The sequence below is a fragment of the Macrococcus sp. DPC7161 genome, assembly GCF_004117835.1.
Classification (GTDB): Bacteria; Bacillota; Bacilli; order Staphylococcales; family Staphylococcaceae; genus SDSC01.
In genome coordinates this window covers 230,685-461,370 of sequence record NZ_SDSC01000001.1, presented here as the reverse complement: position 1 = coordinate 461,370, position 230,686 = coordinate 230,685, and the positions used below count along the sequence as shown (strand labels likewise).

The following is a 230,686-nucleotide window of genomic DNA, read 5'->3' as shown; positions in this document are numbered from 1 at the left end:
GCTTTATTTTTTTCTTTATCGATTTCTAATACAGCTCCCGCTTCTGGATAACTATTTTGGAAATACGAATCTTTAATCGGTACAACAAGCGTTTTTACATCTTTGTCTCCTCTTAAAATAAAGCTTGCACCTGTTTTAAATATTGCTGGATCGTCTAAATTTGTATCCACATACCCTCTCGCAATACCAGCAAGTTTTGGTGTTTTCGTTACCGCTGAGAAACTTGTCATTTCTTTTTTCAATGCTTTAATAACTTGTTGTTGACGTCTTACACGACCGAAATCGCCTTCATCATCATGGCGGAATCGTGCATAACCTAAAACTTCTTTCCCTTTTAAATTGTGTAGTCCTTTTTTAAGTGACACACCAATTGCATCTGACATGTCTTTTTCAACATCTATTGGTAAACCATTTGGTGCAATTTCATCTACCATTGATTCAAAACCTTTAAAGTCGATGATTGCATAATATTCTATATCAATACCTAAGTTTTTCTTTAATGTTTTACGTAATAATTCAGGTCCCCCTAATGAATAAGCCGTATTAATTTTATAATTACGATAGCCTGGTATTTCAGCATAAATATCACGCATTACTGAAATAACTTTCATACGTTTGTTTAAATAATCATATTGAGCAACCATAATTGAATCCGTTCTAGCATTACCATCTACCATTCTATCTTGACCTAAAATTAATACGTTAATTTTTGCATCATTTTTAATGGTGCCGTTAAATTCAAATTTTCTTGGTTTCTTGCCATGATCAATTGCAAGTTGTATGCCATCCTGATAACTATTTTTAGCATATCGATACGTTAAGAATGAAGCTAGTATCAATATGAGAATGATGCCTAAAATAATGAATGGCATTTTTTTAAGTTTTCGCCTTCTAACTGTTTTCACTTGTTTGTTTTCAGGAAATTCCTGCATTCTGCAACCAACTTTCATTTAATTTACAATACTTTAAACTTATATAAATTCTACTTAAAAATCAAGTATTTTAAGCATGTAATTTTCCACAACTTTATAGTACAATAAGCAAATATAATAAAGGATTGAGGTGTTTAGAAATGGAAAAAATATATTTTGCAGGTGGTTGTTTTTGGTGTATGGTAAAGCCATTCGATTCATATGAAGGTATTACAAGTGTTAAAAGTGGTTATATGGGTGGCCATGTTGTAAATCCAACTTATGAACAAGTAAAAAGTGGACATTCTGGACATCTAGAAGTTGTAGAAATTGTATACGATGAAGCATTGTTCCCATTAAAAAAATTGTTAGAAATATTCTTTTCTATCATTGACCCTACAGATGATGAAGGTCAATTTCAAGATAGAGGTAGTCAATATAGAACAGCAGTTTTCTGTACAACTGAAGCTCAAAAAAAGCAAACAAACCAATATATTAAGTCTATAGAAAGTCAATACGATCAACCAATTGTTACAAATATTTATGATGAAACTCCTTTCTATCTAGCTGAAGACTATCATCAAGATTTTTACAAAAAAAATCCTGAACGCTATCAACAAGAACAAATTGATCGATCAAATTATAAAAGCAAACTTTAAATAAGTATAAAATAAGCACCCAAACTGACGCATTTTTTACATCTTTTTGGGTGCTTCTATTTATTATTTTTTATTTTTATTAATAATCATACTTGCTTTTAATATTGATGAAATCAATGAGCTGTGTCTTTTATAAACCAAATATCTAGATTCAAAGTTTGGATTAAATTTCTCTTTATAATTTCTCAATCCTTTGAAGCTATATAAATGAGAAATCGAATCAAATATTTTTCCTGCAAATTTTTCTCTATAAAATGCATGCTGATGTCTACCTACATTAGATAAAGGCGCCATACCCATATTGAAATAAGCATAACGTTCTTTTAAATGTAACATCGTCATTAAATACAATCCATCCATCATCTGTAAACCAGTTTCTTTCCAACGGATTAAATCTACAGAGATTGTATCATCCATATACGTCGGCATCATCGTTACAAATCCAATGATTTCTTCATCATTTCGAATAACCCCAATATCCGCTTTATTTAAGTAATCCACATCAAACTTCCCTACAGAGAAGTTCATTTCATTTCTGCCATCTAACCATTCATCTGAAATTAATTTAAGTTCAGTTAAAAATGCTTCGCTAAATGGTGGAGAAACAACTTCATATCGGTATCCTTCATTTTCAAATTTATTGACTGTAGCTCTAAATGCTCGTTTTTTCTTTCCTGCAATTGTAAAGTCGCTTAAAGGAATAACTGCTTCTTCACCTAATTTGAAGAAAATATTACCGTAATCATGATATTTCGGTAAATAAGTTGGTTGCACTTGATAGAAAATAACATCATACCCGAAATATTCTGTTTGATCGTAGAAATTTTGTAATAAAGCATCTATTGATTTGGGATTCCCTAATGGATCTCCTAATACTACAATTGAATCCGAATGATATTGAAACATCATAAATGCATCTTTAGCTTCATTTGTAAAAAATAATTTATCATTTGTAAATGCCAAATGACTCACATAGTTACCACCATATGTATTTAAAATATTTAATCTTTCTTCTTCAGTTAGTGGCATGTGCAATGTATTTTTAAATTTCTTTCTAAATATTATTGTAATCAAAACACTTAACAACGCAAAACTCAATAACATCACAAAAAATAAATGTCTTAACATTTGACTGTCGAAATCAATATTATCTTGTGTAATAATCGTGTCCATTTCAAATTTATTGACACTTGCATTAATAAATATCGCTATCAATCCAATACCTAAAGTAAATAATGCACGTTTTGGTGTAATGGCTCTTTTAATATGTTTAACATTACGATTTCCTAAATAGAGCAATATTAACAAAATAACAAGCCATGCATAAAAGAAGATGGAACCAAATGTTAAATACGTTGTTATCAATAAAATAACAGTACTGATTATACTCATAATATGTGCACGCATCGTATCGTACATCACACCGATTGAACAAACAATCAATATTAGTGAAGCTGCTGAATGAAGTGCCGTTAATACTAAATAAGTTGTATGATCTACATCATAAATGGCATCATAAATGATATTAATATTCCCCATTAAAAAGAAAATACCAGTAATAAACACTAATATACCTAATGCAATTTGCGGTATTCTTACTAAGATATCTTTGAGTACGCTTAAAAATAATGAATGCGTTTCAAGTGCAGGTGCAACATATTTATTATCTTCTAGTTGTGCTTTGTAATCATTGAATACAAAAGTACTTAAAACTAGAGATAATAAAAATGGGATAAAGTAATAGACAATTCTGTATAATACAAGCGCCAATAATACTTTTTCTTCTGCAATACCATGTGTTTTAAGCCCTAATAAAAACATTAAATCAAATGCCCCAAAACCACCTGGTACTAATGAGATTAACCCAGCTAATGCAGAAATAACAAAAATGCTGATGAGTAATCCATATTCAATATGAATGCCCATTGTTTTAAAAATAAGATAAAATAATCCACTTGCTACTAGCCATTCTAATGATGAAATTAATGTAAATTTAATTCCAAGTAATTTATCATTCCCTACGGGTTTAACAATTGAAAAGATAATAAAGAATGGTAAGAATAAACATATAATTATTAATGCCCATTTATACCAATTAAATTGGTCAAATGCATGTGTATTAGGAAAGATACCTATTACCATACCAATGGCTAACAAGCTCATTCCAGAAATCATCGATAATAATAATAATGAGATACCTTTTATTAATGTTTTCTCATGATTATAATGTTCACGATAAACAACATGTCTTAAACCAGCACCAATTAAACCACCAAATCCAATTACAGCATTCAAAGCATTGATGATATAACTGATTTTTAATACCTTAATTACTGGCATATTGATTTTAAGTTGTTTGATTAATATGACATCATATAATGTCAAAATAAAAACAGCATATATCCCAAGAATCATTAACATTGTTAAATCCAAAGTTGGGATCGTTTTAAATAATATTCTTGTCTTATTCAAGTCAATTTGCGTCAATTCATTTTTTAATTGAAAAATCACAAAAATAAACAAACCACATGCAAAAATAAATTTCAAAATTCCTTTATATTTCTTAATAAATGTCATCATGTATCACCTTCATTCATAAGTACCTTTATCTTCAGCATAATATCGATTGTATCTTGCTTTAAACTTCGTAAAGAAGTATTGGACGAAAACTTTTAAAATAGCATAACTTGGTATGGCCACAATGACACCTAAAATACCAAAGAGATTACCGGCACAAAGTAATACAAAAATAATTGTCAAAGGATGTATTTGCATCGTTTTTCCCATAATGTTTGGTGAAATAAAATGGCCTTCTAAAAACTGAACACTGATCCATACTATAGCAAGTTTCAATAGCATAAATGGTGATTCAACCAATGCAAGTATCACTGCTGGACTGATTGCAATCATAGGTCCTAAATAAGGCACCACGCTTGTAACAGCCGCAATACACGCTAAAATTAATGCGTATTGTAAACCAATAATTAAATAACCGATATAAAGTAAAATCCCGATACATATCGAAACAATTAATTGTCCTTGAATATAAGAACCTACTTGTAAGTTCATTTTATCTAAAATTTCATGAAAATCATCACGATACTTTGGAGGCGTTAATTTAATGATGTAACGTTTGAATTTTGCACCATCCTTTAATAAGAAAAACAATACAAACGGGAATGTGATAATTACAACAGCAATGCTTGCTAACGCATCAAATATAGATTTAAATTTCGTTGGTACATCACCAATATAATTAGAAACTTTATTTGGGAAATCACTTAAATTCTTATTCACCCAATCTTGAATATGACTAATATAGGGTTGAAACAACTTATTGTTTGCAAGCTCATTAAAACGATGTAATAAATACTTCAAATATTCAGGTAAGTTTCTCGTAAAACTAGTTAACTGTTCTTGAATGATTGGCACTAATAACGTCACTAATATACTCAAGATAGATACAATAACTAAAAATAAAATAACGATACCCCATAATCGCTTAATACGATATTTTTCCATAATATTGACTAAAGGATTGAGTAAATAGTACAAAATAAATGCGACTACAACAGGTCCAATAATCGTATGTATGATTATTAGAATTGGATCAAAAATAAATGATACTTTACTAAATATCCAAATTACTAATCCTAATAACAATAAACTAATCAGTGAGAAAATTATATTCTTCCCACCCCAAAATGATATAAATCGATTTTCCTTCATAAAGCCTCCTATTCAGTTGTAACAACGTGCCTTTTGATAACTACTATCATACACGAGTGGCAAATAATAATAAAGCAAGACAAAAAAATGACGAGACTTTAGTCTCGTCATTTAACAGATTTTAAATTATTGAACCGTTAATAAAGTTTCAGCTTGTTTGATTTGTCCATAATGAACATTAGCAATAGATTGACCATTTAAATTTGTAAAGATAATCGGCGTAATATCGCTCTTAGCATTTTTACGGATATAATCTAAATCAACATCCATTAAAACGTCACCTTTTTTAATAGTATCACCTGGTTTAACGTGTAAAGTAAATCCTTCACCATTTAACGCCACTGTTTCTAAACCAAAGTGAATTAAGATTTCTAAACCTTGTTCATTTTCTAAACCAAGTGCATGTTTTGTAGGGAAGTCCATTTTAACGACACCATCAAATGGTGCGACAACTTGACCGATACTTGGAATAATCGCAACACCGTCACCCATTAATTTTTCACTAAATACTTGATCAGGAACTTTTGTTAAATCAACTACTTCACCAGTGATTGGTGCATAAATTGTTGATGCATTTAATACTTGATCTTTTGAGTCTATTGATGCAACACCTGCAGTGTCGCCTTTTTCAGTTACTGTTGTTTCAGACGGTTTCGTAATTTCACCAGAAATAATACGTGCCATATCATGTTTGATTTGGTCAGATTTTGGACCAAAGATAGCTTGCATATTGTTACCAACTTCAAGGACACCTGCTGCGCCTAAAGCTTTTAATTCCGGAACATTTACTTTAGATTTGTCACGTACTTCAACACGAAGACGCGTAATACAAGCATCTAAATGTTTAATGTTTTCTTTACCACCCATAGCATCTAATACGTGGAATGGTAATTCAGCTACTTCTGAATTTCTTGATTCAGCTTCTTCATCTTCACGACCTGGTGTTTTTAAGTTGAATTTCTTAATTGCAAATGTGAATAAGAAATAATAAACAACTGCATAAACTAAACCTACTGGAATTACTAATAATGCGTTTGTACGATCCCAGTTTAATAAACCGAATAATGTATAATCGATAAATCCACCAGAGAATGTCATACCGATTTTAACATGTAATAAATGCATTACTAAGAATGAAGTACCTGCTAATAATACGTGAATACCATAAAGAATTGGTGCTACGAATAAGAATGAGAATTCTAATGGTTCTGTAATACCTGTTAAGAATGATGTTAATGCTGCAGAAAGCATTAAACCACCAACAACTTTTTTACGTTCTGGTTTTGCTTGACGATAAATCGCAAATGCTGCTGCTGGTAAACCAAACATCATGAATGGGTATTTACCAGTTGTAAACATACCTGCTGTAAATGGAACGCCATCTTTCATTTGAGCCATCCAAATTTTTTGGTCACCACGAATTAAGTTACCTGCATGGTCAGTATATTGACCAAACTCGAACCAGAATGGTGCATAGAATATATGGTGTAATCCAAATGGAATTAAAGAACGTTCAATAATACCGAAAATAAATGTCGTTAATACAACGTTTTTATCTAATAAGAATGAAGATAAACCATTTAAACCACCTTGAATTGATGGCCATACTAATGCCATGATTGCACCGACTATAATCGCCATTACTGAAGTAATGATTGGTACAAATCGTTTACCAGCGAAGAACCCTAAGAATGCTGGCATTTGGATGTTATAAAACTTATTGTAACACCATGCTGCAACTGCACCCATGATGATACCACCAAACACCCCTGTTTGAAGTGTAGGAATACCTAAAACTAACGCATGACCAGGATCTTTTGCAGATTGACCTAACGTTTTTGCACCTTCAGCATAACTGAAAATATCATCAATAGTAATGCCTAAGAATTTGCCCATAGTTGCATTCATAATTAAGAATCCAACCAATGCTGCAAGTCCGGCAACACCATCTCCTCCAGCTAAACCTAAAGCAGTACCAATGGCGAATAACAATGGTAAGTTATCAAAAATAACCTGTCCTGCTTGCTCCATAATACCAGATAACATTACAAAGAAATCTGCTTTTAACCAAGGTGCAAATTGCACTAATTGATCATTGTGCATCGCATTACCAAATGCAAGTAAAATCCCTGCAGCTGGTAAAAGTGCAACCGGTAACATTAATGCTTTACCAATACGTTGCAATTGACCGAATAAAGACTTGAACATAAAACTTCCTCCTTGATAGTTACAACACAAAAAGACATGAGTATAGACTTATCCCTTATGGATATAATCAATACTCATGCCTGCGTTATCAGTAACACGTATTGTGTTGTTATTAAATTTATATTGTGATTATATCAACAAACTAAGACGAACGCAACACATTTTTCCGAAATAAATTCATTTTAAATGTACTTGTATTACTTATCATTGGTTTGTGTGTTAAAATGCTGAATATGCATCGTTAAATAGACCAATTCAGATTCGTACACTGGTTTTTTCAAATGTGTTTGCATCATTTTTACAATTTTCACTGCACTTGAATAACATAATGGATATTGAATCTTTAACAATTTATCTAAATTCGTTTGATCTGGCACACGATCATCATTCATCACACGCTGTACTGCAAAGCTAATATGTCGAACAAATCGGGTATACATTAAAGACTCTTTATCAATTTGTACCTTTAAATCATGTTCAATGATATGTACAGCACGTGTAACCACTTCTGTCATTAAACTCATGTCATGTAGCGTATGATTATTAATTGACGAATGAATATGTAATGCAATAAAACCAACTTCTTGATAAGGGAATGTAACACCTAATTTTTCATTTAATAGTGCTACTACAAATTCAGCAATCTCGAATTCTCTCGGATATAAAGCCTTCGTTTCCTGAAGAAAAGGATTCGCAATTTGAATGCCATCTTTTAATCGTTTCATTGCAAATATGATATGGTCCGTTAACGATAATAAAATGTCATCATTAATGGCACCGCGTGTACTTTTATCAATTTCATTAACGACTTCTAATATTACTTTCAATGTATTATCATCTGCAATATGAACGAGCGTTTTGTAGCGTTCTTGTTCATGATAACCCTTTAATTCATAAATTTTTTCGACTTTGTTTTGATCGGCTTCTGTGATCAGTGAACCTGATTTCTTATTGAAACCAATCCCTTTTCCAATAAGAATCACTTCTTCAATGTCATCTTTCGCCACAACAACATTATTATTTAAAGTTTTGACGACTTCATAAGTACTCATATAAACCTCCTCCCAAAGACCTATGTGATTTCCTAATATTCATGTTACTATAATAACAGACTGATATAGATATACAATCTAATTGTCTAAATTTAATCACGGAGATGATCAAATGAAAAAAATCTTAAAACTTTTTACTTTGTTCGCTATTTTTACAATTACTTTATCAGCTTTTTCAAAACCTACATATGCTGTAACTGAAGAAGCATGGAGTGAAGCTGTTACGGTATACGGCGCTGCATTAGAAAGTAATCAAAATATGCAAAGTACTACAAAACAATTATTAGGAACACAAGACAGCGATAAAGTAACTTACGTTCATGCACAAGATTTAACAAAATACTTAAACTTACAATCAAGTGACGACGTATTAAAATCAAGTATTCGAATTAAAAAATTGTCAAAAGGCGCTGGTTTAACATTAAATATTGATCAATCAAAAGGTAAAATTACTAAAATTACAGAAGATACATACAAAAACGCATTATTAACAGCTGGTGTAACAGATGCAGAAGTTAAAATTGCAGCAGCAGAAGACGTAACAGGAGAAAGTGCTTTAGCAGGTGTTTATAAAGCATTTGAAGCTCAAGGCGAACCAATCAACCAAGGTCAAACACAAGCTGCACAAGAAGAATTAAGTTCAATCTCAAATATCACACAAGAAAACCAAAATAAAGAAGGTTTCAGCTCAGAACAATTAAATAAAGCAGTTGCTGAAGCAAAAGCTGAAGTTGCGAAACAAGGTGGTAACTTAACAGTTAATCAAATTACAAACATCGTCAATCAAAAAATTGAAGAAAATGGATTAAAGGATGTTTTAAACAACAATCAAATCAATTTAATTGTTAACTTTATTAATAACGCACAACAACAAGGCATTTTTAAAGGTGAAAACGCAAAACAATTTATTGATTCAGCTAAAAATTATGTAAACGATATTAAAAATTCTGATGGTTTTAAACAAGCAAGTGAAAAAGCAAAAGAAATTGGTAAAAACATTAAAGATTCATTACAAGATCAAGGATTATGGGATAAAATCATGAGTTTCTTCCAATCAATTTTTGATGCAATTGTGAACTTCTTTAATAGTATATTTAAATAAAAAAGTGCTTTGGGACAATATCGTCCCAAAGCACTTTTTCATATAATAATCATTTTAATAATCATTTTAATAATTATTATTTATGATATGGTGTATCTGGTTGATTTGGTAAGTGATATGGATTTTCACCCCAAGTTTCAACACTCGATAAATCCGCTTTAACTTGATTAGTTTTAAATACTGGATTTAAACCTTTTTTACGTTGCGCAATATAGTCATTTGCAACTTCAAACACAACATGTGCTAATCCAATAATCGCCGTAATATTTAAAATCGCCATTAATCCCATGAATAGATCCGCAGTTGCCCAAACTGTTTCTACTTTTACAACCGCGCCTAAAAATACCATTAATACAACAATTACTCGGAAAAAGATCATCACAAATTTATTTTTAGTTAAGTATTCCACATTTGATTGACCATAATAATAGTTACCAATTACAGAAGAATAAGCAAACATAAATACCGCAAAAGTTAAGAATAAGCCACCAAACGAACCAACATGTGCTGTTAAGGCAGATTGTGTTACAGCTACACCTTGAGGCGCTTTTTCACCAAATTCTAGACCTGAATATAATAAAATCATAATCGCAGTCGCTGTACAAACGATCATCGTATCGAAAAATACACCTAAAGCTTGAATTAAGCCTTGTTTAACAGGGTGCGAAACAGATGCTGTTGCTGCTGCATTTGGCGCTGAACCCATCCCTGCTTCGTTTGAGAATAAACCACGTTTAATCCCTTGCATTACAGTAAATCCTAAACCACCTGCAACTGCTTGTCCAAAACCAAATGCACCTTTAAAGATAGCAATGATCATTGGAATAATACTTGCTGCATGTGTAACTAATACAAAAATAACAATTAAAATATAGAAAATCGCCATTACTGGAACAATCGCACTAGATACTGTTGCGATACTTCTTACACCACCAAAAATAACAAGTGCAGTAATGACTGCTAAAAATACACCTGTCCAAATTGGGTCAATATTAAATTGCGTATTAAAACTTTCAGCAATTGTATTTGATTGTACTGTGTTAAATACAAATGCAAATGTAATCGTAATTAAAATCGCAAACGTTGCACCCAACCACTTTTGACCTAAACCAAGTTCCATATAATAAGCTGGTCCTCCACGGAAACCACCTTCATCATCTTTCACTTTATATACTTGTGCTAAAGTTGCTTCAAAGAATGCACTTGCTGCACCAAAGAATGCAATCACCCACATCCAAAATACTGCACCAGGACCTCCTAAAACAATCGCAGTTGCAACCCCTGCAATATTACCTGTTCCAACACGAGATGCAGCTGAAATCATAAAAGCTTGCATTGATGAAATCCCTTTTTTGCCATCTTCAAGCGTTTCAGGCTTTTCACCAATCACTCTAAACATTTCTTTTAACATTCTAAATTGGATAAATTTTGAACTTAAACTAAAGAAAACACCTGCTAATAATAATAAACCAATTAAGAATTGCGTCCATATTAAATCATTTCCAGTTGCAACAATACTTTTAAACCAATCTGGAATCATTGCATCAAAATTTACGTTTTGCAATATAAAAAACCTCCTAATATAAAAAATAACAACTTCATTATTTTATCATATTAAGAGGTTACAAAATGCATATATTTTTAAAAAATATACATTTATGCGTATTTTTTATTCACTTGTATTATCTTGTAATAAACAATAGTGTCATTTATTGAATATTTAGTAAAACAAATTGATTAATTTTACCAAATGATTTTTCATCGACAACAAAGCTACCATTTGTATAACGATCTGAAATACGAATATCGCCTGTGTTACCTTCGAATTTATCATCATTACTTGCAATAATGTATTTCATAGGTTGGTTAATTACTCTTGCACCAACGATTTCATGAGGATTCGCTTTTAATTCTTTAAGGACAGTTACACCTCTATTACTACGTTTTCCTAATTCAAATAAATCGATGCTCATCTTTTTCATCGCACCACGTTGAGTAACAATCATTAAATGGCTGTCTGGATATACTAAATCCGTACTAACAACTGTTTCACCTGGTTTTAAAGCGATTGATTTCACACCTGCTGCCTTCACACCTGTTTCAGAAATCTCTTCTAAACTATAGTGAAGTGCCATTCCCTTATTGCTTACAACTAGAATTTGTTCATCTCCTGTTACAAGCATTGCTTGAATCAGCTCATCATCACCTTTTAATTTCATACCGACTATCGGTTTTGAATAACGTGTCACATTAAAATCAGTTAATTTAGACTTTTTAATCATACCTAATTTCGTAGCTGTTAAGATATTGATTGGTTGATTAAAGTCTTTTACATTGATGATATTTACTACACATTCATCTTGTTCAAGTGGTACAATTTGAGATAAATGTTTACCTAAATCTTTCCATTTGATATCCGGTAATTGATGTACAGGAATATACAAATAGTGACCTTTAGAAGTAAAGACTAAGACCACATCTTGTAAATTACTATTGATATGACTTAATAAGTAATCGCCATCTTTAACACCGACTTCTTCTAAACCACTTGCAGCAAAACTTCTCGTAGAAGTTCGTTTAATATAGCCATCACGTGTTATTGAAACAATTGTTTCTTCTGAAGGAATTAAGATTTCTTTAGAAATTTTAATTTCCTCTATTTCATCTTGAATCACACTTAATCTTGGTTCTTTATATGTTTTTAAAACTGATTTAAGCTCCGATTTAATCACTTTTAGTAAAGATGCTTCATTGTTTAAAATATCATTTAACTTGATTAATGTTTGTTCTAGCTCATCATGTTCGTTTTGTAATTGCACAATATCTGTATTCGTTAATCGATACAATTGTAACATCACAATGGCTTCTGCTTGTGTTTCAGTAAAATCAAAGCGGTTCACTAAGTTATTTTTTGCATCGCTTTTATTTTCAGATGCTCTAATGGTTTCTATTACTTCATCTAAAATAGATAATGCTTTAATTAAACCTTCCACAATATGCATACGCTTTTTAGCTTGGTCTAGCTCAAATTTACTACGACGTTCAATCACTTCTTTTTGGTGTTCAATGTAGGCAAGTAACATCGGTTTAATGCCTAATAATTTAGGACGTCTTTCTGAAATCGCTACCATATTAAAGTTATAAGTGACTTGTAAGTCCGTATTTTTATAAAGGTAATTTAAAATACCTTCACTATTGGCATCCTTTTTCAATTCAATTGCAATACGTAATCCATCTCTGTCCGTTTCATCACGCACTTCTAAAATGCCTTCTACTTTTTTATCTGCACGCAATTCATCGATGCGTTTTACTAAATTCCCTTTATTGACTTCATAAGGTATTTCAGTAATGATGATTTCTTCACGACCGCTTCGCTTTTGTTCAACGTTAACTTTACCTCGAACAATCGCTTTACCTTTTCCTGTTTCATAAGCATCTTTAATGCCCTTTTTACCCATGATGATACCACCTGTAGGGAAATCAGGTCCAGGCATTAATTCCATTAATGATTCAACTGTTGTATTAGGATGGTCAATTAATTTTAATGTTGCTAAAATCACTTCTTCTAAATTATGTGGTGGTATATCAGTAGCATAACCTGCTGAAATACCAGTTGAACCGTTGACTAATAGGTTCGGATATTTTGCAGGTAATACCATTGGTTCCATCGCAGTGTCATCAAAGTTTTGAACAAAATCTACAGTATCTTTATTAATGTCTTGTAATAACAAACCTGCAAGCTGAGATAATTTAGCCTCTGTATAACGCATTGCAGCTGGTGGGTCATTATCAATACTACCGTTATTACCATGCATTTCGACTAATACATGACGTAATTTCCAGTTTTGACTCATACGAACCATGGCGTCATAAACGCTCGTGTCACCATGCGGATGGTAATTACCAATAACATTACCGACTGTTTTTGCAGATTTCCTAAAGTTCTTATCGAAAGTATTACCGTCTTGATACATTGCAAACAAAATACGACGTTGAACAGGCTTTAACCCATCTCTTACATCTGGTAAAGCACGATCTTGAATAATGTATTTACTATATCGACCAAAACGGTCTCCAATCACATCTTCTAAAGGCATAATTTGAATTGATTCAGCCATTATTTGCCTCCTTCTAAATCGAAGTCAAAAGCAGCTTGTACAAGTTCTGTTTCTACTTCAGATTCATCTAACACTTCTATATCTTCATTTTCTAAAATACTTACATCTTCATGCATACCAAATGATACATGTCTTTCAATCCAATCACGTCTTGGTTCAACTTTATCACCCATTAACGTTGAAACGCGCTTTGCACTTCTTAATTCATCATCAATTTTGACTTGAATTAAAGTTCTCGTCTCAGGATTCATTGTTGTATCCCACAACTGGTCTGCATTCATTTCCCCTAAACCTTTATAACGTTGTAACGTAAAGCCTTTACCAACTTTTTGTTGTACTGATTTTAATTCTTCATCTGTCCATGCATATTCTACGATTTCTTTTTTACCTTTACCTTTTGAAACTTTATATAAAGGCGGTAATGCAATATAAACGCGTCCCGCTTCCATAAGTGGACGCATATACTTAAAGAAGAATGTTAGCAATAATACTTGAATATGCGCACCATCTGTATCCGCATCGGTCATGATAATGACTCTATTATAATTTGCATCTTTCAAATTAAAGTCATTACCAACACCAGCACCAATCGTATGGATGATTGTATTTATTTCTTCATTTTTAAAAATGTCTTCTAGCTTTGCTTTTTCAGTATTGATGACTTTACCACGTAACGGTAAGATTGCTTGGAATTTTCGGTCACGACCAAGTTTTGCAGAACCACCAGCTGAATCACCTTCGACGAGATAAAGCTCATTTTTTTCAGTATTCTTACTTTGTGCGGGCGTTAACTTCCCAGAAAGTATCGTTTCTTTTCGTTTATTTTTTTTACCATTTCTCGCTTCTTCACGCGCTTTACGTGCTGCTTCACGCGCTTGCGATGCTTTAACGGCTTTTTTTACAAGTGATTGACTGATTACACCATTCTCTTCAAAGAAAAATGGTAATTGCTCGCTCATTACTGTATCTACAGCACTTCTCGCTTCACTTGTTCCTAATTTAGACTTTGTTTGGCCTTCAAATTGCAATAAGTGTTCAGGAATTTTCACAGAAATAACAGCTGTCATACCTTCTCTAATATCTGAACCGTCTAGATTTTTATCTTTTGCTTTTAATTCACCAGTTTTTCGTGCATATTCATTGAATACACGTGTAAAAGCTGTTTTTAAACCGACTTCATGAGTACCACCGTCTTTCGTTCGCACATTATTTACAAACGATAAAATGGTTTCTGAATATTGATCATTAAATTGAAATGCAACATCCACTTCAATGTCATGATGACTTCCTGCAAAAGTCGCCACATCATGTAATGTATCTTTAGCTTCGTTAATAAATGTTACAAAATCTTTAAGCCCTTCTTCAAAATGAAAAACATCATTTAAATTTGGCTCCACCCTTAAATCAGTCATATTGATTTTTAGTGATTTTAATAAAAATGCAGATTCTCTTAAACGTTCACTTAAAGTATCATAATTAAAATGTGTTGTTTGCTTAAAGATCGATGCATCTGGTTTAAAAGTGACTTGAGTTCCTGTTTTTTTACTAGTTCCAATTTCTTCTAACGTCGTTACTGGAACACCACCATTTTCAAATCGTTGTTTAAAGATTTTTCCATTATTATGAATGACTACTTCTAACCATTCACTTAATGCATTAACAACAGAAGCACCAACACCATGCAAACCACCTGATGTTTTGTAACCACCTTGGCCAAATTTGCCACCAGCATGTAAAACAGTAAATATTACTTCTGGTGTTGGCTTTCCAGTTTTATGTAAACCTGTTGGCATACCACGTCCATTATCTTTAATCGTCACACTACCATCTTTATTTAACGTCACATCAATTTCTGAACCGTGACCATTTAATACTTCATCAATTGAATTATCTAAAATTTCATAAACTAAATGATGTAAGCCTCTTACATCCGTCGAACCGATATACATACCTGGACGTTTTCTTACGGCTTCCAATCCTTCTAAAACTTGGATTGAATCATCATTATATTGATTTTGATTCGGCAAAACATAACCCCCCACAAACATACGTTCTATTTTTTCACATTCACTCATTATTTTTATATAATTCTTTAAAAATTGCAAGTATTTTCGGAAATCGAATCAAATAATCACATGCATAACTTTTCAAAATCGATATAAAAATATATACTAACGTTGTAGATTTATAGTAAACTATTAGTACCAGCTATTAAAGGAGAAGACAATGACATCTATCATTATCATGCTAACGCTAGCATATTTAATCGGCAGTATACCTACCGGGTTAATCATAGGAAAATTATTTTATAATAAGGATATTAGACAATTTGGAAGTGGTAATTTAGGAGCAACGAATACCTTTCGTGTTCTTGGCAAAAATGCAGGAATCATAGTAACCATTTTTGATGTTTTTAAAGGGTTTATCGTCGTGTTGTTCCCTATTTGGTTCCATAGTGATATTAACGGTATCTTTATTGGAATCGCATCTATTATTGGTCATGTGTTTCCAATTTATTTGAAATTTAAAGGTGGCAAAGCCGTCGCGACAAGTGCGGGCGTTGTATTAGGCGCAAATCCAATATTATTTGGTATTTTGGCAATTGTATTTTTTAGTTTATTATTTTTAACAAGAATGGTTTCTTTAACAAGTATGATTTCAAGTATTGTCAATTTTATTGGATCATTATTTTTTGATGATAAGGTGTTCATGGTGATGGCTTTCGTTATAATGACATTAATCATCGTGAGACATCGATCGAATATTCAACGCATCATTAATGGCACTGAGCCGAAAATTCAATTCTCAAAATCGAAAAAATAAAGAGCGACGATTCGCTCTTTTTTAATCTTCTTTTTTTGATAAAGTTAAATACTTTTCATGCCATTCCGGATATATGCGATCCAATCTCACTGGTCGATCACTACCTTGTTGAATAACAATATGTGTTGTTTTACCTGTTGCACTGATTTCACCTAATTCTGTTACAACTTCATATGCATAAATCGTTTTTAGTTTCGTATACGTATCGATCCATGTTCTAATGGTCACTTTTTCAGGGTATGTAACGGACTTTTTATATTGTACAGAAACATCCATAACAGGTGAAATTAATCCTTTTTGCTCCATGTCATCATAGTTAAACCCTGCTTTTTCAATAAAGTCTGTTCTTGCTACTTCAAACCAAATCAAATAATTAGCATGATAAACAACACCCATTTTATCTGTTTCCGCATAACGAATTTCTATTTCTTTTTCAGTTATATACATAAAGCACCTCTGATGATTGATAATTCTATTGTACCAAAAATAATGAGAGTGAGACATCAAAGTCTCACTCTCTAATAAGATTAGGCTATTATTATGTGATAATATCTAACATTTATTGCGCTAATTTATTACGTAATACCATTTGTAAAATACCACCGTGTCGATAGTAATCTAATTCAACTTCAGAGTCAAATCGTGCAATCGCTTCAAATTCAACCACTGAACCATCTGTTTTAGTCGCAGTCACTTTTACTAAATCACGTGGTTTAACAAGTTCAGTTACTTCTACTGAGAATGTTTCAGAACCATCAAGGCCTAATTTGTCAGCTGATTCACCTTTTTGGAATTGTAATGGTAATACACCCATCATCACTAAGTTTGAACGGTGAATACGTTCATAACTTTGTGCAATCACTGTTTTCACACCTAATAGATTTGTTCCTTTAGCTGCCCAGTCACGACTTGATCCCATACCGTAGTCATTTCCAGCTAATACAACTAAACCTTTGCCATCTGCTTGGTATTTCATACATGCATCATAAATTGGCATAATTTCACCAGTTGGCCAGTAAGTAGTGAATCCACCTTCAGTACCAGGCGCAATTTGGTTTTTGATACGAATATTTGCAAATGTACCTCGCATCATGACTTCATGGTTACCACGACGTGAACCATAAGAGTTAAAGTCTCTAATTGCAACACCATGTTCTTGTAAATATTTACCTGCAGGCGTATCTTTACCAATTGCACCCGCTGGAGAAATATGGTCTGTTGTTACAGAGTCTCCGAATTTACCCATTACTGCTAAATCTTTTAACGGCTCTATAATGCCTGGTTCAGCAGATAAACCTTGGAAGAATGTTGGGTTTTGAATGTATGTAGATTTTGGATCAAAGTCATATAATGGTTGATCCGTTGATTCAATTTTATTCCATAATGCATTTGATTCAAATACTGCATCATATTCTTTACGGAATAATTCAGGTGTTACTACAGATTGTACTACATCTTTTACTTCATCAATTGTTGGCCAAATGTCTTTTAAATACACATCTGTGCCATCCGTACTGCGGCCAATTGGATCGTTTTGTAAATCAATATTTACTGTACCTGCTAATGCATAAGCAACAACCAATTGTGGTGATGCTAAATAGTTCGCTTTCACAAGTGGGTGAATACGACCTTCAAAGTTACGGTTACCAGATAATACTGAAGTCACTAATAAATCTTCTTTTATAATGGCTTCTTCGATTTCAGGTAATAATGGACCAGAGTTACCGATACATGTTGTACATCCATAACCTACAGTATCAAATCCTAATTGATCTAAATATTTTTGTAAACCTGATGCTTCTAAGTAACCTGTAACTACTTTTGAACCAGGAGCCAATGATGTTTTAACAAATGCTGGTACAACAAGTCCTTTTTCTACTGCTTTTTTAGCCACTAAACCTGCACCTAACATTACATAAGGGTTAGACGTATTTGTACATGATGTAATCGCAGCAATTGCGATATCACCTGTTTTCATTTCAACTTGTTTACCATCTTTAAAGTTAACGATTGATTTTTTGTCAAATTCGTCTTTCTTAAATCCATGGCCTTGGTTACCCGCTGGTGCTGTTACAGATTTAACAAATTCAGATTGCATATCACTTAATTTAATTAAATCTTGAGGACGTTTCGGACCAGATAATGATGCTTCAACTGTAGATAAATCTAATTCAACAACATCCGTGTAGACAGGCTCTTCTTTATCAGCAGTAAAGAACATATCGTTGTTTTCTAAATAAGCTTTTACAACTTGTACGTGTTCTTGGTCGCGACCAGTTAAAGTTAAATAATTTAAAGATTCTTCATCTACTGGGAAGAAACCACAAGTCGCACCATATTCAGGCGCCATATTCGCAATTGTAGCACGGTCAGCTAAAGGTAACTTCTCTACACCTGGACCGAAGAATTCTACAAACTTACCTACAACACCTTTTTGACGTAAAACTTGTGTCACACGTAGAGCTAAGTCTGTCGCTGTAGTTCCTTCTGGCAATTCATTTGTTAATTTCACACCGATTACTTCAGGTACAGGGAAATATGAAGGTTGTCCAAGCATGCCAGCTTCAGCTTCTATACCACCAACACCCCATCCTAATACACCAATACCATTAATCATTGTTGTATGTGAGTCTGTACCTACTAAAGTATCTGGGAATGCAACTTGTTCTCCATCAATGTCACGAACATGTACAACATTTGCTAAATATTCTAAGTTAACTTGGTGAACAATACCAGTCGCTGGTGGTACTGCACGATAATTATCAAATGCTTTCGTTGCCCAGTTTAAAAATTGATAACGTTCTTGGTTACGTTCAAATTCTAATTCCATATTTTTTTGTAAGGCAGATGTTTGCCCATAAACATCAACTTGTACTGAGTGGTCAATAACTAAGTCTACTGGTACTTCTGGATTGATTTTTGTCACATCTCCACCAACGTCATCCATTGCTTTACGTAAAGATGCTAAATCTACTACAGCAGGTACACCAGTAAAATCTTGTAAAATAACGCGAGATGGTTTAAATGGCACTTCTGCGTTCGGATCGTTTTGTTTACCCCATTTTACTAAATGTTTAATGTGCTCTTCATTAATCACACGTCCATCGTATTGACGTAAAACAGATTCTAATAACACACGAATAGAATATGGTAATTTACTAATTTCCCCTAAACCTAATTCTTCTAATGACTTTAAGCTATAAAATGTATAAGATTTACCATTTAGCTCAAATTGCTTTTTTGATACGTCTTTTAAATTTGAATTCATTTTGTTCCCCCCATGAATTTTCTTTACAAAACCATTTTACATGAAAACGCTTTGAACTTGTAGCCTTAGCACATTCATAATAATCAATCGTTATCTATAAGTTTTACTTATAACAAAAAAGATCACATCTCTGTGATCTTTAACCGACTAAAATATCTTCTTTAGGGTGATAATACAACTGTTTTCTAGGTCTAGAGAATGTTAAGACAATTGTTAAGACACCAATTTTCCCGATCATCATCATAAGTATAACTAATAACTTACCGATGACGGATAACTTTGTAGTAATGCCAAGTGTTAAACCAACAGTACCAAAAGCTGAAACTACCTCAAAAAAGAGCGCAATAAATTGTTTATCCGGTTCAACCAGTACTAAGAAAAATGTAATTATAAAAATCATAATAAAACTAAGTACGACAATTGCAAAACTTCTTATTAAATATTTGATATCAATTGCGCGCTTAAATATTACTATTTCATCTTGTTGACGTATAAAGCTTAATGTACCAAATAAAATGATTACCATCGTTGTCAATTTAATACCACCAGCAGTAGAGGTTGATCCGCCGCCAATAAACATCAATAACATCATCACTAATATAGAGTCATTATTTAAACTGCCAATATCTATCGTATTAAAACCAGCTGTTCTCGTTGTAATGGCTTGAAAATAACTCATTTGCCACTGGTCAAATGTACTAAATTGTCCAATTGTTTTTAAATTATTATGTTCTAATAAAAATAATATAACTGTTGCCAATACGTTCACTATAAATGTCGTAATAACCATGACTTTCGTCTGAACCTTCCAAGATTTAAAAGATTTCTTCTTAGTCACATCAATCATTACTGTAAATCCTAAACCACCTAAAATAATCAAACTTGTTATCACAAAATTAACAATTGGGTTCGTTTGATAAGGAATAAGGTTATCTGAATGTAAAGCAAATCCTGCATTATTGAATGCACTCACTGCTGTAAATATACTATTATATAAACCTTTCTTAACACCTAGATCAGGTACCCATTCACATGCAAGAATGATTGCACCTAATAATTCGATTGAAATACTGATAAAAAATAAATATTTAACTAATTTAATAATGCCACCAAAACTTCCTTGATTCAGAGCCTCAGCAACTAAAAAACGATTTTTAAATCCTACTTTTTTACCAAGCATCATAAATACAACAATCGCAAGTGTCACAATTCCTAATCCACCCATTTGAATTAAAAACATAATTACAGTAAGCCCGACATAATTAAAATTTTGTGTGATATCTATTGAAGCTAGCCCTGTTACGGTAAAAGCACTCGTAGCAATAAATAAACAATCTATAAAATCTGTTGGTTTTTTTTGAGAAATAGGCAAATATAACAAAATACTACCAATAATTAAGAACAAAAGAAAACTTAGTAAAATGATACTGTATGGATTTCTATATTGTATTTTTTTAATGATTTTCACCTCTTAAGTATCATAATTCTATGCTAGCAATTTTACAATATATTAAACAAAAAAATGTGCACTTTTTCAGTGCACATCTACTTTAACTATTTAACAGGATTTGAATTTGTAATTGTGTTTGAATTTTCTTTAACAGGTTCTTTATAGCCTTTTCTAAATCGCTTATCTGGTTTTAATGTTAAACCTATACGCATACGTTCAGCATTACCATCTTTATACAATGAAAATAGCATCATCAATAAGATGAACGAAAATGGGAATGCAACGATAATTGCCGCACTTTGCAATGCTTGTAAACCACCTGCAAATAATAATACAATCGCAATTAAACTTTGTGCTAGTCCCCAAATTACTTTTATTTTATTCGATGGTTCTAATGAGCCATCTGTTGATTGCATTCCTAATACAAACGTTGCAGAGTCTGCTGACGTGATGAAGAATGTACAAATCAATACAAGTGCGATCAATGAAAGTCCAAGACCCATTGGCATATGTTTAAATACTGCAAACAATTGTGTCTCAACGACCATTTTTCCAATTGATGGGTAATCTTTTAATGCTTCAATACCTGTAACACCAAATACACTGAACCATAAGAATGAAATTAATGCTGGTACTAATAGCACACCTAATAAGAACTCGCGGATAGTTCTTCCTTTAGAAACACGTGCAATAAATATACCTACAAACGGGCTCCAACTCATCCACCAACCCCAATAATAAATTGTCCAACTATTCATCCAAGTACGCTTTTCTTGATTTAATGGGGCCGCATCAAAACTCATACTTAAAAAGTTTTGGAACAAATCTCCCATTGAAGTTGAGAACATATTTAAAATTAAAATAGTTGGTCCAATAAATAATACAGCGAATAAAAGTAATGTCGCAATAGCGATATTTGCATTACTTAAAATTTGAATCCCTTTACTTAATCCACTCCAAGCACTTGCTAAGAATAAAATTGTAACAATAATAATAATGATTACTTTAATACTAAATGAATTCGGAACATTAAATAAATAATGTAAACCACCATTGATCTGCTGAGCACCCATCCCTAATGAAACTGCAACACCGACTACTGTTGCAAATACTGCAAGTACATCAATAATGATTCCTAAAGTACCATCAACTTTATCACCAAACAATGGTCTTAAAGTTTTTGATAATAAACCTTTTTCTCCTCTTCTAAATTGGAAGTAAGCTAAGCTTAATGCGACAATGCCATATATGGCCCAAGCATGAAATCCCCAGTGAAAGAAAGTATATCTCATAGCTTCTTTCATTGATTCATTAGTATGTGGATCCGTAGATGGTGGTGTCATAAAGTGACTCATCGGTTCACTTGCACCCCAAAAGACAAGACCAATTCCCATACCAGCTGAAAATAACATCGCAAACCATGAAATTGTATTAAATTCAGGCTTATCACTAGGTCTTCCTAACTTTAACTTTCCTATAGGACTTAAAATCAAAAATAGACATGCAAAAACAAAAATTGAAGTAATGATGACATAATACCAACCGAATGTTGTTGTGATCCAAGTGTTAATTGCACCAGTTATCTCACTAAATTTTGTAGGATTGATAACGCCTAGAACAACTGTAATCAACACTAACAATAATGCATAATAAAACACATTTGTGACTTTCTTACTTGATTGCATATAATTCTCCTTTCATATTACATATAAAATGAACTAAAAGTATCCATTCATTTAAAATATTTACTTTAACATAATTCATAGATACTTTAAAGCCAATACTATTTATACCCGTAATCTTTTCGATTAAACATCGTTTTGAAAATTTTTTGTAAATTTCTTTAATTATTCATTAAATCGCAACTTATATAATTAAATATTGTTATATTTTTTATTTAATTTTAATAAATATTTCAAAAAACATATTGCATTTTCTCTTTATAGCCCGTACAATTTAACTATTAACACAGGAGGTGACTATACATGTCTTTATTAAAAGAATTTAAAGAGTTTGCTATGAAGGGGAATGTCTTAGATTTAGCAGTAGCTGTTGTTATTGGTGCAGCTTTCGGTAAAATCGTATCATCATTAGTAGCAGATGTTATTATGCCATTAATTGCTTTAATCTTTGGTAACACTGATTTCACAAGCGAATGGGCATATAAGGGTATCAAATATGGTGTCTTCATTCAATCAATTATCGACTTCTTAATCGTTGCAGTTGCAATTTTCGCTATGGTGAAAATCATCAACACATTATCACGTAAGAAACCAGCAGTAGAAGAAATCGAAGAATCAGTTGATGAAAATACACAATTATTATCTGAAATTCGTGACTTATTAAAAAATAAATAATTTTATTATTTAAAAACCCGGTTAATCTTTTGATTAACCGGGTTTAATTTATGTATGTTTTGAATATTTCGTTACTTCTTATATGGACCTTCTTTAATTAAAGTTTTTACATCTTCAACAATTTCTTCTTTAGGGAACTTCTTATCTCCTGTGTCTTTTCCTGCGTAATCTTTAATAACGACCCCATTTTGATCGATTAAATAAAATGAAGTACCATGTGTAGCTTGGTCATTTTCTTTAGTTGGCGGTACGACAATCGTTTTAAAGTTATCTTCAGCAAATTGCCTAATAAACTTTTCATCATATTGAGAGACCAATTCCCAATTTTTTGTTTTATTATTGTATTTATTTTTAAAGGCTTGCAATGCTTTCGGAGTATCACGTTTTGGGTCAACACTAAAACTTATCACACCAAAATCTTTTACACCTTCTTTTTCTAATTGGTCAATCACGCGACTCATATTAAATGACATCGGAGGACAAACTGTTTCACAATTTGTGAAAATAAAGTTCGCAATCCAAACTTTACCTTTCATATCTTTATTGGTAAATGATTTCCCAGATTGATTCGTTGCTTCAAAAGTACTGACTTTATTACCAAACATCGGTTTTGGTTCTAATCTTGAGTTGCTACAAGCAATTAATAAGATACTAATACAAAATAATGACAAAATTAATCTTAATTTCATAATTCCCCTCCTACAAAGTCAAATATAACAAATATATCTGATGCAATGAATAGGAATTATCATATATTTATGACGAGTTTGTGAAAACTATTTAACGACAAAATGCGTTTGACTTGTAGCGCCATTGGACTGAACATTTAATATTGCTGGAATTTGTTCTTTTAAACGTTCAACATGAGATATGATTCCTACGATTTTCCCACTCATTTGTAAATCATACAGTGCTTCTATCGCAGTATCTAACGTTTCACTATCTAACGTACCAAATCCTTCATCAATAAATACAGCATCAAATTGAATGCCTCCTGCTGTTTGACTGACATAATCACTCAATCCTAGTGCCAAGGATAAACTTGCTAAAAAAGTTTCTCCACCAGATAAACTGCTTATATCTCTATTGGAATTGCTATGTACATCATAAACAACAATTTCTAAACCATTTTTTTGATTACGTTTAAAATCATAAGTTTTACGTTCAAGTTGGTATCGATGGTTAGACATTTTTAATAGTCGCTTATTTGCTTCCTTTAACACTTGATCTAAATAGTACTGTAATACATAATCTTCTAAACTAATACGATGTGCATTAACTCCTTGAAAACTGTCGGCAAGGATGAACAAATCTTGCTTCTCGTTTACTTTTTTATAAAATACTTCATAAGCTGAATTAAATTCTTGTAAATGAGATTTAAAAACCGCAAATGTAGAAATAAATTGGTCCTTTTTATCGATTTCAATGTTCAACATCTCATTATACTCGGTTATCTTTGACTCAATTGGTTTTGTTTCTACTATAGACATATGTTCATATGCTTTCAAAATATCAAATTGTGCATTTAATGCATATTTGTCTTTTTCATATTGATCTACCCATTCTGTAACACGCTGAAGTTCCTTTTGAATTTCATTTAAATCAAGTGCTAACCATTTACTGTCTTCAATATTAAAAGCATCAAGTTTTAAAGAAAGTTTTTCAATCCATTTTTTAATAGCGTCACTTTCACTCTCTTGTTGTACCATTTTACTTTGTATTTTTATTTGTTCTGATTGTGAAGTTTTTATTTCATTATCTAACTTTAATTTTTGCTTATGATACTGATCTATCTTTGTTTCATTTTCATGCATTTTTTTTGAAAACTGTTTATATGAAGTATATCCTGATTGATCTTGGAACTGTTGAAATTGATGTTCTAGTTGTTGCAATGTTGATTTTTCGATATTCAACTGATCATTTAGTTGATTAAAATATTCTTTTTTAGACTCTAATTTCTGAATTGTTGCTTTCAAATTTACGATTTCCAAATCTATCTTTGAAATTGAAGCAATAACCGTAGATAAATCTTGTTGTGTCTTTTGACTATTATATTCAAATTTTATTTTTTGATCAGTGATTACTTCAATAGATAATGTTAAAGCTTCATTTGTCATACTTTCTTTCTTAAGTTCAACTTTCGTGTCCAATTTTGACAACGTATCTTTTATCATTTGGTACTCATGCATCAATTGATGATGCAGTTGAATATCCTTTGATGCATCATTGTTTTCAATAGTGACAATTTGAGCACATACAGGACAGCGTTGTCCTAATTGCAATCCGTTCCTCATTTGCTGAATCAATTCTTCATTTAAATCATTATGACCAAGATTCAACTTTTCTATTTTAGATTCAACAGCTGCTAATAAGGTATGATTTTGTTTTACCTCATTTTCTAATTGATTTAATGCATCTATATCTTTTTCTAAAGATTCATAATGTGCTAATTTTTGATTGATTTCATTGTTAATTGATTTTAGTTGATCTTGTTTATCTAAAAGCTCAAATTTATCAGTTGTTAATTTATTTAAAAGTTGTTGGTTTTGAGAGATGGTTTCAGGCTGAAAAGTACTTTCAATAATTTTTCTATTGAGTTCTTCTATCTTTGATTTCGTTTTACGAATATTATCTTCTATGCAATCATATGGCTTTCTTAAAAAAAGTTTGTTTTGAATCACATAATGATTCAACTTTTCTATTTCTTTTTCTTGTTCAACCATTATCGCAAACTGTTTATTTAACGTATCTATCGTTAATTGAATAGCGTTCAAATCATTTTCAGTATTTTTTCTATTAATATTGAGTTGTTCTAATTGTGTAATAAAGCTACTTTGTTCTTCTAATAGTGATTTATATTGTACTACATCATTCAAATGTATTTTCTGTTTACAATTTTCTTCAAATAATCCAGCATCTGCTTCTATCTTTCTTTGTTTCATTTTCACTTCGTTTAAAGAATGAATTTGTTGATTAAGTTGTTCAGCATCTAACAACTGCTTTTGATGTATTTTAATTTCTTCTTCGAGTTGCTTGATCTTTTGCTGGATGACTTCATATTTAAGGTTATTCTCATTTAATTTTGTATCTAATAATGTTTTTGCTTCATGATAATCTTGGATATCATTCGAAAGTGTCAGCTTCATTATTTTTTGCATTTGTAATTCCAATTGCTTACTTTGTTCTCGTAATTCTGATACTTGTCTTTTTATAGCATCTGTTATTCTTTTAAATCGCTCAGTATTGAATAATTGACTTAATATTTGAGATTTATCATTACTTGATGAAACAAGCATTCTTTTGAATTCACCTTGAGGTAAAATAAAAATTTGCTTAAATTGATTTAAATCTAGTTGTATAATCTCATTGATTTTATGTTTGACTTCTGTTTTTTTCTTAAAATCGGCTAATGGTATTTTTTCATCCGCCTTTATTTCATAAATGCCTGCTTTGGGTACACTTAAATTTGGCAAATCTCTTTCTACACGATAATGCTTACCCTTTAATAGAAATTCAAACGCCACGTAAAATGATTTTTCTGCTTCATCAGCAAATTGACTTGGCAAAGACTTTTCATCTCTTGCATCCGTTGATGCTTTTCCATATAAACTAAAAATCATAGCATCAAAAATCGTCGTTTTACCTGAGCCAGTTTTACCACTGATTAAAAACAATTGATGCTCATTCAGTTCATCAAAATTAATGGTTTCATTAATAAACGGTCCAAAATTTCTCATTTCTAGTTTAATCGGTTTCATGTTGCACCTCCTTTAGAATGCGTTGAATGGTTTCAACTTGATGCGTTGATAAAGGATTTTGGTGAAATGATTCATAAAATGATGCAATAATCTCAAAATCCGTTTTATTCATCACGTCAACCACTGCTTTAACTTCATCAATCGCTTCAACGATTGGTTTTAATTCCAACGTATTAGGATACATTTCTTTTAATCTTCGCATTGGGTCTGTTGTCAAATGTAAGCCTGATAATTCAAATTTAATATAACTGTTTGGATTTTTTGGTGTAACTTTTTTGGTGATGATTGCGTCAAAATCACTTACAATATGCTCCATATCCGTTTTAGGTGCAATTGGTACAAATTGTACTTTCCATTCATTATTAATATATTCAATATAACGATACCCTTTTGGTTGATTGACTTCAGAAAACGAGAACTTCAACATACTGCCACTATAAAACACCCGATCATGTGTCAATGCAAAAGGATGATGTAAATGCCCAAGTAATACAAGATCAAATGGTTTAAACATATTTACATCTACATTATCAATAGTACCTATTGATAATTCTTTTTCAGAATCAGTCGTTTCACTGCCCGTAATGAACAAATGGCTGACTAATACATTTTGCTTTGTATCATCTAATACATCACTTATTGCTTCAATAATACGTTGATAAACTTGTCCATGCGTCTTTAAAGTTTCATCTTTGAAATAATATTTAGCAACATCTGTATCAATATAAGGTACTAAATAGAAATGCACATCATCTAGTGCAACAGGTTGGAATGCTTGTTGAATCGATGCATTTAAATAAAAAGCGTGATCTTTAAAAAACTGATGACCAAACATCATTCTAGATGCACCATCATGATTCCCCGTAACTACGAATAATGGTATATTTCTTTCAACATTGACTGCTTTTACGAAATACTCAAATAATTGGATTGCTTCAATTGATGGAATGGAACGATCATAAACATCTCCAGCGATTATTACGACATCAAATTGTTTCTCGTCGATAATTTTTATATATTGATCAATCATAAACTTTTGATCATCCAATAATAAATGACCATTAATTTTTTTACCTATATGTAAGTCCCCTAAGTGCATAATTTTCATATTTTCACCTCATATGTATTATACAAAAAAACACACCTGAAAACTCAGGTGTGCTGATATGAGTATGCAATTTTTTTATAATTCAAATAATGTTGTTTCTACTTTATCAACAATTTTTGCGCTTTTCACTTGAATCGGTGTACCTTGATTCGTTGCAAGTAACTTATTTAAGACAATACTTTCCATAACTTCTAATACTTCTTCTTTAGTAATCGTTTCTTTAGGTGCATTAATTTGAAATGTATAAGATTTACCAAAATCCGTTGTAAATAGCATTTGTAATGTTTTCATAATAGACTCCTTTCATTAAATCATTTTCGTTTCGATTTTATCGACAGCTATATAGTTTTCATTTGTTAATTTAGCAATTAAATCTTTAAATACATTAATTTCAACATCTGTAATATCCAATCTTACTTGATTAAAACGACGTGATTTCATCACTTCTTTTCCATCTTTAATTTCACTGACATATGTTAATTGTACGACTAACTCCTTTAACATGTGCTCACCTCCTTTCACAATATATATCGAATTCCATTTGTACCGTGGACACATGAAATGATGTTTATTATAATTAATTTGAGAATTGAGGTGTTAGTGTGTCTGATTGGTTTATCATATTAATCTTTATTTGGACGATCATCTTTATGGGATTGCTTACAATTGGTGGCTATTTTATGTTTCGTAAATTTTTAAAACGAATGCCAAAAGAAGATGGTAAAAGTGAATTAGATTGGCAAGCATATTATATAGAAAAAGCATTACCATTATGGAAAGATGAACAAAGAAAATTATTAAACGAATTTGTATCTCCAGTACCAGAACTATTTAGAGATGTTGCAAAAGAAAGAATTGCAGGACGTATTTCTAAAATTGCATTAGATGATAATGCTGAGGAAATTACATTAGACCATATGCTTAAAGGATACATCGTTGCTACACCAAAGCGTGATCATCCATTTATGAAAAAGAAACTTGCACAACTTGGTATTGATTATGCACCTTACGAGCATTTATTTAAGTATGCTGATGATGAAAAACAAAAGTTTTCAATATTTGATCATTCAAAAATGGCACAAAAATAAGGGTGAGACATTGTCTCACCCTTATTTTGCATCTTCAATATGTAATTGATTTAAAGTTTTTTCTAATTTTAAAAATTTAATTAACATAGCAATTCTCCAAGGTACAATCATTGAAAACGCTAATAAGAAGAACATACCACCAAGTTCACCCGCATGGATAGTAGAACTTAAATAGAATTTCATTACAGAACGAATAACCAATAATGTAATTAAAATAACCGGAAACAGTTTTGAGCGTTTCATATAAATATGATTATCTTTAACAACAAAGTTTGAAGTTAATATTAAAAATATTGAAAAAAACATGCCGACACAGACAGCTTCTAATATTTCAAGTCCTGTTAATCTAAAGTATGGAATCACATACATCAATGCACCACTCGACATAAAAAATGGTGGTAAAATAATTTTTTTAATGTTCGTTGGATAATTTTGTGCTTTCATACGAATCATAATGACGCCTAGCCCCATTAAAATTGCAAAGACCATTGATAAAATAAAAAGCATATGAGTCACCCTTAATTAAATAATTGTGTGATCATTGTTAAAAAGTTAAAGAATAACAATAGACCCATAACAACCATTATACCTCCACCAATCTTAGTTAACAACTGACTATATCGTTTCAAAATATTTATTTTAGTCATAAAGAAAGTTAATAAGAAAAACGGTATACAAAAACCTAATACATAACAAGTCATGTATAATAAAGCAAGCGATTGATTCACTGCAGCTAATGAAAAGATTACACCGACAATAGGTCCCATACATGGTGTCCAACCAGCAGCAAAAGCAATACCGATAATAAATGTCCCTATGTAACCTGATGGTCTATTTTTTATTTCAATTTTATGATTTTGCATTAAAAATTTAGGTGTAAATATACCTAACAACATCAATCCAAAAATGATACACAATAATCCCCCAACCATGCGAATCGTATCATCATATTGAATTAAAAAGTCAGATATAAATCCAATACCTACACCTAAAGAAATATATACAATTGAAAATCCTAACAAAAAGATTAACGTATGTAAAATGGCACGTTGATCCATCTTAGAATCTTGTAAATCACGATAACTGACGCCTGTTATATAAGATAAAAACGCAGGATATATTGGCAATACACAAGGTGATACAAAACTCAGTAATCCTGCACCAAACGCGACTGCTACTGTTACATCTCCCATTAAAAAACCTCCATTCTGATATATTCTAACAAAAATGATGTCAAATTTTCATCTTCTTATTGAAAAGTATGTGACAAAATAAAAATTATTCACTATAAATAAACAATAAAAAAAACGCCAAATGGCGTTTTTTTATTTTAAGTTTTGATTCATATTACGATTCATCATTTGCATCATTTGGTTAATTTTCTTTTGAGAAGGTTTTTGACCCATTTGCATCATCATCATACGTAACATTTCTTCGTTAATTGGTGGATTCTTTTTTAAGTAATCCATCATATATTTTCTTGCCATATAGAAACCACCAGCAGCGCCTGCTACTAATGCTAAAATAACGATTAAAATCCAAATCCATGTAGCCATTCATTTCACCCACTTTCTCATCTCTATGAGTGTACTAAAATAATATATATTTTTCAACCACATTTTACATGAAAAAGGCTGGGAAGTGAATTCCACAGCCTTATTATTGTTCAAAATTTATTTTAAAAATGTGATTTTACTTTTGATAACACTTGTTCTTTAGTAAAACCGTATTTCTCCATAACTAAATCTCCAGGTGCACTTGCACCAAATGTATCAATACCGATTACTAATCCGTCTAAACCTACATATTTATACCATGCATCAGTAGCACCCATTTCAATTGCAACACGTTTTGTAATTGATCGTGGTAAAACTTTTTCTTTATAATTTGCATCTTGCTCATCGAATGTTTTCATATTAGGCATTGAAACAACTTGCACACCAGTTCCTTCTGCTTCTAATAATTTTGCCACTTCGATTGCAAGTGAAACTTCTGAACCTGTTGCAACAAACAACACTTCAGGTTGTTCAGATTGGTATGCAATGTATGCACCACGACGAACACCTTCTTCTAGTACATCCGCTTGAACATCAAGTACAGGTAAGTTTTGTCGTGTTAAGACTAATAAACTTGGACGGTCTTTAGATTCTAATGCAACTTGCCATGCAACACGTGTTTCATTACCATCAGCTGGACGTAACACATTTAAATTTGGAATGGCACGTAAACCAGTCAATTGTTCAATCGGTTCATGTGTTGGTCCATCCTCACCTACTGCGATTGAATCATGTGTTAAAACATATGTTACTGGTAATTTCATTAAACTCGATAAACGCACAGCTGGTTTTAAGTAATCACTAAATACAAAGAATGTTGCACCGTATACTTTTAATCCACCATGAGCCGCCATACCGTTTAAAGCAGCTGCCATTGCAAATTCGCGAACACCAAACCAAATATTTTTACCTTCTGGCGTTCCATCAGTAAAATCTTTCGCGTCTTTTACATTTGATTTATTTGATGAAGCTAAATCTGCAGATCCACCAAATAAAGAAGGTACTGAAGCTGATAAACTTTGAATCAATTGACCTGAGTAACTTCTTGTCGCATCATTTGTACCAACCTCAAATTGTGGTAATGACTGACTATAGTCTGCTGGTAATTCACCTTTGATTACCATTTCAAATTGAGCCGCTAATTCTGCGTCAGTTTGTTTTAATTTTTCAACTTCAGATTGCCATGCTGCTTCTTTTTCTGTAGCTCTTTCAATCATTGTAGATTGGAAAATATCATATACTTCTGTAGGTACTTCGAATTTTTTCTCTGGATCAATACCATATACTTCAAAAGCTAATTTTCTTTCATCTGCACCTAACGGTGAACCGTGAACACCGTTTGTTCCTTGTTTATTTGGTGCACCAAAACCAATAATTGTTTTCACTTCAATGATTGTTGGTCGATCACTTGTTTTAGCTGTCTCAATAGCTGCATTAATTTCATTTAAATCATTACCATCTTTAACTAAAATATGTTGCCATCCATAAGCTTCAAAACGACCTTTAATATCTTCTGAAAATGCTTGGTTTAATTTACCATCTAAAGAGATATCATTACTATCATAAAGTGCAATTAATTTGTTTAATTTCAAGTGACCTGCTAAACTCGCAGCTTCATGCGAAATACCTTCCATTAAATCACCATCAGATGCTAAAACATAAGTATAATGGTCCACTACATTCGCACCTTTATTATAAGTTGCAGCTAAATGTTTTTCTGCCATTGCAAAACCAACACTCATTGCAAACCCTTGCCCAAGTGGTCCAGTCGTTATTTCTACACCATCTGTATGTAAATATTCTGGGTGACCAGGCGTTTTTGACCCCCATTGGCGGAATTGCTTTAATTCTTCAATTTCAAGACCGCCAGATACATGTAATAAGCTATATAATAATGCTGATCCATGTCCTGCTGATAAAATGAAACGATCTCTATCAAAGAAATCTTTACCTTGTGGGTTGAAATTTAAATGTTTTGTCCATAATGTATATGCCATTGGTGCAGCACCCATTGGTAATCCAGGATGTCCTGAATTGGCACTCTCAATTTGGTCAATACTTAATGCACGAATCGTATCTACTGCTAATTGGTCTTTTTCGTTAAACATAAATAGTCTCCATTCTATTTTTTATTAATAATTTATCTTAAATGATTTTCCTTTTGTATTGCTTTAATCTTTTCTGGAGTAACGTCTGTACCCTCTGGATCAATAATTTTAGTATTTTCAATCGTCTTTTTAAAGCTATTTCTAAAAGATTGTAAATATTCTTTCCTCAAAAGAGTCTGTTCTTTTCCTTCAGCCTCAGTTAATCCTTCTGATTTTTTCTTTTTTGCTAAAGCATTTAATCTTGCTAACTTTTCTTCTGATAACACGCAATCATTCCTTTCCTTATAAAGATAACAAAAAAATCGCATGAAACCAACTATGGCACACACGATTTAGAAAAAAATTCATATTTATTTTACGATACCGATAACCTCATTACCATTTACAACTTGATTTGTATTTTGTTCGCTATGATTACGAACATATTGTTTCGAATGATTTGATACATTACTTTGTGAGGATTGAACCATTTGCTGTTGTTGCGAAATATGTTCAGCTTGCGCCATATATAATACTCCAAAAAATACGATAACGAAAAATAGTAAGAAATATAATAGAAAATCTCTAGAAATTGTAATTGTCATTTGAAATCTCCTCCAGAACATTTGTTTGTATTCATATAATAACAGAACACTTGTTCTTAGTCAACAAAAATACGAACAAACGTTTGTTGCATACGAACATATATGCTATAATAGGTTTAACACATCAACAAGGAGTGTTCCTAATGAGAGAATTAACGAAAAGACAAGAAGAAATTTTAGAATATTTAAAACAAGTCGTATCACAAAAAGGTTATCCACCAAGTGTTCGTGAAATTGGAGAAGCTGTTGGATTGGCCTCATCATCAACCGTACATGGCCATTTATCTCGTTTAGAAGAAAAAGGATACATTAAACGTGACCCAACGAAACCTCGTGCCATTGAAATTGTTTCTTTAGATCAAACCAATCATTTATTTGAAGAAACGATTCACGTACCTATTATAGGTAAAGTAACTGCAGGTGTTCCAATTACTGCTGTTGAAAACATCGATGAATATTTCCCATTACCTTCTCACTTCACATCTAGTCATAATAGTGACATCTTTATTCTTGAAGTCGTTGGTGAAAGTATGATTGAAGCCGGTATTTTTGATAAAGATAAAGTCATAGTAAGAAGACAATCCATTGCTGAAAATGGTGATATTATTGTTGCAATGACTGATGAGGATGAAGCAACTGTAAAAAGATTTTATAAAGAACAAGGAAGATATCGACTTCAACCTGAAAACAGTACAATGGAACCAATTTATTTAGACAATGTTACTGTATTAGGTAAAGTCGTTGGGTTGTTTAGAGAATTTTAATAAAAAATAAAGTGCGAGGCGTTATGCCTCGCACTTTATTTTTTGCCAATAATTTCTTTCACTTGTTCGAGAATGTCTTTCTCCGTCTTTACATTTTGATTCATAAAATGAATCCCCCTCATTAAATAGTATCGTTGATACATTTTTATAACTTCTTTATGTTTCTTATTCATTTATTTATTAGTGTATTTATTTTATTTATAAAATTATCAACTGTCACTCTTATTAATAACCTAAATGTATTAATGATAAACGCAAATTCACACTTAAATTAAAAAATTATTTTATTTAAATGTTCTTTTATATGTAAATAGTTTACAATAAAATTACAATATTTTCAATTTTAATTCATCAAAAAAGACTTCCCGATCGGAAGTCTTATTGTTATTGCTTTTTATTACGAAAAAATGAGTAAATAAGTAACAATCCAATTACGAGTATCATAATTGTTTGTAAATCATTAATTTGTTCATACCCATATCTTAATACCATCAAAACAATTGTAAATACAAACATCAAAAATAACTTTAAGTTTTGTTGATTCATATTGCCTCCTATTTACCAATCCCAAAATTAAAGATATGCATTACGACTCCAATGACAATCGGAATTAAATTTAAAGTGACTAAGGTCATTCGTGTTTTGTAGTGTCGAATTAAAATGGCAATATATAATCCCAATATCGCAAAGGTATAGAAGAGCATCTGCATATACATATTAATTTGTCCTCTGCCGTGAATGCTTGGAATAAAGAATAACAATATCATTGCACAAATAAATAATATAAAACTTGTATTTCTAAAAATCATAAAATTCATCCTTTATTGGTTCTTAAATTGATTAATGGCACACTAGATTTAATCACTTGATTTGAAATAATCAATTGTTTTAAATCGTCATGAATATCTAATTGTTCCAAATGTTCAAATGAAAGCCAAACATAAGGTTTAGTCACACGAAAGGCCTCTTTATTTTTAGTATGAAACACAAATGCAGTTTCGTTTACCAATTGGTTACTAAAGAATTTTTTATGTAAATTTTGATCTTCAACAACAAATAAAATGCCTCCAACTTTTAAATCTTTGTTAAGTTTTTTAGCGAAAACATTAGCGGTTTCAATAATACCAGCTTGTGTAGGTTTTATCATTGAAGGCAATTTCATTTGTTTTTGTCCGTTATCAGCAACTAAAATTTTATCCTCTGTTGTAATTAATAATGATGTTACAACTTTTTCTTTCATTAAAATTCTCCTAATTTCTATAATTTTCTACAAAATAAGGTTGGTTTTCTGTACCAAAATCGATACCTATACCGACTTTATTAAAATATTGATTTAAAATATTTTTTCGATGGCCCTTTGAATTCATTAATCCATGATGTGCTTCAATTGCAGAAACTTGCCCCATTGCTAAATTCTCTCCAGCATATTGATAATTGATTTTCTTAGCAGCCATTCGATCAAAAGGTGACTGTTGCTTTTTATTCAAATGATTAAAATATTGATTTTCTGCCATGTCTTGCGCATGCAATTGTGCAACAGGCTCCATTTCTTCATCGTATTTCATAGAGGACATATGAAAGTATGTTCTAGTCCCATTGATTAAATAGTAGCTCATTTTTCGAAAACCTGTTTTTAAATTATCATTTGGCGATTGATAGAGCATCGGTTTATACTGTTCTACCTGTTCAGCAATTATTTTTATGCCAGCAACTTTATTACTTTGATATTGATCATAAAATAAAGTTATATATGCATCTTTTTCTTTATGTATTGTACTGAATTTATCATTCAACTTCAATTGATATGTCATCCCGTTTAACGATTGAAGTGGCTCAGTATAATGCTTATGAATAGCATTTTTAGGACTGCCTATGGTTACATTATGGACACTAAAATTTGGTTGATTCGTATATATACCAACAACTCTACCTTTTTCATACATGATAAATATCAATTCTTGAAATTGGTGATGATAAATTTTCCATACATTTTGATACTCATTATAGGCTTCATCTTTTGGTTGTCCTAATAGACGTTCTATTTTTTCTTTTGAATCACCCAAAGCAATCGTATATATTTGTTGGTCTTTATTAATATTAAAATTTAATGAACTTTTATTTGAATGACCTGTTTCGTTTTGCCAAACAAAGTTTTTTTGAAAATTGTGATTTAAATGACGCAAATGAACTTTTGTATTTAAAACCCATTCATCAGGTAATTGAAAAAAAGAAATCGGTATGAGCATCATCACAATTAACATGAATATAAAAATCAAAATTCTCATAAATCACCATTCTTTATAATGATATATTTTCTTCAAAACAAAAAATAAGCTGAACCATAGGCTCAGCTTATTAATTATACCATAAATCAAAATTTATCTGTCCATATCACCATTAAAAATAGAATTTTTAACAACAACATAATCAACTTTAGTAATAGATGCTAAATCTTTACCTCCAGCATAAGATATTGATGACTGTAAGTCTTGTTGCATCTCAATTAATGTATCTTTTAAAGATCCTTTATGTGCAACAAACATTTTTTTGCCTTCAACATTCTTTCTTTCACCTTTTTGATATTCAGATGCACTTCCGAAGTACTCTTTATATAATTTACCATCCATTTCGACTGTTTCACCAGGTGATTCTTCATGCGCTGCAAATAATGATCCAATCATAATCATTGATGCACCAAATCGAATGCTTTTAGCAATATCTCCATGTGTCCTAATACCACCATCTGCAATTAAAGGTTTTCTAGCTGCTTTTGAACATTGCTTTAATGCAGCAAGTTGCCAACCACCTGTTCCAAATCCAGTTTTAATTTTCGTAATACATACTCGACCTGGTCCGATACCGACTTTTGTCGCATCTGCCCCAGCATTTTCTAATTCTCTCACTGCTTCAGGTGTGCCAACATTCCCTGCAATTAAAAATGATTCAGGAAGATGTTTTTTAATATGTTTAATCATTTCAATCACTTGATCTGAATGACCATGTGCAATGTCAATAGTGATATATTCAGGAATAAGATTTTCTTGTTTTAATGTTTCTATAAATATATATTCATTATCTTTTACACCTACTGAGATTGAAGCAAATAGACCTTTTTCTTGCATACGTTTAATAAAAGGAATTCTTGCCGCTTCATCAAAACGATGCATAATATAAAAATAATCATTTTGTGCAAACCATTCAGCCAATGATTCATTCATAACAGTTTGCATATTTGCAGGAACTACAGGTAATTTAAATGTTCTTGGTCCGAATTGAATACTTGTGTCACATTCCGTTCTGCTCTTTACGATACATTTGTTTGGTATCAATTGGATATCTTCATAATCAAATACTTCCACCATGGTTACAACTCCTAAACATTTGTCAGTTATTTTTTACGAACGATATTTAATAATGTCACCTCAAAAATTCGTCCATTGAGTAATTTACACATATTTATATCTTTTGTAAAGAAAAACATAAAAAACAATCGAAAATACTAAGTATTTTCGATTGCTTCAAATTCAGTTGCCAAACTGGCTTTATCCAACTGTTCTCCAATAACAACAATATAGCGTGGCAACTTAAGTAATATTTCTCGATACTCTGGCACACCATATGCGTATTGAAATAAAAATACCGTTTCCGGTTGTTCTTTAAAAGATAAAAATCCTTTAACTCTAAAAATATTTTTTGGTAATGTTTTTAACCATTCGACAAACAAGTGTGAATCAACTGGATTTTTAAATTCATAAGTATATGACTGTATACCCGAATGTTGTCTTACACCACCAGTATCGTATTGATCATTAATAGATACACTATTTTTAAATACGTCTTGAATATCATTGATTTCACAATATTGAGTTAATAACATTTCTGCATCAGGATTAATTTCTTTTACAAATTTTTGGACGTGTTCTTTTTCAACATCGCTTAATAAATCACATTTATTGATTAACAAATATGAGCAATATTTAATTTGTTCAATAAATAATCGACTGATTTGCGGTGAAAAATGTGCTTTATCACGAATTTTTGTAGCATCAACTATTCCTATCAATGATTGAACATTAGAGAATGGTGTTAATACCGGTGATAAACAAGCATCTAATATTTCAACAGGATGTGCTACACCACTGCATTCAATAATCATACATTCTGGTTGATGTTCTAGATAAAGTTGATGTATTTGAATTTCAACATCTACTTTTAAATCACAACAAATACAACCATTTAATAATTCTTTTAATGGGACGGCTTGATCAATAATGTTTGTATCCACAGATTGCTTACCATACTCATTCATTAGCACACATGTTTTTATATTTTGTTCTTGATTATACTTCAGCAATCGTTCTAGTAACGTAGTTTTTCCTGAACCTAAAAATCCACCCAAAATGATGATATTCATTTTACCAACTTGATTTTTTAACACCCGGAATTTGCCCTTTGTGTGCTAATTCGCGAAATGCAATACGCGAAAGTTTAAATTTACGATAAACACCTCTCGGTCTTCCTGTTACTTCACATCGACGTGTAAGTCTAATCGGTGAAGCATCTCTTGGTAATTTTCGAAGCGCTTCGTAATTCCCTTCTTTTTTATATTGTAATCTTAATTCACGATATTTTTCTACCATTGCCTCACGTTGTTTTTCTTTTGCAATTTTTGATTTTTTAGCCATATAATTTCTCCTTTAATTTAATTATGGTTTTCTAATTTGCCACTGAAATGGACTTTCAAATTGTTTCCAATCTTCTTCCATTTCTTGATAGTTCACTAAACATGCATCAAGTGATTTTGTAATCATTTCTTGATCTAAATCAACACCGATTACTACAAATTTTGTATGTCGGTCACCATATTCCAAATCCCATTCTTCTAATACATCTGGTCGGTCAGATAGAATTCTATTTTTCTCATATTCAGGCATGGCATCTACCCAAAATGTAATAGGATTAATTTCAACAGATGGTCCTGCTTGAGAAAACAAACAAGCTACTGTATCATAATTTGCTAACCAAACAATACCTTTTGCTCGTACAATAGATTTATCCATATTGTTCATCCAATCATGAAACCTTTGTGGATGAAACGGTAATCTTCGATGATAAACAAAAGAACTGATACCATATTCTTCGGTTTCTGGTGTATGCGTATGATGGCCACCTTCAGTAAGTTCTTTAATCCAACCTGCTGAATCACTTGCCTTATCAAAATCAAATAATCCAGTATTTAATACTGCCTCAGGTGGTACTTTCGCGTGAGATGTTTTAATGATTGTCGCTTCAGGTTGCAACGTTCTTAATACACCTTCTAATTGATACACTTCCTCTTTTGTTACCATATCAATTTTATTTAAAATTAATACATTACAAAATTCAATTTGATCAATTAATAAATCAGCAATTTCCCTTTCATCAGCTTCACCTACTGCTTGTTTTCTATCTAAAAGTGAATCACCAGATTGAAAATCCTTTAAAAATCGATTCGCATCCACAACTGTTACCATCGTGTCTAAAGTACAAATCTTTGTTAAATCAATATCAAGGGCTTCATCGATGTAAGAAAATGTTTGTGCAACAGGTACAGGTTCAGAAATTCCCGTTGACTCAATCACAATGTAATCGATACCGCCTCGTTTCACGAGTTTCTCTACCTCAATGAGTAAATCCTCACGCAAAGTACAACAAATGCAGCCATTTGATAACTCAACCAATTGTTCATCTGTCTTTTCTAATTGACCACTATTTGCGACCAAATCTGCATCTATATTAACTTCACCCATATCATTAACAATGACCGCTATTTTTAAGTCTTGTTTATTGTTTAACAAATGATTTAATAACGTTGTTTTTCCTGAACCTAAATAACCACTTAGCACAGTTACTGGTACTTTTTTCATAATTCCAACTCCAAATCGTAATTTTTACGATTTATAATATACCATACCCTATTTTTTAAAGAAATAGATATGCTCAAATAAATTTTTTTATATTTATAAAAAATAAAAAGAAAAGTAGTATACGACTACTTTCCTTAAAAACGATATATTATTGATTTAATGCCTTGTCTAAAGACTTAATATTTTCTTCCATAATGCTTTGGTATGTCGCATCTTTTTGGTCTTTATCAGTTAATACTGACATATTATGAAACTTAGCTGTTTTTGCATTTGTTTTCTTTTTTACAATATCTGTAATTTTCGAAGGGATATTTTGTTCATATAAAATGTATTGTGCTTTAGATTTATTGATGCTATTTACCATGTTAATAATATCAGACTGTGATGGTTCTTCGTTGTTCATACCTGACACACCACTTTGTTTAAAATCATAGCGATGCGCTAAATAACCTAAAGAATCATGTGAAATGTAAACTGTATCATGTTTTTTATTTTTAGTGATGTCTTTTAACTTTTTATCAATTGATTCAATATCTTTAATCACTTTGTTGTAGTTCTTTTCATACGCATCTTTATTCTTTTTATCTTTTTTAATCAGTTCATCCTTAACAGCTTTAGCAAACACTTTGTTCATTTCAGGGTCTAACCATACATGTGGATCATGTGCACCATGGTCATGGCCATCATGTCCTTCATGTTCGTGTTCATGTTCTTCACCAGCTAATAAATCATGTTCATCAACATTTTTTAAAGCTTGTAACTTTTTTCCATCTTCTTTAATTACTTTTGCAATTTTAGCTGATACTGGATCTAAGTCATCAGATGCATAAACGAATAAATCGCCTTTAGCAATTTTCATTGTATCTTTTTGTGTCGGTTCAAATGAATGAATATCAATACCATTTGGATAAATACTTTCAACTTGAACGTGATCTCCACCAATTTGTTGAATTAAACTTTTAAATGGAAATACCGTCGTATAGACTTTCAACTTACCATCTTGATTACTTTCCTTACTCGTTTGACCACATGCCGCAAGTAAGACAACTGCGAAAATAGCCATGATTGAAATTATTTTTTTCATATCCTTCATCCTTTCGTAATGTTTACGATGTATAATTGTATACCTATTCTCTTGACATTGCAATATAAAAACACTAGTTGTCCCAAATTAAGTTGTTCAAAATATACCGACTCTCCAGAAATCAAAATCATTTCGTTTTACACTTTACTTTTTACAAATTACGTTGTAAGATTATGTGTCGAAACAATTACGAATTGGGGGAACCAAGATATGAAGAAAGTACCTATTACGGTATTAAGCGGTTTTTTAGGCGCAGGTAAAACAACATTACTTAATCACATACTAACGAATAATGAAAATAAAAAAATTGGTGTCATTGTAAATGATATGTCTGAAGTTAATGTAGATGCTGATTTAGTTCAAATGTCACGTACTGATGAAAAGATGATTCAACTTCAAAATGGATGTATTTGCTGTACATTACGTGAAGATTTAATGATCGAAATCGATCGTCTTGTTAAGCAATCAGATTTAGATTATATTGTGATTGAATCTACAGGTATTTCTGAGCCTGTACCTGTTGCTCAAACTTTAACTTTAGAAGATGAAGTTTTAGATATTAACTTATCAAAATTAACAAAACTAGATACAATGGTGACTGTTGTAGATGCAAATCGTTTCTGGGATGATTATGCATCTGGAGAGTCATTATTAGATCGTAAAATGGGTAATGATGAACATGATGAAAGAGAAATTATTGATTTATTAATTGATCAAATTGAATTTGCGAATGTCATTTTATTAAATAAAGCAGACTTAGTTCATCCTGAAGATTTAAAAGAATTAAAGGCTTTATTACATCAATTAAATCCAGAAGCACTATTTTATGAAACAACAAATTCAAATATCGAATTGGACAAAATTTTAAATACGAACTTGTTCGATTTTGATAAAGCTAGTCAAGCTGCTGGTTGGATAAAAGAATTAAATGAAGAACATACTCCTGAAACCGAAGAATATGGAATTGCTTCATTTGTTTATCGTAGACAAAGACCATTTCATCCTGAAAGATTTATGCATTTCTTAGAAAATTTCTCTATGGACATTATTCGTTCAAAAGGATTCTTTTGGTTAGCTTCTAGAAATGATATGTGTGGTTTATTATCACAAGCAGGTAACTCAATGCAAATTCAAGGTGCTGGTGAATGGATAGCGACATATTCAGAAGAAGATATCGCAATGGAAATGAAAGAAGATCCAAGTTTGAAAAAACGTTGGCATGAAGTTTATGGTGACCGTCAAACTGAATTGGTCTTCATCGGTATTGAAATGAATAAAGAACAAATCATTAATGATTTAGATGCGTGTTTATTAACTGATGAGGAAATGTTATCGGATTGGTCAAAATTAAATGACCCCCTTCCTGAATTTACAGTTGCAGAAACACCACAACCTGATGTATTATTATAAGTAATTGAGTTTTTTATTTACAGAAAGGAGTTTTTACCATGAGAGTAAACGTTACTTTAGCTTGTACTGAATGTGGTGATCGTAACTACATCACTAAAAAGAACAAACGTAACAATCCTGAGCGTATTGAAATGATGAAATACTGCCCAAGATTAAAAAAATACACGTTACACCGTGAAACAAAATAATTCACTGTGTGCGCATAACCTTTTATACGACACAAAAAAACAGCATTTTAAATGCTGTTTTTTTGTGTTTATTAAACTAAATCCACATCATTGATATTAATACCTAAAGCAAGTGCTACACCTTGTCCATATAAAGGATCCGCTTTATAACAATGTTTAATATGACGATGTTTAACCTCAGAACTTACATCTTTCATTTCTTTAGCAGTATTTTCAAACAGACGCTTTTGTTCTTCAGGTGATAATAAATTAAATAATTTACCTGGCTGTTCAAAATAATTATCATCATCTTCTCTAAAGTTCCATTCATATACGGCACTATCGACGTCTAAAGGTGGCTTTTTATACTTTTGATTATCTTGATGATCATGATATTGATTTGGATAGTAATTCGTATGGCTACCTAAATTGCCGTCTACACGCATGGCACCATCTCTAGAAAATGGGCAACCACCTGTAACTGCTTTTGGTTGATTTACAGGAATTTGATGATGGTTAACGCCTAATCGGTAACGTTGTGTATCTCCATACGAGAATAATCTGCCTTGCAACATTTTATCTGGCGAGAAATCAATACCTGGAATAATATTTGTCGGTGCAAATGCAGCTTGTTCTACTTCTGCAAAATAGTTTTCAGGATTACGATTTAATTCAAATTCACCAACAGGAATTAATGGGTATTCATCTTTATACCAAACTTTTGTTAAATCAAATGGATTATCTTTATGCGCTTTAGCTTGTGCTTCGGTCATAACTTGAATGTACATTTTCCATTTCGGAAAATCCCCTTGTTCAATGGCATTGAATAAATCACGTTGACTTGATTCTCTATCCTTAGCGATAATTTGTTCTGCTTCTTCACCTGTTAAATTTTCAATCCCTTGTTGTGTTCTAAAATGAAATTTAACCCACACACGTTCGCCATTATCATTGTACATACTATACGTATGTGAACCAAAACCATGCATATGTCTAAACCCTTTTGGAATCCCTCTATCACTCATTAAAATTGTCACTTGATGCAATGCTTCAGGAAGCGATGTCCAAAAATCCCAATTACTTTCTGGATTGTGCATATTTGTTTTAGGATCACGTTTAACGACATGATTCAAACTGGCAAATAACTTTGGATCACGGAAAAAGAATACTGGCGTATTATTACCTACCAAGTCCCAATTCCCTTCTTCAGTATAAAATTTTAAAGCAAAACCTCGAATATCTCTTTCAGCATCAGCTGCACCTCTTTCTCCAGCTACTGTTGAAAAACGAGCAAACATTTCTGTTTTTTTACCAATCTCTGAGAAAATTTTTGCATTTGTATATTGTGTAATATCGTGTGTTACAGTAAATGTGCCGTAGGCACCACTACCTTTAGCATGCATGCGGCGTTCTGGAATAACTTCACGATCAAAGTGAGCTAATTGTTCAAGTAAAAAAATATCTTGCATTACTAAAGGCCCTCTAGGTCCTGCTGTCATTGAGTTCTCTCTATCTCCCACTGGTGCGCCAAATAAACCTCTTAAATCTTTGTTATCCATTGTACCCCTACTTTCCATTTATTGATGAACATTTTTAATGTCTCACTATTAATATACACCCAAACAAACAATTTTAAACTTCTTAAAATTCAATAAATTTCATTACTTTAACACTTTAAAGGTTTTATGCTTTAAAACTTTTAGTTGCTAAATTTTCAAAAAACTTTTACAATGATAAATATATTTATTGGAAAGTAAGGTGGAGAAATGACAAAACAATTAGATAGAGACTTAAAAACAAGACATATTTCAATGATTGCAATTGGCGGATCAATTGGAACAGGTTTATTTATGGCCAGTGGTGCTGTGATTTCTCAAGCAGGTCCAGGTGGTGCATTACTTGCATATGCCATTATTGGTGTGATGATTTACTTTTTGATGACAGCACTCGGAGAACTTGCAACTTTCTATCCCGTTTCAGGATCGTTTAGCGCGTATGCCAATCGTTTTATTGACCCTGCAGCTGGTTTCACAGTAGGATGGTTATATTGGTTAATTTGGAGCCTTGTAACGGGTATTGATATCATTACTGCATCTAAAGTATTAACATACTGGGATATGTTTAACGGTATTCCCTCACTAGTATGGTGCATCATATTTCTTGCATTATTGTTTATTTTAAATGCATTTTCAGTGAAATCATTTGGTGAAGCTGAATATTGGTTTGCTTTTGTCAAAGTAGCTACCATTATATTATTTTTAATTATAGGTGTGTTAATGATTTTTGGTATTCTCAACCATGAACCTGTAGGATTAAAAAATTTCACTTATAAAGAAGCACCATTTAACAACGGTATTTTAGGCATGTTAGGTGTATTAGTGGTAGCGGGATTCTCATTTGGTGGTACCGAAGTCGTTGCTGTTACAGCTGGCGAATCAGAAAATCCTAAAGAAGCAATGCCTAAAGCCATTAAACAAGTATTTTTCAGAATACTATTCTTCTATATAGGTTCTATTTTTATCATTGCATGTTTAATTCCTTACACTGATCCTAGATTATTAAATGAAGGTTCAAATGTTGCAATGAGCCCATTTACAATTATTTTTGAACGAGTTGGGGTATTATTTGCAGCAAGCGTTATGAATGCTGTCATTTTAACATCAGTATTATCAGCAGGTAATTCTGGTTTATATGCAACAAGTCGTTTATTATATTCAATCAGTTCACATGGACAAGGCATTCGAGCAGTTGGTAAGTTAAATAAAAGAAACATGCCATATAATGCTTTAATATTAACGACTATTTTAATTACACTATCAATTATATATGCCAATTTTAATATGGGTGGCTATGCTAAGTTATTAAATATGGTTGGAACATTAGTCCTTATTGTATGGGGAATTAGTATAATAAGCCAAGTAAGATTAAGAATGGCGATCAAAAAACAAAATAAAAATATGAATCAATTACTTACATATAAATCACCTTTATATCCGTTAGGACCTATCATTGTTATTTGTGCAATACTATTTTTATTTATCGGCCAATCGATTGCTGATATTCAAGCACTTAACTGGCCAAAGTTATTAGAATCATTAATGCCAATCATTCTTACGATTGCATGTTACTTCGGTTATAAAGCGATTCATAAAACGAAAATTGTAAAATTAACAGAGATGGATTTATCAGAACACCATATCGAATCAAAATAAGGATTGAGGCAAAATGCCTCAATCCTTATTTTTTAATATTTATTCCCATTATTTAGATGTATGTGTCCAGTGATGAGCCCCTTTATGTCTTTTCGTATGTGCAAAGATATGATCAGCAGCATAATCTTCATTTGTATAAACGGTAATATCATAAAAGACCATATGTTCATCGAATGGCTCGTTTAAATACGTATCTTTTAAATGTTCAAATAATCGATGCATTGCAATTGAATCCAAACTCGGATATTCTCTTAAGATTTTCTTAATGATTTGTCCATCTTTTTCATAAACTCCTTGTACTACAATCACAAATGTTTCATCTGTTTTCAAAACATCATCAAATAAGTTTGTTTGTCCATTAACCATATGCTCATCTCCTTTGTTACTTCAATTATACCTTAATTTATATCATTATTTAATAATGATATTATCGATTAATCTTGCTTTAGAAAACTTAACAGCGATTGATATAAACACTTGTTCTTCTATCGTTGCCGCTTTTTTTAATGATGGATACGTATAAATTTCAACTTCATCAATTTTACCACTTGTATGTTCTGTAAGATATTTTTCAATAGTATCGATTAAAATTGCGCTACGACGTTCACCTTGATCAAATAATGACTTCGCTAGTTGTAATGATTGATATAGCGCAGGTGCTTCTAATCGCTCTGATTCCGTTAAATAAACATTTCTAGAACTTTCAGCTAATCCATCTGCTTGTCTCACAATGTCTACACCACAAATTTCAATATCGTGATTAAAGTTTTCGACCATTGTTTCGATAATGGCTAATTGTTGCGCATCTTTTTTGCCGAAATAAGCTTTATTTGGCTTTACAATGTTGAATAATTTATTAACAACCATCACCACACCATCAAAATGTCCTGGTCTTTTCACACCTTCTAATACTTCTGCTTGTTCGTGCACTTTTAATGTGATTGGTAAACGGTCTAAATCCGGATACATGTCTTCTACACTTGGATGAAATACATAGTCAACATCAACAGCTGAAGCAGTCATCACATCTTTATCAATTTGACGTGGATAACTTTCAAAATCTTCTCCTGGCAAAAATTGCGTTGGATTAACAAAGACACTTATCGCTACAATATCATTTTCTGCTTTTGCTTTTTTCATTAAAGTTTGATGACCAAAATGAAGTGCACCCATTGTAGGTACAAACCCAATTGTTTTACCATCCAATTTATATTGATTCATTAATGCTTGCATTTCTTTTATATCAGTAATTAATTTAGTCATTGATCTCACCCATTACTTTTACTTTGTACATGTATTCCTCTGTAGGAAATTGTTTTGATTTCACTTCTTGATGATATTGTTTTAATGCATCAACGCCCGTAGAAAAGTCACCAAATACTTTTACAAACTTAGGTTTTCTATCGACAGCGTATTTTAGCACATCATGGTACACCAATACTTGTCCATCTGTATCTATACCTGCCCCTATACCAATTACAGGAATCGATAATTTCTCCGTAATCACTTTTGCTAAATCACTTGGTACCGCTTCTAACACTAATGCAATTGCGCCTGCTTTCATAACTGCAATACTATCTTCAATTAATTTTTCAGCGGCATCTTTCGTTTTACCTTGAACGGCATACCCCATTATTCCTACACTTTGAGGCGTTAGTCCTAAATGTGCTACTACTGGAATACCAATATTTTTACAAGCGGCAATAAAATCTGTTAAATGCCCACCTTCAGCCTTAACTGCATTACAATTGGTTGCTTGGTATAGTTTTAAAGCATTTTTTACATCGTGTTCAATTGAAACACCCACTGTGCCAATTGGTAAATCACTCACGATAAATGTATTTGGGGCGCCACGTCTTGCGGCTTTAGAGTGATGAATCATATCGTCTAATGTTACTTGTACAGTACTTTCATATCCTAGTACCGTCATCCCTAAACTGTCACCCACTAATATCATATCTATCCCAGCCGCTTCAACTTGCTTCGCACTTGGATAATCGTACGCAGTCATCATTGTTATTTTTTCTTGATTTTGTTTCATCGTATAAAAATCTTTTGTTGTCTTCATATTGTCACATCCTCCATATAGTCATTTGTTATTATATTGTTTAAAATTAAACTTGTACATATTAACCATTAATATTTTTATAAAATAGATCATTTAAATTTTGAAAGGATAAATTATGAAAATTTCTATTATCGGTGCAGGTGCGGTAGGTAGTATCATTGCCTCATTCATCTCTCCACAATTTGATGTAATTATATATGGCCGAACATCAAGACAACTTAAAATAAAAAAAGACGGCATTTTCAATGAACTCCCTATTTCAGTAATTCCGTTGAATGAAAAAACTGTCCAAAAAAGCGACATTATATTCGTTACGACTAAAGCAATTCACATTGATCAAATCATGCCCTACATTGAACAAATGATTCATGATGATACCATTATCATCATTTGCCAAAATGGTTATTCTCAGACAGAACGATTTAAACATCTTAAAACATACCAGGCTGTCGTTTATATTAGTGGTCAAAAAACCAATGATGCCGTCATTCATTTTCAAGACAATACTCTGATACTCCCTGTGAACAAAGATACAAAACAATTGAAATTAGTATTTCAATCAACTGCTTTGAATATCGAACTTAGTGAAGATTATCAATCAAAATTATGGATGAAATTACTCGTTAATTTGGGGATTAATTCAGTAACTGCCTTAACTTTAAATACTGCTCAAGTATTAAACGACCCAGAAATATTGGCATTTACTAAGGCGCTTCTAAAAGAAGGCTTTGATGTTGCACAGTCTGATGGTATTCAATTGACAACATCCATAGATGAAATTATCAATATCTATTTAAACTATGATGCAAACATGGGTACATCGATGTACTATGACCGTATCAACTTACAACCTACTGAATACGAATTCATACAAGGCTATATACAATACATCGCCAAAAAAAATAATGTAACAACACCGTACATCGATACTGTTACATTATTATTAAAAGGCTATCAAAATAGATTTAATGATTGAAATATTTTTCAATCATTTTTTTGATGCCATCATTGTTATTGTCATCTGTAATATCATCTGCAACTTGTTTAATTGCTTCATTTGCATTTCCCATAGCAATACCTAAACCAGCAAATTCTAGCATATCTTTATCATTGTTACTATCACCGACACAAATGACAGCTTCGGCAGGGATATTTATCATATCACATAATTGTTTCAATACTTGACCTTTAGAAACATTTTGATGCATAAATTCTAAAAAGAATGGCTTTGAAGTCGTCGCATGTATGTCTTCACCAAAATGGCCATCTAATTGTTGATTCAATTGACTGATGTGTGCTTCGTAATCTACAGATAAAACCTTAGGCACATCTGATTGAATAAATGATTTTAAATTGTCTACTTTTTTCATCGGTAACCCTGTTAAATCATGTTCAATGTTCATATATTCATGTTCACCATCATATATGATTTCATCATCCACATAAGTCAGAACAAATAATCCATTAGATTGGCAATAATCGTAGATTGCATCAAATTGTGATTTTGTTACTGGTTGACTCGTTAATAATGATTGATCTTTCATTGAAATCACATGTGCACCATTATAACTTAATATATAAGACTCGTTTCTATCAAGCTCAAGCTCTAAAGCTGTTGGAACCATACCACCTGTTGGTCTTCCTGAAGCAAGTACAACTTTAACCCCTTGTTTTTGAATATCTAATAACGCTTGTTTTGTACCTTCTGACATTTTATTATCTGAAGTCATTAAAGTATCATCCATATCTAAAACGATCATTTTATATTCCATAATGTCACCTCATCAATTTGATAAGTACATTTTAACATATTAAAGTTATACAGTTACTGTTGTTCCAATATTGTCACTTTCTATTTTGCTTAAAGTGCCATCTAGTTGTAAATTATCAATATACTTTAATGCTTCTTGGACTTTATCGGGCTTTAGCATAATAAAGATGGTTGGCCCAGCACCACTTAAAAAACAATACCCTAGTCCCTTAATTGCAAATTTAATACTTTCATAGTGAGGTAATAATGCATGACGATAAGGTTCATGTAATTTATCACTCATCATTTTTCTACCTAATGTTTCATAATCTTTAGCAAACAAACTTGCTACTAAGACATTACTAATTGCACTGGCATCAACTGCTTCTTGATAAGGCAATTGACTCGGCAATACATTACGCGCAACACTTGTTTTTAACTCGAAATTGGGTACAAAAGTATACATTGGCCACTCTATACCTGGTGCAACAACTGTATCAACTTTCTTCCCATCATAATGAGAAATGGTAATACCACCAAACAAACTCGGTGCAACATTATCTGGATGCCCTTCGATTTGAGTTAAAAATAACAATTTATCTTGCGTTGTTAACTTTAAGTCATAAAAATAATTGATGATTTCTAAACTTGCAATTAAACAACTCGCAGAAGAGCCTAAACCTCTTGCTAAAGGAATCTCTGAAGACATGTGAATTTTAAAATTTAATTGATAATTGATAATACCTCTATCTTTAAAATAGTTATAAAAATAATTCAAATACTTTCTTAAATAATGCGAATCATTATCTATCACATCTTTCAACATGTCACCTTCATGAGTAATACTTGTTGTTTCACTCAGCTGAACATCTAAATAGAGATAGCGGTTAACCGCCATCCCTATCGAATCAAAACCTGGTCCTAAATTAGAAGTAGAACCTGGAATTTTAATTTTTACCATTAAACTAACCTCGATTCAATAAACGAAATAATATCAGATTTTTCATTTTCTAAAACTGTTGTTTCAAATGCATTAGCACTTATCGCAGTATCAGGGTCTTTCAATCCATTCCCTGTAAGTATCGCAACAATCGTTTGTCCTTTTTGTAATTTCCCAGATTCATGTACTTTTAATAAACCTGCAATACTTGCATTACTTGCTGGTTCAAAAAATAGTCCTTCATGGTGTGTCATTAAACGATAAGCATATAAAATTTCTTCATCTGTAACACTTTCAATTAATCCATTAGATTGATGAATTGCTTCATTAGCAAACTGCCAACTTGCAGGATTACCAATTCTAATTGCTGTTGCAATCGTTTCTGGATTTTCAATCACTTTATTTTGCACAATTGGACTAGCGCCTTCTGCTTGAAAACCAAACATTTTAGGTAGTTTACCCGATTTCACCTTTTGATATTCATTAAAACCTTTCCAATATGCTGTAATATTCCCGGCATTACCCACAGGTATTGCCAATATATCTGGGTAGTTTTCTAATTGTTCAATAATTTCAAATGCACCTGTCTTTTGACCCTCAATACGATATGGATTGACAGAATTCACTAATGCAATTTTGTCATGAGAAGCGGCAATCTCCTTTACGATATTTAAAGCATCATCGAAATTTCCTTTAATTTGAACAATTTCTGCACCATAAGCAATTGCTTGCGCCATTTTACCTGCAGCAATTTTACCTTCTGGAATAACTACAATTGTCTTTAAACCACTTCTTGCAGCATATGCCGCAGCTGAAGCTGATGTATTACCTGTAGATGCACAAATAACAACTTCGCTACCTTTTTCTTTTGCTTTCGCTACAGCCATTACCATACCGCGGTCTTTAAACGACCCTGTTGGATTTAATCCTTCTAATTTCGCATAAACATCGCATTCAATAACATTTGAAATATGAGATAAATAAACAAGTGGTGTGCTACCTTCATTTAATGTTAGCATAGGTGTATTTTCATCTACTGGTAAAAATGATTTGTATTCTTCTAATAATCCTTTCCATCTTTTCATCTTATTCGCCCTCAATTCGATATTTCTTAAATTTAATGTCTTCTATTTTTGATAAAGCCAGTACATCTGCTTCATTTAATTTCGCATAATAACAATCCGATTGTTGTTTAAAATCAAATTGCTTCATTACTTCTTCTAGCATTTGGTTATTATTAGATACATTAATTATTACTAAAAATTGGTCTTCTTCTATTACAAGTGATGATTTATGTTGTGCGTTATCAACTTCAAGGTGAAGTGGCAATGTGTGATTTGAATCAAAGCGTTCAATGATATAAAGTAAATCACTTACAACTGCACTACCTGTTGCGAGACTGCCTGCACCCTTTCCATAGTACATAGTATCCCCAACAGCATTCCCCTCAATATAAATTGCATTGTATTCATTTTCTACATGTGCCAATTGATGTGCCATTGGTATACATGTCGAGTGAACAGAAGCCACAACCTTATGACCATCATATGCACCTGATCCAATAAGTTTAATACGATAACCTAATGATTTTGCGATTTCAATATGCTCTAAAGTAACATCAGAAATGCCGCTAACAGATACTTCATCCAAATGAACAAATTGATTAAATGCCAAATAACAACTAATCGCTACTTTACGTGCTGCATCAATACCTTCTACATCATTTGTAGGATCTAGTTCAGCATAACCTAACTTTGTAGCCAATGCTAACGCTTCTTCATATTGCATTTGGTCATTCGCCATTTTACTCAAAATAAAGTTTGATGTGCCATTAAATATACCCATAAATTGATGAATAACATTTGCAGAAAGTCCTGCATTGATTGCATTCACTATTGGAATACCACCCGCTATACTTGCCTCATATTTAAGTGCTACTTTATTTTTTGTCGCAATGCTTTCTAATTGCTCTAAATGCGCAGCAAGCATATCTTTATTTGCAGTAATAACATGGATTTTTCGATTTAAACATTGTTCAATCAGTTTAAACGTTTGATCAATACCACCCATGACTTCTATCACAATATCTACATCTAAATTTAAAATATCTTCTATCTGATTGGTTAATAATGAACGATCAACTTGTACATCTCTTTTTTTCGTCACATCATTCACTAATATTTTAACAATTTCAAGTTCAACATCATAATATTTTGAAATTTGATTTTTATTCATTTCTAAAATATTCATAACACCTGAACCTACTGTTCCCAAACCTAATAATGCAATTTTTACTTTTTTCAAACCAATCAGTCCTCTCTAAAAATACAAATGTATACTTGAAAAATACTTACTAACAGTGTATAACTGTTAATATCACTTGTAAAGACATTAGGAGGAATTTTATGAAAGTTAGTAAATTTGGCGGCTCTAGTGTTGCCTCAAAGTCACAAATCGATAAAGTGTTTAATATCGTAAGTGGCGATGAAAGTAGAAAAATCATTGTAGTAAGTGCACCAGGAACAAGATTTACAGGTGATACGAAATTAACCGATTATATCGTCGACATTATAGAAAACATTGAAAAGAACCTTGATATACAAGAAAAAATTGAAAAAATTATTGAAAGATATCGTGAAATTGAATCAGAAATGGCTTTACCAAATGAATTAAAAATTTCACATCTTATCTCTGAACATATACATCAAATAATTAAAAAATATCAACATCAACCTCATCGATTATCTGATGCATTAAAAAGTCGTGGTGAATATTTTAATGCGATACTCATTACAAATTACTTTAATCAATTAGGCAAAAAAACATATTGTTTATTACCTGAAGAAAGTAAGTTTTATGTAACCGATGAACCTTCAAATGCATGTGTGCTTGATGATACATACTCAAATTTAAATCTCATCATTCAACAACAATTAAAATCATATGATTTAATCATTTGTCCTGGATTTTACGGTATTTCAAAATCAGGCAATATCGTCACTTTTTCAAGAGGTGGCAGTGACATAACAGGTAGCATATTGGCTAGAAGTATTCATGCAAACATTTATGAAAACTTTACAGATGTATCAGGTATTTATTCAGTCAATCCAAACATACAAGAAAATCCAAAAATCATTGATAAAATGACTTATCGCGAATTAAGAGAATTAACTTATGCTGGATTTAATGTATTTCACGATGAAGCATTATTACCATTAATTCATCAAAATACCCAAATTCAAATTAAAAATACAAATGCCCCAGATCATAATGGAACAACGATTATGATGCAAAAAGAAAAACAAGGTGTTGTAGGTATTGCCAGTCACGCTGGTTTTTCAAGTATCAATATTAAAAAATTTTTAATGAATCGAGAAATTGGATTTACTAGAAAATTACTATCTATTTTAGAAACATTTGAAATATCATATGAACATATTCCATCAGGCATCGATAATTTAAGTGTAATTGTAAATACAAAAGACTTACAGCGACGAAAAAGTGAATTAATAAAAGCAATCCATAATACATTGAATATTGATGAAATCAATATAGAAGAAAATATTGCAATCATTATGATTGTTGGTGAAGGTATGAAAACAACAATTGGTACAGCAAATAAAGCGACATCTGCATTAAAAAATCACCACATCAATATCAAAATGATTAACCAAGGATCAAGTGAGATATCAATCATGATTGGTGTTTCTCAACAAGATGAACATAAAGCTGTAAAAGCACTATATCAAGCCTATTTTGAGTAATAACATTAAGAATTAAAAAAGATGTTGAGACTAAAAAGTCTCAACATCTTTATAATACTACCGGTTTATCTTTCATCCACTCTATTGTCATTTCATTTAAATTAAAGTTCGCATATTTCTTACGCACCAACTGCCCATTTTCAAATGTATCACAAATTATATCAGTACCAAATATTTGATGATGAATATGATAAATTTCACGTTGATTGGCATAATTTTGAATGATATCCATTAAGGCTATTTTCTTATCATCTGACCAAGATTTCGTTGTATGAATATGATAAATAATTGTAGGTTTATCATTATCTAATTGAGACAACACCATCTCTAATAATTCCAATTCATTTCCTTCTAAAATATTTACAGGGTGCTTCAAGAAAATCTCACGCGCTTTAATAAAATGCTTACGTCTTTTAATCTCTTCTGGATAAAACAAACTAATTAACCAAAAGTAATCTTCATCCTCTAATAAATCATACTTTTTATTTGTAATCCCTACTTTAAAAGTAGGATGCATCATCTCTTTTATTTCATCATGATAATCATTTAACTTCACTTTAATATTTAAATCTTTCACTTGTCCTAATTCAACCGATTTATTAAAAGTATAACCATACCAATCATAATTTAATAAAAGACCTGCGAGTGCACCTAATTCAATAAAGTTAAAATCATCCTCAACATGACTTTGAATGACTTCATTAAATATTGGAATAAATACTGAAGCACGTTCAACAATGTTTTTCTTTAAAAATTGACTTTGAACATCCATAATAATTTCATCAAAATAAGTGTTTTGAAAATCAATAAAGACATCAAATTTTTCTTCTGTTAATTTCTTTGGCTTATCATTAAAATTTAAATAATACTCACGTAATTTATGATCATGTATATATAGCGCCTTTAATACACTAGCAAAATATAAAGAAAAGAAATGTGTTGTCTGCCAATATGGTTTGAGTTGTAATAATAATTCATCATTGTTTGCAATTAAATGTGCAAGCTGCTTATAAAAAGGACTATCCTTTTCAACAACATCCCCATATTTAATAAATTGAGTTCTAATTTTATCAGGCATAATTAATCCACCTATCATGTAAATTCGCTTGATTATAACATGTAAAAATTACAACTGCAATCAATAAAGTTTATACAAATGTAATATGGTACGATTTGATATTATTTTATGGGATTTATACGGTCAATATACACATTTAATTATAAAACTGAATTATAGTACTTATAAAATAAATAATTATATATAAATATAAATTTATATAAATGTTATCACAATTTATTCTTTTGGGATATGCATAGTACACATGTGCCATTATGGGAAATGCTACAACTTGATAATTATAAAAAACGCTTAGTTTTCGAGTCCAAAATAAAAAACCCCAAAGCCATGTGGCTCTAGGGTTTAAATGGATTAATACAATTTCATGTATTGTTCACGTTCCCATTCAGATACTTGTGTACGATATAAATTAGCAATGTTTTTAACAGTTTTTTATAGTTTAAATTGCTGTTTTTACAAGTTCTATGATGTACTAGTGTCTATGGTTTTCTAAAGGTTTGCACCCAAATAAGCACCCATTTTAATTTGAAAATAAAATGGGTGCTTTATTTATTCGTTTATTTAATCGAATTTTAAATAATTAGACTGATTTATCGAATTAAAAAAGCACTCTCACATTACTAGTGAGAGGGCTAAAATTATATTAAAGGTCTGATAAAGTGAGTTGCACCAGTATAGTAATCAGTACGTAATATGCATGGCATATTAGCTTCGCCGTTCCAATTTTGTTCAACTACAACCATACTTTGTAATGTTGGATTTGCATAAACTAAAGCTACGTGACCGTATTTGTTGTCAGCGAAGTCTTTAGTATAAACAGCTATATCGCCAACTTTAGGTAAAAATTCTGGAGTATTTTCATATAGTTTAAATAAATTACTATAATTGTTTTTGATTAAATCTTTAGCGTTACCCCATGCTTTTATTTTTCCATTCGATAAATAATAAATGTAATCTACAGCCAAATCCATGCATTGATATTGATACACATTATCGAAATCTATGAATTTACCAACGTACCAGTTTAAACGATCTAGCATTTCTTTTTTACTTCTTAGTTGTGATTTCACAGGCGCTTTCTGTTTCTGCGCCACATCTACTTTTTTAATTTAAGTACCTGTCCTTCATAAATCAAATTGTCTTTTAAACCGTTTAATTTTTTTAATTGGTCAACAGTTAACTTATTATTAGTAGCGATTAACCAAAGTGAATCACCTTTTTTAACTCGATGCGTATATTTAATAGAAGAAACTTTTTTTGATGGTTTCTTTGCAACTGGTTTTTTAACTTCTTTTTTAGGTGCTTTTTTTACTTTTTTCTTAATAACTATTTCCTTACCATTAATCGCATCAGCGATGTCTTTACAGAATGCATCTCCATGTTTAAGAATATAGTCAATATCACCTTTATTAGTAATAAAACCTAATTCAACAAGTCGATAGTTTAAACCAATTTCTTTTGCAATTCGTGGATGAAATAAGTCATCACGTTTACTAATTCCATGTAAATCATCAACGTGCTTTTCAATAGCCTTTTGTATACCTATATCTATGTTGTCTGGCTCTAGTCCAGCCCCTATAATAACATGACCTCCGTCAACTTCTTTATTGTTCGATGCGTCAAGGTGAAACTCAACACATACGTCATAACCTTGATTTTTTACCCAAAAAATTCCGTAGTTATATTGGTCTACTCTACCATATCCATAATCACTATCTTGATACATGTCTTGACCTTTTCCATAAGTCGCAACTTTATGACCTGCTAACTTTAAGTATTTCGCTACTGTATCAACAACGTGTTCACGAATAAAATCACGTTCATTATATTTTCCACTAACAGCACCAGGATCATTATATCCATGCCCACAAACCAACATTATTTTCATAGTATATCAGCCTTTCCCTTATGTTTTTCTGATTCTTTATCTGGTTTAAGTCCTAAACTCTTTAATGCGTTTTCTTGTTTTTTGGCTTTAGTAGTAATGATGTAAGTATTTTTATGTATGCCATAAGCGATTAATACGAATGGCACTATAGAATTTAAAAACACTAGTAAAGCATCAGTTTTTTGAGGATTTATCCACTCTGACGAGATACCGAAAGTATTTAATAATGTGTATAATGCACCTAAGAAACCACCAAAATACGCTATGTACTGCTTAACTTTGTCACTTGTCATTTAAATCCCTCCATAATAAAAAGCGCTAGGAATTAACCTAACGCTTCAAACTTTCACAATCGTCTAAACCATTGCGTTTTAATATTTTGTTTTTCTTTTCTTCTTCCTGTAAATCGATTAACTTCAATAAGTCCATAAACAACCATATAGACACTAATGACATCACACCAAATGCAATGTTTGGATAATTGATTAAAAACGATGCGCTAATAAATAGATAGTAAATTAAACCGATAATATGAACGAATATAATCACACCATAATTTTTAAACATCAAACACGCTAAATACATGATTGATATTCCTAAACTTATCCATGCTAAATTTTGTTGCGAATGCACCATGCTGATATAAGTAGCATAAATTTGGCCACTTTTTGCATTGCTCACATTAAATAATTCGGGTTCTACAGTTAATGTGAACCATACATATAAACTAAATAACATAATAAAAATTTCATTGAATTTTGGACTTCTCATTGTTTCACCCCACGATGCCCAGCTTAGCAGCAAGATAACCAATGATAATCGTTACAATGCCACCGAGGGCAGTTTTTTTTATAGTCTTACTTAACTCAGTATTAGATTCAATAACAGCTTTGACATCTCCTAAACCGTCTGTTAATTCGTCTAATCTTTCATTAATGTCTTTGATGTTCTGTTCATTCTTTTTTGCTTTACCGTTTAGATCATCAATACTTGTATCTATATAATTGAGGATAGCTATCCAAGCTTCAGTACCGAGATTTTCCACTCGGTCAATAAATCGCTTTATCACAAAAACATCACTTCCATTTCATAAAAACTTTACAAATAAAATAAGCACACTCAATTAAGAGCGTGCTATTGATTACATTGATGTACTAGTTGATGTACTAGTTGATGTACTTTCTGACTGACTAGTTGACTCACTTGTTGATGTGCTTGTTGGCTCGACTGGTTTAGGATTTAAAAATTCTCTTACCACTTCTGCATATTCAGCAGGAATATTACTAATCGTATGAGTGCTGTTGTCTGCGATGTTTACTAAGTAGCAGTAGTATTCTAGACCACTTAATTTGTAGATGTTGTTTAAGTTAGCAATGATTTGATTAGCTACAGTTACATCTGTAAAACTCATGTTGTCTTTTAATTCTGATTCGTTAAATAAGCCCGAGTACTGCGACGGTTTAATAAATCTAACTGATTTGTCCTTTTTACCTACCTTTGCGATGTAATAAATTCTTGTTACTGTTGTAATGTTATCCATGTTTAAATTCCACCTTTTCTTATTTTTTTTATAAAAAAGAAGCTACAGATTACTCTGTAACTTCTTGATTATCAGTATTTTTTAATTGATTTAATTCAGCGAGTGCGTCATCTAACATTGCTGATATCATCACCTTATCAGCTGTTAACTGATTGACTTGTTGCAATAGTAACGTGTTTTCTTTTTCGTAATTACGTGTAATTTGATTACCCATTGTTAGTTTCCACCTTTTCAATTAAATATTTTATTTGGTCTTTCATTGTTGCTATTTCAGATTTAAGAGTATCGTTTTCTTTAATTAATGCCTGTATACCTTTCAAAGTATACGATTGCATTTCGTATGAATCGACACCATCACCATTTTTCCAATCATCTAATGTTTCACGTTCTAAAATAACACCGTGACGCAAACGATTTGTATCATCACTCTTAATTTTATAAGTATATAACTGCACTTTTTTTAACTTATCGAGTATATCAACATCTTCCCACACTTCAATATCACGTTTGTACTTTTCTGATGATGTCCATGTATACCCTAAAGCTCTAATATTGATGTACTGATCAGTAGTGCCACGTTTAGTTAAACGCACTTCATTTGTCGCCCTTAAGTATAAATTTGAAGATGATGTATAAGCGTTTATTTCAATAAAATCTGAATATAAACCTCCAGCAACTAAATTTTTATATACTACATTGCCATCGTTATACATACCTCGAGATGTTACTCTAACTTCGTTTCCTGTGCCTAAATAAAAATTAGCACCATCAAGTTTATTAGCGATGCCCTCGAAATATGCAACGTTACCTCTTACATTTCTATAAATTATGTCAGCATCAGTAGAAGCTGCACCACGAGAAGTAAATCTAACTTCTCCGTCAGCACCAAGATAAAGATTAGTACCAAAATTGGTCATTAATTTATCACCAATAAACTCTTTTGCACGAATAGGTAAATAAGTGTAACTTTCTGCTAGTCCGTCGCTGGGAATGCTAGAAACGTCTACTACCCTAGCTTCATATCCAGGCGAAGCAGCAAGATAGACATTACTGTTAGTCGTACCTAGCGCAGCACTAGATACTAGTAATTTATCCATTCTAAATTTTATGGTACTGTTTGCATCTTTAGCATAAAAGCCGTTAATGCCTAAATCTAATGTATAACCATCGTTTTTAAGTACTGTTAAAGTACCTTTTTCAATGTTCATAGTAGCTATATTATCTACTGCTCTCATTCTAACAGCTTCTATATCAATAGCTTTTATATTCTGAATAAAAGCGTTCTTAGATGTTAATGCTGTGATTGTTGCTTCGTCTACGAATAGTCTGTTTATCCAAGCTGTACCACCGTTTCGCATGTCTAACATGTTAGGTTGTATCACGTCAGCAACTAATAAATTCGTTCTAATGCTCGCAATGTTTGCGTTAACTGCTTCAAGTGACTTAGTTTTAACGCTATCACTGTATATCGTACTAGCAACGATTTTATTAACGAGTAAGTTATTAACGTTTAATTTGTCAATTAAAGCTTGGTCAACTTTTAACGCTGTAGCTGTCACGCTATCAGCAGTTAAGACGTTAGTACGTAAGTTAGCAATATCAGCGTATACAGCGCTAAGCGATAACGTTTTAATATCGCCAGCGACTTGCATATCGCCTGTAACACGCATGACACGTGTAATGATGTCTACGTTTGACGGTGTTACAGATATAGCACTCGCCATTTCTGTACCACTCACTTTTTTACTACCAATCATGACACCGTCTGGTTGAACAGTAACAGCCGATTGTTTAACGTAGTCTTTACCGATTGCATCAGCTTGAATTTTAGCGCTATCAGCCGTTTGTTTGATTTCGCTCATTGTATTTTCAGCGTCTTCGGGTGCTGGTAAGTACGCACTAAATGTATTGCTTTCAGTGAGCATGATGTTTCTAAACTCCATATTTGCGTATTGCGTAGCGTTAGTTGTAGAGTCTTTGTGATAGCCCGTATAAATTAAGATATTACTATCGCTTGCAAACGCTGGAGGTGTTGTGAACGTATTTTTTACCGTGATTACATCACCGACTTGCATTGCGTTATACTGCTCTAGTGTTAGTTGCCCAAACACAACATCGTTATTCGTGCTAGCACTATATAGATACATCATTCCAAACATAGATGCCCCTGTTGGAATTGTCGGTTTAGATAACAATTTAACATCGTAACTTATCGAATATTTCGTATTAGGTTTTAACTTTTCCGTTATCCACGACGGTTTTACCATTGGCACTGACCAACCTGTATGCGTTAAAACTTTCGTATTACCTTGTAACGTTGACGATAACGCTAATGCATTGTTATAAAACAAGTTAGCAGTACTGTATTTTAATGCGTTAATATCATTCGTCCATACTTTAGTGCTGACTGCGTTAATCGTCTGATCAATTAAGCTACCTTTCGCAGTTTTCCACGATTCTAAACTGTCAACCTTACCACTTACCGTAGTGATTAACGATGTATTGCTATTAGCTGTTTGTTTGACTGTATTAATCTGCGTTTGTAATGTACCTGTTGCGTTATTAATATCCGTTTGCCAAACTTTCGTATTAATAGCGTTTTGTGTTTGTGAGATTATCGAGCCTTTTTCTTGTTGCCACGAATTAATACTATTTATTTGACTTGTATGTTGTAATATCGTCGCTGTATTACTGTCAACGGTGCTAGATACAGTATTTAATCTGTCATTGATTGCACCTGTTTTACTATCAATATCGCTATTCCAAATTTTTTGGTTAATAGCGTCAGCAGTTTGTTGAATTGTTGAACCTTTTTCGATTTGCCACTGCTCAATATTATCTATGTCACCATTGATTACTGCGATAGTTTGCTTGTTTTCGTTAGCTGTTGACGTTGCTGTATTAATTTGCGTTTGCATCTGTCCAGTGAGAGCAATGTAATCAGTTTGTAGTACACGTTTAGAAATCTCGTTAGCGTTGACTGTTATGTCAGCTGTGTTCTTTGTTACTTTAGCCTCAAGGTCTTCGGGTGCTTGCGAGTATGGGGTAGCCCTCGCACCTAATTCAACTTTTACATTTCGTATATATGGAATATTTCCAGTGCCGTAAGTGCCATATAAAGAGATTTTTGTTGTTGATCTAGTAGCATCATTTAGAGTAGGTCTGAAAGTAAAATTAAACCTCTGATAAGTGGTTGTTACTGTAAAATACTTCACCGGAAATAAATACTCATTTGGATTAGGTGCGCCAGGATAAGGATAAACTTGTATAACATTTTTATTTGTAGTATCTGCTGACCTTAAATCGAATGATATAGTGTAATCTTGTGCTAACCCGTACTTGTCAATAATCGGCGATAAATCAATTTCAGTGTATACGAATTCTCTGTTTGACGTGCCTGTACTAGTGCGTTCTCTTGCGCTGTCCAATAATAAATTTCGATTTTCAAAGTTCAACGCACCAACTGCATCACTTACGTCAGTCTTACTAGCTTTTAAAACGATTTGATTATTTAAGTTAGTAATATCTGCAGTATGCGACGACACTGTTGTTTTAACGCTAGAAATATCACCAGCGTTTTTTAATATGTCGTTTTTAATCGGTGCTAACTGATTATTGATGTCGCTAAACTGCGAGTTAGTAGATTGCTTATACTGACTTAAATCGCCTAGCAAATCACTCACTTGATTATTAGTAGCGTCTATACGACTATTAGCGTCACCTAGTTGCGTTGTTAACGTACCAAGCTTACTATCAGCATCTTGTTTATTCGCTGAAATAATCGTAGTCATATCAGACTTAGCAGCGTCTACTTTAGCTTGTGCTTCTGCTACTGCGTTGTTATAACTTGTTGATATATCGTTACTTAATGACTCACGTTGTGCGTTTATCTCATTCGTCATACGAGTTTCAGCAGCTTGTATTTGTGCATTTGCTTCAATTAAACCTTGATTTAACTTGTTTTCGAAATCTTGTTTAATCAACTCGAAATCTTCATCAAACGCTTTTTTTAATTGAGTAATATATGCATCACTTGTTTTGTTTTTGATCTCTTTAATTTCTTGTTTCATTGCTTCTTTTGCTTTATCTACTTTGAAATAAGAGTAGTCACCTAAACCTAATTCGCTTTTATTCCAATTCAATAAATTAACCCGTACCTTTTCGACACGGGCAGTTTTTGCAATATCAACTTTTTTATAAATTACAGCAATTTCATCACCTAGATAGTAATTACCTATCTTAGCAACAGTAGTTTCATAACTTACTTTTGGTACACAGTTCTGTAGTAACCAATCATAAGTTTTATTTGCTAATACGTATCTATCTGGTTCGTCTGAAAAATCAACTACTGCTATACGTGGTTTCATAGTATTTGTAGAATTGTCATAATAACCGTACTGATCAGTAGCAGTTTTAATTTCAATGTAATCTTGTCCAACTGGTTTAGTTATACCGTCTTTTGACCACTCTAGGTTTTCAAAAGTAACATTGGTATCTAAACCACTACCAGCACCACGACCAATTGCAGCAGTATAAACTTCTGATTCATCTTGTTCTTGTACGATGTTTAATACATTTGTACCGTATGCGTATCTGTCACCAGTCCATTTACCTAATTTCTTATGTATGTGGATATTTTTCTTTGTTATTTTTCGACCGTCGAAATCAAAGTCATAATCAAATTCTATATTCCACAATTCAATAATCTGCTTACGTGCATCTAGAGGTGTTATATAGTTAAATTCATTAGTTTTAATATCTGTAGTGTCAAAATTCTTCACGTACCAACCAATGCTATTAAAAATAGTATCAACAGTTTGCTTTGCATCAGCATCAGTTAATTGTAGTTTTCTAACTACATTCATAGCCTTTGCTTCATCAAAGAATAAATGTACACCACCGATGACTAAATTTTTGTTGTCAATTTTTCTTGTATAGATTTTATACATTTGAAACTTGTTTCTTTTGTCGAAGTGACCAAAAAACAAAGCATTATCAAATGATTTTTTATGATTGAACAACGTACCATTATCACTTTTATAAAATAGAGGTAGTTCTATTTCACTAGTATATAACCCGTTCAATTCTAATTCTTGCACTGCACTGATTAAATTTTTACGAGGTATGATTTTAGTGAGTTCTTTTTTATTGTTAAATAAGTAAATCATAAGAACACCCCTCTATATTTTAAAGTGATTGATGCTGGTGCAGGTGTAACAACTATTTGATCACCAGTTTTAATAGAAAATTCTTCCCAATCAGACGTAATAACTAAGTTTGGCATACCGTCCAAGTTAATAGAAGATTTTAATATTGAGTTATTTTCTAAATCAATCTTATATAACTGTTCAACACTTGGATTTAAACCACTTAATTTAATTCCTTTTTGCGTTGTTGTATTAATTATATCTAACGTTGTTGATGCGCCATTATAACTAATCTCTAAATATGGTTTAGCTTCAAAATCGCTTTCTAAACTTAATACAGCTGAATTTGAATAATTTATAGTTCTTTCTGGTGTGTACTTAAACGGTTTAGGACAAAATATATCAATAGTAAATACCTGTTCGTTAGAGTCTTCTTTGGGGTTATCACTCGATGTATATACCCCAAAATATACTCTATTCATTTCATCACTGAATTGGATTGGTACTACTGAATTTTGCCTGAACAATTTATTTATCAATTCGTACTTACGTCTTAATGTAGTGTTATCTTTAGCACTAATTAATATTTCAACTTGTAGCGATCTAGCTTTAAGATTCATGTCTTGAAACAATTCACCATCTAAAAAGTCTGGGCTAACTGTATTAACATTGTAATCAACTGTACCTCTACCAGTGACATTAAGAGTCATAACCGTACAACTCGCATCCGTAAAAGTTGTATCGATATTAACCCCGTTATAAATAAGCTGATTGACGCTTGTTTGTGTTACAGTCGCTGCAACTTGATTCATATCTACAAAGTTATAACTCATAATGAACACCTCCAATAATAAATTTATACATCATATACTTCACGTAATCTTACAGTAGCGTTTTGATTATCCGTAATATCACCAACAAATGCATTGTAATCTCTATTACCTAAAGATAAATTAGCATTTAAAGTAACACCAACAGGCTCATTACGTACTGTATTAACAACGTCAGCGTTAACTTTGGATGCAATATTTGACGTTGCTTTATTTAAATTGCTTGTTAAATTTGGTACTGCATTTGTAAATTGAGGAGAAAAAGCATTACTTACTTTAGTAGCTAGATTAGACATCGTTCTAAGTGCAGCGTTTTTGTTTCTTAAAATACCTTCAATATATCCACCAACTGTATGACCACCTAAGCCCATAAATACTCGTGATGGTGAGTGTATTCCAAGTTTCTTTTTAACTGTATTAGTTATTGTATTCGCAATTCTTGTTGCAGCTGCTACTAATGCTTTATCTTGCTTTTTAAGTCCATCAACTAAGCCTTGTGCTGCGTTAATACCAACACCATAAAATTCTTTTGCCTGTTTTGTTGCTAAACCACTAGCTACACCACTAATTTGTTTTTGTAAGTAGTTAACTTGTTGTATAGTGTCACTATTTGCATTTGCTAATATACTCGCTTGTTTAGATCCACCAGATATACCAGCTTCTAATAAGTCACGAATAATGTCAGCATGAACACCTTTTTTCTTCAATTTATTAATATTATTTGCATACTCTTTTACTGCTTTGTATCGCTCATTTAAATCTGCAATTAAACCTTGAGAAGTTGAAGCGTCCGAGCTTGAAACAGCACCGTAATTAGTTAAATTGTCTTTTATTGATTCCTTAAACTTATCACGTTCACCTTTAATTGCTTTTAACTTATCTTGTGCCTTTTTTAATTTATCTGCTACACTTTCACGTTTTTTAGCAATGTTTGCTAACTGTTGTGTAGATTTCTTAGTAGATTTTTTTAGGCTTTCAATAGCTTTCTTTTGATAACTAAACGCTTTATTCTCTTTCATTAAAGCAACTAACTGTTTATTAAGGTTCGCTCTTGTTTTATTCCACAACTTCCCTTTTAGTTTTTGTTGAATTGCTGCAATCTTTTTATTGTTAGATGCTAACTTAGTAGATGCATTTTTAGATTGCTTAGTAAGTACATCATAGAATGCTTTACTTGCTGTTTTAGCTTTGTCATACGAACCTGTTTTCATCTTAGTAATAGCTTGAGTTGCTTTTGAAGCCATTTCTTTTGATGCGCTAATAACTTGAGGTACTTTTTTCATGATACCAATAGCAAAACCTTCAGAAGTCCAAGCACCGATTTTTTTCATCAATTTAGATGGTGATGCAATGTGTAAAAATTTCTTAGCTGCTGCTACTGCGCTTTGTGCCATTCTTGCTGCTGCATCTGCTGCATTTTTTATTTGTCCTTCAATCCCTCTAACAAAACCACGAACGAAGTCAACACCAGCACTAGCCATATCACCTGCGCCATTGCGAACAGCACTAATCATTTGAGATACACCATTTTTTATAGCACTTAACGCTTGGCTTGCACCATCACGTACTGCGCTTGTAAATCTACTCATTGCACTAGTAATGTTACTTACTAATTGACTTGCAAAGTTTACAACTGCGCTAATCATTTGAGAGAAGCCATTTCTTACAAAGTTAACAGCTTGATTAATACCATTATTAATAGCATTCACAATATTGTTCCATGCATTAACTACTGCGTTCCAAATACTTTGCATAATTGAAGTTACAGTACTTAACATTTGGTTAAATCCGTTTGAAACAAAATTGATCGCTGAATTAATTGCATTACTGATTGTATTAACTATGCTATTCCATGCATTTACAATAGCATCCCAAATGCTTTGCATAATACTTGTGATAGTAGTCCACATAGTATTAAAGCCATTAACTACACCATCAACAATACTTTGAAGTAACGTTGTGATTGTTGTCCAAATCGTAGTCCAAATAGTTGTGATAACAGTCCATATCGCAGTCATTACTGTAGTAATAATAGTTTTGATGTTTTCCCATGAAGCTACTAAAAATTCAGTAATGATTGTTAAAGCGTTCATGATCGTTTGCTTGATAGTTTCCCAAACAATAAATACTGTTTGTTTCACCGTTTCCCATGCTGCTGCAAAATCACCATTCAATAACTGGAAGAATGCAACAAGGACACCTTTGATAACTTCAATAGCAATTGTAATTATGCCTTTAATGAATTCCCAAGCCACTTGAGTAATTACTTTGATTGTTTCCCATGCACCTTGAATTATTGGTGTTAATACAGCTAACGCAACACTTACTACAGTACTTAGGTTATTCCACACATTTTGAAAAGTAGTTAAGAATAAATCTTGGTTTTGTTGCCACCAAGTTAATAACCCTTCAAAAGTTTGCATAACGAAATCTTTAACTGCTTGTATTGCTGTCATTACAGATGTTTTAATTGCTTCCCAAGCTGCATTGATTGCATCTCTAAAGCCTTGATGATAATTGTATAAACCAACTAAAGCACCGATTAATAACGCAATTGCAGCAATAACACCTAAAACAGGTAAAGAAATAGCAGCAATAGCATCACCAATTACAGCACCTACACCAATCATCATGTCTTTCACTACTTCAAAACCACCGAATGCTTCAATAGTCTGACCTATGATTGATATAACTGGTAAGAATGGTTTAACTAATAAAGCAACTACACCACCAATTGCAGCTATAGCACCTATGAATGCTGTTATATGTGGATGTGCTTCAGAAAATTTATTTGCAAAGTCTGTAATACCTTTCAATGCATTTAAAACTGTAGATCCTAATGGCGCTAATGCGACACCTAGATTAACAAATACACCTGCTAGGTTGCCGATGATGTCAACGACTTTACCACCGTTATCCATAGCGTATTTAACAAAGTCTTTGAAGCCTTGAGATTTACCAACGCTATCAGACCATTCTTTAAACTTAGCTGTTAAATTATCTAACGCACCAAATAAAACTTGAGAGTTACTTCCAAAGGCTTTGAATAGATTGAATAAGCCTAAAAACGTATTACCAAAGATTCTACCGATTACAGGTAAATTCTTTTTAGTATAGTTAATGAAGTCTTGAATGCCTTTAGCAGTACTTACTTTATTACTCCAATTTTGAAAATCAGATGCAATATTTTTAAGCCCATTAGACATAAATTTAAATAATGGTGCAAATTGAGTAAAGATATTAACTACACCATCACCAAATTTACCAGCAGCTACAGCGATGTCATCAAATACACTTACACCAGTAGTATTAAGCATGTTGAAAAACTTTTCAGCTACTGGGCTGTTTTTAGTCCATTTAGCAAAGCTTTTAGATGCTTTTTCCATTCCACTAGCAACACCACTTATAAATGGTGTTAACTGCTGCAATATCGTTCTAGTAGCCTTTAATGAATTGGTTAAAGTATTAAATATCTTACTTTGGTTAGATTTAATGACATTTTCCCAAGATTTCTTTAAACCACTCAATGCAGTTTGATAGTTTTTAACTTCTTTTGTTTGCTCTAACAAACCATCTTTTAGCATCTTTAATGCGCTTGTTGTCATCAAACCAAATGCCATAACTCCAGCACCAGCAATGCCAAAAGCACCAGCTAAACCAATAGCCCCACCACCTACAACAGCAATAGCATTACCAATTGCCATAATGGCTGGAACAATTGAAGATACAATTGGAATAATTGCAGGACTTAAAGCAGCGAACAATGCAGGTAAAACCCTTATTTTATCATCGATTGAATCAATACGTTTTTTAAAGACTTCTACTTCTGCTTGCGCTTTTTTAGTATCGACATCTGCACGTACTTTAATTTTATTTGGAATACTTTTAATGATTTGTTTGAACGTTTCAGCACGTGAAGTTGCTGCTGAAATATCCATATCAACATCAATCTTAGGTTTTTCAGTAGATAACTGTTTAGCTGTTAAACGTACTTGCTTCATTTTCGCAATAGCTTCAGTATTTTTAGCGATGATTTCAATTTGTGCTTTTTTACCGTCTAGCAACTTAGTTGATGCTTCTGCCATCTTTACTTTTCGATTTAGTTCGCTATTGTCAGCGTCAAAATCAACTTCAGCATCTAAACCATCAATCTGTTCAGATAAACGTTTAGCTGTTTCTACTTTCTTTTGTAATGGCTTTACATCACCGTCAATTTTAATATCATCAGCATCACGTTTTTCTAAACGCTCTAACATCACTACAGCTTGATCTATTACTTTTCGTAATCTACTGTTATCACCTGTTAACAATGCTTCCAGCGTGTAACTGTCTTTAATATCAGACATTCATTTCACTCCTTTCTAATCTTTTTTATTTCGTTTAGCAAGCATTTCAGTGACATTTTTACGAGTCACTTTATTTTCAGTTATTTCTTCTTCAAATTCTTTTAAATCTCTTTCAGCTTTTTCATAATCAAAGAAGTCTTTAAACGATTTATAAACATACTCATAACGTTTATTTTTCCCTGCACCTTTTTCTTTCTGTGCTTCGACTTCTCTTTGTAAATAAGCCATTTTATGCATTTTATACTCATCGTATAAATCACTTTCGTTTTTTGCGTGACATAAACAATAAAATTCGGTAAGTGTCATTTGATTTACTTCATCAATTGACTTCTTACCGAATCTCGCCATTGACTTAATTACAACATCCCAATAAGTCAGTTTATTTAAATTGTCGTCTGAGGTTGTTCCACTGGTTGTACTACTTGTACTGGTTGAGGTTGTTCCGTCGGTGTCACTTCCGTCACTGTTTCTACGTCTGCTACTAGGTCTTGGGTCAAAAAATGATTCTTCATTTCTTCAAGTACAGCATCACAGAAGTTATTGAATGTACCATATTGTTCTTTGACTGATTTCAATACTTCTAAAGTTTCTTCATCAGTTTTTGGACGTGCTTTTTGACCTAATGTTAATGCTGGAATAATTTTAGCAATAGCTAATACGTTAGCTGTTTTTAATTTAGGTACTAACATTTCAAAACCTTCACCTAAATTAATCTTTTCAACTTCTAAACCTAATGCTTTATCTACAGCATTTAACTCACCTAAACCAAATTTTAATTCTAATTGACCTTTATTTGTATTAATAGTTAACATTGAAATTCCACCTTTTTAAATTATTTTAAATATAAAAATAGAGGGGTTTCCCCCTCGTTAATTATGCTACTGGCGACGATGGTTGTGCTGCTAAATCAGCTAAACCATCATCAGGTACGTCAGATGCAATCATGTCATGGAATACGTAACCTAAGATACCATTTTTATTTAAGTCTGCTTCTGGGACAGTAGCAAAACCTTCTTGACGTTTACCAAATGTTACGTATGTACCTTCTACAGTTGGGTCATCTTCAGCTGGTGAAGTTGATTCCCATTCCGTCATCCAACCTTGACGATATTCGGCTTGGAATTGATTTGTACTATCTGGTTTCTTTTTAGACAAGTCAACTTCCCAACATTCTAATGCATAACCGTCAACAATTGAGTTATCAATCATTTTATATGCATCATCAGAAGTTGATTGTAATGCACTGATAGAAATTTCATCTTCTAATTGCGCTGCTCTAAATACTCGACCGGCTTTTGTAACTACAGCTTCACGATCACGTTTATATGATTTAGAATGCTCTGTTTGTAAAACTAATGTTGCAGCTGTTGTTTCTCCCAATTTTCTAAAGTAAAGTACCTTAGAAACACCTTCAGCGATTTGATTCATATAATTACACTCCTTTTAATTTACTGTATACGAAACTTTTATAGTTCCATGTAGCAATTCATCATTTGTAGTTCTATCAACTAATTCAGACGTTCGTATTTCACGTAATTTAACCGAATATCCATCTAATAAAAAGAAATCAAAAAAGCTATGCTCTATACGAGTCATAGCTTCATCGTGAGCGCCCCTTTCATCTGATAGATACCAAGTATCAACCACTAAAGAAATGCCCATCTCTCTATTAAATTTGTGCCTATTTTGATAATCTGATTCACCCTGTTTTATCACTATAAAAGGATATGGTACTTGTTCTGCTGGCAACTTATCATAGACTGTAAAACCCAATTCAATTAACCGTGAAAATACTAAGTCATAAATTTGTTGTCTTGGTGACTTCATTTAATCACCTCAATTTTCTTTCTAAAATATCTAATATTGTTGCAGCTTGTGATTCAATCGTATTGAAAAAGAATGGCTGTGCATCCATAAATCTTGTACCTTTTTCAACATAGCCAGAATAATGAGCCGATGAAACTACAGACGCTTTTGCTTGTCCTAATTTTGAATAATTGATTAATCTTCTTAAATTACCTGTACTGTATACACCAGTTCTACCACCTGTAAAAACTGCATTTGTCGTGATTTCTTCGTTCAGCATAATACCAATGTCTTGAATGGCATCATCTGTTTTCTTATCTAATCTTCTGCTATGTCTTTTTAAATCACTTTTAAACTTGTTTAAGCCTTTCCAATTTACCAAGATGCTACTTCCTTTGCGTAAACGACTGTATCATTACTGTATACAGAAGTTTTTGAAATAACGAAGTGCTTATTGTTAGTTATTAAATGAGTTGCATTCTTAATGTCTTTGTTTAACAACCTAACAACAATATCAGCACTTGTTAAATTGCCAAACGTTTCAAGTTGACGCTTATTTGATAAATTTGTAACTAAACAAGTATAATCAGCGATTTCATTAAAGACAGTTACAGTTTTGCTAAGTTTAGGATCGTATGAATTCTTTGAATTAAATAACTTTACTCTATCTTTGTCCATTAAAAAAACGTTACCTGTCCAGCAGTGAAATCATCACTACCTACTTGATAACGTTCGAACACATCAGCATATTTATTAAATTCATCATCATACGATACACTAAACCCCTCAACAGTTTTAGATTTCATTCCCTCACTACCACGTCTATAATAACGTGCAATTGCAACTTCTTCAGTGATATATGATAGTTCAGTAGGTACAGAAGTTACTGTCGTTAATTTTAAAAGCATTGCTTTTTCAACGTTAGCAATAATCAAATTCAATAAATCATCTTGCTTATCATCTGTTATACCCAATTGTAATTTGACATTATTCAACGTCGCCATATAATTCACCTTCAATCAAGCCTTCTAAATCATCACGTTTAATTTTAGAAGGCACTTCAATATTGTGCTTCTCAGCAAGTGATTTTAATTCTGCTAATGTTAAAGCTTTTACTAAAACTTCACCTGTAGCATTCTTATCAGAAGCTAATTCATCGAAGCGTTCTTTGTCAGTTGTATGATATAAATCATCAGCAACATAACTAAGCGCTTCGTTTAATCTATCAGTGAAATTACCTAATACTTTACCTAACATCGTATCACCACCTTGTTTTTAGATTATTAATTACTATGCTACTGGTGAACCTGTTGGCGCTAACTTAGCGAATGCTTCATCTTTAGCAATATGGAATGCCACATCCATAGTCACACGTAACGCAATTAACTCTTGTTCGAACAAGTTTACAGGTGAACCATCTTCATTTGTGATAGTAGATAATTGACCTTCAGTTGAAATCTCGTAATTCATTGGGTATGGAACACCATAGAACATTTTGTCAAAGTCACCTGCGTAAATTTCACCTTTTTTGATTTCATTAGATTTTAAATCTACTACTGGTAAACCATCTAAAGTATTTGTTGAACGATCATAATAACGTTCTTTAGTAACGTCATCAATTACGCCACGTAAAGCAGTTTTGTTTTGGTTTTTAGAAATAAACGCATTAGGTTCAACATCATGTGCTAATAACGCATCTTCTAATTTTAAAATATTATCTAAGTTAATATCACCAGTGATAACATTACCCTCTGTTTTTGCAGCTGCTTGTGCTACTGATTGAGTAAATGGGTTATCAATGTTTAATAAACCTGCTTCATCAATTTTTAAGTACATAGCTTCAGCAATTTGTGGACGCATAGCAGTAAAGAATTGTGAATAAGTGTAGTTTAAGTACTCACGAGAAGCAACTAAGATTACACCTAATTTATGCGCACGCATTGAAGCGTTGATTGTAGAAGGTTTAGAAGTCTTGATTTTTTGACCTTCACCCACCCAGTACGCACCTGGTTTGTCAGCCCAGTAAGTAAATTTCTTTTCAGATTGTCCTTCCATTTCTACTGCTTTACCTAATTGCATTACTTTAGAATTTTGAACTACGTCTAATAAAATTGGTTCGTTAAAGTCATTTAATAACGTACCGTCTTTCATTTCATGCATCATAACATGATCTGGATTAAAAGTTTGTGGTGTTAAAGTTGGCATATTCTATTCCTCCATTATTTTAAAAGTCTATTTTCATTTGCCATTTCAACAAATGATTTTTTGCCTGTTGATTTGCTACCAAACATAGTACTGCCTGCATTCGGTACATCTTGACGAGTAAATTCTTTAATAGCTTCTTTCTTAATTCCATCAATCAATTTATTCATTGTATTGATTTGTTCTAAAGCTTTTTCGTTATCGTCTAATGTAATAAATTCAGCTAATTCAGTTGGTAACTTACGAGTAGACAACTCGTTAATAACTTCTGATTTAACTTGTGTGCGTGCAATTTCTGCTTCACGACGTTCTAAATCTTTTTCTTTTTGAGATAATTCTTCAGCTTTACGCTCTGCTTCAGACAACTTAGATAATCGCTTATCATTCTCTAAAGTTTCTTTCACACGTTGTTCGATTATCTTTTCAAACTTTGCATTAGCACGTTCTAAAACTTTTGCGCCGTGCTTATCACGCTCTGATTCCAATAATTTAGCTAGTTCACTTTTTGACAATGTAACCTGCTCGTCACCGTTATTTTTTTCAGTACTCTTATCATTCGTGTTTTCGTCACTAAAAAATTGTAAGTCTAAAGGTAACTGTGTAACTTTGTATTTTTCCATTGATATTCTCCTTATCCGTGTACATATTTCTTAAAAATAGGCATAATAAAAAGCCTTTAAACCCTTTGACATGTTAAACATCCCAAAACGTATAAACGCTTGTTAAAATAACTCTATTTAATTAATATCCACACACATAAATTTATTTAAACAGTTTATAGCGTCATGTTTAGGACGAATTAAAAAATTGCATAAAAATAGCCATTTATCATTTTTAATTAATGACAAATGGCTTATTTTTTCTTTTCTTGGTCTTTCACTGCTTGTTCTAAGGATTCAATAAGTTCTTTTGGAGAAATAGGTTTTCCATCTAAAACTTTATCCATATAATCACCTTACCTTAAAAATTATCATACCCAAAGTATATAACCTTTTGAGTACTATTTCAATAACACTTCTATTTATATCTTCAACGGGTACATCCTTAAGTAATTCAGATATAATTTTAAGTGTTTCATTTAAATCAAACTTTTCAGTTTTTGTAATGTATTTTACACTTCCTTGATTGGTAACTATCGTCAATGTTTTTATAGATTTGGTAGTAAATAATGTCTTTAAATCAGTTAGTGAAAAACTTGACCCACCTGGATGATTATGCAACATAATAACACTATTTTTATTTGCATTATCTAATAATATCGAGTCATTGCCTGTTATTTTAACTTCTGTTTGATTTCCGTAGGCTGTGCGTAAATTTCCATCAACTAAAAAATATACAACTTCATTACTTTCATTATTTTCTTTACTATCTTTAAGTAATTGTTTATGAAGCATTTGAATTGTAGTGTTTTCTTCTTTAGTATGTGTTGGTATATCTACTTGTTTCACTTTTTCAATTGCTTGATCAGTAATATTAACTTTTTTACCCAACTTTTTAGCTTGTTCTAATTTATTTTCTATCTTTTTAATCTGATTGTTATCCATCTTATCAAGACGACTCAGAATATCGTTTATATCACTTAATACAGCTTCATTTTCTGCATCTGCTTCAGCTTCAATTTGTTCATCATCAATGAATAAATCACCGTCTTCATCTTCCCAGTCGTTACTTTCTTTACGTTTAACAGGTATTGTTGTACTTCTACAAAATTGGTGCATAGGTGGTGCATTCACACCGACTTTCATTTCAGACACCTTAAACACCTTACCATGTAATGATTTGCAAGTATGCGTTGTTCTATCATCAATTATGGCTAAGTATTTGTATTCTAGTATGTCATTATCATCATAACTTAACTTTTTTGCTTCTGTTTGTACTCGTGACACTTCACTAATGAGTAATCTTCTAGCTTCATAGTCACTTCTACCAGTTAACTCTTTTAATTTACCAACTGATTCAACAGGATGACGACCTCGCAACACAGTATTCAAAACAGTTTCATCAACTATCTTACGTACTTCATCCATGTTACTCCATAACCTTTCAGACCAAGTGGCATCATAATACGAAGCGTTCACAATAGCTTTTATATCTGTTGATTTAACATGTACATTTCCTAATAGCCCTGCTTGTCGTTTTAACTCACGTATTGCACCATCTTCTAAATAATCATTCATTACATGATGTATATCATTAGTTGCTGCAATCATGTGCGTATTCAATGCATTCAATAACAACTGTTCACGATTAATACGCATTGAAGCGTTATATAATCTTAAACGTTCATTAGCTTCATCAGTAAAGTCTTTATCTTTAACATACTGTTTAGCCATGTTTTGATGTGCTATTACATCGTATTGATCTACACGCTTTTTAGCTTCTTTAACTGTAATACCTTCTTTGTCTGCGAAACGTGTATAAAATGATTCGATTTCTTTAATGCATGTGTTCATCACATTTTCTAATATGCGTTTCATTTCTCTTGAAACTTCTGCATCTTTCATTAACTCAACAGTTAGATTGTTCTTCTCACGTTCTTCCCAATAATTAATTTTGTTGTTCTTCTTTGGCATGTGCTGTACCTAATCGAACGTTATAAATATCTGGATTGTTGTTCTCTAACTGTTTTTGTTTATCTTGTGACTCTTTTTGAATACGTTCTAATTCTAACGGAACATCTGGAATAAATGAGAACAATGTCATTAATGACTCTAGGCTTATCTCACCACCAGCATTCATATAAGCCTGTAATTCTTCCAATAATGATTTCGGTAAATTACGTTTAAACTTGAATGACATTTCTTTCAAATCTGCAGTATTTTCTAACTCACTTGTTACTTTAGATATTGCTTCTAACAAGCTGTATCTACGTCTTAAACCTTTTTCAAATAAGCCTTCTTTGATTACTGCACGTTGTTCAAGACCAAACAGCTTATACTTCATTGACTCACCAGATTGAATACCACTAAAATTTACGTCATTCATATTTGGTGTGTTCGTGTATTTATGAATATATGAGTCAATTCTGTTTTTATAAGCTTCTGCACCGTTAACGTCATATTGCTTATAAATATATTGACCAGTTACATTACCTTCTGTTTGTCGTCCTTCAGTATCTTCGTAAACTGGAGGTTTTAAGTGCATCAAGTTAGCTTCTTTTTGTAACTTAGCTGCTTCAACAGGCAATTCAAAGTTACCTGTTATCATTAACATCGCATCGTTTAGATCAGTCATATAGTTAGCTGTATCAGATTGTGCGTTGTCTAATAAATCAATCTGTGAAATGACTTTCTCATAATCACCAATTCTTAACTCGTTTGCTCTAAATTCTGTAATAGGTACTTTACCAAATAAATGATAACCTGTTACATCACGTTGCTGAGGTTTGAACGATTCATTTACAGACGTTTTAAATCTATAAATAGCATTATCGGTAATTAAATCAAAGTGATAGAAAGTATTATCTTCATCTTCAACTAAATTAGAAGCTAACCAATACCTAACTGCTGCTAGACTGTTACGTTCAATAGTATTGTCGTATATGATAAACGTCTTTTCAGCATCACACTTATACAATCTAGTATCATCTTCTTGATTTCTAATAATGTATTCAAATGCTCTACCATATATCGCTAAATCTAAACCTAAAGACCTATTATGTGAATTTACATCGTTCAAGTCATGAAACGATTCAATGAATTCATTAACTGTTTTATCTTCTACTACATAGCCGATTGGGTTACCTAAAAAGTAGCCATTACCAAAGTCAGCAATGTAAGCTGCAAAGTCATGTGCAACTCGATTGTCTGCAAGTCCTTTTTCTCTACGTCTGATTGACCTACGTTTGATATTGAACGTTAGACCTTTGTAGTAGTCCATAAGTACTTTTAAACGTGGCTCTTGATAATTAACATGATGCTCAATAAATTTAGCTAACATATCATAATCGTTTACTAAATCATCTACAGTACCATCATATTTGTATTCTATATTTGCATAATCATTTGTTAATATGCCTGTGTGATTCTTATAATCTAAATCACGTTCAAAGTTATTAACATGCATTGTATCACTCATTGTTCCACTCCTTTATAAGCCCAAAGCTTTTAATTTATTAACACTTGTTTTGTAATCATCTCTATTGTTTTTACGCTTAATATGGTACTTCTCTAGGCTGTATCGTAATGCGTCCATTAAGTGGTTATTTGCATCAATTGGTTTATTGAGCCATTTACCTTCCTTGTCTTGTTCAAATGTGTAAGTATTTAATTCTTCTATCGTATGTGTACATGATGGATGCACATAGATTTTAAAGCCTTGCACAAATTGGACACCTTGCATTATCGAGCCTTTACCTTTTGTAGCACCTTTAATTTTGGTAATACCTTTGTTTTTAAGTTCTGCTATCAAACGATTTTCAGCACTATCAGCAACTATTTCTACATTCTGATAACCTTTTTTAACAAGCATCTTGTATATGTCATCAGTAAGCATTGCTTTTTCGTAATGTTCTTCATAGATCCATAATTCTTTGTTATCTAAATCAACTATTGTGCTTTCTAATGTAGTAGGGTCATGAGTAAAACCAAAGTCCATTCCATGCGTTTTTTCTTGTACCTCTTTAAACTTCTTATACCAATTGAAATCAATAACCTTAAAGTTTTCGTATACAAGACCTTCAGCAACTCCCCATTCACCATCACAAACGATTCTCGCACGTCGTGGATTCTTTACATACATTTCTTCATAACGTGCAATATCGACTTCATCAAGCCACTCATTACATCTAAATGTAGTTGTTGTTGAAAAGGTATTACTAAATCTTGTTTCTTCATCAAAGAATGTTTCTTTCAACCAATGTCTTTCACTCCACGGGTTAAACGTAACTGTGATTTGTTTAAAAAAATCTGGAACGTCCAAGCTACCACGTATCGATTCAGTGACAGTACTAAATTTATCGAATGTTTCAATCTGAAATGCTTCTTCAAACCAAGCCCAACAAAGAATGCCAACATCAACAGTAATAGATGTAATCTTTAAAGGGTCATCAAGACCTCTAAATAGTATCTTCTGTCCTGTTGGCTTGTAAGTTATTTCTGGCAAACTTTCGTTGAATTTAAAAAGGTGTGCAACCCCTAATCGATTGCACGCCCACTTTAAGTCAGTATATGTACTTTGTTTATTCGTATTACTAAATCTTCTTATCACTAACAGATTCGCATAACTGTGTTCCATTATTCTGTAGATAAAGTTAATAGCTGCTGTTTTAGATTTTTTACTACCCCTCGAGCCTTTTACAACTCTATAAAAGTCCTTGCTATGCCAAAACCTGTTATAACCTTTACCAATAGCACCGTAGATGTCCAATACATTTTGCATAGCCTAATCATCCAATGGCACGTTGTTTACAAATGTAGGTGTAGTAAATTCAATCTCTTGTTTATCAACAGGTACATAACCAGTGCGATCTAAAATATCTTTTGCTGCTTGGAAACGTACAAGTTCAGACTTAGCACGTAATAAATCACGCATCGTTCTTAATGCTTCTGGCACAGCATTTGATAAATAATGTGCGTTGTAACCAGCTTTACCACTTTTAAATTTCTCATCTTTTTCCCATGTAGAAATAGTTTGTGCTGATACTTTAATTTTTTTTGCAATGTCTTTTTTGTACAATCCTTCACCAACAAGTAATCTTATACACTCTTGTTGTTTCGGGTTCAAGTTCAAATAATCGTTAAAATTCGCATTGTTTAAAGTATTCATATCCATTTATCACCACTTTCACGTTAATAACTTATAAAATTTTGTATTAAAAAAACACCTCGAAAGGTGTCATTAGTTATTGTTTGCTAAAATCAATATCAAATCCCATGTAATCAAGTTCTTTTAGGACTCTATGTTTCCAATCCTCAATTACTGGTATGTATAATAAGCCAGAAATATCTGAGTGTAAATGTATATCATTTGAACCATTTATCATAACCACTCTATCTTTTCCTAATTCGCTAATAGCATATCCATGTTCAAAAATAACATTAGGTCTTGCTTGTGAACCGTCATTTACTTTGTCATCTGCTGAGTAAATGATAATTGCAGCTTTACATTTTCTAATTTCTTCTTGAAATTTTTCTAATATCATTTTTCCACCATTAACAGTATCAGATAAGACTACTGGTTTAATACCTTGATTCAATAAAATTTTTTCAACATTTAGTCTTAGTGGTTCATCGTGACCATGTACTATAAACACACTATTCTCTTTTTCAGTTTTAGTTGCATATTCTGGTTCATTAAAAAATTCAATTTCATCATCTATTTTTACGATTACACTTTCTATAAAATCATATACTTCTTTTAAAGATGTAGCTCTATAAAACGACAATGAATTAATGCTTCTTAATTTCTTAATTAGATATTCATCCTCTAACATTGAAACAACAATATAGTCCATTTTTTCAAGGGTATCAGTGATATTACTATTGTTTACTTCTTTTAGTAAAATTTCTGCCTTTTCACGTGCTTTTTCCCATTTCTTAATATTCATTTTCTTTTCTCCTTTTATTTTATGAACACTTTAATAATACAAAAACCACCTAGAATAATCTAGATGGCTTTTCGTTCATATATACATAGGAGAATGGATTGTACTAACGAAGTACATACCCAGTATATCAAAAAATTTTTTAATAAATAAATCATATATACATTTCGTTATATTTTACATATCGTTCAATATATATCATTCTGCTACACTTGATACTCTCGTACATACATATCAATACATTTATCTAACATACTGTTGTAGCTATTTTCTAATTTTCTACGTTTAACACCTAACTTTGCACCACAATTATTTAATGATCTACCATGCAGCATTAAATTAAGTATTTCATGTTCTAGCCCTGTCAAATGTTCTAAACAGTAATTCATGAACATGATTTCGTTAGCATACGTTTGATAACGTTCTTCACGTGCTATACGTCTTATTACTTCACTACCTGTTTTATCACCTGTTACACCTTGTGCTTTAGGTAATGTAGCTTCTATTCCATACATCGCTGTAATTTTAATTTGTAAGTCATTTCTGTCAGACTTAATAAGATTACTTTTCCACGCATAGTTTTCGATGAAATCTAATATTATTTCTCTATGACTCATATAGACCTCCTATTTCTTAGATAATTCACGCAATACTAAATATATGAATGTGCCTGCTAATGTCATTACTACTGCTGATATACTAATTACTAGTATCCATAAAAAGAAATTCAACATAATTTATCACCTCTATAAAATATTCATCTTAACTATTTCAATAGTTCCTATTGTTTCTACATCTGAAATTGGTGATGTGAAATAACGTATGTCATCACCTTTTCTAGAGATTACTATCAAGTCTTCAACTTTACCTCCATCAATTTCTTTTTGTATCTGATCAATAATGTATTGTGGCGAATAAGGTTTGTTACTGTCTAGTTTAGTGACTTTATTCATTAGTAACCTCCTTAAAATAATTCAAGTTGATATGATTCATTGTAAAACTTCTTTAATTCTCTAATGCTGTCGAATTCTTCTATATATACTTCATCAGCACAATTATCAAGCGTTAAATATTTATCTCCTTTAAGCGTATAAAATATTTTATCTTTATAACGTTTAGATGTGAGTTGTTGCCAATCTCTTTTTTTAAACTTCTTATAAAGCTTTTGATATGCTTCGTTAGATATGTATTGCAACATCTTACACACCTAAAATATCAGCATTTTCATACACATTACCTACAATTTCAAATTCTAAATGGCTATGTCGCATAACAAAATCATAATTATTCATGTTCATTCTGTAGATGTATCCGTTCTTATCTTTTACAATGTCGTCAATGTATATTTCATTACCGTTTTTATCATGTAGTCCAGTTGATTGCATTAAAATATAATTTCTTACATTACTCCAACATACACCATGACATGAAATTTCCCACACTTCATCTCCATCAAAATGTATTCCATCAACAGTATTCATAATTTTCTTTTTCTTATCCCACGCTCTGAATTTAGGTATCATTCTACATTCTCCTTTTCGAGTTTCTCGATTTTATCTAAAATAACTAAAACTTGATTAATATTTAAATTAGGAATAAATTCATCAGTAATATTAGTTATATTTCTTCTGCTGTCATTTTTTAAAATTGTTAATTCTAAACCTCTAGCACCGTTAGTACTATGATTATTTATTACGCTAACTCCATATCCGTTGTTGAATCTAAAAAGATAGCCAGTATACTCTTTCATTTTTTTATCGTCTACAAAAGCTTTATGATTAATAAATTCTTTAATAAGTTCCACAATCCTCGTTCCTTTCGATCAGTTAATTTTTTTCATTTCGTAACCGTTATTTCTTAAATACGTTATTAAATCACCTTCGACATAAACAGATTCCGTTTTTACTTCTCCACCATACAATTGAACTAAATCATCAGTAGCCTTATGTGCATCTAATCTGTTCAGAAATAACACCTCTACATTTCTGTATGTTACTTTTATAATTTTGAATTTATCTTCTTTAATATAATCATCAAAATACATTTTCGTTTTCTCCTTTTTTATTAGAGCGTAAAAACGAATTTTCTAAAAAAGATATAGCTTCATCCACTAATTCTTTTTTATATGATAATTCATTCATAACTTCGTATATTTCTTGTCCTGTAAAATGTACATGCCACGACAACTGTTCAATAGAGATATTTTTCTCTGCCATTAATTCAACCATTTTTCCTGCGTGTCTCATCTCTGTTAATTCTTCTTCTGTAAAAAATGAACTCATTCTCATTTCCTCCTAATGATTTCGACCACAATCGAAACAGATACCATATTTGATAAACGTTTCGACTGTAATCGAAATTGTTTTCTAGTAGTTTTCTAGTAACTATTCGGTATTATCGAATACTTCGTCTAATTTGGAGTTGTATTCCAAATCAGACGTATATTATTGCAATTACAGTGATGAAAAAAACTAATAATGCCCCAAATAAGCAAACTTCAAATTTTCTATGCTCATCCTCGTACTTTTCACTGATTCTTTCAAATCTGTATTTTTCAACAATAACTTTTAAATATTTATTTCGTTCATCTTCTGAAATACGACCATCTTCTAATAACTTTTCGTTATTGCTTAAAGCTTCTAATAATTCTGTGTAATAGTATTTGTATGGTTTAAAAATCACTCGTCATCCTCCTTATTTCTATGTTTATATTTAATCTCTAAATTCTTCATTTTTCTTCTTACATTTTCAAAACCACTGTGAAACGAATTTAAATGTTGTATTTGAATCCTTTCATCAATGTCATCTTTACTATAATGTTCTTTAGCATGAAGTAATTCACGTTCAATAAATATCATTGCATCTTCAATTTTTTTAGTTAAATCATTCCAACGATCTTGTAACAAATCAGCACGTTGTTTTTCTTCACTAACTAACTTTCCGTAATAATCTTTTTGATTAAACAAAGCTAGTACTGCATCATTTTTTTCTTTCTCCAGTTCATCAGCACGTTCTTTCTGCATCAATAAATCTTCAACAAACTTAAAATGCTCTTTGATTTCTGTTTCATCTGCTACTATTCCTAAATTCGTCCATTTGCCGTTTATATTTACACGTAAATAAGTTACTACTTCAGTCATTCTTGGTCTCTCCAATCATCAATTATAGTGTTTTCAAGCACCAACAATACTTGACTCATGACAGCCATCTCGTCACCATTACCATGACCTACAATGTAACTATTGAGATTTAGTATTTCTTTTTTTAGTTTGTTGATTTGTTGTTTTTGTTGTTCATAAAGTTGTTTGTAGTCAGTAACATCTAATAATTCATCCACAGATTGATTACTTAATTCTGCTATAGCTTTTAAACGTTCAGGAGTAGGTATTACACCATGTTTCTCCCATCGACTAACCAAACTATCTGATGCATTGAAACGTTCTCCAAACTCTCTCATATTCTCGCCAAACGACAATCTAATTGATTTGATTCGTTGTCCTAAATCATTCATGCAACCTACACTCCTTTGACCATATCAATTCACCGATGCTACCGTCATCATTTTGGATATTGATAAAAAGTATATCTTCACAGAATCGTTTAACACTATTAATTGAAGCATCCATAGCTACATGATAGTCATAGTATTTACCTAAACCTTTTCTTGTAACGATTAACCCATTGAATTTAGTGTCTTCTGTAATTTCTACTTCTTCATTAATGTAATAACTACCATCTTCAGTCTTACCTAGTCGTTCATCATACCTAAAATCACACACAAAAAACTCATCTCCATAAGCATTTATTTCAAATTCAATTCCCAAAAGAGTTTCACTATTGTCAATCAACCAATATAATGCTTCTTTTTCACTCACATACTTACGTTGTTTAATCTTCATACTTTTTCACCTCATCCATAAATAGAAGCATATCCAGTCCATCTACCTGTAAATAAACTGGATAGCCCATTTCATAATAAATTTCTGTTACTGTATACTTCTCATCTTCGTAAATTACTACATCGCCTTTTTTATACATTCTCAGCAACATCCAATTTATTTATGTAAGCAATACAATGTTCAATATTGTTTTTGATATATAATAAATCTTCTTTGCTGTACTCGTTATTTTCTAACAATGTATGAATAACATTGTTTTTAAATGCACCTTGTACTTCTAAAGGTGAGCCATGTACCTTAATAATTTTGAATGGATCATCACTACTTAATTGAGTGTTGTTTTCTAATTTGCTATTCAATTCTTTGATTTGATTTTCATAGCCACTTACTAAATTCACTTCACGTTCTTCTAATTCAACTATTGCTTCTTTTGCTGCATTCAATGTTTCTTTCAATTTCGCATTTGTTTCTGCTGAAATTTTTATTGTTTCTTGATGCAATTCAAGTTGCTTATTTAAATCTTTAATTTCTCTATCAAATTTTAATCTCAAACTTTTTTCAGTCGTTTTAATACGTCGTTCGTACTCTTTCACTAAATCATTATTTTCTTTTGATAATGATTTTTTATCACGATTTAATGACTTGATTTCTAAATTAGCTGCTTGTAAATCTTCTTCTAAGCCATTTATTTTAGTTTGTAGATTTTGTTTATAGTCACGTTCTTCTAGTAATTCATTAACTGTATTTTCATAAGCTGTCTTTAATGTTTCAAACTCTTTTTCAAGTTCTCCATCTTTAACCACTTTTGTTTTCGTTTTAATAACAGGCTCATCGTCAATGATTAAACCTAGTTCTTTTTCGTTAATATATTTCTTTTGTTCATCATTTAATTGTTTAGAATACTTTCCTCTAAACTTTAAATACTCTGTTTCTAATACGTTTAATTTACGTACTATTTTGTGATTGCTCTTTAAATCAACTTCAATTCGTGCTACTTCTTTAATACTGTATCCATTTAATTTTGCCGGTCTTGCCATATTACTTCACTCCTGTATATGTATATAATTCGTAAATGTCGTTTGTTCTTGTAGACTGTACTTCTTCGATAAATTTAAATTTTTGATCTAACAATATGCTTTTCATTTTTTCATTAGTAGGTAGAATTGTTACAGATAACTTCCCAAAATAATCTTTTAAAATCATTAACGTCTTTTTCATGTACTCTTTTCCGTGATTATCACCAATGATTGAAAATCGTTTGAAATGTATTGAATAGTTCACTTGTTCTAAAGTAAAGCATGCAACAATTTCACTATTATCAATCAATATGAATTGAGTACCTTTTTTATAATCTTCAATGATGTCTGCTTTACTAAAATAAAATTTCTCATTGAAGTTATTAAGTAAGTGAAGCACAATGCGTGCTTCACTTGTTTTCATGATTCTTAAATTATTCATCTTCAAATACTGTGTTATTTGCTAATTCTTCTACCTTTTCATCGTTTGTTTCAGCTTCTAATGCGTTTGTACCTTCAGCAGTTACTTGCTCTGTATCATCGTTATTTACGTCATCTAAAGTGAGTTGGTTATCATCTTCTGGATTGTCATATAATTCACGTCTGATGTATTCAGCTTTTTCACATAAATCTTTAAATGTTTCTGAATCAATTTCCCCGTCAAATTTATGAATAATCTTCTTTTCTCTAATATCAAAAGTAACTTTGAATTTTGCATACTTTAGAATGATTTGTACTTTTGCATCCTCAACCATAAATCTCATTAAAGACACTTCAATTTTGTTAATTCCAAACGTTTTAATTACTAATTCCTTTGCTAAGTCAATATCTCTCATTGTAGTCATGTTAAATTTCCTCCAATTTAATTTTAATTTTTGGTATTTCTGCGTAACGCTTCGCACTGTGAATCTCTACTATTTGATTGTCATCTAACCACATGTGCCCATTTGCAGCATCGAGAACCGTCTTTAAAAGATTGTCGATATCTGGTTTGTTCGTATGATGACTTTTATTTTTTTCTTTACGCTTTTTATTACTCCAGCTTTTAGGCATCGGCATTTCAAAAAGTACTGTTAATTTAATTGATCCATTAATCAGAAGTTGTGGCATTTGCTTTTGTATAAACTCTTTATGCTTTGTGTAACTAGAAGGCATGTAAGTTTTAACAAAGTTACCTACTTTACTGAATCGTGGTCTAGGTGATGCCATTGGTGCATTAAACCCCTTTGCATCACTGAAACGAATTTCTATATTATTCATCTTCTAATTCATCAGCAATTACTAATGCACGTAATACTTGAATGTATTGCCACAAATCAATTGCTTCTTCTTCAATGTGCTTAATTAACTCTAATTGACTCAATTCAGCGTCTTTTAATACTGTTCCGTACTTTTTAACACCTTTAATATTTTGTTCTGTTAACACGTCTTTAAATCGTCCTACAACATCATTAGAATCTAAATGTGGTTGCGCTTCTGTCTTTTCACCTTTATCAATAACATAAGGTGTTAATTTGTATTGAAGTCCAGCATCATCAACTTTATTTAAACTTCCTTCAAACGTTTTTTTGTAAATTGGTACTCCAATAACTTCATCATGTTTATATGGTTTGCCATCAACAAAAACATATTCATCTGTAACATACGTAACTCGACCTTCTAAAATATTGTCCATAGAGATTACTACACGTACTTGATCATCAACTTTAAACATTCTTTTTATCTCCTTTAGCTTCTTCAATTTGACTTACTAACATCATGATTCTTACTAATAATTGTGATAACAATAAAAATACTGTGATTTTTCTAGGACGCTTGTAATCTCTTAAAACTGTGAAGTCTTTTAAATCTTTTTTAGTAATTAGTACATGACCTTTTTTATCATGAGTTGCTACATATTTAATGTTGTTGTTTGATTTAAATTTCTTGTCAATTTTTTCAATAGTTACTACATCGCCATTCTGCAAAGTACCATGTGATGCATAAAGCACTCTTTTTTTTTGATTAACAATGAATTTCATTTTATAAGTCCTCCTCTTTAACAAAAACACCGTTTATCATTTTGCCTTTTCTGTCTTTGATTTCTTCATAAGCCATTTCAGTACATGCTGTTAAGTCAAAATCATAAGATTTAGCAACTTCAAATAATGCACCTAAAAACCACTCAATGTGCATCAAATGAATGTTAACTGTTGTGCTTTTCTCTAATACTGTTGCTAATCTTCCAGTGGCTGACAATAAATCTATAGCAGCATCTGCTGGATCTAATTTGTCATTTTGAACATTTTTATAAAATGAATCTTGCGCTTTTAATACAACAGGCTTGAATGTGAATTCTTTTTGTAAACACAAAATCGTAAGTACTACATACGCATCTCCAATTGAATCAATAATCAAATCTTGATTATTTTTTGCAACTCCTGCATAAAGTTCACCAGTTTCTTCACCTAATTTTATTAACTGCTTTTTGTAGTCAGCTGTATGTAAATCTCTATCAATAGCCCACGCTTCTATTAACTCTGTTAATTCTAATAATTTACTCATTTTGTAATCTCCTTTATTACCAATTTTTGAACATCATTTCATCTAATTTTTTGGATATCTACCAAATTTAAATTCTTTCAATTCAACACGTTTAACTTTACGTTCTTCTTTTATGTATTTAGGAATTTCATTTAAATCATCTAAATTTACAGGCTTTTCGATGTAGTGTGGCATCACATTACGATGCCATTTCATACTTCTCATATAATCACCTCATGCGTTTATATAATTCGTCTTCAAAACGTTCTCCAGCTTCGTCATATAGCTTAAATTGACCTTCATCAATCATAGCTTTAACCGTCAAACCTAACTTTAACCACTGAATTCTTACAGGTTCGATTTTTTCATTAACATACTCACGTCTAATCATTTCTAGATAATCTTCAACCGTAAATATTTTCATTAGAAAAACCTTTGGACAGGCTTGTAAAATTGGGTTTCAACAATACCTGTTTCACCGTCTTTGTTCTTGGCAACGATACATTCAACAATAGATTTTCCAAATTCACTTTCTTCTTGCTCTTTGTTGTAGTAATCATCTCTGTATAACATCATGACAACATCAGCATCTTGCTCTAGCCCTCCAGCACTCTTTAAGTCTGACATCATAGGACGTTTGTCTTGTCGTTGCTCTACACTTCTGTTTAACTGTGCTAGTACGATAATGATTGATTTAGTTGATTTAGCTAATATTTTTAACTGTCTTGATATGTCTTCTAGTCGTTCACGTTCTGTATTGAATTCTCTATCTGATTGCATCAACTGAATGTAGTCAATGATCAGTACATTAGTTTTTGATTTGTCTTTACTTAAAATGTTTCTTGCAGCATTTGGAGTAAACTTATCAACGTCATAAGTCGTTAAGTCTAAATCCATAAATACATCTACTGCATCACTTGCTTTGTCCATTTCTTCTGTTGTCATTCTGTTTGCACTTTTAAACTTTTCTAATGGAACACCACTTAAGTTGCTCAACACACGTTTAGCAACTTTCTTTTCACTTGTTTCTATCGATACAAAATGTACTTTGTTGCCTTGCTTCGCCATGTTAATTCCTAATGCTAAAGCAAATGCAGTTTTCCCCATTGACGGACGAGCACCAACGATATTTAATTGCGTTGGCTCGAATCCATCAATCTTTTTATCTAAATTAGATAAGCCTGTTTTAACAACATTTCGTTTATCAATAGTTAATTCTTCTAATATCTCTAACAACACACCTTGTTTTGTATTTTTAGGCTGTATTTGAAGCGAATTTACTTCTTGTATTACTTGTTCCAAATATTCTTTGTTCGCTCTATTTGGTGCATTAGAATACAAATTAGTGGCATGTGCTAACTTATTAGTTTTGTAATTCTCTAGCACTTCGATTTGATTGTTAGTAAAGTGCGTTTTAAATATTAATTTGTCGTTGCTGTACTCAACAATTTGTTGAGGTGTAATGTACTTGTTTGCTTCAATTTTCGAACGTCTATACAGTTCTTCAATGTCTGCTTTACCTAACTCATTAAATAACTCTAACGTGTTACGCACATCGTCCATTTGAAACATGTGAGTCTGTAACTCTAATTTTTCATATAAATCTGGAAATCTTATGATTGATGCAATTAATACATGTTCGCAGTTATTCAATTGCATCACCTTCAATCTTTTCTTTCATCCGTGTCATCTTCTCAATGAGTCTTCTTTTTGCTGCATCACGTTTCTCTTTTAAAACTGGATCGTTTTCTTCACGTCTGATAACTTCGTAATCAGCACTTTGAATTTCTTCTAGTTTTTCAAAGTTGTTATTTTTCTTAATAACTAAGAAATCATTAATGACTGGTGCGTATTTGCTATTAATGATGTGATACTCTAATTTCTGTTTGCTTAACTCGTAATCACCTTTAACAAGTATCTCTATCCATATTCTTGATTTTTCTTTAGTAAATGCTATTTGATGATATGAATTACTTATCATTTCTATTAAGTTAATAGCTTCATTTGTATTCATTTCTTAACTCGTCAAATATATTTCCTGTTAATGGTTCAGCATTTACGTATGAATCTGAATAATCTTCTAAATAACTTTCATTGTGTAAAAAAGTTTTAGGATATTTTTGATACTGTTTATTAGTAATTGTTTTTAAGTACTCTTTAGTACCTTTCATAATGACTTCAAATGTATGTTTCTTTCTTGCTGTTTTAAATTTAGTAAATGCTGCTTTTCTATCTTTCTTTTTGTTATAAAGTTCATACCATTCATTAAATTCATTAATGAGTTGTGAATCTTGCGCATTTTTAGATGCGCTTATATTATTCTCTGTAGTAATCTCTGTAGTAATCTCTGTTAAAGATTCTTGAGTTTCTTCAGTTTCCATTCTTAAGTTTGTTAAGTTTCCATTCTTAAGTTTCTTAAGAATCCATTCTGACACTTGCGTGGTATCAACTTTGTAATGTAAAGTAGGTGCGCCATTTGCTTTTTTTAATGCAGTTTCAACAAATCCTAAGGAATTTAGTTTTTTTGTGGCTCTGCGTACTTGATATTCAGTTAAATGCAATTCTTCAAACCATTCATTATAAGTTTTATAAAAATAACCATCTTTTCTACTAGTCTTGTCTGACCAATAGATCATCTGATTGAGTAATGCAGCGCTTGGATAATCTTCAGTAATTTCTAAATAAATTACTGGTATCGGTATAATGTTATTTCGTCCACTGAATTGAGTAATGATTGATGAAATATAATCTCTGTTATTCATCTGCATCACCTTTTACAAAAAATTCATGAACTTCGACTTTAAAATATTCACTCAATTTTTCTAAAGTTGATAATTGTATGCCTTTCATCTCTCCTTTTTTAAAGGAATATAATGTTGTTTTTGCAATACCAGTACTTTTATGGATTTCTGCAATATCGACATTCTTAACTGCTGCAAATATTCTAAAATTCACACCTATTGTTTTTTCAATCACTTTTTTCACCTCTCAACATTTTGTTTAATCGTTCATCAACATCTATCCAACTTTCATGTAAATGGTATTTATCGTTAAATGAATCAATACCAATAGCGTGCTGTTCGCTATGATGTTCACGACACAACGCAAGTACTTGATTGCCATAATGATTGATTTCGTTTCTGTTTCTACCTCGACCAACTGCAAAACGATGTGCTAAATCTGAATGAGGTTTACCACAGATAACACACGTTCTATTCAATGTACTCACGTATAAAAATTCTTTATCATTTTTCATTAAGTCACTTGTTTTCACATTCAACGGAATATCGTGCAAGAACACCCAATTCAAAATGATTTCTACCAACTGTTTAGCTTGCGATTTACTGCAATTACTCATGCTTATTTGTTCATATCCATAGATACTACTTAAATAGTCTTTAAACATTTGACGCATGTATTCACGTGGTTGTCCTGTATGACTTTCAATGTCATTACACAATGCGAATATTTTTTTGCGTTGTTGGTCAGTTATTTTGTTTGGATCAATAACTTTAATTTCAACATCAACTGGTAAATCATTTTCAAGTAGTAGTAACGCATCTTTATTAAGTGATACGTTACGTACTACAACATCATATTTACCGTTGTTTTTTTGATGATACCTATTAATTAATGGCATCTAATCACATCCTAAAATGGCAAATCTTCATCGTTGTTATATTGTGGTGGTGCAGCATTATTAAACGGATTTTGTTGTGGTGGTGCTTGTTGCTGATATTGTTGTTGAACAGGCTGTTGATAATGTGGTTGTTGATTTGCGTACGGATTTTGTTGTGGTGGTGCTTGATTTTGTTGTTGCTGACCACTATTTTTTGACTCTAAAAATTGAACGCTGTCAGCAACTACTTCTGTTACATAAACTTTTCGACCCTCTTGATTGTCGTAGCTTCTTGTTTGAATGCGTCCATCAACTGCTGCTAAGTTACCTTTACTTAAATACGTATTTACGTTTTCTGCTTGTTTTCTAAAACAAACGATGTTTATAAAGTCTGCTTGTCTTTCACCTTGTGCGTTTGTAAATGTACGGTTAATTGCTAAAGTGAATTTAGCTACTGCGATACCACTTGGAGTAACTGAAAATTCAACATCTTTTGTTAATCGTCCTACCAATACTGCTCTATTAGTCATTTTTCAATCCCCAATCAATTAATGTTTTTTGTGCAAATTTGACTTGTTCACTAGTCATTTTTGAATAATCTTTAATGTTTAACGCTTCTTGTACTTTAGTAGCTTCGCCATTATTTTGTTGTGCAAATTTGATTACATTTGCTTTTAGTTGTCCGACTTCTTCAGCAGTTGCAAGCTTTTTGTTACCACTCGCAGCATTACCGTCATCGTCTTGATCTGATGTAATTCCAAACACAGCACTTAATGAATATCGTTTTAAGTAAGTAATTAATGCGCCTGCGCCTTGAGCTGTTTCTTTGTCTGCTTTCATAAATACAGGGTCAAATTCGATGTATTCGCCACTTTCATGCATAAGCATTGTAGCAACACCAACACGTCCATTTACGTCATTTAAAGCCCATTGCGTGAACGATAAACCTAAACCTGGTGCAATGTCTGTAATTGCTTCTACAACGTTCTCTAGTGGTACGTATTTAGATTTAAAGAATGGGTTGTTTGCATCTTTTAAAGGTTGCTTCACTTCATCTTGGAATTTAGCTAACGCTTTTGATAACTCAACAATAGATTCAGATTTATTCATTATCTAAGCCCTCTACTTTCTCACGTTTGTATGTGGTTGTTTCTGTTAATTTATGAATGTTATGTGTTTCTAAAGGTGGTTGTAACTCACCTTTCTCAAAACCTTTGTATTGCTTAGCTTTAAGTTCATCAGTTGTATATAAAGCGCCATTTGGAGTGTACTGACTGACAAACAAAGGCAATGTACTGTTTTTTAAAGAAAAGTAATAACTAACTTTCTCAGCCATTAAACAAACCTCCTTGCAAAACATTTTCAACTTGCTGTAAAAATTCGATTAAATCAGCGTCATCATGAAATTCATATAAACTTTTATATTTTGCTGGTACTGGGTGTTCTTCTGTTGAATAGCCTTCGTGATAATGCCACAACATAATTCCAGCATCACCAGTTCCATAATCTGAATTTATTTCAAATTTTACATCTGCCTTTGACATTAAAATTTGTGGTACTAACTCGTTTGCAACTGATATTAATTGCTCTTTTGTAATCATTTATTTAATCTCCCTTTTAACATCTAGAGATACATGCTATTATGTAAGTGTCGAGTTTACTAATGCGTGTATCTTAAGATATGCGTATTTTTTATTGCACTTTTTCAAGTCTGATTGTTCCATTGGCAACCCAAAATCTAAGTCCAAATTTATCAATTTCTTTTTCAGTAAATTGAGTTTGGAATGCTGCACTTTCATTTTTATTGTTGTAAGTGAAATCACCGTTTTTTCTATGACGATTTAGATATAATTCGTCTTCTACTATTTCACCAAGTCCAAAAGTTTCTAATTCTAGATAGTACTTTTCACACATTACTTCACCTTCTTCAAATATTCCTTACTATTAATTCGAAATAATGCTGTTACACCAGCAATGACTAATGCTGTACCGTAAGATTCTTCTACTGTAAAACATAGTTGAAATAAAAAGCTTAAAGCCACAAACAATATTGTTGCTGTTTTCATAGCGATAACCTCCTATAAATCTTTTTGATTGCATCTAAGCATTCTGGATAAAGGTAAAGAACCCTTGAGCCTATTCGAACAGTCACATCATCAAATTCTTGCTGACATGTAATGTCTTCTAATAACTTAGATCTAGACAGTCCAGATATTTCAGATAGCTTTTTAATGTCTACAGCTGCATATTGCAACTTGTAGTTCATTAAATGTTTTTGCACTTCGTTAGTAACTAGTTCATGAATAACATCATCACTGATTGTTAAATTCATGTTCACACCTCCAATTACGGTTTAACCGTTATCATTGACCAAAAAAATAATGTCGTTGTATGTGACATTAAATTCTTCCTCAATTTTTTTGAGTTGTGGAATGTTAGGAAATGTTTTTGCCTTTTCCCAGTTATGCCAAACATCACCCGATACACCCACGCGTTTTCCTGCTTCTGCTTGTGTTAAATCAAATTTAGCACGTAGCATCTTTAAGGTATAAGGCTCTGTTCTTACTGCGTTGCCTTGCATGTTTTCACCTCATTTCTGTAATTGAGTTAACTATAGTTTATAACGGTTAAACCGTATTGTCAACGGTAAAACCGTTTTTTACACAAAACTATTGTATTTTTTACGGAATAAACGTATAATATAGACATCAAATAAAAACGGCATTATATGAAAGGAATTGAATTTATATGTTGGGTAACAAAGAAGTTATGTCAAAGAATATTAAAAGGTTTATGAAAGAAAAAAACGTTGATAGAAAACAATTATCAAAAGATTTAAATGTAAAATATACAACTCTTTCTGACTGGATAAATGCTAAAACATACCCACGTATTGATAAAATTGAATTAATGGCTAACTACTTTGATGTTAGTAAATCAGATTTAGTTGAAAGTAAAGAAGATTTAAATGCATTAGAAGTTATTCCTGTAATTTCAATACCTGTTCTTGCTAAAGTTTCAGCAGGACAACCAATGTATGCCGAAGAAAATATTATAGATCACACTTTTGTTTCAAAAACATTAATTAAAAATGGTAAAGAATACTTCAGTTTAGTTGTATCTGGTGACTCTATGGATAAAGAATTCAAAGACGGTGATGTTGTTATTGTCGAAAAAGATTCTTATATAGAAAACGGTCAAATTGCAGTCGTTCAAGTAAATGGATACAACGCAACTGTTAAACGTGTACGATTTCAAAATGATGTCATTATGTTGTTACCAGAATCAACAAACAGTGAACATCAACCACAAATATACACTAAAGACGATGAAATAACTTTTGTTGGCAGAGTTGTCGGCATGAATAGAAAGTATTAGGATATTCGGCATTAGCCTTTATCATAAAAATTAAATACAAGGGAGAAATGAACATGAATTACAAAATCTTAGGTGGTACTTTATTAGCTTCAACATTATTATTAGGTGCATGTGGTGGAAATACTGACACTACAAAAAAAGATGAGGCTAAAACAGAACAAAAAGAAGTAAAAAAAGATAGTGGCGCTTTAAAATTAGGTGAAACAAAGAAAATTGATAAAACAACTTTTACAGTCAAAGAAGTTAAAGTAACAGATGAAAGAAATGAATTTAATGACGTTAAAGCTGAAAAAGTAATTACTGTATTTTCTACAGTTAAATCTGAAAATGATGAAGATTATGTTGCTGGTCAAGAAGCAGCTGTTTATGTAAATGGTAAAAAAGCTGATGAATATGCACTTGGATCAGATAAATCTGAAACATTATCTAAAGGTCGTACAGCTGATGTATCACAATCTTTTGCAGTACCAAAAGATGCAAAAGAAATTGAAATAGAAATCAAACCATTATTTTCTGTAGGTAACGAAAAAGCATTATATAAAGCAACTATAAAATAACAACTGAATATAAGGGTATTCGGCATACCCTTATTTTTTATACTCTTTTTTAAGAAAGGAATGGTTAAAATGGCTCAATTTGAGAAACGTGGTGCTAAATGGAGGGTTCGAATTAGCTATACTGATGAAACTGGTAAACGTAGAATTCACAGCAAATCTGGTTTCAGAACAAAGCCAGAAGCAAAAGAATATGCTAAACAAGCCGAAGCTAATTTAAAAAACGTATTACTACAAAATCAAAAAATTAAACTAGTAGATTACTTAGAAGAATATATAAATACTCAAAGAGTTAATAAAGTTTCGAAATCATCTGTAGATGCAGATAAATATGCACTCAAAAAAATTAAAAATGAATTCGAACATGAATCGCTTAAAAGTTTTACATATTCAAAATTTCAAAACTTTATTAATGATTTAATAGAGAATAATTGGAGTAAATCAACAGTAGATAAATGTTTTAGCTTATTAGCACGTGCGTTGTTTGTTGCTTATAGAGATGGTTTAATTGAAAGAAATCCAGCAGAATTCGTACAAAAGAAATACACAAAGAGCAATTTGCCTTCTGAGAAAAAATATATACCAGAAGATAAAATTAGCCCATTTTTAGAAGCAGTAAGAAAGAGAAATACAATTCAATATTATTTAATTAGATTAATATTAGAAACTGGAATGCGTATCGGTGAAGCATGTGCATTAAGATTTGAAGATATTGATAGAGCGAATAATACTATTTCAATCACAAAATCTTATGATCAGAAACGTGATGTATTAGGTGAAACAAAAACAGGTGAACACAGAATTATATTCATTTCACAACAACTTAGTATAGAGTTATTCAAACTACTACAAATTCATAACGCATATAAAATTGTTAATCAAAAAGTTTATAATAACAAATACAATTTCATATTCGTTAATGAAATTGGTACTCCTATTCCAAGAACAACAATCTATAACACATTACAACATGTATCTAAAAAAGTGCTAGGCGAAGATTTTATTATTTCAGCACATGAATTAAGACATACACACGCAAGTTTATTATTTAATTCTGGTGTACCTTTAAAAGCTATATCAATGCGATTAGGTCATAAAGATATTTCTACAACTGAAAAAATATATACTCACGTTAGTAATGAATATCAAAAACAAGCACTTAATGATTACGAAAAATATATTAAAAAAGTGTTCTAGTTCGCACCCACTTTGCACCCAAACATTATAACTTTAATATACATCTAGCTGATTGGGTTCTTAAAATAAACAAAATAAAAAACCCCAAAGCCATGTAGCTCTAGGGTTTAAATGGATTAATACAATTTCATGTATTGTTCTCTTTCCCATTCAGATACTTGAGTACGATACATATCCCACTCGATTGTTTTTGAAGCGATGAATTGACGGTAGATGTGATCTCCTAATGCTTCTTTCATGATTGGGTTTTCACGCATTGCTTTTAATGCTGTGTATAAAGTTGATGGTAAATCTTGTACACCAACTGCTTCACGTTCTTCACGGTTCATTTCATAGATGTTTTGGTTAACTGGTGCAGGTACTTCTAATTTATTTTTAATGCCATCTAATCCAGCTTGTAAGATTGTTGCTAATGCCATATATGGGTTTGCAGCTGGGTCTACTGAACGGATTTCAACACGTGTTGATAATCCACGAGATGCTGGGATACGTACTAATGGTGAACGGTTTTGTCCACTCCAAGCTACGTAACATGGTGCTTCGTAACCAGGTACTAAACGTTTGTATGAGTTTACTAATGGGTTACATACTGCTGTAAATCCACGTGCGTTTTTGATAATACCAGCGATAAAGTGACGTGCATCATCTGATAATTCCATATCACCTTTTGGATCGTAGAATGCATTTTCTTTTGGTCCTTTGAATAATGATACGTTAAAGTGCATACCAGATCCGTTCACACCGAATAATGGTTTTGGCATAAATGTTGCATGTAAGTTATGTTTACGTGCGATTGTTTTTACTACTAATTTAAATGTTTGGATGTTATCACAAGCTGTAACTGCATCTGCATATTTGAAGTCAATTTCATGTTGACCAGGTGCTACTTCATGGTGAGATGCTTCGATATCAAATCCCATGTCTTCTAATTCTAATACGATGTCACGACGGCAATTTTCACCTAAATCAGTTGGTGCTAAGTCGAAGTAACCACCGTTATCATTTAATTCTAATGTTGGTTCGCCTTTTTCATCTAATTTGAATAAGAAGAATTCTGGCTCAGGCCCTAAGTTGAAATCTGTGAATCCTAATTCTTCCATTTCTTTTAATAAGCGTTTTAAGTTTGCACGTGGGTCTCCTGAGAATGGTTCACCGTTTGGCATATAAATGTCACAAATTAAACGTGCAACTTTACCTTTATCTGAAGTCCATGGGAATACTACCCAAGTATCTAAATCTGGATATAATTTCATATCTGACTCTTCAATACGTACGAATCCTTCGATTGATGAACCGTCAAACATCATTTCATTGTTTAATACTTTTTCTAATTGAGAAATCGGTACTTCTACGTTTTTAATTGTTCCTAAAATATCAGTGAACTGTAAACGTAAATAACGAACGTTCTCCTCTTGTGCTTTTTTCATAATGTCTTTCTTAGTTAGTTTAGCCATAATGACCTCCAAAAATTTAGTTTATCGATAAAACCTGGATAAATCTCCACGGTTAAGTGGCACTTCTAAACGTTCTTCAATGATAGATTCGATATAACGATGTCCATCTTGATCTTTTTGTTTGGAAATATTTTTTTCTTCAAAGAATTGTTGAATACGTTTAATATTAAAACCTTTTTCTAATAAGACTTTTATTTCTAATAGTGTATCCAAATCATTCATCGAAAATAATCGTTTATTTCCCTCTGTTCTTGCTGGCTTTATTAATGATTGTGTTTCATAATAACGAATTTGCCTTGCGGTAAGTTCCGTAAGTTTCATTACACTACTGATTGGGAATACCGGCATTTCTCTTCGCAATTTATCTTTACTCATTGATGCACCACCTGTTGAACATACTTGTAATTTATCATAAAAAAATTTAAAAAACAAATTCATGTTAGAAAACCTAACATGAATTTGTAAAATAGTAGTTATGTTGCTTAAAATTCAATAATTTTTTCATCGATTAACGTTGATACAGCGCGAATGATTGCGATTTTAACATGCTCATATGTTAAGCCACCTTGCACATAAGCTTCATAAGGTGGTCTAATTGGACCGTCTGCTGTTAATTCTATAGATGCACCTTGTATAAACGTACCAGCTGCCATAATGACGTCATCTTCATAACCTGGCATATAAGCTGGCATTGGCGCAAAATGTGCGTTAATTGGAGAATTAGCTTGAATACTTTGTACAAATGAAATCATTTTTTCAGGGTCATCAAATATAACAGACTGAATTAAATCCGTTCTCTTAACATCATAACGTGGCGATGTGTTCATTCCGATTAATTCTAATAATCTTGAAGTAAAGACAGCACCTTTTAAACTTTGGCTCACTACGTGAGGACTTAAGAAAAAGCCTTGATACATTTCGTGTAATGCATAAAGCGATGCGCCCGCTTCTTTACCAATACCAGGTGCGGTTAATCGATAACCGACTCTCTCGATTAAATCTTTTCTACCTGCAATATAGCCACCTATTTTACAAATACCACCACCAGGATTTTTAATTAATGAGCCAGCTATCATATCTGCCCCAACCTCAATAGGTTCATTTTCCTCAACAAATTCTCCGTAACAATTGTCTACAAAAACAATGATGTCCGGATAATGTGATTTGATTTGTTGAATCACATCACCAATTTCATTCACTGTGAATGAAGGTCTTGTTGCATATCCTTTTGATCTTTGGATGGCTATGATCTTCGTATTATCTTTGATAGATGCTATAACAGCACTAGTATCTATTTTATCACTTTTAAGTGGGATGGATCTGTATTGAACACCATTATCCATTAAAGAACCGACCCCATTACCATTTACACCGATTACTTCAAGTAATGTGTCATAAGGTTCACCTGTAATATATAATAACTCATCTCCAGCTTTTAAATTCGCTGAAAGTGCCAACGTAATGGCATGGGTTCCCGATATTACTTGAGGACGAACGATAGCATCTTCAGCCTTAAATACTTCTGCATAAACCGCTTCTAAATGGTCTCTCCCATCATCATCATAACCATAGCCAAAAGTACCAATTAAATCTGCTTCAGTGATTTTAAGTTTTGCAAAAGCATCTAATACTTTTTGTTGATTAAATAAAGCATTCATTTCTATAGTTTGATGAATCGGTAATATGTCCTGATCGACTTTTTCAATCAATTGATTCAATTTATCATTATTCGTAAATTTCATTTTAACCTCTGTATTGTTTTAAATTTTTTACTTTTTATTTTATATTTATTTCTAGTTAAATTGTAAACTTTTTAATATATTGTTTATTAATTAATTGTTCGATAACACCATTATCTTTTCTTTCATATCCATGGACTTCATAAATTTCTGAATCTTCATTGAAAAGAATATCTTTAACAAGCGTTGCATTTTTCAAATGACTAATCACTTCTCCACTGTTTTTGATAATGCTGATATGATAAGGTAACATATCTGACTGAATCAAGTGAATTAACTTTTGTATAATGACCTGAATATCATCAATATCTCTCGCTGAAACTGCTTCATCATAATGTGCATCTGTTTCATGCATCAAGTCTTTTTTATTATATACCATCATACAAGGTATATGATTCATTTCTAAAGTAGTTAACAGTTCATTTACTGTCTTAATGTGAATATCTACATTGTGATGACTACCATCAACAACATGTATTAGAACATCAGCATACTTTGCTTCTTCTAATGTTGATGAAAATGCATCAATCAAATGTGTTGGTAATTTTTGAATAAATCCTACCGTATCACTTAATAAAATATCAAATCCATCATTAATGGACATCATCTTACTTTTCGGATCTAATGTCGCAAACAATAAATTTTCTTCAAATGTCGTACTTTTTGTCAGTTGATTAAACCAACTCGACTTACCTGCATTTGTATAACCCACTAATGCCACTTGTAAAAATTGTTGCTTTTTTCTATTTTCTCGATAACGCGTACGATGTGCTTTTATCGTACTGATTTCTCTTTTAATATCTGTGATACGACTTCTAATATGCCTTCTATTTGTTTCAAGTTTCGTTTCACCTGGACCACGCGTACCGATTCCGCCTCCTAAACGGGACAAACTTTGTCCATGACCAGATAATCGAGGTAATAAATATTCAAGTTGTGCTAATTCTACTTGCAGTTTACCTTCTCGGCTTTTAGCTCTTGAGGCAAAAATATCTAAAATTAATTGTGTTCGGTCAATAATCTTGCATTGAAGTGCTTCGTTTAAATGTTTTGATTGTGCAGTGGATAACTCATCTCCTACAATCACACAATCATATGTTAAATCTTCTTTGTCTGTGAGTTCAATAATTTCATCTAACTTGCCCTTTCCGATATAAAATGTACTATCGAAACGGTCTTTATTTTGTGTAATGATATCAACAACTTCTAAATCCGCTGTTTCACACAAACTCACAATTTCATTGAGACTTTCTTTAAATTCAAATTCATCGTCACGCTTTTTATAAACTGCTATAATAAGAACACGTTCTTTATTCTTTTTCGTTTCGTTCAAAATATCACTTCCTTAAGTTTTATTTTGATTGAAATAAGAACGAAACACAAGTAGGAGATGATTTTTTGATTTACAACTATGATGTAACACTTGCAAACAAAGAAAAATATTCACTAAAAAAGTATGAAAATAACGTGATGCTTATCGTAAATACAGCAAGCGAATGTGGATTTACAAAACAGTTTGATGGTTTAGAACAGTTATACAAGAAATATAAAGACTATGGATTCGTTGTTCTTGGCTTTCCATGTAATCAGTTTGGTAATCAAGAACCAGGTGATGGTGCAGAAGCATTGCAAAATTGCCGATTAAACTATGGTGTAACTTTCCCAATGCATGAAAAAATTGATGTCAATGGTGATCATGCACATCCTTTATTTGTTCATTTAAAAGAACAAACAAAAGGGGTTTTAACAAATGCGATTAAGTGGAATTTCACAAAATTTTTAATTGATCAAAACGGTAAAGTTATTAAAAGATATGGTTCAACAACGACACCTGAAAAAATTGAAAAAGACATTGAAACATTACTAAATAATAAAAGGGATTGAGCAAAAAAATTCGCGCTCAATCCCTTTTTATAATATCGATTATTTTATTTTGCAGATTTATTCCACAAAAGTGCTGATGGCATGTTTATAGATTAAGTTTTCTTTATCCGCCACTTTAATTAAAATGACATACTTATCGTAATCTAAAACAACACCTTTCATTTGAAAACCATTGAGTAAAAATACAGTTAATTCAGTGCCACTTGTTTTGTACTTTTCTAAGAATGTGTCTTGTAAGTTAGCGTGAGTCATCATTTTATTCCCCTTTTATCTGTATTTGTATATGATTAACCATGTCAGCCACGGATAATTCTGTTGGATCTAACCAATCAATGTTCATTTGGTTATTAAACCAAGTTAATTGACGCTTTGCGAAATGCCTAGTATTTTGTTGCAATGTCTCAACCATCGTATCATATGTAATTTCACCCTTAATAAAAGGAATCACTTCTTTATAACCGATAGCAGTCATACTTTGCGCACTTTCATAGCCACATTGTAATAATTGTTTAACTTCATCAATTAATCCTTGTTCAAACATAAGTTGCACACGTTCATTGATGCGCTCATATAAAATCGGTCGTGGCATATTTAAGCCTATTAAAATTGTATCATATTTGTCAGATATTGTCTTTGATTTACTTTGTAAAGTAATGGATTGTTGATGCATTTTATAATAAGTTAACGCTCTTAAAACACGTTGTTTGTTATTTGGGTGAATGGATGCAGCAGCAATTGGGTCCACAGATTTTAATTGTTCATGTAAAGTTTCTCTATCTAAATGTTCAAATTGAGAGAGCCAATATCGTTTTACCTTTGGATCTTCTTCAACATAATCATATTCGTAGAGGAGACTTTGTATATATAGTCCAGTACCGCCAACGACCATAGGTATTTTTCCACGACTATAAATGGATTCAATACATTTTTCAGCTTCATTTTTAAATTGTGCCGATGAATAACTTTCATTAGGTTCTAATATATCAATTAAATGATGAGGAATCCCTTCAGCTTCTTCATGCGTAATTTTAGCACTGCCAATATCCATGCCTTTATAAACTTGAATGGCATCACCACTAATGATTTCACCATTAATTGCTTTTGCAAGCTCAATACTCAGTTTAGTTTTACCAACAGCGGTAGGTCCTAAGATTACAATTAAAGGTATTTTCATATTTGTTTTCCTAGCCATCTATTTATATTTTGTAAAACATCTTTTTGATTAGCTTCAAACATTACTTCATGACGTGCATTTTCATATAATTGAATAGTTACAGAATCCATATTACCAAACTTTAATTTCATCGCATATTTATTAAGGCCTTTACCGTTATTTGAAAATGGATCATTTGCACCTGACACCAATAGCATTGGTACATGACTCGGATACTGTTTAATATATTTTGTCTTTTGTGTTTGTTTCATTGCAGTACTAATTTCGTAAAGTGCGCCTAAAGACATATCAAAACCACATAATGGATCATTCACAAATGCATCCACAGTTGCTTCGTTTAATGCTAACCAATCACTTTCCGTTCTTTTCGGTTTGAATTGTCGATTATATGCATCAACCATGAGTTGATTGACTTGCTTTATTTTTTTTGTTGGTTTATTTATTAAAAGCAATGATTTTAGTGCATTTCTACCCATGTTCATTTGTTGATCATAATAACCTGTTCCAGAAAGAATTACCGCTTGAAATGCATTCGGATATTCTTTCATATAAACACGTGCGATGATACTTCCCATTGAATGTCCTAATAATACATTCGGTACATTTGTATCTTCAAACGTTGTAAAAATTTCATAACTCTCATCGACTAATGATTGAATACTATCAAAATGACCTCTATCTTCTAGTGCTATATTTCCATGCCCCTCATGATTGTGTAACAAGACATGATAGCCTTGTTGATTAAAGTATTCAGCAACTTGAACATATCTTCCCATATGTTCAGCCATACCATGTAATATTTGCATATTCCCTATAGGATGTGATGCTTTGAAATACATGATTTCTCTTTTGGCACCTGATTTTAATGTGATGACTTTTTGTTCCAATTGATTCACCTCATCATTATTATATAAAACTTTTTATCGATTATATACAAATTGATACAAAAAAAGATTGGGAATAAATTCCCAATCTTAAAAATGATTATTTTTCTTCAGAAACTTGAATACTCGGATGAGTAGCTTCATATAATTTCTCATCTAAAGCTTTTGAATATGCTAATTTTGTTGCTTCATCATAATTTAAAATATCTGCCATTACGTTGATGATTGCATCTTTATAGTCATAGACATGTTGTACATTAAAGTATAAATCACCTGTACGACGAATTAAGAAATCTGTAGGTTTTTGAACCATTTCGTGATGAATTGCATACAATAACTCTGTATAAATTGATAATGGTAAACCTGCTACTTCGCTACCATGTTGCATTGCTGCGATTGTAAATAACTCATTCACATTTGAACCATAACGTTTAATGAGTCTTAATTGTTCTGTTTCAGATAATTTATGGAATAATTCTGGTCTTACACTTGATTTAATAAATGCTTCAAAGCCTTTTGAACCACCAACATCTCCACCAGATAATGTGTGACGTTTTGTTTCACATGATTTAAAAGTAAGTTTATATTCTTTTTTCAATCTTTCACTAACTAAATCCACAATGTCTTGAGCCATATGACGATAACCCGTTAATTTACCACCAGCAATCGTAATTAAGCCAGACTTACCTTCCCAAATTTCATCTTTACGTGAAATTTCAGATGGATTTTTGCCTTTTTCTAAAATCAATGGACGAATACCAGCCCAAGTTGATTCAATATCTGCATCCGCCACTTTAACACTTGGGAACATATAATTTATCGCATCGATAATATAATCACGATCTTCTTGCGTTACTTTTGGTGTTGCTTTTTCTTGATTGTAGAAAGTGTCTGTTGTTCCAACGTAAGTTTTGCCGTCTCGAGGTATCGCAAAAATCATACGTTTGTCACTTTCAGTATCAAAATAAACGGCTTGTTGTAATGGGAAGACACTTTGATCAAATACTAAGTGTACACCTTTTGTTAAACGTAATTGCTTATTATTTGTTGAATAATCTGCACCACGTACTTCATCAACCCATGGTCCAGTTGCATTTACAACTTTTTTTGCTTTAATTTCAAATTGTTCATTTGCAATTAAATCAGTCACTAAAATACCGTTTACTTTTTTCTTTTTGTTGTAAGTAAATCCATTTGATTTAGCGTAGTTTAAAATATCAGCACCAAATTCATGTGCACGCTTCATTACTTCAATTGTCATACGTGCATCATCTGTACGGTACTCAACATAATAACCGCCACCTTTTAAACCATCTGATTTAACAAGCGGTTCTTTTTGTAATGTCTCATCTTTAGAAAGCATTGTACGACGCTCAGATTTTTTTACTTCAGCTAAGAAATCATAAACTTTTAAAGCAAGTGAAGTCGTCGTAGGTCCAAATGTACCGCCTTTATGCATTGGTAACAACATCCATTCTGGTGTTGTCACGTGTGGCCCATTTTCATAAACAATTGCACGTTCTTTCCCAGTTTCGCTCACAACATCTATTTGTAATTGCTTTAAATATCTTAAACCACCATGAACCAATTTTGTTGAACGACTTGAGGTTCCAGAAGCAAAATCTTGCATTTCAACTAATGCTACTTTCATGCCACGTAATGAAGCATCAAATGCAATCCCAGCACCAGTGATACCTCCACCAATAATCACCAAATCATATTCTTGATTTTTCATTGATTGTTTAACTTGTTCACGATTTAAACTAGAAAATGTCATTATAATTCCTCCTGTTTTAAAAAAATAGAGACCTATCCCATATACAAAATATATTGATAGATCTCTATGCTCTAAAATATTAACTTATTTTTATTGTATCATAATGATAGCTATTTACAACTATTTACGCTTGAAAGCTTGTGTCGCTTTCACTGCGACTTGCCATCCTTCATATAAATCTTCACGTGTTGATTCATCCATAGATGGATCGAATTGTTTTTCTAATTGCCAACGATTTTTAATTTCGTCTTTAGAATCCCAATATCCAACTGCAAGACCTGCTAAATATGCAGCACCAAGTGCAGTTGTTTCATTAATTTCTGGGCGTTCAACAGGTACGTTTAGAATATCTGATTGGAATTGCATTAAGAAGTTATTCTTAACTGCACCACCATCTACACGTAACGTTTTTAATTCGATGCCTGAATCTTTTTCCATCGCATCTAACACATCACGTGTTTGATAAGCTAATGATTCTAAAGTTGCACGAATAAAATGTTCTTTTTCTGTACCACGTGTAATTCCAAATACAGCCCCACGTGCTTCAGAATCCCAATAAGGTGTACCTAAACCAACAAATGCTGGTACAACGTACACACCATCAGTTGATTCAACGCGTGTTGCATAAGATTCTGATTGCGGTGCATCTTTCACCATACGCATACCATCACGTAACCATTGAATAGCACTACCTGCAACGAAAATTGAACCTTCTAATGCATAATTTACTTTGCCATCTAAACCATAAGCTAAAGTTGTTAATAACCCTGATTCAGATTTTACTGCTTTTTCGCCAGTATTCATTAACATGAAGCAACCAGTACCATATGTATTTTTCGCTTCACCTTCGTTAAAGCAAGCTTGTCCAAATAATGCAGCTTGTTGGTCACCCGCAATACCTGCAATTGGTACTTCTTGGCCAAAGAAGTGATGTGATACAGTATGTGCATAAACTTCACTTGATGGTTTAACTTCAGGTAACATTGAACTTGGTACTGTTAAGTATTCTAATAATTTTTCATCCCATTTTAAATCGTAAATGTTATACATTAATGTACGGCTTGCATTTGAGTAATCTGTAACGTGTGCTTTACCACCAGAAAGTTTCCAAACAAGCCATGAATCAATTGTTCCAAATAATAAGTCCCCGTTTTCTGCTTTTTCACGAGCACCGTCAACATTATCTAGAATCCATTTTACTTTTGTTCCTGAGAAATAAGGATCTAATAATAATCCTGTTTTATCTCTAAATTCTTGTTCAAGTCCTTTTTCTTTTAAGTCATTGCAAATGCCTTGTGTTTGGCGTGATTGCCATACTATCGCATGATAAATTGGTTTTTCAGTATTTTTATCCCAAACAACTGCTGTTTCACGTTGGTTTGTAATCCCAATCCCTGCAATTTGTTCTGCTTTAATATCCGCTTCAGTTAATACTGTCGCTAAACATGATAATACAGTAGACCAAATTTCATTCGCGTCATGTTCAACCCAACCAGATTGCGGAAAATGTTGTGTGAATTCTCTTTGTGCCACACCCTTAATTTCTCCGTCTTTGTTAAATAACATTGCACGTGTACTTGTCGTTCCTTGGTCAATACTTAAAATATACTTTTCCATGAAATACACCCCTTAAAATTAAATTAATTTCGTTTGATTCCCTTTTAAAACTGCTTTATTTAAAACTGCACCTAATACAAGTAATGCAGCTACTAATACGATAGATACGATGAACATACCAATTTGGTCACCTTTAAATAATACGTGGAATAAAGTTGTACCGAAAATTGCACCTACGATCGGTCCTAACATTGGGACAATTGCATACTTCCAATTAGAACCACCTTTACCCGGAATCGGTAAGATTGTATGCGCAATACGAGGACCCCAGTCACGTGCAGGGTTAATCGCATAACCTGTTGTACCACCTAAACTTAAACCAATTGCTACGATTAAACCACCTACAACTAATGGATTTAATCCATCAGAGAATTTATTACCACCAATGAATAATAAGCCCATTAATAATATTGCCGTTCCAATCACTTCTGAAACAAAGTTTGATACATAGTTTGGATAAGCTGGTCCAGTTGCAAATAAACCTAATTTAGTACCAGGATCTGATTCTTCTTTAAAGTGTGGCATAAATTGGAACCATACTAATATCGCACCAATAATACCACCAATCATTTGACCCGCAATATATGGCACTACTTCTTTCCATGGTAAACTACCATCTACAGCCATACCAATTGTAACCGCTGGATTTAAATGTGCTCCTGTAATACTACCAACTGCATATACACCCATAACTACAGCAAGTCCCCATCCTAAAGCAACAACAATCCAGTCACTTCCTTTAGCATAAGATCCTTTTAAATTTACGTTAGCATTAACCCCACAACCAAATAAAATTAAAATGGCTGTACCAACTAACTCCCCTAAAAAATGACTCATAAATACACTCCTTCATAATGAAAATTAAGCACAAAAAGACAAAAAGAGACCCTAAACTTTACTTAGTAAGGGTCTCTAATTCACTCTTTTTATCAACTTGTTATAAATATATAATAATCTGAAAACGCTGTCAATTAATTTTTCACTTCAAACGATTGCCATAGTGAAGTATTACTTGTAGTAACAAATTTTGCACCCGCTTTAATAGCATCATTGACTTCTTGTTCAGTTTCAATGAGCCCACCTGCAATAATGTTATGATGTTCTTCATTTAGCCTCTCGACCACTTTATATGCAATACCCGGCAACATTTCAACAAAATCCGGTTCTGATTGGGCAATAAATATTTTGCTTTTTTCATATGCATTGGAATCTAAAATAAATGTTCTTAAGACGGTTTTAACATTAAGTCTTTTTGCTTTTTTAATCAGTTTAGGTTTGGTTGTAACGATACCTTCTGGTTTATATTTCTGAATCAAATATTCACATGCCGCTTCATCAGTTGATAATCCTTTTATTAAATCAACATGAATATAAGCGCGCTTTTGATGTAATTTCACCAAATCCAAGAAATGTGTTAAATGACCTATATGTATATCTAAAATAAAGCAAACATCATATTTTGTTTTAACGAATTTCTCTAAATCTTTCATATTTCGAATCGCAGGAATAATCATAATGTCTCATTACATCACACGTTTAAATAATTTCTCTAACTCGTAATTGGTAAACTGAATGGTAATCGGTCTGCCATGTGGGCAAGTATAAGGTTCATTCGTCTCACTCAGTTCTTTAATTAAACGTGTCATATCCTCCTTCGTTAAATAATGATTTGCTTTAATAGATTTTTTACAACTCATCATGATGGCAGTTTCTTCTCTAAATTGATTTAAATCCACTTTTCGATGCGTCTTAATATATTCTATTAAATCTTCTAAAGTCGACTTAGCATCTTCTGGAAACCATACAGGTACTTCATTGACTATATAATCATTACCACCAAAATGTTCTAATTCAATTCCAATTGATTGTAAATGATTTGTGATTGTTGGTAAAACAAATGCTTCATCACTTGTAAATTGCAACGTAATCGGAAATAGCAATGATTGTAATTCATGTGTAACTTCCCCGATACGGTGTTTAAAGAATTCATATTTAATACGTTCTTGAGCCGCATGTTGATCAATCATAAACATACCTGTATCATTTTGACAAATAATATATGTACCATGGACTTGGCCAACAACTTCAAGAAAAGGCAAGTGACGTTTTGGATGTTCATTTTCTACAATAGGTGAATACTCGTCATTTTTAACATCCACTTGCTCATGTTCATCATTTAACTGTTGTTTATCTTCTACGATACGCTCTTCAATTTCAATGACTGGCGGTGATGTAAATTCATCATTAAGTTTTTGTTGAACATCATATTGTACATTTGATTCTATCACTTTATCATTTTGATTATTAAATGAGTAAGTTTGATTATTGTTTAATATACTTTGTTCTTTATCATTATTTGACTCTTCTTTTAATATCGATTGAGCCGATTGAGTAGTCATTTGTTCAAAATAATCAAATTGTGGCTGTTCTACTTTAAGTTTTTCTTTAGGTTTTGTTTCAACAACAGGAATTAAATTTTCTTGCCATAATGCATCATGGATAAGCTTTTCAATAAGCTGCATTAATTCAGGCTCTTTTGATAATCTCACTTCTTGCTTTGTTGGATGTACATTCACATCTACTAAATTGGGATCCATTTGAATACGTAAATTTACAATGGGATATCTACCAACATTCATCAATGTGTGATAGCCAGCCATAATCGCCTTGTTTAACATAAAGTTCTTAATATATCTACCATTAATAAAAATAGAGATATAATGTCGATTTGCTCTTGAATGAACAGGTTTTATCACGATGCCATCGACGGTGTAGTCACCTGTTTCGCCATGTATTTCAACAGCATCTTTAACAATATTCATGCCGTAAACTTGTTTCATTGCAGCCAAATGATTATTGTTACCATGTGATGCGACAATTTCTTTATCATCACTGATTAGAGTGAATTTGATTTCTGGGAAACTTAAAATATAACGATTGATGATATCAGTGATTTTACCGAGTTCAGTCTGTAAACTTTTCACGTATTTTAATCTTGCTGGTGTGTTATAAAATAATGAATCAACAATGATTTCAGTACCTTTTCTCGCTTTAGCAGGTTTTTGTTCAATAATTTTTGAATTTTCAACACGAATCATATGCCCACTAATTTTATCCGTACATGTAATTGCAGTTACTTTACTTACAGATGCTATTGAGGCCAATGCTTCTCCACGGAAACCAAGCGTTCTAATATGAAATAAATCACGTGTATCATTAATTTTACTTGTCGCATGACGTTCAAACATCAATGCTAAATCATCTTCTTCAATACCAGAACCATTATCAATCACTTTGATTTGTTGTAATCCTGCTTCTTTAACTTCAATAGTAATGCTAGTACTACCTGCATCAATTGCATTTTCAACCAGTTCTTTTACAACAGATTGTGGTCTTTCAATCACTTCTCCTGCTGCAATTTTATTACTGAGTGCGGCACTTAATGTTTTAATTTTACCCAAATACTCACCTACTTTAATTTCGCTTTTAAATTATATAATACATTTAATGCTTCTCTAGCAGTTAAGCCATCAACATCAATCTCTTTTAAAGTTTGTTCTATTATTGATGGTTCATTAAATAAATCAAATGCGGGTTGTATCACTTGTTGCTGTTTGTTGTTATCAGTATAATTTATATTTTTATTAACATGATTGGTTTCTGAATCGATTTGATTCATTGTTTCTTGATGATGATTTTCAAACTGCTTTAATAATACTTTTGCACGGTCAATAATACCACTTGGCAATGCTGCTAAATTTGCTACATGAATACCGTAACTGTGTTCCACCGCACCTGGTAACACTTTATGTAAGAAAATTAATTGTCCATCATGTTCTTTTGCAGCAACATGTACATTCGATAAGCCCATCAATTGGTTCTCTAAATCAACCAATTCATGATAATGTGTTGAGAATAACGTTTTAGCATTAATTTCATTATGTACATATTCAATCATCGCTTGTGCCAAACTTAATCCATCATATGTACTTGTTCCACGTCCAATTTCATCAAATATAATTAAACTATTTTCAGTTGCATTCGTTAGTGCATTTTTGGCTTCTAACATTTCAACCATAAATGTACTTTGACCCGATACTAAATCATCTGCTGCACCAATACGTGTAAAGATTTGATCAAAGATTGGCAATTCAGCTTCACTACAAGGTACAAATGACCCCATTTGCATCATAATACTGATTAACGCCACTTGACGCATGTAAGTACTCTTCCCACTCATATTCGGTCCGGTAATTAAATATATAAAATTCATATCATCAAGTAAACAATCGTTTTCTACATATTGATCTTTATCCATGACGGTTTCCACAACCGGATGGCGTGCATCTTTTAAATGTAACGTTCTTGATTTTGAAATTTTCGGCATCACGTATTGGTGATTCGTTGCAACTTCACTAAAGTTTTGTAAACAGTCCAATTCAGCAATTTGTTTTGCTTGATGTTTAAGGTTTGGAATGTATTTGCTAACTTCATCTCGTAATTTTAAGAACAGTTGATATTCAAGTTCTAAAGCTTTTTCTTCTGCACCTAAAATTATACTTTCTTTTTCTTTTAATTCATCTGTGATAAAACGCTCTGCATTACTTAATGTTTGTTTACGTTCATATCCAAATTTCGTAACATCAATAGACGCTAGATTGACTTTCGATACTTCTATATAATAACCAAACACTTTATTGTAACTGATTTTTAAAGATTTAACGCCCGTTCTTTCACGTTCTTTTGTTTGTAAGGCAGCCAGCCAATGCTTACCATTTCTTGATGCATCTCGATATTCATCTAACGTAGCATTAAAGCCATCCTTAAATAAATTTCCTTCACGAATAGACATCGATTGCGTTTCATTTAAACTCGATTCTAATAAATCCGTTAATGGTTGTAATTTTTCAATGTTTTGTAAGTTTGGAATGATATTTTCATAAGGTTCAAGTAAAGATTTTAATATTGGCAACTGTTGTAGTGAATATTTTAGTTGAATTAAATCTTTACCATTTACGTTGCCAAATTGTACACGTCCAACTAATCGTTCAATATCATATACTGATTCTAACGCTTCACGAAGTGCATGGCGCATCATAAAAGCTTCATTTAATGTGTTAACGATTTGTAATCGTGCATTAATCTGTGTCTCATTAATAAGTGGACGCTCAATCCATTCCTTTAATTTGCGATGTCCCATTGGTGTTTTACATTCTTTGAAAATAGACAACAATGTTCCTTTTTTGTTTTTTAAACGAATAGATTCCGTTAATTCTAAATTTCTTTTCGCATACATATCAAGCTGCATGTATTGCTTTGTTTCATATTGAATGGCTTCATCAATATGACTTAAATCACGCTTTTGAACTTGTTGCACATAACTTAATAATAAATTGACTGCATGGTATTGTTGACCGCTTAATTGGCTTGCTTGATGATATACATCACTTGATTCATGGATAGAAATCACTTCTGTGATATATTTCATACTTTGATGAATCAAATCACTAACTGGTTGATTTAATATGATTTCGCGAGGTTTAATATTTGAAAGCTCATTCAATACATATTCTAAATTACAAGTCGTTACCTTTAACTCACCAGTAGAGACATCACTATATGCAATGCTATAATCATTTAAATCATGATAAATAGAAACAATATAGTTAGCATCCGTTTCGCAAATCATATCGTCCATTACCGTTCCCGGTGTGATAATTTGAACGACTTCTCTTTTAACCATACCTTTAGTCATTTTAGGATCTTCCATTTGTTCCGCAATCGCAACTTTATATCCTTTTTCAATGAGCCTTTCAATATAACCTTTAGCTGAATGGTGCGGTACACCACACATAGGAATATTATTCTTTTTATCTCTTCTCGTTAACGTAATTTCTAGTTCTCTTGCTGCTAAAATTGCATCATCATGAAACATTTCATAAAAATCACCTAAACGAAAAAATAAAATACAGTCTTTGTATTCCTCTTTCATTTGTAAATATTGTTGCATCATGGGTGTTTGTTTCGTCAAATTACTCACCTTTTCCCAAACATTCTCTTTTTAATTTAATATTAAAAAAGTCGATTCAATTTAGAACCGACTTTTCACTTTTTATTAATTTCCACAACCTGGTGCTGCATTTCTTACTTCTGCACCAGTTTCTCCTGTTAAAACATTGCCACCAGTAGAAATGATAATTTCATCTGTAACTGTTTGGCTGATTGCGTGAGAAACAATTTGAAGTAATGTATTTACTTCGCCTTGTGCTTCTTTAAATTGATCTACGATAGGCATTTCACTTAATTCCGCTTCAACAGCATTTATTTTTTCTTCAACCATCGCTAAAGCTTTTTCTTTGCCATAGTTTTCAAAGTTTACAGCTTGTTTTTGTAATGATTTTAAAGATGCCATTTTTTCACGTACAACTTGATTTTCATGAATTTGCGCTTCAGCACGTTTAAAGAACTCAACTGATTCAGTTTGAGCCATCATTTTACCTAGTTCTCTTGCTTTTTCGATAATTTCATCATTAGTATACATTAATTTTCCACCCCAACTGGTTTAAGTATTTCTACAAATTCACCATTCATAGAATATTGTTTAGTTTCTGTAATTTTCACTTTTACTAGCTGACCGATTGCTTCTTTTGGTGCTTTGAAGTTAACAAGTTTATTTTTTTCAGTGTATCCCGCTAAAATTTCTTCATTTTTCTTCGATGGACCTTCACATAACACAATGACTTCTTCACCTAAAAATTTACTTAAAGCTTTTTCAGTGTAGTGTCCTACGATTGTATTTAAACGTTGTAAACGATCTTTTTTCTCACGCATCGGTACATTGTCTTTCATTTTAGCAGCAGGTGTACCCTCACGAGGTGAATATAAATAAGTATAAGCATGATCGAAACCAACCGTTTCATACAAATCAATTGTTTCTAAAAATTGTTCTTCAGTTTCATTTGGATAACCAACAATGATGTCAGTCGTTAAAGCAACATCTGGAATTGCTTTTTTAATTTTAGCAACAAGCTCTAAATAGCTTTCACGTGTGTATTTACGACCCATAATTTTTAATACTTCATTGTTACCACTTTGAACTGGTAAATGAATATGCGGCACAATGTTACCACCTTGTGCAATGACTTCAATTAAACGATCATCAAAGTCCCAAGGGTGGCTCGTTGTAAAACGAACACGAGGGATATCAATTTTCTGAATATCAGCTAATAAATCTCCTAATCCATAATTTAAACCTTCAATATCTTTACCATAAGCATTAACGTTTTGACCTAATAAACAAATTTCTTTATAGCCACGTCTAGCAAGGTCTCTTACTTCTGCGATGATTTCTTCTGGCATACGACTACGTTCTTTACCACGTGTAAACGGAACGATACAGTAAGTACAGAATTTATCGCAACCATACATAATATTAACCCAAGCTTTCGTATCACCAAGTCTTGATTTAGGAAGGTTCTCAATAACGTCCCCTTCTTTACTCCATACTTCAACGACCATTGCTTTAGACATATAAGCTTCTTCTAAAATTGCTGGTAAACGGTGAATATTATGCGTACCAAAAATCATATCAACATTTTGGTATGATTTTAAGATTTTATTTACAACAGATTCTTCTTGTGACATACAACCACATACACCGATTAAAATGTCAGGTTTTTCTAATTTTAAGTGTTTTAAATTACCAATCTCACCGAACACTTTATTTTCAGCATTTTCACGAATCGCACACGTATTTAATAAAATAACATCCGCTTCATTAACATCATTTGTCGACTCATATTCTAGTGCTTCTAAAATACCCGCCATTACTTCAGTATCGTGCTCATTCATTTGGCAACCGTAAGTACGGATGTAGAACTTACGACCACGACCTAAACCACGATATTTTTCTTCTATTTTAAAATCATTGTGGTATTTAACATCTTCTTTACCACGTTTTTTGGCTTCTTTTAAATTTGGCCCTTGATACACATGTTCAAAGTATTTACTATAATCTTTCTCAGGCGTAGGTGAAACCTTCGCACCAGACCCTTGAATACGACCTTCTTCATTCATTACATACTAACCCCATTCTATACAATATCATCTTTATAGTATAAAGGTTTAAAGATAGATTTTCAAAGCATTTTTACTTGAGATAATTTTAGACAAAATATAGCCATACCTTAAAAGTTTGAATAAAAGGTATGGCTAGAATGATGAATAGTTAAATTGCTAATTTTTATATAAGTGAAATCCTATTTTTTTGTAGTAAAAATATGTGATTACTATCATGATAAAACCTAAAACTATGACTACTAATGGTAATTGATAGAGTAAAAAATGATATTCAGATAAATCAACCTTACCGAAATGATCATTAACAATCCCAATAAAATGAAATGTAATGATGATGAAACCTAAAATACCACCAATAACACCTAGCCATGTTCTCTTTGATTTTTGATAACAATTCAAATAGAAACTACAAACGTTGATAATTAATTGTGTACCAATAATCATAATCATTGAAAATAATTTATACCATTCATCATAGAAGCTACAGTACAATACTGAAATCAAAATGACAATCAAATGAGTTAATGTAACAAAACTTATATCATACAATAGTTTCTCTTTTTTCATGTATGGTAATGATTTAATAAACGGATCAATTTTTAATTGGTCTTTTTGAGCATAGATAGAAATGTAAAAATTTGTTGTAAAGATAATAAAAATTATCATAAAGGTATCTGCAAACGAAAATGATAATGTATTAATAGTAATATATGAATAATTATCACCACCACTCGCCCATTTCATTAAAAACGCCATAATTATAGAAATGAGTAAAACAACCATCATCCATTTCATAAGTCGTAAATCTAACTTTAAAAATTTCATCAAATCACCCCTTTTCATTACGCTCTTTTGACTAACTTTGTAGAAGTAAAATGAATCATGATATAGCAAATCAACATCACTACAAAAAAGATAATTACCGGTAAAATCGAAACGTAAAATGACTTAAAAGAAACTTTATGTAATAAAATCATATTTTCTATAGGTTTATAAATGAATAATGCAATAATATATAAACCTAAGCCATGGCAAATTTGAAATACTCTTATGAATTTTGTCGTTTTCATGTAAATAAGTGTTATAAATATCGTATTCATAAAGATGGAATACGATATGATATATAAAACACTAATACTTACTTGGGGTATATGTTGCGCAAGAAGTTCATAACATTTGAATACTAAAAAAAAGATATGTAAAAGCAACATATAATACCATTCAGTTTTGAACATTTGGTGAGTACGTTCTGGAAAAATATGATAGGTTAAGGATGTTTTATTCTTATCTAATGAACTTCTAAATAACATAATATTTAGTAATAGTAATAAATAGAGCATCAAATTAAAAGGGCTTCCAAAACTTGCTTTTTCTGAAATGGTGATCATAAAAATACTATTAGTAATAATGAATATGATAATTAGCGGCAGTATATATTTGTTCCATGGATTCAATTGCCATATTAATTTAAAGTGATTTTTCATGATGCAATCGCTCCCTCTTTTTGAAATACATGATTTCATCAATATTGGCATGACGAATACTCACTTGATTGCCAAATAACTCATGAAAAGTTTTTGCATCTACTGTTAATCCTGTAAATAATCCGTGTTCAGATTCGATACCGATTAATAATGACTTGACCTCATCATCTAACAAATGTGTTTCTCCTTTTACAACACGATATGAATCTAAAATGACATCTTTCTCTTCCATAAATAATAAAGACCCTTTTTGAATGTATGCTATATAGTCAGCAATCGCTTCTAAATCTGAAGTAATGTGTGTACTAAATAATATTGTCTTATTTTCGTCTAACATCAGCTCTTGAAAAATTTTTAATAACGCCACTCTAAACGTTGGATCTAAGTTTGAAGTAGGCTCGTCTAATATCAGTAATTTAGCATCATGACTCAGTGCAACAGCTAAGCTAAGTTTTACTTTCATCCCTTGAGACATGTTTTTTATTTTAATATGGGTAGGTACTTCAAATTGACTTAAATATTGAATAAATGTTGCTTCATTGAAATTGGCATAATACAACTGCATCAACTTTGATAACTTCTTCGCGTTCATCCATTCAGGATAATGGTTTTCACTATAAACAACACCGATATCACTTAAGATACCTTTTCGATCTTCTTGGTAAGTTTTATCAAATACTTTAATCGACCCCGAATGAGGTGAAGTTATATTTAACAATTGATAAATCAACGTCGTTTTTCCCGCACCGTTTTCGCCAATCAATCCAGTAATGTATCCTTTTGGTATATTAAGTTCATCAATTAACAATTGAAAATCCCCTTGTGCATATTTCAAATCATTAATTTTAATCACGTTTTCCATTAAGATTCCTCCCATAATAATTGCAACATTTCAATCAATTCATTTTGATTAATATTTTGCTGTTTAGAAAGTTTAATCGTATTACTTAACATCGTTTCAAGTTCTTTTAATGATTGTTCTTCAATCATTGCGATATTACCTTCTGAAACAAATGTCCCTTTGCCTGGAATCGTATATAAATAACCTAAATCCTCTAAATCTTTATAAGCTCTCTTAGTTGTAATCACACTAATATTCAATTCTTTTGCTAATGCCCTCATGGATAACAAAGAAGCGCCCTCTTTCAATTGTTTAGACATAATTAATCGAATAATTTCAGACTTTAATTGTTCATAAATAGGTTGATCACTTTTTGGATCTAAATGAATATTCAATCTATCACCTCACTAATAGTTGTTATACTGTATATATACAATATACACAGTATGTACAGATTTGTAAAGTAAAAAAAGAAACATGCGTTTAAACATGTTTCTTTAATGTAACCTTTCCATTTTCAATATGTACTTGATCACCTTTATTGATTTGTGAATAAAGTGACTCACTCACTGCATACATTCTACGAACACCATTATGCTTTACATAAATAACATATACAGTTTGACTAGATAATTGCTTTAAAATTTGTAACTGTTCATTCGTACTGTAATGATGATAACTATGTCCATAATAGAGAAAATGATTGTAATACTGTGTTTGTGCAGTTTTTAATTGTTTCGTATTACCAACTTGTTTCGCAGTTGGCTTTAATAAACTATTCACAGTAGCACGTTGGGCATTTGCTTGCACTTTAGAAGATTGATTCATTCTAGAAGTTGTATTCAATCGACTCATAGAATTAATCCTAGAAGCAACTTGAGCACTAGAAGATGAAGTCGATTTAGCGCTTGATGTACTTGAACTATGACTAGAACTATGGCTTCCACTCGAATGACCCGAACTACCTACCGCTAAAGTTTCACCTTGAATTATAGGAAACATGATTACAGTCGCTGCTAACCCAATAGTAAAATTTTTAGAAAATCTATTCATAACAGCACCTACTTCACTACAGCTTTATCTTCAACTGTAGTATCATAACCATCTTCTTGATCATAAACAACGTATGGATGTCTAAAAATATGAACTTCTTCACCATCAATCATTACATAAGGTTTCTCTTTTTGATCCTTTAAGATATGTTCCACTACATTTTCAGTATCAAATCGTTTCGACTTAACAGTTTTATTGTTTTTAAAGCCCACTTCCATAGACATCGTTTCATCATCACCATTATTTAATACCTCAGCATAAACTAAATCATACTTCTTAACACCATCATCAGACGATTTAGGTGCAGCCTTTTCAGAAGTATTATCATCACAAGCTGTAAACAAAAGTGCACTCGTCATTATAATTGCACTCATACTTAAATTTGATTTCCAATTTGAATTCATAAAATCATCTCCTTGAAAACCATATTAACATACCGTAATCATTCTGATTTGATTGAAATTGCGGGGAAACTTCATTAAATCTTGCAAAATAAAAAAGCGATATTTGCTTTTTATCGCTATACTTTGGCCTATATATTGATTATGAACGGAATTCTGTGGCGATATTTTTCTTTTATCGCTATAGTTCAATCTATATATTGCGTAAGAGCAGTAATCTGTGGCGATATTTACTTTTTATCACCGTTGTTGTCTGCAAATTTCGCTGAACATAATAATCTACGGTGATATTTTCTTTTTATCACCGTAGTTGGCCTCATATTTCGCTGAACATGATAATCTACGGTGATATTTTCTTTTTATCACCGTAGTTGGACAGATATTTCTCTGAACATGATAATCTACGGTGATATTTGCTTTTTATCACCGTAGTTGGACAGATATTTCTCTGAACATGATAATCTACGGTGATATTTGCTTTTTATCACCGTAGTTAGTTCATCTATCATTCTTCTAATTTTTTAAAGAAGTTCCAAATGATAAATGTACCTGTTGCACTGAATAAAATTATTAGTAAAGCGCCAAAACTTGCAATTAACATATCATCCACCCTTTTTTATCATAGATTACCAATTGAAATACATTTTTTCTGTGACATATCGCACAAAAGAAGACAGGTTTTCACCTGTCTTCTAATCATGACCTACTCCAAAAGTTCCTCATTTCCTGAATGTAACATTTCATAATAAATGCCTTTTTGAACGATGAGTTCTGTTTGATAGCCGTATTCTATCATTTTACCTTTTTCTAATACGACGATTTTATCTGCTTTCTTAACTGTATTTAGGCGATGTGCAATGATGATGGATGTTCTGTTTTTCATTAATTTTTCAATTGCTTCTTGTAATTTCATTTCTGTTACTGTATCAATATTACTTGTTGCTTCGTCTAATAATAATATTTTAGGGTTTAATATTAATGCCCTCGCAATATTTATCAATTGTTTTTCACCTTGTGATAAGTGCGTAGATTCAAAACTGATTTCTGTATCAAATCCTTCTGGTAATTTCATGATAAAATCATATGCATTCGCATCTTTTGCTGCTTGTATCATTACTTCGTCGGAAACATGAGTATTTCTATATTTGATATTGTCACGAATTGTTCCATCAAATATCAATGGATCTTGCAATACGTAGGCCATTTGATTTCGTAATGTTGATTTGTTGATTTGATCTATTGATAAACCGTCTATTTTAATTGCTCCGCCTTGTATTTCATAAAAACGTGCTAATAATTGTACGATGGTTGTTTTTCCTGCACCGGTTGCACCGACTAATGCAAGTGATTCCCCTTGTAATACTTCAAATGTGACTTTATCGATTGTTGGTTTGACCTGATCTTCTGAGTATTTAAATATCACATCATTAAATTGGACATGACCTTTAATCTCCATTTGATCATTTTCATTGTGAATATCCACTTCGTCATCTTCATCAATGATAGCAAACACACGGTCTGCACCACTTAATGCCGACAACACGGTATTAAATTGGTTTGCTAAGTCTGATAATGGTCTCGTAAATTGTCTTGCATATTCTGCAAAGATAACAATGGTTCCAACTGTCACACCATATCCTTTTAGCGCAAGCATTGCACCAATCGCTGCAACAACTGTAAATGATAAGTTGTTTAATAAATTCATTACTTTAGGAATAAATCCTGAATAGGTAATGGCCCAATAACTCTTATCTAAAACGTTTTTATTTTTTTCATCAAATCCTGCAATCACTTTTTGTTCTTGTGAAAATACTTTAACGACAGCCTGTCCAGATACAATTTCTTCTATATAACCATTCATCTCACCCATCGCTTGTTGTCTTAATTTAAACAATGCACCTGTTCGTGTTGTAATCCAATTCATACCTATCATCATTAATGGAATAACCATCATTGTCAGCACTGTCAGTAATGGACTCAACATGAACATGACAATCACGGTGCCAATTAAAGTAATCGCACTAGAAGTGAATTGTATAAATGATGTATTTAATACTTGTGAAATGGTATCAATATCATTGGTCATGCGGCTCATCAATTCACCATGTTGACGTTTATCAAAAAATGGAATTGGTAGTCTTTGAAACTTAGTAAACAGTAATTTTCTAAGACGATATATTGTATCTTGCGATATTTTAGCCATCATAATCCCTGAAATGTATGTAAAAAGAGATGTGAAAATATAGACAAATAGCAGAATAACCAAATCCGTAAGAAGTCCATCAAATTTTTTAGGCATGATTTTGTTATCGATGATACGACCAATCATAAATGGCCCTAATAAACCTAGTAGCGCATAAAGAAATACTAAAAACATTACAAAATAAATTTTAACATGATGGTCTTCCATTAGTCGCCATATCCTTTTAACTGGCACTTTCCAATCTTTTACACGTTCTTTATTTCGTTTGTTTTCCTTTTTCTTCTCTTTTATTTCTTTTACATTGATTGGCAATGGATGTTGAAATACTTGTTTAAGCAATGTTTTCACCTTCTTCCTGTGAGTCACATATTGCTTTATATAAAGGTGACGTTTTTATCAAAGTCTCATGTGTACCTATCGCACTTACTCGTCCTTCATCTAGTAGTAATATTTTATCAGCAGTTTTTGCTGTATGAATTTTTTGTGTGACGATTATGCGCGTCATACTTAATTCTGACAATGCATCGAACAACTTTGATTCCGTTTTAATATCCAATGCTGAGGTAGAATCATCTAGAATAAGAATACTTGGTCGTTTAATAATGGCTCTTGCGATTGCAATACGTTGCTTTTGACCACCAGACAAATTCACACCTTCTTGTCCTACACGTGTATCAAATTGATGATCAAAGTCCATGATATTATCATAAACTTGTGCAATTTCAGTTGCCTTTTCAACCTCTTTAATCGATGCATGCGCATTACCAAATTGTATATTTTCTAGTACGGAACCAGTAAATAAAGTATTTTTCTGAGGTACATAACCTACCATTTGTCTTAATTTTTCTATAGGATAAGATTCAATTGGTTGATTATTTATCAATATTTGCCCACTAGATGCTTGATACATTCTAGGTACTAAACTCAATAGCGCAGATTTTCCTGATCCTGTTTGCCCCATAATCACAAACTTCTCGCCTGCAGCTACATCAAAAGATACGTGGTGTAGCACATTATGTTCCGAAAGTGGATAATGAAAGCTCACATCTTTAAATGAAATGCTACTTCCGCCTATTTCTTCTTGCTTAATTTCGGATTGGACAATTTCATCTGGAACCGTATCTAATATTTCACCCATACGATCACTACTTGCTTTTGCCCTTGAAAAAGCCATGATGATAAATGAAAACATTGAAAATCCACCTTGCATTCTTAACGCATAATTAATCACCGCTGCAAGCGCACCTACATCAAGTAAACCTTTTAATACATCTAATGCGCCCATATAAATCATAATCAGTAATGCAATGTTCATCACAATTAATAATGTTGGTAAAATGCGTTCCATCAATTGCATTGCTTTCGTAGTATCTTCTTTAAGCTTACTAGCTGTATGATCAAACTTCTCAGTTTCAAAATCACCACTTAAATTAGCTTTTATCATACGGACTGAAGATAAATTTTGTTGAACATTTTTATTCAGTCCGTCCAATTCCAACTGCACATCTTTAAAAATTGACATCCCTTTTTTCGCAGTAAAATATAAAAAGATACTTAAAAATGGCGTTGCAATAATTAAATATACTGCAAGCTTTGGTGCAATGACAAAACTCATGATGACACTGCCGACTACAAGAAGCGGAGCACGTAACATGATTCTTAAACTCATAAACAACACCATCTCACAAGCAATGACATCACTTGTTAACCTTGTAATAATACTACTCGTCTTAAATTGCTCCAGTTGAGATAAACTAAATTTTTGAATATGACCAAATAATGACTTTCTTAAGTCATAGCTAAATGAATGACATACATGACTTGCAACATAAGAATTGAGAATACCATAAATAAAGGTTAAAGCACTTAATACTACTAATATCACCAAATATCTTATTGCTACATCAAATTGTTGTGGAATAATCCCTTCATTTATGATTTTAAGTAAAAAATATGGCAAACTTAGTTCAACGGCAAGCTCAAATAGCATTAACATTAATGCGAACAAAATAAGTCCGGTATATGGCTTTGTGTAATTTAATATCAGTTTCATAAAACACCTCTATTATTTGAAAATTCGTACTAATTTATTCCTTTTAATCTATTATGCCATATTTCTATTATTGATGGTTTATTATTTGCATCCAATATATTCTCACCTTATAATAATAAAGATTATTAAAAAATTTGAATTGGAGTAAATCATGTCAATTATTTCACAACTTATGGACTTTATTTTACATATTGACCAACACTTGGTTAATATTGTAAAGGATTATGGTACATTAACATATGCCATTCTTTTTACAATTGTATTTATTGAAACAGGACTTGTTATCATGCCATTTTTACCTGGCGATTCAATGCTATTCGCTGCTGCAGCGTTAGCACCACAAGGCGCACTTAATATATGGGTCCTATTTATAACATTAACAATCGCAGCAATTTTAGGCGATACTGTAAACTATCACATTGGGAAAGCCGTTGGATTAGGTGTAAGTAATCACCCTAAATTCGGTAAATATATTAAGAAAGAGCACTTAGATAAAGCGGAACACTTCTTTAACAAATACGGTGGTAAAACAATCGTTATCGCTCGATTTATGCCTTTCATTAGAACATTTATCCCATTCGTTGCCGGTGCATCAAAAATGAGATATTCATATTTCGTTACTTACAATGTTGTAGGTGCAATTCTATGGGTAGGTATCTGTTTAGCAGGTGGATTCTTCTTTGGAAATATTCCATTTGTTAAGAAAAATTTCGAAATCGTTTTAATATTAATCATTTTAATCTCTGCACTACCTGCAATCATCGGTGTCATTAAACCGATGATTACAAAGAAAAAATAAATCATAAAAAAAGAAACCATTCACCCATTATAATAATGTGCGAATGGTTTCTTTCATTTCTATTAATTCTGTATTGACCCCATTAATGTGAGACGTATGAAATTGTTGTACTAAATGAGCTGGCTTATCATTCAATAAATAAACTTCATCACTTAGTAAAATTGCCTCTTCAATATTATGCGTAATCATAATAACCGTTTTATGCGTCGCTTGCAAAATGGTCTTTAACCATTGTTGCATATCAAATTTAGTAAGCTCATCTAAAGCGGAAAATGGCTCATCTAATAACAATATTTCATTTTGACTGTTTAATGCTCTTAAAAATGAAACGCGTTGTTTCATACCACCAGACAATGCTGAAGGCAATTTATCTTTAATATCTGTAAATCCTGCACGTTCAATTAATGCATCAATATCATTTTGTTGATGCGTAATTTCACTAGCTAATTTAATATTGTCATAAACCGTTCGCCAAGGCATTAGCGAATGCGTTTGTGGCATATAACTGACAAATCCTGTTTGCCCACTTACATCCTTTCCACGATATAACACTTGGCCTTCCGTAGGTTTCAATAAGCCACCAATAATATTAAGTAACGTTGTTTTCCCGCTTCCTGAAGGTCCAATAATAGATATAAATGAGCCATCCTGTACATTTAAATGAATATCCTTTATCACATATGTTTGATCATAACGATGCCCTATTTGATTTAATTGTAAAACGGATTGATTAATCATTTGACCACCTCATCACTAATTTTTGTAGCGCCAATATGATTAAAAAAATCAGTAAAGCAAAAATAACAATCCAAATGATTGCTACAAATACACGGTCTACCATAAAGGCACGTTGTGAAATAATCATATATTTACCAAGCCCTGCGTCACTACCAATCCATTCTGAAATAATGGCGCCCATAACAGAATATGTGCCTGCAATTTTTAATCCATTAAAGAAATATGGCATAGCATTTGGCCACTCTAACTTCGTAAAAATTTGAAGTTTAGAAGCCCCCATCATACGCATGTATTTTAATAAATCTCTATCTGTTCTTTCAAATCCCTCTAATAAACTAACCGTTATCGGAAAGAAACATACGAGTGTGATGACAATCAATTTTGGTAAAAGACCAAAGCCAAACCAAATCACCAATAATGGTGCAATGACAATGACAGGGATATTCTGACTAATAATTAAAAAAGGATAAATAAAATCATGTAAAAAAGAAAATATACGTAAGACTAGAGCAAAGACAACACCACAAATGATTGAACAAAATAATCCTAAAATAACCAATTGAATCGTCGGTATTAAATGAACTTTATATTCATTAAAATCATTAAAAAAAGTTGCAAAAATCACACTCGGTGCAGGTAATGTGTACGCATCCACCTGTAAAATACGTACACACCCTTCCCATATGATAAGCACAATAATTAATGTTACTAAAAACTTTAAAAATTTAGCCATTATGCTTCTCAGTCAAATTATCCATTGTAAATTGTTCACTGTATAAAAACTTCACTTGTGTGATGACATAATCCGAACCTTTTTCAATCATTAATTCATTCATCGATTTAATCAATTTTAAACAACTGTCCATATCACCTTCAACCGTAGTATCTAAAGGATTCACGTGATATTTCAAACCTGAATCTTCTATCAATTGAATGGCAGCATCAACAAAAGGAATCGCATCCGTCTTTGTTTTAGGAATGATTTGAATACTCATAATCGTGTTCATTATTTTTCCTCCACAAACTCATTTGTAAATGCATCTTTAGCATTGAAATCTTTTTTAATGACTTTATTATCTTTCATAAACTGTGCATAATTTGCCCATACTTTTTCTTGTTGAAGCCCCCAAGACTTTGCATCATCTTTATATTTTGGAGATAAATACTTTTGAGAATCCATTACCAATTGCTTTTGTTTCTTTAACTCTGGTGCTTGATCCATTAAAATCTTCGCACTATCTGCATCATGTTTAATACTATATTCATAACCTTCTTTTACAGCTGCCATAAATGCTTTTACAGTATCTTTATCTGATTTAATGTATTTTTCATTCGCAATAATAACAGGTGTGTAATAATCTAACTTTTTATCATAATCAATTAAATATTGCATATTCACATCAATATTACGTGTTTTCGCTTCGATACCAGTCCAACCATAGTATACCCACGCAAAATCAATATTCTTTTTCGAAGCTGTGAAGAAATCACTACTACCCATATTTACAATTTTTGTTTTCTCAACATCAGCATTTTCTTTATCCATTAAAGCTTTAATAATTGGCTTTTCAACTGGCGCACCCCATCCACCATAAGTTTTACCTTCATAGTCTTTAGGAGATTTAATATTTTTATCCTTTAAACTCATAAATCCTGAAGTGTTATGTTGAATAATCGCACCAATCGATTTAATTGGCACACCTTCAGTACGAGATTGCGTCACTTGTTCTTGAGCAGAAATACCAAATTGCACTTTATTAGCAGCAACCAATTGATCCGCAGTCACATCACCAGGCGTCTTAATCTCAACATCTAAACCATGATTTTTAAAATAACCTTTCGCCTTCGCAACATAAATACCTGTATGATTCGTGTTAGGTGTCCAATCTAACATTAACGTTACTTTTTTTAAGCCTTTTTCATTCTTTTCTGCTTTCTTATCCGTGCCATTTGCACCACAACCTGCAAGTAAAATCGCACAACTTGCACCAACTAATAACTTTTTCATTTTTTCTCCTCCAATAAAAAAACACAACCTAATAAGGTCGTGTCCAAAAAGGCACACTTCCCTACGCTAGCATTACCTAGACAGGTTATAAGGGTTTAGGACAATGTCCAATCTCAGTAAAACTCCCCTAGTGTTTTTAATTATTATTTTTATTAAGTATATCAAAGTATATAAGGTATTGCATTATGAAGTTTATCCATTCATTTCATTATGCATTCACAACATAATCCGGTTTCTCTCCATTTAACTTCTTATATACATTTTGTGTTACGATATCAGCCATCATATCTCTTGCTTCAAATGTTGCATTTCCGATATGTGGTGTGATGACAACATTGTCTAATTTTTTTAATCGATCATTGATTTCAGGTTCGAATTCAAAAACATCGAGTGCTGCTCCTTCGATGACTTTATTTTCTAGTGCATCTGCTAATGCCGCTTCATGCACTACTGGTCCTCGTGAAGCATTGATTAAATATGCTGTTGGTTTCATCATTTCTAATTGCTCTTTATCAATCATATGCGCCATAGATGGTTTATAGGCTGCATTGATTGTAATGAAATCTGATTCTTTTAATAATGTCTCAAGAGATACATATTTCGCACCTGTCGCTTCTTCACGATCAACATGTCGATTTGGTCCTGTATAAAGGATTTCCATATCAAATCCTTTTGCTCTTCTCGCCACAGCTTGACCAATTTCTCCTAAACCAATAATACCAATCGTTTTCCCTGATACTTCACGACCTCTAAAGAATAAAGGCGCCCAGCCATCAAAACCTGTAGTACGGCATAATTTATCACCTTCTACCACACGTCGTGCACTTGCAAGCAAAATCGCCATTGTTAAATCAGCTGTTGCGTTTGTAGACGCTTTCGGTGTATTTGTTACGTCAATATCTTTTTGTCTTGCATAGTCACAATCAATATTATTAAATCCCGCACCATAATTGGCAATGATTTTTAAATTTGGTGCAGCATCTATGATTTCTTTATCTACACTTGTAGATAATAGACTCACCAATGCATCTTTGTCTTTAATTCGCGTGATTAATTCTTCTTTTGTAATTAATTTTGTGCCTTCAAATACATCTACATCAAAATGTTGATTTAAATAATCTAATCCTTTTTGTGGAATTTCACCTGCTACTAATACTTTCATCTTAGTGCTCCTCTCTTTTGATTATTTGTATTAAGTTTATCAAAGATTTAATCAACTTTTCTACATAAGTGAACCAAGTTCACAATGAATACAAAAAAGAGACTCAGACAAATGTGTGTCTGAATCTCTTAATATGTATTATTTAAACTCCGCCATTAATGCTTCAAATTTAGATTGATCCATCTCAATAGATTCTTTTGCTAATGATGGTGAATAACCTTCTAATTGTTCAGCATAGCTTTTTGTTTCAGTATCTTGATAAATGATACCAGTTACTAATCCATTGTGTTCTACGACTGTATTCAGTGCTAGTTTTTTATCTTTATTATCATAGCCTTCAATATCACTTAATTTTGTTAAGTTTTCTTTAAACCATTCATATGTGTTCACTTTGTTATAAGTTACGCAAGGCGAGAATACATTAACAAATGCAAATCCTTTATGATTGATTGCCGCTTCAATAATAGCTGTTAATTCTTTAATATCACTTGAGAAACTTTGTGCTACAAATGTTGCACCTGATGTTAATGCTAATTCTAATGGTGATACATGTTTTTCAATTGATCCTTTTGGTGTTGTTTTAGTTACAAATCCATGTGCTGAACTTGGTGATGTTTGACCTTTAGTTAATCCATAGATTTGGTTATCCATTACAACGTAAGTTAAATCGATGTTACGTCTAATGGAATGGATTGTATGACCCATACCTATCGCATAGCCGTCTCCATCTCCACCTGATGCAATAACAGTTAACTCTTGGTTCGCCATTTTTACACCTTGTGCCATCGGTAAAGCACGTCCGTGAATTGAGTGCACACCATATGAGTTGATGTATCCTGATAAACGACCAGAACAACCAATACCTGTGATTACAGCTAATTGTTCTGGTTCTAATCCTACGTTAGCACATGCTTTTTGTATCGCTGCTTGTACAGAGAAGTCCCCACATCCTGGACACCAGTTCGGTTTAACATTATTTCTAAAATCTTTAAAAGTAGCCATTTAGATTAACTCCTTTACTGCCATGACATCATTAATTTTTGCTTCGATTTCTTTTGGTAAGAATGGTGTACCATCATATTTTGTGAAGTTGGTAATCTTACCTTGATGCATTGTGTTCATTTTAATGATGCTTGATAATTGTCCACCGTAGTTATGTTCAGCAACAATAATTTTTTTAGCTTGATTCATTGCATTTTGAACTTGTTCAGTTGGGAATGGATGCAATTGTTTAATGTGTAAGTGATTCACTTTGCCATCTATACGTTCAATTGCTTCATCAATTGCTCCGAATGTTGATAAGTAGCCAATCACTAATACATCTGCATCTTGATGATTTTCTTTATAAACAACAGGTTCTGAAATTTTTAATGCTTCAATTTTACGCATACGTTTTTCCATTTGTTTTGCACGGTTAATTGGGCTTTCAGATGGTTTACCCTCTTCTGTATGTTCTACACCTGTTACATGGTGGATTCCATTTTTAACACCAGGAATGACACGTGGTGAAACGCCACTTTCCGTAATTTCATAACGTTTGAAATATGCTTTGTCTTCCGTTGGTTCAACTTCAGTAATTAAGTTACCTCGATCGATTTTAATGCGTTCAAAATCAAGTGTAGGTACTGTATGTTTACCCATTGATAATTGTAAGTCACTTAAAACAATGACTGGACATTGATATTGTTCTGCTAAGTTAAATGCTTCTGCAGTTAAGTAAAATGCATCTTCAGCTGTTGTTGGTGCAAGCACGATTTTCGGAATATCACCGTGAGTACCATAAATCATTTGCATTAAATCTGATTGTTCTTGTTTTGTTGGTAATCCAGTTGACGGACCGCCACGCATTGTATTGATAACAACAAATGGCTGTTCTGTCATTCCACTTAAACCGATTGCTTCCATCATTAATGAAAGACCAGGTCCTGCTGAAGCTGTAAATGCTCTTACACCACCATAGTTCACACCAATCGCCATTACTGCAGCTGCAATTTCATCTTCCGTCTGAATCACAGTACCACCAAACTGAGGTAATTTATCAATCATGTATTCCATAATTTCACTCGCTGGTGTAATCGGATATGCTGCCATAAAGCGTGCACCACCCGTTAATGCGCCTAGTGAAATCGCATCATTACCAATCATATATAAATGACCTTCTTCAGTCGATGGTTCTAACGTAAATGTATGGAAATCTTCTTGTTCCATTAAATTAAATCCAGCATGAAGTGCCTCTTTATTCAATGAACAAATTTTTTCACCTTTTTTACCGAAAATATCATCAACTAATACTTCGAAGTGATGTAAGTCAATACCTAAAAGACTTGCACTTGCACCCACTGCAACCATGTTTTTCATTAATGCAGTTCCTAAATCTTTCGCAATTTCAGTAAATGCAATCGGCATAAACTTACCTTCATAATCCTCAGGTGCAACTGGATCAAATTTGCTATCAGCTAAAATAATACCTGTTGCGTTCATTTCATGATAGTTTACATCGATGGTTTCTTGGTCAAATGCAACTAAAATATCTAAATCATCACTAATTGAATGAACACGTGTTGTTGATACACGAATTTTATTGTTAGTATGTCCACCTTTAATACGGCTTGAAAAATGTCTATATCCATATAAATAATAGCCTAAACGGTTTAAAGCAGTTGAAAACATTTCACCTGTACTTTCAATACCTTCACCTTGCTGACCGCCGACTTTCCATGAAATTTGAGATTTCATAAGTACCCTCCTACGTTAATCACTTCATTTAATATAACAAAAAACCACCTATCTTCACATAGACAAGTGGTGAACATTTGAAAAATCATACTAATGGCCGATAACTACCTTAAAGGATGATCATCATTAATCAAAATATTTTCAATTTTCTTAGTTGTGCCGTCGGTGTTTAATTCTACAAATATACCGCTTAAAACACCACGTCCTTTTTCAGGAACAACGTGTTTCACTGGCATGGACGTTAAGAAACGATGAATCACTTCATCTTTATTAATTCCTAAAATACCGTCATAATAACCTGTCATACCTACATCAGTAATAAAGCCCGTTCCTTTGTTTAAAATGCGGTTATCACTCGTTTGAATGTGTGTATGCGTGCCTACAACCACACTTGCACGGCCATCCGCATAATAGCCAAATGCCCCTTTTTCACTTGTTGTTTCTGCATGAAAATCTACAAAGATATAGTCTGTTTCTTTTTTAGCCATTTCGTATAAAGCATCAAATTTTTTAAATGGACAATCAATTTGTTGCATAAATGCTCGACCTTGTAGATTCATAACCGCAATTTTTTTATCGTTAAATTTAATAATCTTCATACCGACACCAGGTGCTTCTTCTGGATAATTTGCAGGTCGAATCATTTTGACATCACTATCCAATAATTCATAGCTGTCACGTTGTCCATATGTATGATTACCTAAAGTCACACAATCCACTCCAAGCGTCATCATTTCTTTATATATTTTTTCTGTAATGCCGCGTCCATGAGCAGCATTTTCACCATTTACAATCGTAATATTCGGTCCATATTTCTTTTTGAGTTGTGGTAAATATTCATTAAGCATAGATCTACCAATTGAGCCTACAACATCACCTATAAATAATATTCTCATTTGTATCTCCTTAATTTATTCTCTTGTTAAACTATAACATGTAAAATTGAAAAATAAAAAGGCTGAATCACTTCAGCCATTTGAACTTCTTATGTTGAATTAAATAACGTATACGTATTATACAAATATATAATAAAAATAAACCAAATATCATTGTAAGTAATGGATAAAATATAAATAAAATAAAAACATAATGTGACATTTTTTGTGTTTTTAGAAGTTTAAAATCTGCTTCAATAAGACGATTTAACCAAACACCATTGTGTTTGATTGCTTCTTTGTTCTGTTTAAAATATTGACTTGCCTGATGATTCGCTAATAAATACGTTTCATAAGAAGCATTTTTTTCATGTATTAATAACAAACCCGCATTCCCAGAAATACGCCCTTTTTCAAACAGCATTTTAGTATTTTCAAGTAGTTGGTTGATATTTTCATTCACTTTAATTTTTGGATGTGTTTCTTTCTTATCAATCGTTATTTTGTTTACAACACGTTTTTTTAAATCCACTTCTATTTCGATTTTTTGGTTATCGTATTCAATTGTTCTCGTGTATAGCTTATTATTCTTAAAAGCGTGTTGGTAATCCTTTAAGTCATGCACTAGAACTGACTTGTTATCCATAGAAATAAATTCATGTGTAAAACTTACACCGCTAACATCGACACCTTTTGCAATCGCTTCATCAATATTTTTAGGATTAACGGTTATATTTGAAACAATATATTGTTTGTTCGCATCACTTTTATTTTTATATATATCAAAAGCTTCATATAAAGGTAAAAATGACAATAATATAAGCATTAAACTTGATGATAAAAATAACTGTAATTTTTTCTCCATATGACACTCCTTACCTTTTTACAATTAATGTAACACAATTTTTTTCTCGTCACAATCTAAAAAATCCTCTAGAACACGAAGTTCTAGAGGATCTGTTTATTTTGCATATTCTGTGGCACGCAGTTCTCGGACTACTGTAACTTTTATATGACCAGGGTATTGTAATTCTTCTTCAATTTGATTTTTAATATCTCTTGCCATTCGATGTGCTTTAAGATCATCTACAGCATCAGGTGATACGATAATTCGAATTTCTCTACCTGCTTGAATTGCAAATGATTTTTCTACACCTTCATAACTTTCAGAAATTTCTTCAAGTCTTTCTAAACGTTTCACGTAATTTTCTAATGTTTCACGTCTAGCACCAGGTCTAGCAGCACTTAATGCATCCGCAGCAGCTACTAATACTGAAATAACACTTGTTGGCTCCACATCGCCATGATGTGAATGAATTGCATTAATCACCGTACTGTGTTCTTTGTATTTTTTCGCTAAGTCCACACCGATTTCAACGTGTGAACCTTCTACTTCATGGTCAATTGCTTTTCCAATGTCATGTAATAATCCCGCACGCTTTGCCAGTGCAACGTCTTCACCTAATTCTGCTGCTAACATACCAGATAAATGTGCTACCTCTACAGAATGGTGTAAAACGTTTTGACCATAACTTGTTCTAAATTTCATACGTCCTAAAATTTTAACTAAATCAGGATGTAAGTTATGAATACCAAGTTCGAAAGTTGCTGCTTCCCCTGCTTCACGAATAATTTCATCCACAGATTTTCTTGCTTTTTCAACCATTTCTTCAATACGACCAGGATGGATTCTTCCATCAGAAACTAATGCTTCTAATGCCGTTTTAGCGATTTCTCTTCTAATAGGATCAAATCCCGATAAGATGACTGCTTCTGGTGTATCATCAATAATTAAATCAATCCCTGTTAACGTCTCAAGCGTTCGGATATTTCGACCTTCACGACCAATAATTCGGCCTTTCATTTCATCGTTTGGAAGATTAATGACAGACACTGTTGATTCAGAAGTATAATCAGCTGCTAATCTTTGAACAGTTGTAGCTAGCAATGTTTTTGCTTTTTTATCAACTGTATTCTTAGCTTCTAATTCTTTTTCCTTAACCAATACCGCAATGTCATGTGATAATTCTTCTTCAACTTGATCAATAATCTCTTGTTTCGCTTCTTCTTGCGTCAGTCCGGAGATGCGTGTTAGTTCTTGTTCATGTTTCACTAAAATTTCTTGAACATTTTGCTCTAACGCATCTACATGTTGTTGTTTCTCTTCAATTTTCGATTCTTTTTGTTCTAAAAGTTCATCTTTTTTATCTAAGATATCACTTTTTCGATCTAAGTTTTCTTCTTTTTGAAGTAATCTCGCTTCTTGTCTTGAAAGTTCAGCGCGTCGTTCTTTGTAATCTTCTTCTAAACGATCGCTTCTTAAAGTATACTCTTCTTTAGCTTCAAGTAACTTTTCCTTCTTTAGACTTTCAGCTTCTTTGTGTGCTTCACTAATAATATGCTCAGCTGATGTTCTCGCTTGCATTTGTTTGTTAGTTAAGCTCGATTTTGCGATTAAATAACCAACCACAACACCTAGAATTATTCCAAGCAAAATGAATAAGATGCTTAATAGGTTCACATAAACACCTCCTCTTGCTTATTAATATCTAGAAATATTTAATATACAATTTTCATCATATATAAATTAATTGTACGTTTTATTAAAGTTTATTGTCAAGAACTCAAAGTAATAAAATGTCACTATATACTGTTTATTTTCATTATTCTGATTAAATTCAAAGAATTATAATATAATCTTACATGACTTAAAAATATCCAATAAAAAAAGAGGATTGCTCCTCTTTTTTAAATTAATTCGTCATCAAATAAATCATCTACAACAGGTGTAGCAGGTGCTTCTTCTTTTTTCTCATCAGAACCAATACCAACCGCTTCACGAATTTTCGCATCAATTTCAGCATTGATTTCTGGATTTTCTTTTAAATAAGATTTAACGTTCTCTTTACCTTGACCCATACGTTCCCCATTGTATGAATACCATGCACCAGATTTTTGAATAATTTCATATTCTACTCCTAAGTCAATGGTTTCACCTTCTTTAGAAATCCCTTGACCATACATGATATCTACTTCAGCAACACGGAATGGTGGTGCAACTTTGTTTTTAACTACTTTAATCTTTGTACGGTTACCAACAATATCTTGACCTTGCTTTAATTGTTCAGCACGACGTACTTCTAAACGAATAGATGAATAGAATTTTAATGCACGACCACCAGGTGTTGTTTCTGGGTTACCAAACATTACACCAACTTTTTCACGAATTTGGTTAATAAAGATGGCAATCGTGTTTGATTTAGAAATGGCACCAGATAATTTACGTAACGCTTGACTCATTAAACGTGCTTGTAAACCGACGTGCGTATCTCCCATTTCACCTTCAATTTCAGCCTTAGGTGTTAATGCAGCAACTGAATCGACAACAATGATATCAATCGCACCACTTCTAACAAATGCTTCAGCAATTTCTAAACCTTGTTCACCATGGTCAGGTTGAGATAAATATAAATTATCAATATCTACACCTAAATTTTTTGCATAAACAGGATCTAATGCGTGCTCTGCATCAATAAATGCCGCTACCCCACCTTGACGTTGTACTTCTGCAATTGCATGTAATGCAACAGTCGTTTTACCTGAACTTTCAGGACCATAAACTTCAATGATACGTCCTTTAGGATAACCACCTATACCTAATGCACTATCTAATGTAATAGAACCAGATGAAATCGTTGATACATTACGTGATGTATTTTCACCTAATTTCATAACGGCACCTTTACCGAATGATTTTTCCATATTTTTAATTACTGTGTCTAAAGCCTTTTGACGTTCGTTCATAATAGCCTCCTAGCAAATAGCTAACTTTATTTTTTAATAAATCAATTCTGACATGTTACTTAAAAATCATCATATAACAACCATTTCCACATGTCATTTAATATGAATGATACCCATTCATTTCTTTACAAGTAATACTATACTTTGAATCATAAAAATAAGCAAGCAAAAAGCGAACGTTTGTTTGTGTATTTTGTTCCAAAAATTCAATTTTCAAAAGTATTTTTTTAAAAACAGGCTACATATGTTCTATTTTCATTAAAATTTTTATCAAAAAATTGAATTTTAGCTTTTCTTAATTTTAAAGTTTAATTATATGACCAAATAAAAAAGAAGTGAAAATTAATTTCCACTTCATTTGATCATTATGAGATTTATTATTTAGAATTTGTGAATACATTTCTACCATGATAGAAATATTCAATTCCTGATAAAATCGTAAAGAATACAGCAACATACATCAATGGATAACCTAAACCGAATCCAATCGCTGATTTAAATGGTTCATTTAGTAATAATAATGTCATTGCAACCATCGTTACTGCTGTTTTAATTTTACCTAATTGACCTGCTGCTGAAACAAATCCTTGTTCAATTTGTAATAAACGTAAACCCGTTACCGCAAATTCTCTTGCAATAATCACAATAGCCATCCATGATGGAATTGCTCCTAATTCTACTAATACAATAAGACCACTAGAAACAAGTAATTTATCCGCTAATGGATCTAAGAATTTACCCATGTTAGAAACAAGGTTCCATTTTCTTGCTAAGTAGCCATCTACCCAGTCAGTAAGTGATGCAAAGATAAAAATACTTGCACCAATCACTTGTTCAATACGAATTGTGTCTCCACCTAAAATATGTGTTTGTCCCATATTAAAATCGGCCAATAAAAATACGATGATTACTGGTATTAATAAAATACGAGCAATCGTAATTTGATTTGGGATATTCATGATTTTCCTACTTTCTCGTCTTTTTAAATATTTGATAGTTATTTCTATTTCAAAAATAACGCTTATAAACAAATTATATGAATAAATCTTAACTCATCAATCTACTTTTTTATAATCGTAAAGTAATACGTTCTTGTGATTAAATTTTGTGCTGCATTTGGTACTGAAATTTTCTGACCATCAATAAAAACATTCAGCGCTGTTGAGTTACCTGAAATTAATATTACATTTTTTGCATCTTTATCAATTTCGTATTCACTTGAATTGATTTGCTTATATGCATAAGTCTTTTTTTGATCATCATACATTTGCACCCATGTTGGGGTTTTAGAATCTATCTTAATCTTAATCGCTTCTTTAGCATTTACTTCATAAGCCAGTACAGATCCATCAAATGACTTATAAGTAATATTTGCTTTAGTGTCTTTTGGCTCTACTTGTTTATCCTTTGACTCTGATTTTTTTTCGTTATCATTTTTAGCAGTTTTAGAAGTCTCTTCTTTTGGAGTTTCTATAGAAACGTTTCTACTTTCGTTGATGTTTTTTGCTTGAAATGAATTGTCTTTGTTAGTAAATATCAATTCTGAGCAAATAAACCAAACCGCAAAGAGTACCAATAGAATTCCTAAAAGCATTAATAACAACTTTTGAGCTGAAATATCTGGCTTTTTCACTTTATCTGATTTTTTTATTTGGATGATTGCATCTTTAGCACTAATCGTTTTATTTGGTAATTCATCATGATGTTTTTCTAATAGCGCTTGAGCGTTTAAATTAACACTTGTCGCATATTTTTCAATGAATCCTTTTGTATAATCTGGATTAGGCAACTTATCGAATTCATTTTTTTCAATCAGTTCAATGAATTTTTTTTGAATACTGATTTTCTTTTCTAAATCAACAAGCGTCATTCCTAACGATTCACGTTTAGAGCGTAAAACTTGTCCTATCTTCACACGTTAACCTCCTTATTAGAAAAACGCAAATTCATCATGATCGAACAAATTATTCTTTGATATTTGTTCATATGTGATTTCTTGTTCATCATGTTCTCTTAATTCTATAATATAATCGAAATCATCTAAAGTATATTCTGTATTTTCAACAAATAAATCTGGATGTTCAATCACTTTTACAGTCGGTAAATTCATGACTTCGCGTATTAATTGCTTATGTTTTTCATCTTTTTGCTTTACACTTAATGCCCCATCAATAATATATACATATTTTTGATCATACTCACCTTTAAGTAATGAGCTTCTTACAGTTTGTTTAATCATCGTTGATGAAATAAATAGCCATTTTTTATGTGCACAAACACTAGCAGCCACAATTGACTCCGTTTTACCAACGCGAGGCATTCCTCTAATCCCAATTAAACAATGGCCATCTTCTTTAAATAACTCCGCCATAAAATCAACTAAAATACCTAATTCTTTACGAATAAAACGGAAAGTTTTTTTATCATCGACATCTCTTTTAATGTATCGACCATGTCTCACAGCCAGACGGTCTCTTAATTGCGGTGTTCTCAACTTTGTAATTTCAATATCATCTAATTGCTCAATAATATTTTCAAATCGCTCAATACGTTCTAAGTCCACTGTTTTGATCAATAAACCTCTTCGTCCTTGATCAACACCGTTAATTGTTATGATATTAATGCCTAATGAACCCAATAAACTTGATACGTCCCCTAACAAACCAGCTCGATTTACTTTAATTTCATATTCTAAATACCATTCTTTAAATGTCGTCATACGAATTCCCCCTATATTAACCAACCTGCATTTACGCGTTGAATTGTACCTGTGACATTACTCGCATTTGGATGTAATAAGTATTGAACAGTATGTGCAATTTTTTCTGGTTGGATAAGTTGTCCTTGCGGAATTTCTTCTAATAAAGCTTTCACATCTTCCTCATTAAGTGCATTGGTCATATGCCCGTCCACCAAACCTGGCGTTATAGCATTTACAGTAATATTCGAAAGGGCCAATTCCTTTGCTAAAGATTTTACCAATCCTATTTGTGCGCTCTTCATACTACTGTATAGCGATTCTAAACTCGCGCCTGTTTCGCCCCAAATAGAGCTTATTACAATAATTCTGCCATTTTCGGATTGTAATAATCCGCTCATTGAAAATTGAATGATTTTAACAAGATTAAAATAATGAATATGGAATTGTTCATACATTAAAGTACTTGTGATGTCTTGAACCATTTGGAAACTTGAGGTACCAGCGACATATATAACGCCATCAATATCATCCAACGCATGATTAAAAGGATTATCCTCCATGCCTTTAGATAAATCTATTTTAATATATTGAATGGATTGTTGGCCATTCATAGATTTAAACTGACTTTGAAGTTGTTCAATTGGTGTTTGATTATGATGAATGATTAAATCATGACCTTTTTGAATGAGTGATTTAGTAATTGCTGAACCAATATCACCACTTGCTCCAATAATTAAATATTTGCTCATAATACTCTACTATCCACAATTTGATCAAAATCAAAGGCATCTTTAAATACTTCAATCATTTCTTCCATGTTTAATTGCTGTAAGATTGGAATTAAATCAAAATAATCTGCACCGCTTATTTTATATTTTATAAATTGATTACATATCACTTCAGGTGCATTCATACTAGAAACGTGCTCTCCTAAAGTATGTCTTTTAAGGCGATTGAAGTGTGCTACATCATTCAAACAATCTGTATCTTGTAATCTATTAATAATTTTTTCTTTTAATAAATCCGGATTTGTCGTTGATCCCGCTATAAAGAAGTGAGAAAAAGTTGGTTCAATTGTAAAGTTAAATCCAAAAGTATCGTCAATCAATTCTTCATCTAATAATAATTGATAAAATGTAGTTTGTTCACCAAAAAGCATATCCATTGCAAAAAACATTAATAACTCATATTTAATCATATCTTGAGATTTTTTATGTAAATTAGATTTAATACCAATCATTAGTTTCGGCATTTGAACACCTAAATGAGACTCAATAAACGGTTTCACAACTTCATTGGGTTCTTCAATAGTCTCAGTTTTAGGAATTTCTATAGCATCTTGTACTGTTACATGATCATTAATAAATGCAATCATTTCATCACTGTTAAAGTCCCCAGCAACGACCATCATCATATTACTTGGATGATAAAAAGCATGATAACAATCATAAAGTTTTTCAGCAGTAATTTGATTAATACTTTCTATAGAACCCGCAATATCATATTTGACTGGATGATAATGGTACATTGCATTAATCGTTTGATGATATAATCTATAATTTGGCTGGTCTTGATACATTTTTATTTCTTCTTCAATAATACCCATTTCTTTTTGTACGGTATCTTCCGTAAAATATGGATTTTCAATCATTTGAATTAATGTCAACAAATTTTCTTTTAATGATTCCACTGTTGTAAACAAATAACTTGTTCGATCATATGAAGTGAATGCATTCGCTGAAGCGCCATTTAATGAAAATGCATTAAACATATCTCCATCTTCTTTTTCAAACATTTTATGCTCAAGAAAATGTGCGATTCCCTTAGGATTACGAATCAGTTCACCAGTAGATGTTACAAAATCATTATGCAATGATCCGTAATTAGCAGTAATTGCAGCATATGACTTAGTAAAACCAGGTTTTTCAATAATATATAAAGGCATGCCATTTTTTAATGTCGTTTCAACGACCGTTTCGTTGACATCTTCATAAAATTGTTTCATGATGACACCTCACTTGTTAAACAATAAATTGTATGAAATTTACCTGTTAATGCAATTCGAACAACTTCATCAACATCCACATTAGTTATACCTTCTAGCCATGCTTCTTTTGTATGGGGCATCACATAGGTGTTAGAAAATGCAGATTCAATATATCCTTTTGGACGATCAAATGATTCTAATTTATGGTTTTTCAGCATTCTTTTAGCAGTCTCCAAAAGTGATACATCAAATTCACCTTTTTGTAATTTATCAAATTGCACTTTAATGGTGTCTATCGCTTGAATGTATTGATCATTTTTAACACCGCTTAATACGAATAAAAAGCCACTTCTTGCATCGACTTGACTATGTATTTGATACGCTAAACTAAGTTTTTCACGTACATTAGTAAATAATAAACTCATTGTATCACCACCAAAAAGCTGGTTCATCACTAAAAATGCAAAATAATCTTTCGTTTCATTAATTTCAAATGTCAATCCAATATTTAATCTTGCTTGTTGCGTTTGTCCAACATCAACAATTAATGGATTTTCACTATCTTCTAAACGAATCAGTGGCATATTCACAGGATAACTTTTTAGTGGTAAGTATTGTTCAATATATTTTTGAATGTCTGTTGGCTCCACATCACCACACACATAAATATGTTTTTCGTCATTTGCTAACATTGATTGATAAGCCTGAAATATATCTTCATTGTTCAATGATAGTAAGTGTGATTTAGATCCAAAACTTGGATATTGATATGCTTCATCTTTAAACATATTTGATAACAATTGATAAAAACTGTATTGGCCTTTATTATCTTTTATTGCTTCATATTTGTTTAACATTAAGCGCTTCTCTTGATTAAAAGCTCTATTATCGAACTGATTCTCATCAAAACAAGGATGAAAGACCACTTCGTTAAGTAATTTAAATGCTTCCTCAACAAGATACATTGGTTGGTCTAAATAGCGATTTTGAATAAAATCAATACCAATTGTAATCACGTGAGTATTGTTTTGTTTCAATACATTTGAATAGAGATGTGCACCATATAAATCACTCAAATGATTAATTAATGATTGATCTGTAGGATATTTCTTAGTAATTCGCGTTAATAGTTTCGCTAAGATCGCTCTTTGGCTCATCGTATTTTCATTTAATGGTGCTTTAAACTTTATAACAATCGAATTCGTTTTAAATTGTGTTGATTGAATAATATGTGGCTTTATGGTCATTTGGACTCCTTCTTTATTTTTCGTTTAATTCTAAATTTTACATAGGATGATTTAAAATAATTTAATGAATATAAAATAGGTTCATCTTGAGCATTGTAATGAATTTGCTTAAATAACAGTAAACTTTCATTTGGCTCACATTGCAATACACTTGAAATATATGGCTCGTATCCGATAGATTCAATTTCACTGATTGCATATTCCAATTGATGTCCGTTTTGGTTAAGTATTTCCAATAATGAACTTTGATTTGCTGAATGTAAATCAAGTGGCTTATTAGATTTCAGTTTATCTAAACAATAAACCACATGGTCCTCATCTGCTGTTCGAATACGTTCTACAACATGAATTTCTTCTGCTTCTTCCATATGTAATAATCTCATATCATCGAATGTTGGCCATTCATTATCTTGGCTAATGATGATTGTTCCTGGCGTCTTACCTTTTGAAACAATCATTTCTGTAATGCTAATTAACTCATTCATTGGCAAATCAAATAAGTGTTCTTCTTTAACAAAATAGCCTTGTTGAAATCGTTCACACAACAATTGTTCTGTAACCAACTCATGAAATGCTTTTTCAACATCATCTGTAGAAATATCCAATGTTCTAGAGACTTCATAAAATGATGGTAACGGCTCATTATGACTGAAATAACCTGTTTCAATATTTTTTAAAATCCAATTTTTACAATTCACGACATCCATGCTGACTGACATGATATTCTCCTTTATGATTCATAATCGATAAGTACTTGTCTTGGTTTACTACCCGTCGCTGGTCCAATTACACCATTTGCTTCCAATTCATCAATTAACCTAGCAGCCCTGTTATAACCAATTCTAAATTGTCGTTGTAATAAGCTTGCACTGGCTTTTTGTTTCTCAATAACGAAAAGTTTGGCATCTTCATATAGATCATCTTCAGAAGTTTGTGATTGGCTATCAGGAATTTCTGAAGGTTCCATCGCTTGAATATAATTGGCTGATTGTTGCTTCGTTACAAAATTAACAATAGCTTCAACTTCAGCATCTGATAAAAATGCTCCTTGTACACGTACAGGTTTAGACTGACCATATGGTAAATAAAGCATATCTCCTTTACCTAATAGTTTCTCAGCACCTTGGCCATCCAATATGGTTCTTGAATCTACAGCTGAACTCACACTAAATGCGATTCTTGAAGGAATATTTGCTTTAATTAATCCAGTGATAACATCTACTGAAGGACGTTGCGTAGCGATAATTAAGTGAATACCTGCTGCACGTGCCATTTGTGCAATTCTCATTATTGCTGCCTCTACGTCTTTACTTGCGACCATCATTAAATCAGCAAGCTCGTCAACAATAACAACAATATATGGTAGCATCGCATTTTTCTCACCAGCTTCTTCATTTTGGCGTTTTAAGTATTGATTATAGCCCTCTATGTTTCTCGTTCCAGTATGACTAAATAAATCATATCTTCTTTCCATTTCACCAACAATTTTTTGTAATGCTTGTGCTGCTTTTTGTGGATTGGTTACTACAGGTGTTAACAAATGAGGAATGCCATTATATACATTCAACTCAACCATTTTTGGGTCTATCATCATCAATTTAACTTCATGAGGTTTGGCATTCATTAAAATACTAGTAATAATGCCATTTATACAAACAGACTTACCACTACCCGTTGCCCCAGCAACTAGTAAATGTGGCATTTTATTTAATTCAGCACTTATTGGCTCACCTGAAATATCACGACCTAATGCAACTTTAAGTTTGTTTTCTTCAACAGGAGAAGCTTCTAACACTTCTCTTAAACTCACCATTGCAATTGACCCATTTGGCACTTCGATACCAACTGCTGATTTACCTGGAATCGGTGCTTCAATTCTTATGTCCTTTGCAGCTAACGCTAATGCAATGTCATTATGCAAATTAACAATTCTACTTACTTTTACACCCATTGCAGGTTGAACCTCATATTGAGTTACAGCAGGACCAATTCTGATTTGAGAAACTTTCGCATTAACGCCAAAGTTCTTTAATGTCGATTCAAGTAATTGTCCTTTTTTCTTAACTTCTCTTGTGTTTACGTTTGCATTACTACTCACTTCATTTAATAAAGTGATTGGAGGCAATTCATATTTTAAATTTTCATATTCACTTGTATCAGCTTGCTGTACATTCGTTGCTTCATCATCACTATGATTTGAATGTTGATTGGTTTGTTTATTATTTGAGATATTTTCGTCTTGATCAAATAGTGTTGGTTGTCTTTCAGCACGTTCTGAATGCATTGTGTCATTCACAACTTCTTCAGATTCAGATACATTTTCATAAAAATCTTGTTTTTCACCGTCTTTTATTTGATTATGACTATGGAAAATAGGGATATCTGAATCGTCTTGAATTTCCTCTAAGTCAGATACATCTTTTAAAGATTTAGTTTTATTCTTTCTTTCTTCATTTTTTCCACTTTGATTATTACCATTTTGAACATCATTTATTTTTTGTCCAACTTTATTAATAATATATTTACTCGACATGATGAGTGTATGGATGCACCATTCACTTGTTTTTCTAATGGATTTTCCAAGAATTAACAAAACAGATAATATCATCATAATAATCGACATCATAAATGCACCGATTGGACTAATTAAATTTCCAATGACAACAGAATAAATATAACCAATCATACCGCCACCATGAAAAAAGAATCCTTTCTTTGACTCAATTTCAAAGATATTTGTAAATGTTTGATACTTTTCATGACCGCTCATTCTTAAAATCATTTGTAAAAAAAACGGTAATACAACGCTTAATGAAAGCCAACCATTAAGTTTTCTGTTTAATGGAATAAATTTTTTATTCACTGTTACATAAATGATAATTAATGAGATTAATATATATGCAAAATATTTTGCGCTTCCAAATATATATGTTAAAAGGCTGTCAATCCCAACTCCAATAACACCAAATTGTAAAAAACCAATTGCTAAAAGTATTAAACTGATAACTGCAAATAAATAGATAGTCTCATTATTTTGTTGTGTTTTTCTCTTTTTCTTTCTAGTTGATTTTCTAGGTGTCTTTTTTGTTACTGCCATTTTTTCACATCCTTATAAACAAATAAACAAGCTACAATAGCTTGTTTATTTTCACAATTAAATCTCAGAAATGACTGGAATAATCATTGGTCGACGTTTTGTATTTTCATATAAAAACTTACCTAATTTATCACGCATTTCTTGCTTAATTTCTGACCATTCAATACGTTTTTGCATTAATCCTTCTTCAACGATTGCTCTTGTCATTTCCTCAGCTTCTTTTAACAATGCTTCGCTTTCTCTTACATAAACGAAACCTCTTGATTGAATTTGTGGTCCAGCAACAATAGTTTTAGATTTTGGATCTAAAGTGACAACTGCAATAAAGATACCATCTTCACTTAATAAACGACGATCTCTTAATACGATATTACCAACGTCACCAACACCGATACCATCAATTAATACGTTACCAGCAGTGACTTTTTCATTCGCACGCATATTTTCACCATCATAATTTAAAACGTCTCCTTTTTCTAATAAGAAGATGTGTTCTGGTAAAACACCTGCTTCTGCAGCAAGTTTTGCATGTGCGATTTGCATTTTAAATTCACCTTGGACTGGTACAAAATACTTTGGTTGAATTAAATTTAACATCATTTTCAATTCTTCCATACAACCATGACCAGATGCATGGATTTTTTTATTTGTAGAAACGACTTTTACATCTGCTTTAACTAAATCATTGATTACAGAGCCCAGTTTAACTTCCATGTTTGAGCTTGGTGTTGTTGTAATAAATACAGTGTCGCCTTCTTTTACATTTAGTATGCTATTTTTTTGTTTTGCCATTTGCCCTAATGCTTCAATAGGTTCACCGTGAGACCCTGTAGCAATAATAACAATCTCATTGTCAGGATATTTTTCAACATCTTTAACTGGTACTAGTAATTGATCTTGAATTTCGAAATAACCTAATTTTCTTGCAATATTAAATGAAGATTCTAATGATTTACCTAAGAAAGATACTTTTCTATTTTCTTTAGCAGCTGCTAATAATACTTGTTGAATTCTAATAAAGTTAGAGGCATAGCAACTTACGATAATTCTACCTTTAGCTTTCGCAAATTCATCTGCGATATGACTTTCAATTACATTTTCAGGCATATTGTATCCTGGCTTTTCAGCTTCAGTTGAATCACTAATCAACATTAATACGCCGCTTTCACCTATTTGTGCCATCTTATGAATGTCAGGACGATAACTTCCTTGTAAACTTTGGTCAAATTTAAATTCACCAGTGTAAACAATTGCACCTTCTGAAGTATGAATTACAATACCTAATGCATCAGGAATACTATGAGAAGTGTTAAAAAATGAAACATTAACACTTTTGAAGCGCATAATAGAAGCATTATTCACTGTATAAAATTTGATTTTCTTTGTGATACCCGCTTCTTTCATATGGTTCTTTACTAAAGCGATTGTTAATCTTGAACCATATATAGGTGCATCTAAATCATTAATAATGTATTGTAAAGCACCAATTGCATCTTCATGCCCATGAGACAAGAAAATACCTTTTAAACGTTCTTTATTTTCAATAACATATGAAATATCAGGAATGACCGCATCAATTCCTAACATTTCATCTTCGGGAAACATTAATCCCGCATCTAACATGAACATTTCATCGTCAACTTCAACGATATACATGTTCTTTGCAATTTCACCAACACCACCAAGTGGTATCATTTTTATATGATTGTTTTCTTTTTTTACTAAATTCAAAACAGTTCCTCCTATTAATTTCACGTCCATAATCTCTATTTAATTATATTCTATTTAATTGTATATTCACAATAAAAAGAGGCCCAAGCCCCTTTAAGCCATTATTTTCATTTGACTATATTGACAGTCAATATAATTTAAAGCCATTTGTATGTCTTTTAAAGACACTTGATCAATTAAATTTTCTATTTCCTCTAATGTATATATTTTATCATAAATTAACATGCTTTTACCGTAGTGATTTACAAATTGACCATCATTATCAAAATTCATATATAAATTTGTAATCATATTTTGCTTTGTTTTGTTGATCAATGCTTCATCAATTGATGTATGCAATTGTTTAATGATTTCGTCTATACATTCAATACATGCATTAATATTCTCTTTATCCGTAGCAAAATATGTATATAAAACGCCACCTTGATCATATGTTTCAATACTTGAATACGTATGATAACAATAACCATTTTGTTCCCTTAATACTTTAAATAACAAAGCATTCATACTGCCACCATAGATTTGATTAATCACTTGAAATGCTTCATACAAATGATGGTGATGACTTACAATTGGATGTGCTAAAACGACATGTGCTTGCTCAAGATGTGGTTTATGAATCACTTTATCGATTTTTTGAAAGTGGAATCCATTTTGATGTACAGGAGTTTCCTTTAGCGGTAATGCTTCAATCATAGATGCAATCATTTCAGGTTTCGTTCCTGAGTATGAAAATATGCAATTATTAGAAACATAATATTGATTATGAAATTGCAACAAATTTAGTTGGTTCATTTCTTGTAATGATGATTTTGAACCTAATATTGGCTGCATTAAAGATGTATTATTAAATATTTTTGCTTCAAATTGCTCAAATAATGTTTCTTCTGGATCATCTTCAACCATTTTAATTTCTTCTAAAATGACCTTTTGTTCTTTTTCAATTTCTTCTTTCGGAAATGTTGAATAAAAAATCATTTCTAATAATAATTGAATGGCTTCTTCTTCAAATCGTTTTAAAGTTTTGATACCATATACAGTATAAGTTTTTGTAGTATAAGCATTGAATTCTCCACCATACTCATCAATCTTTCGTAAAATATCATGAGCTTGATGGTTATTCGTCCCTTTAAAAATCATATGTTCAGTAAAATGGGCAATGCCTGCGGGAAAATGTTGTTCATCTTTTGTACCTACTTTAATAAATACAGCTAAATGAACAATATCTGTATCTGTTTGATGATGAATGAACTGTCCACCATTTTTTAATTTTTTCTTTTTCATTAATAATCCTCATAAGTTCACATAATTATTTAATTATACCATAATTAATAGTAAAAATATGCACAAAAAAGGTGTGCAACAACGTCACACACCTTAAAAAAATCGTTATATCATTAATTTTTTTCTTCAGTTTTTTCTTCTAATAATACTTTTCGAGAAGCATTCACGCGACCTTGTTTATCAATTTCAGTAACTTTAACTAAGAATTGATCGCCCATTTTTACAACATCTTCAACTTTATTAACACGTTCTTTCGCTAATTGTGAAATATGTACTAATGCGTCTTTACCTGGGAAGATTTCAACAAAAGCACCAAATTTCTCAATACGCTTCACTGTAGACATATAAATTTGTCCTACTTCAGCTTCACGTACGATATTTTCAATTAAGCGTTTTGCCTCTTTAATCATCTCTTCATCACTAGAACCGATAAATACAGTACCATCTTGTTCGATGTCTAATTTTACACCCGTAGCATCTATGATTTCGTTAATCTTTTTACCACCAGGTCCAATAACATCACGAATTTTATCAGGATTGATATGAATAATTTCGATTTTAGGTGCATAAGGACTTAATGATTGACGTGGCTCAGAAATTGTAGACATCATGTGTTCCATAATGTGTAAGCGCCCAACTCTTGCTTGTTCTAACGCTTCACGTAAAATATCTTCAGATAAACCATCAATTTTAATGTCCATTTGAATTGCAGTAATACCTTCTTTAGTACCTGCAACTTTAAAGTCCATATCTCCTAATGCATCTTCCATACCTTGAATATCAGATAAAATTGTATAGTGTTCATCTTTCGTCACTAATCCCATTGCGATACCAGCAACAGGTGCTTTGATCGGTACACCTGCATCCATTAATGCTAGAGTAGATCCACAAATAGAAGCTTGTGAACTTGAACCATTTGATTCTAATACTTCTGATACTACACGAATTGTGTACGGGAATTCTTTTTCATCAGGAATCACTTGTAATAATGCACGTTCACCTAAAGCACCATGACCAATTTCACGTCGACCTGGGGCACGGATTGGACCTGTTTCACCTACTGAGAAGTTCGGGAAATTGTAATGATGCATATAACGTTTTTGTTCTTCAACACCTAAACCATCAATGATTTGATGCTCTCCTAATGCACCTAAAGTTGCAATAGAAAATGCTTGTGTTTGACCACGTGTAAATAAACCAGAACCGTGTGCACGTGGTAAAAGACCAACTTCAGAAGATAATGGACGAATTTCTTCAGGACGACGACCATCTGGACGTACTTTTTCTTCTGTAATTAAACGACGCACTTCTTCTTTAATTAAAGCATCAAACTTTTTATTAACAATTGCAATGATTTCTTCATCTTCGCCTTCAAAAGCTTCAATTACTTTTACTTTTACTGCCGTGATATTTTCTTCACGTGCTACTTTTTCTTGTGTTTGAATGGCTTTTGATAATTCTAATTCAGTAGCTAATGCTTCAACTTTAGATTCTACTTCTTCATTCGGTTGTACTGGTACAAACTCAGATTTAACAGGTTGTAATGTATCAATAATTTCTTGTTGGAAAGCAACTAATTTCTTAATTTCAGCATGACCAAACATAATTGCTTCTAACATTTTATCTTCAGGTACTTCTTTAGCACCCGCTTCAACCATGTTTACAGCATCTTTATGTCCAGCAACTTGTAAATCAAGTAATGATTTTTCACGTTGCTCAATGTTTGGGTTAATGATTAACTCACCATCAACTAAACCTACATTAACACCAGCAATTGGACCTTCAAATGGGATATCAGAAACCGATAATGCCATCGATGAACCAATCATTGCTGCCATTTCAGGTGAGTTGTTTGGATCTACACTCATTACAATAGAAATGACTTGAACATCATGACGATATCCTTTAGGGAATAAAGGACGAATTGGACGGTCAATTAAACGTGACGTTAACGTTGCATCTTCGCCTGGACGTCCTTCACGTTTATTAAAGCCACCTGGAATTTTACCAGCAGCATATAATTTTTCTTCGTAATTCACCATTAATGGGAAAAAGTCAACATCGCGTGGCTCTTTAGAAGCTGTAGCTGTTGATAATACTACTGTATCACCATATCTTACAAGTACTGCTCCATTTGCTTGTTTTGCTAATTGGCCAGTTTCAATAATTAATTCACGACCAGCCCATTCTGTTTTAAATACTTTTTTTTCCTGAGACATTAAAATATCCCCTCTCTTAAATAAACATATAGTTTAACTATACCACACAGCTTGTTGTTTGCATAAAAAAATCGAAAGGAATATTCCTTTCGATTAAATAGAATTAACGACGTAATCCTAAAGATTTAATTAATTCACGGTAACGTTGAACATCGTTTTCACGTAAGTAAGTTAATAAGTTTTTACGACGACCTACCATTTTTAATAAACCACGACGAGAATGGTGATCTTTTTTGTGAGTACGTAAGTGCTCGTTTAATGCATTGATTTCTGCAGTTAAAACAGCGATTTGTACTTCAGGAGATCCTGTATCTGTTTCGTGTACGCGGTATTGTGCGATGATTTCGTTTTTACGTTCTTGAGTAATTGCCATAATTAAATAGCCTCCTATAATTTAATTTACACCATAACCTGAGTATGAGTCGGAGTGTCTCGATACCAAGGAAAGGTACTCAAATAGTATACCATGTTTCAAAATTTAATCAATGATTTCTAATGAATATTTTGTAATATTTCAATTGCAGATGCTTTATCCGCTTTTATTTGTGAAATCAATGCATCGATACCATTAAATTTCTGTTCAGGTCTTAAAAATGCATGCCAATACACTTCAACCGTTTCACCGTATATCGATTCATTGAAATCAAAAATATTTACTTCAATAGATACTTGACTCTTTGAAGGATCATGAAATGTAGGTTTCACTCCAATATTACAAACGCCTTTATAAATGTGTCCATTTTCACGCTTTAATGTTACTGCGTAAACACCCAATTTAGGAAATACATAGAGTTCATTTGGTGCAACATTGGCTGTAGGAAAACCAATCGTTCGTCCTCTTTTCTCACCTTGTACAACTAAACCAACAATTTTATATGGTCTTCCTAATTGCTTATTAGCCTTTTCAATCTCACCTTGCGTCAATTGTTCACGAATCAAAGTAGTAGAAATCTTTTCATTATCTAAAGCACATTTATCAACAGTAGTCACATTAAATCCATCTTTGTCCGCTTCTAACTTTAACATATTACCTTTACCAAACTTGCCATATGTAAAATCAAACCCTGCAATTACTTCTTTAACATGGTTTTTAGTAAAGTAATCTTGAATAAAAGCTTTTTCTTCCATTTGAGCAAATGTTGATGTAAAAGGCACTACAAATAAATAATCAATGCCCATGTTTTCTAAGATAAATTTCTTTTCTTGCATCGGTGTTAAATAATCTGTTCTTTTCATTTCCGGATTTAAAACAACTGATGGATGAGGATCAAAAGTCATTACTGCTTTTTTAAGTCCTTTTTTTTCTGCAACTTCTATCATTTTTTGAATGACTTTTTGATGACCTAAATGCAAACCGTCAAAGAAACCGACAGCTAATGCAATCGGTTCATGATCGTAACACATTTCTAGCGGCTGTTTCATAATTATCGTTTTCATTGTTAACCTCACTTATGAGTTTTAATTAAATACTTTTCGGGCCTTGATTAATCCTGGATGCTTTTCATCCGGCATATAGATGGCCAATACTTTATCATTGTAAAACATTGCAGTTTCTTCTTCAATTTTAGGGCTCATTTGCTTTAATTTTTGGCCCCACAATATTTTTTGAGCGATATTTTCATCCACTTCAACACGAGGTAAGTGCTGTAATCCATGTTCAATCGGTAACAACAATTCAGCTAACGCTTCATATTCTGTATTTTGTAATGTCTCTAACGTGTAGCTTTCTTCAACTTTAAAACCACCAGAAGCAATACGCGTTAGATCAGACATATGACCAATTGTCCCTAAGGCATCAGCAATTTGAGTCGCTAGAGTTCTAATATAAGTCCCTTTACCACATGAAACTTCGATTTTAAATTTACATACCTCATCAACGAAAGTGACATCACTTAATCGACGAATCTCATAAATTTCTACTTTTCTACTCGGGCGCTCAATCGTTTCACCATTTCTCGCATACTCATATAACTTTCTACCATTCACTTTAACAGCAGAATACATAGGCGGTGTTTGATCAATAACACCCGTTAATTGCAATAATACCTCATCAATAATTGCTTCATTAAACGCATCTTTTAATACTGGCACTTTTTGAACGACTTCACCATGAGCATCTTCAGTCGTTGTTTGCACACCTAAAGTCACTTCAGCGATATAGGTTTTACCACTATTCATCACATAATCCGCAACACGGGTCGCTTTACCAACACAAATCGGTAACACACCATCCACCTCTGGATCAAGTGTACCAGTATGCCCAATTTTTTTAGTTTTAAAAATTTTTCTTAATTTAAAAACCACATCATGACTCGTCATGCCACGTGGTTTATTTACTGGAATAATACCTTCCATAATAACCTCCAATAAAACTGCATATCATTATATATATTATTTCAAATAGAACAATTTAATAATAAATTAGATTTTTAATTGATTAAAAACAAAAAACACTGAATACAAGATTCAGTGTTTATTATACCATTATTTATCTTTATTTAACTCAGCAATCATACGTTCAATTTTATTACCGTAATCTACAGATTCATCATAAACAAATTTTAATTCTGGTACGATACGTAAATCCATACGTTTAGCAATTTCTGACTTCATAAAGCCTTTTGACTTTTCTAATGCTTCAAGTGATTTTTTACGATCTCGTTCTTCACCTAAAACCGTAATATATACACTCGCAATAGATAAATCTCCAGTTACCTCTACTTCAGTCACTGTTACAAAACCGATGTTAGGATTTTTTAATTTTTGATTGATGATTTCAGACAACTCTTTCTTAAGTTGTTCACCAACACGTTCACTTCTTAAACTCATAAATATCACCTCGATGTTAATATACCCTAATTGCTGTTTTATTATACGTACTAGGTGAAAATTAGTCAATCAAACCTAAATTAAAATAAAGTAATTTCAGAAATATAACCTGAAACAACAGTCACAAACATTGCACCGTTATTTTTAGTTTCATATTTATAAACTTTTGTTGATTTATTCAAAGTATCGATACCATTTAATTTAAGACCTGTATGTTTTTTCTTAAACGTTGAAAATTTAATTGTTTTCTTTTCAACTGGTAATTTAATTACTCGAATTGTTGATTTAGAAACAGTTTCTAAACCAAGTTCAATATCTTTCACTTTAACAACTTTATCCGCACGTGAGCCATCTAACATACGATTTTTACTTAATTCAAAGCCATTGAAAGAAACATTGTCATTTAAAACAGCTTTAATAAAATCTTTGTCTAATAACAATTTACTATTAGGTTTGAAATAGCCATTGTAATAGTAGTAAGCTGAATTTTGATCAATATTTTTTACTGTACTCTTTGTAACCTTTTTAGAATATGTTGATTGCGCATTCGCATCAACCGAACCTAACCCTGCAAATAAAATTGCTGAAGTTGCAACAACTGCTAAACTTTTTTTCATCTTAATCACTCCAAATTATTATTATCATTTCATAACACCTAAATTATAACACCGCTCATGTCATTGTTATCTTAATCCTACCTTAATAAAGATGTTAATTTACACTATTTATAATAGTGATATAATTCACAAATTATTTCATTTAACAACCTCGATGTAAAAACATACAATACGCAGATAAAAAGTATTTAAACTTCATATTAATTAACTATAGTTAATTCGCAGTTCCATATCAATTTTCCAAAAATTGCAGCAATAGATTAACACCATTAAATTAATATAAATACGCAATTTAGAATATTTATACCTTAACCTTAATAGAACCTTAATTTTACCTTAAAATAATCTGAATTCTTTCATATATTCTTCACTTTAACGGACTTATGTATTAAACTACATTATGTACAGCATATTATAACTAAAATATAAGTTTTATTAAATATTAAAAAATCCCACAAAATCAATATTTTTATCAAATTAAAATAATAAAATGAATATAAAAAATAAAAAAGAAAGGAGTTAACGAAAATGACAGTACTACAATTAGAAAATGATTTTACAGCTTCAATAAAAGATCATTTTGAAAAAAAAGATTGGCATTACTTCGAATTCAATGAAGTAAAAAAGCATCTACATACAGTGTTTTATGCAAGTGTACGATTTGTAAGAGAACTAATATATAATGTAAACAAAGCCAACCATACGAGTATAGAAAATACATTAACATTAGAAAAATTATTAGCATACAAAGATGAAAATAATTTTACTTATCATTCAATTCTTGAATTGGACATCAAAAATTATATCAGAATATTAATCATAAACGAAAATGATAAATACCCTTGCTCATCTGAAGAAACACAAGAATACTTCAACGAAGAACAAAGCCTTATGAATTTAATAACAAATGCAACCATTCAATACTTTATCGACTTAGATACTGAAATGTTTGACTAATTTAAAGAGGATCAGATGATCCTCTTTTTGTAACTAAAAAATCAAATCACAAGATGATATAAAAGAAAGCAGTGATAATGATGAATAAAAAATATGTATTAATCTGTAAATTATTGATTACAGTATATTGTCTCATCACATTTGGTTACTTATTAATGCAAGAAAACCTTCCACTTAATTATTCATTTTTTAATTTATTCATTGTATTTGCCCTCATTAATATATGTAATTTAATCGGAACAAAATGGTTTATGGAGAATAACAATAAAGAAAGTAAAGCAAAGTAAATATGGGGAAAATAATATGAATGTACAAAATTTATTACTGAATCAATTGCCAGATGAAATTAAAGAAAAAGTTATTAAAGAAGATATTGAACTATTTGGGTATTTTATGTTTAATGATATCAAAAAAGTGGATTATGCTTTTATCATTTCCACATATGCAAATCATAAAAATACAGTAAATTTACATGAAATGGCTGCCTGTATTTTTCACTTTCATTTTAACTATTATGAGTATGCTTATGAATATGCATTTTATCATTATTGGAAAGCATTAGAATTAACTGAGTTTAAGAACAAAGAATTTCTTGAAGATTTACTATTGATCTCTGAAGAACCAGATTTCGATATCATTCCAAATGAATATTTAGAATTTGTAAAAGAAAAATTGAAAAGCTTATAATATAAATCTCGATACACAAAAACCCATAGTATTGATAATGTTATATCAATACTATGGGTTTTATTTTATATATTAATCAAATAATCACTAATCTTTCACTTTGATTGATTGTTTAATTATCGTTTAATCTCAACCATTACAAATGCTTCAAAGATGTCGCCTTCTTTTACATCATTGAAGTTTTCGATTGTGATACCACATTCGTAACCTGCTGATACTTCTTTAACATCGTCTTTGAAACGTTTTAATGCATCTACTGCACCTTCATAAACAACGATTCCATCACGAATGATACGTACTTGTGAGTCACGCGTAATTTTACCATCAGTTACATATGAACCTGCTACTGTACCAACTTTAGAGATATTGATTGTTTGACGAACTTCAGCTTGACCGATAACTTGTTCTTCAAACTCAGGATCTAGCATCCCTTTCATCGCACTTTCAATTTCTTCGATAACTTTATAGATAATACGGTGTAAACGCATGTCTACTTTTTCTGCTTCTGCTGCACGTTTCGCATTTGCATCTGGTCGTACGTTAAATCCGATAATGATACCATTTGATGCTGATGCTAATGTAACGTCTGATTCATTGATTGCACCTACTGCTGTATGAATGATTCTTACATTTACGCCTTCTACATCGATTTTCATTAATGATGCTGCTAATGCTTCAACTGAACCTTGTACATCACCTTTAATGATAACGTTTAAATCTTTCATTTCACCTTGTTTCATTTGTTCAAATAAATTGTCTAATGAAACTTTTTGTGATTCTGAACGCTGTGCTAAGATATTTTGTTGTTGACGTGCTTCACCAATACGGCGTGCTTGTTTCTCATCTTTAAATACAACAAATCTGTCACCTGCTAAAGGTACATCTTGTAATCCTGTAATTTCAACTGGTGTTGATGGTCCAGCTGTTTTAATACGTTTACCTAAATCGTTCACCATTGCACGCACACGTCCGAATGTGTTACCTACAACTAATGAATCACCGATTTCTAACGTACCGTCTTGAATTAATAATGAAGCCGCTGGTCCACGAGATTTATCTAATTCCGCTTCAATTACAGTACCAATGGCTGTACGTTTTGGATTTGCTTTTAATTCTTCTACTTCTGTTACAAGTAAAATCATTTCTAGTAAATCTTCAATACCTTCGCCTTTAATCGCTGATAATTGAACGAAGATTGTATCTCCGCCCCAATCTTCAGGGTATAATCCATGCTCACCTAATTCTTGCATTACACGATCAGGATTCGCTGTTGGTTTATCAATTTTATTAACAGCAACAATAATTGGCACTTCTGCTGCTTTCGCATGGTTAATCGCTTCAATCGTTTGTGGCATTACACCATCATCCGCAGCAACAACCAAGATTGTAATATCCGTTACTTGTGCACCACGTGCACGCATTGTTGTAAACGCAGCATGTCCAGGTGTATCTAGGAATGAAATTTTCTTTCCATTGTATTCTACTTGGTATGCACCAATATGTTGTGTGATACCACCAGCTTCTCCAGCAGTCACACGTGTATTACGGATAGAGTCTAATAATGTTGTTTTACCATGGTCAACGTGACCCATAATAGTTACAACTGGTGGGCGCTCAATGATATCATTTTCATCAGCATCTACATCTTCAAAATATGTTTCAAGATCAGTTACATCTACAACTACTTCTAATTCAGCTTCAACACCATATTCTGAACAAATTAATTCAATTGCATCTTCATTTAATGCTTGGTTAATGTTTGCCATAATACCAACCATGAATAAGTTTTTCACGATTTCTGATGCATCTTTGTTTAATTTTTCAGCTAATTCACCAACAGTAATGCCTTCTTCATAAGTAATTTTTGAAGGTGTTTCTTTAACAACTGGTGCTGGTGGTGGCGTTGGTTTTTGTTTACCTTTTTGTTTCTTTTTAGGGCCACCAGTTCCAGGTTTATTGTTATTCCCTGGACGGAAGTTGTTATTACGTTGATTATTTTTTGGTTTGTTTTGATTGTTTTGATTATTTGAATTACCTTGATTGTTCGATTTTGATTGGTTGTTTGAATTACCTTGGTTGTTTGAATTGCCTTGGTTGTTTTGTTTGTTTTGGTTATTATTATTTTTATTCGATTGTTGATTGTTTTGTTTATTTTGATTGTTATTTTGATTTTGTGGTTTGTTTTGAGCATTCGCAGGCTTTTGCTCTTTTTTAGGTGCTTCTTTTTTAAACTTTTGATCTAATGTTTTAATTTCATTGTCTTCTAAAGCTTGCATATGATTTGATACTTCAATATTCATTGCTTTTAACGTATCAATAATTTCTTTACTTTTAACATTTACCTCTTTGGCATATTCATATATTCTTTTCTTACTCATAGACTCATCCTTTCAATTCATGAATCAATGTTTGCATTTTTTTTGCAAAGCCTCCGTCTAATATGGCTATCGATACACGCTCAGCTTTACCTATCGCATACCCTAACATGTATCTTGATTCAAACTCGACACACGGTACACCGTAGCTATTACATTTATTCATGATTGTTTTTTTTGTATTTTCTGATGCATCATTAGATATAATCACTAATTTCGCATGTTTTCTTCTAATTTCACTAATGACCAACTCTTCACCAGTTGCAATTTTTCTAGCTCTCATTGCCAACCCTAATAAATTAAGTACTTGATCTGTTTGGTTCATCGTTTTGGTATCATTTCTCTATAAATCAATCGAATGATTTCATCATAAATTGGATTCATAGTTTCTGTATTAGATTCAAAGAATTGCTCTAATTTTTTCTTTTTTCTTGCCGCTTCAACAATTTCTAATTGCATCACAACGTAAGCACCACGACCATTTTGTTTACCAGTTGGGTCAACAAAAATTTCGCCCTCTTTCGTTTTAACAACACGTAAGAGTTCTTTTTTGGGATACATTTCATTAGTTAAAATGCATTTTCGCATAGGTATTTTCTTTGTTTTCATAAAACACCTCTATTCTACTGGGTAAATACCAGCTTCTTTAGCATCAGTTTCTGATTTGATATCAATTTTCCAGCCTGTTAATTTTGCAGCAAGACGTGCATTTTGACCTTTTTTACCAATCGCTAATGATAATTGATAATCCGGAACAATCACTGTTGTCGCTTGATTTTCTTCATCAACTAATACATCGATTACTTGTGATGGACTTAATGCATTCTTTACAAATGTTTTTGTATCTGCACTCCATTCAACGATATCAATCTTTTCGCCACCCAATTCTTCAACGACAGCTTCAACACGTGAACCTTTAGTACCAACACATGCACCTACTGCATCAATATCAGGATTTTCTGCATAAACACTGATTTTTGAACGGTCACCCGCTTCACGTGCAACAGATTTCACAACAACAGTCCCATCAAAAATTTCAGGTACTTCTTGTTCAAATAAACGCTTTAAAAGACCTGGATGACTACGTGAAACAAAAATTTGTGGTCCTTTTGTTGTTTGTTCAACTTTATTGACATACACTTTAATGCGTTCAGTTGGACGATAAACTTCGTTAGGACTTCTTTCTGCTTCAGATAATACCGCTTCAGTTTTGCCTAAAGTCACATAAACGTAACGATGGTCTACACGGTCAATAATACCAGTCATAATATCGTCTTCTTTATCAATGAATTCATTGTATAAGATACCACGTTCTGCATCACGTAAGCGCTGCATTACCGCTTGTTTTGCTGCTTGTGCTGAAACACGGCCAAAGTCTTTTGGCGTAACATCTTCTTCATAAATATCGCCAATTTCATATGCAGGGTTAGATAATAAAGCTGTTTCTAAACTTACTTCTTCACGTGGATTCATTACTTCTTCTACAACATCTTTACGAGAGAATACACGATAAGTTCCATTGTCCATATTTAATTCAACACGTACATTTGTCGCTGAATTGTAGTTCTTTTTATACGCAGTAATTAATGCTGCTTCGATTGTTTCAATTAATACTTCTCTTGGAATTGACTTTTCTTTTTCAATATAATCAATTGCATTTAATAATTCATTATTCTTTTTCATAATGACCTCCAATTATAATACAACGGCACGTCTAATTTTAGCGATTTTCGTGCGTGGTATATCAAATGTTTTTGTTCTTGTTTTAATTTTTGCTTCAATGGTAATGTTTTGTTCATCATATGCCTTTAAAATGCCAATCCATTCTTTATCCCCTTCTAAAGGTTCATACAATTTAACATAAATATTTTCATTAATAGCTTGTTCGTAATCCTTTTCTTTCTTAAGTGGGCGTTCAGCACCTGGTGAAGATACATCTAAGAAATAGGCATCCGTAATTGGATCGTTTTTATCCATTACTTCTGAAATTTTTTCGCTCGCTAATGCACAATCTGCAATATCAATACCATCTGGTTTATCAATCGCAATGCGCAAATAATAATCAGGGCCTTCTTTAACGTACTCAACATCTACGAGTTCAAATCCTAAGCTTTCAACAATTGGACTAACAATGCCTTCAACTTGTTCTGTTATTTTACTCATATAATCCTCCCAAGCTTACAATAAGAAAAGAGCGGGAAATCCCACTCTTTTCGTCTGTAGAGTATTTTTTTAAGCACATTCATTATAGCACAAATTAATAATTGCGACAAATGATTCTCTTTATAAATCGAAAATGGATAACTGTGCTTTGTCTGGCATGCCATTTAAACTGCCCATCTCATCTAAATAATCAATAATCTTTTGAGAAACTCCAGCTTTTTTATTCAACTCTTCTTTAGATAAAAATGGTCCTTCTTCTCGAGCCGCTACAATTCGTTTCGCAACGTTTTCACCAAGTCCAGGCACTGCGATAAATGGAGGAATTAATGTATCCCCTTCAATTAAGAACTCAAAAGCCGTACTTTTTTCTAAAGAAATCGGCTGCATTTTAAATCCACGCTGTGCCATTTCGTTTGCAATTTCTAAAACTGTTAAGACATCTTTTTCTTTTTTCGCAAGGTCGTGATATCTTGCATAATAATCTTTAACAGTAGCTTTAATGGAATGTTTATCTTTAATCATTGTTAATAAATCAAAATCTGAGGCACGCACTGTAAAGTAACTTGCATAATAGTATAGTGGATGGTGCACTTTAAAGTATGCTATACGAACTGCCATTAACACGTAAGCTGCGGCGTGGGCTTTCGGGAACATGTATTTGATTTTTTTACATGAATCCAAATACCATTCTGGTACTTTATTTGCGCGCATCGCATCTTCAAATTCTTCAGATAATCCTTTACCTTTACGAACAGATTCCATAATTTTAAATGCAAGTGATGGTTCAAGTCCTGCATACATCAAATACACCATAATATCATCACGACAACCAATAACACTTGATAAATCACACGTTCCTGCTTTAATGAGTTCTTGTGCATTCCCTAGCCATACATCAGTACCGTGTGATAACCCAGAAATTTGTACCAATTCACTAAAACTAGATGGTTTAGTATCTTCAAGCATTTGTCTTACAAATCCTGTACCAAACTCAGGTACACCTAACGTTCCTGTTTTACATAATATATCTTCTTCAGTAACGCCTAAAGATTCTGGTCCAGAGAAAATTTTCATCGTTTCTTTATCATCGACTGGAATTGTTTTAGGATCCATGCCTGATAAATCTTGTAACATACGAATCATCGTTGGATCATCGTGCCCTAATATATCGAGTTTCAATACATTGTCATGAATAGAATGGAAATCAAAATGTGTTGTTCGCCATGCCGAATCTTGTTGGTCAGCAGGATATTGAATCGGTGTAAAATCATAAATGTCCATATAATCGGGCACAACAATAATACCACCCGGGTGTTGCCCTGTTGTACGTTTAACCCCAGTACATGATTTTACTAATCGATCCACTTCTGCACTTCGTTTATGAATGCCATTATCATTCATATAGCCTTTTACGTAACCGAATGCCGTTTTTTCGGCTACTGTACCAATAGTTCCAGCACGATATACATAATCTTCACCGAACAATTCCTTCGTGTAATTATGTGCATGTGGCTGGTATTCGCCACTAAAGTTCAAGTCAATATCGGGTACTTTATCCCCTTTAAACCCTAAGAACGTTTCAAATGGAATATCTTGTCCTTCTTTAATATAAGGTACATCACATGTTGGACAATTTTTGTCCGGTAAGTCAAATCCACTGGCCACACTTCCATCTTCAAAGAAATGGCTAGATTTACATTTTGGACAAATATAATGTGGAGGCAGTGGATTTACTTCTGTAATTTCAGTCATTGTCGCTACAAAGCTTGATCCAACTGAACCACGACTACCAACTAAGTAACCATCATCAAGTGATTTTTTAACCAATTTATGCGAAATCAAATAAATAACAGCAAATCCGTTTCCGATAATACTGGCAAGTTCCTTTTCTAATCGATCAATAACGATTTGTGGTAAATCTTCACCGTATAACTTTTTGGCATTATTATAACTCATCTCTCGAATTTCTTCATTAGCACCTTCAATTTTAGGCGTATACAATTCATCTCGAATCGGCTTCACTTCTTCAATCATATCTGCCAATTTATTCGTATTCGTTACTACAATCTCTTTTGCTTTTTCTTCACCTAAGAAATGAAAAGCATCTAACATTTCATTTGTCGTTCTAAAATGAGCTTTCGGTAATGTTTGTCGATTTAATGGATTCCCTGGATTTGATGCAATTAATATATCACGTGCAATATGTTCGTGTTCATGTAAGTAATGTACATTACCAGTTGCAACAACCAACTTACCAAGTTTATCTCCAACTTGAATTAAGCGATCATATATTTCTTCTAATGTTGCTTGATCACGAATTAAATCACGATCTAATAAATGTTGATACAATGCTTTAGGTTGGACTTCAATAAAATCATAATATTGTGCAATTTTCTCAACTTCTTCTTGGTCTTTTTGCATTACTGCTGTAAATACTTCACCATTATCACATGCACTACCTACTAATATACCTTCACGATGCTTATCTAATAAACTTCTTGGAATACGAGCAGTTCGATAAAAATAATGTACTAAAGACTCTGAAATGATCTTAAATAAGTTTTTTAATCCTGTTTGATTTTGCACAATCAGTGTCACATGCATTGGTCTAGCACGTTTATATGCATCTTGATTAGATAATTTTACATCGATTTCATCATGTTGATGTACATTTAAATCTTCAAGTTGTTTCAACATTTTAATAAAAATATGTGCAGTTGTCTCAGCATCATAAATCGCTCTATGGTGTTGTGTCAATTCAATGCCATATTTTTTCGCTAAAAAGTTTAAACCGTGTTTTCCGAGATCAGTATTGATGGTTCTTGATAGTTCTAACGTATCGATAACAGCATTTTTTGTAGCACCATATCCTAAACGTTCGAATCCTGTATCAATGAAGCCCATATCAAAACTTGCGTTATGTGCAACATAAATCGCATCACCTACAAAATCTCTAAAATCATTTAATACTTCTTCAATGGGTGGTGCGTCTACTAGCATATCATCCGTAATTTTAGTTAAATTTTTGATGGTTTCATTCAATCGTTCTCCAGGATTTGAGAAACGCTCAAACTTATCAATGATTTCTCCATCTTTAACTTTAACTGCTGCTAATTCAATGATTTTATCGTATTGTGAACTTAAACCGGTCGTTTCAACGTCAAATACTACATAAGTTGCTGACTTTAAATCGATTGATTGAGGTTTGTATGCAATAGGTACGCCATCATCTACAAGCATGCCTTCCATACCATAAATCATTTTGATGCCTGCTTTTTTGGCAGCACTATAAGCATCTGGAAAACCTTGTGCCCCATTATGGTCTGTAATTGCAATGGCTTTATGACCCCATTTAGCAGCTTGGTCAACATATTTTGAAATATGGGAGACACCATCCATTTGACTCATTGCAGTATGTAAATGAAATTCAACACGCTTTTCTTCAGCAGTATCTTGTTTTTCCTGTTTTTTCACTTCGTGAATGTCATTAGCCATCATGACTAAATCTCTAATAAAGGTATCTTGTTCAATTTTACCTTGGCAACGAATCCATTTACCTGGCTTTAATGCTTTAAAATGCTCTAAAAAGTCTTTACCTGGTCTTGTAAACATTTTAATGATTAATGAATCTGTATAATCCGTTATTTTAACTTGAAGGATATGACGTTTACTTTTTAATTCCTTAATCTCAACATCAAAAATAACACCTTCAACAGCCACTTTATACTCTTCTTCAATGATAGACTCTATTGGTCTTAATGATTCAACTTGAATTTCTTTACCGATTTGACAACTTGATACTTCATTCACAATTTCTTCTGAACGAGATTTTTCAATTTCTACCATTTTTTCTGCAAGTTGCGTTCTATTTGTTTGATCTTCTTGTTCAATATGTTGAGCAAGCGATGCAAGTTCTCGATCATGATCTTCATTTGAAATATCAAAGATTGTATTTGATATATTAAAGCCGCACTGCTTAAATACTTCGATTAGCGTACCATTACAATTTTTGGAAAAATGTCTTTGCTCAACCTCTGTAAGCACATGAAATTTCATAACATCATTTGAAAATGTCACTTTTTTATCTTTTAATTGGCGTTTTAAGTTTGGACTCATTTTCGTTTGATCTATCGCATAAGGGATATATTCTCGAATGACTTCTGTAAAATCACCATCATCTTTATGTGTAACCTTGATTTCAAATGAAACTCGAGCGATTTGATCAAAATGTTCATGAAACTTCGTTTGAAGCAATTGAAACATAGGATAAGGCAAATAGTTTTTAAAAGAAAAATAAAAATGCCATTTACGTTCTTCTCTAGACACATCAATTTTTGTTAATGCCGCAGCGTCGATATCATCTATTTCAAATAAATTGGTGATTTCCAATTGTTTGAGTAGTATTTTAAATTTTTCATTTGCTGAAATGGTCATATTTTTCCACCTTTAAACATGAAAAAGTAATACGCAAATGCGTATTACTTATTCTTAATCTTAGCATTATTATAACAAATTATTTTTAAAGCGTTGCATAAATCGATTTGATTTTTTCTTCGATGGCATCAACCGATACTTCAAATGATTCACCAGTTTTGCGATTTTTAACTTCCACAATACCTTCTGCTGCTTGTTTACCTACAACGACACGTACTGGGATACCAATTAAGTCAGCATCATTAAATTTAACACCTGCACGTTCATTACGATCATCATATAAAACATCATAGTTTGCTTTCAATTCAGTATATAATTGATCCGCTAATGCTTGTTGTGCTTCTTGTTTAGGATTTACTGATATTACATGTACATCATATGGTGTAATCGAAGTTGGCCAAATGATACCTTTATCATCATGATGTTGTTCAATAACAGCTGACAATGTACGGCTCACACCGATACCATAACAACCCATAATCATCGGCTCTGCACGGCCTTGATCATTTAAGAATGTTGCATTCATCGATTCAGAATACTTAGTACCTAATTTGAAAACTTGTCCGACTTCAATACCTTCAGCAAATTTAACTGGATGACCATCCGCTGCTAATTCACCTTCTAAAATAAATCTAAAATCACCAAATGCTTTAACATTAAAGTCACGAGCAATATTTGCATTGATATAATGGTATTCATCTTCATTTGCCCCAACAGCTAGATTGTTTAAATCTTGTACACTGTTATCGGCATAAATTTCAATCTTATCAACACCCACTGGACCTAATGAACCTGGGTTAGCACCAAGAATTGCAACAATCTCATCTTGAGTTGCCATTTCCACAAATTCAGTACCAAAGTAAGCTTTTACTTTTACATCGTTTAATTCATGATGACCACGAATTAAAAACATAACATATTGATCATCAACTTTAACAATCATAGATTTTACAATTTCATCTAAACGTTTCCCTAAGAAATCCGCTAATGCTTGCGCAGTTTTTACGCCAGGCGTATGTACTTTTTCTAACGCTTTTTCCTCAGTATGCTCAGGCTTCGCATGGTATACTACTTCTGCTTTTTCAATATTAGCAGCATAGTCTGATCCGTCTGTATAACAAATTGTATCTTCACCAATCTCAGCAAGTGCCATAAATTCATGTGTATGACTACCACCAATAGCACCACTATCTGCGATAACAGGTCTGAATAATAACCCTACACGGTTAAAGATATTTGTATAAGCTTGATACATATCTTGATATGTTTTATCTAAACTTTCTTCTGTTGCATGGAAACTATAAGCATCTTTCATAATGAATTCACGACCACGTAACAAACCAAAACGAGGACGCTTTTCATCACGGAATTTATTTTGAATTTGGAATAATGTAATTGGTAATTTCTTATAAGACTTTAATTCATCTCTCACTAAAGAAGTAATGATTTCTTCATGAGTTGGTCCTAATGCGAATTCACGTCCATGACGATCCGTCATACGCATCAACTCTGCACCATAACTTTGCCAACGACCTGATTCCATCCATAATTCAGAAGGCTGTAATACTGGCATTAAAATTTCAATACCATCAATCGCTTCCATTTCTTCACGAACAATTGCCTCAATTTTATTTAAAACACGTTTTGCAATGGGTAAATAACTGTACATCCCACTTGCTACTTGTTTGATCATACCTGCTTTTAATAATAATTGATGACTTTTACTTTCAGCATCATTTGGAACTTCACGTAAAGTTGGAATAAACATTTTACTTTGTTTCATAGCTGCCTCCTAAAAAATATTGATTATTATCATCATAATATAAATTCGTACTGAATAAAACTATTAAATGCATTAAAAATGCCATAAGCACTGATTTGGCTCATGGCATTTTTAAAATTTTAAAAGAAATATCTCATAATATCGTTCCAAGTGACCATAATCATAATGAAAAATACGAAAATCGCACCTGCAGCAATAATCACAACTTCTGCTTTTTTATTCACCGGTCTTCTGAAAATTGCTTCATAAATGACGAATAAAATTCTACCACCATCCAGTGCAGGAATCGGTAATAAGTTCATAATCCCTAAATTGACAGATAACATCGCAGTGTAGCCTATCAAAGTTTCAAACCCCATCGCTGCAACTTTTTCAGTATTTTTATAAATACCAACCGGACCATTTAACATATCAAACGAGAAGCTTCCGTTAAAAATTGAAGCAAACATAATACCAAGTAATGAGAAAATGACTTTTGCACCATTAATTGTATAAAGTACACCATTTTCAAGTGCTGATATTACAGAAGATTCCTTCTTCGCTTGAAAACCAATAATATAAGTATCTACTTTTTGCTTGTTTACTACTTGCTGTTTATATTCTGGTTTAATATTAAACGTTTTTTCTTTACCATCACGTTCTACAGTGACATCGATTGCTTTATCTTTATTTTTAGTAATAATCGGTGAAATTTGTTTATATTCTGTAATCTTTGTATCACCAATTTTTACAATCTTATCCCCTGATTGAATTCCCGCTTTATATGCAGGTAATCCTTTTTGTACTTGATCAACAGTATTCGTTGGGACACCTGTCATAAATGCATAAATAATAAACAACACTAACGCCAATATAAAGTTAAATAATGGTCCTGCAAATAATGCTAAAAATTTCGGTAGAGGTTTTTTATTTTTGAATTGACGGTCATGGGGTGCGATTTGGATTAAATCGCCATCACGAACAAAATACGCTTCACGCGCAACAGGTAAACGTACCAATTCTTGTGTATACTGATTTACCCCTTCAATATACAATTCGTCTTCAAAGTCACTAGACTTCACTTCAATTTGTTCGATTTGTCTAAACTGATGTTGCTCATCTAAAATGACATGTGTCACTTCATTATTTTCATTCGTTTTAATTTGTACCGTCATACCTTCAGTTAGTGGATTTTGTTCCATACCACTACCGGCCATCATGACATAACCCCCTACAGGGAGTAAACGAATTGTATATACGGTTTCATTCTTTTTATATGAAAATATTTTTGGTCCCATACCAATCGCGAATTCTGGACACATGATACCCGCTCTTTTTGCAAATAACAAATGTCCAAATTCATGTACCGTTACGAGTAAACCAAAAACAAATATAAATGCGATAAATCCTAACATACTACACCTCGTATTTCATTTCTTTATATTGTTTATCTACTGCGAGTATTGTATCCAAATCTGGATTCATAATCACTTCATGTGCCTTCATTTCTCTTTCAATCAATGTCTCAATATCTAAAAATGAGATTTCACCGTTTAAGAACATGCTTACAGCAATTTCATTTACAGCATTCATCACAACAGGCATTGTACCACCAATTTTAATGGCGTCATATGCAAATTTTAAACATTTGAATCGTTCATAATCCATTGGTTTGAAATTCAACTGACCAATTTGACCTAAATTTAATCTTTCAGCTTGTCTTGGTAGTCGATCAGGATAAGTAAATGCATATTGAATTGGCATACGCATATCTGGTGTTCCAAGTTGTGCAATCACACTCGTATCATTAAATTCAACCATGGAATGAATGATACTTTCTTGATGTAAAACTGTTTCAATCTTTTCAATTGGTAAATCAAATAACCACTTTGCTTCAATCACTTCTAACCCTTTATTCATCATTGTCGCTGAATCTATTGTGATTTTTTTGCCCATCGACCAGTTTGGATGGTTTAATGCATCTTCTAAAGTCACATGTTCAAGCTCACTTCTTGTTTTATTTCTAAATGAACCGCCACTTGCAGTAATGATTAATTTTTCGATATTTTTATGGTTTTCTCCATTTAAACATTGGAAAATCGCTGAATGCTCAGAGTCCACTGGTAAAATATTGACACCATGTTCTTTTGCTTTTTTCATAACGATTTCACCCGCAACAACCAATGTTTCTTTATTTGCAAGTGCAATATCAATCCCTTGCTCAATTGCATGAATGGTTGGTTTCAAACCTATACTGCCTAAAATTGAATTAAGTAACATATCATTTTTATGGTATCCAGCTATTTTAATTAAACCTTCATCACCGTAAACAATTTCTATCGGTTCTGTTACAATTGCTGATAATTGGTCTTTTAAACTTTCTGACCCTACTGAAACGATTTCTGGTTGAAACTCTTCAATAATATCTTTAGCTACTTGAATATTATTGCCGACTGAAAAACTCACTAAACGATATTGATCCTTATGTTCACGAATCACATCTAAACCTTGCATTCCTACAGAGCCACTTGCTCCTAAAATTCCTATATTTTTCATAAGTCACCTACGCCCAAAAATTTCATATAAAAAAATCATTCAAATATATCATTTGAATGATTTGATGTTTAATTCTATTTTATAGTAATACGTAATTAGTGACAAATATAAGTTATTGGAAACTGATTAATAAAATGTTCATTAAAGGTAATACGAAGATAAATGAATCAAAACGATCTAATATTCCACCATGACCTGGTAAGAGATTTCCAGAATCCTTCACATCAAAATGACGTTTTAAAGCTGATTCTACTAAATCACCTAATTGACCGAACATACTAAATACCCATGTTACTAAAATTAAAGGTAACATACCAATTGGCATTGTATAATTGATTGAGAAAATGATGGCAATCACTGTACTTGATAATATACCACCTACAAATCCTTCAATTGTTTTGTTAGGTGAAATTTCAGGCCATAATTTATTTTTACCAAACATTCTACCAAAGATATATGCTCCAGTATCCGTTACCCAAACGACTAAAAGTGCGAATAAAATAAACACCAATCCATTTTCAGCACTTCTTGTTTCATAAAAATACATAAATCCAATACCTACATAAGCTACTGCTAACATACAAAATGCATTGTCGACAAAGTTAAATCGATTTTTAGTGACAACGGTGTGACTAAGCATAATCAAACTCATCATGATTAAGCATGGCACTTGAAATTCAATAGGTATCAATTGATTTTTTTCAGGTAACATTATTAAACATAATGCGATGGTACTAAATATACCTGGTAATGAATATAATTTTATATTTTTCATATTTAAAACTTCTTTTAACGCAACAATGGCCAACAAATAACTCATAATGAGTAATGGAATGCCACCAAATATGACAATCGGTAAAAATATTGCCATTGCTATAATTGCAGTGATTGTTCTTGTTTTCATACAAACTCCTTATAATCCACCAAATCGACGATGTCGCTCTTGGTATGTTTTTATCGCTTGTTCCAAATTATTTTCATTGAAATCTGGCCATAATGTGTCATCAAACACAAATTCACTATAAGATGATTGCCAAATTAAGAAATTACTTAAACGCTGCTCCCCAGATGTTCGAATCAACAATTCTGGATCTGGAATATTTTTTGTAAACAAATAATCATTAAATGTTGTTTCGTTAATATCATCTAATGTAACCTTGTTTTCTTTATATAAGTCAGCAATCATTTGTACAGCAGCAACAATTTCCTTTTTACCACCATAATTTAATGCAAATACTAACGTTAAGCCTGTATTATTTTTTGTTTTTTCAATTGCTTCAAGCACAGCTTTTCGTGTATGTTCTGGTAAAGCATCAATAAATCCGATTGTTTCAACACGCACATTCTTTTCCATCAATTCTGGTAAAAATGTTGATAAAAAGTCACCAGGTAATTTCATCAAATAATTGACTTCTTCAGTAGGACGTGTCCAATTTTCTGTTGAAAATGCATATAACGTTAAATACTTAACACCTAAATCACTAGCATGGCGCGTAATTTTCTTAACCGTTTGCATACCTTCATAATGACCTTTAATTCTTGGCATTTTTCTTTGCTTCGCCCATCTTCCATTGCCATCCATAATAATCGCGATATGTTCAGGTATATTTTGTTTATCTATATTCAAATCATTTGAAGTAATGTTTGAATGATTTCTAGTTTTATTTTTAAATCTAAATAAATGTCGCATAAATCCTCCAATGAGCACATTATTTAATTATTCTATCATAATTGTATATAAGACTCTAGACACATCTGTATAAAAGCGAAAAAAAGCAAAATAAAAAAGGCATGGAACACTAATGTTCCAGCCTCTAAACTTGATATTAAACTTCCATAATATCTTTTTCTTTTTCAGTCGTTAAATCATCAATTTTTTTGATGTATTTATTTGTTTCGTCTTGTACATCTTCTGTGAATGATTTTAAATCATCTTCAGTTAATTCGCCATTTTTCTCAGCTTTTTTCAATGCATCATTTGCATCACGACGGATGTTTCGAATAGCAACTTTTGAATTTTCAGCTTCTTTTTTCGCTTCTTTAACTAACTCTTTACGGCGTTCTTCTGTTAATGCTGGCACAGTTATACGGATTACTGTACCATCTGAAGTTGGGTTTACACCTAAGTTTGCCATGTTAATTGCTTTTAAAATATCATCGATTGATGATTTATCATAAGGTGTTACTACTAACATTCTTGGTTCTGGTACAGAAATACCTGCTAATTGTTGAACTGGTGTGTCTGCACCGTAGTAGTTTACAGAAACGCGATCTAATAATGAACTATTTGCATGACCTGCACGGATTGCTGCAAATTCACGTTGTAAGCTTTCAATTGATTTGTCCATTTTTGATTTTAATTCATTTAAAATTTCAGTTGTCATAATATACTCCTTAAATACTTATTATTATTTTGAAAATTAATTATTTAGTAATTGTAGTACCGATTTCTTCGCCCATAATTGCGCGTTTAATATTGCCGTCTTCCATAATTGAGAATACCACGAGTGGAATATCATTGTCCATACAGAATGAACTTGCTGTAGAATCCATTACTTGCAATCCTTCTTGTAACATTTGGATGTATGTTAAAGTTTCGTATTTTTTTGCTGTAGGATCTAATTTCGGATCCGCTGAATAAACACCATCTACATTATTTTTACCCATTAAAATAACATCTGCCTCAATTTCAGCTGCACGTAATGCTGCAGTAGTATCTGTAGAGAAGTATGGATTACCAATACCCGCTGCAAAGATAACAACACGACCTTTTTCTAAATGACGGATTGCACGACGACGAATGTATGGTTCTGCTACTTGCTTCATATCAATAGATGTTAATACACGTGTTTCTATTTCTAATTGTTCAAGTGAATCTTGTAGCGCTAATGAGTTCATTACTGTCGCTAACATACCCATGTAATCAGCAGTGCCTCGGTCCATACCTAAATCTGCACCTGTTTTTCCACGCCAAATGTTACCGCCACCAACGATTACTGCAACTTCACAATCCATTGTTGCAACTTCAGCTACTTGTTTCGCAATATTTTTAATGATACTTGGATTAATACCAAAGCCTGTTTCACCTGCTAAAGCTTCTCCACTTAATTTTAATACGACACGTTTGTATTTAGACATATCATTCATTTATATCGTCCTCTCAATCTGTTTTCAGTTCAAAACTACTAATATTATACCAATAATCATTATTGACTTAAAGATTTAAATGACTAAAATCTCTTTTTTTCATTTTTATGCTAAAGGATATAAAAAAAGAGGCAAGACATTCATTGATGTCTTGCCTCAAAAAATAATTAGTTACCTTTGATTTGACCCATTACTTCGTCAGCAAAGTTATCTTGACGTTTTTCGATACCTTCTCCAACTTCATAACGAACGAATGATACTAAAGTACCACCTTTTGATTTTAAGAATTCTGCGATTGTTTGATCAGGGTTTTTAACGAACGCTTGATCAACAGCACAAATTTCTTCTAAATATTTACGTAAACGACCTTCAACCATTTTTTCAACGATGTTTTCTGGTTTACCTTCATTTAATGCTTGTTGTTTTAAGATTTCTTTTTCGTGAGCTAATTCTTCAGCAGAAACTTGTTCACGAGAAACGAATTTAGGATTTAAAGCTGCGATGTGCATAGCAACGTCTTTAGCTGCTTCAGCATCAGTTGTACCTTCAACAACAGCTAATACACCGATACGTCCGCCCATGTGTAAGTACTCACCAAAAGCATCGTTATCAGTTTTAGTAATTACAACAAAACGACGTAAAGTTAATTTTTCACCAATTGTTGAGATTGCTTCGTTCATTTTATTTTCAACAGTTTTGCCGTCAGCCATTGTTGAAGCCATTAACGCATCAATGTCAGCTGGTTTCACTGATAAAATATGATCTGCCATTTCTTTAACTAAAGCTTGGAAGCCTTCATTACGTGCAACGAAGTCAGTTTCTGAGTTTAATTCTAATAATACTGCGTCATTACCGTTTGAAGCAACATAAGTTGTACCTTCTGCTGCGATACGGTCAGCTTTTTTAGCTGCTTTAGCAATACCTTTTTCACGTAAGTAATCTACTGCTGCATCGATGTCTCCGTTAGTTTCAGTTAATGCTTTTTTGCAGTCCATCATACCTGCGCCTGTTCTTTCACGTAATTGTTTAACTAATTGTGCTGTAATAGCCATTAAAATTACCTCCAAAGTTTTGTATTTACTTTTTTATTTTACTAAAAATTGCATTAAAACGCTAAAATTTTATTTTAAATTCAGTAAACTTTTTGTTTTAAAAAAGGTGATAAGTAGACTTATCACCTAAAATTATTAAGCTTCTGTGTTTTCAGTTGATTCAACTTTTTCTTCAGTTAAATCAATGTTTTGTTCAGCTGCAACTTCTTCGTTAGAAACACCTTGTTGTGCTTCTAAAATTGCGTCTGCCATTTTAGCTGTTAATAATTTAACGGCACGGATAGCATCGTCGTTCGCTGGGATTACGTAGTCGATTTCATCTGGATCACAGTTTGTATCAACGATACCAACGATTGGAATGTGTAATTTTTTCGCTTCAGCAATTGCGTTACGCTCTTTACGAGGGTCAACTACGAATAATGCTGATGGCATAGATTTCATTTCACGAATTCCGCCTAAGAATTTGATTAAACGATCATATTCTTTTTTGATTTCAACAACTTCTTTTTTAGGTAATACTGAGAATGTACCGTCTTCTTCCATTTTTTCAATTTCAGAAATACGTTTTACACGTTTGTTGATAGTTTTGTAGTTTGTTAAAGTACCACCTAACCAACGGTGATTGATGTAGAATTGACCAGCACGTTCTGCTTCGTCTTTAATAGCATCTTGTGCTTGTTTTTTAGTACCTACGAATAATACAGTACCGCCTTCTTCAGCGATTTGTTTCATGAAGTTATATGCTTCATCCACTTTTTTAACTGTTTTTTGTAAATCAATGATGTAGATACCATTTCTTTCTGTGAAGATGTACTTCTTCATTTTTGGGTTCCAACGACGTGTTTGATGACCGAAGTGAACACCAGCTTCTAATAATTGTTTCATAGAGATTACTGCCATTTTAATTTCCTCCTAATTGGTTATATTCCTCCATTACAGGCAATTTTGTAACAACAAATGTTGCACCCACAAAATCCATTTCTGTAATGTGTGAATTAGCTTTTAACAGCCGTTTTTAAATATATCACATATCAACATATTTGACAATATAAATTTTTATATTTATGTTTGCTTTAATACGAGAAATAAAATGCTTGAGACACAATGTCTCAAGCATTTAAACGTACATAAATAATTTATAAATGTGTATTTGCAAGTTCTTCTAAGAAATGTTCTTTTTTAATTTTGATGAATGTACCTTTCATACCTAATGAACGCGATTCAATTACACCTGCTGATTCTAATTTACGTAATGCATTAACAATAACACTACGTGTAATTCCAACACGATCCGCAACTTTTGATGCAACTAATAAACCTTCATTTGAACCTAATTCTTCAAAGATATGTTCGATTGCTTCTTTTTCTGAATACGATAATGAATTGATTGCCATTGCAATCGCAGCTTTATCACGCGCAGCTTTTTCAATTTCAGTATGTTTTTCACGAAGAATTTCCATACCTACTACAGTTGCTGCATATTCACCTAGTACTAAATCATTTTCATCAAATGATTTATCTGCACGACCAAGTACTAAAGTCCCTAAGCGACTACCGCCACCTTTAATCGGGATAATCACAGTTTGGCTGTTTTTAAATAAGTCTTCATTTTCTGCTGGAAAGACAGATAATTTATCAGATAATGGAATATCACTACGTGTTTGATCAACATCTAATAAATTTTGTGTATATTCTTCTGGTAATTGACGCTCTTCTAACATTTTAATGATGCGATTATTTTTTTGTAACTCATTCACACCAAAACCTAAAATTTTTCCACGGCGAGAAACAATAAATACATTTGCATAAGTTGTTTCACCTAAACGGTCTGCCATTTGTTTAAAATCTACTGCTAAGCCTTTATGTTCTTGTAACAATTGATTAATTTTACGCGTTCTAGATAATAAATTCATAATTATCTCCTTTTTCTTTGTTTTATTTTTTATAGAATAAATTCACTTAAATCTCTATTTTTTGCAATATCACTTAACTTAGATTGAACATATTGTGGTGTTATATCCACGTGCGCATTTGGCATGCTTGAAGCTTCAAATAATAAGTCTTCTAACATTTTTTCTAAGATGGTATGTAATCGTCTTGCACCAATGTTATCTGTTTCTTGATTGACTTCATAAGCAATCTTTGCAAGTTCTGTGATGGCCTCATCAGTAAATTTGATTGTCACATCTTCTGTTTGTAATAATGCTTCGTATTGTTTCAATAATGAAGATTTCGGTTCTTTCAAAATACGCTCAAAATCTTCAACCGAAAGCTTCTCTAATTCAACACGAATTGGAAATCTTCCTTGTAATTCTGGAATTAAATCACTTGGCTTTGAAATATGAAATGCTCCAGCACCAATAAATAAAATATGATCCGTATGTATCGTACCATACTTTGTTTGTACAACACTACCTTCAACGATTGGTAAAATGTCTCTTTGTACACCTTGTCTTGAAACATCTGCCCCTTGATTGCCACCAGCGATTTTGTCGATTTCATCAATAAAAATTATGCCTAACGATTCAGCTAAAGTAATGGCTTCATCATTCACATTTTCAGAATCAATCCATTCATTTGAGATTTCGTCAATCAATATTTCTCTCGCACGTTTAACCGGTAATTTTCTTTCGACTTTTTGCTTTGGCATCATTTGACTTAACATATCAGACATTTGATTTTGCATATCCATACCGAACATATTCATACCTTTGTGTTCTTGTGTCACTTTAACTGTTACAATTTCTTCTTCAAGTTGTCCGTTTAACAATTGTTTTTCAACGTCGCTTCGCTTCGTTTTTATTTCATCTGTCACTTCTTCAACTTCATTATCCATTTGATTTTGAAATAATGCTTCAAATGGATTATTTATTGTTTGTTTTTTCTTTTTTAAAGCGGGAACAAGCAATTTTACAAGTGCTTTATTGGCTTCATGTGTCGCTTTGTCTCGAATGGTCTTTTTCTTTTCATCTTTAATCATTCTAACTGCATTCTCAACCAAATCACGAATCATACTTTCAACATCTCGACCAACATAACCCACTTCAGTATATTTAGTCGCCTCTACTTTTACGAAAGGAGCACCAACAATTTTAGCCATACGTCTAGCGATCTCTGTTTTACCAACACCAGTTGGACCAATCATTAATATATTTTTAGGCATTACTTCTTGTTGTAATTGTTCATCTAGAAGTATTCTTCTATATCGGTTTCTTAAACTGATTGCAACTTTACGCTTTGCATCTGTCTGACCAACGATATGTTCATCTAATTTTTGAACAATTTCTTTCGGTGTCAATTTACTAGAATTCATCAATTCGATTCCTCCAAATCCATAAAACGTTAAATTTCTTCAATAATGATATTGTGATTTGTGAAAACACAAATGTCTGCAGCTGTTTCTAAACTTGCTTTTGCAATTTCTTTAGCTGTTAAATGTGGTGCGTGTTTTTTTAATGCTCGCCCAGCACTTAGTGCATAGTTACCACCTGAGCCGATAGCAATAATATCATCGTCAGGTTGGATCACTTCACCAGTACCACTGACTACTAATAAATCATCTTTGTTCATCACAATTAACATTGCCTCTAATTGACGTAACATTTTATCGCCACGCCATTCTTTAGCTAATTCTACTGCTGCGCGCTGTAAGTTGCCGTTATATTCGTGAAGTTTGGCTTCAAATTTCTCAAACAATGTAAAAGCATCGGCAACACTTCCTGCAAAACCTGCAACTACTTCATTATTAAATAATCGTCTTACTTTTTTAGCGGTATTTTTCATGATGACTTGTTGACCTAATGTTACTTGTCCATCACCACTCATCGCACATTGACCGTTATGACGGATCGCAAAAATTGTCGTTGCATGTATCTGACCCACAAAACCACTCCTAATCACTTCTTGGATGCGTATCTAAATAAGTTTTCCTTAAATGTTCTTTCGTTACATGTGTGTAATGACTTGTTGTAGATAAATTAACATGTCCAAGTAAATCTTGAACTGTCCTTAAATCAGCACCTTGATTTAATAAATGTGTTGCAAAAGTATGTCTTAATTTATGTGGATGAATCTTTTGATTGATTGCACTTTTATCAATCAATTGTTTTAAAATATACCTTACGCCTCGTTCAGTCAGATGTCCTTTTTGTTGGTTAACAAAAAAATAATCATGATTGGTTAAAATACCCTCACGAACATCAATATAATTCATGATTGCATCGTAAGCATATTCCCCAAAAGGAATGAGCCGTATTTTATTACCTTTTCCCACAACTTTAACAAATCGATTTTGTAAATCAAAATCAGAAAGTTTCAGTGCTGTTAATTCACTTACACGCATACCTGTTGCATACAATAATTCAACTATGGCACGATTTCTTATCCCCATTGGTTTTGTTGTATCGATTGAATCAATCAAAACTTGCATTTCTTTTTCATAAAAGAATTCAGGTAAATGCTTTTTTTGTTTTGGTTGTACAAGTTGTTTAAAAGGATTTTGTAAATCGTTATCCATATTGAAAAAGTCATAAAAAGAACGAATTGCTGAAATATGTCTCGATACAGATGTTTTGGATAAACCTAAATCATATAAATAAACCAAATAACCTCTTGCATCTTGATATTGGAAATCAGTAATTCGTAAACCCATTTGATTTAAGTACTTTTGAAAAAGTAATAAATCTTTTTGATAGGCTGTAATGGTATGTTTAGAATAATTTTTTTCATTTTTTAAATAGTAAAAATATGAATCAAAATTCGTTGTTGACATACCATCACTCCTATTTATCTGAATTGTATCACAATTTAAAATTAAATATCAATCAATATTAAATTGTTACCTTAAAATGTTCTAAACTTTGTAATGCTCTATGTGCTAAAGCTTCATAACGCTCTTTTTTATCTTTAATACGAACATCTAATGATGGTAATAAACCGAAGTTCGCATTCATAGGTTGGAAGTTTTTACTATTCGTATGTGTAATGTAATATGCCATAGCACCAATCATCGTGTTTTCTGGGAAAAGAATTGGTGTTTGACCATTGACTACTTTACTCATATTAATGCCGGCTATCAATCCACTCGCTGCAGATTCAACATATCCTTCAACACCAGTCATTTGACCTGCAAGCATTAAATCATCTTTACCTTTAAATTGGTAAGTTTGACGTAAATTTGTAGGTGAATTGATAAATGTATTTCTGTGCATTACACCGTAACGTACCACTTCCACATTTTCTAAACCTGGAATTAATTTTAATATCTCTTTTTGCGCACCCCATTTTAAATGCGTTTGGAATCCAACGATATTATAAAGAGTACCTGCTGCATCATCTTGTCGTAATTGTACAACTGCATAAGGGCGTTTTCCTGTTTTAGGATCCTCTAAACCTACGGGTTTCATAGGTCCAAATAAAAGCGTTTTACGACCACGACGTGCCATTTCTTCAAATGGCATACAGCCTTCAAAGTAAATTTCTTTTTCAAATTCTTTTAATGGAACGACTTCTGCTTCTAATAAAGCATCATAAAAACGGTTAAATTCTTCTTCAGTCATTGGACAGTTTAAATACGCCGCTTCACCTTTATCATATCTTGATTTTAGATAAACTTTATCCATATCGATTGAATCTTTTTCGATAATCGGTGCTGCTGCATCATAAAAATACAAATGATCTTGGCCAGTTAATTTTTGAATATCTTTACTTAAGTTTTCTGTGGTTAAAGGCCCTGTCGCAATAATTGTCGGTCCTTCAGGAACAGAAGTAATTTCTTCATTAATAACTGTAATATTTTCATGATTTTTTAATGTATCAGTAATGTAACCACTAAATTCATGGCGATCGACTGCTAATGCACCACCAGCTGGAACACTTGCATTATCTGCTGCTTTCATAACTAATGAATCTAAGCGTCTCATTTCTTCCTTTAAAACACCAACACCATTTGTTAAAGCATTACCTCGTAATGAATTCGAACAAACCAACTCAGCAAATTTATCTGTATGATGTGCGGGTGTTTGTTTTACAGGTCTCATTTCATATAATTTTACTTTAATGCCGCGTTTAGCCAGTTGATAAGCTGCTTCTGAACCAGCCAAACCTGCCCCAATAACGTTTACTTGCATCTTTTTTCCTCCTCGTATGACGCAAAAAAAGAATGGGCCATTCCCCATTCTATTTTATTGCGCTTTTTCAGTATAATCACAATTTGGACAAACAACTTGTATTTGTTTACCCTTTTTACGTTCAACAAGTTTTGTATCACATTTTGGACATGGTCTGTTTAATGGTTTATCCCATGAAGTATAGTCACACTCAGGGAAGTTTGAACATCCATAGAAAATTCTATTTTTCTTAGATTTTCTTTCAACCACTTCACCATTATCACATTTTGGACATGGAACACCTATTGTTTTAACGATTGCTTTTGTGTTCCTACAATCAGGGAAATTAGAACATGCCATGAATTTACCGAACTTACCCATTTTAAATACCATAGGTGAACCACATTTTTCACAATCTTCACCAGCTGGTTCATCTTTGATTTCGATTTTATCCATTTCTTTTTCAGCACGTTCAACATGTGTTTTGAAGTCATTATAAAACGTTTCAATGACTTTCTTCCAACCAATTTCACCATTTGCGATTCTATCTAATAATGTTTCCATATTTACAGTGAAATCAACATCGATAATTTCTGGAAAATATTCTTTTACGGATTCATTAACAATTATCCCTAATTCCGTTGGATAGAATTTTTTCGCATCGACTTTTACATAATTTCGTTTTTGGATGGTATCAATAGTAGGTGCGTATGTTGACGGTCTACCAATACCTTTTTCTTCCATCGTTTTTACAAGTCTTGCTTCTGTATAACGTGGTGGTGGTTGTGTAAAGTGCTGATTTTCATCAATATTGACAGCTTTGACTTGATCTCCGACTTCTAAAGGTGGTAATTTATTTTCTCCATCCTCTGTCTCTTCATCTGTCCCTTCAATGTATACACTCATAAATCCTTTAAATTTAATTGTTTGACCATTTGCACGAAACTTAATTTGATCTTGCGTTAAATCAACACTTACTGTATCAATCACAGCTGGTGCCATTTGACTTGCCATAAAGCGTTCCCAAATCAATTTATAAAGACGTAATTGGTCTCTTGAAAGAAATGCTTTCATTTCATTAGGTGTACGCATTGCACTTGTCGGTCGAATCGCTTCGTGAGCATCTTGTGCGTTACCTTTATTTTTGCCCTTTTGTACCCCAATATATTCTTTTCCAAAATGCGTCGTAATATATTCTGTAGCTTCACTTTTAGCGACATCAGAGATACGTGTTGAATCCGTACGCATATAAGTAATCAAACCTACAGTCCCTTGACGTTTTAAATCAATACCTTCATATAATTGTTGTGCAAGCATCATTGTTTTACGTGCTTTAAAATTTAATTTGCGCGCTGCTTCTTGTTGCAATGAGCTTGTAGTAAATGGTTGTGCTGGATAACGTAGTTTTTCTTTTTTTACTACGTCAGTAACATCAAATAAATCTGATTTTAGTTGTTTAACGACTGCTTTAACATCTTGATCAGAACTTAATTTTTTCGATTTATTGTTTTCATGTAAAAACTTTGCTTTAAATTTTGATTTTTTATATTCAAATAATCCATCAATTGTCCAATATTCTTCTGGTTTAAACGAATTAATCTCTTCTTCTCGATCGATAATCATTTTTAAAGCTACGGATTGAACACGACCCGCAGAAAGGCCTTTTTTAACTTTTTTCCATAGTACCGGAGAAATGTTATACCCTACCAAACGATCTAGAACACGTCTTGCTTGTTGTGCATCAACCAATTCTGATTGAATTGTTCTTGGATTTTTAAAACTTTCTTTTACAGCATCTTTTGTTATTTCGTTAAAAACAACACGAGATTTTTCATTTTCATCTATATCTAATATATGAGCTAAATGCCAAGCAATTGCTTCACCTTCGCGGTCCGGGTCACTTGCAAGATAAACATGCTTTGCTTTTTTTGCATGTTTTTTCAATTCAGATACTACTGGTCCTTTTCCTCGAATTGTAATATATTTTGGTTCAAAATTATTCTCTGCATCGACACCCATCGTACTTCTAGGTAAATCACGAACATGGCCCATAGATGCAATGACTTTGAATTTTTTGCCTAAATACTTTTCAATGGTTTTTGCTTTTGCAGGCGATTCAACGATGACAAGATTTTCTGCCATTTGCATATCCCCCTTTTGAATACTCCATTCAAATGTAAATAATATAGGTATTAATTTAGGTTTGTCAATGAATTTATAATGTTTTTAAATTAAATTATTAAAATCTTCTAAAATATCTTGAACCTCTAATACCATTTTTGCACCTTCATTAATGCGTAAATTACACCCCATTGAATGCGGGTTAAGGATATCACCTGGTAAACAATAAACGTTTTTATTTTGGTCTATGGCTTGATCAACTGTTATTAAACTACCTGACCTCGCTTTTGCTTCGGTCACAAATACTCCATAAGACAAACCACTGATAATACGATTTCTTTCTGGAAAACGAAACTTTTGTACACCGGCATTTGGGGGATATTCACTGATTACGAGTTGCGTTTGTTCCATTAATTGACGTAACATATGTGTTTCTTTTGGATAATGCGTACCATGACCAAACCCTAGTACGCCAATCGTTTTACCATGATGATGAATTGCACATAAATGCGCATCACTATCAGTTCCCTTTGCAAGGCCAGATACAATCACGATATCGTTCTTTATGAATTTAGGCATAAATGATTCTAAAACATTAACCGTATAACTTGTTCTTTCCCGACTGCCTACGATTGCAAGCGTCTTTTTATGCACATAACTGATATCACCTTTATAAAATAACACAAATGGATAATCATAAATCTCCAGTAATTGTTGGGGATATTCAGGCATATCAAAAAAGCATATTTTCACATGGTAATTGATTAAATTATCATGTATTTCTTCTATTGTAATACGATTAAATCTCTCCAACTTTTCCTTCGTATTTACACTTGGAAAGAGGTTATTTAATACAAATTGAAATTGATTTGTATTAAAATGATATGTTCGATATTGTCTAAAAAATCGATGTAATTGTTGTGAAGAAAAACCCGAATAAATTAATTTCAATATGATTTCATGATGCTTTTCCATATAATCACCTCAAGAGAAGCATACAAATGAATTATTAATTGTGTATCAAAATCAATTTAATCATTGTAAATTTTTGTTCTAAAAATACTCAAAGTTTTAAAATATGTAGGTATTTATTTAAACTTTGATCTTTTTTAAACATTTAATTTATCTCTAAAAAAAGAGATTGAGACAAATTGCCTCAATCTCTATTAATACATATTAATATGTAGGTTTTAAATAATGACGATTATTTAACCGTTAAACATTTTTCGTATAAGCCATCTTCTTCTTTAATACGGTCGATTAATGTTTGACCGATTTCAGAAGGTGTCGCTGCTGTTTTAATACCAGCTGCATTTAATGCTTTAATCTTTTCTGCTGCTGTACCTTTACCACCAGAAATAATCGCACCAGCATGTCCCATACGTTTACCTGGAGGTGCTGTTTGACCACCAATGAATCCTACTACAGGTTTTGTCATATTTGCTTTAACCCATTCAGCAGCTTCTTCTTCTGCAGTTCCACCAATTTCACCAATCATTACAACTGCATAAGTTTCAGGGTCGTTATTGAATGCTTCTAAAGCATCGATGAAGTTTGTTCCATTTACTGGGTCTCCACCAATACCTACTGCTGTCGTTTGACCTATTCCAGCTTGTGTTAATTGATGTACTGCTTCATAAGTTAATGTTCCAGAACGGCTTACCACACCAACGTGGCCTTTTTTGTGGATATATCCTGGCATAATACCAATTTTACATTCATCAGCAGTAATTACACCTGGACAGTTAGGTCCAACTAAACGTGTTTTCTTACCTTCCATGTATCGCTTAACTTTAACCATATCTAAAACTGGAATATGTTCAGTAATACAAATCGCCATATCTAATTCAGCATCTACACATTCAACAATGGCATCAGCAGCAAATGGAGCAGGTACATATATTACAGAAACTGTAGCGCCTGTTGCTTTAACTGCTTCTTCAACAGTATTGAATACAGGAACACCTTCAACTTCTAATCCACCTTTACCAGGTGTAACCCCAGCAACGATTTTTGTACCGTAATCTAACATTTGTTTAGTGTGGAATAATGCTGTAGATCCAGTAATTCCTTGAACTAAAACTTTAGTATCTTTATTAATAAATACACTCACAGAAAATCCCCCTTATTCTTTCCCTACTAATGCTACGATTTTTTGTGCACCGTCAGCCATAGTATCAGCTGGCGTAATTGCAAGGCCACTTGACGCAAGAATCGCTTTACCTTGCTCAACGTTTGTACCTTCTAAGCGTACTACAAGAGGAATTGTTAATTCTAATTGTTTAGCAGCTTCTACGACACCTTCAGCAATAACATCACACTTCATGATACCGCCGAAAATATTAACGAAGATACCTTTAACTTTTTCATCACCTAAAATGATTTTAAATGCTTCAGTTACTTTTTCAGTTGTAGCGCCGCCCCCTACATCTAAGAAGTTCGCAGGATTTCCGCCGAAATGGTTGATTGTATCCATTGTTGCCATCGCAAGACCAGCACCATTAACCATACAACCGATGTTTCCATCTAAAGCAATATATGATAAATCATATTTTGAAGCTTCGATTTCTTTTGGATCTTCTTCTTCTAAATCACGTAATGCTACAACATCTTTTTGACGGTATAAAGCATTTGAATCAAAGTTGATTTTCGCATCTAACGCCAATACATCACCGCTACCTGTAGTTACAAGTGGATTGATTTCAACGATAGAACAATCTTTTTGTACGAATACTTCATATAAGCTTAACATTAATTTAACAGCTTTATTTACTGATTCTTTTGGAATATTAATATTGAACGCTAAACGACGCGCTTGATATGGCATTAAACCTGTAACTGGGTCGATAACTTCTTTGAAGATTTTTTCTGGTGTTCTTTCAGCAACTTCTTCAATTTCAGTACCACCTTCTTCAGAACCCATTAAAACAACGCGATCTGTTGCACGGTCTAATACAAATCCTAAGTAGTATTCTTTTTGAATGTCACAACCTTCTTCAATAAGAAGACGTTTTACTTCTTTACCTTCAGGACCAGTTTGATGTGTTACTAAAATTTTACCAAGTAGTTCTTCAGCGTATGCTTTTACTTCATCTAAAGATTTTGCAATCTTAACGCCACCCGCTTTACCGCGGCCCCCTGCGTGAATTTGAGCTTTAACAACATACACACTACTATTTAAAGTTTTTGCAACTTCCACTGCTTCTTCAGGTGTAAATGCAACTGATCCATTAGGAACTGCTACACCCATCGAGCGAAAAATTTCTTTTCCTTGATACTCATGGATATTCATTTTCCATCCTCCTATAATGCACAAAATTCTCTTACGTAACAATTATAGAAAATGTAAGCGCTATTGTAAACCGTAATTGCTTAAATATTCAAACTCATGTAACGATTTAAAGGATTAATAGATTAATAATTAAAAAAATAAGCACTTATCAAAAGATAAGCACTTATAAACGAGTTTTTTTAATTATTTTGATTGTTTAACATAGATTTGATAGGTTCAAAAGACTTTCGATGAATAGGCGTGATTCCCAAACGAGTGATACCTTCTAAATGATGTTTTGTTCCGTATCCTGCATTATGTTCAAAGTCATAACCAGGATAAAGTTCACTATATTCCTTCATCATTTGATCACGGTATTCCTTCGCAATCACACTCGCCGCTGCTATTGAAATGCTATTCTGATCACCTTTAATAATTGAAACTTCTTCTAAATCTGTGTCTAATTTCATCGCATCAATGAGTAATACTTCAGGGGTTTGTTTTAAATTACTGATTGCTCTTTTCATTGCCATTTTAGTCGCTTCATAAATATTATATTTATCGATTTCTTCAACAGTAGCAATACCGATACCAAAATCAACTTGTTGAAGTAATGCTTCATTTAAAGCTGCTCGTTTTTGTTTGGATAACTTTTTAGAATCGTTGAGCCCTAAAAAATAATGGCCATCATTTAAAATCACTGCACAAGCAACGACTTCCCCTGCTAAAGGACCGCGTCCTACTTCATCGACACCACAAATGATTTTATTAGGATATTTCGATTCATGAGTCAATTTTTCATGATATTCTATTTTTAATTGTTCAATTTTCATTAATGCATTTATTCTTGATTGTATGGCTTTTTTAGCACCAATACGTGATTCATGTTGAAAGTATTGTTCAATAGTTGGTATATCATCCATTTCATTTAATAATGCTTTTATTTCATTAATTTTCATCTTATTCATTGTCTTCATTCATTTCGCTTTTAATATCAAATGTGTATCTATTGATTTTATTATTTCTTATTTCTCTAATTATAACCTCTACTACCGCTTCATAATCAATTTCATTACCACGGGCTTTTAATCCTCTACTTCTGCCTATCGCGTCAAAAACCTCAATATAAGGCGTATCACTTTCCACTTGAATGTTATAATGTTGATTCAATTTTTGTAAATCATGTTGTTGCATAAATTGAACGCCATAAATAGCCACTTCATCTAAATGAACAATACTATCTTTTATTGCACCCGTTAAGCTCAACTTTTTACCTACCAATTGATCTTCAAATTTCGGCCATAAAATCCCCGGCGTATCTAATAATTCTAAAGATTTACCAACTTTAATCCATTGTTGTTTTTTTGTTACACCAGGCATATTACCTGTTTTAGCAATTGTTTTTTTCGCTAATCGATTAATTAATGTAGATTTACCAACGTTTGGAATCCCAACTATCATTGCTCTTATCGCTCTTGGTCGTAATCCTTTTTGCTTCATTCGCTCGAATTTTTCTTTTGTTACTTCTTCAGCTGCACGAATGACTTTATCTAAATTTTTACCTTGTTTACTGTCAATCAATACTGGAACATAACCTTTTTCTCTAAAAAAGTTTTCCCATTTTGCTGTCTCTTGTAAATTTGCCATATCCATTTTATTTAATAAAACGACACGTGGTTTATCTTTAATCACTTCATCAATCATCGGATTTCTTGAAGAATAAGGAATTCTTGCATCTACGAGTTCAAATACACAATCCACAAGTTTTAATTGTTCTGTTACTTCTCTTCTTGCTTTGGCCATATGCCCAGGAAACCATTGTATTGCCATTTTATTCACCTCTACGTTATCTTTTGTATATTCTTATGGAATTCACTAAAATAGTTATAGTTGTTAATATATCTTCTATGATATATCACTAATTAATATTAATCATGAATTAAAGGAGTGCTTATGTTTTTATCTATCATCGTTCCTTGTTATAAAGAAGCCGACAATATAGAATTACTTTACAATACTATCACAAATACGCTGAAAAATGAGCCATTTACATATGAAATTATTTTTATTAATGACGGTTCACCAGATAATACTTTAGAAAAAATTAAAACTTTATCACATCAAAACGATGTAAAATTCATATCTTTTTCAAGAAACTTTGGAAAAGAAGCCGCGATGTTAGCAGGATTAAAATCAGCGCATGGTGAAGTAGCTGTAATAATGGACGCTGACTTACAACACCCGCCACATTACATCCCAACTTTAATCAAATACTATCATCAAGGATATGATCAAGTTGTTCTTAAAAGAAATAGAAATGGTGAGCACTTGTTTAGAAAACTTCCCACACAACTTTATTATAAATTAATTAACAATTCCGTTGATATTAATTTAACTGATGGTGAAGGTGACTTTAGATTAATATCAAGAAAAGTAATCAATGCAATTCTATCACTTAATGAATATAATCGTTTTTCAAAAGGCATTTTTGAATGGGTAGGTTTTAATAAAATCACCATACCCTTCGAAAATGTGGAGCGTGCTCATGGTAAATCTTCATTTAATCTATTCAAATTAATAGATTACGCTGTTGACGGTATTTTAAGTTTCAATGATAAACCACTTCGCTTATGTTTTTATTTTGGTGGTGTGACTTTATTCATTAGTTTGTTGTATATCATGATTACATTTATACAAATATTACGTCACGGTATAGATACGCCTGGTTACTTCACATTGATTTCCAGTATTTTATTTTTAGGTGGTGTCCAGCTATTCTCTCTAGGGATTATTGGAGAATATATTGGTAAGATTTATTATGAGACCAAACAAAGACCTCATTTTATTATAGAAGAAACTAATATCGTTAAAAATAATCAGCAAAGTGGTAATGATGATGAACATTAAACGCATTTCCAAATTTATCATTGTTGGACTTATCAATACACTTAATTACTATATCTGCTATTTAATGCTATTGCATCTGTTTCATATACCATATATTTATAGTCATTTAATTGCTTTTTTATTAAGTTTTTTAGGTTCTTATTTTTTAAATTGCTATTTTGTTTTTCATGTCCAACCATCGTTTAAAAGTTTTATACAATTTCCATTGACACAAATCGTGAATATGGGAACACAAACTTTACTTTTATATTTCACCGTTGATTTATTGCATTTTAATCAATCATTTGCACCACTTATTGCATTAATATTTACCATTCCGATCACTTATCTGATATCTACATATATTTTTACAAAGGAGTCAAAATGAAATCAAAAAAAATAAACTTTAAAAATTATAAAAATGGTTTACTTATCTTTATTATTTCTATTTTACTCGCCATTTTAGGGCATAGCTTTTATCTATATCGCTTTTTTAAAGAAGGCACTATTTTTACAGGACCTAATGATGGTTTAGAGCAAATGTTGCCAATGCAACTTTATTTGTACCAAAAAATTTGGAGTGGTGAATGGTTCTATAGTCTTGATTTCGGACTTGGTGGAGATCATTACACAGACTTAGCATATTATTATTCAACCAGTATTGTTTTCTTTATCGATGCTTTACTCATCAAATTTGTATCGTTCTTTATCGATTTAAAAACGGATACAATTACATTTTGGGCAAAAAATGCATTTTTTATTTCTATTCTTAAATCGAGTATTGCAATGACTATTACATATTATTACTTTAAAGTCATTCATAAAAAAAATTATTTAGGCTTTTTATTTGGTTTTCTGTTTTTAACCTCAGCGATTTATTTTAGATTTACATTGTACTGGTCATTTTTTAGTGATGTATTTATTTTCTTACCATTATTGTTACTCGCTATTGAATTGTACATCAGAAAAAATCATAAAGCTTTATTTATAGCGACAGTAGCTATGATATTTATCAACAATTTCTATTTTGCTTATCATCTTGTAATTATTGGTTTCGTTTATTTCTTATATCGAAATCTACTGCCAACAACATTTGATACTGTACCTAAACTTAAACAATGGATCCACTTTATTACGATGGCAGTACTTGGTTTAATGATTAGTAGCTTTGCATTTTTCTATGCTGCTTATGGCTTTTTAGGCAATGATAGAAGTCCATATAAAGAACCGTTAAAATTGTTTAGTCCATTTGATCAATATGCCAATATTTTTTATGATAATTATTTAGTCATTGTATTAATTATTACCGTACAAGCTTTATTAACTTTCACACTTTATAAACATTACTATTACCGCATGTTTGCAATTTTTACATTCGTACTATTAATACTGAGTTGTATGCCATTTATGGATTCATTATTTAATGGTTTTTCAGCACCACAAAAAAGATGGCACTATCTAATCACATTTGCATCAAGTGGTTTAATAAGTTTTTATATTTATTACTTTAAGTCAATTCCATTAAAGCACTATTTAGTAACTATTATTCCTGGTATTTTTATATTATTCTTAAGTGCTACACAAATTCAAAAACCTGAAACTATTACTTGGATTTATATCGCAATGGTAATTCATATTATTGGTGCTTTAGTACTTTATATTGAAGATAAGAAATATCAACGTTATTTATATTTATTAATGATTGCTTTACTAATGATTATGAATTTAGACGTCGTCCGTTTACATAATAAAATTGATAACTACAATGCTGGAATTAATCCTAGAGCCAACTTAAAATACATCGAATCTAGTGTTTATGACTCACAATTACAAAGACAAATTGTAAATACATATAAACAAAAACTCAAACCTGGTGAACGTATTGATTTTAGAGTTTTAGAACAAGATAATACACCGATGTATCAAGGATTCAAAGGTGTGAGTTTGTATTCGAGTATTTTTGATGGTAGATTAATTGATTTTTATTACAGAGATTTAATGATTAATTTGAAGGAAGAGTCGATCTCAAGGTACTCTACTTTTAATTCACGAAGTAATCTGGAGTCATTATTTAATGTTAAATATTTAATTAGAAAACAATACCAAACAGATATCCCTGAAAACTTTAAATTAATTAAAGACTATGGGAAGTATAAAGTATACGAAAATCAATATATGCTGCCTTTTGGGAAAATAACGAATAATATATATAGAGAAAAAGATTTAAAAACGCCAATTGATCGTGAACATGCAATGATAACTGGTGTCATTACGAAACAAAAAAATGCGAGTCAAAATCCAGTCATTCAAAATAAAAATTTAATTGATGTAGCCAAAGTTAAAACAAGTAATGCGCATTGGTCATATAATAAAAAACAACTCATTGTAAACCCAGGAAGTGGCGGTCTTGTCGTCACTGTTCCTGACAAATATTTAAAAGATCAAAAAGATTTCTACATTGAAATGCATGTATCATTAATTTCACCTGTAAAGAACTTTCAAATTAATGTGAATGGCTATGCTAATAATCGCTTATTCCAATCAAGTAAATACCGAACACATCAAGATGATTTAACATATCGTATTAAAATTCCTAAACATAAAAAAATATTGATTGGTTTATCAGAAGGGACTTACAACTTTAAATTAAAAGGTATTTATACAGAAGATTATCAAACACTCAAACAAGAAAGTAAAAATGAGCCGATTGACCTCACTTTCAATGAAAAAGATATGAAGTTTAATATTAAAAATAGTTCAAAAGGTTATTTCGTTACTCCAATCGTTTATCGTGATGGATTAACAGCTTATGTTAATGGTAAAAAAACAAATATTGAAAATGTGAATTATTTAATGAGTGCAGTAAAAGTAGATGAAAATACAAAATCAATTCAATTTAAATATTTACCACCCTACTTTAAATTAGTTTGCTTTATCTCAATCCTTGGCTTGTTATTAAGTTTCATCTATTTGTATATACCAAAATTTTCAAAAAGAAAAGAAGTATTAAGTAAAGACATTAAATGAAACTAAAAAAACCGAAGCGCAATTATGCGCTTCGGTTTTATCGTTATTAACGAATTTCTTTGATACGTGCAGCTTTACCACGTAAGCTACGTAAGTAGTATAATTTCGCACGACGTACTTTACCACGACGTAATACTTCAATTTTCTCGATTTTAGGAGTGTGTACAGGGAATGTACGTTCAACACCTACACCGTATGAAATTTTACGAACTGTGAAAGTTTCTGAGATACCGCCACCACGACGTTTGATAACAACACCTTCGAATACTTGGATACGTTCACGAGTTCCCTCTACGATACGTACGTGTACTTTTAAAGTGTCACCAGGACGAAATGCTGGGATGTCTGTGCGCAATTGATCTTTAGTAATTGCATCGATTAATACATTGTTTGACATAATATTCTTCTCCTTCTGCCTATGTTCTTGAATCATTTGTTCAGCGGATCATAGTGATATATGTGTGAATCACACTTTTGTAATATTACCATATGTTATGTTGTAAAGCAATCCTTATTGACAATTATTTTAATGAATTTAAATATTTTCGATCTTCATCTGTTAAAGGATAATGCTCTAATAAATCTGGACGACGATAAAATGTTCGTTTTAAACTTTCTTCGTGTCTCCATTTTTCAATTAGTTTGTGATTACCACTCATTAAAACATCTGGTACTTTTAATCCTTCGTAATCATAAGGACGTGTATATTGTGGATATTCTAATAAACCTGTAGAAAATGAATCATCTTCATGACTTTTTTGCGTAATGGCATCAGGAATAAGACGTACAATAGCATCAGTCATTGTAATTGCTGCATACTCACCACCAGTTAAAACGTAATCACCTAATGAAATTTCATCCGTTACAAGTTCAGTTCTAATACGCTCATCATAGCCTTCATAATGGCCACAAATAAAAACTAAATGTTCTTCTTTTGCTAGTGATTCCGCCATTTTCTGATTAAATGGTTTCCCTTGTGGGCACATTAATATCACACGCGTTGATGATGTCGTTTCAAGTTGAGCCATCGCATTAAATATAGGTTCTGGCTTCAACACCATCCCTTGTCCACCACCATATGGATAATCATCCACTTGATTGTGTTTATTATTAGCGAAGTCCCTAAAATTGATGGTATTAAACTGGACAACACCCTTTTCCTTTGAGCGCTTCATAATAGAATGATTAAGTATATCAAACATTTCAGGGAACAATGTTAAATAATCAATTCTCACGATAAAAGTCCATCCATTGCTTCAATTTCTATGCGTTTTTGATCAATATCAACCACTTTAACAACTTGTTCGATATAAGGAATCAAGTGCTCTTTATCACCTTTAACAACCCAAACATCATTAGCACCCGTTTCAAAAATTTCTGTTACTTTTCCAATAAGATCTGTTCCATTATAAACGTCACAACCAATGATGTCTGAATAATAATATTCATTTACTTCTAATTGCAAATCTATATCTTCAACATCCTGAAACAAATCATGGCCTTTAAACTTTTCAACTTCATTGATATTTTGAACACCTTCAAATTGAAGCATGTGAAAATTTTTATGCACTCGATATGATTTGATTGTAAAGATATTTTCTTTACCTTGAAATTTTATCTTTACTTGTTTTCCTTTTTTAAAGCGCTCACTTGCAAAATCTGAAGCAGATAATACTTTTACTTCTCCACGAATACCGTGCATATTAACAATTTTACCAATATTAACTTCCATCGCTACCTCCAAATTTCTTCATAAAAAAAGAGTACCAAAAATGGCACTCTTAATCAATTTCTACAAACACTTTCTTATCGCTTTTATTTGCACCAGTTACAATTGTACGGATTGCTTTTGCAATGCGTCCTTGTTTACCAATTACTTTACCCATATCATCTGGATGAACAGAAATATGATAAGTGATGCTTTTATCATGGTCTTCTTTAGTGATACGGATATCATCTTTAAAGTCCACTAGCGGTTCAATAATCGTTTGTAATAAATTTTCCATTACGATTACTTCGCAATTCTTTGGTTATGGAATTTTTCCATGATACCTTGTGTAGATAAAATGTTACGTACTGTATCAGTTGGTTTAGCACCTTCAGCTAACCATTTTAAAGCTAATTCTTCATTAACTTTGATTTCTGCTTCAGGTTTTGCAACTGGATTGTAAGTACCGATTGCTTCGATGATACGACCATCACGTGGTGCACGAGCATCAGCAACTACGATACGGTAGAAAGGGTTTCTTTTTGAACCCATACGTGTTAAACGAATTTTAACTGCCATTTTTATTTCTCCTAACTATTGTTTAATTACTTTTAATATCATAACAGGTCATTATATCTTTGTAAAGTACTTTTTCTTTACCAATTTAAAAATTAAAATGGTAAATTCATACCTTGGAATGGATTGCGACCTTTTTTACCTTTTTTCATACCACTAAATTGCTTCATCATCTTTTTCATTTCTTCAAATTGTTTAATTAATCGATTGACTTCAGACATGCTTCTTCCTGATCCTTTTGCAATACGTTTCTTTCTTGAAACATTAATGATTGCAGGATTTTCTCTTTCTGCTTTAGTCATCGATTGTATAATGGCTTGAATATGATCAATTTGCTTAGCATTCATATTGACATTGTTTAAGCCCTTCATCTTATTTGCACCAGGAATCATTTTTAAAAGTTCATCTAATGGTCCTAAAGCTTTAACTTGTTCTAACTGTTCTAAGAAATCATCAAATGTAAATGTTGATGTTTTCATTTTTTGTTCTAATTCTTTCGCTTTAGACTCGTCAACTTGTGATTGTGCTTTTTCAATTAAGCTTAAGACATCACCCATACCTAAAATACGGCTAGCCATGCGCTCAGGATGGAATAATTCTAAACCATCCATTTTTTCACTCATACCAACAAATTTAATTGGTTTTTGTGTCACACTACGAATAGAAAGTGCAGCACCACCACGAGTGTCACCATCAAGTTTTGTTAAAGTAACGCCGGTAATATCTAATTGTTTATCAAAACTTTCAGCAACATTGACAGCATCTTGACCAGTCATTGAGTCAACAACTAACATAATTTCATCAGGTTTAGAAATTTCTTTTACTTCAACAAGCTCATTCATAAGTGCTTCATCAATATGTAAGCGACCTGCTGTATCAATAATTACAAAATCTAAATGCTCTTCTTTAGCATGAGCTAAAGCTTTTTCTGTAATTTCAGCTGGTTTCACTTGATCACCTAAAGTAAATACAGGGATATCAATTTGTTTACCTACAGTTTGTAATTGATTAATCGCAGCTGGACGATAAATATCACATGCAACGAGTAATGGTTTTTTATTGTATTTTTTGCGCATTAAAAGTGCAAGTTTTCCAGCCGTCGTTGTTTTACCTGCCCCTTGTAAACCAACCATCATCACAACTGTTGGTGGCTTTTTATTCATATTAATACTTGTGTTTTCTGAACCCATTAATGTTGTTAATTCTTCTTGAACAATCTTAATGACTTGTTGCCCAGGTGTTAATGATTCCATCACATCACTACCTAAAGCACGTTCAGATACCGTTTGTACAAATGATTTAACTACTTTAAAGTTGACGTCGGCTTCTAATAAAGCAAGACGCACTTCTCGCATCATCATTTTTATATCTTGTTCAGTGACTTTACCCTTACCACGAATCTTTTGCATCGTGGCTTGTAGTCTGTCTGATAATCCTTCAAATGCCATAATATCCTCCTATTCGATACTTTCCAGAGATTCAATTAATTGATTAAAATTGTCAATAATACTCGGGTGTATCGTTGTTTCCAAAGCATTCACTTGCTGCTTTAGTTGATTCATAATTTGTTGACGTTGTTCAAAATTTTGAAACAACTTTAACTTACTTTCATAGTCCTCTAACAATTCATCAGTTCGTTTAATATTATCATACACAGCTTGTCTTGACACATCTTTTGATTCTGCAATTTCAGATAAACTTTCATCTAAAAGGTAATAACGTTCTAAATAATTTTTTTGTTTATCTGTTAAAAGACATTGATAAAAGTCAAATAAGTAATTCATTCTCATTGTTTTATCAAGTTCATGACCATTACGCATCTTTTTGTTCACTCTCATCCACTTCAGGAGTTTCTACTTGTTCTGAAGACTCAATCATGTCAGCAAATAATCCGTATACGTAACTTTCTGCATCGAACGGTTGTAAATCGTCTAATTTTTCACCAAGACCAACAAACTTTACAGGTATATGTAATTCGTTTCTAATTGCTAATACGATACCACCTTTTGCAGTACCATCTAATTTTGTTAATACAATACCAGTTACATCTGTCACTTCTTTAAATGCTTTTGCTTGGACTAATGCATTTTGACCTGTTGTTGCATCTAAAGCAAGTAATACTTCATGTGGTGCATTCGGAATCGCTTTAGATAAAACTTTTTTAACTTTTTCTAATTCGTTCATTAAGTTTGCTTTATTTTGTAAACGTCCAGCTGTATCACAAATTAAAATATCAACACCTTTATTTTTAGCAGCATTGACTGCATCGTACATTACAGCTGCTGGATCAGATCCTTCTTTTTGTTTGATCACTTCTACACCAACACGGTCTCCCCAAACTTGTAATTGATCAATCGCACCAGCACGGAAAGTATCACCCGCGGCAAGCATTACAGTTTTACCTTGCGCTTTGTAACGGTGCGCAAGTTTACCTATCGTTGTAGTTTTACCTACACCGTTGACACCTACCATTAAGATAACCGTTAATTCACCTTCTTGAATATTCATTTCTTGAAGTTTATCATCTTCTTGTTCATATATTTCAACAATTTTTTCAACGATTACTTCTCTTAAATCACTCGTTTCAGTAATGTTTTGACGTTTTGCTTCCATACGTAATGATTCCACTAAATCCATCACTGTATTAAATCCAACGTCAGCTTGAATTAACATTTCTTCTAAAGCTTCAAAGAAATCTTCATCAACTTTTCTGTATGTTGCTAACAAATCATTTAATCGATTTTGGAAATTCTCGCGTGATTTTTCTAATCCATCACGGAATTTAGCACCAATTTGCTGTGCTTCTAATGCCTCAAATTCTTCGATAGACATTAAATCATCATCATCAAAATCAAAAGACCAATCATTTTGTTTTTTTGCAGGTTGTGCTGCTGGCTTTACTTCAGGTTTAACGACTTCCGATTGATCTGGCTCACTTTTTAATTCGTTTAAATCCTCATTTAAAGGTTCAAAGTTTTCTTCTTTTTGACTAAAACGATTTCTTAATTTCTTAAAAAAGCTCATTCTGTCAGCTCCTTTACTTTTTCATCATTCAATTCTTTTAAATTCACGCTTAATAGTTTTGAAATACCACTATTTTGCATTGTTACACCATACAAACGATCACTTTGCTCCATCGTTCCTTTACGATGCGTAATAACAATAAATTGTGTGTCTTGCTTTAATGTATTTAAATACTTCGCAAATCGTAATACATTTGCTTCATCCAGTGCTGCTTCCACCTCATCTAAAATAACAAACGGTGCACTTCTTGCTTTTAATATTGAGAATAATAATACGATTGCCGTTAATGCACGTTCACCACCTGATAGTAATGAGAGATTTTGTCTTTTCTTACCTGGAGGTTCTACAAATATATCAATACCAGCATTTAAATAATCATTTGAATTCAAAACAATTTCACCATGTCCGCCACCAAATAGCGATTTGAAGATCGTTTTAAACGTCTCAGAAACTTGGTTAAATGTGTTCATAAATTTTTCAGTAACGGTTTCATCCATTTCTTTAATAATCGCTTCTAAGTTTGCCTTCGCCGATAATAAGTCCGTTTCTTGACTAGATAAAAATTCAAAACGTTCTTGCACTTCTTTAAATTGATCAATGGCATTTAAATTGACATTACCTAATTCATCAATCGCAAGTCTTGTTAACTTAACACGTTGTTTTAAGTGTTTAAAATCAATATTAGATAAATCTATTACTTTTAACTCATTTTGAATATATTGTAATGCTGATTCAAACGTATGTTGATATGTTTCACTCAAATGAGTCATTTTATTTTCCAGTTGTACATCTAATTTACTGTATTCTGACTTTAACTCACCAATACCCGTTTCAATATTCGTCATTTGTCTCATCAGTTCATTATATTGTTTTTCTTTTTCTTCAATATCATTTTGCAGTTGAGCTAGTGTCGATTTATTAGATAGAATAGTCTCTTCTAACACAGCCTTTTCTTCAGTTAATGTTACAACTTCTTTAGACTCAGAAGCTATTGTTTCTTTTAAATTATCTACTAATTGTACTTTATCTTCAGATTGAATCATTTGAATTTCATCTTTAATTTCTTGTAAACGATTTTGTTGGGATGATTTTTGTTGGTTTAAATGTTGTAAACGCTCATTAAGAATATTGATTTCATTATTCAATTGATATTTTTGATTGTTTAAATCTTTTTCAGCTACTTGACTCATTTTTTGTTGTTCTGTCAGTGCTACAATGCGTTCATCACATTCACTCAATTGATTATCAAATGTACTGACTTTTGAATTCAATTTATTTAATGTTTGTTGATTTTCAAAATGCAATGCCTTCTCTTGCTCAAACTGGGCAAATGATGCATTTTGTTGCTTCATTTGATTTAATTCTAGTTCTACTTTGCTTAGTTGTTGATTCAAATCATAAATTTGATCTCTATATGATTCACCTTCACGTTGTGATTGACTTAATTGGAATTCTGTTTCGGTTAAATCTTGTTTTAATGTTTGAAGCTCTGATTCAATTGATTGCGTTTGTTTTTCAAAAGTTGAAAGTTTCTTCACTACATCTTGAAGTTCTTCACGTTGTTTTAGAAGATTAGAACCTTTAACTTTACTACCACCACTCATTGAACCACCAGGATTAACAATATTACCATCTAACGTCACGATACGATATTTATATTGAATTAATCTGGCAATTTCATTAGCATCTTTAAGTGTATTACAAATAATCGTCGTACCTGCTAAATTTTCAACGATCGAACGGTAAGTGTCACTAGATTGAATTAATTGTGCTAAAACATCAATATAACCCGGATGATTTTTTATTTTTTCTAAAACTTCTATTGGTAACTTTCTTGGCTTGATAACGGTTAAAGGTAAAAATGTTGCACGTCCTAATTTCTTTTCATTTAAAAAACGAATCGCATTTCTACCACTGACTTCATCATCTACAACGATATGCTGTAAACTGCCACCTAAAGCTACTTCTAAACTTTCGGCATACTTCGTATCAATATGAATTAATTCTAAAACAGCATTATGAATGCCTTTTAATTGGTGTTTTTCTTTTAATAGATTACGTACACCTGTGTAATAACCTTGAAATTCATTTTGAACCTGTTCAAGTCGATTTTGCTTCAACTTTAATTGTTCTATAAACTTCAAAGCTTGATAATACTTTTCTTCAGTTGTTTTATATTGTTGCTTTAATTGATCTGCATTTTGAAGTAAATATTTATATTCCGCTCGTTTAGTGTCTTGTTTTTTTGTGATTGATTCAATTTCATGATTCAATTGATCAAATTCAATTTGTTTTTCTTTAAAATTTTGACTAATATCTGCTTGATGTTCACGCTTATTGGCCGCTTCTTTTTCGAATTGTTCAATCTGCCATTCCAAAGTTTTAATTTCATTTAATAAAGCTGTCTTTTGGCCATAAATATCAAAATATTCATTTCTTGTTTGCTCTATTGCTTCTACAATTGATGCTTCGGAATGCTCAGATGGCTGGTTTAACATTTTTAATTGCTGTTTTAGAGACTTTAAATTGCTATTGAGTGCCTCATATTGTGACAATAATGTTTGATGTGTTTCATTCAATGCATTATATTGACGATTTAATTTATCAATTTGAGACTTTGACGCTTCATTAGAAGTTAACATGTGATTCAATCTTTCCTTTTTTACATTGATTTCACCTGTTTTTCTCTCCATTTGTTCTGTTAAATTCAAAAATTGTTGTTGAGCTTCTTCTAAAGCTAAAGATGTTTCGTTTCGAGATGTCTTTAATTGACTCACTTTTGAATCCACAACCGTTGCTTTATCTTTTTTTATATGAGCAAGTTCCGTAAATGATTGAATTTCAGACTGAATGGTTTCAAATCGCTTTGAACCTACTTCAATCTCATGTGCAGTTACTTGTATATCGGCATCTTTCATTTCTTCTACCAATGATAAGTACTCTTTTGCAATACTTGCTTCAATTTCTAATGGTTCCAGACGACCTTTTAAATCGTATATTATATCGTGCACACGATTTAAATTACTCATCGTTTCGTCTAATCGTTCAACTGTTTCTTTTTTTCTTTTTTTATACTTTAAAACTCCTGCTGCTTCTTCTATCAAATGTCGTCTATCTTCAGGCTTTGCATTTAATATCTCATCAACTTTACCTTGAGAGATAATACTAAATGCATCCTTACCTAATCCAGAATCTAAAAATAGTTCTGTAATGTCTTTTAGCCTAACTTTTTGTTGATTAATATAAAACTCACTATCACCTGAACGATAAAGTTTACGTTTAATTTCAATCGTTTCATGGTCTAATTGCAATTTTTTAGCGGAATTATCTAATACCAGTGCAACTTCACAAAAATTCATCGACTCTTTATTTTTTGCACCAGAGAAAATAACATCTTCCATTTTCGATCCACGCAAACTTTTAGCTGATTGTTCTCCTAATACCCATTTAATTGCATCAGTAATATTACTTTTACCAGAGCCATTAGGTCCAACAATCGCTGTAACACCAGTATCAAATTTTACGATTGTTTTATCTGCAAAAGATTTAAATCCTTTCGCTTCTACTAATTTTAAATAAACCATATTACTCCCCTAATAAAAGTTTTAATGCATTTTTGGCCGCACTTTGCTCTGACTCTTTTTTAGTACGACCAGTCCCTTCACCACAAATTTCATCTCCGATTTTTACTTGTGATGTAAATGATTTAAAATGAGCTGGACCAGATTCGTCGATCAAAATGTAATCGACTTGTACTTTACTTTCTTTATGAATCAATTCTTGTAAATGTGTTTTATAGTCCAAAATACCTTCTAACACTTCATTCGTGATATTTGGAAAAATAAATTGATTAAAAAAAGCATGAATGGCATCCATACCTTGATCTAAATAAAGCGCACCAACAAATGCTTCAAAAACGTCAGCGATTAAAGACGGTCTTTTTCGACCCCCTGTTTTCTCTTCCCCACGACCAAGTAAAATCATTTGATCGAAATTTAACAATTGAGCAAATGTCACAAGTGAAGGCTCACATACAATTGATGCACGTAATTTCGTTAATTTCCCTTCAGGCAAATCAGGATAATTACGATATAAATATTGTGATACCACCAATTCTAACACCGCATCTCCAAGAAACTCTAAACGTTCATTATCAGTGCCTTTTTCAAGTTTAAAATCATTGATAAAACTTGAATGAGAAAACGCTTGAATATATATTGCTGTTTGATTTGGTTGAATGTTTAACGCTGCCAATTTTTCATTTAATTTTATTTGATATTTATTAATAATTTGTTCATGTCTCGTCATTATTTCACCTCCATATATCCATCTCTTTATTTTACGTTAATTCCATAGTAAACAAAAGTAAAATCTATATCGAACATATAAAAAAAGAAGCAGGTTAAACCTACTTCTAAAAATGATAAGACAATTATTTGTTTAATGATTCGATATACTTAACTGCGTCACCAACAGTGTTGATTTTTTCAGCATCTTCATCAGAAATTTCCATATCAAATTCGTCTTCTAATTCCATTACTAATTCAGCGATATCTAAAGAGTCAGCACCTAAATCATCTTTAAAAGAAGCTTCAGCTGTCACTTTATCAGCGTCAACACCTAAACGGTCAACGATAATATCTTTTACTTTGTCGAAGTTTTCCATTATATTCACCTCCTTAAAATACTTATATTTATTGTACAATTTAATGCATATACATACCACCATTTACATGGATTGTTTGTCCTGTTATATAGTTTGCTTGTTCACTCGCTAAAAATGAAACGACATTTGCGATATCTTCAGGTGCACCGAAATGATTTAATGGGATTTGACTTAACATACCAGACTTTATATCTTCAGATAATTTATCTGTCATATCTGATACGATAAATCCAGGTGCTACAGCATTCACTGTAATTCCTCTACTTGCAAGTTCTCTTGCAAACGTCTTCGTTAATCCTTCTACACCCGCTTTACTTGCAACATAATTAGCTTGTCCTGCATTACCAATACTTCCGACGATACTACTTAAATTAATGATTTTCCCAGATTTTTGTTTTAATAACTGTCTCGTTGACGCCTGTACAACGTTAAATACTCCTAATAAATTCGTATCAATAACAGATTTAAAGTCTTCTGGTTTCATTCGCATCATCAATGTATCTTTAGTAATCCCTGCATTATTAACAATAATATCAATTGCACCAAAATGTTCAATCACTTGTTTAATCATTGATTTAACTGCTTCATGGTCACTGACATCACATTGCAAAGCGATAGCTTGTTGTCCCATCTTTATTATTTCTTCTACTACTTCATTCGCTTTTTCAACATTACCTGAGTAGTTGACTACGACATGATGACCATCTTGTGCAAGTTTTAAAGCAATCGCTTTTCCAATACCTCTTGATGCTCCAGTTACTAAAGCAATTTTAGTCATTTAAAACACTCCTTATTTCCTCTAGCGAAGAAACACTTTGTATTTCTACCGATTTCCCATTTTCTTTCGCTATTTTTTTCACTAAACCATTTAAAACTTTACCAGGTCCGATTTCAATAAACGTAGTCGCTCCTTGATTAAGTAAATATTCAATAGAAGCCTCAAATTCAACAGTACCGTAAAGCTGTTTAACTAATAAATCTTTAATTTTTTCTACAGAATTACTTGGCAAAGCTGATACATTTTGAATAACCGGCATATTAGGCTCATTGAATGAAAATTGATCTAAAAAGGTTCTAAAATCATCAGCGATAATTTTCATTAATGAAGAGTGAAATGGGCCACTCACATTTAAAGGAATAATCTTTTTAATATTTAATGCACTTTTTTGTTCAATTAACTGGTCTAATGCTGCTTTATGGCCACTAACAACAATTTGACCTGGTGCATTAATATTAGCAATTTCAAGCTGAATTTGATCATTAGAAACTTGCTTTAATGCTTTTTCAATAGTTTCACGCGATGTCCCCATAATAGCGGCCATTGCGCCGATACCAACAGGATATGCATTTTGCATCAATTCACCACGTCTTCTAGTAATTTTGACAGCATCTTCTGATGAAATCACACCACTTGCAACTAATGCAATATATTCACCTAAACTATGACCTAAAACAAAATCAGCATCAATAGAATGATTTTCTAAAATACTACATGCATGCATTACAATGGCTGGTTGTGTATTTTTTGTTTCTGACAATGTTTCTAATGGTCCTTCAAACATTAAAGATAATAATTCTTGGTTTAATTGTGATTGGAGGTTATTTAACTGGGCTTGATAAGATTCTTCTTCATATAAGTCCTTGGCCATGCCGACAAACTGGGCACCTTGACCAGGAAACATTAAAACTTTACTCAATATGAGACACCTCTTTTGTTAATGTTTCAACAACGCTTTCTTCTGCTATTTTTTTAGCTTGCTTTAATGCATTATAAAATGCGCGACTGTCTGATGAACCATGTGCCTTAATCACAACACCATTCACACCAAATAACATTGCCCCACCATATTCAGATGCATCCATTTTATCTTTTAATCCTGATAAATCTTTCTTTAATATGCCAGCAGCAATTTTATTTTTAGTATTGGCAGTTAAAGTCGTTTTTAACATTTTGAAAATACTTTTTGCAGTACCTTCTAAAGTTTTTAAGACAATATTACCTGTAAAGCCATCACAAATCACAACATCACTTGACTCTGTTAATAATGTTTTAGGTTCAATATTACCAACAAAGTTTAATGTTGTGTCAGATGATAGCAATTGATAGGTCTCTTTCGTTAATGCATTACCTTTTTTCTCTTCTGTCCCAATATTAATAAGACCAATTGAAGGATTACTAATGTTACGAATCGCCTTAGAATATATATTGCCCATTAAAGCATATTGATGTAAATGCTCAGGCTTACTATCAGCGTTAGCACCCATATCTAATAATAAAAAACCTTTATCATCTATTGTAGGCATTACAATACCTAGTGCTGGTCTTTCGATACCTTTAATGCGTCCTACAATAAATAATCCTGCACTCATTAATGCACCAGTATTGCCAGCAGAAACACATGCATCCGCATCACCATTTTTTACAGCTTCAGCCATTTTAACCATAGATGCATCTTTTTTCCTTCTAATTGAACGTACAGGTTCATCTTCCATCGTTATTTGCTCAGTACAATGTTGAAAATGAACATTCGGTTGATCAAACTGATTATATTTTTCATCACCAAAAACCAAAATTTCAACATCTTTAAATTCATTTGTAAATTGTTTAATACCTTCTATCACGATTTGTGGGGCATCGTCGCCACCCATTAAATCTACAGCTATTTTAACCATTTTTTTCATCCTCACTTTGATAAAACATTTCAAAAGTTCCTTTAAATACGATTTTTTGTTTAACAGTACTCATAACATTAATCAATGCACGGTGATTACCTTTTGATATTAATTCTGCTTTTGTAATGACTCTATCACCAAGTTTAACTGGTTTAACAAATGTCACTTCACTTTTGGCAGTCAGTGCAAAATCATCATTCATGATTGCAACGCAAAGTGAATTGGCTTGTGCAAATAAAAAATGTCCTCTGGCGATGTGATTACGATCAAATACATGATCTTCAGTAATATCCAAAATTGAAATTGCCACTTTATCTAATTGTAAGTCGATAATTTCACCAATAATTTCATCCATTGGTAGTGCCTTTACTTCATCTAATTTCATGACAGCAGCATCTTTTATACGCTCTCTTAATTCAGGAATATTTTTTTCAAGTCGATCCAATCGAATCGTTTGAATGCTGACTTTAAAATATGCACTTAACGCCTCGTCCGTTAAAAATGGATCTTCTTTAAGTTTATCTAATAAAGCTTGTTGTCTTTCATTTTTAGTTAATTTTTTCATCATAATCCTACCCTTTTAGTAGTTGGTGCTAATACTAGTATATAGTATCATATTCCTAGTATTACAAGCAACAAAAAAGAGATTGAGACAGATATGTCCCAATCTCTTCAAGATTAGTAATACTATTTTATGATGCTTTTTTTATTATCTTTGCTTTTACAATCATACGTTTTTCAAACAATAAAGTTTCAGGATTGTAACTATCACAAGTAATTAAAGTTAATTCTTGTGGTTTTCCTTTGTGTTCATCCAAAACACCAACTTCAGTAGGTTTTACTTGGAATATTTTATATATTTTATAAGATTTAGTACCATCGTTTGTAACAATTTGTACTTTATCACCAATTTTTGCTCGATCTAAATAATTAAAGCGAATTCCCGCACCTTCAACTCGGTGTCCGGCAATCGAGATATTTTGTTCTTTTAAAGTTTCCCCTTGCTCAACTAAAGAAACACCATTTTTCAAATTGATTTGTGTTGCAGGTCCTTTTAATAATGGTTCATTTATTTTAGCTGCCGGAATTTTTAAATATCCAAGCATGTTTTTCTTTAATTTTAATTTTTCTGGTTCAGTTTTAGTAATCCACTTTTCAATTTCGTTGACTTTTGGATCTTCTTTCTTTTCGTAAGCAGCAATGATCTTATCGTTAACAATATCCGTAAAATACTCACGAATATTTTGCCAAAAGAACATCACTAATGCCGCGGCGATAAGCAATACACCTACCGTTCTTAAAATAATTGTCTTCATCTTTCACCTCTTAGTTTGTTTGATAAGCTACAATATCGTTTAATATATGCTGTTTTAAAATCTTATTTTCTTCTAAATCTATTGCACCATTTAATATTAAACTACTTGCCTCATCTCTGGCAACTTCTAACATTCGGTAATCTTCGACAATATTGGCAACTTTAAAATCTGGAAGTCCACTTTGTTTAACACCAAAGAAATCACCAGGACCACGCATTTCTAAATCCTTTTCACTTAATACAAAGCCATCGGTTGTGCTGGTCATAATGTTCATACGTTCAATACCTGTTTCACTTTCCGGATTACTGATCAATACACAATAACTTTGATGTTCACTTCGTCCCACACGACCTCTAAGTTGATGTAATGTAGATAATCCAAAACGATCCGCATCATATATGGCCATTAATGTGGCATTAGGAACATTCACACCGACTTCAACAACTGTAGTAGAAACTAAAATATCCAATTCATGATTGGCAAATTGCATCATTATAGCATCTTTTTCAATGGGTTTCATTTTACCATGTAATAATCCTACGCGTTCATTTCCAAAGCGTTGTTGATAATATTCATAAATCTCAACTGCATTTTGAACATCTAATTTTTCAGAAGCTTCTATTAAGGGACAAATCACATACATTTGTCTTCCTTTACTGATTTCAACCTTTGCCATTTGAATAATAGATTCAATTTCTTGATGTTTTGCCCATGTCGTAATGATTGGTTTTCTCCCTTTTGGCATATGTTTAATCATAGAAACGTCCATTTCGCCAAACACAGAAATGGCTAGCGTCCTTGGGATAGGTGTTGCTGTCATAAACAAAACATTACTATCTGGACCTTTTTCACGTAGTAACTTTCTTTGATTAACACCAAATCGATGTTGCTCATCCGTAATCACCAATCTTAAATCTTTAAAAACAATTGGATCACTGATTAAAGCATGTGTACCAACCAATATATCAATTTCACCTTGGACTAGTTGCTCAAGTATTAAAGCTCTTTTTTTACCTTTAACAGAACTCGTTAATAAGGCAATATTGGCACGATCACCAAATAATTCTGATAAACTCGTTGCATGTTGTTCTGCTAATATTTCAGTTGGCACCATTAAAGCACTTTGTAATCCACAAGTCTTTAGTGCATACATACAAATCGCAGCTACAACAGTTTTACCAGAACCGACATCCCCTTGTAGTAAACGATTCATTCTCATATCACTATGCATGTCACGAAATATTTCATTCACAACTTGCTTTTGAGCATCCGTCAACTCAAACGGCAACGTTTTAATAAATTGTTTTACTTCATCGATATTATAATTAATTTTACTTCTTATTTGAACACCATGTTCTTTTTTATGTAATAAACGCATCTTAAGTTGAAACAAAAATAATTCAATGAACGCAAATGATCGTCTTGCTTGTTTTAAATCTACATTATTGGTTGGCTGATGTAAAATAGCTAAACATTGATCCAAGTCCCAAAGTTTATATTTTTCTTTTAATTCAACTGGCAATAACGGATGTACGATTGCCTTATTTAATGCATCATGTACCATTTTTTTATAAGTTGCATTTTTAATCAGACCTTTTAGACTATATTTAGGCTGAAAAATCGGTTGATTTACATCTAGATCAACCGATACTTTTTGAAATTTAGTTCCTGATAATATTTGTTTTTTTAAATTAAACTTACCTGTAATTTTTACTAGGGCACCGATTTCAATATGTTGCTTAATATATAATTGATTAAAAAATTCGACTCTAACAGCCACTTCATTTACCATCATATGAAATGATATTTTGGATTTTTTTCTTCCAAAGTGTGCAATGCTTGGTGGTGTATATACTTCTCCAATTAAAGTAACTTTTTCGCCATCTGAAACAGAATGAATATCCATCGCAGTTTCATCATCATAAGCGTAAGGTAACTTTAATAATATATCTTCAATTGAATAAATACCTAATTCATTTAAATAACCTATTGATTTAGGACCAACACCTTTTAAATCAGATAACGGATGTTCAGAATGAATTAAAGTCAGTTTATTTTGTTCCAAAAATTCTTGCCTTCATTTCTTGGCCAGTCTTAGTACCAGCTAAGCCACCTCGGCCAGTTTCACGTAATGCACTAGGCATTGTTTGACCAATTTTATACATTGCTTCAATTACTTCATCTGTAGGTATACGACTTTCAACACCAGCAAGCGCCATATCTGCTGAAATAATCGCATTTGATGCCCCTGCAGCATTACGTTTAACACAAGGTACTTCAACTAAACCAGCAACCGGATCACAAACTAAACCTAACATATTTTTCAAGCAAATACTAAAAGCATTTGCACTCATTCTAGGGCTTCCACCAGCCATTTCAACGACAGCAGCTGCAGCCATTGCCGCTGCACTACCAACTTCAGCTTGACATCCACCTGCTGCACCAGAAATCGATGCATTATTCGCAACTACAAAACCAAATGCGCCTGTTGTAAATAAAAAGCGTACCATATCTTCACGTGAAGGATTTAATTTATCTTTAATACCAAATAATACGCCTGGCACAACTCCTGCACTACCGGCAGTAGGTGTTGCACAAATTAATCCCATTGCCGCATTGACTTCATTCGTAGCTACAGCCTTTGATACAGCATTTAAAACCAAGTCTCCACTTAAACTTTTACCACTTTCTATATATTTTCTAATTTTTACAGCATCCATTCCTGTTAAACCAGTTGGACTACTTACACCATTCAATCCTTTTTCAACAGCACGTTCCATTACTACTAAATTTTGTTCCATTTTCGCCATGACTGCTTCACGCGATAAACCTGAAACTTCCATCTCTTGTTCTATCATGATATCTGCAATCGCTTTTTGATCGCGTTCACATATTAATATTAACTCTTCTACACTTTTAAACATATTGCGCCCCCTAAGCTTCTGACATTAACGTAACTGTAACAACACCATCACATGCTTGAATTTGTTGAATGACTTCCTCATTTATAGAATCATCCAATTCACATGTCATTAATGCAAGTTCTCCACGTTCTTTACGTGCAACTTGCATTTGTCCAACGTTAATTTCATGTTCTCCAATAATTTGTGTCACTTTTGCGATTGTACCAAAAGTATCTTGATGGAATACAAGTAATGCGGGGTAATTCCCAGAAATTGCAATTGAGAAACCATTGAGTGCAACTATTTCAATTTTCCCACCACCAATTGAAATACCCTCAATCGTTAATTCTTTTTCACCATCAACCATATGAATGATAGCTGTATTTGGATGACTTCTTTCTTCATCCATTTCAATAAAATTAATCGTCATTCCACTATCTTTCGCAATTGTTAATGCATCTGGAATACGCGGATCATCTGTATCAAATCCCATCAATCCTCCTACTAAGGCTACATCTGTTCCATGACCTTTATATGTTTCCATAAATGAGCCATATAAGTAGATATCAGCTTGTTTCGGTGTTGAACCAAATAAATCTCTTGCTACCAATCCGATACGAACTGCGCCAGCTGTATGTGAAGATGATGGACCAACCATGATTGGTCCAATAATATCAAACACACTTCTATATTTCATGATAATTCCCCTTTTCTAAATCCATTGTTATATTTCTAATGCATATTTCTAAGACTCATCCATAATATACAACATTTTTGCATTAAAAAAAACTACAACAATGTGTAGTTTTCCTTATTATAACTTAATTTTTATTCAACAGAAAACATAAAGCTGTAAATCGGTTGTTTTCCATCTTGAATTTCAACTTCAACATCTTCATGATGTGTTTCAATATATGAAGTTAAAGCGTCAACGATTTCAGAAGTGGCATCTTCACCTTTAATAATTGTAACGATTTCAGAGTCTTCATCAATCATTTCTGAGATTAAAGTTTGGCACACTTTAAGTTGGTCTTTATCACTAACTGTTATTTTACCTTCATTTAATCCCATGAATGCGCCTTTTTCAATATTTACACCATCAATAGAAGTATCGCGAACAGCATATGTAATTGATCCTGATTTTACTGTTGATAATGCATTCGACATACTTTCAAAATTCTCTTCAACAGATTGTTCAGTGCTGTACGATAACATTGCCGCTAAGCCTTGAGGAATTGTTTTTGATGCGACAACTTTTACCGGAATTTCTAATACATCTGCTGCTTGTTCAGCTGCCATGATAATATTTTTGTTGTTCGGTAAGATAATTGCTTCTTTACATCCACTTGCTTCAATGACCTTTACGATATCCTCAGTTGATGGATTCATTGTTTGTCCACCACTGATAACATGTGTCGCACCGATAGATTTAAACAATTCAGTAATACCTTCACCCATTGAAATAGTAATCACTGCTTTGTCTACTTTTTTAATTTCATTTTTCTTCGCATCACGTTTACGTAATACTTCTCTATGTTGTTCACGCATATTTTCAATTTTTATTTTAATGATTTCACCGTATTGACTACCATAAGTTAATACTTCACCTGGCGTTTCAGAATGCACGTGTGTTTTAACAATTTCATCATCTGAAATCACTAATAATGAATCACCAAATTGACTCATATCTTCACGGAAATGATCTTCGTTAAATGGTTTTTTACCTGGTAAGAATCGTACCATCATTTCAGTACAGAAACCTGGAACGATATCTTCTGTTTTTACAACATCACCGAAGTCATGTTCATCATTAATAAAGTCATCATCTACTTTTTCTGATACAGGTTTAGCAATCGTTTCACCTTTTAAGATTGCAAGAAAACCTTCATATACAAACATAAGACCTTGTCCACCACTATCTACTACGCCGACTTCTTTAAGAACGGGTAATAAATCTGGTGTACGTTTTAATGAAGCATTACCATGCTTTACGATTGCTTCCATGATTTCAATCACATCATCTGTACTTTCAGCAATCTCCATCGCACCTTCACTTGCTTCACGCGCAACAGTTAAGATCGTACCTTCTACAGGTTTCATAACAGCTTTATAAGCTGTTTTGACACCTGCTTTAAAAGCTTTAGCAAATTTTAAAGCATCAATTTCAGATTCATTTTCAATATATTTAGAAAAACCTCTAAATAATTGCGATAAAATAACACCAGAGTTTCCGCGTGCACCCATTAATAAACCTTTAGAAAAAGCTTTACCAACATTACCAATATGTACTTCAATATTCTTTTCTGTTTCTTGTGCACCTGATGTAATTGATAAATTCATATTCGTCCCTGTGTCACCATCTGGCACTGGGAATACGTTTAATGAATCCACATAATTTGCATTTTGAGATAAGTTATTTGCTCCTGCAATAATCATTTCAGCAAATAGCTTGCCATCAATCGTTTTCATTTATGTATCCTCCCTATTCCTCATCATCCAAATTTATGACACGAACACCTTGAATATAGATGTTCACGGAATTTACAGTTAAGTTTAATGTTTTTTCTAACGTATATTTAACAGTTGATTGTACGTTGTTTGCTATTTCAGAAATTTTTGTACCATAAGCCACGATAATATACATATCTACATCGAGTGTGCCATTATTGTTTGTTACAATAACACCTTTAGAATAGTTATCGCGACCTAATATATCAGCAATTTGGTCACGCACTTGATGTTTACTTGCCATACCAATGATACCGTAGCATTCTACAGCAGCACCACCAGCAATTGTTGCAATCACATCACTTGAAATATCAATTGAACCAAATTCATTTTTAATTTCTAAAGTCATGATGAAACCTCCTTTTAATACATTCGTCATATTATTATACGCAATAATGATTACGAAATACAAGAAATGTCTTGTAAATATGAAAATTTTAATGAAAATCCAATGAGGTCGTCGCCTATTTTTCATATATAATGTAATATGTAATCATCAATAAGTAAATTAAAAATCGATATTTTTTATAAACCAATCTCATAAATCCATCGAATTAACTTGCATAACCTCAAAATTTATGATAAATTACTATGGTATGTAAAGTTAAGTGTATCTCTATATTCTATTAAAGGAGGATTTCAGCATGGCTAAAGTATGTTATGTTACTGGACGTAAAGCAGTTACAGGTAACAACCGTTCACACGCAATGAACGCTAACAAGCGTCGTTGGAATGCTAACTTACAAAAAGTTAGAATCTTAGTTGACGGTAAACCAAAACGTGTATGGGTTTCAACTCGTGCATTAAAATCAGGTAAAGTGACTCGCGTTTAATTGAATATATAGATACAAAAAAGACCTTTGTGTGAAAGGTCTTTTTTTTATGCTCTACTTTGAATCATGTAAACCATACCATTTTCAATTGTTATAGTTCCTCTTTCTGAGACAAATTCATTAGACACCGTTCTAGTGAGTCCAAAACGAATCTCATACTGTTCGACATTATACTTTAAATCTTCAATCGTGATTTTCACACCATCATTAATCGGCATAAACGAAACATATTGCTTATCTGATTCTTTTTCAATGATATGTGTCCCCGTTGTTAATACTGAGATTGTATTATCTTCATTTACAATATAATACTCTGTTTCTGATAACAAAACATCTTGATGTAGCAATGTTTGTAAATTCCCTAAAAAATGATCCAATCGTTTGCCTGTTGCGCCATGAATAAAAACTTTGCGATAACCAAGTTGTGTCGTAAATTGAAGCGCCACTTCTAAATCTGTTTCATTTTTTTCTGGTGGCAATTGTTCTATTTCAATTTTACTTTTTATATAATCTAATTCGTCTACAGAACAAGAATCAAAATCACCAAAGGCAGCAATTGGTCGAATGTCATTTTGTAATAAAATGAGTGTCCCTTTATCAACACCAATCCAATCTTCTTCACGATATTGATCAAATAGATCGAGTTTTAATTCATGATTTGTACATAATACATGTAAATTCATTTATTCACCTCTCAACTGCTTTACTGGTGTATGATAATCTTCATGTTTAAAGAAATATGATCCTGCAACCAATACATCAGCGCCTGCATCTACACATAATTTACTCGTTACTTCGTTTACACCACCATCAACTTCAATTTCAAAGTCAAGGTTGTGAGTCGTTCTATATTCTTTTAAGAATTTAATTTTATCTAAACATTCATTTATAAATAATTGGCCACCAAAACCAGGATTTACAGTCATTACTAAAACCAAATCAACCATATGTAAAACTGGGATAATTTGTTCAATCGGTGTTCCTGGATTTAATGTAATACCACTCTTAATTTCTAAATCCTTGATTTGTTGTATTGCACGATGAATATGTTTTGTAGCTTCTACATGCACTGTTATGATATCACTACCCGCATCTGCAAATTTTTGAATATAACGTTCAGGATTGGATACCATTAAATGTGTATCAATTGTTAAGTTTGTTACTTTTCTAATTTGATCGATAATTGGAAATGCAAATGAAATATTTGGTACAAAATCACCATCCATAACATCAAAGTGAATATAATCAATATTCGCTTCTTCTAATCGTTTAATTTCATTACCAAGATTTAAAAAATCACAACTTAATAAACTAGGTGCTACTTTTACCATTAATATCTCTCCTTCGTATTTTCAATCGTCGTAAACATTTGTTGATAATGTTCATACCTCGACTTTAATATTTCACCGGATTCAACTAAACGCTTAATTTCACATTTAGGTTCATTAATATGTAGACATTCTCTAAATTTACAATGCGTCTCATTTTGTCTAAACTCTGGAAAGCAATTTTTTAAAGAATATTTATCAACTTCAGTTAATTCCAATGAACTGAAACCCGGTGTATCTGCTATATAATGTTCATTCACGGGAATTAACTCAACATGTCTTGTTGTGTGTTTCCCACGATTTAATGCATTACTGATGACACCCGTATTTAAATCCGTACCTGGTATCATCGCATTAATAAACGATGATTTACCTACACCTGATTGGCCAGCCAAAACTGTAATCCCTTTAACCAAACTTTGTAAATGTTGTCTTTCTTCATTTGAAACAAAGTGAACTTCATATCCAATTTTTTTATAATATGCTAAATCAGATTCAATCTTATTAATTAATGCTTCATCTGCCAAATCTTTTTTTGTAATTAATAAAACGGGTTCAATGTGATAAGATTCGACGTTAACTAAAAATTTATCAATTAAATTTAAACTATAATTCGGCTCTACAGCACTCATTACGACGATTACACGATCAACGTTAGCCACTGCTGGCCTGACAATTGCATTTTTTCTCTCTTCAATATTAAGAATATATCCATCTGTTTGATTTTCAATTTGGAATTGAACAAAATCACCTACTAAAGGAGAAATACCTTTTTTTCTAAAGTTTCCTCTAGCTCTCGTTTGATAAATTTCATTTTCGTATTTTACATAGTAAAATCCACTTAAAGCTTTTATAATTTGGCCAATTTTCATAAATTACTCCTCTATATAATTTGCTTTGTCTTCCTCTATATGAGTGTGATCATTCAAATATGCATAAAATAATCCGATAATCAATCCACCACCCACGTAATTACCCCAAAAACTGAAAAATAAATTTTTAAGGACTAGTAATAGATTGACACTTTCAGGATGATAAAAGAAAGCACCAATAAAAATTGCAGCATTTGCAATAACGTGTTCATAACCCATAAATGCAAAGATCATTACACCAAACATCATCACAAACATTCTCGCTAATATATCATCAAGTTGCATTGCGATTACAACCGAAATATTTATAAAGAAGTTTGCAAAAATCGCTTTGATAAATATATCTAAAGCCCCACTATTTGATTTTACACTTGTCATTTTTAATAGTAAATCAGCCATTTCTGGATTTACGATACTGGATTGCCTTACTAACATAAATAAAACAATTGCACCTAGTACATTACCTGTAAAGCATAATAAAAATATTCTTGATGCATACATCGGTTTAATTTTTTTATAGTACAAACCGACTGTAAAATACATAAAGTTACTCGTTAATAGTTCTGAATTGGTAAATAAAATCAATACCAATGCAAAACTAAAACAAAAAGATGCAAGTAAATTTACCGTACCGGGTGGAAAGGCATCTGCAAAATCAGTTCGAATCCTCGTCGAAAACATAACGATATTAGCAATAATAAATCCTGCCATCATTGCTCTGAATAAATAACGCTTTAAATAAACACCACTTAAAATATTTTTCGTTTCAATGGTTGTTATAATTTGATCCATTAATTTTCGACCATAAAATATCTTATCCCATTGTACATTTGGATTAAATTTCATATTCATAACCTCGTTTTAGATGATTTATTCTGGTAATCTTCTGATTTTACTTGTTTTAACAGTAGGTAAAGTTAAAGGCAATACTTCATAAATGACTTCATTGGATGGTAATTCAAACCACTTCACAGGAGAAGCAGTATATTTTTTTATAAAGATTTTAGAATCTAAAATAATACGTTCATACCATTTTAACTTTGCATCTAAAGGCAATTCTTCATTTAAAATAACAAATCTAAAGTCACTTAATATTTTCAAATTATTCGTACCATATGCACGATGTTGTTCTTTCATTTCTTTACGTTTGATTAATTCTCTTGCAATATCTTTAATATATTGATTAACATTCTGGTGAACCCTAAACCCTAATATTAACTGAACTTTGAAAATAGAATCTGTTCCAAAGTTTTCTATTTTATAATTAACTTGATATGGATCATCACTTACGGCTACATTAACAAACCAATAGACATCAGCGCGTTTTGGTCTTCCATCAAGAATTGATTTAATAACTTGCTTTTCTATCATCTGCATTTCACTATTCGTAGTTAAATAAACTAAATTTGTAGCGAATTTTGGAATTGTTCTATCACGTTTTAAGTTTGAAATTTGTCCAATGTATTTCTTAATTTCTACATCGAACATTTGCTCACTTTTGATGATATATCCAAAATACCAAATAACCATTACTGCCATAATCATAACTGAAATTAAAACTGCAATATAACCACCATGCATAAACTTAGCTAAACTTGAAATGAAGAATGAGAACTCAAGTAACATAAAAAATCCAATCATTACAGTTGTAATTAAAATATTGACTTTCTTGCTTAATAAATAGTGCAATAATAAAACCGTAGTCATCATCATTGTCACTGTAATACTTAGACCGTATGCCGCTTCCATACGAACTGAAGTTTTAAAGTATAAAACAACCAATACACATAAGAACCAAATAACAAATGTGACGGTTGGAATGTACATTTGACCTTTTTCTTGAGAAGGATATTTAATATCTAACTTAGGCATAAACTTTAAGTGAATGGCTTCTGAAACTAAAGTATATGCACCTGTTATCAATGCTTGTGAAGCAATAATTGCAGCTATTGTCGCTATGATAACGCCAAATATGATAAACGATTCTGGCATAATGTTAAAGAATGGGTTGATTTCATTTTCGCTTTTAACTTTTCCGATATTAGCAATGACCCATGCACCTTGCCCAAAGTAACTTAATAGCAACATCAATTTTACAAATGGCCAAGTATAATAAATCGATTTTTTGCCGACATGTCCCATATCACTATAAAGCGCTTCAGCACCAGTAGTCGATAAGAAAACAGTACCTAAAATCAGTAAGCCCATTTTATTATCTTTACTAAATAATATTTCCACAGCATAATATGGGTTTAATGCTCTTAATACACTTAAGTCTTGCAATAAATGCATTGTCCCAAACACACCCATTAATCCAAACCAAATCAACATTAATGGGCCAAAAATACGACCAATCTTCGCAGTACCAAATCGTTGAGAGAAGAAAATCATTGTGATAATTAAAATGACGATGATCATCACATTTCTTTGATTTGAAGCAAACGAATCGTAGAACGCAGGGATTTCTTGCAACCCTTCAACTGCAGCAGAAATCGTTACTGCAGGCGTTAAAATACCATCCGCTAATAATGCAGCACCACCAACCATCGCAGGTATTAAAAGCCAATTTTTCCTTTTGCGTACTAAAGTATATAAACTGAAAATACCACCCTCACCATGGTTGTCAGCACGCATACATATCATGACATATTTAATCGTTGTCAATAACGTAATCGTCCACACGACAAGAGATAAACATCCTAATATGTAATTTTCATTAATTTCATTCATACCACCATTCGTTGAAACGATGGCTTTCATTACATATAAAGGACTTGTACCGATATCTCCGTAAACAATGCCGAGTGCGATTAAACACATGGAAATATTCAATCGATTTATTTTAGGAAATTTCATATTTTAAGTCATCCTTTTAAATTAAAATTTATTTCTATAGAACTTTATAATACTATCACAATTCTATTGAAAGTGATATGACAAACCTGTGTACATATATGAATATTAACCCAGTTTATATCATTACCCAACATATCATTGAATATGATATGATAATTAAAAATCAATTGGAGGCTTATATGAATACAATAACAATTCAGCAATTAAAAGACAAAATTAAACAAGAAGAACCGATAAAAATTATTGATGTCCGTGAACAAGATGAATACAATATGGGACACATTGAAGATGCTAAGTTATATGCACTTTCAACTTTAGATCAAACGTATCAAGGCTTAAATCAAGATGAAGAGTATTATGTTATTTGTAAAGCTGGCGGGCGTTCTATGAAAGCTTGTCAGTTTTTAGAAGCATCAGGCTACAAAGTTGTCAATGTTGATGGTGGCATGGATGCTTGGGATGGCGAAATTGTATTTTAAATAAAAAGGGCTCGATATCAATATTGATATCGAGTCCATTTTATTTAATTATTTAATGCTTGAACTTGACGAATATTCATTCCGCTTGCTACTTTTCCAGGTAATTTTGTTAAATCTACAGTAAAATCTTGTGGCGGTACTTCAAATGAAATCGTACGAGTAAAGAATTTCATTGTTTCTTCCATAATAATAATCGTCATCCATTCACCTGCACAGCGATGGTTTGTATGGTAATCACCACCACCTTGAGGAATTAAATCGAATGGACTACCATCCCAATTTTCAAATCTTGTAGGATCAAATCTATTTGGATATTCCCATAATTTTTCATTATGCAATGTACCATATACATCTAATAAAATCATCTGATCTTTTTTAATCTTCTGATTATCAAATGTTAATTTTTTCTTAGCTTTACCAGGTAAATAAGGTACAAATGGATAGAAACGTCTTACTTCTTGTACAAATTGATAAACATAGTCATCTGTACCAAATTTTAATTTATCTTTCTCTCCATTAAATTCATGAATTGCTAAAACCCCGTAAGTCACAAATCTATTGATTGCAACTAAAGGACGTATAACATTCATTAAATCTACAGCACATAATGCTAAATCCATTGGTTTATTATTCATATCTTTCCAATGACTAAATGCATATAATGCACTATTTTCTCTAGGCTTTAACTTTCCTTTTCTTACTTTTTTAATTTGATTTTGTAAATATGCTTCAACATTTGCCCTTGCTTTTTGAGCTGCTCGATAACCTTTATAAGCCCCTCCAAGTTGACCAAATGAATCTATCATTAAATCCATTTCTTTTGCAATCTTGTCGATATTTTTAGGCGTATCTTCAATACCCGCCCATTTTAAGCCTACTTTAGTTAATACTTCAGAAGACTTTTTATAAACATTAACCTCATTCACTTTGATTAATGAATCAACTTCATTTTCCCAGGCATCTTTAGTAATTTGACGTAGCAAACTTAAGTTTTCATCAGTCATTAATGACATAAACAATGCTTTTCTATCAATATGCACTTTCCCTGTAGTGGTATGAATTGCACCTTTCCCAAATAGCGTTTTAACGATACGTTTTGGCATTGTGCCTTTACGTTCGATTAAATCATTATTATAGAAAAGTTCCGCTGCTTCTTTACCTGAAATAATTGCACATGGTTTTCCACCTAATACACGATTGAAAAATATAGGTGATTGGTACTTTTCAGTACGATTAGGAATGTAAGTATAACCCTCTTTTAACATAGTTAATGTATGATCAAAACCAGACTCTTTCAATTTAGACATTAGAAATTCCCCCTGTTATATATTATTATTTATATTCCCATTTAAATCGTTTTTAAACGATTGATGATTTCTAACATACAATTGTCTTTATTCGTATATAATGCATTTAATTCAATGTCTGGGACAATAGGTTCCCCTTCATTTAATGGTAATTCCAGATGAAAATGATCCACTGTTAGATGCACAAACTCTGTGCCCATTCCAAAAGACGGTTGACCAAGGGTTACGACTTGATCAGATTTATTTAGTACTTCTATTAATTTTTCTGCAGTCCCACAAGTAAATTGGCTTTGAATTATAAATATCGTATGCTGCTTAATGATTTCATGTACTTTACTTAACAACTGTGTAGAAATTGCTTTCGTACCAAATGCATGTCTTAAATCTAATATCAATGGTTGTAATGACATATCCGCGACTTGATCAAAATCTAATTCATCAAGATTATATATAGTAAAAACTTGATAATTTAATGTCTCTCGTTCGACTTTTCTTAATTGAGATTGAGGATACAAATATTGTCCTAATTCGAATGAATAACATGTGTCTCCTCTTTTCACTTTAACTTCTTTTTGTTTTTGTAAAATAAATGACCAATCTTGATACTCATTGTGCTTTTCATAGAAATGTTTCTTATAACGCTCACTGAGTTCAAGTATCGAATCATGACTCATTAAAGTTATTTCATCACCTATTACAAATTGCAAATCATCGATTACATCAGTAACTACTAATACATCATTCGATCTTTGAACAAAAAATCCTGGATAATATTTTTGTTTTTGGTAAAAATATATTCCTGGTATATTAAAATCTGAAATATATTCCATCATAATATGAGTAAATGTAAAATCATTTTGAGGGGGTAAATGCTTAAATATTTGTAAATAATCATTATATAATTGTTGATCAAATAATTGTGCTTTCTCTTTTAAAGTAGCAACAACTTGTTGAAAAATTTGATAATACTGCATATTGTCCTCCTAGTCTTTTTCATTATTATAAACGAGTTTCTAATTGCATACAAAAAGAAAATCCGAATCATTGATTCGGATTTTCTTTTATTTGATTTCATCATAATCTATTTGTTCTTGCTCATATATTTTGCCATCTATTTTTATGATATACGCGCCTGTTTTACCAGATTCAATGGTTAAAATAATATTTTTCTTCACTGTCTCTGTAGTCTCAAAAGATTCATATATCGTGCCAATATCATTGGTCTTATCTTTTATATAAATCTCAACAAGTTGTGATGGTTTTTCATTTGGTTCACTTGGCGTTTCTGATGAATCACTTTTTTCTTTTCGATATGGAATCGTTACCGTCTGTGCATATTTTTTATCTTCTTTAACTTTTTCATCTTCTTTTTTGCTATCTTTCTTTTCTTTACCTTTTGAAATATCAAAGTTAATCGTTGAACCATATGCAAATTTAATATTACGGATGTTTTGTGCAATCACATGACCTTTTTTCACATGATCATCATATTGTTCAGAAACAACATTAACAACAAACCCTAATGCTTCTAATTCAGACTTTGCCTTAGAGAAAGATTGTCCAGTATAATCAGGGACATAAATTTCTTCTACACCTTTAGAAACTGTTAAAGTAATCGCAGTATCCTTTGGATTCACTTCTTGCCCCTCTTTAATACTTTGTTTAATTATAGAACCTTTCTTCTCAAAGCTGTACTCTTCTTTAATTTTTACATTTTCAAAACCTATTTCTTCTAAAACAGGTTTTACTTTATCGATATCTTTACCAACATAATCTCGTACTTTAAATAATTTCACACCTTTAGAAACTAATAAATCTACAGGTGTCATTTCTTTAACTTTAGTGCCCATTGTAGGAGTTGCCTTAATTATGATGCCAGAATCAATTTTTTCTGAATATTGATAAGTTACTTTACCTTTTCTCAAGTTTTCTTGTTCAAGTAAACTTACCGCTTCTGATACGGTTACTCCTTCTATTTTAGGAATATGCGCATATTTAGGTGCGAAAGTCAGCCAATAAGTAAAGCCTGCTAAACATGCAATTAATAACAATAAAGATGTCATCATTAATAAAAATCGCTTTTTACTTTTTTTACTATGCTTATTTTCTTTGATTTCCTCAGGCGATTCATTTTCTATTTTTTGATATTTATTTTCTAAATGCTTTTCTTGAATAGGTGCCACTGGTATCGTATCAGCTTGAATGACAGGTATTACCCTCGTTTTATCTTCTTCGTGTACTAATTTTGATTCATCAATTCTATCTTGATCCAAACAAGTGTTGATATCATCATACATTTCATCAGTCGTTCTATAACGTTTATACTTCTCTTTCATCGTTGCTTTTATGATGACATTTTCCAAACTTTGCGGCACGAGCGGATTTTCATCACGAACTGATGGTAACGGATCTTGTATATGTTTAATCGCTACACCTACAGCAGTTTCCGCTTCAAATGGAGGGTGCCCTGATAACATTTCAAATAATACAATGCCAATAGAATAAATATCTGAAGCTTCATCTGTTGGTTTACCTTTAGCTTGCTCAGGTGAAAGATAATGGACACTCCCCATAATATGATTCGTTTGGGTCATCGCAGTTTCACTCAAAGCGCGAGCAATACCAAAGTCTGTAATTTTTAATTCTTTATCATTGGTCATTAAAATATTTTGCGGTTTTATGTCTCGATGAATGATGCGATGTTGATGTGCATGCTCAATACCACGTATTAATTGCTTAGTAAATAAGACTGCTTCTTCAACATCCAGCTTTCCTTTTTCACGAATGTATTCGTGTAAAGTTGGCCCTTCAATATACTCCATTATCAAATAATAATGGTGTTCATCTTCATCGACATCTAATACTTTGACGATATTTTGATGTGATAAACTTGTTGTATTTTGAACTTCTCTTTCGAATCGTTGCCCTGCACGATCCACATCAACTGGTGGAATGGTGATAATTTTAACAGCAACTTTTCGATTTAAAATAATATCATCTGCCAAATAGACATGACTCATTCCACCGCCACCAAGAAAACGTATTAATTTATAACGTTCACTAATTACAGTGCCGAGCATGTTAATTGCCTCCTTTTATAGGGACAATAATCAATGAAATATTATCTCGAGCATTTGCATCGATTGCCAAATTCAATAAAGCTTGACCAATCGATTCAGTATTATCATGCTTATAAAATTCTTGATGAACAATCTCTTCATCAACATAATCTGTTAAGCCATCACTTGATAATACAATGTAATCATATCGTCCATATTCATATTTAAAGATATCTGGAAATATTCTTCTATCACTACCTACAACTTTTGTAATCATATTACGTTGTGGATGTACTTTTGCTTCTTCCTTAGTGAGTTCACCAGCCATAACAAGATGATTTACAAACGTATGATCATTTGTTAACTGGCGCATATCACGTTCTTCAATAAAATATGCTCTTGAATCTCCAATATTTGCGATTACGACTTCATGTTCATACATAATTGCACAAACAATTGTCGTTCCCATACCATGATTTTCATCACCTAAATGCGCAATATCATACAATTGTCTATTGATATCAGAAATATTCGTTCTTAACCATGCTTCTGCTTGGTCTAGTTCTATATAGTTTTCATCCATAAATCTACTACTTAATTTGTCTGTAACAAATTTACTTGCAACATCTCCAGAATTATGACCACCCATACCATCACAAATAATTAATAATTTTTGCTCAGTATGGTTATAGAAAATACCACCATCATCTTCATTGCGTTGTCTGATTGGACCAATATCTGTAAAAAAACGTGCCTTCATAAAGACTACCTCGTTTCTTCTTGTCTTTCCTTGGCTCTTAATTGACCACAAGCTGCATCAATATCAGATCCATGTTCTCTTCTAATTGTAGCATTGATACCTAATCTTTTTAATTCTTTTTCGAATTTAAAGATATCTTCCTTTGAGGTACGAACATAATCACGTTCAGGTACATGGTTCACTGGAATTAAGTTAACGTGACAGTTGATATCTTTAATTAAATTAGCAAGTTCTCTTGCATGAGGTATTTGATCGTTTACACCACCAAATAATCCATATTCAAATGAAATACGTCGACCTGTTTTATCAACATAATAACGGATCGCTTCCATCAACTTATCTAAATTATAAGCACGGTTAATCGGCATTAAACGTGAACGTAATTCATCGTTAGATGCATGTAAACTTAACGCAAAGTTAATTTGAAGTTCTTCATCAGCAAAGTCATAAATTCTAGGAATAACACCACTTGTTGAAACGGTAATATGTCTCGCACCAATGTTTAATCCATCATTATGGTTAATGATTTTTAAGAAATCCATCATTTCTTCATAGTTTTCAAATGGTTCACCGATACCCATGATAACAACGTGACTCACACGTTCTTCCGTTAAATCTAATGCTTTTTGTACATTTAATACTTGAGCAACGATTTCTCCAGCTTCTAAATTACGTTTTAATCCACCTAAAGTAGATGCACAGAATGTACACCCAATACGACAACCTACTTGCGTCGTTACACAAACAGAATTACCATAATCATGACGCATTAATACGGTTTCAATCGTGTATCCGTCTTGTAATTCAAATAAAAATTTAATGGTACCATCTTTACTTTCTTGTTTAACAACAGTCTTTAAAGTAGTCATCACGAAAGATTGTGCTAACTTTTCACGTAAAGATTTAGATAAATTAGTCATTTCCTCAAAATCATTTACGCGTTTAACATATAACCAATTAAAAATTTGTTTTGCTCTAAATGCAGGTTCGCTGTTATCTGCTAACCAGTCTTTTAATTCGTGTAATTGTAATGAATATATTGAGGGTTTTTCAAAATTAGGCAAAAACTTTTTACCTTTTTTTTCGATTAAAGACATTATTATTCACCCTTCCTTCTTAATTTTGCAATATAAAAGCCATCAGAATTTAAATCTTGCGGCATAATTTGTAATGTTTTTCTTTGTCCAAAGACTGGTAAATCAATCAGTTCAATTTCAAACTCTGGATTTGCTTTGACAAATGAGTAAACCACATTGTCGTTTTCCATCTGTTCAATCGTACATGTTGAATAGACTAAAAGTCCACCAGGTTTCACGACTTTTGAAGCATTCGTTAAAATCTTCAATTGAAGTGGCCATAATGTATCAATATCTTTAGGTGTTTTTTCATATTTAATTTCTGGTTTTCTTTTTGCAACACCAAACCCGGAACATGGTGCATCTACAAGTACTCTATCGTATAACCCTTCAAATGGTTCAGTTGCATCATGTACAGATGGCTTAATGTTTCTTAAACTTAATCGATTGATATTGTATTGGATTAAGTCAATTTTATGAGGATGCACATCATGACTGATCACTTCACCAGATGGACCAAGTTTTTCAGCGATATGACACGCTTTTCCACCCGGTGCACTACATGTATCCAAAATCGTTTCACCTGGTTGAGGATTTAATACTTGAGCGACCATCATACTTGATGCATCTTGCACACTTACAAACCCTTGTTTAAATAAAGCACTTTGTACAATTGGTTGACCGACAATCGTTAAACATTCTGGTACGATTTCAGATTGTTTCACTTTATATCCTTCATCCTTTAAACGTTCAATACAATCTACTATCGAAATTTTTCTCACATTAACGCGTACTGTCGTATCTGGATATTCTAAAAAGGATTGACAAATTGCTTTTGTCGTATCAAATTTATAATGCGTATTCCAATGCTTTACTAACCATAAAGGTGTACTCGTCTGGATACTTAATCGCTTTAAGTCATCTTTAATTTCATTTATATCTCTTAATGGGTTACGTTGAAAATTACGAAGGATCGCATTCATTGTATTTGCACCACTAATAGAACCACGTCTTTTAGTAATCTCAACCGCTTCATTAATAATGGCATGGTCAGGCACTTTACTTAAATAAACTGCTTGATAAACACTCATTAGTAATAATCTTCTCATCCAACCTTTTATATTAGTCTTAATATAAGGCTCAATATAGAATTCTAAAGTCAATTTATGCTGCAGTGTTCCATAAACAAGTTCAGTTAACAAACCACGATCGACTTCATCAATACGATTTTCTTTAATCGCTTCATTGATTAATAAATTGCTATAGCCACCATCTGTTAACACTTTATCCAATATCTCTAAGGCAACATATCTCACATTATTCTGCATTAAATTTCATCCCTTTTAGATCATATTGAAGTCCTGCAACATAATCGCGTACTTTCATGCGTTTCTTTCCAGCAGGTTGGATCTCTAACAATTTAATAGATGCATCTTTTGTTGCAACAACGATTGCATCTTTTGTAACTTCAATGATTTCACCAGGTGTACCAGTAGCTGTCCCTTTTTCACTTAACCAAAACTTCATATTTTTACCATCTAATGTGGCATAAGCAACTGGCCATGGCGATAAACCTCTAATTTGGTTATGTACATCTTCAGTACTTCTATTAAAATCAACAAACTCTTCATCACGACTAATATTAGATGCAAATGTTGCTTCATCATGATTCTGTTCAATACTATCATTTGTACCATTAAATATAGAAGGTAATGTATCAATTAATAATTTCACGCCACAATCACTTAGTTTATCATGCAATAAACCAACCGTATCATTTTCAAGAATCTCTACTTTTTCTTGTGCAATCATGTTACCCGCATCAAGTTGCTCTGCCATGTACATAATTGTGACACCACTTTCAGATTCGCCATTAATAATTGCTTTATGAATCGGTGCACCACCACGATATTTCGGTAAAATACTCGCATGAACATTAATACAACCAAGTCTTGGGATATCTAAAACACGTTTAGGTAAGATTTGTCCATATGCAGCTGTGATGATTAAATCCGGTTGAACATTTTGAATAAATTCAAAAGCCTCATCACTTCTCATCGATTCAGGTTGATACACTTCAATACCTAATTCTACTGCTTGTTTTTTGACTGGAGGCGGCGTTAATACTCGCTTACGACCAACAGGTTTGTCAGGTTGCGTGATTACTAAAGCAACACCATATGTTTCATGTACAGCTTTTAAAATAGGTGCAGAAAAATCAGGCGTTCCCATAAAAATAATTTTATTCTTCACCGAACATCTCCTCCAATTCTGCTTCAGTTAATTGTTTTGTCATTTTTTCAGTAAACAAATGACCATATAAATGATCCACTTCATGTTGAATAATACGTGCAATATCATCATGTGCAGTCATTTCAATATCATTACCCTTTAAATCATTTGCCTTTATAACAATCGTCGTACTTCTATCCACTAATCCAAAAACATTTGGAATAGATAAACATCCTTCAACATCACTTTCTGTTTCATCAGAATAAGAAATGATCTTTGGATTAATTAATTGCAAAATGCCATCTTGCTCCATATCCACTAAAGCAACTTTTAAATCCACACCAATTTGCGGTGCAGCAATCCCAACACCATCATGATGGAATAAAGTATCTTCTAAATCTTGAATTAATACTTTTAAATCATCGTTAAAAACCGTTACATCCTTCACTTCTCTATGTAAAACTGGATGATTTTCTTCAACTAAAGGTTTAATCATCATGCCACCTCAAATGCTTTTTATTTTCATAAGTTACATATTTAAATACAAATAAATACTATACCATAATTCACTTGTTTATTATACAAGAAAATACCCATTACATATAGTAACAGGTATTGGTTGGGTGAATATGATGGTTATGGTGTTTCAATATCTACGGTGATATTTTTTATTTATCGCCGTAGTTAACAGCTTCATATGGATTTATTGTATTCTACCGTTATAATTTATTTTCTAACACAAAATACTTTATAGACTCTTTTATAATTTTAATTCCTTTTTCTCTAAATTCGGCATTAAGTACTTTATTACTAGGAATTTTTTGAGAGTCTACCCATTGAACTACCCCTAAACCTTGAATCATTAGATATAACCACATTTTTCTTTCATCTAATACAATATTTAATTGATTTGACCACTCTTTAATAAATAAATTTGCTAAATATTGATCTTCCATAAAGTCTAAATCGTTAAATATTATCTTTGTTATATCAAATAAAATATCTCCAATCATAGCATGTTCAAAATCAATAACACCTGTGATTTCATTATCATTATTTACTAATATATTTCTGAATCCATAATCACGGTGAATAAATCCAATGTGTTCCGAAAGTGAATCCGCTTTCTTTAGTTTATTTTCAATTTCTTCATATAATTTATATAAATCTATATCAATGTTATCTTTATCAATATTCGATATCCAAATTTGTATTTGTTTTAAGTAATATTTTTTCCAATCATATTCTTTGTATTCATTTATATTCATATCATAAAATTTCCATAAATTTGTCTCTTTGAGTTCATTTTCATTTAAACAAGTATTTAACATCCCTAATACTTGAGCGGATTTTTTTACAACATCTTCTTTTTCATTTTGGTTTAATTTTTGAAAATTATCCAATAAATTTTTACCATCTATTTTTTCTTCAATGAAATACATGCTTTCTTGAGAATTATTATTTTCCATTAATCGAGGTACAAAGTGAAATTTACTTTGTAGTGACTTCAAACTATTAACTTCTCTATAATAATTATTGTGCTTTTTAAATGTCTTTAAAATTATTTCTTTATTGTTTAACCTTCCTTGAAAAACTTCTGTATAATCCTTTTTTTGAAGCAGTTTTAAATCTTTTACTTCAATATTGCCAGGTAATTTGTACATTGCTTTTCTACTCCTTTAATATTTTATTTTTTCAAAACTATTATTCATAGTTTTGAAAGTTCTCTTTTATTTGAGCATTATCTATTATATACAGCTTATACTTTTCTATTACCTCGGTTAGCTAAAATAAATAAGACTTGTCCAATCAAAATTAAGAAAATACCGATTAATTGAGATAAAGTAGCAAATTCATTTAATATAAAATAACTTAATATACATGTTCCGATTACTTCACCTAATATAGTCATTGAAATGACTGTTGCACTAAAATATTTAAGTAAATAGTTAAAAAGTGTTTGCCCAATGATAGAAGCACAAAATGCTAAACCAAAAAAGATCATCCAAGTATGTATATCATAATGAATCAAATTATTCTGTTTCATTATATTGATAAACAATAAAAATAAAGCACTGGCACCATAGCTCACGGTCGCATATACAACAAGACTAGTATTCATCCTTACATGTTGCCCTATAAAAAAATAAATCGTAATAATTAATGCAGCAATAAGTGCTAATATATCTCCATAAAATGCTAAACCACTTATTTTAAAGTCATGATAACTAATAATAATACTACCAATTATTGCAACAAAAACCCCTAAAATAGCCCCCATTTGAAAACGTTCCTTAAAAAATAGAAAGCCACCTATCATAGCAAAAATAGGTTGCAAAGTGACAATTACAGTTGAACTCGCTACAGATGTATATTTTAAAGATTCAAACCACAATAAATAATGAATTGCGAGCAATATACCACTAAAAATCATTAGTATTTTTGACTTTTTAGTCAACATTTTGCACTCATTAATTAATTTATTTGAAAATAAAATCACCATGACGAACACAACAAAAGAAATGAATAATCGATAAAATGCCAATACCTCCACTGGTACATTAATCAATTTTACAAAGATTGCTGAAGTTGAAACCATAAATACCGCAAGAAAGAGTAAAAGAATATTAATAACTTTCATAAATACACCCCTTTGTTTACTATTTATAACAAATATATTTTATAATAAACAAGAAAGTTAATATATCAAAAATCAGTCAATTTACTATGCTATAACAAATGATTATTAACAAACATTATAATAAACAGGAGAATAATATGAGAAAACTTGGATTAACAATTTCAAATTATAGAAAAAAGAATCAATTAACCATCCGCGAATTCTCTAAACAATCAGGTATCAGTACATCATTGATCAGTCAACTAGAAAGAGGTATTGGCAATCCTTCTTTACAAGTTTTAGAAATAATCGCTAAAACATTAGGTGTACCGTTATTCACGTTATTTATTGATGATATTGACTATTCATCTTTAATTTCAAAAAAAGAAAATCGTGAAAAAATATATCGACAAGACAATGAACACATTGTTTATGACTTATTAACACCTGATTTTATGAAGACAAATGTGGAAGTTTTACAAATGGAAATAAAACCACAATCCAAAACAACTGAATCACATTATCAACATGATAATAAAGAAGAAATAGCTGTTGTTGTTAAAGGTAAGATTAATGTGCAATTAGAAGATGAGATTTTTTTATTAGAAGAAGGAGATGTTGTAAGAATCCCTAAAAATATGCGCCATCGTTTCATTAATGAAAGTAAATCCTCTGCAGAAGTATTATTTATATTAACTTTGAGCTTTTATTAAAATATGAAGTATTAAAACTAAGGCACTTTCTTTTATAACTACATAAATTTAAAATTATGCATATTAAAACCACATTGCGAATATTGCAATGTGGTTATTTATACTTATCATAATACTTTTTTTCTTCACTATCATAATAATGTAAAAAAATTATTGGCATTATTGCACATATTATTACTGGTATCATTGCAAGCTCACTTTTACTTATTGCAAGAATGACACCAAGAACACCAAACAATGTACCGATTATTGCTAATGAAATTAGTAGTTTTGAAATAAAAAATACTTTATTCACAATAACTCCTCCATTGAAACCATTATTACATCAATAATATCATATTTGTAAATGTTAGGAAATTAAAATAATGAATATGCAAAGTCAATATAACTACATCATCATATAAGTATCACGTATGGCAAAAAAATAACATCCGATAAAATACAAAACACAGTGTTATCAAGGGTTTAGACTACCTGTCTTTAGTTTTATATTTCATTGGATGTTATCTATTGTAGTTTTGTTGTCGTTTTTTTGTAGTTTTTATTATACTTCTAAAATTTTGATTTAATAAGTTAAATCTTCTAACACATATACAGTTTTCTGTTCTGAAGAAATACCATGAGTTATTAGTTTTTTAATCAAATTTATTTTTTTTACATTTCCAATTCTAAAATCTATCCACTCATTCTTATATTTATCAATTAATTTATCAGAAATCTGCCCTTTAAAATACATATTCTCATGTTCTATTCCAAATGATTTATTCTTAACATCTATTTTAGTCACAAATCCATCATTTAAAAGTAATCTTTCCTCAACTATTATTTCGTTTTCTATTAAAAATTCAAAAGATTCAAGGGTATTAGTATTAATATATCCAGCTGAAACACGATTATCTTTATCTATATATAATGACTTGAAGTCTAAATTATTACTTATAAGTATAGTTAAAAAATCTTGCAACGGTTTAGTAACTTTATTACCAAACGTTTTGGCAATTAACTGAGGGTTTTCTTTATATTTAGAATCATTGATGATAGTAAATAAACTATTTATTTCATTCATATCATTAAAAATAGTATCTTCATTAATGCAAATTTCTTCGTTTATTTCAAACGAAATTCCATAACTGCCCTCAAAAGAATGTCTAGCAAATAATTCGAAACTATTTTTACTAATATCATTTTTTATTCTAGTAATAGCGTTTAATAAATCACCAAGAACATCTGCAGTTAAATTTTTATAGTTATTACCAAACGAAACAAACCAATAATCTTTATTTTTAATTGGATTTTCTAAAAATTTTTTAATACCAGAGGTTTCAATAACTTTTAGTGGCTTAAGGTCTTCCACTTCATTTAGCAACTCATTTTTATCGATGAAATAATACTCACCGTTATGAAAATTTAAAAAAACATTACTGTCTGGATAATATTCTTCTATTTTGTTATTTTGTACTGGTAATAATTTGAAGTCATTAAAGAAACCATAAATTAAAAATAAATCGGGAGAGTTTACAAAACAACTTCTAATCTCTATATCTCCACTAATTAATTTATCATATTCTTTCTTGAAAATTGATGTAGTTAAATAGATGTCTGTATCTGTATCTAGATCATAGTCTGCAAATATACTTATATAAATAACATTCTTCTTACTACCCCTATTATTTAATTTGAAACTAAAGAAAATAGGGGTTTCAATCTCATCAAATATTTCAAGAATTTCAATATCTTTATAAATAATTTCTTTCATGATTTATCCCCCTTATATTCTTTGTTCATAACAAAAAATAATATCGTTATTTCCATAATGCCAATATGTATGGTGATTTTTAGTGTTTTTTGATGGTGTGTCTAATATCTTACTTTTCGAATTAGGATTAAAACTATAAATATGTTTCCATTTCTTTAATACACCCTTACTAACTTTACTACTCTTCTCTATAGATTTTAGTATATCTTCTTTATCTAAAAAGACAGAATGACCACAAGCTTGACATAATTTATTGTTACTAATATTATTCCTTTGTTCTATAGCTGTTTTTCTTAAGTATATATCATGTTCATCAGCTGAAGTACTAACTTTATACAAAAGCCCATTATAGTTATAAGCATCAACAGGTGGGCAAGAATAATTATTAGGGAATTTATCTTCGTTATACCACATCATATTACCTCTCATCTATGTAAACTAATCTAAATATAACTTATAAATAAAAGAAACTATCATTTTAAAATTTATCATCACATAGCAATTAACATAAGAAAAACTTATATATAAGATTTTTAAGTTAGACCAGAACGTAACTCACATGGATCTTATGAATAAAAGAATCTTTGAAATTTTTTTTCAAAAAAAAGATAACCAACTTAATGGCTATCCTCTATTACTTAATATTTTTTTGCTCCTCATTACGTGTTTTTTCATTTCTTGTATTATTTTTTTCTATCTCTTTTTGAGCTTTCTCTAAAGCTTCAATAAATTCTTTTGGAGAAATAGGTTTCCCGTCTAAAACTTTATCCATACTATCACCTAACCTTTTTACAATTAGTTAAAAAAATATTTTCACAAAAAACAGTAGTTTAAAAAGATCTTTGAAAGGTGAATATAATAAATTTTTGAAATTTCATCATTAAATTATACATAGTTTAAAGCTAATAAACTTTTTTTAATACTAACCTATAAAAGCCATTTAAAAGTCTGTAAAATTAAAGTTTTTTAAAGTAATAACTAATAGCTTTATCATGAAAAAAGTGATTGCTGACTTAATTTAAAATCGATCATTCTCTTTTTCTAATCGCTCTACTTCTCTATCAACAAACTTAAAAAAACTATCACTTGTAGCGTTATCATCAAGCTTATATTTGTTATGACGTTTAACATTTTCTCTTTTTAATGCTGATTTATACATTCCCTCTAATTCTTCTCTAGTATAAGGTTTACCATCTAATCTAGTCGGTTGCATTCAATCACCTTAAACACTTTAATAACTTTGCCAATCATAGCAATAATTTTATAATTAAAAACTACCATCAAATAAGACAGTAGTTTAAAAAGATCATAAAAAATGGATATAAGTAATTTTACCATTTCAACACTAAAATATATAGTTTAATAAATGCTGAATAATAAAGTTTTTATGGTTGTTACAGACCATTCAATGAAAATTATTGTATTTATGAATCAGCTGAAAGGTAAGGTTTTGATAGGTTTTTCTACCATTCATCTCACCTAAGATAAATCGCTATATTATATTACAATACCTATCAATCACACTAATGGACAAAATTATTTACAACATTATATCTTTACCGTACTTTTCTCTCATTATTGTAGTATATGTTTTGTTCTCTCTAATACAATTATCAATTATTTTTTCTAAGTCTTCATTTGACACTCTAATAAACTTTCTATTAGGAAAACTTGTTCCGAAATGCTTTTTGTACTTATCCAAAATTTCTAGTCTTTTTTCATCCATCTTATTCATCACCTTTCATTTCAACTTTATTAAACTCTTCACATGCTTCCTCTAATTCTTTTAAAAAACTTTCCATAGATTCAATTTTACCATCTAGTTTTATCACTTTACCTCTTTTTACAGCTGGTTTATTTATTTCATCATTATTAATATTAGACTTAT

General features: G+C 32.0%; 242 protein-coding genes and 1 riboswitch (2 of these 243 only partly in view). Of the genes, 24 read left to right on the top strand and 218 right to left on the bottom strand.

Annotation, left to right across the window (positions count from 1 at the left end):
- On the bottom strand, positions 1 to 932 hold the 5' portion of the coding sequence (locus tag ER639_RS02225) for an LCP family protein (RefSeq protein ID WP_129064120.1). It extends 28 nt beyond the left edge of the window; only the first 932 of its 960 coding nucleotides appear in the window; the start codon lies at positions 930 to 932; its stop codon lies beyond the left edge, outside the window.
- A 140-nt stretch (positions 933 to 1,072) separates the two neighbouring features.
- On the opposite strand from ER639_RS02225, the gene msrA reads away from it, so the two are divergent.
- Positions 1,073 to 1,570: a peptide-methionine (S)-S-oxide reductase MsrA gene (gene msrA, locus ER639_RS02220; RefSeq protein ID WP_129064119.1), complete on the top strand. Its 498-nt coding sequence runs from the start codon at positions 1,073 to 1,075 to the stop codon at positions 1,568 to 1,570.
- Between the two features lie 63 nt (positions 1,571 to 1,633).
- Here msrA and mprF read toward each other — a convergent pair whose 3' ends face one another.
- The 4 genes from mprF to glcT form a co-directional block, all read right to left on the bottom strand.
- Positions 1,634 to 4,150, bottom strand: a complete 2,517-nt coding sequence (gene mprF / locus ER639_RS02215) for a bifunctional lysylphosphatidylglycerol flippase/synthetase MprF (RefSeq protein ID WP_129064118.1) — start codon at positions 4,148 to 4,150, stop codon at positions 1,634 to 1,636.
- Between the two features lie 9 nt (positions 4,151 to 4,159).
- A complete protein-coding gene (locus ER639_RS02210; protein ID WP_129064117.1) occupies positions 4,160 to 5,299 on the bottom strand; it encodes an AI-2E family transporter in 1,140 nt (379 codons plus the stop codon).
- Between the two features lie 126 nt (positions 5,300 to 5,425).
- Positions 5,426 to 7,507, bottom strand: a complete 2,082-nt coding sequence (gene ptsG, locus ER639_RS02205; protein ID WP_129064116.1) for a glucose-specific PTS transporter subunit IIBC — start codon at positions 7,505 to 7,507, stop codon at positions 5,426 to 5,428.
- Between the two features lie 197 nt (positions 7,508 to 7,704).
- Positions 7,705 to 8,559: a glucose PTS transporter transcription antiterminator GlcT gene (gene glcT, locus ER639_RS02200; RefSeq protein ID WP_129064115.1), complete on the bottom strand. Its 855-nt coding sequence runs from the start codon at positions 8,557 to 8,559 to the stop codon at positions 7,705 to 7,707.
- A 112-nt stretch (positions 8,560 to 8,671) separates the two neighbouring features.
- On the opposite strand from glcT, the gene ER639_RS02195 reads away from it, so the two are divergent.
- Positions 8,672 to 9,661 carry a DUF1002 domain-containing protein gene (locus ER639_RS02195; RefSeq protein ID WP_129064114.1) on the top strand — a complete coding sequence of 330 codons (990 nt, stop codon included), beginning with the start codon at positions 8,672 to 8,674 and terminating at the stop codon, positions 9,659 to 9,661.
- Positions 9,662 to 9,737: 76 nt separating this feature from the next.
- On the opposite strand, the gene alsT is transcribed toward ER639_RS02195, so the two are convergent.
- The 3 genes from alsT to parE form a co-directional block, all read right to left on the bottom strand.
- A complete protein-coding gene (gene alsT / locus ER639_RS02190) occupies positions 9,738 to 11,201 on the bottom strand; it encodes a glutamine transporter AlsT (protein ID WP_129064419.1) in 1,464 nt (487 codons plus the stop codon).
- Positions 11,202 to 11,370: 169 nt separating this feature from the next.
- Positions 11,371 to 13,779, bottom strand: a complete 2,409-nt coding sequence (gene parC / locus ER639_RS02185; protein ID WP_129064113.1) for a DNA topoisomerase IV subunit A — start codon at positions 13,777 to 13,779, stop codon at positions 11,371 to 11,373.
- Positions 13,779 to 15,806 carry a DNA topoisomerase IV subunit B gene (gene parE / locus ER639_RS02180; RefSeq protein ID WP_129064112.1) on the bottom strand — a complete coding sequence of 676 codons (2,028 nt, stop codon included), beginning with the start codon at positions 15,804 to 15,806 and terminating at the stop codon, positions 13,779 to 13,781. The genes parC and parE overlap by 1 nt, the downstream gene beginning before the upstream one ends.
- Positions 15,807 to 16,005: 199 nt before the next feature.
- Between parE and plsY the strand changes: the two genes are divergently transcribed.
- Positions 16,006 to 16,602: a glycerol-3-phosphate 1-O-acyltransferase PlsY gene (plsY, locus tag ER639_RS02175; protein WP_129064111.1), complete on the top strand. Its 597-nt coding sequence runs from the start codon at positions 16,006 to 16,008 to the stop codon at positions 16,600 to 16,602.
- Between the two features lie 21 nt (positions 16,603 to 16,623).
- On the opposite strand, the gene ER639_RS02170 is transcribed toward plsY, so the two are convergent.
- The 4 genes from ER639_RS02170 to ER639_RS02155 all read right to left on the bottom strand — a co-directional run bounded on the left by ER639_RS02170 (position 16,624) and on the right by ER639_RS02155 (position 23,005).
- The gene (locus tag ER639_RS02170) at positions 16,624 to 17,049 is read right to left on the bottom strand and encodes an acyl-CoA thioesterase (RefSeq protein WP_129064110.1); all 426 of its coding nucleotides are present in this window, start codon (positions 17,047 to 17,049) and stop codon (positions 16,624 to 16,626) included.
- Positions 17,050 to 17,161: 112 nt separating this feature from the next.
- A complete protein-coding gene (gene acnA, locus ER639_RS02165; protein WP_129064109.1) occupies positions 17,162 to 19,870 on the bottom strand; it encodes an aconitate hydratase AcnA in 2,709 nt (902 codons plus the stop codon).
- A 139-nt stretch (positions 19,871 to 20,009) separates the two neighbouring features.
- On the bottom strand, positions 20,010 to 21,338 hold the full coding sequence (locus ER639_RS02160; protein WP_240663974.1) for a TrkH family potassium uptake protein: 1,329 nt from the start codon (positions 21,336 to 21,338) through the stop codon (positions 20,010 to 20,012).
- Between the two features lie 86 nt (positions 21,339 to 21,424).
- Positions 21,425 to 23,005: a glycine betaine uptake BCCT transporter gene (locus ER639_RS02155; protein ID WP_129064108.1), complete on the bottom strand. Its 1,581-nt coding sequence runs from the start codon at positions 23,003 to 23,005 to the stop codon at positions 21,425 to 21,427.
- Positions 23,006 to 23,305: 300 nt separating this feature from the next.
- Here ER639_RS02155 and mscL point away from each other — a divergent pair, with 300 nt between their 5' ends.
- Positions 23,306 to 23,677 (top strand): large conductance mechanosensitive channel protein MscL, encoded by a 372-nt coding sequence (mscL, locus tag ER639_RS02150; protein ID WP_129064107.1) that lies wholly within the window; start codon positions 23,306 to 23,308, stop codon positions 23,675 to 23,677.
- Positions 23,678 to 23,748: 71 nt separating this feature from the next.
- Here mscL and ER639_RS02145 read toward each other — a convergent pair whose 3' ends face one another.
- The 5 genes from ER639_RS02145 to ER639_RS02125 all read right to left on the bottom strand — a co-directional run bounded on the left by ER639_RS02145 (position 23,749) and on the right by ER639_RS02125 (position 29,047).
- Positions 23,749 to 24,366, bottom strand: coding sequence for an SCO family protein (locus tag ER639_RS02145; RefSeq protein ID WP_129064106.1), 618 nt, complete (start codon positions 24,364 to 24,366; stop codon positions 23,749 to 23,751).
- Positions 24,367 to 24,453: 87 nt separating this feature from the next.
- The gene (locus tag ER639_RS02140; RefSeq protein WP_129064105.1) at positions 24,454 to 27,435 is read right to left on the bottom strand and encodes an AAA family ATPase; all 2,982 of its coding nucleotides are present in this window, start codon (positions 27,433 to 27,435) and stop codon (positions 24,454 to 24,456) included.
- On the bottom strand, positions 27,422 to 28,543 hold the full coding sequence (locus ER639_RS02135; protein ID WP_129064104.1) for an exonuclease SbcCD subunit D: 1,122 nt from the start codon (positions 28,541 to 28,543) through the stop codon (positions 27,422 to 27,424). Before ER639_RS02135 ends, ER639_RS02140 begins: the two co-directional genes overlap by 14 nt.
- A gap of 75 nt (positions 28,544 to 28,618) precedes the next feature.
- Positions 28,619 to 28,834 carry a DUF2922 domain-containing protein gene (locus tag ER639_RS02130; protein WP_129064103.1) on the bottom strand — a complete coding sequence of 72 codons (216 nt, stop codon included), beginning with the start codon at positions 28,832 to 28,834 and terminating at the stop codon, positions 28,619 to 28,621.
- Positions 28,835 to 28,849: 15 nt separating this feature from the next.
- Complete coding sequence (locus ER639_RS02125; protein ID WP_129064102.1) at positions 28,850 to 29,047, bottom strand: DUF1659 domain-containing protein; 198 nt, start codon at positions 29,045 to 29,047, stop codon at positions 28,850 to 28,852.
- A gap of 98 nt (positions 29,048 to 29,145) precedes the next feature.
- Here ER639_RS02125 and ER639_RS02120 point away from each other — a divergent pair, with 98 nt between their 5' ends.
- Positions 29,146 to 29,631, top strand: a complete 486-nt coding sequence (locus ER639_RS02120) for a DUF2621 family protein (protein ID WP_129064101.1) — start codon at positions 29,146 to 29,148, stop codon at positions 29,629 to 29,631.
- 21 nt (positions 29,632 to 29,652) lie between these two features.
- On the opposite strand, the gene ER639_RS02115 is transcribed toward ER639_RS02120, so the two are convergent.
- From ER639_RS02115 to ER639_RS02090, 6 genes are all read right to left on the bottom strand, one after another.
- A complete protein-coding gene (locus tag ER639_RS02115; protein WP_129064100.1) occupies positions 29,653 to 30,138 on the bottom strand; it encodes a CcdC family protein in 486 nt (161 codons plus the stop codon).
- A gap of 11 nt (positions 30,139 to 30,149) precedes the next feature.
- Complete coding sequence (locus tag ER639_RS02110; RefSeq protein ID WP_129064099.1) at positions 30,150 to 30,824, bottom strand: cytochrome c biogenesis CcdA family protein; 675 nt, start codon at positions 30,822 to 30,824, stop codon at positions 30,150 to 30,152.
- A 132-nt stretch (positions 30,825 to 30,956) separates the two neighbouring features.
- Entirely contained in the window at positions 30,957 to 31,187 is a 231-nt protein-coding gene (locus ER639_RS02105) for a YneF family protein (protein ID WP_129064098.1), read from the bottom strand.
- Positions 31,188 to 31,309: 122 nt separating this feature from the next.
- Positions 31,310 to 33,295, bottom strand: coding sequence for a transketolase (tkt, locus tag ER639_RS02100; RefSeq protein ID WP_129064097.1), 1,986 nt, complete (start codon positions 33,293 to 33,295; stop codon positions 31,310 to 31,312).
- 32 nt (positions 33,296 to 33,327) lie between these two features.
- Positions 33,328 to 33,603, bottom strand: a complete 276-nt coding sequence (locus ER639_RS02095) for a DUF896 domain-containing protein (RefSeq protein WP_305036092.1) — start codon at positions 33,601 to 33,603, stop codon at positions 33,328 to 33,330.
- Between the two features lie 42 nt (positions 33,604 to 33,645).
- Positions 33,646 to 33,879 (bottom strand): hypothetical protein, encoded by a 234-nt coding sequence (locus ER639_RS02090; RefSeq protein ID WP_129064095.1) that lies wholly within the window; start codon positions 33,877 to 33,879, stop codon positions 33,646 to 33,648.
- 143 nt (positions 33,880 to 34,022) lie between these two features.
- Here ER639_RS02090 and lexA point away from each other — a divergent pair, with 143 nt between their 5' ends.
- Positions 34,023 to 34,643 (top strand): transcriptional repressor LexA, encoded by a 621-nt coding sequence (lexA, locus tag ER639_RS02085; RefSeq protein ID WP_129064094.1) that lies wholly within the window; start codon positions 34,023 to 34,025, stop codon positions 34,641 to 34,643.
- A 384-nt stretch (positions 34,644 to 35,027) separates the two neighbouring features.
- On the opposite strand, the gene ER639_RS12215 is transcribed toward lexA, so the two are convergent.
- The 9 genes from ER639_RS12215 to ER639_RS02045 all read right to left on the bottom strand — a co-directional run bounded on the left by ER639_RS12215 (position 35,028) and on the right by ER639_RS02045 (position 41,633).
- Positions 35,028 to 35,189 carry a hypothetical protein gene (locus ER639_RS12215; RefSeq protein WP_164993330.1) on the bottom strand — a complete coding sequence of 54 codons (162 nt, stop codon included), beginning with the start codon at positions 35,187 to 35,189 and terminating at the stop codon, positions 35,028 to 35,030.
- A gap of 8 nt (positions 35,190 to 35,197) precedes the next feature.
- Positions 35,198 to 35,452 carry a hypothetical protein gene (locus tag ER639_RS02080; RefSeq protein ID WP_129064093.1) on the bottom strand — a complete coding sequence of 85 codons (255 nt, stop codon included), beginning with the start codon at positions 35,450 to 35,452 and terminating at the stop codon, positions 35,198 to 35,200.
- Positions 35,453 to 35,457: 5 nt separating this feature from the next.
- Positions 35,458 to 35,883 (bottom strand): hypothetical protein, encoded by a 426-nt coding sequence (locus ER639_RS02075; protein ID WP_129064092.1) that lies wholly within the window; start codon positions 35,881 to 35,883, stop codon positions 35,458 to 35,460.
- A gap of 10 nt (positions 35,884 to 35,893) precedes the next feature.
- Entirely contained in the window at positions 35,894 to 36,928 is a 1,035-nt protein-coding gene (locus ER639_RS02070; protein WP_129064091.1) for a CAP domain-containing protein, read from the bottom strand.
- 93 nt (positions 36,929 to 37,021) lie between these two features.
- Positions 37,022 to 38,002, bottom strand: coding sequence for a GMP reductase (gene guaC, locus ER639_RS02065; RefSeq protein WP_129064417.1), 981 nt, complete (start codon positions 38,000 to 38,002; stop codon positions 37,022 to 37,024).
- Positions 38,003 to 38,142: 140 nt separating this feature from the next.
- Positions 38,143 to 39,081 carry a CobW family GTP-binding protein gene (locus tag ER639_RS02060; protein ID WP_129064090.1) on the bottom strand — a complete coding sequence of 313 codons (939 nt, stop codon included), beginning with the start codon at positions 39,079 to 39,081 and terminating at the stop codon, positions 38,143 to 38,145.
- Entirely contained in the window at positions 39,059 to 39,328 is a 270-nt protein-coding gene (rpsN, locus tag ER639_RS02055) for a 30S ribosomal protein S14 (protein ID WP_129064089.1), read from the bottom strand. Before rpsN ends, ER639_RS02060 begins: the two co-directional genes overlap by 23 nt.
- A gap of 21 nt (positions 39,329 to 39,349) precedes the next feature.
- Entirely contained in the window at positions 39,350 to 40,549 is a 1,200-nt protein-coding gene (locus ER639_RS02050) for a GTP-binding protein (protein ID WP_129064088.1), read from the bottom strand.
- 148 nt (positions 40,550 to 40,697) lie between these two features.
- Complete coding sequence (locus tag ER639_RS02045; protein WP_129064087.1) at positions 40,698 to 41,633, bottom strand: metal ABC transporter solute-binding protein, Zn/Mn family; 936 nt, start codon at positions 41,631 to 41,633, stop codon at positions 40,698 to 40,700.
- 210 nt (positions 41,634 to 41,843) lie between these two features.
- On the opposite strand from ER639_RS02045, the gene ER639_RS02040 reads away from it, so the two are divergent.
- Both ER639_RS02040 and rpmG read left to right on the top strand, forming a co-directional pair.
- Complete coding sequence (locus ER639_RS02040) at positions 41,844 to 43,043, top strand: GTP-binding protein (protein ID WP_129064086.1); 1,200 nt, start codon at positions 41,844 to 41,846, stop codon at positions 43,041 to 43,043.
- A 38-nt stretch (positions 43,044 to 43,081) separates the two neighbouring features.
- Entirely contained in the window at positions 43,082 to 43,231 is a 150-nt protein-coding gene (gene rpmG, locus ER639_RS02035) for a 50S ribosomal protein L33 (RefSeq protein WP_129064085.1), read from the top strand.
- A gap of 71 nt (positions 43,232 to 43,302) precedes the next feature.
- On the opposite strand, the gene ER639_RS02030 is transcribed toward rpmG, so the two are convergent.
- Complete coding sequence (locus ER639_RS02030; protein WP_129064084.1) at positions 43,303 to 44,769, bottom strand: catalase; 1,467 nt, start codon at positions 44,767 to 44,769, stop codon at positions 43,303 to 43,305.
- Positions 44,770 to 44,976: 207 nt separating this feature from the next.
- Between ER639_RS02030 and ER639_RS02025 the strand changes: the two genes are divergently transcribed.
- The gene (locus ER639_RS02025) at positions 44,977 to 46,422 is read left to right on the top strand and encodes an amino acid permease (RefSeq protein ID WP_129064083.1); all 1,446 of its coding nucleotides are present in this window, start codon (positions 44,977 to 44,979) and stop codon (positions 46,420 to 46,422) included.
- A 48-nt stretch (positions 46,423 to 46,470) separates the two neighbouring features.
- Here ER639_RS02025 and ER639_RS02020 read toward each other — a convergent pair whose 3' ends face one another.
- From ER639_RS02020 to panB, 3 genes are read right to left on the bottom strand one after another with little or no spacing between them, the layout of a single operon-like run.
- Positions 46,471 to 46,788 carry a hypothetical protein gene (locus ER639_RS02020; RefSeq protein WP_129064082.1) on the bottom strand — a complete coding sequence of 106 codons (318 nt, stop codon included), beginning with the start codon at positions 46,786 to 46,788 and terminating at the stop codon, positions 46,471 to 46,473.
- Between the two features lie 45 nt (positions 46,789 to 46,833).
- Positions 46,834 to 47,685: a pantoate--beta-alanine ligase gene (panC, locus tag ER639_RS02015; RefSeq protein WP_129064081.1), complete on the bottom strand. Its 852-nt coding sequence runs from the start codon at positions 47,683 to 47,685 to the stop codon at positions 46,834 to 46,836.
- Positions 47,678 to 48,490, bottom strand: a complete 813-nt coding sequence (gene panB, locus ER639_RS02010) for a 3-methyl-2-oxobutanoate hydroxymethyltransferase (RefSeq protein WP_129064080.1) — start codon at positions 48,488 to 48,490, stop codon at positions 47,678 to 47,680. The genes panC and panB overlap by 8 nt, the downstream gene beginning before the upstream one ends.
- A 115-nt stretch (positions 48,491 to 48,605) precedes the next feature.
- Between panB and ER639_RS02005 the strand changes: the two genes are divergently transcribed.
- Complete coding sequence (locus ER639_RS02005) at positions 48,606 to 49,466, top strand: 2-dehydropantoate 2-reductase (protein WP_129064079.1); 861 nt, start codon at positions 48,606 to 48,608, stop codon at positions 49,464 to 49,466.
- On the opposite strand, the gene ER639_RS02000 is transcribed toward ER639_RS02005, so the two are convergent.
- From ER639_RS02000 to ER639_RS01985, 4 genes are read right to left on the bottom strand one after another with little or no spacing between them, the layout of a single operon-like run.
- Positions 49,456 to 50,262, bottom strand: a complete 807-nt coding sequence (locus tag ER639_RS02000) for a Cof-type HAD-IIB family hydrolase (RefSeq protein WP_483306220.1) — start codon at positions 50,260 to 50,262, stop codon at positions 49,456 to 49,458. The two genes, ER639_RS02005 and ER639_RS02000, sit on opposite strands and share 11 nt — an antisense overlap.
- A gap of 45 nt (positions 50,263 to 50,307) precedes the next feature.
- A complete protein-coding gene (gene thrB, locus ER639_RS01995; RefSeq protein ID WP_129064077.1) occupies positions 50,308 to 51,201 on the bottom strand; it encodes a homoserine kinase in 894 nt (297 codons plus the stop codon).
- Positions 51,201 to 52,265: a threonine synthase gene (gene thrC / locus ER639_RS01990; protein WP_129064076.1), complete on the bottom strand. Its 1,065-nt coding sequence runs from the start codon at positions 52,263 to 52,265 to the stop codon at positions 51,201 to 51,203. The genes thrB and thrC overlap by 1 nt, the downstream gene beginning before the upstream one ends.
- Position 52,266: 1 nt before the next feature.
- Positions 52,267 to 53,484 carry a homoserine dehydrogenase gene (locus ER639_RS01985; RefSeq protein ID WP_129064075.1) on the bottom strand — a complete coding sequence of 406 codons (1,218 nt, stop codon included), beginning with the start codon at positions 53,482 to 53,484 and terminating at the stop codon, positions 52,267 to 52,269.
- A gap of 101 nt (positions 53,485 to 53,585) precedes the next feature.
- Here ER639_RS01985 and ER639_RS01980 point away from each other — a divergent pair, with 101 nt between their 5' ends.
- Positions 53,586 to 54,944, top strand: a complete 1,359-nt coding sequence (locus ER639_RS01980; protein WP_129064074.1) for an aspartate kinase — start codon at positions 53,586 to 53,588, stop codon at positions 54,942 to 54,944.
- Between the two features lie 49 nt (positions 54,945 to 54,993).
- On the opposite strand, the gene ER639_RS01975 is transcribed toward ER639_RS01980, so the two are convergent.
- The 60 genes from ER639_RS01975 to ER639_RS01700 form a co-directional block, all read right to left on the bottom strand.
- The gene (locus tag ER639_RS01975) at positions 54,994 to 56,022 is read right to left on the bottom strand and encodes a DUF2332 family protein (RefSeq protein WP_164993329.1); all 1,029 of its coding nucleotides are present in this window, start codon (positions 56,020 to 56,022) and stop codon (positions 54,994 to 54,996) included.
- 638 nt (positions 56,023 to 56,660) lie between these two features.
- Complete coding sequence (locus ER639_RS01970; protein ID WP_129064072.1) at positions 56,661 to 57,092, bottom strand: CHAP domain-containing protein; 432 nt, start codon at positions 57,090 to 57,092, stop codon at positions 56,661 to 56,663.
- Positions 57,093 to 57,118: 26 nt separating this feature from the next.
- Positions 57,119 to 57,910: an N-acetylmuramoyl-L-alanine amidase gene (locus ER639_RS01965; protein WP_129064071.1), complete on the bottom strand. Its 792-nt coding sequence runs from the start codon at positions 57,908 to 57,910 to the stop codon at positions 57,119 to 57,121.
- Entirely contained in the window at positions 57,907 to 58,203 is a 297-nt protein-coding gene (locus ER639_RS01960) for a phage holin (RefSeq protein ID WP_129064070.1), read from the bottom strand. Before ER639_RS01960 ends, ER639_RS01965 begins: the two co-directional genes overlap by 4 nt.
- A gap of 37 nt (positions 58,204 to 58,240) precedes the next feature.
- Positions 58,241 to 58,681 (bottom strand): hypothetical protein, encoded by a 441-nt coding sequence (locus ER639_RS01955; RefSeq protein ID WP_129064069.1) that lies wholly within the window; start codon positions 58,679 to 58,681, stop codon positions 58,241 to 58,243.
- 4 nt (positions 58,682 to 58,685) lie between these two features.
- Positions 58,686 to 58,979, bottom strand: coding sequence for a hypothetical protein (locus tag ER639_RS01950; RefSeq protein ID WP_129064068.1), 294 nt, complete (start codon positions 58,977 to 58,979; stop codon positions 58,686 to 58,688).
- Positions 58,980 to 59,051: 72 nt separating this feature from the next.
- Positions 59,052 to 59,450, bottom strand: coding sequence for a hypothetical protein (locus ER639_RS01945; RefSeq protein ID WP_129064067.1), 399 nt, complete (start codon positions 59,448 to 59,450; stop codon positions 59,052 to 59,054).
- Positions 59,451 to 59,499: 49 nt separating this feature from the next.
- The gene (locus ER639_RS12210) at positions 59,500 to 59,664 is read right to left on the bottom strand and encodes a hypothetical protein (RefSeq protein WP_164993328.1); all 165 of its coding nucleotides are present in this window, start codon (positions 59,662 to 59,664) and stop codon (positions 59,500 to 59,502) included.
- Complete coding sequence (locus ER639_RS01940; RefSeq protein ID WP_129064066.1) at positions 59,657 to 64,618, bottom strand: phage tail spike protein; 4,962 nt, start codon at positions 64,616 to 64,618, stop codon at positions 59,657 to 59,659. Before ER639_RS01940 ends, ER639_RS12210 begins: the two co-directional genes overlap by 8 nt.
- A complete protein-coding gene (locus tag ER639_RS01935) occupies positions 64,615 to 65,430 on the bottom strand; it encodes a distal tail protein Dit (RefSeq protein WP_129064065.1) in 816 nt (271 codons plus the stop codon). Before ER639_RS01935 ends, ER639_RS01940 begins: the two co-directional genes overlap by 4 nt.
- Before the next feature lie 23 nt (positions 65,431 to 65,453).
- Positions 65,454 to 69,773 (bottom strand): hypothetical protein, encoded by a 4,320-nt coding sequence (locus tag ER639_RS01930; protein WP_129064064.1) that lies wholly within the window; start codon positions 69,771 to 69,773, stop codon positions 65,454 to 65,456.
- A 15-nt stretch (positions 69,774 to 69,788) separates the two neighbouring features.
- On the bottom strand, positions 69,789 to 70,121 hold the full coding sequence (locus ER639_RS01925) for a hypothetical protein (protein ID WP_129064063.1): 333 nt from the start codon (positions 70,119 to 70,121) through the stop codon (positions 69,789 to 69,791).
- Positions 70,122 to 70,156: 35 nt separating this feature from the next.
- Positions 70,157 to 70,585 (bottom strand): tail assembly chaperone, encoded by a 429-nt coding sequence (locus ER639_RS01920; protein WP_129064062.1) that lies wholly within the window; start codon positions 70,583 to 70,585, stop codon positions 70,157 to 70,159.
- 61 nt (positions 70,586 to 70,646) lie between these two features.
- Entirely contained in the window at positions 70,647 to 71,201 is a 555-nt protein-coding gene (locus tag ER639_RS01915; protein ID WP_129064061.1) for a phage major tail protein, TP901-1 family, read from the bottom strand.
- A 15-nt stretch (positions 71,202 to 71,216) separates the two neighbouring features.
- On the bottom strand, positions 71,217 to 71,600 hold the full coding sequence (locus ER639_RS01910) for a hypothetical protein (protein ID WP_129064060.1): 384 nt from the start codon (positions 71,598 to 71,600) through the stop codon (positions 71,217 to 71,219).
- A 4-nt stretch (positions 71,601 to 71,604) separates the two neighbouring features.
- Positions 71,605 to 71,961, bottom strand: a complete 357-nt coding sequence (locus tag ER639_RS01905) for an HK97-gp10 family putative phage morphogenesis protein (protein WP_164993327.1) — start codon at positions 71,959 to 71,961, stop codon at positions 71,605 to 71,607.
- A complete protein-coding gene (locus ER639_RS01900; RefSeq protein WP_129064058.1) occupies positions 71,955 to 72,257 on the bottom strand; it encodes a hypothetical protein in 303 nt (100 codons plus the stop codon). The genes ER639_RS01905 and ER639_RS01900 overlap by 7 nt, the downstream gene beginning before the upstream one ends.
- The gene (locus tag ER639_RS01895) at positions 72,257 to 72,583 is read right to left on the bottom strand and encodes a phage head-tail connector protein (protein ID WP_129064057.1); all 327 of its coding nucleotides are present in this window, start codon (positions 72,581 to 72,583) and stop codon (positions 72,257 to 72,259) included. The genes ER639_RS01900 and ER639_RS01895 overlap by 1 nt, the downstream gene beginning before the upstream one ends.
- The gene (locus tag ER639_RS01890) at positions 72,567 to 72,836 is read right to left on the bottom strand and encodes a hypothetical protein (protein ID WP_129064056.1); all 270 of its coding nucleotides are present in this window, start codon (positions 72,834 to 72,836) and stop codon (positions 72,567 to 72,569) included. The genes ER639_RS01895 and ER639_RS01890 overlap by 17 nt, the downstream gene beginning before the upstream one ends.
- A gap of 33 nt (positions 72,837 to 72,869) precedes the next feature.
- On the bottom strand, positions 72,870 to 73,784 hold the full coding sequence (locus ER639_RS01885) for a phage major capsid protein (RefSeq protein WP_129064055.1): 915 nt from the start codon (positions 73,782 to 73,784) through the stop codon (positions 72,870 to 72,872).
- A 14-nt stretch (positions 73,785 to 73,798) separates the two neighbouring features.
- On the bottom strand, positions 73,799 to 74,401 hold the full coding sequence (locus ER639_RS01880; protein ID WP_129064054.1) for a DUF4355 domain-containing protein: 603 nt from the start codon (positions 74,399 to 74,401) through the stop codon (positions 73,799 to 73,801).
- A gap of 330 nt (positions 74,402 to 74,731) precedes the next feature.
- Positions 74,732 to 76,354 (bottom strand): minor capsid protein, encoded by a 1,623-nt coding sequence (locus tag ER639_RS01875; RefSeq protein WP_129064053.1) that lies wholly within the window; start codon positions 76,352 to 76,354, stop codon positions 74,732 to 74,734.
- Positions 76,329 to 77,858 (bottom strand): phage portal protein, encoded by a 1,530-nt coding sequence (locus ER639_RS01870; protein ID WP_240663973.1) that lies wholly within the window; start codon positions 77,856 to 77,858, stop codon positions 76,329 to 76,331. The genes ER639_RS01875 and ER639_RS01870 overlap by 26 nt, the downstream gene beginning before the upstream one ends.
- 12 nt (positions 77,859 to 77,870) lie before the next feature.
- The gene (locus ER639_RS01865; protein WP_129064052.1) at positions 77,871 to 79,160 is read right to left on the bottom strand and encodes a PBSX family phage terminase large subunit; all 1,290 of its coding nucleotides are present in this window, start codon (positions 79,158 to 79,160) and stop codon (positions 77,871 to 77,873) included.
- Positions 79,161 to 79,163: 3 nt separating this feature from the next.
- The gene (locus ER639_RS01860) at positions 79,164 to 79,547 is read right to left on the bottom strand and encodes a phBC6A51 family helix-turn-helix protein (RefSeq protein WP_129064051.1); all 384 of its coding nucleotides are present in this window, start codon (positions 79,545 to 79,547) and stop codon (positions 79,164 to 79,166) included.
- 76 nt (positions 79,548 to 79,623) lie between these two features.
- Positions 79,624 to 80,328, bottom strand: a complete 705-nt coding sequence (locus ER639_RS01855) for a TIR domain-containing protein (protein ID WP_129064050.1) — start codon at positions 80,326 to 80,328, stop codon at positions 79,624 to 79,626.
- Positions 80,329 to 80,531: 203 nt separating this feature from the next.
- The gene (locus ER639_RS01850) at positions 80,532 to 80,942 is read right to left on the bottom strand and encodes a hypothetical protein (protein WP_129064049.1); all 411 of its coding nucleotides are present in this window, start codon (positions 80,940 to 80,942) and stop codon (positions 80,532 to 80,534) included.
- A 129-nt stretch (positions 80,943 to 81,071) separates the two neighbouring features.
- Positions 81,072 to 81,278: a hypothetical protein gene (locus ER639_RS01845; RefSeq protein WP_129064048.1), complete on the bottom strand. Its 207-nt coding sequence runs from the start codon at positions 81,276 to 81,278 to the stop codon at positions 81,072 to 81,074.
- Between the two features lie 11 nt (positions 81,279 to 81,289).
- Complete coding sequence (locus ER639_RS01840) at positions 81,290 to 81,523, bottom strand: hypothetical protein (RefSeq protein WP_129064047.1); 234 nt, start codon at positions 81,521 to 81,523, stop codon at positions 81,290 to 81,292.
- A 1-nt stretch (position 81,524) separates the two neighbouring features.
- On the bottom strand, positions 81,525 to 81,848 hold the full coding sequence (locus ER639_RS01835; protein WP_129064046.1) for a YopX family protein: 324 nt from the start codon (positions 81,846 to 81,848) through the stop codon (positions 81,525 to 81,527).
- On the bottom strand, positions 81,845 to 82,129 hold the full coding sequence (locus ER639_RS01830; protein ID WP_129064045.1) for a hypothetical protein: 285 nt from the start codon (positions 82,127 to 82,129) through the stop codon (positions 81,845 to 81,847). Before ER639_RS01830 ends, ER639_RS01835 begins: the two co-directional genes overlap by 4 nt.
- Positions 82,130 to 82,147: 18 nt before the next feature.
- A complete protein-coding gene (locus ER639_RS01825; protein WP_129064044.1) occupies positions 82,148 to 82,369 on the bottom strand; it encodes a hypothetical protein in 222 nt (73 codons plus the stop codon).
- Entirely contained in the window at positions 82,359 to 82,607 is a 249-nt protein-coding gene (locus ER639_RS01820) for a hypothetical protein (protein ID WP_129064043.1), read from the bottom strand. Before ER639_RS01820 ends, ER639_RS01825 begins: the two co-directional genes overlap by 11 nt.
- A gap of 151 nt (positions 82,608 to 82,758) precedes the next feature.
- Positions 82,759 to 83,007: a hypothetical protein gene (locus ER639_RS01815; protein WP_129064042.1), complete on the bottom strand. Its 249-nt coding sequence runs from the start codon at positions 83,005 to 83,007 to the stop codon at positions 82,759 to 82,761.
- Positions 83,004 to 83,465, bottom strand: coding sequence for a hypothetical protein (locus ER639_RS01810; protein ID WP_129064041.1), 462 nt, complete (start codon positions 83,463 to 83,465; stop codon positions 83,004 to 83,006). The genes ER639_RS01815 and ER639_RS01810 overlap by 4 nt, the downstream gene beginning before the upstream one ends.
- Positions 83,462 to 83,836 carry a helix-turn-helix domain-containing protein gene (locus tag ER639_RS12410; RefSeq protein WP_240663972.1) on the bottom strand — a complete coding sequence of 125 codons (375 nt, stop codon included), beginning with the start codon at positions 83,834 to 83,836 and terminating at the stop codon, positions 83,462 to 83,464. Before ER639_RS12410 ends, ER639_RS01810 begins: the two co-directional genes overlap by 4 nt.
- Positions 83,829 to 84,224: a hypothetical protein gene (locus ER639_RS01800; protein WP_129064040.1), complete on the bottom strand. Its 396-nt coding sequence runs from the start codon at positions 84,222 to 84,224 to the stop codon at positions 83,829 to 83,831. Before ER639_RS01800 ends, ER639_RS12410 begins: the two co-directional genes overlap by 8 nt.
- The gene (locus tag ER639_RS12205) at positions 84,214 to 84,363 is read right to left on the bottom strand and encodes a hypothetical protein (protein ID WP_164993326.1); all 150 of its coding nucleotides are present in this window, start codon (positions 84,361 to 84,363) and stop codon (positions 84,214 to 84,216) included. Before ER639_RS12205 ends, ER639_RS01800 begins: the two co-directional genes overlap by 11 nt.
- The gene (locus ER639_RS01795) at positions 84,356 to 85,261 is read right to left on the bottom strand and encodes a hypothetical protein (protein WP_129064039.1); all 906 of its coding nucleotides are present in this window, start codon (positions 85,259 to 85,261) and stop codon (positions 84,356 to 84,358) included. Before ER639_RS01795 ends, ER639_RS12205 begins: the two co-directional genes overlap by 8 nt.
- Before the next feature lies 1 nt (position 85,262).
- The gene (locus tag ER639_RS01790) at positions 85,263 to 85,682 is read right to left on the bottom strand and encodes a hypothetical protein (RefSeq protein ID WP_129064038.1); all 420 of its coding nucleotides are present in this window, start codon (positions 85,680 to 85,682) and stop codon (positions 85,263 to 85,265) included.
- The gene (locus tag ER639_RS01785; RefSeq protein ID WP_129064037.1) at positions 85,675 to 86,085 is read right to left on the bottom strand and encodes a hypothetical protein; all 411 of its coding nucleotides are present in this window, start codon (positions 86,083 to 86,085) and stop codon (positions 85,675 to 85,677) included. Before ER639_RS01785 ends, ER639_RS01790 begins: the two co-directional genes overlap by 8 nt.
- Position 86,086: 1 nt before the next feature.
- Positions 86,087 to 86,500 (bottom strand): RusA family crossover junction endodeoxyribonuclease, encoded by a 414-nt coding sequence (locus ER639_RS01780; protein ID WP_129064036.1) that lies wholly within the window; start codon positions 86,498 to 86,500, stop codon positions 86,087 to 86,089.
- On the bottom strand, positions 86,493 to 86,954 hold the full coding sequence (locus ER639_RS01775) for a hypothetical protein (protein WP_129064035.1): 462 nt from the start codon (positions 86,952 to 86,954) through the stop codon (positions 86,493 to 86,495). Before ER639_RS01775 ends, ER639_RS01780 begins: the two co-directional genes overlap by 8 nt.
- Complete coding sequence (locus ER639_RS01770) at positions 86,947 to 87,261, bottom strand: hypothetical protein (protein WP_129064034.1); 315 nt, start codon at positions 87,259 to 87,261, stop codon at positions 86,947 to 86,949. The genes ER639_RS01775 and ER639_RS01770 overlap by 8 nt, the downstream gene beginning before the upstream one ends.
- A 1-nt stretch (position 87,262) precedes the next feature.
- Positions 87,263 to 87,784 carry a MazG-like family protein gene (locus tag ER639_RS01765; protein ID WP_129064033.1) on the bottom strand — a complete coding sequence of 174 codons (522 nt, stop codon included), beginning with the start codon at positions 87,782 to 87,784 and terminating at the stop codon, positions 87,263 to 87,265.
- Positions 87,785 to 87,826: 42 nt separating this feature from the next.
- The gene (locus ER639_RS12200; protein WP_164993325.1) at positions 87,827 to 87,988 is read right to left on the bottom strand and encodes a hypothetical protein; all 162 of its coding nucleotides are present in this window, start codon (positions 87,986 to 87,988) and stop codon (positions 87,827 to 87,829) included.
- A 4-nt stretch (positions 87,989 to 87,992) separates the two neighbouring features.
- A complete protein-coding gene (locus ER639_RS01760; protein WP_129064032.1) occupies positions 87,993 to 88,187 on the bottom strand; it encodes a hypothetical protein in 195 nt (64 codons plus the stop codon).
- Positions 88,187 to 89,416: a DnaB-like helicase C-terminal domain-containing protein gene (locus ER639_RS01755; protein ID WP_164993324.1), complete on the bottom strand. Its 1,230-nt coding sequence runs from the start codon at positions 89,414 to 89,416 to the stop codon at positions 88,187 to 88,189. Before ER639_RS01755 ends, ER639_RS01760 begins: the two co-directional genes overlap by 1 nt.
- The gene (locus ER639_RS01750; RefSeq protein WP_129064030.1) at positions 89,409 to 89,777 is read right to left on the bottom strand and encodes a hypothetical protein; all 369 of its coding nucleotides are present in this window, start codon (positions 89,775 to 89,777) and stop codon (positions 89,409 to 89,411) included. Before ER639_RS01750 ends, ER639_RS01755 begins: the two co-directional genes overlap by 8 nt.
- On the bottom strand, positions 89,764 to 90,525 hold the full coding sequence (locus ER639_RS01745; RefSeq protein ID WP_129064029.1) for a replication protein: 762 nt from the start codon (positions 90,523 to 90,525) through the stop codon (positions 89,764 to 89,766). Before ER639_RS01745 ends, ER639_RS01750 begins: the two co-directional genes overlap by 14 nt.
- Positions 90,518 to 90,739 (bottom strand): helix-turn-helix domain-containing protein, encoded by a 222-nt coding sequence (locus ER639_RS01740; RefSeq protein WP_164993323.1) that lies wholly within the window; start codon positions 90,737 to 90,739, stop codon positions 90,518 to 90,520. The genes ER639_RS01745 and ER639_RS01740 overlap by 8 nt, the downstream gene beginning before the upstream one ends.
- Positions 90,732 to 91,403, bottom strand: coding sequence for a putative HNHc nuclease (locus ER639_RS01735; protein ID WP_129064027.1), 672 nt, complete (start codon positions 91,401 to 91,403; stop codon positions 90,732 to 90,734). Before ER639_RS01735 ends, ER639_RS01740 begins: the two co-directional genes overlap by 8 nt.
- Positions 91,404 to 91,414: 11 nt before the next feature.
- A complete protein-coding gene (locus ER639_RS01730) occupies positions 91,415 to 91,912 on the bottom strand; it encodes a single-stranded DNA-binding protein (RefSeq protein ID WP_129064026.1) in 498 nt (165 codons plus the stop codon).
- Entirely contained in the window at positions 91,905 to 92,492 is a 588-nt protein-coding gene (locus ER639_RS01725) for an ERF family protein (RefSeq protein WP_129064025.1), read from the bottom strand. Before ER639_RS01725 ends, ER639_RS01730 begins: the two co-directional genes overlap by 8 nt.
- Positions 92,485 to 92,718 (bottom strand): hypothetical protein, encoded by a 234-nt coding sequence (locus ER639_RS01720; RefSeq protein ID WP_129064024.1) that lies wholly within the window; start codon positions 92,716 to 92,718, stop codon positions 92,485 to 92,487. The genes ER639_RS01725 and ER639_RS01720 overlap by 8 nt, the downstream gene beginning before the upstream one ends.
- Positions 92,711 to 92,983, bottom strand: coding sequence for a hypothetical protein (locus tag ER639_RS01715; RefSeq protein WP_129064023.1), 273 nt, complete (start codon positions 92,981 to 92,983; stop codon positions 92,711 to 92,713). Before ER639_RS01715 ends, ER639_RS01720 begins: the two co-directional genes overlap by 8 nt.
- A gap of 91 nt (positions 92,984 to 93,074) precedes the next feature.
- Complete coding sequence (locus ER639_RS01710; protein WP_129064022.1) at positions 93,075 to 93,296, bottom strand: hypothetical protein; 222 nt, start codon at positions 93,294 to 93,296, stop codon at positions 93,075 to 93,077.
- The gene (locus tag ER639_RS12195) at positions 93,296 to 93,448 is read right to left on the bottom strand and encodes a hypothetical protein (protein WP_164993322.1); all 153 of its coding nucleotides are present in this window, start codon (positions 93,446 to 93,448) and stop codon (positions 93,296 to 93,298) included. Before ER639_RS12195 ends, ER639_RS01710 begins: the two co-directional genes overlap by 1 nt.
- Complete coding sequence (locus tag ER639_RS01705) at positions 93,445 to 93,714, bottom strand: hypothetical protein (protein ID WP_129064021.1); 270 nt, start codon at positions 93,712 to 93,714, stop codon at positions 93,445 to 93,447. The genes ER639_RS12195 and ER639_RS01705 overlap by 4 nt, the downstream gene beginning before the upstream one ends.
- Before the next feature lie 21 nt (positions 93,715 to 93,735).
- Complete coding sequence (locus tag ER639_RS01700) at positions 93,736 to 93,963, bottom strand: helix-turn-helix transcriptional regulator (RefSeq protein ID WP_129064020.1); 228 nt, start codon at positions 93,961 to 93,963, stop codon at positions 93,736 to 93,738.
- A 167-nt stretch (positions 93,964 to 94,130) separates the two neighbouring features.
- Between ER639_RS01700 and ER639_RS01695 the strand changes: the two genes are divergently transcribed.
- The 3 genes from ER639_RS01695 to ER639_RS01685 all read left to right on the top strand — a co-directional run bounded on the left by ER639_RS01695 (position 94,131) and on the right by ER639_RS01685 (position 96,511).
- The gene (locus ER639_RS01695) at positions 94,131 to 94,760 is read left to right on the top strand and encodes a LexA family transcriptional regulator (RefSeq protein WP_129064019.1); all 630 of its coding nucleotides are present in this window, start codon (positions 94,131 to 94,133) and stop codon (positions 94,758 to 94,760) included.
- 53 nt (positions 94,761 to 94,813) lie between these two features.
- Complete coding sequence (locus ER639_RS01690) at positions 94,814 to 95,317, top strand: DUF4352 domain-containing protein (RefSeq protein ID WP_164993321.1); 504 nt, start codon at positions 94,814 to 94,816, stop codon at positions 95,315 to 95,317.
- A 69-nt stretch (positions 95,318 to 95,386) separates the two neighbouring features.
- Positions 95,387 to 96,511, top strand: a complete 1,125-nt coding sequence (locus ER639_RS01685; RefSeq protein WP_164993320.1) for a site-specific integrase — start codon at positions 95,387 to 95,389, stop codon at positions 96,509 to 96,511.
- Between the two features lie 116 nt (positions 96,512 to 96,627).
- Here ER639_RS01685 and glnA read toward each other — a convergent pair whose 3' ends face one another.
- The 4 genes from glnA to hflX form a co-directional block, all read right to left on the bottom strand.
- Positions 96,628 to 97,965: a type I glutamate--ammonia ligase gene (glnA, locus tag ER639_RS01680; RefSeq protein WP_129064016.1), complete on the bottom strand. Its 1,338-nt coding sequence runs from the start codon at positions 97,963 to 97,965 to the stop codon at positions 96,628 to 96,630.
- A 21-nt stretch (positions 97,966 to 97,986) separates the two neighbouring features.
- Entirely contained in the window at positions 97,987 to 98,340 is a 354-nt protein-coding gene (locus tag ER639_RS01675; protein WP_129064015.1) for a MerR family transcriptional regulator, read from the bottom strand.
- 107 nt (positions 98,341 to 98,447) lie between these two features.
- The gene (locus ER639_RS01670; RefSeq protein WP_129064014.1) at positions 98,448 to 99,707 is read right to left on the bottom strand and encodes a methionine gamma-lyase family protein; all 1,260 of its coding nucleotides are present in this window, start codon (positions 99,705 to 99,707) and stop codon (positions 98,448 to 98,450) included.
- 55 nt (positions 99,708 to 99,762) lie between these two features.
- Positions 99,763 to 101,037, bottom strand: coding sequence for a GTPase HflX (gene hflX, locus ER639_RS01665; RefSeq protein ID WP_129064013.1), 1,275 nt, complete (start codon positions 101,035 to 101,037; stop codon positions 99,763 to 99,765).
- Positions 101,038 to 101,102: 65 nt separating this feature from the next.
- On the opposite strand from hflX, the gene ER639_RS01660 reads away from it, so the two are divergent.
- Positions 101,103 to 101,588, top strand: a complete 486-nt coding sequence (locus ER639_RS01660) for a glutathione peroxidase (protein ID WP_129064012.1) — start codon at positions 101,103 to 101,105, stop codon at positions 101,586 to 101,588.
- A 57-nt stretch (positions 101,589 to 101,645) separates the two neighbouring features.
- Here the strand turns inward: ER639_RS01660 and hfq are convergent, their stop codons facing one another.
- From hfq to ER639_RS01570, 18 genes are all read right to left on the bottom strand, one after another.
- The gene (gene hfq, locus ER639_RS01655) at positions 101,646 to 101,843 is read right to left on the bottom strand and encodes an RNA chaperone Hfq (RefSeq protein WP_129064011.1); all 198 of its coding nucleotides are present in this window, start codon (positions 101,841 to 101,843) and stop codon (positions 101,646 to 101,648) included.
- Between the two features lies 1 nt (position 101,844).
- Entirely contained in the window at positions 101,845 to 102,762 is a 918-nt protein-coding gene (gene miaA, locus ER639_RS01650; protein WP_240663971.1) for a tRNA (adenosine(37)-N6)-dimethylallyltransferase MiaA, read from the bottom strand.
- Positions 102,759 to 103,649, bottom strand: coding sequence for an alpha/beta fold hydrolase (locus ER639_RS01645; protein ID WP_129064009.1), 891 nt, complete (start codon positions 103,647 to 103,649; stop codon positions 102,759 to 102,761). The genes miaA and ER639_RS01645 overlap by 4 nt, the downstream gene beginning before the upstream one ends.
- A 97-nt stretch (positions 103,650 to 103,746) precedes the next feature.
- Positions 103,747 to 105,423: a glycerol-3-phosphate dehydrogenase/oxidase gene (locus ER639_RS01640; protein ID WP_129064008.1), complete on the bottom strand. Its 1,677-nt coding sequence runs from the start codon at positions 105,421 to 105,423 to the stop codon at positions 103,747 to 103,749.
- A 120-nt stretch (positions 105,424 to 105,543) separates the two neighbouring features.
- Positions 105,544 to 107,040: a glycerol kinase GlpK gene (gene glpK, locus ER639_RS01635; RefSeq protein WP_129064007.1), complete on the bottom strand. Its 1,497-nt coding sequence runs from the start codon at positions 107,038 to 107,040 to the stop codon at positions 105,544 to 105,546.
- A gap of 18 nt (positions 107,041 to 107,058) precedes the next feature.
- Complete coding sequence (locus ER639_RS01630) at positions 107,059 to 107,877, bottom strand: MIP/aquaporin family protein (protein WP_129064006.1); 819 nt, start codon at positions 107,875 to 107,877, stop codon at positions 107,059 to 107,061.
- 134 nt (positions 107,878 to 108,011) lie between these two features.
- Positions 108,012 to 108,554, bottom strand: a complete 543-nt coding sequence (locus ER639_RS01625) for a glycerol-3-phosphate responsive antiterminator (RefSeq protein WP_129064005.1) — start codon at positions 108,552 to 108,554, stop codon at positions 108,012 to 108,014.
- Positions 108,555 to 108,563: 9 nt separating this feature from the next.
- Entirely contained in the window at positions 108,564 to 110,501 is a 1,938-nt protein-coding gene (gene mutL, locus ER639_RS01620; RefSeq protein WP_129064004.1) for a DNA mismatch repair endonuclease MutL, read from the bottom strand.
- A gap of 8 nt (positions 110,502 to 110,509) precedes the next feature.
- Entirely contained in the window at positions 110,510 to 113,071 is a 2,562-nt protein-coding gene (gene mutS / locus ER639_RS01615) for a DNA mismatch repair protein MutS (RefSeq protein WP_129064003.1), read from the bottom strand.
- A gap of 84 nt (positions 113,072 to 113,155) precedes the next feature.
- Entirely contained in the window at positions 113,156 to 113,581 is a 426-nt protein-coding gene (locus ER639_RS01610) for a YlbF/YmcA family competence regulator (protein WP_129064002.1), read from the bottom strand.
- Positions 113,581 to 115,116, bottom strand: a complete 1,536-nt coding sequence (gene miaB / locus ER639_RS01605) for a tRNA (N6-isopentenyl adenosine(37)-C2)-methylthiotransferase MiaB (RefSeq protein ID WP_129064001.1) — start codon at positions 115,114 to 115,116, stop codon at positions 113,581 to 113,583. The genes ER639_RS01610 and miaB overlap by 1 nt, the downstream gene beginning before the upstream one ends.
- A gap of 159 nt (positions 115,117 to 115,275) precedes the next feature.
- Positions 115,276 to 115,944 carry a hypothetical protein gene (locus ER639_RS01600; RefSeq protein WP_129064000.1) on the bottom strand — a complete coding sequence of 223 codons (669 nt, stop codon included), beginning with the start codon at positions 115,942 to 115,944 and terminating at the stop codon, positions 115,276 to 115,278.
- A gap of 642 nt (positions 115,945 to 116,586) precedes the next feature.
- On the bottom strand, positions 116,587 to 117,465 hold the full coding sequence (locus tag ER639_RS01595; protein WP_164993319.1) for an ABC transporter ATP-binding protein: 879 nt from the start codon (positions 117,463 to 117,465) through the stop codon (positions 116,587 to 116,589).
- A complete protein-coding gene (locus tag ER639_RS01590; protein ID WP_129063998.1) occupies positions 117,465 to 117,839 on the bottom strand; it encodes a GntR family transcriptional regulator in 375 nt (124 codons plus the stop codon). The genes ER639_RS01595 and ER639_RS01590 overlap by 1 nt, the downstream gene beginning before the upstream one ends.
- Before the next feature lie 88 nt (positions 117,840 to 117,927).
- Positions 117,928 to 118,497, bottom strand: coding sequence for a hypothetical protein (locus ER639_RS01585; RefSeq protein WP_129063997.1), 570 nt, complete (start codon positions 118,495 to 118,497; stop codon positions 117,928 to 117,930).
- 8 nt (positions 118,498 to 118,505) lie between these two features.
- Positions 118,506 to 118,901 (bottom strand): hypothetical protein, encoded by a 396-nt coding sequence (locus tag ER639_RS01580; RefSeq protein WP_129063996.1) that lies wholly within the window; start codon positions 118,899 to 118,901, stop codon positions 118,506 to 118,508.
- Positions 118,902 to 119,601: 700 nt separating this feature from the next.
- Positions 119,602 to 121,449 carry an ABC transporter ATP-binding protein gene (locus ER639_RS01575; RefSeq protein ID WP_129063995.1) on the bottom strand — a complete coding sequence of 616 codons (1,848 nt, stop codon included), beginning with the start codon at positions 121,447 to 121,449 and terminating at the stop codon, positions 119,602 to 119,604.
- Positions 121,433 to 123,154 carry an ABC transporter ATP-binding protein gene (locus tag ER639_RS01570; RefSeq protein WP_129063994.1) on the bottom strand — a complete coding sequence of 574 codons (1,722 nt, stop codon included), beginning with the start codon at positions 123,152 to 123,154 and terminating at the stop codon, positions 121,433 to 121,435. The genes ER639_RS01575 and ER639_RS01570 overlap by 17 nt, the downstream gene beginning before the upstream one ends.
- Positions 123,155 to 123,305: 151 nt before the next feature.
- On the opposite strand from ER639_RS01570, the gene ER639_RS01565 reads away from it, so the two are divergent.
- A complete protein-coding gene (locus tag ER639_RS01565; RefSeq protein ID WP_129063993.1) occupies positions 123,306 to 123,953 on the top strand; it encodes a VTT domain-containing protein in 648 nt (215 codons plus the stop codon).
- A 27-nt stretch (positions 123,954 to 123,980) separates the two neighbouring features.
- Here ER639_RS01565 and ER639_RS01560 read toward each other — a convergent pair whose 3' ends face one another.
- The 27 genes from ER639_RS01560 to isaB form a co-directional block, all read right to left on the bottom strand.
- Entirely contained in the window at positions 123,981 to 124,691 is a 711-nt protein-coding gene (locus ER639_RS01560; protein ID WP_129063992.1) for an ABC transporter ATP-binding protein, read from the bottom strand.
- Positions 124,684 to 125,424, bottom strand: a complete 741-nt coding sequence (locus ER639_RS01555; protein ID WP_129063991.1) for an ABC transporter permease — start codon at positions 125,422 to 125,424, stop codon at positions 124,684 to 124,686. The genes ER639_RS01560 and ER639_RS01555 overlap by 8 nt, the downstream gene beginning before the upstream one ends.
- Positions 125,417 to 125,698, bottom strand: a complete 282-nt coding sequence (locus ER639_RS01550) for a thiamine-binding protein (protein WP_483306219.1) — start codon at positions 125,696 to 125,698, stop codon at positions 125,417 to 125,419. Before ER639_RS01550 ends, ER639_RS01555 begins: the two co-directional genes overlap by 8 nt.
- Positions 125,698 to 126,699 carry an ABC transporter substrate-binding protein gene (locus ER639_RS01545; RefSeq protein WP_129063989.1) on the bottom strand — a complete coding sequence of 334 codons (1,002 nt, stop codon included), beginning with the start codon at positions 126,697 to 126,699 and terminating at the stop codon, positions 125,698 to 125,700. Before ER639_RS01545 ends, ER639_RS01550 begins: the two co-directional genes overlap by 1 nt.
- A gap of 41 nt (positions 126,700 to 126,740) precedes the next feature.
- Positions 126,741 to 126,838: riboswitch (TPP riboswitch) on the bottom strand.
- Between the two features lie 69 nt (positions 126,839 to 126,907).
- Positions 126,908 to 127,861, bottom strand: a complete 954-nt coding sequence (locus ER639_RS01540; RefSeq protein ID WP_129063988.1) for a 2-hydroxyacid dehydrogenase family protein — start codon at positions 127,859 to 127,861, stop codon at positions 126,908 to 126,910.
- Positions 127,862 to 127,999: 138 nt separating this feature from the next.
- Positions 128,000 to 128,863: a 2-oxoacid:ferredoxin oxidoreductase subunit beta gene (locus tag ER639_RS01535; RefSeq protein WP_129063987.1), complete on the bottom strand. Its 864-nt coding sequence runs from the start codon at positions 128,861 to 128,863 to the stop codon at positions 128,000 to 128,002.
- Entirely contained in the window at positions 128,864 to 130,597 is a 1,734-nt protein-coding gene (locus ER639_RS01530; protein WP_129063986.1) for a 2-oxoacid:acceptor oxidoreductase subunit alpha, read from the bottom strand. It lies immediately after the preceding gene.
- 104 nt (positions 130,598 to 130,701) lie between these two features.
- The gene (locus ER639_RS01525; protein WP_129063985.1) at positions 130,702 to 131,493 is read right to left on the bottom strand and encodes a TIGR00282 family metallophosphoesterase; all 792 of its coding nucleotides are present in this window, start codon (positions 131,491 to 131,493) and stop codon (positions 130,702 to 130,704) included.
- Between the two features lie 67 nt (positions 131,494 to 131,560).
- Positions 131,561 to 132,337 carry a hypothetical protein gene (locus tag ER639_RS01520; RefSeq protein ID WP_129063984.1) on the bottom strand — a complete coding sequence of 259 codons (777 nt, stop codon included), beginning with the start codon at positions 132,335 to 132,337 and terminating at the stop codon, positions 131,561 to 131,563.
- 96 nt (positions 132,338 to 132,433) lie between these two features.
- Positions 132,434 to 133,993, bottom strand: a complete 1,560-nt coding sequence (gene rny, locus ER639_RS01515) for a ribonuclease Y (protein ID WP_129063983.1) — start codon at positions 133,991 to 133,993, stop codon at positions 132,434 to 132,436.
- 227 nt (positions 133,994 to 134,220) lie between these two features.
- The gene (gene recA / locus ER639_RS01510) at positions 134,221 to 135,279 is read right to left on the bottom strand and encodes a recombinase RecA (protein WP_129063982.1); all 1,059 of its coding nucleotides are present in this window, start codon (positions 135,277 to 135,279) and stop codon (positions 134,221 to 134,223) included.
- A gap of 374 nt (positions 135,280 to 135,653) precedes the next feature.
- A complete protein-coding gene (gene pgsA / locus ER639_RS01505; protein WP_129063981.1) occupies positions 135,654 to 136,235 on the bottom strand; it encodes a CDP-diacylglycerol--glycerol-3-phosphate 3-phosphatidyltransferase in 582 nt (193 codons plus the stop codon).
- A gap of 101 nt (positions 136,236 to 136,336) precedes the next feature.
- A complete protein-coding gene (locus ER639_RS01500) occupies positions 136,337 to 137,191 on the bottom strand; it encodes a helix-turn-helix domain-containing protein (RefSeq protein ID WP_129063980.1) in 855 nt (284 codons plus the stop codon).
- A 15-nt stretch (positions 137,192 to 137,206) separates the two neighbouring features.
- A complete protein-coding gene (locus ER639_RS01495) occupies positions 137,207 to 137,995 on the bottom strand; it encodes a YmfK family protein (protein WP_129063979.1) in 789 nt (262 codons plus the stop codon).
- An 11-nt stretch (positions 137,996 to 138,006) separates the two neighbouring features.
- Positions 138,007 to 138,726, bottom strand: coding sequence for an elongation factor P 5-aminopentanone reductase (ymfI, locus tag ER639_RS01490; protein WP_129063978.1), 720 nt, complete (start codon positions 138,724 to 138,726; stop codon positions 138,007 to 138,009).
- Positions 138,723 to 139,982, bottom strand: coding sequence for an EF-P 5-aminopentanol modification-associated protein YfmH (gene yfmH / locus ER639_RS01485; protein ID WP_129063977.1), 1,260 nt, complete (start codon positions 139,980 to 139,982; stop codon positions 138,723 to 138,725). Before yfmH ends, ymfI begins: the two co-directional genes overlap by 4 nt.
- Positions 139,979 to 141,211 carry an EF-P 5-aminopentanol modification-associated protein YfmF gene (gene yfmF / locus ER639_RS01480; RefSeq protein WP_129063976.1) on the bottom strand — a complete coding sequence of 411 codons (1,233 nt, stop codon included), beginning with the start codon at positions 141,209 to 141,211 and terminating at the stop codon, positions 139,979 to 139,981. Before yfmF ends, yfmH begins: the two co-directional genes overlap by 4 nt.
- Complete coding sequence (locus ER639_RS01475) at positions 141,208 to 141,930, bottom strand: GntR family transcriptional regulator (RefSeq protein ID WP_129063975.1); 723 nt, start codon at positions 141,928 to 141,930, stop codon at positions 141,208 to 141,210. Before ER639_RS01475 ends, yfmF begins: the two co-directional genes overlap by 4 nt.
- An 11-nt stretch (positions 141,931 to 141,941) precedes the next feature.
- Positions 141,942 to 144,308 carry a DNA translocase FtsK gene (locus ER639_RS01470; protein WP_129063974.1) on the bottom strand — a complete coding sequence of 789 codons (2,367 nt, stop codon included), beginning with the start codon at positions 144,306 to 144,308 and terminating at the stop codon, positions 141,942 to 141,944.
- Positions 144,309 to 144,365: 57 nt separating this feature from the next.
- Entirely contained in the window at positions 144,366 to 146,039 is a 1,674-nt protein-coding gene (locus ER639_RS01465) for a ribonuclease J (protein WP_129063973.1), read from the bottom strand.
- A gap of 93 nt (positions 146,040 to 146,132) precedes the next feature.
- The gene (locus ER639_RS01460; protein WP_129063972.1) at positions 146,133 to 147,323 is read right to left on the bottom strand and encodes a M16 family metallopeptidase; all 1,191 of its coding nucleotides are present in this window, start codon (positions 147,321 to 147,323) and stop codon (positions 146,133 to 146,135) included.
- Positions 147,324 to 147,436: 113 nt separating this feature from the next.
- A complete protein-coding gene (gene pnp, locus ER639_RS01455) occupies positions 147,437 to 149,542 on the bottom strand; it encodes a polyribonucleotide nucleotidyltransferase (protein ID WP_129063971.1) in 2,106 nt (701 codons plus the stop codon).
- Positions 149,543 to 149,645: 103 nt separating this feature from the next.
- Positions 149,646 to 149,915, bottom strand: a complete 270-nt coding sequence (gene rpsO / locus ER639_RS01450) for a 30S ribosomal protein S15 (RefSeq protein ID WP_096076678.1) — start codon at positions 149,913 to 149,915, stop codon at positions 149,646 to 149,648.
- 119 nt (positions 149,916 to 150,034) lie between these two features.
- Entirely contained in the window at positions 150,035 to 150,979 is a 945-nt protein-coding gene (locus tag ER639_RS01445; protein WP_129063970.1) for a bifunctional riboflavin kinase/FAD synthetase, read from the bottom strand.
- A 21-nt stretch (positions 150,980 to 151,000) separates the two neighbouring features.
- Positions 151,001 to 151,900 (bottom strand): tRNA pseudouridine(55) synthase TruB, encoded by a 900-nt coding sequence (gene truB / locus ER639_RS01440; protein WP_164993347.1) that lies wholly within the window; start codon positions 151,898 to 151,900, stop codon positions 151,001 to 151,003.
- Between the two features lie 126 nt (positions 151,901 to 152,026).
- Complete coding sequence (gene rbfA, locus ER639_RS01435; RefSeq protein ID WP_129063968.1) at positions 152,027 to 152,371, bottom strand: 30S ribosome-binding factor RbfA; 345 nt, start codon at positions 152,369 to 152,371, stop codon at positions 152,027 to 152,029.
- 80 nt (positions 152,372 to 152,451) lie between these two features.
- Complete coding sequence (isaB, locus tag ER639_RS01430) at positions 152,452 to 152,988, bottom strand: immunodominant staphylococcal antigen IsaB family protein (protein WP_129063967.1); 537 nt, start codon at positions 152,986 to 152,988, stop codon at positions 152,452 to 152,454.
- A 528-nt stretch (positions 152,989 to 153,516) separates the two neighbouring features.
- On the opposite strand from isaB, the gene ER639_RS01425 reads away from it, so the two are divergent.
- The gene (locus tag ER639_RS01425) at positions 153,517 to 153,945 is read left to right on the top strand and encodes a hypothetical protein (protein ID WP_129063966.1); all 429 of its coding nucleotides are present in this window, start codon (positions 153,517 to 153,519) and stop codon (positions 153,943 to 153,945) included.
- Positions 153,946 to 154,248: 303 nt separating this feature from the next.
- Positions 154,249 to 154,632 (top strand): hypothetical protein, encoded by a 384-nt coding sequence (locus ER639_RS01420; protein ID WP_129063965.1) that lies wholly within the window; start codon positions 154,249 to 154,251, stop codon positions 154,630 to 154,632.
- Between the two features lie 116 nt (positions 154,633 to 154,748).
- Here the strand turns inward: ER639_RS01420 and infB are convergent, their stop codons facing one another.
- The 26 genes from infB to ylqF all read right to left on the bottom strand — a co-directional run bounded on the left by infB (position 154,749) and on the right by ylqF (position 185,450).
- Positions 154,749 to 157,010: a translation initiation factor IF-2 gene (infB, locus tag ER639_RS01415; protein ID WP_129063964.1), complete on the bottom strand. Its 2,262-nt coding sequence runs from the start codon at positions 157,008 to 157,010 to the stop codon at positions 154,749 to 154,751.
- A gap of 4 nt (positions 157,011 to 157,014) precedes the next feature.
- Positions 157,015 to 157,332: a YlxQ family RNA-binding protein gene (locus ER639_RS01410; RefSeq protein WP_129063963.1), complete on the bottom strand. Its 318-nt coding sequence runs from the start codon at positions 157,330 to 157,332 to the stop codon at positions 157,015 to 157,017.
- Positions 157,329 to 157,616 carry an RNase P modulator RnpM gene (gene rnpM / locus ER639_RS01405; protein ID WP_129063962.1) on the bottom strand — a complete coding sequence of 96 codons (288 nt, stop codon included), beginning with the start codon at positions 157,614 to 157,616 and terminating at the stop codon, positions 157,329 to 157,331. Before rnpM ends, ER639_RS01410 begins: the two co-directional genes overlap by 4 nt.
- A gap of 9 nt (positions 157,617 to 157,625) precedes the next feature.
- Positions 157,626 to 158,690, bottom strand: a complete 1,065-nt coding sequence (nusA, locus tag ER639_RS01400) for a transcription termination factor NusA (RefSeq protein ID WP_129063961.1) — start codon at positions 158,688 to 158,690, stop codon at positions 157,626 to 157,628.
- Positions 158,691 to 158,702: 12 nt separating this feature from the next.
- On the bottom strand, positions 158,703 to 159,170 hold the full coding sequence (gene rimP, locus ER639_RS01395; protein ID WP_129063960.1) for a ribosome maturation factor RimP: 468 nt from the start codon (positions 159,168 to 159,170) through the stop codon (positions 158,703 to 158,705).
- 120 nt (positions 159,171 to 159,290) lie between these two features.
- Positions 159,291 to 163,604, bottom strand: coding sequence for a PolC-type DNA polymerase III (locus tag ER639_RS01390; RefSeq protein ID WP_240663970.1), 4,314 nt, complete (start codon positions 163,602 to 163,604; stop codon positions 159,291 to 159,293).
- 85 nt (positions 163,605 to 163,689) lie between these two features.
- Positions 163,690 to 165,387 (bottom strand): proline--tRNA ligase, encoded by a 1,698-nt coding sequence (locus ER639_RS01385; RefSeq protein WP_129063959.1) that lies wholly within the window; start codon positions 165,385 to 165,387, stop codon positions 163,690 to 163,692.
- 119 nt (positions 165,388 to 165,506) lie between these two features.
- The gene (gene rseP, locus ER639_RS01380; RefSeq protein WP_129063958.1) at positions 165,507 to 166,781 is read right to left on the bottom strand and encodes an RIP metalloprotease RseP; all 1,275 of its coding nucleotides are present in this window, start codon (positions 166,779 to 166,781) and stop codon (positions 165,507 to 165,509) included.
- A gap of 1 nt (position 166,782) precedes the next feature.
- Positions 166,783 to 167,922 carry a 1-deoxy-D-xylulose-5-phosphate reductoisomerase gene (locus ER639_RS01375; protein ID WP_129063957.1) on the bottom strand — a complete coding sequence of 380 codons (1,140 nt, stop codon included), beginning with the start codon at positions 167,920 to 167,922 and terminating at the stop codon, positions 166,783 to 166,785.
- Between the two features lie 112 nt (positions 167,923 to 168,034).
- Positions 168,035 to 168,826, bottom strand: a complete 792-nt coding sequence (locus ER639_RS01370) for a phosphatidate cytidylyltransferase (RefSeq protein WP_129063956.1) — start codon at positions 168,824 to 168,826, stop codon at positions 168,035 to 168,037.
- A gap of 9 nt (positions 168,827 to 168,835) precedes the next feature.
- Complete coding sequence (locus ER639_RS01365; RefSeq protein WP_129063955.1) at positions 168,836 to 169,612, bottom strand: undecaprenyl pyrophosphate synthase; 777 nt, start codon at positions 169,610 to 169,612, stop codon at positions 168,836 to 168,838.
- 136 nt (positions 169,613 to 169,748) lie between these two features.
- Complete coding sequence (gene frr / locus ER639_RS01360; protein ID WP_129063954.1) at positions 169,749 to 170,306, bottom strand: ribosome recycling factor; 558 nt, start codon at positions 170,304 to 170,306, stop codon at positions 169,749 to 169,751.
- 40 nt (positions 170,307 to 170,346) lie between these two features.
- Positions 170,347 to 171,069: a UMP kinase gene (gene pyrH / locus ER639_RS01355; RefSeq protein WP_129063953.1), complete on the bottom strand. Its 723-nt coding sequence runs from the start codon at positions 171,067 to 171,069 to the stop codon at positions 170,347 to 170,349.
- 167 nt (positions 171,070 to 171,236) lie between these two features.
- Entirely contained in the window at positions 171,237 to 172,121 is an 885-nt protein-coding gene (gene tsf, locus ER639_RS01350) for a translation elongation factor Ts (protein ID WP_129063952.1), read from the bottom strand.
- A 135-nt stretch (positions 172,122 to 172,256) separates the two neighbouring features.
- Positions 172,257 to 173,021 (bottom strand): 30S ribosomal protein S2, encoded by a 765-nt coding sequence (gene rpsB / locus ER639_RS01345; RefSeq protein ID WP_129063951.1) that lies wholly within the window; start codon positions 173,019 to 173,021, stop codon positions 172,257 to 172,259.
- A gap of 236 nt (positions 173,022 to 173,257) precedes the next feature.
- Entirely contained in the window at positions 173,258 to 174,034 is a 777-nt protein-coding gene (gene codY / locus ER639_RS01340) for a GTP-sensing pleiotropic transcriptional regulator CodY (RefSeq protein WP_129063950.1), read from the bottom strand.
- A 29-nt stretch (positions 174,035 to 174,063) separates the two neighbouring features.
- Positions 174,064 to 175,434, bottom strand: coding sequence for an ATP-dependent protease ATPase subunit HslU (gene hslU, locus ER639_RS01335; protein WP_129063949.1), 1,371 nt, complete (start codon positions 175,432 to 175,434; stop codon positions 174,064 to 174,066).
- Between the two features lie 29 nt (positions 175,435 to 175,463).
- A complete protein-coding gene (gene hslV, locus ER639_RS01330) occupies positions 175,464 to 176,003 on the bottom strand; it encodes an ATP-dependent protease subunit HslV (protein WP_129063948.1) in 540 nt (179 codons plus the stop codon).
- Between the two features lie 10 nt (positions 176,004 to 176,013).
- Positions 176,014 to 176,892, bottom strand: coding sequence for a site-specific tyrosine recombinase/integron integrase (gene xerA, locus ER639_RS01325; protein WP_129063947.1), 879 nt, complete (start codon positions 176,890 to 176,892; stop codon positions 176,014 to 176,016).
- Positions 176,893 to 176,950: 58 nt separating this feature from the next.
- The gene (gene trmFO, locus ER639_RS01320) at positions 176,951 to 178,249 is read right to left on the bottom strand and encodes an FADH(2)-oxidizing methylenetetrahydrofolate--tRNA-(uracil(54)-C(5))-methyltransferase TrmFO (protein WP_129063946.1); all 1,299 of its coding nucleotides are present in this window, start codon (positions 178,247 to 178,249) and stop codon (positions 176,951 to 176,953) included.
- Between the two features lie 54 nt (positions 178,250 to 178,303).
- Positions 178,304 to 180,376, bottom strand: a complete 2,073-nt coding sequence (gene topA / locus ER639_RS01315) for a type I DNA topoisomerase (RefSeq protein ID WP_205757682.1) — start codon at positions 180,374 to 180,376, stop codon at positions 178,304 to 178,306.
- 78 nt (positions 180,377 to 180,454) lie between these two features.
- Positions 180,455 to 181,324 (bottom strand): DNA-processing protein DprA, encoded by an 870-nt coding sequence (gene dprA, locus ER639_RS01310; RefSeq protein ID WP_129063944.1) that lies wholly within the window; start codon positions 181,322 to 181,324, stop codon positions 180,455 to 180,457.
- Between the two features lie 229 nt (positions 181,325 to 181,553).
- The gene (gene sucD / locus ER639_RS01305) at positions 181,554 to 182,462 is read right to left on the bottom strand and encodes a succinate--CoA ligase subunit alpha (protein ID WP_129063943.1); all 909 of its coding nucleotides are present in this window, start codon (positions 182,460 to 182,462) and stop codon (positions 181,554 to 181,556) included.
- 12 nt (positions 182,463 to 182,474) lie between these two features.
- Positions 182,475 to 183,641 carry an ADP-forming succinate--CoA ligase subunit beta gene (gene sucC, locus ER639_RS01300; protein WP_129063942.1) on the bottom strand — a complete coding sequence of 389 codons (1,167 nt, stop codon included), beginning with the start codon at positions 183,639 to 183,641 and terminating at the stop codon, positions 182,475 to 182,477.
- 179 nt (positions 183,642 to 183,820) lie between these two features.
- Entirely contained in the window at positions 183,821 to 184,588 is a 768-nt protein-coding gene (locus ER639_RS01295) for a ribonuclease HII (protein ID WP_129063941.1), read from the bottom strand.
- Entirely contained in the window at positions 184,581 to 185,450 is an 870-nt protein-coding gene (ylqF, locus tag ER639_RS01290; RefSeq protein ID WP_129063940.1) for a ribosome biogenesis GTPase YlqF, read from the bottom strand. The genes ER639_RS01295 and ylqF overlap by 8 nt, the downstream gene beginning before the upstream one ends.
- Positions 185,451 to 185,573: 123 nt before the next feature.
- Here ylqF and ER639_RS01285 point away from each other — a divergent pair, with 123 nt between their 5' ends.
- From ER639_RS01285 to ER639_RS01275, 3 genes are read left to right on the top strand one after another with little or no spacing between them, the layout of a single operon-like run.
- Entirely contained in the window at positions 185,574 to 186,527 is a 954-nt protein-coding gene (locus tag ER639_RS01285; protein WP_129063939.1) for a glycosyltransferase family 2 protein, read from the top strand.
- Positions 186,514 to 186,894 (top strand): GtrA family protein, encoded by a 381-nt coding sequence (locus ER639_RS01280; RefSeq protein WP_129063938.1) that lies wholly within the window; start codon positions 186,514 to 186,516, stop codon positions 186,892 to 186,894. The genes ER639_RS01285 and ER639_RS01280 overlap by 14 nt, the downstream gene beginning before the upstream one ends.
- On the top strand, positions 186,891 to 189,533 hold the full coding sequence (locus ER639_RS01275; protein ID WP_129063937.1) for a YfhO family protein: 2,643 nt from the start codon (positions 186,891 to 186,893) through the stop codon (positions 189,531 to 189,533). The genes ER639_RS01280 and ER639_RS01275 overlap by 4 nt, the downstream gene beginning before the upstream one ends.
- Positions 189,534 to 189,579: 46 nt before the next feature.
- Here ER639_RS01275 and rplS read toward each other — a convergent pair whose 3' ends face one another.
- From rplS to ER639_RS01170, 21 genes are all read right to left on the bottom strand, one after another.
- The gene (gene rplS / locus ER639_RS01270; RefSeq protein WP_129063936.1) at positions 189,580 to 189,930 is read right to left on the bottom strand and encodes a 50S ribosomal protein L19; all 351 of its coding nucleotides are present in this window, start codon (positions 189,928 to 189,930) and stop codon (positions 189,580 to 189,582) included.
- 124 nt (positions 189,931 to 190,054) lie between these two features.
- The gene (gene trmD, locus ER639_RS01265; RefSeq protein ID WP_129063935.1) at positions 190,055 to 190,768 is read right to left on the bottom strand and encodes a tRNA (guanosine(37)-N1)-methyltransferase TrmD; all 714 of its coding nucleotides are present in this window, start codon (positions 190,766 to 190,768) and stop codon (positions 190,055 to 190,057) included.
- Entirely contained in the window at positions 190,765 to 191,265 is a 501-nt protein-coding gene (gene rimM, locus ER639_RS01260) for a ribosome maturation factor RimM (protein WP_129063934.1), read from the bottom strand. The genes trmD and rimM overlap by 4 nt, the downstream gene beginning before the upstream one ends.
- A gap of 49 nt (positions 191,266 to 191,314) precedes the next feature.
- Complete coding sequence (locus ER639_RS01255) at positions 191,315 to 191,539, bottom strand: KH domain-containing protein (protein WP_129063933.1); 225 nt, start codon at positions 191,537 to 191,539, stop codon at positions 191,315 to 191,317.
- Between the two features lie 5 nt (positions 191,540 to 191,544).
- A complete protein-coding gene (gene rpsP, locus ER639_RS01250) occupies positions 191,545 to 191,820 on the bottom strand; it encodes a 30S ribosomal protein S16 (RefSeq protein WP_129063932.1) in 276 nt (91 codons plus the stop codon).
- A gap of 92 nt (positions 191,821 to 191,912) precedes the next feature.
- Positions 191,913 to 193,265 (bottom strand): signal recognition particle protein, encoded by a 1,353-nt coding sequence (gene ffh, locus ER639_RS01245; RefSeq protein ID WP_129063931.1) that lies wholly within the window; start codon positions 193,263 to 193,265, stop codon positions 191,913 to 191,915.
- Between the two features lie 9 nt (positions 193,266 to 193,274).
- Complete coding sequence (locus ER639_RS01240) at positions 193,275 to 193,637, bottom strand: putative DNA-binding protein (protein WP_129064414.1); 363 nt, start codon at positions 193,635 to 193,637, stop codon at positions 193,275 to 193,277.
- Entirely contained in the window at positions 193,630 to 194,841 is a 1,212-nt protein-coding gene (gene ftsY, locus ER639_RS01235) for a signal recognition particle-docking protein FtsY (protein ID WP_129063930.1), read from the bottom strand. Before ftsY ends, ER639_RS01240 begins: the two co-directional genes overlap by 8 nt.
- Positions 194,838 to 198,425: a chromosome segregation protein SMC gene (smc, locus tag ER639_RS01230; protein ID WP_129063929.1), complete on the bottom strand. Its 3,588-nt coding sequence runs from the start codon at positions 198,423 to 198,425 to the stop codon at positions 194,838 to 194,840. The genes ftsY and smc overlap by 4 nt, the downstream gene beginning before the upstream one ends.
- Before the next feature lies 1 nt (position 198,426).
- A complete protein-coding gene (gene rnc / locus ER639_RS01225; protein WP_129063928.1) occupies positions 198,427 to 199,149 on the bottom strand; it encodes a ribonuclease III in 723 nt (240 codons plus the stop codon).
- Between the two features lie 124 nt (positions 199,150 to 199,273).
- Positions 199,274 to 199,507 (bottom strand): acyl carrier protein, encoded by a 234-nt coding sequence (locus ER639_RS01220; protein WP_129063927.1) that lies wholly within the window; start codon positions 199,505 to 199,507, stop codon positions 199,274 to 199,276.
- Between the two features lie 40 nt (positions 199,508 to 199,547).
- Positions 199,548 to 200,285: a 3-oxoacyl-[acyl-carrier-protein] reductase gene (gene fabG / locus ER639_RS01215; RefSeq protein WP_129063926.1), complete on the bottom strand. Its 738-nt coding sequence runs from the start codon at positions 200,283 to 200,285 to the stop codon at positions 199,548 to 199,550.
- A complete protein-coding gene (fabD, locus tag ER639_RS01210) occupies positions 200,278 to 201,204 on the bottom strand; it encodes an ACP S-malonyltransferase (protein ID WP_129063925.1) in 927 nt (308 codons plus the stop codon). The genes fabG and fabD overlap by 8 nt, the downstream gene beginning before the upstream one ends.
- Positions 201,197 to 202,180 (bottom strand): phosphate acyltransferase PlsX, encoded by a 984-nt coding sequence (plsX, locus tag ER639_RS01205; RefSeq protein WP_129063924.1) that lies wholly within the window; start codon positions 202,178 to 202,180, stop codon positions 201,197 to 201,199. The genes fabD and plsX overlap by 8 nt, the downstream gene beginning before the upstream one ends.
- The gene (gene fapR, locus ER639_RS01200) at positions 202,173 to 202,745 is read right to left on the bottom strand and encodes a transcription factor FapR (protein ID WP_129063923.1); all 573 of its coding nucleotides are present in this window, start codon (positions 202,743 to 202,745) and stop codon (positions 202,173 to 202,175) included. The genes plsX and fapR overlap by 8 nt, the downstream gene beginning before the upstream one ends.
- 127 nt (positions 202,746 to 202,872) lie before the next feature.
- Positions 202,873 to 203,496 carry a class A sortase gene (locus ER639_RS01195; protein ID WP_129063922.1) on the bottom strand — a complete coding sequence of 208 codons (624 nt, stop codon included), beginning with the start codon at positions 203,494 to 203,496 and terminating at the stop codon, positions 202,873 to 202,875.
- 10 nt (positions 203,497 to 203,506) lie between these two features.
- Positions 203,507 to 205,561 carry an ATP-dependent DNA helicase RecG gene (recG, locus tag ER639_RS01190; RefSeq protein WP_129063921.1) on the bottom strand — a complete coding sequence of 685 codons (2,055 nt, stop codon included), beginning with the start codon at positions 205,559 to 205,561 and terminating at the stop codon, positions 203,507 to 203,509.
- Positions 205,548 to 206,420, bottom strand: coding sequence for an L-serine ammonia-lyase, iron-sulfur-dependent, subunit alpha (gene sdaAA / locus ER639_RS01185; RefSeq protein ID WP_129063920.1), 873 nt, complete (start codon positions 206,418 to 206,420; stop codon positions 205,548 to 205,550). Before sdaAA ends, recG begins: the two co-directional genes overlap by 14 nt.
- 10 nt (positions 206,421 to 206,430) lie before the next feature.
- Complete coding sequence (gene sdaAB, locus ER639_RS01180) at positions 206,431 to 207,096, bottom strand: L-serine ammonia-lyase, iron-sulfur-dependent subunit beta (protein WP_129063919.1); 666 nt, start codon at positions 207,094 to 207,096, stop codon at positions 206,431 to 206,433.
- Positions 207,097 to 207,227: 131 nt separating this feature from the next.
- Positions 207,228 to 208,868, bottom strand: coding sequence for a DAK2 domain-containing protein (locus ER639_RS01175; RefSeq protein ID WP_129063918.1), 1,641 nt, complete (start codon positions 208,866 to 208,868; stop codon positions 207,228 to 207,230).
- A 13-nt stretch (positions 208,869 to 208,881) separates the two neighbouring features.
- Positions 208,882 to 209,256: an Asp23/Gls24 family envelope stress response protein gene (locus ER639_RS01170; RefSeq protein ID WP_129063917.1), complete on the bottom strand. Its 375-nt coding sequence runs from the start codon at positions 209,254 to 209,256 to the stop codon at positions 208,882 to 208,884.
- Between the two features lie 295 nt (positions 209,257 to 209,551).
- Here ER639_RS01170 and rpmB point away from each other — a divergent pair, with 295 nt between their 5' ends.
- Positions 209,552 to 209,740, top strand: coding sequence for a 50S ribosomal protein L28 (gene rpmB / locus ER639_RS01165; protein ID WP_129063916.1), 189 nt, complete (start codon positions 209,552 to 209,554; stop codon positions 209,738 to 209,740).
- Between the two features lie 47 nt (positions 209,741 to 209,787).
- Here rpmB and ER639_RS01160 read toward each other — a convergent pair whose 3' ends face one another.
- The 5 genes from ER639_RS01160 to ER639_RS01140 are packed head-to-tail and all read right to left on the bottom strand — an operon-like array spanning position 209,788 to position 214,796.
- Positions 209,788 to 210,423, bottom strand: coding sequence for a thiamine diphosphokinase (locus tag ER639_RS01160; RefSeq protein WP_129063915.1), 636 nt, complete (start codon positions 210,421 to 210,423; stop codon positions 209,788 to 209,790).
- A complete protein-coding gene (gene rpe, locus ER639_RS01155) occupies positions 210,424 to 211,071 on the bottom strand; it encodes a ribulose-phosphate 3-epimerase (RefSeq protein WP_129063914.1) in 648 nt (215 codons plus the stop codon).
- A complete protein-coding gene (gene rsgA / locus ER639_RS01150; protein ID WP_129063913.1) occupies positions 211,071 to 211,940 on the bottom strand; it encodes a ribosome small subunit-dependent GTPase A in 870 nt (289 codons plus the stop codon). The genes rpe and rsgA overlap by 1 nt, the downstream gene beginning before the upstream one ends.
- A gap of 3 nt (positions 211,941 to 211,943) precedes the next feature.
- Positions 211,944 to 212,792 (bottom strand): formate/nitrite transporter family protein, encoded by an 849-nt coding sequence (locus ER639_RS01145; RefSeq protein WP_483306218.1) that lies wholly within the window; start codon positions 212,790 to 212,792, stop codon positions 211,944 to 211,946.
- Positions 212,793 to 212,810: 18 nt separating this feature from the next.
- A complete protein-coding gene (locus ER639_RS01140) occupies positions 212,811 to 214,796 on the bottom strand; it encodes a KUP/HAK/KT family potassium transporter (protein ID WP_129063911.1) in 1,986 nt (661 codons plus the stop codon).
- 179 nt (positions 214,797 to 214,975) lie between these two features.
- Between ER639_RS01140 and ER639_RS01135 the strand changes: the two genes are divergently transcribed.
- Complete coding sequence (locus ER639_RS01135; protein ID WP_129063910.1) at positions 214,976 to 215,275, top strand: rhodanese-like domain-containing protein; 300 nt, start codon at positions 214,976 to 214,978, stop codon at positions 215,273 to 215,275.
- Positions 215,276 to 215,319: 44 nt separating this feature from the next.
- Here the strand turns inward: ER639_RS01135 and ER639_RS01130 are convergent, their stop codons facing one another.
- The 10 genes from ER639_RS01130 to ER639_RS01085 all read right to left on the bottom strand — a co-directional run bounded on the left by ER639_RS01130 (position 215,320) and on the right by ER639_RS01085 (position 226,350).
- Positions 215,320 to 216,582 carry a cytochrome P450 gene (locus ER639_RS01130; protein ID WP_129063909.1) on the bottom strand — a complete coding sequence of 421 codons (1,263 nt, stop codon included), beginning with the start codon at positions 216,580 to 216,582 and terminating at the stop codon, positions 215,320 to 215,322.
- Positions 216,583 to 216,623: 41 nt separating this feature from the next.
- Positions 216,624 to 217,556: a hypothetical protein gene (locus tag ER639_RS01125; RefSeq protein ID WP_129063908.1), complete on the bottom strand. Its 933-nt coding sequence runs from the start codon at positions 217,554 to 217,556 to the stop codon at positions 216,624 to 216,626.
- Positions 217,557 to 217,643: 87 nt separating this feature from the next.
- The gene (gene pknB, locus ER639_RS01120) at positions 217,644 to 219,662 is read right to left on the bottom strand and encodes a Stk1 family PASTA domain-containing Ser/Thr kinase (RefSeq protein WP_129063907.1); all 2,019 of its coding nucleotides are present in this window, start codon (positions 219,660 to 219,662) and stop codon (positions 217,644 to 217,646) included.
- Between the two features lies 1 nt (position 219,663).
- Positions 219,664 to 220,401, bottom strand: coding sequence for a Stp1/IreP family PP2C-type Ser/Thr phosphatase (locus tag ER639_RS01115; RefSeq protein WP_129063906.1), 738 nt, complete (start codon positions 220,399 to 220,401; stop codon positions 219,664 to 219,666).
- 5 nt (positions 220,402 to 220,406) lie between these two features.
- Complete coding sequence (gene rlmN, locus ER639_RS01110) at positions 220,407 to 221,498, bottom strand: dual-specificity RNA methyltransferase RlmN (protein ID WP_483306217.1); 1,092 nt, start codon at positions 221,496 to 221,498, stop codon at positions 220,407 to 220,409.
- 2 nt (positions 221,499 to 221,500) lie between these two features.
- The gene (gene rsmB, locus ER639_RS01105) at positions 221,501 to 222,805 is read right to left on the bottom strand and encodes a 16S rRNA (cytosine(967)-C(5))-methyltransferase RsmB (RefSeq protein ID WP_129063904.1); all 1,305 of its coding nucleotides are present in this window, start codon (positions 222,803 to 222,805) and stop codon (positions 221,501 to 221,503) included.
- Positions 222,795 to 223,709: a methionyl-tRNA formyltransferase gene (gene fmt / locus ER639_RS01100; protein WP_129064413.1), complete on the bottom strand. Its 915-nt coding sequence runs from the start codon at positions 223,707 to 223,709 to the stop codon at positions 222,795 to 222,797. Before fmt ends, rsmB begins: the two co-directional genes overlap by 11 nt.
- A 10-nt stretch (positions 223,710 to 223,719) precedes the next feature.
- A complete protein-coding gene (gene def / locus ER639_RS01095; protein ID WP_164993318.1) occupies positions 223,720 to 224,208 on the bottom strand; it encodes a peptide deformylase in 489 nt (162 codons plus the stop codon).
- A 220-nt stretch (positions 224,209 to 224,428) separates the two neighbouring features.
- Positions 224,429 to 225,373 carry an aminoglycoside phosphotransferase family protein gene (locus ER639_RS01090; RefSeq protein WP_129063902.1) on the bottom strand — a complete coding sequence of 315 codons (945 nt, stop codon included), beginning with the start codon at positions 225,371 to 225,373 and terminating at the stop codon, positions 224,429 to 224,431.
- Positions 225,374 to 225,468: 95 nt separating this feature from the next.
- Positions 225,469 to 226,350 carry a DMT family transporter gene (locus ER639_RS01085; RefSeq protein WP_129063901.1) on the bottom strand — a complete coding sequence of 294 codons (882 nt, stop codon included), beginning with the start codon at positions 226,348 to 226,350 and terminating at the stop codon, positions 225,469 to 225,471.
- A gap of 137 nt (positions 226,351 to 226,487) precedes the next feature.
- Here ER639_RS01085 and ER639_RS01080 point away from each other — a divergent pair, with 137 nt between their 5' ends.
- Positions 226,488 to 227,042, top strand: coding sequence for a helix-turn-helix domain-containing protein (locus ER639_RS01080; protein WP_129063900.1), 555 nt, complete (start codon positions 226,488 to 226,490; stop codon positions 227,040 to 227,042).
- A gap of 94 nt (positions 227,043 to 227,136) precedes the next feature.
- On the opposite strand, the gene ER639_RS01075 is transcribed toward ER639_RS01080, so the two are convergent.
- From ER639_RS01075 to ER639_RS01050, 7 genes are all read right to left on the bottom strand, one after another.
- Complete coding sequence (locus tag ER639_RS01075) at positions 227,137 to 227,337, bottom strand: hypothetical protein (protein WP_129063899.1); 201 nt, start codon at positions 227,335 to 227,337, stop codon at positions 227,137 to 227,139.
- 270 nt (positions 227,338 to 227,607) lie between these two features.
- Entirely contained in the window at positions 227,608 to 228,798 is a 1,191-nt protein-coding gene (locus ER639_RS01070) for a hypothetical protein (protein WP_129063898.1), read from the bottom strand.
- A 12-nt stretch (positions 228,799 to 228,810) separates the two neighbouring features.
- On the bottom strand, positions 228,811 to 229,212 hold the full coding sequence (locus ER639_RS01065) for a hypothetical protein (RefSeq protein WP_129063897.1): 402 nt from the start codon (positions 229,210 to 229,212) through the stop codon (positions 228,811 to 228,813).
- Positions 229,213 to 229,432: 220 nt separating this feature from the next.
- On the bottom strand, positions 229,433 to 229,570 hold the full coding sequence (locus tag ER639_RS12190) for a hypothetical protein (protein ID WP_164993317.1): 138 nt from the start codon (positions 229,568 to 229,570) through the stop codon (positions 229,433 to 229,435).
- Positions 229,571 to 229,816: 246 nt separating this feature from the next.
- Positions 229,817 to 230,011, bottom strand: a complete 195-nt coding sequence (locus ER639_RS01060) for a hypothetical protein (RefSeq protein ID WP_129063896.1) — start codon at positions 230,009 to 230,011, stop codon at positions 229,817 to 229,819.
- A 327-nt stretch (positions 230,012 to 230,338) separates the two neighbouring features.
- The gene (locus ER639_RS01055; RefSeq protein WP_129063895.1) at positions 230,339 to 230,524 is read right to left on the bottom strand and encodes a hypothetical protein; all 186 of its coding nucleotides are present in this window, start codon (positions 230,522 to 230,524) and stop codon (positions 230,339 to 230,341) included.
- 1 nt (position 230,525) lies between these two features.
- A protein-coding gene (locus ER639_RS01050; RefSeq protein ID WP_129063894.1) for a hypothetical protein crosses the window boundary here: on the bottom strand, positions 230,526 to 230,686 show its 3' portion. It continues 22 nt past the right edge of the window; the window shows 161 of its 183 coding nt (coding positions 23–183); its start codon lies beyond the right edge, outside the window; its stop codon occupies positions 230,526 to 230,528.

Excerpts from the sequence above, each read along its gene's own strand:
- rpmB (WP_129063916.1), top strand. The coding sequence starts at position 209,552 with ATGGCTAAAGTATGTTATGTTACTGGACGTAAAGCAGTTACAGGTAAC.
- ER639_RS01785 (WP_129064037.1), bottom strand. The coding sequence starts at position 86,085 with ATGACTACAATGAGAGATATTGACTTAGCAAAGGAATTAGTAATTAAA.
- ER639_RS01545 (WP_129063989.1), bottom strand. The coding sequence starts at position 126,699 with ATGAAAAAGTTATTAGTTGGTGCAAGTTGTGCGATTTTACTTGCAGGT.
- ER639_RS01410 (WP_129063963.1), bottom strand. The coding sequence starts at position 157,332 with ATGAACCAAACAGATCAAGTACTTAATTTATTAGGGTTGGCAATGAGA.
- ER639_RS01900 (WP_129064058.1), bottom strand. The coding sequence starts at position 72,257 with ATGGACAAAGATAGAGTAAAGTTATTTAATTCAAAGAATTCATACGAT.
- ER639_RS01055 (WP_129063895.1), bottom strand. The coding sequence starts at position 230,524 with ATGGATGAAAAAAGACTAGAAATTTTGGATAAGTACAAAAAGCATTTC.
- ER639_RS01170 (WP_129063917.1), bottom strand. The coding sequence starts at position 209,256 with ATGACTTTAGAAATTAAAAATGAATTTGGTTCAATTGATATTTCAAGT.
- mprF (WP_129064118.1), bottom strand. The coding sequence starts at position 4,150 with ATGATGACATTTATTAAGAAATATAAAGGAATTTTGAAATTTATTTTT.
- ER639_RS01255 (WP_129063933.1), bottom strand. The coding sequence starts at position 191,539 with ATGGAAAATTTATTACAAACGATTATTGAACCGCTAGTGGACTTTAAA.
- yfmH (WP_129063977.1), bottom strand. The coding sequence starts at position 139,982 with ATGAAACAATTTTATGAAGATGTCAACGAAACGGTCGTTGAAACGACA.
- rimP (WP_129063960.1), bottom strand. The coding sequence starts at position 159,170 with ATGAGTAAAATAACAGAACAAGTTGAAGGCATTGTTAGTCCAATTGTT.
- ER639_RS01495 (WP_129063979.1), bottom strand. The coding sequence starts at position 137,995 with ATGACGACATTTAAAGAATGGTATTTAGAATATGAAATTAAAGTAAAT.
- ER639_RS01730 (WP_129064026.1), bottom strand. The coding sequence starts at position 91,912 with ATGACTAATAGAGCAGTATTGGTAGGACGATTAACAAAAGATGTTGAA.
- ER639_RS01630 (WP_129064006.1), bottom strand. The coding sequence starts at position 107,877 with ATGAGTCATTTTTTAGGGGAGTTAGTTGGTACAGCCATTTTAATTTTA.
- fapR (WP_129063923.1), bottom strand. The coding sequence starts at position 202,745 with ATGAAAAAATTAACTAAAAATGAAAGACAACAAGCTTTATTAGATAAA.
- isaB (WP_129063967.1), bottom strand. The coding sequence starts at position 152,988 with ATGAAAAAAAGTTTAGCAGTTGTTGCAACTTCAGCAATTTTATTTGCA.
- ER639_RS01530 (WP_129063986.1), bottom strand. The coding sequence starts at position 130,597 with ATGAAATCTCAAATTTCATGGAAAGTCGGCGGTCAGCAAGGTGAAGGT.
- ER639_RS01525 (WP_129063985.1), bottom strand. The coding sequence starts at position 131,493 with ATGAGAATATTATTTATAGGTGATGTTGTAGGCTCAATTGGTAGATCT.
- ER639_RS01060 (WP_129063896.1), bottom strand. The coding sequence starts at position 230,011 with ATGCAACCGACTAGATTAGATGGTAAACCTTATACTAGAGAAGAATTA.
- ER639_RS01850 (WP_129064049.1), bottom strand. The coding sequence starts at position 80,942 with ATGAGTCATAGAGAAATAATATTAGATTTCATCGAAAACTATGCGTGG.
- rimM (WP_129063934.1), bottom strand. The coding sequence starts at position 191,265 with ATGGAAGTTAATATTGGTAAAATTGTTAATATGCACGGTATTCGTGGA.
- rnpM (WP_129063962.1), bottom strand. The coding sequence starts at position 157,616 with ATGAAAACAAAGAAAATACCTATGCGAAAATGCATTTTAACTAATGAA.
- ER639_RS01535 (WP_129063987.1), bottom strand. The coding sequence starts at position 128,863 with ATGGCTACTTTTAAAGATTTTAGAAATAATGTTAAACCGAACTGGTGT.
- ER639_RS01365 (WP_129063955.1), bottom strand. The coding sequence starts at position 169,612 with ATGCGACATTTATTTAGATTTAAAAATAAAACTAGAAATCATTCAAAC.
- ER639_RS01390 (WP_240663970.1), bottom strand. The coding sequence starts at position 163,604 with ATGACCATTTCAGCAAATGAAAAATTTAAAATACTACTCAAACAATTG.
- ER639_RS02030 (WP_129064084.1), bottom strand. The coding sequence starts at position 44,769 with ATGGATAACAAAGATTTAAGAGGTTTATTTGGCGCACCAGTGGGAGAT.
- ER639_RS01980 (WP_129064074.1), top strand. The coding sequence starts at position 53,586 with ATGAAAGTTAGTAAATTTGGCGGCTCTAGTGTTGCCTCAAAGTCACAA.
- parC (WP_129064113.1), bottom strand. The coding sequence starts at position 13,779 with ATGGCTGAATCAATTCAAATTATGCCTTTAGAAGATGTGATTGGAGAC.
- ER639_RS01955 (WP_129064069.1), bottom strand. The coding sequence starts at position 58,681 with ATGAGAAGTCCAAAATTCAATGAAATTTTTATTATGTTATTTAGTTTA.
- rpsO (WP_096076678.1), bottom strand. The coding sequence starts at position 149,915 with ATGGCAATTACTCAAGAACGTAAAAACGAAATCATCGCACAATACCGC.
- panB (WP_129064080.1), bottom strand. The coding sequence starts at position 48,490 with ATGAAGACAACAAAAGATTTTTATACGATGAAACAAAATCAAGAAAAA.
- smc (WP_129063929.1), bottom strand. The coding sequence starts at position 198,425 with ATGGTTTATTTAAAATTAGTAGAAGCGAAAGGATTTAAATCTTTTGCA.
- ER639_RS01425 (WP_129063966.1), top strand. The coding sequence starts at position 153,517 with ATGACAGTACTACAATTAGAAAATGATTTTACAGCTTCAATAAAAGAT.
- ER639_RS01795 (WP_129064039.1), bottom strand. The coding sequence starts at position 85,261 with ATGGCAAGACCGGCAAAATTAAATGGATACAGTATTAAAGAAGTAGCA.
- ER639_RS01705 (WP_129064021.1), bottom strand. The coding sequence starts at position 93,714 with ATGAATTTAACAATCAGTGATGATGTTATTCATGAACTAGTTACTAAC.
- nusA (WP_129063961.1), bottom strand. The coding sequence starts at position 158,690 with ATGAAAAAGAATAATGAATTATTAAATGCAATTGATTATATTGAAAAA.
- ER639_RS01735 (WP_129064027.1), bottom strand. The coding sequence starts at position 91,403 with ATGCCATTAATTAATAGGTATCATCAAAAAAACAACGGTAAATATGAT.
- ER639_RS01370 (WP_129063956.1), bottom strand. The coding sequence starts at position 168,826 with ATGAAAACAAGAACAATCACTGCAATTATAGCAATGGCAATATTTTTA.
- ER639_RS01715 (WP_129064023.1), bottom strand. The coding sequence starts at position 92,983 with ATGATTACAAAAGAGCAATTAATATCAGTTGCAAACGAGTTAGTACCA.
- ER639_RS02075 (WP_129064092.1), bottom strand. The coding sequence starts at position 35,883 with ATGAAAGAAAAAGTTGTAACATCATTATTAATTACAACAGAGGATAAA.
- ER639_RS01580 (WP_129063996.1), bottom strand. The coding sequence starts at position 118,901 with ATGAATTCAAATTGGAAATCAAATTTAAGTATGAGTGCAATTATAATG.
- ER639_RS02110 (WP_129064099.1), bottom strand. The coding sequence starts at position 30,824 with ATGGGAGATGTAACAGTAGCAGTCGCGTTTGGTGCAGGATTACTGAGT.
- ER639_RS01720 (WP_129064024.1), bottom strand. The coding sequence starts at position 92,718 with ATGGCTGAGAAAGTTAGTTATTACTTTTCTTTAAAAAACAGTACATTG.
- trmFO (WP_129063946.1), bottom strand. The coding sequence starts at position 178,249 with ATGCAAGTAAACGTTATTGGGGCAGGTTTGGCTGGTTCAGAAGCAGCT.
- ER639_RS01895 (WP_129064057.1), bottom strand. The coding sequence starts at position 72,583 with ATGGCGACGTTGAATAATGTCAAATTACAATTGGGTATAACAGATGAT.
- ER639_RS02045 (WP_129064087.1), bottom strand. The coding sequence starts at position 41,633 with ATGAAAAAAATAATTTCAATCATGGCTATTTTCGCAGTTGTCTTACTT.
- ER639_RS01840 (WP_129064047.1), bottom strand. The coding sequence starts at position 81,523 with ATGTTGCAATACATATCTAACGAAGCATATCAAAAGCTTTATAAGAAG.
- glcT (WP_129064115.1), bottom strand. The coding sequence starts at position 8,559 with ATGAGTACTTATGAAGTCGTCAAAACTTTAAATAATAATGTTGTTGTG.
- ER639_RS01855 (WP_129064050.1), bottom strand. The coding sequence starts at position 80,328 with ATGAATATTAAGAAATGGGAAAAAGCACGTGAAAAGGCAGAAATTTTA.
- ER639_RS02195 (WP_129064114.1), top strand. The coding sequence starts at position 8,672 with ATGAAAAAAATCTTAAAACTTTTTACTTTGTTCGCTATTTTTACAATT.
- glnA (WP_129064016.1), bottom strand. The coding sequence starts at position 97,965 with ATGGCTAAACTAACTAAGAAAGACATTATGAAAAAAGCACAAGAGGAG.
- ER639_RS02170 (WP_129064110.1), bottom strand. The coding sequence starts at position 17,049 with ATGTATATAACTGAAAAAGAAATAGAAATTCGTTATGCGGAAACAGAT.
- ER639_RS12410 (WP_240663972.1), bottom strand. The coding sequence starts at position 83,836 with ATGAATGATTTAGGACAACGAATCAAATCAATTAGATTGTCGTTTGGC.
- dprA (WP_129063944.1), bottom strand. The coding sequence starts at position 181,324 with ATGGAAAAGCATCATGAAATCATATTGAAATTAATTTATTCGGGTTTT.
- pknB (WP_129063907.1), bottom strand. The coding sequence starts at position 219,662 with ATGCTCGGCACTGTAATTAGTGAACGTTATAAATTAATACGTTTTCTT.
- ER639_RS01690 (WP_164993321.1), top strand. The coding sequence starts at position 94,814 with ATGAATTACAAAATCTTAGGTGGTACTTTATTAGCTTCAACATTATTA.
- ER639_RS01375 (WP_129063957.1), bottom strand. The coding sequence starts at position 167,922 with ATGAAAAATATAGGAATTTTAGGAGCAAGTGGCTCTGTAGGAATGCAA.
- ER639_RS01140 (WP_129063911.1), bottom strand. The coding sequence starts at position 214,796 with ATGAAATTTCCTAAAATAAATCGATTGAATATTTCCATGTGTTTAATC.
- msrA (WP_129064119.1), top strand. The coding sequence starts at position 1,073 with ATGGAAAAAATATATTTTGCAGGTGGTTGTTTTTGGTGTATGGTAAAG.
- ER639_RS01700 (WP_129064020.1), bottom strand. The coding sequence starts at position 93,963 with ATGCAAGGCAACGCAGTAAGAACAGAGCCTTATACCTTAAAGATGCTA.
- ER639_RS01975 (WP_164993329.1), bottom strand. The coding sequence starts at position 56,022 with ATGCCTGATAAAATTAGAACTCAATTTATTAAATATGGGGATGTTGTT.
- ER639_RS01135 (WP_129063910.1), top strand. The coding sequence starts at position 214,976 with ATGAATACAATAACAATTCAGCAATTAAAAGACAAAATTAAACAAGAA.
- panC (WP_129064081.1), bottom strand. The coding sequence starts at position 47,685 with ATGACTAAATTAATTACTGATATAAAAGAAATGCAAGCATTAATGAAT.
- ER639_RS01175 (WP_129063918.1), bottom strand. The coding sequence starts at position 208,868 with ATGAAAACGATTGATGGCAAGCTATTTGCTGAAATGATTATTGCAGGA.
- def (WP_164993318.1), bottom strand. The coding sequence starts at position 224,208 with ATGATGATTAAACCTTTAGTTGAAGAAAATCATCCAGTTTTACATAGA.
- rseP (WP_129063958.1), bottom strand. The coding sequence starts at position 166,781 with ATGTTAGGATTTATCGCATTTATATTTGTTTTTGGTTTACTCGTAACG.
- ER639_RS02025 (WP_129064083.1), top strand. The coding sequence starts at position 44,977 with ATGACAAAACAATTAGATAGAGACTTAAAAACAAGACATATTTCAATG.
- ER639_RS01820 (WP_129064043.1), bottom strand. The coding sequence starts at position 82,607 with ATGAGTTCATTTTTTACAGAAGAAGAATTAACAGAGATGAGACACGCA.
- ER639_RS01065 (WP_129063897.1), bottom strand. The coding sequence starts at position 229,212 with ATGTGGTATAACGAAGATAAATTCCCTAATAATTATTCTTGCCCACCT.
- mscL (WP_129064107.1), top strand. The coding sequence starts at position 23,306 with ATGTCTTTATTAAAAGAATTTAAAGAGTTTGCTATGAAGGGGAATGTC.
- ER639_RS01130 (WP_129063909.1), bottom strand. The coding sequence starts at position 216,582 with ATGTCTAAATTGAAAGAGTCTGGTTTTGATCATACATTAACTATGTTA.
- hslU (WP_129063949.1), bottom strand. The coding sequence starts at position 175,434 with ATGAATTCTAGTAAATTGACACCGAAAGAAATTGTTCAAAAATTAGAT.
- ftsY (WP_129063930.1), bottom strand. The coding sequence starts at position 194,841 with ATGAGCTTTTTTAAGAAATTAAGAAATCGTTTTAGTCAAAAAGAAGAA.
- alsT (WP_129064419.1), bottom strand. The coding sequence starts at position 11,201 with ATGATTCCAGATTGGTTTAAAAGTATTGTTGCAACTGGAAATGATTTA.
- codY (WP_129063950.1), bottom strand. The coding sequence starts at position 174,034 with ATGAATTTATTATCTAGAACGCGTAAAATTAATCAATTGTTACAAGAA.
- ER639_RS01275 (WP_129063937.1), top strand. The coding sequence starts at position 186,891 with ATGAAATCAAAAAAAATAAACTTTAAAAATTATAAAAATGGTTTACTT.
- ER639_RS01280 (WP_129063938.1), top strand. The coding sequence starts at position 186,514 with ATGATGAACATTAAACGCATTTCCAAATTTATCATTGTTGGACTTATC.
- sdaAB (WP_129063919.1), bottom strand. The coding sequence starts at position 207,096 with ATGAAATATAGAAGTGTGTTTGATATTATTGGACCAATCATGGTTGGT.
- ER639_RS01475 (WP_129063975.1), bottom strand. The coding sequence starts at position 141,930 with ATGTCAGTCAGCATGGATGTCGTGAATTGTAAAAATTGGATTTTAAAA.
- ER639_RS01880 (WP_129064054.1), bottom strand. The coding sequence starts at position 74,401 with ATGGAAAAATACAAAGTTACACAGTTACCTTTAGACTTACAATTTTTT.
- ER639_RS02080 (WP_129064093.1), bottom strand. The coding sequence starts at position 35,452 with ATGATTTTTAGAAATACAAGTTTTATATTATTTATTTGTGCAATGATA.
- ER639_RS01940 (WP_129064066.1), bottom strand. The coding sequence starts at position 64,618 with ATGATTTACTTATTTAACAATAAAAAAGAACTCACTAAAATCATACCT.
- ER639_RS01565 (WP_129063993.1), top strand. The coding sequence starts at position 123,306 with ATGTCAATTATTTCACAACTTATGGACTTTATTTTACATATTGACCAA.
- tkt (WP_129064097.1), bottom strand. The coding sequence starts at position 33,295 with ATGTTTAACGAAAAAGACCAATTAGCAGTAGATACGATTCGTGCATTA.
- ER639_RS02090 (WP_129064095.1), bottom strand. The coding sequence starts at position 33,879 with ATGACAATTACAATTTCTAGAGATTTTCTATTATATTTCTTACTATTT.
- glpK (WP_129064007.1), bottom strand. The coding sequence starts at position 107,040 with ATGGAAAAGTATATTTTAAGTATTGACCAAGGAACGACAAGTACACGT.
- ylqF (WP_129063940.1), bottom strand. The coding sequence starts at position 185,450 with ATGGCAATACAATGGTTTCCTGGGCATATGGCCAAAGCAAGAAGAGAA.
- ER639_RS01610 (WP_129064002.1), bottom strand. The coding sequence starts at position 113,581 with ATGTATACTAATGATGAAATTATCGAAAAAGCAAGAGAACTAGGTAAA.
- lexA (WP_129064094.1), top strand. The coding sequence starts at position 34,023 with ATGAGAGAATTAACGAAAAGACAAGAAGAAATTTTAGAATATTTAAAA.
- plsY (WP_129064111.1), top strand. The coding sequence starts at position 16,006 with ATGACATCTATCATTATCATGCTAACGCTAGCATATTTAATCGGCAGT.
- ER639_RS01710 (WP_129064022.1), bottom strand. The coding sequence starts at position 93,296 with ATGTGTGAAAAGTACTATCTAGAATTAGAAACTTTTGGACTTGGTGAA.
- ER639_RS02130 (WP_129064103.1), bottom strand. The coding sequence starts at position 28,834 with ATGAAAACATTACAAATGCTATTTACAACGGATTTTGGTAAATCTTAT.
- ER639_RS01520 (WP_129063984.1), bottom strand. The coding sequence starts at position 132,337 with ATGGAGAAAAAATTACAGTTATTTTTATCATCAAGTTTAATGCTTATA.
- ER639_RS01860 (WP_129064051.1), bottom strand. The coding sequence starts at position 79,547 with ATGAATACTTTAAACAATGCGAATTTTAACGATTATTTGAACTTGAAC.
- ER639_RS02145 (WP_129064106.1), bottom strand. The coding sequence starts at position 24,366 with ATGAAATTAAGATTAATTTTGTCATTATTTTGTATTAGTATCTTATTA.
- sucC (WP_129063942.1), bottom strand. The coding sequence starts at position 183,641 with ATGAATATCCATGAGTATCAAGGAAAAGAAATTTTTCGCTCGATGGGT.
- pyrH (WP_129063953.1), bottom strand. The coding sequence starts at position 171,069 with ATGAATGATATGTCTAAATACAAACGTGTCGTATTAAAATTAAGTGGA.
- ER639_RS01915 (WP_129064061.1), bottom strand. The coding sequence starts at position 71,201 with ATGAATCAAATCGCTGAAGGTGTTTCTAAGGTACTTTACTTTAGAAAA.
- sdaAA (WP_129063920.1), bottom strand. The coding sequence starts at position 206,420 with ATGTTTAAAAGTGTAGAAGAGTTAATATTAATATGTGAACGCGATCAA.
- ER639_RS01600 (WP_129064000.1), bottom strand. The coding sequence starts at position 115,944 with ATGAAATTTTTAAAGTTAGATTTACGACTTATGAAATGGATGATGGTT.
- ER639_RS01080 (WP_129063900.1), top strand. The coding sequence starts at position 226,488 with ATGAGAAAACTTGGATTAACAATTTCAAATTATAGAAAAAAGAATCAA.
- ER639_RS01195 (WP_129063922.1), bottom strand. The coding sequence starts at position 203,496 with ATGAAGACAATTATTTTAAGAACGGTAGGTGTATTGCTTATCGCCGCG.
- ER639_RS01765 (WP_129064033.1), bottom strand. The coding sequence starts at position 87,784 with ATGAGTAAATTATTAGAATTAACAGAGTTAATAGAAGCGTGGGCTATT.
- thrC (WP_129064076.1), bottom strand. The coding sequence starts at position 52,265 with ATGAAAAGATGGAAAGGATTATTAGAAGAATACAAATCATTTTTACCA.
- ER639_RS02115 (WP_129064100.1), bottom strand. The coding sequence starts at position 30,138 with ATGCTTTTTATTTTATCAATGGTCTTTGCAATTTTAATGGGGCTAGGC.
- ER639_RS01470 (WP_129063974.1), bottom strand. The coding sequence starts at position 144,308 with ATGGCAGTAACAAAAAAGACACCTAGAAAATCAACTAGAAAGAAAAAG.
- ER639_RS01810 (WP_129064041.1), bottom strand. The coding sequence starts at position 83,465 with ATGACTGAAGTAGTAACTTATTTACGTGTAAATATAAACGGCAAATGG.
- ER639_RS01775 (WP_129064035.1), bottom strand. The coding sequence starts at position 86,954 with ATGTTTAAAGTTGATGATCAAGTACGTGTAGTAATCTCTATGGACAAT.
- ER639_RS01910 (WP_129064060.1), bottom strand. The coding sequence starts at position 71,600 with ATGAAGTCACCAAGACAACAAATTTATGACTTAGTATTTTCACGGTTA.
- ER639_RS01090 (WP_129063902.1), bottom strand. The coding sequence starts at position 225,373 with ATGTACAAATTACCTGGCAATATTGAAGTAAAAGATTTAAAACTGCTT.
- ER639_RS01570 (WP_129063994.1), bottom strand. The coding sequence starts at position 123,154 with ATGAAACTGATATTAAATTACACAAAGCCATATACCGGACTTATTTTG.
- ER639_RS01695 (WP_129064019.1), top strand. The coding sequence starts at position 94,131 with ATGTTGGGTAACAAAGAAGTTATGTCAAAGAATATTAAAAGGTTTATG.
- ER639_RS01870 (WP_240663973.1), bottom strand. The coding sequence starts at position 77,858 with ATGAGTGATACAATGCATGTTAATAACTTTGAACGTGATTTAGATTAT.
- ER639_RS01125 (WP_129063908.1), bottom strand. The coding sequence starts at position 217,556 with ATGCAGTATTATCAAATTTTTCAACAAGTTGTTGCTACTTTAAAAGAG.
- miaB (WP_129064001.1), bottom strand. The coding sequence starts at position 115,116 with ATGAATGAAGAAGGTCGTATTCAAGGGTCTGGTGCGAAGGTTTCACCT.
- ER639_RS02095 (WP_305036092.1), bottom strand. The coding sequence starts at position 33,603 with ATGCGATTTTTTTGTTATCTTTATAAGGAAAGGAATGATTGCGTGTTA.
- acnA (WP_129064109.1), bottom strand. The coding sequence starts at position 19,870 with ATGAATTCAAATTTAAAAGACGTATCAAAAAAGCAATTTGAGCTAAAT.
- hfq (WP_129064011.1), bottom strand. The coding sequence starts at position 101,843 with ATGATGACTCACGCTAACTTACAAGACACATTCTTAGAAAAGTACAAA.
- ER639_RS12190 (WP_164993317.1), bottom strand. The coding sequence starts at position 229,570 with ATGGATAAAGTTTTAGACGGGAAACCTATTTCTCCAAAAGAATTTATT.
- rpsN (WP_129064089.1), bottom strand. The coding sequence starts at position 39,328 with ATGGCTAAAAAATCAAAAATTGCAAAAGAAAAACAACGTGAGGCAATG.
- rlmN (WP_483306217.1), bottom strand. The coding sequence starts at position 221,498 with ATGTCTTTAATCGAAAAAAAAGGTAAAAAGTTTTTGCCTAATTTTGAA.
- fabG (WP_129063926.1), bottom strand. The coding sequence starts at position 200,285 with ATGACTAAAATTGCTTTAGTAACTGGAGCATCAAGAGGTATTGGAAAA.
- plsX (WP_129063924.1), bottom strand. The coding sequence starts at position 202,180 with ATGGTTAAAATAGCTGTAGATTTAATGGGTGGCGACGATGCCCCACAA.
- ER639_RS01780 (WP_129064036.1), bottom strand. The coding sequence starts at position 86,500 with ATGAATAATATAGAAATTCGTTTCAGTGATGCAAAGGGGTTTAATGCA.
- ER639_RS12200 (WP_164993325.1), bottom strand. The coding sequence starts at position 87,988 with ATGAGAAGTATGAAATGGCATCGTAATGTGATGCCACACTACATCGAA.
- ER639_RS01745 (WP_129064029.1), bottom strand. The coding sequence starts at position 90,525 with ATGAATAACAGAGATTATATTTCATCAATCATTACTCAATTCAGTGGA.
- rbfA (WP_129063968.1), bottom strand. The coding sequence starts at position 152,371 with ATGAGTTTAAGAAGTGAACGTGTTGGTGAACAACTTAAGAAAGAGTTG.
- ER639_RS01285 (WP_129063939.1), top strand. The coding sequence starts at position 185,574 with ATGTTTTTATCTATCATCGTTCCTTGTTATAAAGAAGCCGACAATATA.
- xerA (WP_129063947.1), bottom strand. The coding sequence starts at position 176,892 with ATGTCAACAACGAATTTTGATTCATATTTTTACTATTTAAAAAATGAA.
- rnc (WP_129063928.1), bottom strand. The coding sequence starts at position 199,149 with ATGACGAGACATGAACAAATTATTAATAAATATCAAATAAAATTAAAT.
- ER639_RS02005 (WP_129064079.1), top strand. The coding sequence starts at position 48,606 with ATGAAAATTTCTATTATCGGTGCAGGTGCGGTAGGTAGTATCATTGCC.
- ER639_RS01550 (WP_483306219.1), bottom strand. The coding sequence starts at position 125,698 with ATGAACACGATTATGAGTATTCAAATCATTCCTAAAACAAAGACGGAT.
- ffh (WP_129063931.1), bottom strand. The coding sequence starts at position 193,265 with ATGGCATTTGAAGGATTATCAGACAGACTACAAGCCACGATGCAAAAG.
- ER639_RS01890 (WP_129064056.1), bottom strand. The coding sequence starts at position 72,836 with ATGTTAGGTAAAGTATTAGGTAATTTCACTGATAGATTAAACGAAGCG.
- ER639_RS01965 (WP_129064071.1), bottom strand. The coding sequence starts at position 57,910 with ATGAAAATAATGTTGGTTTGTGGGCATGGATATAATGATCCTGGTGCT.
- ER639_RS01835 (WP_129064046.1), bottom strand. The coding sequence starts at position 81,848 with ATGATACCTAAATTCAGAGCGTGGGATAAGAAAAAGAAAATTATGAAT.
- ER639_RS01960 (WP_129064070.1), bottom strand. The coding sequence starts at position 58,203 with ATGACAAGTGACAAAGTTAAGCAGTACATAGCGTATTTTGGTGGTTTC.
- pnp (WP_129063971.1), bottom strand. The coding sequence starts at position 149,542 with ATGTCTCAGGAAAAAAAAGTATTTAAAACAGAATGGGCTGGTCGTGAA.
- ER639_RS12205 (WP_164993326.1), bottom strand. The coding sequence starts at position 84,363 with ATGTATAAAAAAGGCGATGTAGTAATTTACGAAGATGAGAAGTATACA.
- ER639_RS02020 (WP_129064082.1), bottom strand. The coding sequence starts at position 46,788 with ATGGTTAATGGACAAACAAACTTATTTGATGATGTTTTGAAAACAGAT.
- ER639_RS01070 (WP_129063898.1), bottom strand. The coding sequence starts at position 228,798 with ATGAAAGAAATTATTTATAAAGATATTGAAATTCTTGAAATATTTGAT.
- ER639_RS12215 (WP_164993330.1), bottom strand. The coding sequence starts at position 35,189 with ATGAATCAACAAAACTTAAAGTTATTTTTGATGTTTGTATTTACAATT.
- ER639_RS01750 (WP_129064030.1), bottom strand. The coding sequence starts at position 89,777 with ATGAATACAAATGAAGCTATTAACTTAATAGAAATGATAAGTAATTCA.
- ER639_RS01930 (WP_129064064.1), bottom strand. The coding sequence starts at position 69,773 with ATGTCTGATATTAAAGACAGTTACACGCTGGAAGCATTGTTAACAGGT.
- ER639_RS01585 (WP_129063997.1), bottom strand. The coding sequence starts at position 118,497 with ATGAATAGATTTTCTAAAAATTTTACTATTGGGTTAGCAGCGACTGTA.
- ER639_RS12210 (WP_164993328.1), bottom strand. The coding sequence starts at position 59,664 with ATGGGTAATCAAATTACACGTAATTACGAAAAAGAAAACACGTTACTA.
- ER639_RS01640 (WP_129064008.1), bottom strand. The coding sequence starts at position 105,423 with ATGACATTTTCTAGTTTAAATCGTGAACAAGTTAAACAATCAATGAAA.
- pgsA (WP_129063981.1), bottom strand. The coding sequence starts at position 136,235 with ATGAATATCCCAAATCAAATTACGATTGCTCGTATTTTATTAATACCA.
- ER639_RS12195 (WP_164993322.1), bottom strand. The coding sequence starts at position 93,448 with ATGAAAACAGCAACAATATTGTTTGTGGCTTTAAGCTTTTTATTTCAA.
- ER639_RS02000 (WP_483306220.1), bottom strand. The coding sequence starts at position 50,262 with ATGGAATATAAAATGATCGTTTTAGATATGGATGATACTTTAATGACT.
- ER639_RS01685 (WP_164993320.1), top strand. The coding sequence starts at position 95,387 with ATGGCTCAATTTGAGAAACGTGGTGCTAAATGGAGGGTTCGAATTAGC.
- ER639_RS01920 (WP_129064062.1), bottom strand. The coding sequence starts at position 70,585 with ATGTTAACTATTAATACAAATAAAGGTCAATTAGAATTAAAATTTGGT.
- ER639_RS02040 (WP_129064086.1), top strand. The coding sequence starts at position 41,844 with ATGAAGAAAGTACCTATTACGGTATTAAGCGGTTTTTTAGGCGCAGGT.
- ER639_RS01445 (WP_129063970.1), bottom strand. The coding sequence starts at position 150,979 with ATGAAAACGATAATTATGAAACAGCCGCTAGAAATGTGTTACGATCAT.
- ER639_RS01865 (WP_129064052.1), bottom strand. The coding sequence starts at position 79,160 with ATGCAAAATGTATTGGACATCTACGGTGCTATTGGTAAAGGTTATAAC.
- ER639_RS01825 (WP_129064044.1), bottom strand. The coding sequence starts at position 82,369 with ATGTATTTTGATGATTATATTAAAGAAGATAAATTCAAAATTATAAAA.
- rsmB (WP_129063904.1), bottom strand. The coding sequence starts at position 222,805 with ATGCAGAATAATGTGAGATATGTTGCCTTAGAGATATTGGATAAAGTG.
- tsf (WP_129063952.1), bottom strand. The coding sequence starts at position 172,121 with ATGGCTATTACAGCACAATTAGTTAAACAATTACGTGAAAGAACAGGC.
- rpe (WP_129063914.1), bottom strand. The coding sequence starts at position 211,071 with ATGGTAAAAGTAGCACCTAGTTTATTAAGTTGTGATTTTTTAAATCTT.
- ER639_RS01595 (WP_164993319.1), bottom strand. The coding sequence starts at position 117,465 with ATGGAAAACGTGATTAAAATTAATGATTTGAAATATGCACAAGGGGAT.
- yfmF (WP_129063976.1), bottom strand. The coding sequence starts at position 141,211 with ATGACCATAAAGCCACATATTATTCAATCAACACAATTTAAAACGAAT.
- ER639_RS01420 (WP_129063965.1), top strand. The coding sequence starts at position 154,249 with ATGAATGTACAAAATTTATTACTGAATCAATTGCCAGATGAAATTAAA.
- fmt (WP_129064413.1), bottom strand. The coding sequence starts at position 223,709 with ATGGGAACGCCTGATTTTTCTGCACCTATTTTAAAAGCTGTACATGAA.
- ymfI (WP_129063978.1), bottom strand. The coding sequence starts at position 138,726 with ATGAGCAAATATTTAATTATTGGAGCAAGTGGTGATATTGGTTCAGCA.
- ER639_RS01145 (WP_483306218.1), bottom strand. The coding sequence starts at position 212,792 with ATGAATATGAAATTTAATCCAAATGTACAATGGGATAAGATATTTTAT.
- topA (WP_205757682.1), bottom strand. The coding sequence starts at position 180,376 with ATGCAAATGGCAGAAAATCTTGTCATCGTTGAATCGCCTGCAAAAGCA.
- frr (WP_129063954.1), bottom strand. The coding sequence starts at position 170,306 with ATGACAACTGAAATTTTAAATGAATTAAAATCAAAAATGGACAAATCA.
- ER639_RS02050 (WP_129064088.1), bottom strand. The coding sequence starts at position 40,549 with ATGAAAAAAGTACCAGTAACTGTGCTAAGTGGTTATTTAGGTTCAGGA.
- ER639_RS02105 (WP_129064098.1), bottom strand. The coding sequence starts at position 31,187 with ATGGCTACATGGATTTGGATTTTAATCGTTATTTTAGCATTAGTAGCA.
- ER639_RS01560 (WP_129063992.1), bottom strand. The coding sequence starts at position 124,691 with ATGATTAATCAATCCGTTTTACAATTAAATCAAATAGGGCATCGTTAT.
- ER639_RS01925 (WP_129064063.1), bottom strand. The coding sequence starts at position 70,121 with ATGGCGAGATTCGGTAAGAAGTCAATTGATGAAGTAAATCAAATGACA.
- ER639_RS01800 (WP_129064040.1), bottom strand. The coding sequence starts at position 84,224 with ATGAAGATTAAACAACGTAAGTATGTGAGTGAAAAAGAAGCATTATAT.
- ER639_RS02155 (WP_129064108.1), bottom strand. The coding sequence starts at position 23,005 with ATGCAATCAAGTAAGAAAGTCACAAATGTGTTTTATTATGCATTATTG.
- ER639_RS01240 (WP_129064414.1), bottom strand. The coding sequence starts at position 193,637 with ATGCGTAATGGTCATGAACTTGATAAAACAATGAGAATGAATTACTTA.
- rplS (WP_129063936.1), bottom strand. The coding sequence starts at position 189,930 with ATGTCAAACAATGTATTAATCGATGCAATTACTAAAGATCAATTGCGC.
- ER639_RS02210 (WP_129064117.1), bottom strand. The coding sequence starts at position 5,299 with ATGAAGGAAAATCGATTTATATCATTTTGGGGTGGGAAGAATATAATT.
- ER639_RS01935 (WP_129064065.1), bottom strand. The coding sequence starts at position 65,430 with ATGAGTTATAACTTTGTAGATATGAATCAAGTTGCAGCGACTGTAACA.
- ER639_RS01725 (WP_129064025.1), bottom strand. The coding sequence starts at position 92,492 with ATGAATAAATCTGAATCTATTGTTGAGTTATCAAAAGCGTTAGCTAAA.
- ER639_RS01385 (WP_129063959.1), bottom strand. The coding sequence starts at position 165,387 with ATGAAACAAAGTAAAATGTTTATTCCAACTTTACGTGAAGTTCCAAAT.
- rsgA (WP_129063913.1), bottom strand. The coding sequence starts at position 211,940 with ATGAAAATTGGCCAAATTATAAAAGCTTTAAGTGGATTTTACTATGTA.
- rpsB (WP_129063951.1), bottom strand. The coding sequence starts at position 173,021 with ATGGCAGTAATCTCTATGAAACAATTATTAGAAGCTGGTGTTCACTTC.
- ER639_RS01540 (WP_129063988.1), bottom strand. The coding sequence starts at position 127,861 with ATGAAAGTATTAGTAGCAGGTGAAATTCCACAAAAAGGATTAGATTAT.
- ER639_RS01885 (WP_129064055.1), bottom strand. The coding sequence starts at position 73,784 with ATGCCAACTTTAACACCACAAACTTTTAATCCAGATCATGTTATGATG.
- thrB (WP_129064077.1), bottom strand. The coding sequence starts at position 51,201 with ATGGTAAAAATTAAAATTCCAGGTTCTACTTCTAATTTAGGACCAGGT.
- ER639_RS01760 (WP_129064032.1), bottom strand. The coding sequence starts at position 88,187 with ATGAAAATATTTACGGTTGAAGATTATCTAGAAATGATTAGACGTGAG.
- ER639_RS01845 (WP_129064048.1), bottom strand. The coding sequence starts at position 81,278 with ATGAATAAAGTCACTAAACTAGACAGTAACAAACCTTATTCGCCACAA.
- ER639_RS02125 (WP_129064102.1), bottom strand. The coding sequence starts at position 29,047 with ATGTTAAAGGAGTTAGTCGTACAATTAACATATGTCAGTGAAATTAAA.
- ER639_RS01790 (WP_129064038.1), bottom strand. The coding sequence starts at position 85,682 with ATGAATAATTTAAGAATCATGAAAACAAGTGAAGCACGCATTGTGCTT.
- ER639_RS01875 (WP_129064053.1), bottom strand. The coding sequence starts at position 76,354 with ATGCCAAAGAAGAACAACAAAATTAATTATTGGGAAGAACGTGAGAAG.
- ER639_RS01770 (WP_129064034.1), bottom strand. The coding sequence starts at position 87,261 with ATGAAATTCATTGTTAATCAAAAAAAAAGAGTGCTTTATGCATCACAT.
- ER639_RS01675 (WP_129064015.1), bottom strand. The coding sequence starts at position 98,340 with ATGAGTAAAGATAAATTGCGAAGAGAAATGCCGGTATTCCCAATCAGT.
- ER639_RS01460 (WP_129063972.1), bottom strand. The coding sequence starts at position 147,323 with ATGAAAAAGAAAAAATTAAAAAATGGTGGACAGTTCATTCATCATCAA.
- ER639_RS02140 (WP_129064105.1), bottom strand. The coding sequence starts at position 27,435 with ATGAAACCGATTAAACTAGAAATGAGAAATTTTGGACCGTTTATTAAT.
- ER639_RS01625 (WP_129064005.1), bottom strand. The coding sequence starts at position 108,554 with ATGATTATTCCTGCGATTCGAAATATGAAAGATTTAGAGAAATTCGTT.
- ER639_RS01295 (WP_129063941.1), bottom strand. The coding sequence starts at position 184,588 with ATGAATAAGATGAAAATTAATGAAATAAAAGCATTATTAAATGAAATG.
- ptsG (WP_129064116.1), bottom strand. The coding sequence starts at position 7,507 with ATGTTCAAGTCTTTATTCGGTCAATTGCAACGTATTGGTAAAGCATTA.
- ER639_RS01555 (WP_129063991.1), bottom strand. The coding sequence starts at position 125,424 with ATGGCTAAATTTTTAAAGTTTTTAGTAACATTAATTATTGTGCTTATC.
- ER639_RS01085 (WP_129063901.1), bottom strand. The coding sequence starts at position 226,350 with ATGAAAGTTATTAATATTCTTTTACTCTTTCTTGCGGTATTTATGGTT.
- ER639_RS02135 (WP_129064104.1), bottom strand. The coding sequence starts at position 28,543 with ATGAAAATTATGCACTTAGGGGACTTACATATAGGTAAAAAAATTAAT.
- ER639_RS01945 (WP_129064067.1), bottom strand. The coding sequence starts at position 59,450 with ATGGATAACATTACAACAGTAACAAGAATTTATTACATCGCAAAGGTA.
- ER639_RS01220 (WP_129063927.1), bottom strand. The coding sequence starts at position 199,507 with ATGGAAAACTTCGACAAAGTAAAAGATATTATCGTTGACCGTTTAGGT.
- rpsP (WP_129063932.1), bottom strand. The coding sequence starts at position 191,820 with ATGGCAGTTAAAATTCGTTTAACACGTATGGGTTCAAAAAGAAACCCT.
- miaA (WP_240663971.1), bottom strand. The coding sequence starts at position 102,762 with ATGAAAATACCTTTAATTGTAATCTTAGGACCTACCGCTGTTGGTAAA.
- rpmG (WP_129064085.1), top strand. The coding sequence starts at position 43,082 with ATGAGAGTAAACGTTACTTTAGCTTGTACTGAATGTGGTGATCGTAAC.
- ER639_RS01160 (WP_129063915.1), bottom strand. The coding sequence starts at position 210,423 with ATGAATTTACATGTATTATGTACAAATCATGAATTAAAACTCGATCTA.
- infB (WP_129063964.1), bottom strand. The coding sequence starts at position 157,010 with ATGAGTAAGAAAAGAATATATGAATATGCCAAAGAGGTAAATGTTAAA.
- ER639_RS02070 (WP_129064091.1), bottom strand. The coding sequence starts at position 36,928 with ATGAGAATTTTGATTTTTATATTCATGTTAATTGTGATGATGCTCATA.
- ER639_RS01115 (WP_129063906.1), bottom strand. The coding sequence starts at position 220,401 with ATGAAGGCACGTTTTTTTACAGATATTGGTCCAATCAGACAACGCAAT.
- ER639_RS01670 (WP_129064014.1), bottom strand. The coding sequence starts at position 99,707 with ATGAAATTTACGAATAATGATAAATTGAATCAATTGATTGAAAAAGTC.